The 225,682-nt window shown below is 59.3% G+C and carries 231 protein-coding genes, 4 tRNA genes and 2 pseudogenes (1 of these 237 cut by a window edge); 106 read left to right on the forward strand and 131 right to left on the reverse strand.

The genetic code is table 11. The features are described from left to right. Window positions 1–107: 107 nt before the first annotated feature. Complete coding sequence (locus BLO50_RS00005) at window positions 108–443, reverse strand: YegP family protein (RefSeq protein WP_003118434.1); 336 nt, start codon at window positions 441–443, stop codon at window positions 108–110. A gap of 418 nt (window positions 444–861) precedes the next feature. On the opposite strand from BLO50_RS00005, the gene dusA reads away from it, so the two are divergent. Beyond that, window positions 862–1,845 carry a tRNA dihydrouridine(20/20a) synthase DusA gene (dusA, locus tag BLO50_RS00010; RefSeq protein ID WP_090247731.1) on the forward strand — a complete coding sequence of 328 codons (984 nt, stop codon included), beginning with the start codon at window positions 862–864 and terminating at the stop codon, window positions 1,843–1,845. A 41-nt stretch (window positions 1,846–1,886) separates the two neighbouring features. Continuing rightward, a complete protein-coding gene (gene tal, locus BLO50_RS00015; RefSeq protein WP_090247732.1) occupies window positions 1,887–2,813 on the forward strand; it encodes a transaldolase in 927 nt (308 codons plus the stop codon). Window positions 2,814–2,870: 57 nt separating this feature from the next. Here the strand turns inward: tal and rssC are convergent, their stop codons facing one another. Beyond that, complete coding sequence (gene rssC, locus BLO50_RS00020; protein WP_090251069.1) at window positions 2,871–3,353, reverse strand: anti-sigma factor antagonist RssC; 483 nt, start codon at window positions 3,351–3,353, stop codon at window positions 2,871–2,873. Window positions 3,354–3,361: 8 nt separating this feature from the next. Beyond that, entirely contained in the window at window positions 3,362–4,546 is a 1,185-nt protein-coding gene (gene rssB, locus BLO50_RS00025) for a two-component system response regulator RssB (protein WP_090247733.1), read from the reverse strand. A 218-nt stretch (window positions 4,547–4,764) separates the two neighbouring features. On the opposite strand from rssB, the gene BLO50_RS00030 reads away from it, so the two are divergent. Continuing rightward, window positions 4,765–5,064, forward strand: coding sequence for a PilZ domain-containing protein (locus BLO50_RS00030; protein WP_090247735.1), 300 nt, complete (start codon window positions 4,765–4,767; stop codon window positions 5,062–5,064). Window positions 5,065–5,193: 129 nt separating this feature from the next. Here BLO50_RS00030 and BLO50_RS00035 read toward each other — a convergent pair whose 3' ends face one another. Further along, window positions 5,194–5,895, reverse strand: a complete 702-nt coding sequence (locus BLO50_RS00035; RefSeq protein WP_090247737.1) for an MlaA family lipoprotein — start codon at window positions 5,893–5,895, stop codon at window positions 5,194–5,196. Between the two features lie 233 nt (window positions 5,896–6,128). Between BLO50_RS00035 and pcrP the strand changes: the two genes are divergently transcribed. Then, a complete protein-coding gene (pcrP, locus tag BLO50_RS00040; protein ID WP_090247738.1) occupies window positions 6,129–6,839 on the forward strand; it encodes an HAD superfamily inactivated hydrolase PcrP in 711 nt (236 codons plus the stop codon). Between the two features lie 141 nt (window positions 6,840–6,980). After that, window positions 6,981–7,247 (forward strand): DUF4404 family protein, encoded by a 267-nt coding sequence (locus BLO50_RS00045; protein ID WP_090247740.1) that lies wholly within the window; start codon window positions 6,981–6,983, stop codon window positions 7,245–7,247. A gap of 48 nt (window positions 7,248–7,295) precedes the next feature. Here BLO50_RS00045 and queF read toward each other — a convergent pair whose 3' ends face one another. The 3 genes from queF to BLO50_RS00060 all read right to left on the reverse strand — a co-directional run bounded on the left by queF (window position 7,296) and on the right by BLO50_RS00060 (window position 9,432). After that, on the reverse strand, window positions 7,296–8,126 hold the full coding sequence (gene queF, locus BLO50_RS00050; RefSeq protein ID WP_090247742.1) for an NADPH-dependent 7-cyano-7-deazaguanine reductase QueF: 831 nt from the start codon (window positions 8,124–8,126) through the stop codon (window positions 7,296–7,298). A 95-nt stretch (window positions 8,127–8,221) separates the two neighbouring features. Next, the gene (gene pyrF / locus BLO50_RS00055) at window positions 8,222–8,920 is read right to left on the reverse strand and encodes an orotidine-5'-phosphate decarboxylase (RefSeq protein WP_167354416.1); all 699 of its coding nucleotides are present in this window, start codon (window positions 8,918–8,920) and stop codon (window positions 8,222–8,224) included. 278 nt (window positions 8,921–9,198) lie between these two features. Then, complete coding sequence (locus BLO50_RS00060) at window positions 9,199–9,432, reverse strand: DUF1127 domain-containing protein (protein ID WP_090247745.1); 234 nt, start codon at window positions 9,430–9,432, stop codon at window positions 9,199–9,201. Between the two features lie 97 nt (window positions 9,433–9,529). Here BLO50_RS00060 and BLO50_RS00065 point away from each other — a divergent pair, with 97 nt between their 5' ends. Continuing rightward, a complete protein-coding gene (locus BLO50_RS00065) occupies window positions 9,530–10,384 on the forward strand; it encodes a LysR family transcriptional regulator (RefSeq protein ID WP_090247747.1) in 855 nt (284 codons plus the stop codon). Here the strand turns inward: BLO50_RS00065 and BLO50_RS00070 are convergent. Next, window positions 10,374–11,129 (reverse strand): sulfite exporter TauE/SafE family protein, encoded by a 756-nt coding sequence (locus BLO50_RS00070; RefSeq protein WP_090247748.1) that lies wholly within the window; start codon window positions 11,127–11,129, stop codon window positions 10,374–10,376. The genes BLO50_RS00065 and BLO50_RS00070 overlap by 11 nt on opposite strands. A 106-nt stretch (window positions 11,130–11,235) precedes the next feature. Between BLO50_RS00070 and BLO50_RS00075 the strand changes: the two genes are divergently transcribed. Beyond that, on the forward strand, window positions 11,236–12,192 hold the full coding sequence (locus tag BLO50_RS00075; protein WP_090247750.1) for a LysR family transcriptional regulator: 957 nt from the start codon (window positions 11,236–11,238) through the stop codon (window positions 12,190–12,192). Between the two features lie 145 nt (window positions 12,193–12,337). Here BLO50_RS00075 and efp read toward each other — a convergent pair whose 3' ends face one another. Continuing rightward, window positions 12,338–12,910 carry an elongation factor P gene (gene efp, locus BLO50_RS00080; RefSeq protein ID WP_090247751.1) on the reverse strand — a complete coding sequence of 191 codons (573 nt, stop codon included), beginning with the start codon at window positions 12,908–12,910 and terminating at the stop codon, window positions 12,338–12,340. 46 nt (window positions 12,911–12,956) lie between these two features. After that, window positions 12,957–14,090 (reverse strand): elongation factor P maturation arginine rhamnosyltransferase EarP, encoded by a 1,134-nt coding sequence (earP, locus tag BLO50_RS00085; RefSeq protein ID WP_090247753.1) that lies wholly within the window; start codon window positions 14,088–14,090, stop codon window positions 12,957–12,959. A 327-nt stretch (window positions 14,091–14,417) separates the two neighbouring features. On the opposite strand from earP, the gene BLO50_RS00090 reads away from it, so the two are divergent. From BLO50_RS00090 to BLO50_RS21620, 5 genes are all read left to right on the forward strand, one after another. Next, on the forward strand, window positions 14,418–14,666 hold the full coding sequence (locus tag BLO50_RS00090) for a hypothetical protein (RefSeq protein ID WP_090247754.1): 249 nt from the start codon (window positions 14,418–14,420) through the stop codon (window positions 14,664–14,666). Window positions 14,667–14,735: 69 nt separating this feature from the next. Next, window positions 14,736–15,308, forward strand: coding sequence for a hypothetical protein (locus BLO50_RS00095; RefSeq protein ID WP_090247756.1), 573 nt, complete (start codon window positions 14,736–14,738; stop codon window positions 15,306–15,308). Between the two features lie 370 nt (window positions 15,309–15,678). Next, complete coding sequence (locus BLO50_RS00100) at window positions 15,679–15,921, forward strand: hypothetical protein (protein ID WP_090247757.1); 243 nt, start codon at window positions 15,679–15,681, stop codon at window positions 15,919–15,921. A 94-nt stretch (window positions 15,922–16,015) separates the two neighbouring features. Beyond that, window positions 16,016–16,597, forward strand: coding sequence for a RipA family octameric membrane protein (locus BLO50_RS00105; RefSeq protein WP_090247759.1), 582 nt, complete (start codon window positions 16,016–16,018; stop codon window positions 16,595–16,597). Window positions 16,598–16,699: 102 nt separating this feature from the next. Next, on the forward strand, window positions 16,700–17,473 hold the full coding sequence (locus tag BLO50_RS21620) for a 3-dehydroquinate synthase (RefSeq protein ID WP_143003791.1): 774 nt from the start codon (window positions 16,700–16,702) through the stop codon (window positions 17,471–17,473). Between the two features lie 36 nt (window positions 17,474–17,509). Here BLO50_RS21620 and BLO50_RS00110 read toward each other — a convergent pair whose 3' ends face one another. Further along, window positions 17,510–18,019 carry a hypothetical protein gene (locus tag BLO50_RS00110; protein WP_090247760.1) on the reverse strand — a complete coding sequence of 170 codons (510 nt, stop codon included), beginning with the start codon at window positions 18,017–18,019 and terminating at the stop codon, window positions 17,510–17,512. A gap of 484 nt (window positions 18,020–18,503) precedes the next feature. Between BLO50_RS00110 and BLO50_RS00120 the strand changes: the two genes are divergently transcribed. The 13 genes from BLO50_RS00120 to BLO50_RS00195 all read left to right on the forward strand — a co-directional run bounded on the left by BLO50_RS00120 (window position 18,504) and on the right by BLO50_RS00195 (window position 26,662). Then, window positions 18,504–18,728, forward strand: a complete 225-nt coding sequence (locus BLO50_RS00120; protein WP_090247762.1) for a hypothetical protein — start codon at window positions 18,504–18,506, stop codon at window positions 18,726–18,728. Window positions 18,729–18,854: 126 nt separating this feature from the next. Beyond that, window positions 18,855–19,184 (forward strand): lysogeny maintenance protein PflM, encoded by a 330-nt coding sequence (gene pflM / locus BLO50_RS00130; protein WP_090251073.1) that lies wholly within the window; start codon window positions 18,855–18,857, stop codon window positions 19,182–19,184. A gap of 182 nt (window positions 19,185–19,366) precedes the next feature. Further along, entirely contained in the window at window positions 19,367–19,678 is a 312-nt protein-coding gene (locus tag BLO50_RS00140) for a hypothetical protein (RefSeq protein WP_090247765.1), read from the forward strand. Between the two features lie 179 nt (window positions 19,679–19,857). After that, window positions 19,858–20,226 carry a hypothetical protein gene (locus BLO50_RS00145; RefSeq protein ID WP_090247766.1) on the forward strand — a complete coding sequence of 123 codons (369 nt, stop codon included), beginning with the start codon at window positions 19,858–19,860 and terminating at the stop codon, window positions 20,224–20,226. 106 nt (window positions 20,227–20,332) lie between these two features. After that, window positions 20,333–20,545, forward strand: coding sequence for a hypothetical protein (locus BLO50_RS00150; protein ID WP_090247767.1), 213 nt, complete (start codon window positions 20,333–20,335; stop codon window positions 20,543–20,545). Between the two features lie 13 nt (window positions 20,546–20,558). Next, the gene (locus BLO50_RS00155; RefSeq protein WP_090247769.1) at window positions 20,559–20,768 is read left to right on the forward strand and encodes a major capsid protein; all 210 of its coding nucleotides are present in this window, start codon (window positions 20,559–20,561) and stop codon (window positions 20,766–20,768) included. A 132-nt stretch (window positions 20,769–20,900) separates the two neighbouring features. Then, window positions 20,901–22,160 carry a virulence factor TspB C-terminal domain-related protein gene (locus BLO50_RS21905; protein ID WP_244152815.1) on the forward strand — a complete coding sequence of 420 codons (1,260 nt, stop codon included), beginning with the start codon at window positions 20,901–20,903 and terminating at the stop codon, window positions 22,158–22,160. 1 nt (window position 22,161) lies between these two features. Next, entirely contained in the window at window positions 22,162–22,491 is a 330-nt protein-coding gene (locus BLO50_RS00170; RefSeq protein WP_090247770.1) for a DUF2523 domain-containing protein, read from the forward strand. A 12-nt stretch (window positions 22,492–22,503) separates the two neighbouring features. Continuing rightward, on the forward strand, window positions 22,504–23,691 hold the full coding sequence (locus BLO50_RS00175; protein WP_090247772.1) for a zonular occludens toxin domain-containing protein: 1,188 nt from the start codon (window positions 22,504–22,506) through the stop codon (window positions 23,689–23,691). Window positions 23,692–23,832: 141 nt separating this feature from the next. Continuing rightward, a complete protein-coding gene (locus BLO50_RS00180) occupies window positions 23,833–25,113 on the forward strand; it encodes a hypothetical protein (protein WP_090247774.1) in 1,281 nt (426 codons plus the stop codon). Further along, window positions 25,113–26,099 (forward strand): phage integrase, encoded by a 987-nt coding sequence (locus BLO50_RS00185; protein ID WP_090247776.1) that lies wholly within the window; start codon window positions 25,113–25,115, stop codon window positions 26,097–26,099. The genes BLO50_RS00180 and BLO50_RS00185 overlap by 1 nt, the downstream gene beginning before the upstream one ends. Before the next feature lie 60 nt (window positions 26,100–26,159). Continuing rightward, entirely contained in the window at window positions 26,160–26,402 is a 243-nt protein-coding gene (locus BLO50_RS00190; protein WP_090247778.1) for a type II toxin-antitoxin system Phd/YefM family antitoxin, read from the forward strand. After that, window positions 26,399–26,662 (forward strand): Txe/YoeB family addiction module toxin, encoded by a 264-nt coding sequence (locus tag BLO50_RS00195; RefSeq protein WP_090247780.1) that lies wholly within the window; start codon window positions 26,399–26,401, stop codon window positions 26,660–26,662. Before BLO50_RS00190 ends, BLO50_RS00195 begins: the two co-directional genes overlap by 4 nt. A gap of 95 nt (window positions 26,663–26,757) precedes the next feature. Here BLO50_RS00195 and BLO50_RS00200 read toward each other — a convergent pair. After that, window positions 26,758–26,847, reverse strand: a tRNA-Ser gene (locus BLO50_RS00200). A gap of 506 nt (window positions 26,848–27,353) precedes the next feature. Here BLO50_RS00200 and BLO50_RS00210 point away from each other — a divergent pair. From BLO50_RS00210 to BLO50_RS00230, 6 genes and pseudogenes are all read left to right on the forward strand, one after another. After that, complete coding sequence (locus tag BLO50_RS00210) at window positions 27,354–28,043, forward strand: crotonase/enoyl-CoA hydratase family protein (protein ID WP_090247784.1); 690 nt, start codon at window positions 27,354–27,356, stop codon at window positions 28,041–28,043. Window positions 28,044–28,214: 171 nt separating this feature from the next. After that, a pseudogene (locus BLO50_RS22200) lies at window positions 28,215–29,240 on the forward strand (cache domain-containing protein); the annotation flags it as partial. Window positions 29,241–29,270: 30 nt separating this feature from the next. Then, window positions 29,271–30,098: a methyl-accepting chemotaxis protein gene (locus BLO50_RS22205; RefSeq protein ID WP_420875454.1), complete on the forward strand. Its 828-nt coding sequence runs from the start codon at window positions 29,271–29,273 to the stop codon at window positions 30,096–30,098. Between the two features lie 56 nt (window positions 30,099–30,154). Next, window positions 30,155–30,373, forward strand: a complete 219-nt coding sequence (locus BLO50_RS00220; protein ID WP_090247788.1) for a hypothetical protein — start codon at window positions 30,155–30,157, stop codon at window positions 30,371–30,373. Between the two features lie 230 nt (window positions 30,374–30,603). After that, window positions 30,604–31,329: a 1-acylglycerol-3-phosphate O-acyltransferase gene (locus tag BLO50_RS00225; protein ID WP_090247790.1), complete on the forward strand. Its 726-nt coding sequence runs from the start codon at window positions 30,604–30,606 to the stop codon at window positions 31,327–31,329. A gap of 132 nt (window positions 31,330–31,461) precedes the next feature. Further along, entirely contained in the window at window positions 31,462–32,433 is a 972-nt protein-coding gene (locus tag BLO50_RS00230; protein WP_090247792.1) for a magnesium and cobalt transport protein CorA, read from the forward strand. A gap of 114 nt (window positions 32,434–32,547) precedes the next feature. On the opposite strand, the gene BLO50_RS00235 is transcribed toward BLO50_RS00230, so the two are convergent. Further along, window positions 32,548–33,276: an amidotransferase gene (locus tag BLO50_RS00235; RefSeq protein WP_090247794.1), complete on the reverse strand. Its 729-nt coding sequence runs from the start codon at window positions 33,274–33,276 to the stop codon at window positions 32,548–32,550. Between the two features lie 221 nt (window positions 33,277–33,497). Between BLO50_RS00235 and BLO50_RS22125 the strand changes: the two genes are divergently transcribed. Both BLO50_RS22125 and ptrC read left to right on the forward strand, forming a co-directional pair. Continuing rightward, the gene (locus BLO50_RS22125) at window positions 33,498–33,632 is read left to right on the forward strand and encodes a hypothetical protein (protein ID WP_262371887.1); all 135 of its coding nucleotides are present in this window, start codon (window positions 33,498–33,500) and stop codon (window positions 33,630–33,632) included. A 26-nt stretch (window positions 33,633–33,658) separates the two neighbouring features. Beyond that, window positions 33,659–33,856: a type III secretion system co-regulatory protein PtrC gene (gene ptrC / locus BLO50_RS00240; RefSeq protein WP_090247796.1), complete on the forward strand. Its 198-nt coding sequence runs from the start codon at window positions 33,659–33,661 to the stop codon at window positions 33,854–33,856. A 3-nt stretch (window positions 33,857–33,859) separates the two neighbouring features. Here the strand turns inward: ptrC and BLO50_RS00245 are convergent, their stop codons facing one another. From BLO50_RS00245 to BLO50_RS00255, 3 genes are all read right to left on the reverse strand, one after another. Further along, the gene (locus tag BLO50_RS00245; protein WP_090247797.1) at window positions 33,860–34,261 is read right to left on the reverse strand and encodes a lysozyme inhibitor LprI family protein; all 402 of its coding nucleotides are present in this window, start codon (window positions 34,259–34,261) and stop codon (window positions 33,860–33,862) included. Window positions 34,262–34,375: 114 nt separating this feature from the next. Then, window positions 34,376–36,520 carry a 3-hydroxyacyl-CoA dehydrogenase NAD-binding domain-containing protein gene (locus BLO50_RS00250; RefSeq protein ID WP_090247799.1) on the reverse strand — a complete coding sequence of 715 codons (2,145 nt, stop codon included), beginning with the start codon at window positions 36,518–36,520 and terminating at the stop codon, window positions 34,376–34,378. Between the two features lie 16 nt (window positions 36,521–36,536). Beyond that, window positions 36,537–37,742, reverse strand: a complete 1,206-nt coding sequence (locus tag BLO50_RS00255) for an acetyl-CoA C-acetyltransferase (protein WP_090247801.1) — start codon at window positions 37,740–37,742, stop codon at window positions 36,537–36,539. A 718-nt stretch (window positions 37,743–38,460) separates the two neighbouring features. On the opposite strand from BLO50_RS00255, the gene BLO50_RS00260 reads away from it, so the two are divergent. The 3 genes from BLO50_RS00260 to BLO50_RS00270 are packed head-to-tail and all read left to right on the forward strand — an operon-like array spanning window position 38,461 to window position 41,353. Then, window positions 38,461–38,820, forward strand: a complete 360-nt coding sequence (locus BLO50_RS00260; protein ID WP_090247803.1) for a rhodanese-like domain-containing protein — start codon at window positions 38,461–38,463, stop codon at window positions 38,818–38,820. Beyond that, a complete protein-coding gene (locus tag BLO50_RS00265) occupies window positions 38,817–39,632 on the forward strand; it encodes a c-type cytochrome (RefSeq protein ID WP_186343808.1) in 816 nt (271 codons plus the stop codon). Before BLO50_RS00260 ends, BLO50_RS00265 begins: the two co-directional genes overlap by 4 nt. 44 nt (window positions 39,633–39,676) lie before the next feature. Further along, the gene (locus BLO50_RS00270) at window positions 39,677–41,353 is read left to right on the forward strand and encodes an ATP-dependent nuclease (RefSeq protein ID WP_090247804.1); all 1,677 of its coding nucleotides are present in this window, start codon (window positions 39,677–39,679) and stop codon (window positions 41,351–41,353) included. Window positions 41,354–41,732: 379 nt separating this feature from the next. Here the strand turns inward: BLO50_RS00270 and BLO50_RS00280 are convergent, their stop codons facing one another. The 8 genes from BLO50_RS00280 to BLO50_RS00315 form a co-directional block, all read right to left on the reverse strand. Then, window positions 41,733–42,530, reverse strand: coding sequence for a transglutaminase family protein (locus BLO50_RS00280; RefSeq protein WP_090247806.1), 798 nt, complete (start codon window positions 42,528–42,530; stop codon window positions 41,733–41,735). Further along, entirely contained in the window at window positions 42,527–43,477 is a 951-nt protein-coding gene (locus tag BLO50_RS00285) for an alpha-E domain-containing protein (protein ID WP_090247807.1), read from the reverse strand. The genes BLO50_RS00280 and BLO50_RS00285 overlap by 4 nt, the downstream gene beginning before the upstream one ends. A gap of 2 nt (window positions 43,478–43,479) precedes the next feature. Beyond that, window positions 43,480–44,889, reverse strand: a complete 1,410-nt coding sequence (locus BLO50_RS00290; RefSeq protein WP_090247809.1) for a circularly permuted type 2 ATP-grasp protein — start codon at window positions 44,887–44,889, stop codon at window positions 43,480–43,482. A 250-nt stretch (window positions 44,890–45,139) separates the two neighbouring features. Next, on the reverse strand, window positions 45,140–45,847 hold the full coding sequence (locus tag BLO50_RS00295) for a type 1 glutamine amidotransferase (protein ID WP_090247811.1): 708 nt from the start codon (window positions 45,845–45,847) through the stop codon (window positions 45,140–45,142). Window positions 45,848–45,958: 111 nt separating this feature from the next. Beyond that, the gene (locus tag BLO50_RS00300) at window positions 45,959–46,294 is read right to left on the reverse strand and encodes a ribonuclease E inhibitor RraB (RefSeq protein WP_090247812.1); all 336 of its coding nucleotides are present in this window, start codon (window positions 46,292–46,294) and stop codon (window positions 45,959–45,961) included. Window positions 46,295–46,609: 315 nt separating this feature from the next. After that, the gene (locus BLO50_RS00305; protein WP_090247814.1) at window positions 46,610–47,371 is read right to left on the reverse strand and encodes an SDR family oxidoreductase; all 762 of its coding nucleotides are present in this window, start codon (window positions 47,369–47,371) and stop codon (window positions 46,610–46,612) included. Further along, window positions 47,372–48,301 carry an alpha/beta hydrolase gene (locus BLO50_RS00310; RefSeq protein ID WP_090247816.1) on the reverse strand — a complete coding sequence of 310 codons (930 nt, stop codon included), beginning with the start codon at window positions 48,299–48,301 and terminating at the stop codon, window positions 47,372–47,374. Next, the gene (locus tag BLO50_RS00315; RefSeq protein ID WP_090247817.1) at window positions 48,285–49,760 is read right to left on the reverse strand and encodes a flavin-containing monooxygenase; all 1,476 of its coding nucleotides are present in this window, start codon (window positions 49,758–49,760) and stop codon (window positions 48,285–48,287) included. Before BLO50_RS00315 ends, BLO50_RS00310 begins: the two co-directional genes overlap by 17 nt. 119 nt (window positions 49,761–49,879) lie before the next feature. Between BLO50_RS00315 and BLO50_RS00320 the strand changes: the two genes are divergently transcribed. The 4 genes from BLO50_RS00320 (at window position 49,880) to BLO50_RS00335 (ending at window position 53,960) form a co-directional block, all read left to right on the forward strand. Next, window positions 49,880–50,902 carry an AraC family transcriptional regulator gene (locus BLO50_RS00320; RefSeq protein ID WP_090247819.1) on the forward strand — a complete coding sequence of 341 codons (1,023 nt, stop codon included), beginning with the start codon at window positions 49,880–49,882 and terminating at the stop codon, window positions 50,900–50,902. A gap of 1,032 nt (window positions 50,903–51,934) precedes the next feature. Continuing rightward, entirely contained in the window at window positions 51,935–52,474 is a 540-nt protein-coding gene (locus tag BLO50_RS22210) for a methyl-accepting chemotaxis protein (protein WP_409079740.1), read from the forward strand. Window positions 52,475–52,573: 99 nt separating this feature from the next. Then, window positions 52,574–53,458: a DNA-3-methyladenine glycosylase family protein gene (locus tag BLO50_RS00330; protein WP_090247822.1), complete on the forward strand. Its 885-nt coding sequence runs from the start codon at window positions 52,574–52,576 to the stop codon at window positions 53,456–53,458. Between the two features lie 4 nt (window positions 53,459–53,462). Further along, window positions 53,463–53,960 (forward strand): methylated-DNA--[protein]-cysteine S-methyltransferase, encoded by a 498-nt coding sequence (locus tag BLO50_RS00335; RefSeq protein ID WP_090247824.1) that lies wholly within the window; start codon window positions 53,463–53,465, stop codon window positions 53,958–53,960. A gap of 1 nt (window position 53,961) precedes the next feature. On the opposite strand, the gene BLO50_RS00340 is transcribed toward BLO50_RS00335, so the two are convergent. The 5 genes from BLO50_RS00340 to aroC all read right to left on the reverse strand — a co-directional run bounded on the left by BLO50_RS00340 (window position 53,962) and on the right by aroC (window position 57,694). Further along, a complete protein-coding gene (locus BLO50_RS00340) occupies window positions 53,962–54,516 on the reverse strand; it encodes a histidine phosphatase family protein (RefSeq protein ID WP_090247825.1) in 555 nt (184 codons plus the stop codon). Between the two features lie 2 nt (window positions 54,517–54,518). Then, entirely contained in the window at window positions 54,519–54,710 is a 192-nt protein-coding gene (locus BLO50_RS00345; protein WP_090247827.1) for a PLDc N-terminal domain-containing protein, read from the reverse strand. A gap of 75 nt (window positions 54,711–54,785) precedes the next feature. Beyond that, complete coding sequence (locus BLO50_RS00350; protein WP_090247828.1) at window positions 54,786–55,334, reverse strand: hypothetical protein; 549 nt, start codon at window positions 55,332–55,334, stop codon at window positions 54,786–54,788. 58 nt (window positions 55,335–55,392) lie between these two features. Continuing rightward, window positions 55,393–56,544 (reverse strand): MFS transporter, encoded by a 1,152-nt coding sequence (locus BLO50_RS00355; protein ID WP_090247831.1) that lies wholly within the window; start codon window positions 56,542–56,544, stop codon window positions 55,393–55,395. 58 nt (window positions 56,545–56,602) lie between these two features. Then, on the reverse strand, window positions 56,603–57,694 hold the full coding sequence (gene aroC, locus BLO50_RS00360) for a chorismate synthase (RefSeq protein ID WP_090247832.1): 1,092 nt from the start codon (window positions 57,692–57,694) through the stop codon (window positions 56,603–56,605). A gap of 162 nt (window positions 57,695–57,856) precedes the next feature. On the opposite strand from aroC, the gene BLO50_RS00365 reads away from it, so the two are divergent. Both BLO50_RS00365 and BLO50_RS00370 read left to right on the forward strand, forming a co-directional pair. Further along, entirely contained in the window at window positions 57,857–58,852 is a 996-nt protein-coding gene (locus BLO50_RS00365; RefSeq protein WP_090247834.1) for an alpha/beta hydrolase, read from the forward strand. Window positions 58,853–58,916: 64 nt separating this feature from the next. Continuing rightward, entirely contained in the window at window positions 58,917–59,708 is a 792-nt protein-coding gene (locus BLO50_RS00370) for a hypothetical protein (RefSeq protein WP_090247835.1), read from the forward strand. Here the strand turns inward: BLO50_RS00370 and BLO50_RS00375 are convergent. Together BLO50_RS00375 and BLO50_RS00380 are read right to left on the reverse strand one after the other, a co-directional pair. After that, a complete protein-coding gene (locus BLO50_RS00375) occupies window positions 59,705–60,538 on the reverse strand; it encodes a helix-turn-helix transcriptional regulator (RefSeq protein ID WP_090247837.1) in 834 nt (277 codons plus the stop codon). The genes BLO50_RS00370 and BLO50_RS00375 overlap by 4 nt on opposite strands. 3 nt (window positions 60,539–60,541) lie before the next feature. Beyond that, window positions 60,542–61,111: a GNAT family N-acetyltransferase gene (locus BLO50_RS00380; RefSeq protein WP_090247839.1), complete on the reverse strand. Its 570-nt coding sequence runs from the start codon at window positions 61,109–61,111 to the stop codon at window positions 60,542–60,544. Between the two features lie 242 nt (window positions 61,112–61,353). On the opposite strand from BLO50_RS00380, the gene BLO50_RS00385 reads away from it, so the two are divergent. Further along, window positions 61,354–64,830: a hybrid sensor histidine kinase/response regulator gene (locus tag BLO50_RS00385; RefSeq protein ID WP_090247841.1), complete on the forward strand. Its 3,477-nt coding sequence runs from the start codon at window positions 61,354–61,356 to the stop codon at window positions 64,828–64,830. Between the two features lie 10 nt (window positions 64,831–64,840). On the opposite strand, the gene prmB is transcribed toward BLO50_RS00385, so the two are convergent. Then, window positions 64,841–65,773: a 50S ribosomal protein L3 N(5)-glutamine methyltransferase gene (gene prmB / locus BLO50_RS00390; RefSeq protein ID WP_090247842.1), complete on the reverse strand. Its 933-nt coding sequence runs from the start codon at window positions 65,771–65,773 to the stop codon at window positions 64,841–64,843. Between the two features lie 266 nt (window positions 65,774–66,039). On the opposite strand from prmB, the gene nhaD reads away from it, so the two are divergent. The 6 genes from nhaD (at window position 66,040) to BLO50_RS00420 (ending at window position 72,115) form a co-directional block, all read left to right on the forward strand. Beyond that, on the forward strand, window positions 66,040–67,269 hold the full coding sequence (gene nhaD / locus BLO50_RS00395) for a sodium:proton antiporter NhaD (protein ID WP_169852825.1): 1,230 nt from the start codon (window positions 66,040–66,042) through the stop codon (window positions 67,267–67,269). 319 nt (window positions 67,270–67,588) lie between these two features. Then, a complete protein-coding gene (locus BLO50_RS00400) occupies window positions 67,589–68,185 on the forward strand; it encodes a cysteine hydrolase family protein (RefSeq protein ID WP_090247845.1) in 597 nt (198 codons plus the stop codon). A 123-nt stretch (window positions 68,186–68,308) separates the two neighbouring features. Continuing rightward, window positions 68,309–68,629: an LPXTG cell wall anchor domain-containing protein gene (locus BLO50_RS00405; RefSeq protein WP_090247847.1), complete on the forward strand. Its 321-nt coding sequence runs from the start codon at window positions 68,309–68,311 to the stop codon at window positions 68,627–68,629. 310 nt (window positions 68,630–68,939) lie between these two features. Continuing rightward, complete coding sequence (locus BLO50_RS00410) at window positions 68,940–69,497, forward strand: Smr/MutS family protein (protein WP_090247848.1); 558 nt, start codon at window positions 68,940–68,942, stop codon at window positions 69,495–69,497. Between the two features lie 86 nt (window positions 69,498–69,583). Beyond that, complete coding sequence (gene folE, locus BLO50_RS00415) at window positions 69,584–70,132, forward strand: GTP cyclohydrolase I FolE (RefSeq protein WP_090247849.1); 549 nt, start codon at window positions 69,584–69,586, stop codon at window positions 70,130–70,132. A gap of 387 nt (window positions 70,133–70,519) precedes the next feature. Further along, window positions 70,520–72,115: a malate:quinone oxidoreductase gene (locus BLO50_RS00420; protein ID WP_090247850.1), complete on the forward strand. Its 1,596-nt coding sequence runs from the start codon at window positions 70,520–70,522 to the stop codon at window positions 72,113–72,115. 129 nt (window positions 72,116–72,244) lie between these two features. On the opposite strand, the gene BLO50_RS00425 is transcribed toward BLO50_RS00420, so the two are convergent. Next, window positions 72,245–72,481, reverse strand: a complete 237-nt coding sequence (locus tag BLO50_RS00425) for a DUF3820 family protein (RefSeq protein ID WP_090247851.1) — start codon at window positions 72,479–72,481, stop codon at window positions 72,245–72,247. 134 nt (window positions 72,482–72,615) lie between these two features. On the opposite strand from BLO50_RS00425, the gene BLO50_RS00430 reads away from it, so the two are divergent. After that, window positions 72,616–72,987 (forward strand): glutaredoxin family protein, encoded by a 372-nt coding sequence (locus BLO50_RS00430; RefSeq protein ID WP_090247853.1) that lies wholly within the window; start codon window positions 72,616–72,618, stop codon window positions 72,985–72,987. A 69-nt stretch (window positions 72,988–73,056) separates the two neighbouring features. On the opposite strand, the gene BLO50_RS00435 is transcribed toward BLO50_RS00430, so the two are convergent. Together BLO50_RS00435 and BLO50_RS00440 are read right to left on the reverse strand one after the other, a co-directional pair. Continuing rightward, the gene (locus tag BLO50_RS00435) at window positions 73,057–73,560 is read right to left on the reverse strand and encodes a cupredoxin domain-containing protein (protein WP_090247855.1); all 504 of its coding nucleotides are present in this window, start codon (window positions 73,558–73,560) and stop codon (window positions 73,057–73,059) included. Between the two features lie 82 nt (window positions 73,561–73,642). Next, window positions 73,643–74,056, reverse strand: coding sequence for a hypothetical protein (locus tag BLO50_RS00440; protein ID WP_090247856.1), 414 nt, complete (start codon window positions 74,054–74,056; stop codon window positions 73,643–73,645). Between the two features lie 113 nt (window positions 74,057–74,169). Between BLO50_RS00440 and BLO50_RS00445 the strand changes: the two genes are divergently transcribed. The 3 genes and pseudogenes from BLO50_RS00445 (at window position 74,170) to BLO50_RS00455 (ending at window position 75,722) form a co-directional block, all read left to right on the forward strand. Continuing rightward, window positions 74,170–74,571, forward strand: a complete 402-nt coding sequence (locus BLO50_RS00445; RefSeq protein WP_090247857.1) for a hypothetical protein — start codon at window positions 74,170–74,172, stop codon at window positions 74,569–74,571. A 136-nt stretch (window positions 74,572–74,707) separates the two neighbouring features. Beyond that, window positions 74,708–75,252, forward strand: a pseudogene (locus BLO50_RS00450) (P-loop NTPase family protein). A gap of 26 nt (window positions 75,253–75,278) precedes the next feature. After that, on the forward strand, window positions 75,279–75,722 hold the full coding sequence (locus tag BLO50_RS00455) for an NUDIX hydrolase (RefSeq protein WP_090247859.1): 444 nt from the start codon (window positions 75,279–75,281) through the stop codon (window positions 75,720–75,722). Between the two features lie 144 nt (window positions 75,723–75,866). Here BLO50_RS00455 and BLO50_RS00460 read toward each other — a convergent pair whose 3' ends face one another. The 3 genes from BLO50_RS00460 to BLO50_RS00470 form a co-directional block, all read right to left on the reverse strand. Next, a complete protein-coding gene (locus BLO50_RS00460; RefSeq protein ID WP_090247861.1) occupies window positions 75,867–77,801 on the reverse strand; it encodes a DEAD/DEAH box helicase in 1,935 nt (644 codons plus the stop codon). A gap of 114 nt (window positions 77,802–77,915) precedes the next feature. Continuing rightward, on the reverse strand, window positions 77,916–78,518 hold the full coding sequence (locus BLO50_RS00465; protein WP_090247862.1) for a glutathione S-transferase family protein: 603 nt from the start codon (window positions 78,516–78,518) through the stop codon (window positions 77,916–77,918). Window positions 78,519–78,551: 33 nt separating this feature from the next. Continuing rightward, window positions 78,552–79,709 carry an aminotransferase-like domain-containing protein gene (locus BLO50_RS00470; RefSeq protein WP_090251081.1) on the reverse strand — a complete coding sequence of 386 codons (1,158 nt, stop codon included), beginning with the start codon at window positions 79,707–79,709 and terminating at the stop codon, window positions 78,552–78,554. Window positions 79,710–79,806: 97 nt separating this feature from the next. Between BLO50_RS00470 and BLO50_RS00475 the strand changes: the two genes are divergently transcribed. From BLO50_RS00475 to BLO50_RS00485, 3 genes are all read left to right on the forward strand, one after another. After that, entirely contained in the window at window positions 79,807–80,250 is a 444-nt protein-coding gene (locus tag BLO50_RS00475; RefSeq protein WP_090247864.1) for a MarR family winged helix-turn-helix transcriptional regulator, read from the forward strand. A 139-nt stretch (window positions 80,251–80,389) separates the two neighbouring features. Further along, window positions 80,390–81,001: a LysE family translocator gene (locus BLO50_RS00480; RefSeq protein ID WP_090247865.1), complete on the forward strand. Its 612-nt coding sequence runs from the start codon at window positions 80,390–80,392 to the stop codon at window positions 80,999–81,001. Beyond that, window positions 81,001–82,197, forward strand: a complete 1,197-nt coding sequence (locus BLO50_RS00485; RefSeq protein WP_090247867.1) for a benzoate/H(+) symporter BenE family transporter — start codon at window positions 81,001–81,003, stop codon at window positions 82,195–82,197. The genes BLO50_RS00480 and BLO50_RS00485 overlap by 1 nt, the downstream gene beginning before the upstream one ends. Window positions 82,198–82,260: 63 nt before the next feature. Here the strand turns inward: BLO50_RS00485 and BLO50_RS00490 are convergent, their stop codons facing one another. Both BLO50_RS00490 and BLO50_RS00495 read right to left on the reverse strand, forming a co-directional pair. Continuing rightward, a complete protein-coding gene (locus tag BLO50_RS00490) occupies window positions 82,261–83,337 on the reverse strand; it encodes a 3-deoxy-7-phosphoheptulonate synthase (RefSeq protein WP_167141038.1) in 1,077 nt (358 codons plus the stop codon). Between the two features lie 169 nt (window positions 83,338–83,506). Beyond that, window positions 83,507–83,926: a PilZ domain-containing protein gene (locus tag BLO50_RS00495; RefSeq protein WP_090247870.1), complete on the reverse strand. Its 420-nt coding sequence runs from the start codon at window positions 83,924–83,926 to the stop codon at window positions 83,507–83,509. Between the two features lie 58 nt (window positions 83,927–83,984). Here BLO50_RS00495 and BLO50_RS00500 point away from each other — a divergent pair, with 58 nt between their 5' ends. The 5 genes from BLO50_RS00500 (at window position 83,985) to cysB (ending at window position 87,919) form a co-directional block, all read left to right on the forward strand. Next, complete coding sequence (locus BLO50_RS00500) at window positions 83,985–84,311, forward strand: YbbN family protein (RefSeq protein WP_244152854.1); 327 nt, start codon at window positions 83,985–83,987, stop codon at window positions 84,309–84,311. Further along, window positions 84,311–85,258, forward strand: a complete 948-nt coding sequence (locus tag BLO50_RS00505) for a putative 2-dehydropantoate 2-reductase (protein WP_090247873.1) — start codon at window positions 84,311–84,313, stop codon at window positions 85,256–85,258. Before BLO50_RS00500 ends, BLO50_RS00505 begins: the two co-directional genes overlap by 1 nt. Before the next feature lie 9 nt (window positions 85,259–85,267). After that, window positions 85,268–86,173 carry a 5'-nucleotidase gene (locus tag BLO50_RS00510; RefSeq protein WP_090247874.1) on the forward strand — a complete coding sequence of 302 codons (906 nt, stop codon included), beginning with the start codon at window positions 85,268–85,270 and terminating at the stop codon, window positions 86,171–86,173. Window positions 86,174–86,330: 157 nt separating this feature from the next. Then, entirely contained in the window at window positions 86,331–86,831 is a 501-nt protein-coding gene (locus BLO50_RS00515; protein ID WP_090247876.1) for a universal stress protein, read from the forward strand. Between the two features lie 113 nt (window positions 86,832–86,944). After that, on the forward strand, window positions 86,945–87,919 hold the full coding sequence (gene cysB, locus BLO50_RS00520; protein ID WP_090247877.1) for an HTH-type transcriptional regulator CysB: 975 nt from the start codon (window positions 86,945–86,947) through the stop codon (window positions 87,917–87,919). Between the two features lie 61 nt (window positions 87,920–87,980). Here cysB and BLO50_RS00525 read toward each other — a convergent pair whose 3' ends face one another. Next, the gene (locus BLO50_RS00525; RefSeq protein ID WP_090247879.1) at window positions 87,981–88,865 is read right to left on the reverse strand and encodes a bile acid:sodium symporter family protein; all 885 of its coding nucleotides are present in this window, start codon (window positions 88,863–88,865) and stop codon (window positions 87,981–87,983) included. Window positions 88,866–89,012: 147 nt separating this feature from the next. After that, on the reverse strand, window positions 89,013–89,774 hold the full coding sequence (locus BLO50_RS00530; RefSeq protein WP_090247880.1) for an SDR family oxidoreductase: 762 nt from the start codon (window positions 89,772–89,774) through the stop codon (window positions 89,013–89,015). Window positions 89,775–89,998: 224 nt separating this feature from the next. Here BLO50_RS00530 and BLO50_RS00535 point away from each other — a divergent pair, with 224 nt between their 5' ends. Further along, on the forward strand, window positions 89,999–91,006 hold the full coding sequence (locus BLO50_RS00535; RefSeq protein ID WP_090247882.1) for an NADP-dependent oxidoreductase: 1,008 nt from the start codon (window positions 89,999–90,001) through the stop codon (window positions 91,004–91,006). A gap of 230 nt (window positions 91,007–91,236) precedes the next feature. On the opposite strand, the gene BLO50_RS00540 is transcribed toward BLO50_RS00535, so the two are convergent. The 5 genes from BLO50_RS00540 to BLO50_RS00560 form a co-directional block, all read right to left on the reverse strand. Next, entirely contained in the window at window positions 91,237–94,305 is a 3,069-nt protein-coding gene (locus BLO50_RS00540; RefSeq protein WP_090247883.1) for an efflux RND transporter permease subunit, read from the reverse strand. Continuing rightward, entirely contained in the window at window positions 94,302–95,333 is a 1,032-nt protein-coding gene (locus BLO50_RS00545) for an efflux RND transporter periplasmic adaptor subunit (RefSeq protein ID WP_090247885.1), read from the reverse strand. Before BLO50_RS00545 ends, BLO50_RS00540 begins: the two co-directional genes overlap by 4 nt. Window positions 95,334–95,424: 91 nt before the next feature. Then, on the reverse strand, window positions 95,425–96,204 hold the full coding sequence (locus BLO50_RS00550) for an ABC transporter permease (RefSeq protein WP_090251084.1): 780 nt from the start codon (window positions 96,202–96,204) through the stop codon (window positions 95,425–95,427). 11 nt (window positions 96,205–96,215) lie between these two features. Beyond that, entirely contained in the window at window positions 96,216–97,148 is a 933-nt protein-coding gene (locus BLO50_RS00555; RefSeq protein ID WP_090247887.1) for an ABC transporter ATP-binding protein, read from the reverse strand. 208 nt (window positions 97,149–97,356) lie between these two features. Continuing rightward, window positions 97,357–98,016, reverse strand: a complete 660-nt coding sequence (locus BLO50_RS00560; RefSeq protein ID WP_090247888.1) for a transglutaminase-like domain-containing protein — start codon at window positions 98,014–98,016, stop codon at window positions 97,357–97,359. Window positions 98,017–98,167: 151 nt separating this feature from the next. On the opposite strand from BLO50_RS00560, the gene BLO50_RS00565 reads away from it, so the two are divergent. Then, a complete protein-coding gene (locus tag BLO50_RS00565; protein ID WP_090247890.1) occupies window positions 98,168–100,615 on the forward strand; it encodes an acyl-CoA dehydrogenase in 2,448 nt (815 codons plus the stop codon). 66 nt (window positions 100,616–100,681) lie between these two features. Then, window positions 100,682–101,092, forward strand: coding sequence for a PA2817 family protein (locus BLO50_RS00570; RefSeq protein ID WP_090247892.1), 411 nt, complete (start codon window positions 100,682–100,684; stop codon window positions 101,090–101,092). A gap of 119 nt (window positions 101,093–101,211) precedes the next feature. Here the strand turns inward: BLO50_RS00570 and BLO50_RS00575 are convergent. The 3 genes from BLO50_RS00575 to BLO50_RS00585 form a co-directional block, all read right to left on the reverse strand. Beyond that, window positions 101,212–101,285 (reverse strand) — tRNA-Glu (locus BLO50_RS00575). A gap of 42 nt (window positions 101,286–101,327) precedes the next feature. Further along, window positions 101,328–101,403: transfer RNA gene (locus tag BLO50_RS00580), tRNA-Gly, on the reverse strand. A gap of 38 nt (window positions 101,404–101,441) precedes the next feature. Next, a tRNA-Glu gene (locus BLO50_RS00585) sits at window positions 101,442–101,517 on the reverse strand. 224 nt (window positions 101,518–101,741) lie between these two features. On the opposite strand from BLO50_RS00585, the gene BLO50_RS00590 reads away from it, so the two are divergent. Beyond that, on the forward strand, window positions 101,742–102,509 hold the full coding sequence (locus tag BLO50_RS00590; RefSeq protein WP_090247893.1) for a hypothetical protein: 768 nt from the start codon (window positions 101,742–101,744) through the stop codon (window positions 102,507–102,509). Between the two features lie 50 nt (window positions 102,510–102,559). Then, entirely contained in the window at window positions 102,560–103,222 is a 663-nt protein-coding gene (locus tag BLO50_RS00595) for a glutathione S-transferase family protein (protein ID WP_090247895.1), read from the forward strand. Window positions 103,223–103,293: 71 nt separating this feature from the next. Here the strand turns inward: BLO50_RS00595 and BLO50_RS00600 are convergent, their stop codons facing one another. Further along, window positions 103,294–103,776: a GAF domain-containing protein gene (locus BLO50_RS00600; RefSeq protein ID WP_090247897.1), complete on the reverse strand. Its 483-nt coding sequence runs from the start codon at window positions 103,774–103,776 to the stop codon at window positions 103,294–103,296. Then, the gene (locus tag BLO50_RS00605) at window positions 103,769–104,662 is read right to left on the reverse strand and encodes an ATP-binding protein (RefSeq protein ID WP_090247898.1); all 894 of its coding nucleotides are present in this window, start codon (window positions 104,660–104,662) and stop codon (window positions 103,769–103,771) included. The genes BLO50_RS00600 and BLO50_RS00605 overlap by 8 nt, the downstream gene beginning before the upstream one ends. Window positions 104,663–104,761: 99 nt before the next feature. Here BLO50_RS00605 and BLO50_RS00610 point away from each other — a divergent pair, with 99 nt between their 5' ends. Continuing rightward, window positions 104,762–107,074, forward strand: coding sequence for a response regulator (locus BLO50_RS00610; RefSeq protein WP_090247900.1), 2,313 nt, complete (start codon window positions 104,762–104,764; stop codon window positions 107,072–107,074). Here BLO50_RS00610 and BLO50_RS00615 read toward each other — a convergent pair. The 3 genes from BLO50_RS00615 to msrB all read right to left on the reverse strand — a co-directional run bounded on the left by BLO50_RS00615 (window position 107,050) and on the right by msrB (window position 108,510). Next, a complete protein-coding gene (locus tag BLO50_RS00615) occupies window positions 107,050–107,523 on the reverse strand; it encodes a MarR family winged helix-turn-helix transcriptional regulator (protein ID WP_090247902.1) in 474 nt (157 codons plus the stop codon). The two genes, BLO50_RS00610 and BLO50_RS00615, sit on opposite strands and share 25 nt — an antisense overlap. After that, window positions 107,520–108,005 (reverse strand): glutathione peroxidase, encoded by a 486-nt coding sequence (locus BLO50_RS00620; protein ID WP_090247904.1) that lies wholly within the window; start codon window positions 108,003–108,005, stop codon window positions 107,520–107,522. The genes BLO50_RS00615 and BLO50_RS00620 overlap by 4 nt, the downstream gene beginning before the upstream one ends. Window positions 108,006–108,114: 109 nt before the next feature. Further along, complete coding sequence (gene msrB, locus BLO50_RS00625; RefSeq protein ID WP_090247906.1) at window positions 108,115–108,510, reverse strand: peptide-methionine (R)-S-oxide reductase MsrB; 396 nt, start codon at window positions 108,508–108,510, stop codon at window positions 108,115–108,117. A gap of 245 nt (window positions 108,511–108,755) precedes the next feature. Here msrB and BLO50_RS00630 point away from each other — a divergent pair, with 245 nt between their 5' ends. From BLO50_RS00630 to htpX, 4 genes are all read left to right on the forward strand, one after another. Continuing rightward, window positions 108,756–109,967 carry a pyridoxal phosphate-dependent aminotransferase gene (locus BLO50_RS00630; protein WP_090247908.1) on the forward strand — a complete coding sequence of 404 codons (1,212 nt, stop codon included), beginning with the start codon at window positions 108,756–108,758 and terminating at the stop codon, window positions 109,965–109,967. A gap of 11 nt (window positions 109,968–109,978) precedes the next feature. After that, window positions 109,979–110,722, forward strand: coding sequence for an SDR family NAD(P)-dependent oxidoreductase (locus tag BLO50_RS00635; RefSeq protein WP_090247909.1), 744 nt, complete (start codon window positions 109,979–109,981; stop codon window positions 110,720–110,722). After that, complete coding sequence (locus BLO50_RS00640; RefSeq protein WP_090247911.1) at window positions 110,722–111,174, forward strand: hypothetical protein; 453 nt, start codon at window positions 110,722–110,724, stop codon at window positions 111,172–111,174. The genes BLO50_RS00635 and BLO50_RS00640 overlap by 1 nt, the downstream gene beginning before the upstream one ends. Before the next feature lie 144 nt (window positions 111,175–111,318). After that, on the forward strand, window positions 111,319–112,191 hold the full coding sequence (htpX, locus tag BLO50_RS00645) for a protease HtpX (RefSeq protein WP_090247912.1): 873 nt from the start codon (window positions 111,319–111,321) through the stop codon (window positions 112,189–112,191). A 53-nt stretch (window positions 112,192–112,244) separates the two neighbouring features. Here the strand turns inward: htpX and BLO50_RS00650 are convergent, their stop codons facing one another. After that, complete coding sequence (locus tag BLO50_RS00650) at window positions 112,245–112,901, reverse strand: thiopurine S-methyltransferase (protein ID WP_090247914.1); 657 nt, start codon at window positions 112,899–112,901, stop codon at window positions 112,245–112,247. Between the two features lie 169 nt (window positions 112,902–113,070). On the opposite strand from BLO50_RS00650, the gene BLO50_RS00655 reads away from it, so the two are divergent. Beyond that, the gene (locus tag BLO50_RS00655) at window positions 113,071–113,841 is read left to right on the forward strand and encodes a DODA-type extradiol aromatic ring-opening family dioxygenase (RefSeq protein ID WP_090251086.1); all 771 of its coding nucleotides are present in this window, start codon (window positions 113,071–113,073) and stop codon (window positions 113,839–113,841) included. 71 nt (window positions 113,842–113,912) lie between these two features. On the opposite strand, the gene BLO50_RS00660 is transcribed toward BLO50_RS00655, so the two are convergent. Further along, on the reverse strand, window positions 113,913–115,592 hold the full coding sequence (locus BLO50_RS00660; RefSeq protein WP_090247916.1) for a DEAD/DEAH box helicase: 1,680 nt from the start codon (window positions 115,590–115,592) through the stop codon (window positions 113,913–113,915). Window positions 115,593–115,977: 385 nt separating this feature from the next. Here BLO50_RS00660 and BLO50_RS00665 point away from each other — a divergent pair, with 385 nt between their 5' ends. Then, window positions 115,978–116,769, forward strand: a complete 792-nt coding sequence (locus BLO50_RS00665) for a crotonase/enoyl-CoA hydratase family protein (RefSeq protein ID WP_090247917.1) — start codon at window positions 115,978–115,980, stop codon at window positions 116,767–116,769. A 6-nt stretch (window positions 116,770–116,775) separates the two neighbouring features. Here the strand turns inward: BLO50_RS00665 and BLO50_RS00670 are convergent, their stop codons facing one another. Next, the gene (locus BLO50_RS00670; RefSeq protein WP_090247918.1) at window positions 116,776–117,549 is read right to left on the reverse strand and encodes a spermidine synthase; all 774 of its coding nucleotides are present in this window, start codon (window positions 117,547–117,549) and stop codon (window positions 116,776–116,778) included. A gap of 162 nt (window positions 117,550–117,711) precedes the next feature. On the opposite strand from BLO50_RS00670, the gene BLO50_RS00675 reads away from it, so the two are divergent. The 6 genes from BLO50_RS00675 (at window position 117,712) to BLO50_RS00700 (ending at window position 124,730) form a co-directional block, all read left to right on the forward strand. Further along, window positions 117,712–119,061, forward strand: coding sequence for a flavin-containing monooxygenase (locus tag BLO50_RS00675; protein ID WP_090247919.1), 1,350 nt, complete (start codon window positions 117,712–117,714; stop codon window positions 119,059–119,061). Next, on the forward strand, window positions 119,042–119,968 hold the full coding sequence (locus BLO50_RS00680) for a bile acid:sodium symporter family protein (RefSeq protein ID WP_090247920.1): 927 nt from the start codon (window positions 119,042–119,044) through the stop codon (window positions 119,966–119,968). Before BLO50_RS00675 ends, BLO50_RS00680 begins: the two co-directional genes overlap by 20 nt. Next, window positions 119,968–120,750, forward strand: a complete 783-nt coding sequence (locus BLO50_RS00685) for an SDR family NAD(P)-dependent oxidoreductase (protein ID WP_090247922.1) — start codon at window positions 119,968–119,970, stop codon at window positions 120,748–120,750. Before BLO50_RS00680 ends, BLO50_RS00685 begins: the two co-directional genes overlap by 1 nt. Continuing rightward, the gene (locus BLO50_RS00690; RefSeq protein WP_090247923.1) at window positions 120,750–121,490 is read left to right on the forward strand and encodes a sulfite exporter TauE/SafE family protein; all 741 of its coding nucleotides are present in this window, start codon (window positions 120,750–120,752) and stop codon (window positions 121,488–121,490) included. The genes BLO50_RS00685 and BLO50_RS00690 overlap by 1 nt, the downstream gene beginning before the upstream one ends. Further along, window positions 121,487–123,277 carry an N-acyl-D-amino-acid deacylase family protein gene (locus tag BLO50_RS00695; protein WP_090247925.1) on the forward strand — a complete coding sequence of 597 codons (1,791 nt, stop codon included), beginning with the start codon at window positions 121,487–121,489 and terminating at the stop codon, window positions 123,275–123,277. Before BLO50_RS00690 ends, BLO50_RS00695 begins: the two co-directional genes overlap by 4 nt. Window positions 123,278–123,383: 106 nt before the next feature. Continuing rightward, the gene (locus BLO50_RS00700; protein ID WP_090247927.1) at window positions 123,384–124,730 is read left to right on the forward strand and encodes a class II 3-deoxy-7-phosphoheptulonate synthase; all 1,347 of its coding nucleotides are present in this window, start codon (window positions 123,384–123,386) and stop codon (window positions 124,728–124,730) included. A 54-nt stretch (window positions 124,731–124,784) separates the two neighbouring features. Here the strand turns inward: BLO50_RS00700 and BLO50_RS00705 are convergent, their stop codons facing one another. Continuing rightward, window positions 124,785–125,696 (reverse strand): response regulator, encoded by a 912-nt coding sequence (locus BLO50_RS00705; RefSeq protein ID WP_090247929.1) that lies wholly within the window; start codon window positions 125,694–125,696, stop codon window positions 124,785–124,787. Window position 125,697: 1 nt separating this feature from the next. Continuing rightward, window positions 125,698–127,002 carry an ATP-binding protein gene (locus tag BLO50_RS00710; protein WP_090247931.1) on the reverse strand — a complete coding sequence of 435 codons (1,305 nt, stop codon included), beginning with the start codon at window positions 127,000–127,002 and terminating at the stop codon, window positions 125,698–125,700. Window positions 127,003–127,185: 183 nt separating this feature from the next. Between BLO50_RS00710 and BLO50_RS00715 the strand changes: the two genes are divergently transcribed. Both BLO50_RS00715 and BLO50_RS00720 read left to right on the forward strand, forming a co-directional pair. Then, window positions 127,186–127,353, forward strand: a complete 168-nt coding sequence (locus BLO50_RS00715; protein ID WP_090247932.1) for a DUF2897 family protein — start codon at window positions 127,186–127,188, stop codon at window positions 127,351–127,353. Between the two features lie 20 nt (window positions 127,354–127,373). Then, complete coding sequence (locus BLO50_RS00720) at window positions 127,374–128,132, forward strand: CPBP family intramembrane glutamic endopeptidase (RefSeq protein ID WP_090247935.1); 759 nt, start codon at window positions 127,374–127,376, stop codon at window positions 128,130–128,132. Here the strand turns inward: BLO50_RS00720 and BLO50_RS00725 are convergent. The 3 genes from BLO50_RS00725 to BLO50_RS00735 form a co-directional block, all read right to left on the reverse strand. Beyond that, entirely contained in the window at window positions 128,083–128,904 is an 822-nt protein-coding gene (locus BLO50_RS00725) for a type 2 periplasmic-binding domain-containing protein (RefSeq protein WP_169852823.1), read from the reverse strand. The genes BLO50_RS00720 and BLO50_RS00725 overlap by 50 nt on opposite strands. A 71-nt stretch (window positions 128,905–128,975) precedes the next feature. Further along, a complete protein-coding gene (locus tag BLO50_RS00730) occupies window positions 128,976–129,617 on the reverse strand; it encodes a transporter substrate-binding domain-containing protein (RefSeq protein ID WP_244152816.1) in 642 nt (213 codons plus the stop codon). 252 nt (window positions 129,618–129,869) lie between these two features. Beyond that, window positions 129,870–130,493, reverse strand: coding sequence for a TetR/AcrR family transcriptional regulator (locus BLO50_RS00735; protein ID WP_090247938.1), 624 nt, complete (start codon window positions 130,491–130,493; stop codon window positions 129,870–129,872). Window positions 130,494–130,735: 242 nt separating this feature from the next. On the opposite strand from BLO50_RS00735, the gene BLO50_RS00740 reads away from it, so the two are divergent. From BLO50_RS00740 to BLO50_RS00770, 7 genes are read left to right on the forward strand one after another with little or no spacing between them, the layout of a single operon-like run. Then, on the forward strand, window positions 130,736–132,535 hold the full coding sequence (locus BLO50_RS00740; protein WP_090247939.1) for an acyclic terpene utilization AtuA family protein: 1,800 nt from the start codon (window positions 130,736–130,738) through the stop codon (window positions 132,533–132,535). A gap of 2 nt (window positions 132,536–132,537) precedes the next feature. Continuing rightward, entirely contained in the window at window positions 132,538–133,407 is an 870-nt protein-coding gene (locus BLO50_RS00745; protein WP_090247941.1) for an SDR family oxidoreductase, read from the forward strand. A gap of 4 nt (window positions 133,408–133,411) precedes the next feature. Continuing rightward, complete coding sequence (gene atuC / locus BLO50_RS00750) at window positions 133,412–135,028, forward strand: geranyl-CoA carboxylase subunit beta (protein ID WP_090247942.1); 1,617 nt, start codon at window positions 133,412–133,414, stop codon at window positions 135,026–135,028. Window positions 135,029–135,046: 18 nt separating this feature from the next. Continuing rightward, window positions 135,047–136,207 (forward strand): citronellyl-CoA dehydrogenase, encoded by a 1,161-nt coding sequence (gene atuD, locus BLO50_RS00755; RefSeq protein ID WP_090247944.1) that lies wholly within the window; start codon window positions 135,047–135,049, stop codon window positions 136,205–136,207. A gap of 10 nt (window positions 136,208–136,217) precedes the next feature. Further along, the gene (locus BLO50_RS00760) at window positions 136,218–137,018 is read left to right on the forward strand and encodes an enoyl-CoA hydratase/isomerase family protein (RefSeq protein WP_090247945.1); all 801 of its coding nucleotides are present in this window, start codon (window positions 136,218–136,220) and stop codon (window positions 137,016–137,018) included. 55 nt (window positions 137,019–137,073) lie between these two features. Beyond that, entirely contained in the window at window positions 137,074–139,062 is a 1,989-nt protein-coding gene (locus BLO50_RS00765) for an acetyl/propionyl/methylcrotonyl-CoA carboxylase subunit alpha (protein ID WP_090247947.1), read from the forward strand. A 35-nt stretch (window positions 139,063–139,097) separates the two neighbouring features. Continuing rightward, a complete protein-coding gene (locus BLO50_RS00770; protein WP_090247949.1) occupies window positions 139,098–139,916 on the forward strand; it encodes an SDR family oxidoreductase in 819 nt (272 codons plus the stop codon). 5 nt (window positions 139,917–139,921) lie between these two features. Here the strand turns inward: BLO50_RS00770 and BLO50_RS00775 are convergent, their stop codons facing one another. Continuing rightward, window positions 139,922–140,704, reverse strand: a complete 783-nt coding sequence (locus tag BLO50_RS00775; RefSeq protein WP_090247951.1) for a substrate-binding periplasmic protein — start codon at window positions 140,702–140,704, stop codon at window positions 139,922–139,924. A 104-nt stretch (window positions 140,705–140,808) separates the two neighbouring features. Then, complete coding sequence (locus tag BLO50_RS00780; RefSeq protein ID WP_090247952.1) at window positions 140,809–141,183, reverse strand: VOC family protein; 375 nt, start codon at window positions 141,181–141,183, stop codon at window positions 140,809–140,811. A 179-nt stretch (window positions 141,184–141,362) separates the two neighbouring features. On the opposite strand from BLO50_RS00780, the gene BLO50_RS00785 reads away from it, so the two are divergent. Further along, window positions 141,363–143,189: a long-chain-acyl-CoA synthetase gene (locus BLO50_RS00785; protein ID WP_090247954.1), complete on the forward strand. Its 1,827-nt coding sequence runs from the start codon at window positions 141,363–141,365 to the stop codon at window positions 143,187–143,189. A 34-nt stretch (window positions 143,190–143,223) separates the two neighbouring features. Here BLO50_RS00785 and BLO50_RS00790 read toward each other — a convergent pair whose 3' ends face one another. The 8 genes from BLO50_RS00790 to BLO50_RS00825 all read right to left on the reverse strand — a co-directional run bounded on the left by BLO50_RS00790 (window position 143,224) and on the right by BLO50_RS00825 (window position 150,717). Continuing rightward, window positions 143,224–143,712, reverse strand: a complete 489-nt coding sequence (locus BLO50_RS00790) for a hypothetical protein (protein WP_244152817.1) — start codon at window positions 143,710–143,712, stop codon at window positions 143,224–143,226. A 151-nt stretch (window positions 143,713–143,863) separates the two neighbouring features. After that, a complete protein-coding gene (locus BLO50_RS00795) occupies window positions 143,864–144,640 on the reverse strand; it encodes a hypothetical protein (RefSeq protein WP_090247955.1) in 777 nt (258 codons plus the stop codon). Next, the gene (locus tag BLO50_RS00800; protein WP_090247957.1) at window positions 144,637–145,218 is read right to left on the reverse strand and encodes an RNA polymerase sigma factor; all 582 of its coding nucleotides are present in this window, start codon (window positions 145,216–145,218) and stop codon (window positions 144,637–144,639) included. The genes BLO50_RS00795 and BLO50_RS00800 overlap by 4 nt, the downstream gene beginning before the upstream one ends. Beyond that, a complete protein-coding gene (locus BLO50_RS00805; RefSeq protein WP_090247959.1) occupies window positions 145,215–146,963 on the reverse strand; it encodes a vWA domain-containing protein in 1,749 nt (582 codons plus the stop codon). The genes BLO50_RS00800 and BLO50_RS00805 overlap by 4 nt, the downstream gene beginning before the upstream one ends. 78 nt (window positions 146,964–147,041) lie before the next feature. Next, window positions 147,042–148,481 carry an aminotransferase-like domain-containing protein gene (locus BLO50_RS00810; RefSeq protein WP_090247960.1) on the reverse strand — a complete coding sequence of 480 codons (1,440 nt, stop codon included), beginning with the start codon at window positions 148,479–148,481 and terminating at the stop codon, window positions 147,042–147,044. A 233-nt stretch (window positions 148,482–148,714) separates the two neighbouring features. Beyond that, window positions 148,715–149,527, reverse strand: coding sequence for an OmpA family protein (locus BLO50_RS00815; protein ID WP_090247962.1), 813 nt, complete (start codon window positions 149,525–149,527; stop codon window positions 148,715–148,717). Next, window positions 149,524–149,880, reverse strand: a complete 357-nt coding sequence (locus tag BLO50_RS00820) for a DUF4398 domain-containing protein (RefSeq protein WP_244152818.1) — start codon at window positions 149,878–149,880, stop codon at window positions 149,524–149,526. The genes BLO50_RS00815 and BLO50_RS00820 overlap by 4 nt, the downstream gene beginning before the upstream one ends. 9 nt (window positions 149,881–149,889) lie before the next feature. Next, the gene (locus BLO50_RS00825) at window positions 149,890–150,717 is read right to left on the reverse strand and encodes a substrate-binding periplasmic protein (RefSeq protein WP_090247963.1); all 828 of its coding nucleotides are present in this window, start codon (window positions 150,715–150,717) and stop codon (window positions 149,890–149,892) included. 112 nt (window positions 150,718–150,829) lie between these two features. On the opposite strand from BLO50_RS00825, the gene BLO50_RS00830 reads away from it, so the two are divergent. Then, the gene (locus BLO50_RS00830) at window positions 150,830–151,759 is read left to right on the forward strand and encodes an alpha/beta fold hydrolase (protein ID WP_090247965.1); all 930 of its coding nucleotides are present in this window, start codon (window positions 150,830–150,832) and stop codon (window positions 151,757–151,759) included. 66 nt (window positions 151,760–151,825) lie between these two features. Here BLO50_RS00830 and BLO50_RS00835 read toward each other — a convergent pair whose 3' ends face one another. Together BLO50_RS00835 and BLO50_RS00840 are read right to left on the reverse strand one after the other, a co-directional pair. After that, a complete protein-coding gene (locus BLO50_RS00835) occupies window positions 151,826–152,755 on the reverse strand; it encodes an electron transfer flavoprotein subunit alpha/FixB family protein (RefSeq protein ID WP_090247967.1) in 930 nt (309 codons plus the stop codon). Beyond that, window positions 152,756–153,505 (reverse strand): electron transfer flavoprotein subunit beta/FixA family protein, encoded by a 750-nt coding sequence (locus tag BLO50_RS00840; RefSeq protein WP_090247968.1) that lies wholly within the window; start codon window positions 153,503–153,505, stop codon window positions 152,756–152,758. Between the two features lie 320 nt (window positions 153,506–153,825). On the opposite strand from BLO50_RS00840, the gene BLO50_RS00845 reads away from it, so the two are divergent. Then, window positions 153,826–155,490, forward strand: a complete 1,665-nt coding sequence (locus BLO50_RS00845) for an electron transfer flavoprotein-ubiquinone oxidoreductase (protein ID WP_090247970.1) — start codon at window positions 153,826–153,828, stop codon at window positions 155,488–155,490. A 68-nt stretch (window positions 155,491–155,558) separates the two neighbouring features. Here the strand turns inward: BLO50_RS00845 and BLO50_RS00850 are convergent, their stop codons facing one another. The 5 genes from BLO50_RS00850 to BLO50_RS00870 form a co-directional block, all read right to left on the reverse strand. Then, complete coding sequence (locus tag BLO50_RS00850; protein WP_090247972.1) at window positions 155,559–156,128, reverse strand: DUF1285 domain-containing protein; 570 nt, start codon at window positions 156,126–156,128, stop codon at window positions 155,559–155,561. Between the two features lie 3 nt (window positions 156,129–156,131). After that, complete coding sequence (locus BLO50_RS00855; protein WP_090247973.1) at window positions 156,132–156,734, reverse strand: DUF4823 domain-containing protein; 603 nt, start codon at window positions 156,732–156,734, stop codon at window positions 156,132–156,134. A 76-nt stretch (window positions 156,735–156,810) separates the two neighbouring features. Beyond that, on the reverse strand, window positions 156,811–157,701 hold the full coding sequence (locus BLO50_RS00860; protein ID WP_090247975.1) for a radical SAM protein: 891 nt from the start codon (window positions 157,699–157,701) through the stop codon (window positions 156,811–156,813). Between the two features lie 27 nt (window positions 157,702–157,728). Beyond that, a complete protein-coding gene (locus tag BLO50_RS00865) occupies window positions 157,729–158,697 on the reverse strand; it encodes a GTP 3',8-cyclase MoaA (RefSeq protein ID WP_090247977.1) in 969 nt (322 codons plus the stop codon). 79 nt (window positions 158,698–158,776) lie between these two features. Beyond that, window positions 158,777–159,415 (reverse strand): TetR/AcrR family transcriptional regulator, encoded by a 639-nt coding sequence (locus tag BLO50_RS00870; protein ID WP_090247979.1) that lies wholly within the window; start codon window positions 159,413–159,415, stop codon window positions 158,777–158,779. A gap of 76 nt (window positions 159,416–159,491) precedes the next feature. Here BLO50_RS00870 and BLO50_RS00875 point away from each other — a divergent pair, with 76 nt between their 5' ends. Then, a complete protein-coding gene (locus BLO50_RS00875) occupies window positions 159,492–160,625 on the forward strand; it encodes an aminotransferase class V-fold PLP-dependent enzyme (protein ID WP_090247981.1) in 1,134 nt (377 codons plus the stop codon). Window positions 160,626–160,861: 236 nt separating this feature from the next. Here the strand turns inward: BLO50_RS00875 and BLO50_RS00880 are convergent, their stop codons facing one another. The 13 genes from BLO50_RS00880 to BLO50_RS00940 all read right to left on the reverse strand — a co-directional run bounded on the left by BLO50_RS00880 (window position 160,862) and on the right by BLO50_RS00940 (window position 170,914). Then, window positions 160,862–161,644 carry a TatD family hydrolase gene (locus BLO50_RS00880; protein ID WP_090247983.1) on the reverse strand — a complete coding sequence of 261 codons (783 nt, stop codon included), beginning with the start codon at window positions 161,642–161,644 and terminating at the stop codon, window positions 160,862–160,864. Window positions 161,645–161,707: 63 nt separating this feature from the next. Further along, window positions 161,708–162,064, reverse strand: coding sequence for a PilZ domain-containing protein (locus BLO50_RS00885; RefSeq protein ID WP_090238100.1), 357 nt, complete (start codon window positions 162,062–162,064; stop codon window positions 161,708–161,710). A 36-nt stretch (window positions 162,065–162,100) separates the two neighbouring features. Further along, window positions 162,101–163,087 (reverse strand): DNA polymerase III subunit delta', encoded by a 987-nt coding sequence (locus BLO50_RS00890; protein ID WP_090247985.1) that lies wholly within the window; start codon window positions 163,085–163,087, stop codon window positions 162,101–162,103. Continuing rightward, a complete protein-coding gene (tmk, locus tag BLO50_RS00895; protein WP_090247986.1) occupies window positions 163,080–163,712 on the reverse strand; it encodes a dTMP kinase in 633 nt (210 codons plus the stop codon). The genes BLO50_RS00890 and tmk overlap by 8 nt, the downstream gene beginning before the upstream one ends. A 9-nt stretch (window positions 163,713–163,721) precedes the next feature. Continuing rightward, window positions 163,722–164,774: an endolytic transglycosylase MltG gene (gene mltG, locus BLO50_RS00900; protein WP_090247988.1), complete on the reverse strand. Its 1,053-nt coding sequence runs from the start codon at window positions 164,772–164,774 to the stop codon at window positions 163,722–163,724. 3 nt (window positions 164,775–164,777) lie between these two features. Then, the gene (gene pabC, locus BLO50_RS00905; protein ID WP_090247989.1) at window positions 164,778–165,593 is read right to left on the reverse strand and encodes an aminodeoxychorismate lyase; all 816 of its coding nucleotides are present in this window, start codon (window positions 165,591–165,593) and stop codon (window positions 164,778–164,780) included. Beyond that, a complete protein-coding gene (fabF, locus tag BLO50_RS00910; protein ID WP_090247990.1) occupies window positions 165,593–166,837 on the reverse strand; it encodes a beta-ketoacyl-ACP synthase II in 1,245 nt (414 codons plus the stop codon). Before fabF ends, pabC begins: the two co-directional genes overlap by 1 nt. Window positions 166,838–166,944: 107 nt before the next feature. Next, the gene (gene acpP / locus BLO50_RS00915; RefSeq protein WP_058066290.1) at window positions 166,945–167,178 is read right to left on the reverse strand and encodes an acyl carrier protein; all 234 of its coding nucleotides are present in this window, start codon (window positions 167,176–167,178) and stop codon (window positions 166,945–166,947) included. A gap of 196 nt (window positions 167,179–167,374) precedes the next feature. Further along, window positions 167,375–168,118, reverse strand: a complete 744-nt coding sequence (gene fabG, locus BLO50_RS00920; RefSeq protein ID WP_090247991.1) for a 3-oxoacyl-ACP reductase FabG — start codon at window positions 168,116–168,118, stop codon at window positions 167,375–167,377. A 15-nt stretch (window positions 168,119–168,133) separates the two neighbouring features. Next, entirely contained in the window at window positions 168,134–169,072 is a 939-nt protein-coding gene (fabD, locus tag BLO50_RS00925; RefSeq protein WP_090247992.1) for an ACP S-malonyltransferase, read from the reverse strand. 104 nt (window positions 169,073–169,176) lie between these two features. After that, window positions 169,177–170,187, reverse strand: coding sequence for a phosphate acyltransferase PlsX (gene plsX / locus BLO50_RS00930; RefSeq protein ID WP_090247994.1), 1,011 nt, complete (start codon window positions 170,185–170,187; stop codon window positions 169,177–169,179). 3 nt (window positions 170,188–170,190) lie between these two features. Continuing rightward, window positions 170,191–170,373: a 50S ribosomal protein L32 gene (gene rpmF, locus BLO50_RS00935; RefSeq protein ID WP_090247995.1), complete on the reverse strand. Its 183-nt coding sequence runs from the start codon at window positions 170,371–170,373 to the stop codon at window positions 170,191–170,193. 13 nt (window positions 170,374–170,386) lie between these two features. Beyond that, window positions 170,387–170,914 (reverse strand): YceD family protein, encoded by a 528-nt coding sequence (locus tag BLO50_RS00940; RefSeq protein WP_090247997.1) that lies wholly within the window; start codon window positions 170,912–170,914, stop codon window positions 170,387–170,389. A 122-nt stretch (window positions 170,915–171,036) separates the two neighbouring features. On the opposite strand from BLO50_RS00940, the gene BLO50_RS00945 reads away from it, so the two are divergent. Further along, the gene (locus BLO50_RS00945) at window positions 171,037–171,615 is read left to right on the forward strand and encodes a Maf family protein (protein ID WP_090247998.1); all 579 of its coding nucleotides are present in this window, start codon (window positions 171,037–171,039) and stop codon (window positions 171,613–171,615) included. 50 nt (window positions 171,616–171,665) lie between these two features. On the opposite strand, the gene sppA is transcribed toward BLO50_RS00945, so the two are convergent. The 3 genes from sppA to rluC are packed head-to-tail and all read right to left on the reverse strand — an operon-like array spanning window position 171,666 to window position 174,289. Then, complete coding sequence (gene sppA, locus BLO50_RS00950) at window positions 171,666–172,643, reverse strand: signal peptide peptidase SppA (protein ID WP_090248000.1); 978 nt, start codon at window positions 172,641–172,643, stop codon at window positions 171,666–171,668. Continuing rightward, on the reverse strand, window positions 172,633–173,343 hold the full coding sequence (locus BLO50_RS00955) for an HAD-IA family hydrolase (RefSeq protein WP_244152819.1): 711 nt from the start codon (window positions 173,341–173,343) through the stop codon (window positions 172,633–172,635). The genes sppA and BLO50_RS00955 overlap by 11 nt, the downstream gene beginning before the upstream one ends. Beyond that, a complete protein-coding gene (gene rluC, locus BLO50_RS00960; RefSeq protein ID WP_090248003.1) occupies window positions 173,336–174,289 on the reverse strand; it encodes a 23S rRNA pseudouridine(955/2504/2580) synthase RluC in 954 nt (317 codons plus the stop codon). Before rluC ends, BLO50_RS00955 begins: the two co-directional genes overlap by 8 nt. A 581-nt stretch (window positions 174,290–174,870) precedes the next feature. Between rluC and rne the strand changes: the two genes are divergently transcribed. Further along, window positions 174,871–177,969 (forward strand): ribonuclease E, encoded by a 3,099-nt coding sequence (gene rne / locus BLO50_RS00965; RefSeq protein WP_090248005.1) that lies wholly within the window; start codon window positions 174,871–174,873, stop codon window positions 177,967–177,969. Between the two features lie 103 nt (window positions 177,970–178,072). Here the strand turns inward: rne and murB are convergent, their stop codons facing one another. From murB to BLO50_RS01005, 8 genes are all read right to left on the reverse strand, one after another. Then, window positions 178,073–179,092: a UDP-N-acetylmuramate dehydrogenase gene (murB, locus tag BLO50_RS00970; RefSeq protein WP_090248006.1), complete on the reverse strand. Its 1,020-nt coding sequence runs from the start codon at window positions 179,090–179,092 to the stop codon at window positions 178,073–178,075. After that, window positions 179,089–179,553, reverse strand: coding sequence for a low molecular weight protein-tyrosine-phosphatase (locus tag BLO50_RS00975; protein ID WP_090248008.1), 465 nt, complete (start codon window positions 179,551–179,553; stop codon window positions 179,089–179,091). The genes murB and BLO50_RS00975 overlap by 4 nt, the downstream gene beginning before the upstream one ends. Then, window positions 179,553–180,317 (reverse strand): 3-deoxy-manno-octulosonate cytidylyltransferase, encoded by a 765-nt coding sequence (kdsB, locus tag BLO50_RS00980; RefSeq protein ID WP_090248010.1) that lies wholly within the window; start codon window positions 180,315–180,317, stop codon window positions 179,553–179,555. The genes BLO50_RS00975 and kdsB overlap by 1 nt, the downstream gene beginning before the upstream one ends. Beyond that, window positions 180,318–180,503: a Trm112 family protein gene (locus tag BLO50_RS00985; RefSeq protein WP_090248012.1), complete on the reverse strand. Its 186-nt coding sequence runs from the start codon at window positions 180,501–180,503 to the stop codon at window positions 180,318–180,320. Between the two features lie 61 nt (window positions 180,504–180,564). Beyond that, window positions 180,565–181,566, reverse strand: a complete 1,002-nt coding sequence (gene lpxK / locus BLO50_RS00990; RefSeq protein ID WP_090248013.1) for a tetraacyldisaccharide 4'-kinase — start codon at window positions 181,564–181,566, stop codon at window positions 180,565–180,567. Window positions 181,567–181,579: 13 nt separating this feature from the next. Continuing rightward, window positions 181,580–182,008 carry an ExbD/TolR family protein gene (locus tag BLO50_RS00995; RefSeq protein ID WP_090248015.1) on the reverse strand — a complete coding sequence of 143 codons (429 nt, stop codon included), beginning with the start codon at window positions 182,006–182,008 and terminating at the stop codon, window positions 181,580–181,582. Beyond that, complete coding sequence (locus BLO50_RS01000; protein WP_090248017.1) at window positions 182,005–182,637, reverse strand: MotA/TolQ/ExbB proton channel family protein; 633 nt, start codon at window positions 182,635–182,637, stop codon at window positions 182,005–182,007. Before BLO50_RS01000 ends, BLO50_RS00995 begins: the two co-directional genes overlap by 4 nt. Window positions 182,638–182,709: 72 nt before the next feature. Continuing rightward, window positions 182,710–184,935, reverse strand: a complete 2,226-nt coding sequence (locus tag BLO50_RS01005; RefSeq protein WP_090248018.1) for a DNA internalization-related competence protein ComEC/Rec2 — start codon at window positions 184,933–184,935, stop codon at window positions 182,710–182,712. Window positions 184,936–185,069: 134 nt separating this feature from the next. Between BLO50_RS01005 and BLO50_RS01010 the strand changes: the two genes are divergently transcribed. Further along, complete coding sequence (locus tag BLO50_RS01010) at window positions 185,070–185,603, forward strand: DUF2062 domain-containing protein (RefSeq protein WP_090248020.1); 534 nt, start codon at window positions 185,070–185,072, stop codon at window positions 185,601–185,603. 51 nt (window positions 185,604–185,654) lie between these two features. Here BLO50_RS01010 and BLO50_RS01015 read toward each other — a convergent pair whose 3' ends face one another. The 3 genes from BLO50_RS01015 to BLO50_RS01025 are packed head-to-tail and all read right to left on the reverse strand — an operon-like array spanning window position 185,655 to window position 188,855. After that, window positions 185,655–186,899, reverse strand: a complete 1,245-nt coding sequence (locus BLO50_RS01015; protein ID WP_090248021.1) for a lipoprotein-releasing ABC transporter permease subunit — start codon at window positions 186,897–186,899, stop codon at window positions 185,655–185,657. After that, window positions 186,899–187,582, reverse strand: a complete 684-nt coding sequence (gene lolD, locus BLO50_RS01020; protein WP_169852833.1) for a lipoprotein-releasing ABC transporter ATP-binding protein LolD — start codon at window positions 187,580–187,582, stop codon at window positions 186,899–186,901. Before lolD ends, BLO50_RS01015 begins: the two co-directional genes overlap by 1 nt. 22 nt (window positions 187,583–187,604) lie before the next feature. Beyond that, entirely contained in the window at window positions 187,605–188,855 is a 1,251-nt protein-coding gene (locus BLO50_RS01025; RefSeq protein ID WP_090248023.1) for a lipoprotein-releasing ABC transporter permease subunit, read from the reverse strand. A 94-nt stretch (window positions 188,856–188,949) separates the two neighbouring features. Here BLO50_RS01025 and BLO50_RS01030 point away from each other — a divergent pair, with 94 nt between their 5' ends. Genes BLO50_RS01030 through BLO50_RS01040 form a run of 3 tightly spaced genes read left to right on the forward strand, consistent with a single transcriptional unit; the run spans window position 188,950 to window position 190,559 of the window. Beyond that, complete coding sequence (locus BLO50_RS01030) at window positions 188,950–189,531, forward strand: PilZ domain-containing protein (protein ID WP_090248024.1); 582 nt, start codon at window positions 188,950–188,952, stop codon at window positions 189,529–189,531. 12 nt (window positions 189,532–189,543) lie between these two features. After that, a complete protein-coding gene (locus BLO50_RS01035) occupies window positions 189,544–189,846 on the forward strand; it encodes a phosphodiesterase (RefSeq protein ID WP_090248026.1) in 303 nt (100 codons plus the stop codon). Next, complete coding sequence (locus BLO50_RS01040) at window positions 189,843–190,559, forward strand: glycerophosphodiester phosphodiesterase (RefSeq protein WP_090248028.1); 717 nt, start codon at window positions 189,843–189,845, stop codon at window positions 190,557–190,559. The genes BLO50_RS01035 and BLO50_RS01040 overlap by 4 nt, the downstream gene beginning before the upstream one ends. A 157-nt stretch (window positions 190,560–190,716) precedes the next feature. Here the strand turns inward: BLO50_RS01040 and sthA are convergent, their stop codons facing one another. The 9 genes from sthA to BLO50_RS01085 form a co-directional block, all read right to left on the reverse strand. Further along, window positions 190,717–192,111, reverse strand: a complete 1,395-nt coding sequence (gene sthA / locus BLO50_RS01045) for a Si-specific NAD(P)(+) transhydrogenase (RefSeq protein ID WP_090248029.1) — start codon at window positions 192,109–192,111, stop codon at window positions 190,717–190,719. A 123-nt stretch (window positions 192,112–192,234) separates the two neighbouring features. Further along, a complete protein-coding gene (gene nqrM / locus BLO50_RS01050) occupies window positions 192,235–192,462 on the reverse strand; it encodes a (Na+)-NQR maturation NqrM (protein ID WP_090248031.1) in 228 nt (75 codons plus the stop codon). After that, window positions 192,462–193,382, reverse strand: a complete 921-nt coding sequence (locus tag BLO50_RS01055) for an FAD:protein FMN transferase (RefSeq protein ID WP_090251098.1) — start codon at window positions 193,380–193,382, stop codon at window positions 192,462–192,464. The genes nqrM and BLO50_RS01055 overlap by 1 nt, the downstream gene beginning before the upstream one ends. 104 nt (window positions 193,383–193,486) lie before the next feature. Next, window positions 193,487–194,713: an NADH:ubiquinone reductase (Na(+)-transporting) subunit F gene (nqrF, locus tag BLO50_RS01060; protein ID WP_090248033.1), complete on the reverse strand. Its 1,227-nt coding sequence runs from the start codon at window positions 194,711–194,713 to the stop codon at window positions 193,487–193,489. A gap of 15 nt (window positions 194,714–194,728) precedes the next feature. Next, window positions 194,729–195,337, reverse strand: coding sequence for an NADH:ubiquinone reductase (Na(+)-transporting) subunit E (nqrE, locus tag BLO50_RS01065; RefSeq protein ID WP_090248035.1), 609 nt, complete (start codon window positions 195,335–195,337; stop codon window positions 194,729–194,731). Then, window positions 195,337–196,011, reverse strand: a complete 675-nt coding sequence (locus BLO50_RS01070; protein WP_169852822.1) for an NADH:ubiquinone reductase (Na(+)-transporting) subunit D — start codon at window positions 196,009–196,011, stop codon at window positions 195,337–195,339. The genes nqrE and BLO50_RS01070 overlap by 1 nt, the downstream gene beginning before the upstream one ends. Next, a complete protein-coding gene (locus tag BLO50_RS01075) occupies window positions 196,008–196,796 on the reverse strand; it encodes a Na(+)-translocating NADH-quinone reductase subunit C (RefSeq protein WP_090248038.1) in 789 nt (262 codons plus the stop codon). Before BLO50_RS01075 ends, BLO50_RS01070 begins: the two co-directional genes overlap by 4 nt. Beyond that, a complete protein-coding gene (locus tag BLO50_RS01080; protein ID WP_090248040.1) occupies window positions 196,789–198,000 on the reverse strand; it encodes an NADH:ubiquinone reductase (Na(+)-transporting) subunit B in 1,212 nt (403 codons plus the stop codon). The genes BLO50_RS01075 and BLO50_RS01080 overlap by 8 nt, the downstream gene beginning before the upstream one ends. A 3-nt stretch (window positions 198,001–198,003) precedes the next feature. Then, window positions 198,004–199,341 carry a Na(+)-translocating NADH-quinone reductase subunit A gene (locus BLO50_RS01085; RefSeq protein ID WP_090248041.1) on the reverse strand — a complete coding sequence of 446 codons (1,338 nt, stop codon included), beginning with the start codon at window positions 199,339–199,341 and terminating at the stop codon, window positions 198,004–198,006. 268 nt (window positions 199,342–199,609) lie between these two features. On the opposite strand from BLO50_RS01085, the gene BLO50_RS01090 reads away from it, so the two are divergent. Next, window positions 199,610–200,170 carry a chalcone isomerase family protein gene (locus BLO50_RS01090; RefSeq protein ID WP_090248043.1) on the forward strand — a complete coding sequence of 187 codons (561 nt, stop codon included), beginning with the start codon at window positions 199,610–199,612 and terminating at the stop codon, window positions 200,168–200,170. 63 nt (window positions 200,171–200,233) lie between these two features. Here the strand turns inward: BLO50_RS01090 and BLO50_RS01095 are convergent, their stop codons facing one another. After that, entirely contained in the window at window positions 200,234–201,700 is a 1,467-nt protein-coding gene (locus BLO50_RS01095; RefSeq protein WP_090248044.1) for a glyceraldehyde-3-phosphate dehydrogenase, read from the reverse strand. A 131-nt stretch (window positions 201,701–201,831) separates the two neighbouring features. Here BLO50_RS01095 and mfd point away from each other — a divergent pair, with 131 nt between their 5' ends. Next, on the forward strand, window positions 201,832–205,269 hold the full coding sequence (mfd, locus tag BLO50_RS01100) for a transcription-repair coupling factor (protein WP_090248046.1): 3,438 nt from the start codon (window positions 201,832–201,834) through the stop codon (window positions 205,267–205,269). A gap of 11 nt (window positions 205,270–205,280) precedes the next feature. Next, window positions 205,281–205,820, forward strand: coding sequence for a CsiV family protein (locus tag BLO50_RS01105; protein ID WP_090248048.1), 540 nt, complete (start codon window positions 205,281–205,283; stop codon window positions 205,818–205,820). A gap of 62 nt (window positions 205,821–205,882) precedes the next feature. On the opposite strand, the gene BLO50_RS01110 is transcribed toward BLO50_RS01105, so the two are convergent. From BLO50_RS01110 to BLO50_RS01125, 4 genes are read right to left on the reverse strand one after another with little or no spacing between them, the layout of a single operon-like run. Then, on the reverse strand, window positions 205,883–206,620 hold the full coding sequence (locus BLO50_RS01110; RefSeq protein ID WP_090248049.1) for an S-methyl-5'-thioinosine phosphorylase: 738 nt from the start codon (window positions 206,618–206,620) through the stop codon (window positions 205,883–205,885). Window positions 206,621–206,629: 9 nt separating this feature from the next. Then, a complete protein-coding gene (gene nagZ, locus BLO50_RS01115) occupies window positions 206,630–207,628 on the reverse strand; it encodes a beta-N-acetylhexosaminidase (RefSeq protein WP_167354443.1) in 999 nt (332 codons plus the stop codon). A gap of 21 nt (window positions 207,629–207,649) precedes the next feature. Further along, entirely contained in the window at window positions 207,650–208,174 is a 525-nt protein-coding gene (locus BLO50_RS01120) for a L,D-transpeptidase (RefSeq protein ID WP_090248053.1), read from the reverse strand. A gap of 47 nt (window positions 208,175–208,221) precedes the next feature. After that, window positions 208,222–208,929, reverse strand: coding sequence for a TetR/AcrR family transcriptional regulator (locus tag BLO50_RS01125; RefSeq protein WP_090248055.1), 708 nt, complete (start codon window positions 208,927–208,929; stop codon window positions 208,222–208,224). 272 nt (window positions 208,930–209,201) lie between these two features. Between BLO50_RS01125 and lexA the strand changes: the two genes are divergently transcribed. Beyond that, window positions 209,202–209,813, forward strand: a complete 612-nt coding sequence (lexA, locus tag BLO50_RS01130) for a transcriptional repressor LexA (RefSeq protein ID WP_090248056.1) — start codon at window positions 209,202–209,204, stop codon at window positions 209,811–209,813. A 10-nt stretch (window positions 209,814–209,823) separates the two neighbouring features. Next, the gene (gene sulA / locus BLO50_RS01135) at window positions 209,824–210,300 is read left to right on the forward strand and encodes an SOS-induced cell division inhibitor SulA (RefSeq protein WP_090248057.1); all 477 of its coding nucleotides are present in this window, start codon (window positions 209,824–209,826) and stop codon (window positions 210,298–210,300) included. A 103-nt stretch (window positions 210,301–210,403) separates the two neighbouring features. Here sulA and BLO50_RS01140 read toward each other — a convergent pair whose 3' ends face one another. The 6 genes from BLO50_RS01140 to fadB all read right to left on the reverse strand — a co-directional run bounded on the left by BLO50_RS01140 (window position 210,404) and on the right by fadB (window position 217,728). Next, the gene (locus tag BLO50_RS01140; protein WP_090248059.1) at window positions 210,404–210,637 is read right to left on the reverse strand and encodes a hypothetical protein; all 234 of its coding nucleotides are present in this window, start codon (window positions 210,635–210,637) and stop codon (window positions 210,404–210,406) included. 78 nt (window positions 210,638–210,715) lie between these two features. Continuing rightward, a complete protein-coding gene (locus tag BLO50_RS01145) occupies window positions 210,716–211,234 on the reverse strand; it encodes a DUF6586 family protein (protein WP_090248061.1) in 519 nt (172 codons plus the stop codon). Window positions 211,235–211,316: 82 nt separating this feature from the next. Beyond that, window positions 211,317–213,926 (reverse strand): type I DNA topoisomerase, encoded by a 2,610-nt coding sequence (gene topA / locus BLO50_RS01150; RefSeq protein WP_090248062.1) that lies wholly within the window; start codon window positions 213,924–213,926, stop codon window positions 211,317–211,319. 125 nt (window positions 213,927–214,051) lie between these two features. Continuing rightward, window positions 214,052–214,288, reverse strand: a complete 237-nt coding sequence (locus tag BLO50_RS01155; RefSeq protein ID WP_090248064.1) for a DUF1653 domain-containing protein — start codon at window positions 214,286–214,288, stop codon at window positions 214,052–214,054. An 86-nt stretch (window positions 214,289–214,374) separates the two neighbouring features. Continuing rightward, entirely contained in the window at window positions 214,375–215,550 is a 1,176-nt protein-coding gene (gene fadA, locus BLO50_RS01160; RefSeq protein WP_090248066.1) for an acetyl-CoA C-acyltransferase FadA, read from the reverse strand. Between the two features lie 30 nt (window positions 215,551–215,580). Next, window positions 215,581–217,728 carry a fatty acid oxidation complex subunit alpha FadB gene (gene fadB, locus BLO50_RS01165; protein WP_090248067.1) on the reverse strand — a complete coding sequence of 716 codons (2,148 nt, stop codon included), beginning with the start codon at window positions 217,726–217,728 and terminating at the stop codon, window positions 215,581–215,583. A gap of 481 nt (window positions 217,729–218,209) precedes the next feature. On the opposite strand from fadB, the gene BLO50_RS01170 reads away from it, so the two are divergent. Beyond that, a complete protein-coding gene (locus BLO50_RS01170; protein ID WP_090248068.1) occupies window positions 218,210–219,028 on the forward strand; it encodes a hypothetical protein in 819 nt (272 codons plus the stop codon). An 83-nt stretch (window positions 219,029–219,111) separates the two neighbouring features. On the opposite strand, the gene BLO50_RS01175 is transcribed toward BLO50_RS01170, so the two are convergent. Further along, a complete protein-coding gene (locus BLO50_RS01175) occupies window positions 219,112–219,549 on the reverse strand; it encodes a hypothetical protein (protein ID WP_090248070.1) in 438 nt (145 codons plus the stop codon). An 87-nt stretch (window positions 219,550–219,636) separates the two neighbouring features. Between BLO50_RS01175 and BLO50_RS01180 the strand changes: the two genes are divergently transcribed. Continuing rightward, window positions 219,637–220,077: a universal stress protein gene (locus BLO50_RS01180; RefSeq protein ID WP_090248071.1), complete on the forward strand. Its 441-nt coding sequence runs from the start codon at window positions 219,637–219,639 to the stop codon at window positions 220,075–220,077. A 30-nt stretch (window positions 220,078–220,107) separates the two neighbouring features. On the opposite strand, the gene BLO50_RS01185 is transcribed toward BLO50_RS01180, so the two are convergent. Beyond that, the gene (locus BLO50_RS01185) at window positions 220,108–220,794 is read right to left on the reverse strand and encodes a DUF6901 family protein (RefSeq protein ID WP_090248073.1); all 687 of its coding nucleotides are present in this window, start codon (window positions 220,792–220,794) and stop codon (window positions 220,108–220,110) included. A gap of 58 nt (window positions 220,795–220,852) precedes the next feature. After that, the gene (locus BLO50_RS01190) at window positions 220,853–222,766 is read right to left on the reverse strand and encodes an ATP-binding cassette domain-containing protein (protein ID WP_090248074.1); all 1,914 of its coding nucleotides are present in this window, start codon (window positions 222,764–222,766) and stop codon (window positions 220,853–220,855) included. 369 nt (window positions 222,767–223,135) lie between these two features. Between BLO50_RS01190 and BLO50_RS01195 the strand changes: the two genes are divergently transcribed. Beyond that, the gene (locus BLO50_RS01195; RefSeq protein ID WP_090248076.1) at window positions 223,136–225,061 is read left to right on the forward strand and encodes a transglycosylase SLT domain-containing protein; all 1,926 of its coding nucleotides are present in this window, start codon (window positions 223,136–223,138) and stop codon (window positions 225,059–225,061) included. A gap of 48 nt (window positions 225,062–225,109) precedes the next feature. Here BLO50_RS01195 and BLO50_RS01200 read toward each other — a convergent pair whose 3' ends face one another. Beyond that, window positions 225,110–225,682, reverse strand: the 3' portion of a protein-coding gene (locus tag BLO50_RS01200; RefSeq protein WP_090248077.1) for an MOSC domain-containing protein. Its footprint extends 234 nt past the window's final position; only the last 573 of its 807 coding nucleotides appear in the window; its start codon lies beyond the right edge, outside the window; its stop codon occupies window positions 225,110–225,112.

Below are 225,682 nucleotides of genomic sequence, written 5' to 3' on the forward strand. Positions count from 1 at the left end.
CGGCCAGAAGCGGTCGATCACATCCGAGCAGGGAAAAGCGGCTATTAAGAATACTCAGCCGCCCATCTCAACGAAATGCCCAAGTGATTTTGAACAGACTGAAGCGATTAATTGCCCACCTCAACAACCTTAGCGTCGGGTGCGTGGTTTTTCACCGACTCGATACCCTTGTCGCGTGAGGCTTCGGAGGCATATGACTGGCTCGTCCCGACTACTTGGTGATTACCCGCCTTAAGGTTGAACATAAACTTGTCAGCCCCGCTGGCCTTACGCTCGTAGCGTGCATCATCAGGCGCATTTTTTTTGACTGACTCGACTCCATTTAGACATCCAGACTTATCCTTGTAGCCCTCGCTGGCCAGAATTGCTTGGCCATTGTTGGCTTTGAGCCGAAAACGAAATTCACCCGCTTTGTCGTTGTATATTTCAAACGTCCCAGACATATAGCTATTCCTTATTTTTGGCTTTCATGAGATCCATCGATATCGCTGCGGTCCAAAAAATGACTGTTTGCCCATTAGAAATATGGTTTCTGTGTGATGCTAGCCAGGCAAAATCGATGCTCCAGCTTCAGTAGAACTGCATGACAAATGCACCATAACCCAAGAGCTAAACCAGATTTTTGAACAGTCAAAGTATAGACACAGATCTCAACACGGCTCGATTTCTTCGTCGAGTGAAGAGCCCAGCTTTTGCAGAGATATCCGAGCGGCTGCTTTTGGCCGTTTTCAGCCATTCACGACTTGATAAAAACGAGTAAGAACTGCGTGTCGTTAATTACCGAAGAACTAACAGCCACAAGCGGACGTGGCATAGCGTAGGCTGATAAAATCACCTGATACTTCTTTACCGGCATCTTCAATGCAGCAAACTATTCCCCTTTCCCGCCGTTTTTCCTGTGCCCCCATGATGGATTGGACGGACCGTCACTGCCGCTTTTTCCTACGCCAGTTGTCCAAGCACGCCTTGCTGTATACCGAGATGGTCACCACTGGGGCGATCCTGCATGGAGATACCGCACGCTTTCTGCGCCACAGCGTGGCGGAGTACCCGCTGGCTCTACAGTTGGGCGGCAGCGTAGCGGCAGATCTGGCAGCCTGCGCCAAGCTGGGCGAGGCTGTCGGCTACAGCGAAATCAATCTGAACGTCGGCTGCCCCAGTGACCGCGTGCAGAACAACATGATCGGCGCCTGCCTGATGGGCCATCCACAACTGGTCGCCGACTGCGTGAAAGCCATGCAGGATGCGGTGGATATCCCGGTAACGGTGAAGCACCGCATTGGTATCAACGGCCGCGACAGCTATGCCGAGCTGTGCGATTTCGTCGGCACCGTGCGTGATGCTGGCTGTCGCAGTTTTACCGTGCATGCGCGGATCGCCATCCTGGAGGGTCTCTCGCCCAAGGAGAACCGTGAAGTGCCGCCGCTGCGCTACGATGTAGCGGCGCAGCTCAAGCAGGACTTCCCCGAGCTGGAAATCATCCTCAATGGCGGCATCAAGACCCTTGAGGATTGCCAGCAGCACCTGCAAACCTTCGATGGCGTCATGCTGGGCCGCGAGGCGTACCACAACCCTTACCTGCTGGCCCAAGTGGACCAGCAGCTGTTTGGCTCAACGAGTGCAGTGCTGAGCCGTTTCGAGGCCATGCAGAGCATGCGCGACTATATCGCCGCGCACCTGGCCGAGGGTGGCAGCATGCACCACATCACCCGCCACATGCTCGGCCTGGGCCAGGGTTTCAATGGCGCACGGCGCTTTCGCCAGCTGCTCTCGGTGGACATTCACAAGACCAACGAGCCACTGGCGCTGTTCGATCAAGCGGCGCAATTGCTGCAAGGCCGCTGACTCGGGTAAGGTCGGTGCATCTGCAACGACAAGGCTGTGTCATGACCTCCAAGCTGGATCAACTCAAGCAGTTCACCACCGTGGTCGCCGATACCGGCGACCTCGACGCCATCGCCCGCCTGAAGCCGGTTGATGCCACCACCAACCCTTCCCTTCTGCTTAAAGCCGCTGCCATGCCTGGTTACAGCGCACTGCTGAAAAGCGCAGTGACTGCCGGCAAAGGCGATCTAGGCCTGGCCTGCGACCATTTTGGCGTCGCTGTGGGCGGTGAAATCCTCAAGATCATCCCGGGCCGCATCTCTACCGAGGTGGATGCCCGGCTGTCCTTCGACACCCAGGCCACACTGCAGCGTGCCGAGCGCTTGATTGGCCTGTACGAAGAAGCCGGTATTGGACGTGAACGCGTACTGATCAAGATCGCTTCGACCTGGGAAGGCATCCGCGCCGCCGAGCAGCTGGAAAAGGCTGGTATTCAGTGCAACCTGACGCTGCTGTTCTCTTTCGCCCAAGCTCAGGCCTGTGCCGATGCCGGTGTGTACCTGATTTCGCCCTTCGTCGGGCGTATCTACGACTGGTACAAGAAGGCCGAAGGCCGTGATTTTGTCGGCGCAGAAGACCCCGGCGTGCAGTCGGTTACACGCATCTACAACTACTACAAAGCCAACGCCTACCAGACAGTGGTGATGGGCGCGAGCTTCCGCAATATCGGCCAGATCGAACAACTGGCCGGCTGTGATCGCCTGACCATCAGCCCCGAGCTGCTGCAGCAACTGGCCGATGATCTGCAACCACTGGCGCGCCTGCTCAGCCCTGGCAAAGCTGCCGAAGCCAAGCAGAGCCTGAGCGAAAGCCAATTCCGCTGGGCGATGAATGAAGACGCCATGGGCACCGAAAAGCTGGCCGAAGGCATTCGTCTGTTTGCCCGCGATCAGGAAAAGCTGGAAAAACTGCTCACCGCTCAAGCCTAAATGGCCTGAAAGCAAACGGGGCGCTCAATGAGCGCCCCGTTTGTTTAGCCACTCGAATCAATGATGCTCGAGGGCATTGACCAGGTCATGGAAGGCTTCGCGGTTGGACTCATTCAACCCCATGAGAATCCGATGGGCTTCCAACACCTTGGCACGCACCAGCTCTTCTGACTGATCCTGAGACGGCAGGTCGTCCAGACAATCCGGGCACGGCACCGGCGTATCGACAATATTGAAAACCTGATCAAACCCCATCGACTGCAGCAGACGTGTGATATCGGCGTGCGTGGTCACCACTGTCGGCAACAGGCCGATTTTCTGCCGCGAGAGTATCGACAACTTGGCCAACAGCCCGAGGGTCGTGCTGTCGATACTGCGAGTTTCGGTGAGATCAATCACGATGGCTGAGAAATTCAGCGCCGTGAAAATTTTCTCAATGGTTGCATCCAGTGCCGAACACAGCGTCAGGCGCACTTCACCGACAAACTTCAGGATGAAGGTACCGTTTTGTTCGGCAAACTGGATTCGACCGGGGCTTATCCCAGGGTTCATGCAAGGTTCCTGCTTAACACCAGCAAGGCGATATCATCCGGCATATCCCCCAGATTGGCCAGCCCAAAAGCCTTGCGCAAGCCATCCAGAGTGCCGCCCGCAGAACTGATCAGCTGCGGCAACAGCGTTTCCTTGTCTTTCAAGGTATCGCCCGGGAGTAGATCGAGGATGCCGTCAGAGAGCAGCGTCAAGCTGAAGGCCTCCGGCAGTTCGAGTTCCAGATCGTTGTATTCTGCCTCGACAAACAGCCCAACCGGCAGGCCGCGGCCTTCCAGGTAACGCGCCTGGCCGGCGCTGTAGAGTACCGGCAGCGGTAGATGGCCGCCAATGCTATAGGTCAGACGGTTGTTGACCTGGTCGATCACACCGCCAAGCATGGTCACGTGCTTGCCCAGCTTGCAGTTGAGCAGACCACGGTTGATATGACCGAGCACTTCAGAGGGCTTGAAATCCGGCAGGTTGCCGCCGCGCCGCGACTCATAGAGCAAGCGTGTGGTCATAAACTTCAACAGCACGGTGATAAATGCTGAAGAAGCGCCATGCCCGGAAACATCGGCCAGATAAAAAGCGATACGGCTGTCATCGACGCGGAAATAGTCGACAAAGTCGCCCGACAGGTACAGCGACGGAATGATCTGATGCGCGAAGTCCAAGCCATCGGCCCGCCACGGCGTAACCGGCAGCATGTTCATCTGCACCTGGCGACCGGCGTTCTGATCCTCCTGCAGCAGGTGCAGACTGGCTTGCAGTTCGCGGTTGGCGGTTTCCAGCTCGTCGCGGTACCGCTGGTTTTCCAGACGCAGGTTGGCGCGGTCCAGCGCACGACGCACCGAATGCTCAAGCACGGCGAGATCCGCCAGCGGCTTAATCAGGTAATCCGCGGCGCCTAGACGCAGGGCCTCTACGGCATCGCTCATCACGCCTGCACCGGACACCACGATCACCGGGGTTTCAACCTGCAGGGCGTTAATGCGGCGGATCAGTTCAAGACCGTCGACTTGCGGCATGCGCAGATCGCAGATCACCAGATCCGGCGACTCGGCATGAAAGATTTCCAGCCCCTGCAAGCCATTAGCGGCCTGCAGCACATGAAAACCACTGTCTTCCAAGTAGGCTGCGAGGCTCGCACGCACTACGTCGTCGTCATCGATAATCAGCAGCGTGGCACTGGTTTTGTGCATGAGGTATCCAGGCAAACTGCGCCGGGTATGGGTTGGGTTTATTGCGTGAGGGCCGGAGCTTACACGCGGGAACTCGGCTTGCTTTAAGGCGCAGACGGTACTCCCATCCGTTATGCGATTCAAGCGTACGCCGGTCGTCGCAACACGACTTTACACCTCAAATCGGCCAAGGTTATAAGAGCTGCAGGACAACCCCCATAACAAGAGGAAAAAGCCCCATGAGTCAGAATGATCGTGCCTACAGTGAGAAACGCGATTACATCCGCATGCGGCTAGAAGCACCTGTGACCCTGCACCACGATGGCAAGGAGATTCCTGCCCTGTGCCTCGACCTTTCCAGCACCGGCATGCAGCTGGAGGCCGAAAGCGCAGTGAAGACGGGCGACAAAGTGCGTGTACACATCGCGTCGGAGCATAACGAACTGCGCGGCCTTGACGCGCAAGCCGAAGTGATGCGCGTCAGCACCCTGGAAGATGGCCGCCAGGCATTAGGCTTGGCGATTATTTCCATGAACTGACACATTCAAACAACAAAAAGGCGGCCCTCAGTGGCCGCCTTTTTGTTGTTTGCCATTCATGCATGGGCGTTGCAGAGAGCGCTGAGCAATAAGGAACGGCTTCAGGCCGTTTACATGCACATCAGCGACTCAGAAGTCGTCCTCGACCTCGCCATCGCGTACTTTGAATTCGCGATTCTGCAGATAGGCATTACGAATAAAGATGTACTTGTCACCGCTGACCATACGCTCGGCTTTTAGCAAGTTGGCCCGCAGGCTCACGGCTTCAACCCCAGTCACCACATTGCGGGTCGGGACGTGGTCGATGTGCATCGGCGCAGTCAACATCGAATCAGGAACACGGCCAAACGTATCACGCACGGTGCTTGGCCCCAGTAGCGGCAGCACCACGTAAGGGCCACTGCCCAGCCCCCAAGCGCCTAGCGTTTGGCCGAAATCCTCATCACTACGCTGCAGCCCCATCGGGGTCGCAACGTCGAAGAAACCCAACAGGCCGAAGGTGGTATTGAAGATCAAACGACCGCTGTCCACCCCGGCGTTATGCAACTTTCCCTGCAACAGATTGTTAGCCAGATTGCGCAGATCCCCGATATTGCGGAAGACATTACTGACACCGTCTTCAACAAGTTGCGGCGCCACAGCCTGATATCCCTGGGCCAATGGTTTGAGGGTATAGGCATCAACGTTGTCGTTGACCTTGAACATAAAGCGGTTGTAGCCCTGCCAAGGGTCTTCTTCGTTGGCTTGCGCCAGTGCAGGCAGCAAGAGCACGCCGGTACAGGCAATCAACAGGCTCAGTCGTTCAATCCAACTCGCACCGGTTACACGCATCACAGTCGCTCCTTGAAAATGCTTAGACGGCCGCAGGCCGTCAAATCAGGCCGAGCAGTATAAGGCGGCAGCCCACTAAATAGGCAGCATAGCGGACGATCAAATAGCTGAAAATCTTACTGGCTGTTGCCATACAACTCAGCATTCAGCGACAACACGCATAGAAATAAAGCCTTCATCTGTTTGTAACCTGGAACCGTTAACCTGGACTAGACCATTTTCAAGGACGGCCCATGCAAACGCCCACCACCTCGCCCGCCTTCAATGCCATTCTGTTTAGCCTGTCCGGCTGCCTGGTGGACTTTGGCGCTCGCACGGCCCCGCTCACCCTGCAACGCCTGTACCCGACCGCGGTAAAACTGTCGAACCTGCCAAACGCTCTGGGTCGCGAACCGGAGCCAGCAGAGTGGCTGACATACCAGCAAGCACTGTGCGAAACCGCACGCGCACAGGCTGAAGCCACTGCATCTGCCCTGCCCTTGCTTGAACAGCTGCGCCAGCAAGCGGTGCCCTGTGCCTGGTTAGATGAACTGCCGCGCGATGCCAGCATCAGCCTGGCGGATGCACTTCCAGAATGGCTTCCTGGTTTCCCGCCCCACCACCATCGCCCATGGCCAGCTCCAGATGCCATCTGGCTCAGCCTGATGGCCATGCACGTTGAGCAGGTTGAAGGCTGCGTACTGGTCAGTGGTGAACCGCGCCTGCTGCAAGCCGCGCTAAGTGCCGGCATCTGGACCATAGGTTTGGCCATCAGTGGCCCATTGTGTGGCCTGGCACTGGCTGACTGGCAAAGCCTGCCAATGGGCGAGCGCGATCGCCTGCGCAGCCAAGCCACCCTGAGTCTTTACCGCCTTGGCGTACACTCGGTAATTGATCAACTCAGTGACCTACCCACCTGCCTGGCGGACCTCAGCCTACGTCGGCACAAAGGTGAAAAACCTTGAAACAGCGCGCCAGGCCTGTATTGCTCGGCGCTTGATCCAAAGCAAGCAAAGCCTTCCGGCTTGGATTAACCTGAAGACATGCCGAACCTTTCGCCCCCGCGCAAGGTCAGTCAATCAGTTGATCACCAAAGGGAGAACCTCATGCCTGCAAGCCGCCTGCAGCAACAACTGCAAGACCTGCGCGACCAACTGGCCGAGCAACCACCACTGACTGAAGAAGAACGTGCTGAACTGTTTGTACTGACTCAGGAAATTGAACTGCAGTTGGCCCGCCAAGCTGCAGCTGCCCCTGACGCAACCCTTATCGACGGGGTCAACCTCGCAGTGGAGCGTTTCGAAGCCAGCCACCCGACCCTCGCAGGCACCCTGCGTAATATCGTGCAGAGCCTGGCCAATATGGGTATTTAAACGCATGTAGCACTAACGAAAACCCCAGCACTTAGCTGGGGTTTTGCATTATTGGCGCACCAAACGCTGATTATCTGGGCTGATGGGCCCGCTGCTGCGATAGGGATTGATATCCAACCCGCCACGCCGCACATAACGCGCATACACCGTCAGGTGCTCAGGCTTGAGCAGGCGCTGCAGGTCGAGAAAGATTCGCTCCACGCACTGCTCGTGAAAATCCGCATGCTGGCGAAAGCTCACTAAGTAAGCCAACAGGCTGGCGTGATCCAGCGCCAGGCCACGGTACTCCACTACCAGCGTGCCCCAATCCGGCTGGCCGGTGACCGGACAGTTGGATTTGAGCAGATGGCTGTGCAGGCTCTCTTCGACCACTCGCGCGGCATCACAGCGCAGCAGCTCAGGCTGCGGCTGCGCATAGTTGCTGATGGCTACATCCAGTTCGTCAATGCAGATACCTGGCGCGGCCTGAACACCATCAGCCGTTACCTCTGCCAGACTGCGCACACGTACGCCAACCGGTTTGCCGGCAGCTGCCGAGAGGTCCCGTACCAGTACCGTCACCAGTTCGTCAGCGCTACTGAACACTGACTGGTTCAGCGAGTTGAGGTACAGCTTGAAGGATTTCGACTCGATGATATTCGGCGAGTCGGCGGGAATAGCGAACTCGCCCATGGCCACCACCGGTTTGCCCGACGGCAACAACCAGGACAACTCGAAACAGTTCCAGAAATCCACGCCCTGATACGGAAGCGTCTCGGCGCTCAGGCCCAGCTCGGCCCATTTCGCGGCACGCGGAATAGGGAACAACAAAGACGGGGTGTAGGTAGCGATGTATTCGCTGGATTTGCCCAGTGGCGAATCTTCGGCGGCGGGATGCATGGAGAAAACCTGGCTAGTCGAGACGCGGTGATTGTATACAACTTTCAAAGCAGATTCAGTGTGGCAAGACCGAGGCCGGCCTTGCCACAGCAGCATCAGGCCAGCTCAGCCACCACCGCTGCCAGCGCCTGGGCGGGATTGGCAGCCTGGCTAATCGGGCGGCCGATCACCAGATAATCCGAGCCTACATCCAACGCCTGACGCGGAGTCAGAATACGGCGCTGGTCATCCTGGGCGCTGCCGGCCGGACGAATCCCCGGCGTCACCAGTTGCAACGCCGGGTAAGCGAGCTTCAACGCTTGCGCTTCCTGAGCCGAACACACCAGGCCATCCAGACCGGCCTGTGCCGCCAGCCCAGCGAGACGCAGCACCTGCGACTGCGGTTCGAGATCCAGGCCAACGCCCGCAAGGTCTTCGCGCTCCATGCTGGTCAGCACGGTGACGCCGATCAACAACGGCTTGGCCCCAGCGAGCTTGTCCAAGGTTTCACGGCACGCCGCCATCATGCGCAGGCCGCCCGAGCAGTGCACATTGACCATCCACACGCCCATCTCGGCAGCTGCCTTAACGGCCATGGCAGTGGTGTTGGGAATATCGTGGAATTTCAGGTCGAGAAACACCTCGAAGCCCTTGCCGGCCAGCACGTTGACGATCTCCGGTCCGCAACGGGTAAACAGCTCCTTGCCCACTTTTACCCGGCACAACTTGGGATCAAGCTGATCAGCCAATGCCAGCGCGGCATCACGGGTCGGGAAATCCAGGGCAACGATAATTGGGGTCTGGCAAGCGGACATGGGCGGGCTCTCGGGCAAGACAAATTCGGCGCGCATTGTAGCGGATGCGCCGCAGGCTTGCCGCTCCGGTGATCCGCCCGCGTCGATACGCTAAGACAACGCCTAAACCACAAACGGCTAGCAGTGGCTTGGCAGGCGCCACTGCCTCTCATCGTGCGTAATTAGCGCCTGCCAGTTGACCCAAGCGTGTTTGCACTCGAACAGCACGCTGTGGACGATTTTTAGCCACCGGAACTCAAGCCCAGACGTTCACAGCATCGGCATGTAGCGTCCACCAATCAGCGCACCAGCGGGTCATCCCAGAATGAACGCTCGCTTTCCTGAATAACATCCGCACGGCTTAAACCCAGATCCTTCAACGCTGCATCATCAAGCATCGCAAGGCGCCGCCGCTGCTCGGCCAACTGCCACCAGCGGGCAAACTGGCGACCAAGCGCACGCAGTATTTCAGTCGGCCGACGGCTCTTTAAGCGCCCAGCACTGACTATTGCATAACCTTTTTGACCTTTCATCTCGTCGCCCTCCTTGTGGGGTTGGCGACAGTCTCGCGCTCGACTTATGATCAATCCAACGAATGTTACTTATGCAATGCATCTCAGAGATTGATGTATGGCCAGTTACCCGAGCATCGACAGCGAACTGCTGCGTACCTTTGTCGCGATTGCAGATCACGGTGGCTTTACACGCGCAGCGGAAATGGTCAACCGCACCCAATCAGCGGTCAGCATGCAGATGAAGCGCCTGGAAGAAGACGTGATGCAGCGTCCACTGTTCATTCGCGACGGCCGCCAGTTCAGCCTCACAGCCGAGGGCCAGCTGTTGCTGAGCTATGCACGGCGTATTCTCAAGTTGCACGCCGAGGTGATGAACAGCATGCGCGAGCCGCATATGGTCGGTACCGTGCGCATCGGCACCCCGGACGACTATGTGATGCGCTTTATGCAGGGCATTTTGGTGCGGTTCGCCCAGTCCTATCCGCTGGTGCAGGTCGAGCTGCACTGCGAACCGTCCTTCCAACTGCTGCAGCGCCAGGACCTCGACTTGACCATCGTCACCCGCGAGCCAGGTACCGAAATCGGCCAGCTGTTGCGCCAGGAACACCTGGCCTGGGCGCAAGCGCGCAACGCCAACCTGCATGAGCTAGAAACCCTGCCGCTGGCGATGTTCAACTCGCAGTGTTTCTGCCGTTCCTGGGCCTGCAACGGCCTGGAAGCGCTGGGGCGTAACTTCCGCATTGCCTACACCAGCCCCAGTCTGTCGGCGATCATGGCAGCGGTCAGCGCCGGCCTGGCGATTACCGCCCAGCTGCAAAGCCTGATCACCCCAGACTTGCAAATTATTGGCGAGGCTGAAGGCATGCCGGCCCTGCCCTCTGCCAGCATCGTGCTGCTGCGCAACAGCAATACGCAAACCCAGGTCACCGAGACTCTGGCCGAACAAATCGTCGAAGGTTTCAGACTTTAAGCGCGAGCAATACCGCGCAAAGCAGCAGAAAACCGGCAAATAGGCCGCGCAATACCCGCTCCGGCAACGCATGCGCGAACTTCACCCCCCAGCTGATGCTCAACAACCCGCCCAGCGCCAAAGGGGCGCCCAGCAACCAGTCGACGTGATCATGCGCGGCATAAGTGGCCAGGGTGACCGCAGTGCTCGGCGCCGCCAGCGCCAGAGACAGCCCTTGCGCGACCACCTGGCTGGTGCCGAATACGGTGGTCAACACAGGCGTTGCTAAGACAGCTCCGCCCACACCGAACAACCCACCAAGCAAACCGGCGCCGCTGCCCAATAGCGTCAACCAAGGCCAGGGATAACGCATGCCCACAAACAGCATGGCAGGCTTGCTGTACAGCCGAGAGAGGTTGTAGACCGCCAGCAACACCAGGAAGACCACGAACCCATGGCGCATGCGCTCGGCGTCCACAGTGACTGCCCAGCCAGCTCCCAGCACGGCAAATATCAGGCTGGGCACCGCCAGGGCCAACGCATGCCGCCAGTCGATACGGTTGCGCTGGTGATAACGCCACAGCGCCAAAAGCACATTCGGCACCACCATCACCAGCGCCGTACCCTGAGCCAGCTGTTGATCCAGGCCAAACAACACGCCGAGCGCCGGAATGGCGATCAGCCCACCGCCAATCCCAAACAGACCGCCAAGAGTGCCGAGGGCCAGTCCGAGCAGAAGGTTCAAGGCAAAATCGAGCAAGGTCATCGGTAGGCTCCAGAATGAAGCTGTACAGCCTAATTATTCGCCACTAGCCGCGAAACGCACAGCAACGCAAAATAGCTATGCATATAACGCACAGCAGACCTTGACCATGAACCCCGATAGCCTGACCGACCAACTCAGCCTGTTTCTCGATGTGCTGGAAACCGGCAGCTTTTCCGCCGCAGCCCGGCGACACCCGCTAACGCCCTCGGCTGTGGCACGGCGCATCGATGCCTTGGAACGTTCGCTGGGCAGCAACCTGTTCAGCCGCAGCACCCATGCCGTACGCGCCACCTCCGCCGGCCTGGCGTTTGCCGAACGGGCCAGGCGCATTCTCGCCGAGTTACATCTGGCCCGTGCCGAAGCTGTATCACTGAGCAGCGCGCCGGAAGGGCTGATCCGCATCGACGCCCCGGCACCGTTCGGCCGGCGCCATCTGGCCCCCGCGATAGCCGAGTTTCTGGTCGCTTATCCTGGGCTGGATGTGCAGTTGCGCCTGATCGACAGCTTCGTCGACCTGCATGGCACGCACCTGGGTGAGGTCGACCTGGTGCTGCGCATCGGCCCCCTTGCCGACACACGCCTGGTCGCCACGGCGCTGTCGCCGATGGTGCGGGTCGTCTGCGCCAGCCCTGACTACCTGGCACGCCGCGGCGTACCACGCAGCCCCGGCGAACTGATGGAGCATGACGGCCTCGATTGGGACAGCCTGGCCCCGCCTTATGCCTGGCGCTTTGAACAGGATGGCAAGCTCCAACTGTGCCGCCCCAAGCGCCTGCGCATGACTGCCAACAATGCCGAGGCGCTGTTGTTCAGCGCCCTCGCAGGCTTGGGCATTGCCCATCTACCAACCTGGTTGATAAGCGACTATTTATTGCGTGGTGAATTACGGCCGCTGTTCTGTGAAAACGGCCTTCCGGCGCCCGAACCCAGCGGTATCTACGCCCTGCGTCTGGAGCGTGAAACCGACTCGCGCAGCCGCTTGTTGTTGGAGTTTCTCAAGGCCCGCTTCGGTCCAGTAGCGCCATGGGACCTGGCACTGCAAAGTGGCCTTCAACGTGGCTAAAGGCTGATACAGCACGCATAAAAATGATCGGGAATCTAGTTCAGCGTCGCGCAGCGACGACCCAAAGGCTGGCCGTCCTAGATGGCTGGCCATAAAAAAGCCCGACGCTAGGTCGGGCTCTTTCTTCTCGCCGTTAAAGCCGATCTTAGACCGGTGCTTTAGCGCGGGATTTATACTCACCGGTACGGGTATCGATTTCGATCCAGTCGTCGATGTTGCAGAAGTCAGCAACTTTGATCTCGGTGCCGTTGCTCAGCTTAGCTGGCTTCATCACTTTGCCAGAAGTGTCGCCACGGGCGGAACCTTCGGTGTAGGTGATCTGGCGAACGATGGTGGTCGGCAGGTCAACCGAAACCACTTTACCTTCAAAGAATACGGCTTCGCATACGTCAGTCATGCCATCGACGATGTACGGCATTACGCTTTCCAGATCGTCTTTGTTCAGCTCGTACTGGTTGAACTCTTGGTCCATAAAGACGTAGTTCGGCTCGCTGTAGTACGAGTAGGTCACGTCTACGCGATCAAGGATCACCGGCTCCATTTTGTCGTCGGCTTTGTAAACAGTTTCAGTCGAAGAGCCGCTCAGCAGGTTCTTCAGCTTCATTTTAACGATGGCGCTGTTACGACCGGACTTGGTGAATTCGGCCTTCTGGATCAGCCAAGGTTGGCCGTCAATCAGGGCCACACTGTTGGGCTTCATTTCTTGTGCGGTTTTCATACGAATATCCGGGTTTGGATGGAATTACAAAATTCTTGGTCGCGTATCATAGCCAATTTAGGTAAAACTTCACCAGCGCCTCGGCAAGATCAGCCTGAGAAGCCCGTTGCAGACCCCACTGTTCGGCGTGCTCCTGCTGCTCGGGCCAGCGTTGCAGCAGCTGACTCCAGCTTTCTTTGACCGATTGACCGGTATTCCAGGCATGCCACAGCTCGACCAAGGCACGCTGTCCATCCGCTGATAAACCCGCTTTATAGTGCGCAAGAAACGCATCTAGCTTTTCCAGGTGGATGTCATCAGCCTGTTGGTAGATGTGCCAGAGCAGCGGCCGGCCAGCCCATTGCGCACGCACAAAGGAGTCCTCGCCGCGCACCGCATTGAAATCACAACTCCACAGCAACCGGTCGTACTGGTCCTGCTGGATAAACGGCAGCACCTGGATATGCAGCTGACCGCGCTGTTGCATATCGCCAGCGCGCAAGGCTGAGCAACCGAGCCACGTTTGCAGGTCCTGCAAAATGCGCCCTTCCGGCACAAGCAGCTGATTGGCCTGAATATCGGCAGCCAGCACGTCCAGCCAACTGGCCAGCGCGGCGTTCTCATAGGCGAATAGCGAAATCAGCCGCGCGCCAGGCAATGGCGTTACGCCGATACTGCGCAGAAATACCTCGCGAGCACCGCTGTCCGCCTGAAACGCACGACGCTGCTCAAGCAAATCACGTTCGCGCAACAAACCGCCGCTGCCGGCTGTAAATCCAGGAAAGAAGAAGAACTTCGACAAGCCGTTGGACTGCAGAGATGGCAAACCGTGGCAGCCCTCAACCCACTCCTCGGCGCTCAGGTATTCAAGGTTGAGCCAAAGCGGTTTCTGCGCACGCCGTGCCATCGCAGCTATATAAGAAGCGGGCAACTCACACGCAAAAGCCTCGATCACCACATCAGCGGTGTCTACGGCCTGCCAATCATCGCCCCACCAGCAGACTTCGACGCCTTGCTGGTGTTGTCGTAGCGCAGCCACATCGGCCTGAGGGCACAGCCACGCAAACGCACTCAAATCATCCACCCACAGCCGCACAGCCAAGCCATGCTCGGCCACTAACTGTCGAGCCAAGCGCCAGGTAACCCCAATATCGCCGTAGTTATCGACAACGCTGCAGAAAATATCCCACGTGGGGCGCATGGGTGGCTCCGTTATGTAGTGCACTCACCTTAAAGACAGCCAAGCCTTCAGCAAATGCCAGAAACGAAAAAGCCCGACACAAGGTCGGGCTTTTCGTCAATCAATCTGGCGGTGAAGGTGGGATTCGAACCCGTTTCGACACCCCTCCGTTGCTGACCTTTGTTGGATAAAACCAGCAAGTTAGCGCCGCTTCAGCTCGCCATTCTGGCCAATGCTGACCTTCTCTGGCTAGTGATTTCGACACTTTTTCGACACGCTGTCTAGACAGTCATTGAGCCTACCAGTAGCTTCTGATTGTTAGATCTACGTAACCAAACGGAGAACCACATGAACCTCGCAGATGAACTCAAAGCTCAAGAAGAAAAACTTCAGAAGCAGATTTCCGTAAAAAATGGCAGCATCGTTATTAACGTCAGTTACGAGTACAACATCGAACTATCTCGGTGCGACACAGCAGAAAAGCTTCTTCACTGGGTTTGGCACCTCACGGAAAAGTCTTGGATGACAAACGATGTTATGCGGCGCTTCATTGAAATAGCTTGCCGAGAAAACAAAATAGAAATGGTCGATGCATGATCTATCAATGCGTTCACTTCGTTCACTTGGACCGGCTATATCCGGCCTCTTTGCTTAATCGTTAGGCATATGGAAAAGATCTGGAGCATTCTAAGCGCAGCACCATCAGGAGCCTGGGTTGGCCTATTAGGCGTAATCTTTGGGTCATTACTTACAACTCTTGGCGTTTGGCTAACCAACAGTTCTAACAGAAAGCAATTGAAGCTACAGCTTGAGCACGAAAAGCGACTACAAAGCCAGCAGCTAGCAAAAGAGCGCCTCGAAGAACTATATATTCTGGTATGTCACTGGCAACACGGTATGTTTAGCAACTTTATGAATTTAACCCTCGTAATGAAGGGGCATACCGATTACAACCAATACCTCGACACTATTATAAATGAAAAGCCATCTAACCGCGTCGACTTCAGCCGCCTTGAAATGATCCTTGGCGTTTACGGCGAGCAAGTGCAACCCGCATATGACGCCACGCTTAAAATACGAGATTATATTAATTCTATAGAATCAGATCATAAGTCTGCCTATCGCCACGGCAAACCAGGTGAAGCTTTTCTCAAGCCTTTCAGTGATGCTCAAATAGAATTTGGTACAGCCTGCGATGTATTAAAAGACAAAATTGCTCTAGCCGCACGAGAAGCCTAAAAAGTGGTTCAAGCCCTTCGCCTCCTTCACTCGACACCTGCTAAAGTCGACCCTTTAACTAAACGTCATTCCAATTAACTAAAATCATATTGAGACTAAAATGATTCGAACAAATACCGTTTGTCCAAAGTGCGGCTCAAAAAGCACACCAATAAAAGAGAAGATCATGGGCCAGGACACCCATGACCTTATCTGCTGCGACTGCAAACACATTGGATGGTGGAAGGATTTCCAACCAAAAGAGCAACAAGAAAATATTGTCAAGCAAGACTAATATTACAAAACTTTGTCCGGTAAACCGCCCCTTATTTTAACTGTTACCCTAGAGCAGCTCCTTTCTTGCATCTAGCCTTAAGTACAAGGAACGCACATGAAGGTCAAAGAACTAATTTCCGAGCTAAGTAAGCATGACCAAGATCTTGAAGTCATTTGCTTTACCGAAGACGAGAAATTTTTACAAGAAAACCACCTATTCCGACTAATAGAAATCGAAAGTATCAATGTCGTAGCAGGAGAAAAGCGTCGAGGTGACGATGGAATACCAACACTTAAACTTGGCTCTGATGGCTATAGCGAGAAGCATGTAATGATAAATCTACTTACAGACTTCTGAAGCATAACAACTGATTAAAATATTTCGCTTCGCTTACTTGGGCCGGCTAAAGCCGACGCCTTAACCAAACGTCAGAATAAAAAAGAGATTACCCATGTCTGAGAACAACAATGAGCGCTTAGAGTCATTAAAGTCTCTATACGAGATAAGCATATCTACAAGAAATTTTGAAATAAGCCAGCTAATTCAGAGAAACAACTTCTTCATGATTTTTCAAGGTGTTTTGCTGGCAAGCGTAATACAATCCGAAAATAGCAGACCACTTGTTGAGTTTATTGTTTGTGCTACGGGGCTCACTGTTTCTTTCTATCAAATGCAAATGGCAAGCGGTGCGAAATTCTGGCAAGAATGGTGGGAAAGTCGGGTTGAGTACTTTGAAAAACTTCTCTGTGAAAAAATTCAAAGCACCAACAGTACAACCGAAACTCATGAACTCTTCACTGTACCAATAAAATCTGTAAAGGAAGCCGTCGGCGCAAGACTTTCGTCTAGCAATCACAAGATAACAAATTCGCTAATGCTCGCTCGATACTCAGTTGGACGCGCCCCAATGAAGGTAAGCATTGCATTGATCTTCACTTGGCTTGTATTAATGGCTTCAACACTAAACTGGTCAGCCTTGAGTTTTATACCCGAATTAATAACTGGTTTTCCTGTTAAGCAAATAGCTAATTAGCTTGCCTCTAAAAACTTATTCAGCCCGTTCGCTCCGCTCACTGAAACAGGCTAAAGCTTAACTCTTAACCAAATCTTATAAACATTAAACCCAGGATCATTCATGATAACTAACAACCCTGCAGCCAGACTGCTAAATATCTTAGAGAAGGGTAAACAACTACCCCCGGACATGAATTGTCGAAAAGCTTGGTGCTCACTTCTTTCAGTCGACGTAAACGACAAAGCAATTTTGATGGGTCGCCTTGGCAAAGTCATGTCACTTTCCACCGAGATACTAGCTCGACTTGAAAATATAGACGGAATAAGAATTGAGCGCTATATCCACTGGCAAACACCCTTAGACAGTGCATTCTCACAAAATAATCTTCAAGGAAAGTGGCTTGGCTTTAATCAATTCGTCGATGATCACGTCATTAATTATTTATCAATGACATCTGATCTTCTTTCACTGAGGGCACCAGACCCTACCATTTCAACTACATCACTAGAGTCAATTCTTTCTAACTCTAGAAGTCTTATTGAAGAGGTAAAGTCATCTGACATACCCCCAAAAATAAAAGATTTCATGATCAAACAACTCTATAAAGTTTGCATGGCTGTTGAGGAATATGAAATCAATGGTGCAGAATCAATTTCAAGCGCCGTAGAGTCTGCTTTTGGATATGGACTCCTTCATGGCGAAGCTGTGGAATTGACAAAAACAAACTCGACTTCTAAGAAGTTCTGGCAGCAGATGGCCAACATAGCTTTAATCGTTTCAATATCAACTGGCGTTCAACAACTTGCAGCACCAATTGTAAATCTACTTCCTGAAATAAATTTTTCAGCCGAAGATCCTGCTGTTGTAACCGACAACGAACGCCCTAGAAGTTAGAGCGCATAAAACTGGCTCACTCTGGAGCGGGCCAAATCAAGGTAAATCACAAGACTCTTTCTTTTTCTGCGCATTTCGTTCTGATGGGTTATATCTGTATTGATTCCACCAGAATTTACACGCATCAGAAGAATAGCGTTTTTCCTGCTGTACTCGTGCAAGCTCGGCGTTTCTGATTGCTTGTGCCTGGGCTTCTCTTTGTTGCCTCAGCCGCTCTGCTGAAGCCATTCGTTGCTGCATCTCGGCTTGTGCCTGCTTCGACTGCAAAGTGGCTTCTCGAAAGCTCCGCTCCATGTATATCGCGGCTTCGTTTAATGCGGCCTTTAAGCGCTGCTCTTGTATGTAGTCATAAACCAGCTTTCCGCCCCATATGCCACCGACAATGATCATCGCAGCCAGGATGATGGCGTGGCTTGTGTCCATGGGTGGATGTGCGCGCCTGGCGCTAACTGCTCTGTAGCCTCGACGTTCGTTGCGATCGTCAATTTCTTCATCCATGTCGAAGCTGAGGACTTTCAGCTGGTCATCGATGTCACGTTTATTCATTCCTAGATTCCCTTCTAACCAACCTGACTCAATGCGTTCGGGCGTACCAGCGCCTAGTCACTTCCTTTGTGATCGCTATCCCGCGTTTGGACTGCTCAAGTTTCGGTTCGCTTCGTCGTAATCTGGACTTGTCTGCCCGCTTTCAGGAATTACCTGACCGCTCGCTATCCATAGAGCGTAATGCGGAAATGCTCTGACCAGAACGTCTACTTCTTCCGTGCTTACTCGCACAGCGCCCTTACTCACGTTTAGCCATCGGCTGTAATCGGTGCCACTCAGCTGGCTGAGTTTTTTTGGGCCGATTTTCTTGATCAATAGCCTTGCTCTATCTGCCGAGCTTTCCATATAGAAAAATAAAACCAGATCTAAAAGGTAACTATTGACGCGAGGTATCATCGCGTCAATAATTGACTTGAGGTAATTATTGACTTGAGTAGCAGCTCAAGCGTTTTCCAACAAAGACCAACATAGTGCAGGAATGGCCATGAATGGGGAAGGAATCAACCTCACGCTGAAAGACCTTTTGACACCACCTCCGGTGATGCCTTGGCGCGAGTTCGCGAACTGGATTCGCATGAATAATGACCACGACATTGTTTGGGGCTGGATACGCAACGGCTATATCCCCTCTCACAAGGTCGGCAAACACGTCATGGTCAATGTGGCGCTGCTCACCCAGCACCTCATGGAAAAGGAGTTTCCGGGATGAAACTTGAAACCATCCAAGCCTTAGCAGACCGCTGCGGCGTCGCTTACGAAATCGCCCACAACTGGGCTATGCGCGGCGCTATCCCCACCATAAAGCTCGGCAAGCGCCGCATGGTGATCATTGACGATGGACAATTACCTCCGCCGCCCACATGCACCGGACTGCGACTGCTCTGTCTGCTGGTCAAAGGTCGAAATGGCCAAGCCCGATCCTTGCCCGTCCACACCCTGCGACCAATGCCGCCCCGCGTCTGCCCGACCCGTGCGCACGCTCAAAATGCGCCTCGTCGCTGGTGCCTGGACGCCCTTGCTTTCCCAATGGGAAATCACACCGGCCTTTACCTGCGCCAAACACACGCCAAGCGACCGACCGCCCAAGTATTGGAGCGTTGTGGCCAATATCGGCAAGCCCGTGCCTTTCGTGCCGCTTCACGAACCTTTCGAGCTGGTGGGGTGAGCCATGTGTAGTTCTTTCATCGTGATCGGCGAGTGCTTTTACTGCGACGAAACGCTGATTGAAGACCGTAAAGACTTCAACGTGGCTGACCTCCCAGACGTTTTGGTCTGCAGCTCCTGCGAATCCGTTCATGCCCTGCGCCTAGCTTCCGTTGGCTGCTCCGAAGGTTCGCAGGTGACTAAATGAACGTTTCCTTCCGCGCAGGCCGCTATCTGGTTGCACTGCTCTGGAGCTGGTCGCTACCGGCCTTTATCGGTGCTGTCGTCGGCTTCCTGTTCGCTACGTGGCAAGTGCTGGAAGTCCTCAAGGCCAGTGACGAATTGTTATTCGATGCCCTGGACGCCTCCATAACCCGAGTCGCCGAATCATGCGCCATCCCGCCTGATCCGCCCGACTTGCTGTCGCCGCCTGTGTCCGTGACTGGCCAACGCCTAAACCCCGGCCAGCCCACGCACTCACCGCCAGTCGCGGGCGCAGGTGGCGAAACGGGATGACAAGGGCGCGGCCCTTGGTGTCCACCGCATAACAGTTCAACGCATCACCCGGCTTTAAACCCCGGCAAGCCGAAACAACCCAGCAGATTCGAACTTTGAAAGTTCACCTGCTCGGGATCGCTCGGCCTGCAGAAAGGCAAAACCGCGCACTAACGCGCAACTGAAAAGAGGAAATACCGATGGCTCGTTCAACTATGGAAGTTGCATTTCTCGGCACCCAAATGACCCAGGTCGAGGACACCAAATACGCCAAGGTCTTCTACGGCGATGAACCGGACGGCAAGACCGAACACGGCCTGTCCATCATCGGCATGGCTATCTCCGAAGATGCCGCCGACGAAGTGTTTAACGCCGGCTCCCAGTTCGAACCCCTGCAACTGGTGCGCATCACCTTCGACGTTGCCCGTGGTGGCCAGAACAAGGGCAAGAATCTCGCCCTGCACATCGAAGCGGTAGACAAGCCAACCGCCCGCGCTGCGGCCCCCCAAGCCAACGCCCAGCAGCAAGCCAAACCAGCGGCCCAGGCTGCTGACCCGGCCAAGTCCTAAGCAGGCCGGATCCCGTGGTGTGGATGTTCTGCAATCACTGCCGCAAGACCTCGCCGGCTACTAGCTGGCGTGTGATCTGCGCGTGTCCGCACTGCCGGAGTCCCCTGTGAACTTTCTGGCCTGCGAGGGCGAATGGGTGGCCGGCCCAGGTGGTGAACCCATCTGCGCCGGTCAACTGCTCAACCTCACAAGCGAGGAAATGCAGGGCCTGTATGGCACTGCACTCAGTTGGGATCAGGTCAGCGAGCTGCAGGGCGAAACCATCGTGCTGTTTGCCCTGGTGTTCGGCTTCCTGGTTCTGAAAAAAGTCCTGAAATAGCGAGGTAACAACCATGAAAAACAAACTGCAAAACCTGAAACGCTCCCTCGGCGCTGCCGCTGCCCTGGGTGTCCTGGCCACTCAACAAGCCTATGCCGCTGTGCCACCCGAGGCCACCGCCGCACTGGATACCGCTGGCACCGACGTTGGCACCATCGGTTGGGCTGTCTTCGGCGTACTGGTCGCCGCTGCTGCCTTCAAGTACATGCGCCGCGCTCTGTAATCGCTGCGCGCTTCACCCAAGTCCCGCTACGGCGGGACTTACTTTTCAGGGCCACTCAATGAACTACGAACTCTACGTCCTGCTGGTCACCGTGGTGGCGCTGTACCTCGTATTTTTCGGGCGGGTCTGACCATGCGTACACCCCTGCTTTTGTTGCTGGTTCTTCTACCGCTCTATGCCGTAGCCAATGAAAAGCCCTTCAAGATCCGTAACCACGACGGCTTTTTTAAATCCGTGGAAGCCGCCTGTGCGGGCTTTGACTACTCAAAGATTCAACAGCCCATCGTGCTGATCAACCCGACCTATGCGGGTAGTTACACCGCGCTGCAAAACACCAATTCATATCTGTGTCAGTACAACTTTTCCTATCACCCTTACAGCAACCCCGATCAACCCATTCGCCAAGGTGGCCCGTCCTCCGGCGCTGTTGTCGTGGATACCATGCCAGCCTGTGTAGCTGGCACCGAGTCCACATACACCTGGCCCCTCGGCCGTCGTGATTCATCCGCTGAGTTCAACATCGCTCCCGGGACTGCAATCACTCCGCCTGCCTTTGCCTGCATTGATGGCTGTAAAGCTCAGCATCAATCGGTTTCTTCTTGCTTCAACGAAAGCGAAACAGACGGCTCCATCACCTACTGCGACTACAACGCCAAGCTAACCGGTGAAACCTGCACCACATCCGAAAACCAGCCCCCCGAAGTTCCCCAGCCAACCGACCCTGGTGACGGCGGAACTGATCCCGGCGATGGCGGCACCGATCCGGGTGATGGTGGTACTGACCCAGGCGACGGCGGCACCGATCCGGGTAATGGTGGAACCCCAGGGGATGGCGGCACCAACCCCGGCGACGGTGGCACTAATCCAGGGGATGGCGGCACCAACCCTGGCAACGGTGGCACGAACCCAGGTAACGGTGGCACCAATCCGGGCAATGGCGGCACCAACCCAGGTGGCGGCGACAGTGACGGCGGCAGCGCCTCCGGTCTTGCCTGCGATCAGCCCTTGGCCTGCTCCGGCGATGCCATTCAATGCGCCATTCTCGACACGCAAAAGCGCGCCCGTTGCGATGCCCTAGCCGCTGGCAACTACCCGTCACAAGAAGGCGACATCAGCGGCTTTATCAACGGCAAAGGCGATAGCGCCAAGCTCGACGAAGGCGACGGTGAAATTGATCTGTCCAGCCTGTTCAGCGGCCCCACTGATCCGCGCTTTCTGCCTGCAGCGTGCCCACCGGCCAAGACCTTCACCCTGCAAACCCAAGGTGGCCGCACCTTCGAATTTTCCTATGAGCCGCTGTGTCAGTTCGCCACCGATCTTGGCTACCTGATCGTCATAGCCGCTTCGCTTTTCTACGCCATCTACGTTGGCCGCGCCTCGGGAGGTGAGTGATATGCCTGCATTTCTATGGGTTGCCCAGTTCCTTTGGCAGATCGCCAGCCCGCTGGTGATGACCGTTTTTCGCGCCATCGGCTTTGGCTTCGTTACCTACTTCGGCTTCAACGCGCTGATCAACGCCGCCCGCGATTACATGATCACCAATATGGGCAACTCGGGGATCGTCATTCAGCAGATCCTCGGACTGGCCAAGATCGACATAGCGATAAACATCATGCTTTCCGCCGTGTTCACCCGCTTCATCATCGCGGGCATCAACAAGGCCCAGGATCGCAAACGTAATCAGGTCTGGCGCAAGCCGGGCGGCACCTCCATCGAAGCGTAAGGAGGCGCAGCCATGCTCTATATCCGCACCGGCAAACCCGGCCACGGCAAGACCCTCAACACCATCAAGGAAGTGGATCAGAAGGCCCATGCAGAAGGCCGCACCGTCTACTTCCACAACATCAACGGCCTGCAGCCTGAGCTTCTAAAGGCTTCTTGGTACAAGTTCGATGATCCCGAAAAATGGTTCGAACTGCCCAACGACTCAATCATTGTCGTGGACGAGGCCCAAGGCTGGTTTGGTGGTCGTGATCCTCGGGCGCGTCCGCCTGAGCACATCACCCGCTTCGAAACCATGCGCCATAGCGGCCATGAAGTGCACTTGATCACCCAGGACCCGCGCTATCTTGATGTGCACCTACGCCGCCTGTGCAATGGTCATATTCACTACTGGCGCGTCTTCAAATCACAGCAACTGCTGCGCTTTGAATCCGATGCTGTGATTGAAAAAGTAGAAGTGAAATCCAGCTTCAAGGATGCCGAGAAAACCACGGTACGCCTCGATAAGAAGTTTTTCAGCGTCTACACCAGCAGCAACGCACAGCACCATTTTCAGACCAAGCTACCGACCAAATTCATCTTGGCCGTGCTGGTCATCGCGGGTGCCTTCTTCATGGTCTACCGCGCCTACGAACGCTACGAAGCCGGCAAACAAACCGAGCAGGCTGCCGCCCAAGCCCAGGCCGAAACCAGCGCCCCGGCTGGTGTTGTCGATCAAGTGAAAAGCTCGGTCGGCTCGCTAATAAATCCGGTCAACAACAAGCCCGGTACAAAGGCACTCAGCCTGGATGAATACCTAGCCGCCCGTGTCCCTCGCATACCAGACGTACCCAGCTCAGCCCCCATCTACGACGAACTAACCAAGCCGCAAAGCTACCCGCGGCTGTCCTGCGTTATGAGTTCGGACGAGGGCTATATCGACCGCAACGCAAAGCGCTACCGGGTCGTCAGGACGCAAGAAAAAGCCTTTATCTGCGAGTGCTTCACCCAGCAAGGCAGCTGGCACAAAACCACCTTTGCCTACTGCAAGAACACGGTAGAGCGCGGCGTATTCGATCCGGCCCGCCCAGACCCCGGTGCGCGCCCCGATCTGCAGCAGGCCAACAACCCACCCCAGCAGCAGCCGCAACAACCCCAGGAAGCCCCCAAGGGCGTCACCGTGACCCGTATTCCCTACGAGAAAGGCCGATTCCTATGGTGATCACTCAGCGCCTTCGCTTGGCGCATTTGAGCGCATGCGCGAGGTACGAGCGCCGCGCCAAATGCGCGCGCTGACGTCCCTGTAACACGTCATATAAGTCCTAATGAAAGTGGCCATTATTGGTCAATAAAGGAAAAACAGATGAGCGTAAAAGACCAAAGAAGACTTGATCGACTGACCGGCCTGGAATGCAAACGAGGTCGTTTGTTTATCGATGCGGCCAGTGCTGCACTCACTGACCTGTCAGGCGTGCGCCTGCTCCGCTGTGGCGTCGATACCGTGCGCCAACTCTACAAAGGGCTGATCCGCCCCGAGATCATGGCCCTATTCGAAAATCCGGGCACCCTGGTCGACTTTGCGGGCCAGCGTTGGCACTCAGGCCGTGTTGGCCGTGACTCTGGTTACCAATACAAGCTGCAAAACGCTGATCTGGGCATCATCCTGTTGGTTAAGAACTTCAACGCCAAGCTGGACTGCATCGGCCCACACCTGAAAATCGAAGTGTCACCCCATGCAATCGACAGCTTGTCACCTGAACGCCTGCAGGCTCGGTTAGATTTTTACGCCTCCCAGGTACTGACTCACGTTGAAATCAACCAATGCGCCGTACACCTCGCGCTGGATCTGCAGGGCTGGACACCTCCCGCCGATCTGGTGGCCCGCATGCACTGCAAAGCCCGCGTGCAGCGTGACATAACCGGCATCAACGAAATCAACTGGGCGACCAAATCCAGCACCTACGGACGTGGCGAAACCTCGATGTTTGGCTCTGCCAACGGTGTCCAGCTCTGTATCTACAACAAGACCGAGCAAGCCCGCGCAACTGACAAGCTCGACTACTGGGAAAGCGTCTGGCGTCGTCGTGACAGCTTCGACGAAAAAGACCCCGACAACTACAACCCCGACCAAGCCGTATGGCGCGTAGAACTGCGCTATCACCACTCGATCATCCAGCAATTCGCCAGCGGCTCACTCGATGTGAGAACCGGTGAAGCCATCGACACCAGTTCGTTTGCAGCGTTTGCGGGTCATCTGGACGGCCTGTGGCGCTATGGCCTACGCCAATTCAAATTGCTCGACCGCCCTGGTTACTTCTCCCCCATCTGGACACTCATTCGCGAGGATGTACGCGTGGATCTACCTGTTGATTCCCTGCTTGAGGACACCGAATACAAGCGCTACTACAAGACCTCCCGTGGCTTCTCGGGCAAAAACGTCGAACTGTTCCTGGGCAACTTTGTCAGCCTGCTGGCAAGGGAACGGGTGGGCGCAAAAAAGGCGTTTGACCGGCTGCAAACCTGGGAATGCTGGCCGGTAATTCGCGACCACTATGCCGCCAAGGAAATGAGCGAGCACGACATATACAAGCACATCAAAAACCTACTTGAAGAACGCAACGTACGTTGGGGGCGTGCCGTCTAATGGCTATCGATCAACTACCGGACGGTCGTTGGAAGGTCGATGTAGAACCCGTCAAGGGCAAACGCTTCCGTAAGACCTTCAAGACCAAAGGCGAGGCCCAACGGTTTGAGGCGACCTGCAGAACCAAATGCATTGAAACGCCCAGTTGGTCACCCAAGCCCAAGGACAAACGCCGGCTCTCTGAGTTGTGCGACCGTTACCATGACCTGCACGGCCACACCCTGGCGGATGCTGCACGGCTAAAGCAGATCCTCGCCAAGTTGGCCAAGGATCTAGGCGACCCGGTTGCCGTTACCTTCACCGGCAACGCCTACTGCGAAACCCGGCGCATACAGCTTGATAGCGGCGTGAAAGGCAAAACCCTGAATAACCGCCTCGGCTACCTCAAGGCCGTATTCAACGAACTGCATCGCCTGGGTGAAATCGACTACCCCAACCCGCTGATCAACGTCCGGCCCCTTCGCCTGCAGGAAAGGCCCCTCTCCTTCCTGTCCGTGCCGCAAATCAACGAAGTGCTAGCCGCACTTGATGCACGCGACACAACACCCGGAATTGGCCTTGTAGCTCGCGTATGTCTGGCAACGGGTGCGCGCTGGGGTGAGGCTCAAGCCCTGACGCCTGAACGGGTGAAAAATGGCGCTGTGACCTTCGCCAATACCAAGTCACGCCGGACACGGACTATCCCCATCAGCGAAGCCCTGGAAAAGCAGCTACAGACCTACTTCAAGCAAAACGGCCTGTTCAGTAACTGCATGGTGACCTTTAGCCGGGTACTGGAAACGACCTCGATCAAGCTGCCAGAAGGCCAAGCCACCCACGTACTGCGGCACACCTTCGCCAGTCACTTTGTGATGCGTGGCGGCAACATCCTGACCCTGCAGAAGATTCTGGGCCATTCCAGCCTGACAATGACCATGCGTTACGCGCACCTGTCACCCGATCACCTGCAGGATGCTTTATCGCTCAACCCGCTGGCCGACAAATGACGTTAACAAAACGTACGTTTTGGCGTACGCTAGCCATAACGACATAGGAGGCCAAGCCCCATGCAAACCCTAACCGCAAGTGAAGCACGCACAAACCTATACCGGCTCATGGATCAATCCGCCGAATCGCACCAGCCGATCCTGATTTCAGGCAAGCGCACCAACTCTGTACTGGTGTCTGCAGAAGACTGGGAAGCGATTCAAGAGACTCTGTATCTGCTGTCAGTTCCTGGCATGCGCGAGTCCATCAAGGAAGGCATGGCTGAACCGGTCGAGGAATGTGCTAAGGATCTGGATTGGTGAATTGGCAGCTCGTCTACACAAAGCAAGCTCAGAAAGATGCACAAAAACTGGCAGCGGCTGGCCTAAAGGACAAGGCTAAAGCCCTGCTGGCGGTCGTACAGGAAAACCCTTTTCAGAACCCTCCCCCCTATGAAAAGTTGGTCGGGGATCTCGCCGGGGCTTACTCACGCCGCATCAACATTCAGCACCGTCTGGTCTACATGGTGCTGCAGGATGAACAAGTGGTGAAGGTTCTGCGCCTCTGGTCACACTACGAATAAACCAGCCTTTTCGACACTTCATCGACACCACCGAACGCCAGAAAGCAAAAAGCCCCGACAACTCGTGAGTTATCAGGGCTTTAGCTGTATCAATCTGGCGGTGAAGGTGGGATTCGAACCCACGATACGATTTCTCGTATACACACTTTCCAGGCGTGCTCCTTCAACCGCTCGGACACTTCACCGGGTCTCGACACGCATTGCTGTCTGTCGAGGCGCGCAAATGTAGCCGAACAGCCCGCTAAAGGCAAAATCTTTTTTCAAAAGATTCATGTGCTTATGCCAAATGCTGGTCCTCGGGGGAGGACTTAGCGGGATTGGGTTCAAATCGGTGTTGGCCGAACAGAATAAAGCCAAGCGAGATAAATAGGCTGAAAGCAAACAAGCCCAGCACGCCGACAGGGTTTTGGCTGCGCGGCTCACTGGCCAGCCAGAGCAGCCCGAGCATTAGCAGCAAGGCCAATGCAACGCGCCAGCACCTGAAACAGAGGGTTAAACCACGCATAGCGTCATCGCTCATGAATAAAGTGTCGACGGTAGCGGTGCATCCGCACAGCCGACCAATTGCCGATCTTGATCAAGGTCATAGCTGAAGCAGCCGCGCTCACTGACCAGCCAGTCAGCCATCGTGCTTTACCTGGCCAGTGCGGATGAGTAACGTCTGCTGCACTTCAGCACAAGGAACCCGACCATGAGCGACCTGATCAGCTACCAACTCGACGATGGCATTGCCACCCTGACCCTGTGTAACGGCAAGGTGAATGCCATCTCCCCGGATGTGATCACTGCCTTCAACGCAGCCCTGGATCGCGCCGTACAGGACAAGGCCATTGTTATCATCACCGGCCAGCCGGGCATTCTGTCGGGCGGCTATGACCTCAAAGTGATGACCTCCAGCCCGCAGAATGCCATCAACCTAGTGGCTTCCGGCTCCACCCTGGCGCGCCGCATGCTTGCTCACCCCTTCCCGATCATCGTCGCTTGCCCAGGTCATGCGGTCGCCAAGGGTGCCTTTATTTTGCTCTCGTCCGACTACCGTATCGGCGTTGAAGGCGCGTTCAGCATCGGTCTCAACGAAGTGCAGATCGGCATGACCATGCACCACGCTGGCATCGAGCTGGCCCGTGACCGCCTGCGCAAATCAGCCTTCCACCGCTCGGTGATCAATGGCGAGATGTTTGACCCGCAAAGCGCTGTGGATGCTGGTTTCCTCGACAAAGTAGTACCAGCCGAACAGCTGCACGCCACGGCGCTGGCAGTTGCCCAGCAGATGAAGAAAATCAACATGACGGCGCATAAGAACACCAAGCTGAAAGTGCGCAAGGCGCTGCTCGAAGCCCTCGACCAAGCTGTCGAGCTGGACAAACAGCACATGGTGTAAACGCATCGTGCAGCACCAGGAGCCCGGCCTTTGCGCCGGGCTTTTTGCATTTAATGGCTAAACAGTGGCAAACCGGCAAGCAATCTGCCCAGGCTGTATTACTTTTAATAAGTATGGCCAAGGAGCAGAGGCACTCACCAATCGATTCGAAATTGCCGCCGGGAGCGTGTTATGAAGATTGCCCACAAGGTTGGTCTGGCCGCGGCCATCGTGTTGTTCCTCACCACCAGCCTGCTGTCGCTGGCGCAAGTCACCCAGGTTCGCGCCACCCTCCAGAGTCAGGTGGCAGCCAGCATCGCAGAATCAAGTAACGCACTCGCCAGGCAGATCGAGAACTGGCTCAACGCCAAGCTCAAGCTGATGGATCTGATGGCGCAAAGCATCGACAGCAACTACAGCCCCGAAGAAACCCAGCGCATCGTCAACACACCAATGCTGAAGAACGAATTCATCCTGGTCTTTGGTGCCCTGCAAAGCGATGGCAAGCCGATCAAGAACAGCGATGAATGGAAGCCCGCCCCTGAATGGGATGGTCGTCAACGGCCCTGGTACGCGACGGGTAAAGACGGCACACAAGCCGTACTGACCGAACCCTATGTGGATTCCACTACGGGTGAAATCCTAATTTCTGCCGTTACGCGCATCACCAATGCCGGCGAATTTCTAGGGGTAATGGGCGGTGATATCCGCTTGAAAACTGTGGCGGATGCCGTCAACACCCTGGATTTCAACGGTGCCGGCTACGCCTTTCTGCTCACGCGCAACGGCAACATCATTTCCCACCCCAATACCGAGCAGAACGGCAAAAGCTACAGCGAACTATTCGACGGTCAGAGTCCTGCGCTGAACAAGGAACTGCAGGAAACCAGTGGCGGCGATAAGGACCTGCTGGTGTCTTTCACCCCGCTGCCTAACCTCAAGGGTATGGACTGGTACATCGGCGTGGTGCTTGATAAAGGCATCGTTATGGCCGAAGCCAATGCCCTGAGTTGGCGCGCGGTGATCGGCACCATCCTGGGGGTGATCATCAGCCTGATCGTGCTGGGTGTGCTGATGAACAACCTGCTCAAGCCCCTCGACCACCTGCACAACTCTCTGCATGAGGTAAACAGCGGTGAAGGCGACCTCACTCGTCGCCTGCCCGCCACCGGCAACGATGAAATTGCCCTGGTCTCCAAGGAGTTCAACAGCTTCCTGCAAAGCCTGCAGAGCTTGATCAGCGAGGTGATGGGCAGTTCCAGGCAGGTGCGTGAAAGCACCACACTGACCTCCAGCGAAGCCAACCAGGCGGCCAATCGCTTGCAGCAACAGCTGCAGGAGCTTGATCAGCTGGCCACCGCCATGCAGGAAATGGCCTCCACCGCTGAAGAAGTGGCGCGTAATGCACAGGCTGCGGCACAAGCCGCGCTGGCGGCCAACGAGGAGACTGAAAATGGCGTACGCGTGGTGTCGCGCTCTACCGAGGCGATCAAACACCTGGCCGATGAAATGGACGAGACCAGCCACGCGATTAACGAATTGGCCAAGCTTAGCCACAACATCGAATCGATCCTGTCGGTGATTACCAGCATTGCCGACCAGACCAACCTGCTTGCCCTTAACGCCGCTATTGAAGCGGCACGCGCCGGTGAATCCGGCCGTGGCTTTGCCGTGGTGGCTGATGAAGTCCGCTCGCTGGCCTCACGTACCCAGCAGTCGACCCAGGAAATCCGCCAGATGATCGACCAGCTGCAATCCGGGGTGAAACAGGCCGAATCGCGCATGCAGCAGAGCCGCGACACTGCCAGCAAAACCGCCGAAGAAGCTGGTGCGGCCAACGACATGCTTGGGCGCATCAGCGATGCGATCACCCGGATCAACGACATGAATCTGCAAATCGCCACCGCTGCCGAACAGCAGAGCGCCACCACCGAGGAAATCAACCGCAACACCACCAATATCCGCGACATCAGCCATGAAGTGGCCGCCGGCGCTGAAGAACAGGTGCGTCAGTGCGCCGTGATGGTCGACCAGGTCGGCCAGCAAGATCATCTGCTCGGGCGTTTCAAGGTCTGAGTTTCCCGACATCGGGCGGCACCTTCGCGTGCTGCCAGCGCCAATCGAAAAAGCGATTGGGCATACTCGTAGCGTGGATCCTGTGCCTGGCCTTGCTTAGCATCGCCCAGGCGAAACGTATTGATGTGTATATCAATGATCGCCTATCGATTCTCTGGAAGCTGCAGCAGATGCGCAGCGAAGGCATCTTTGTCAGCAGTGGACTGAACTGGTTGGTTGAAAGCCCTACTCTGTCCAGTGAATACGGGTCACATGGGCTATACACGTATCAATGAGCAGGCCTAACCCTATAAACAGGACGTTATGCAGCAGCTGGATCAAGCCCTGCTAGCTCTTGAGCAAGATGGCAGCATCATCCGCATGGCACAGCGTTACGGCTCGGTTGACCCTGGCAGCGGCTCTAAGAATGAAGCAACAAGCGGTAACGACCTCTGATCAGCATCAATTGCCGAAAGCAGTGCACGCCCGTACACTGCGCGCCTTTTTCCTATGACGGGCGTACCAAATGCTTTTTCTTCTGCGCATGCTGGCGATGGGCGTGCACTTTATCCTCGCCGGCATCCTAGGCCTGCTGCTTGGCATCTGCCGCCCGTTCAATCCGGATAACAGCCGCTTGTGCGCTCGCCTCTACAGCATCCCTGCGCAGTGGCTATTGCGCTGGAAGTTGAAGACCGATGTACAGCCACTGCTCGACCATCAGCGTTCCTGCGTGATCGTCGCCAACCACCAGTCCAACTATGACCTGTACGTGCTCGGCCGCGTAGTGCCCAAACGCACCGTAAGCATCGGCAAAAAGAGCCTTAAATGGGTGCCATTCTTCGGTCAACTGTACTGGCTGGCGGGCAATGTCTTGCTCGATCGCGGTAATGCCGTGCGTGCCAAGCAGGCCATGCTCACCACTACTGAGACGCTCAAGCACAAAGACACCTCGATCTGGGTGTTCGCCGAAGGCACCCGCAATCTGGGCAAAGGGCTACTGCCATTCAAGAAAGGCGCGTTTCAGATGGCCATTGCCGCTGGTGTACCGATTATTCCGGTGTGCGTCAGTACCTACGTTAACCACCTGCACCTCAACCGCTGGAACAGCGGCGAAATCATGATCCGCTCACTGCCTGCCATTCCTACGGCAGGCCTGACGCAGGATGATCTGCCACAGCTGATCGACACTTGCCGCACGCAGATGCAACAGTGCATCGACGCCATGGACCAGCAACTCAGCCAACGCGCCTGAGACTGCTCGCAGCACCTAGATAGCCCAGCCATATGCTGGGCTTTTTCTTACTGGCAGTATTTCGTATCGTCCACTGGGAGCGACTAAGCCGCTAAGCTGCGTGCTGAGTTCACCACCAATAAGAGAGATTTTATGGGTCGCGTTGTGGCTGCCGCCGTGTACAGCAAGGGCAAAAAAGTCACCACTATCAGCCTCGACGAAGGTAAACCGTGGTCGAAAAAACCGGGGCACTTCGTCTGGATTGGCCTACATGACCCCTGCTCCGAAGAGCTGACCAGCCTGCAGCAGCAATTCGATCTGCATGAACTGGCGCTGGAAGACGCTCTGCAGCGGCACACCCGGCCCAAACTGGAAACCTTCGGCGATGCGCTGTTTCTGGTGCTCTACTCGCCCATCCGGGTCAACGACGAACTGACCTTTGTCGAAACCCAGCTGTTCGCCGGCAGCGGTTACATCATCAGCGCCCGTTACGGCGAATCCGCACCCTATTCCCAAGTCCGCCAACGCTGCGAGGCGCGCCCGCTGCTGCTCGAGCACGGCGAAGACTTCGTGCTCTACGCCCTGCTCAGCTTCGTGATCGAGAACTACCGCCCGCTGATGGACAGCTACCACAGCGAGCTAGAGGAGGTGGAGCAGCATGTGCTAAAAAACCCGCTGAGCCAGGCCGATGTCGAGCGCATTCAGGGTTTGCGCCGAGATCTGCTCCGCCTGCGTCGCTACATCGGGCCGCTGGCAGAAATCTGCCAGGAGTTGCAGCGCCTAGAGTTTCCGTTTATCGACAAGAACATGCGGCCCTACTTTCGCGACGTGGCGATTCACGTCAACCGCCTGCTGGAAGACCTAACCGCCCTGCGCGAAATGGCTGATCACGCCATCGAAATTGGCTTGCTGCTGGAGTCCTCACGGCAAAGCGTTACCCAGCGCAAGTTCGCCGCCTGGGCCGCGATTCTGGCCTTCCCCACGGCGGTAGCCGGAATCTACGGAATGAACTTCCAAAACATGCCGGAACTGACCTGGCACTACGGCTACTTCGGGGTGCTCGGACTGATCACCACCGGTTGCGCTGGACTCTTCATCAGCTTCAAACGCTCCGGCTGGCTGTAATCATCGTCTGGAAGGATTTTTAACGGTGCGCACGGCGGCCCGCACGGTGGCGCTCATGGATGACACGCCATAAAAAGCCCGGTCACTGACCGGGCTTTTTCACACAAACGCTGCTTATTCGGCCAAACCGGCACGGCCCTGGGCGACAAAGCGCATCATCCACTCGGCCACCGTATGGCCCTGATGATCGCGCTGCAGACTGTCGACGCCCTTGGAGTAGGTCGGCTCACCAATGTGCTGCTGGCGCAGATCGAGCAGCGCGCGCGAATAGTCATGCACGAACTCGGGGTGACCCTGGAAGCACAGCACCTGATCACCGATGCAGTAGGAGGCAATCGGGCAGAACTCGCTGCTGGCCAGCAACGTGGCTTTTTCCGGTAGTTGGGTCACTTGGTCTTGATGGCTGATCAGCAGAGTCAGGTCTTCCAGATCAGGGCTCATCCAGGTTGGTTTGTTCGCCATACGGTACTGATGAATGCCCACACCCCAGCCCTGCACCGCCCGCTCAGCCTTGCCGCCCAGCAACAACGCCAGCAGCTGATGGCCGAAACACACGCCGAGCAGCTTGTCGCCCCGGTTGTAGCGCTCCAGCAGGTAGGTTTTAAGTGTCTGGATCCAGGCATCGCTGCCGAAGGAGTCTGCCTTGCTGCCCGTCACCAGATAGGCATCGTAGCGCTCGCTGTCCGGCGGGTAATGCCCCTCCATCACGTTGTACACCTTGAACTCGGCAGCAATCGGCTGACGGGCGAACAACTGCTCGAACATACGGCCATAACTGTCGTATTGGTCGACCAATTCAGGGCGAAGAACATCGGTTTCCAGGATGCAGATCTGCAGCGGCATATGGGCGGTTACCTAGGGCGCAGGAGGGTTGTTTTTCCAGCGCGCAAGCGTGCCTGCTGACAGGCTGCAAGGCAATAGCCACGGGGCAAACCCGACCAATTACCCGAGTCCCATCAGCGCCCTCGATAGTCACCATAAGCACCATTCACTTCTGTCGATAGCGGCACGCGCAGATGATCTGGCCATCGGGCACTGCGCCCACTCCACCAGAGGACACCAGCATGACCAGTTTTTCCGCCATCGCCAGCCTGCTTGCTGCCTCCGCCTTCACCAGCAGCCACAGTGCGAGCAACCAACGCCAAGCCGAGAAAGTGCAAGCCGCACAACTCAAGGCCGACCAGAACGCCGCTAGATAACTGCGCACCGCAATCAGGAGAACGCCATGAGCATCGCCCAATCGCTGAGTAACCAGAACGTCTATGGCGTGACCTATGCCACTGTTGACGACAGCGGCATCCACTTCGAGTCCGAGCTGGCCATCCAGCTTAGCGACGGCACCTTAACCACCCTGCGCATGCCCACTCACCTGAGCGAGCGTCAGGCCATCCACCAGCTGGTGTGCGGCCGTCAGGCCTGCTGACAGTTATTGCGCTGGCATCGGGCAGCTGAGGTCGCCTTCTTCACAGACGGCCAGCTGCTCCAGTTCCTTGACCCGCGCGGCGGTCTTTTGCGTCAGGCAGCCTTTAAGCACCATCGGATAGGCCGAACCGCCCTCCACCGACGCCGACTCAAACGCGCAGGCCAGGTCGCGGAATTTAATCCAAGCCAGCTGCACGTCTTTGAGTTGCTGCTTCTGCCCATCATCCAGACGCTTGCGATAATCGCCGTAGAGCTGATTCAGGCGTTTGTCCTGTGCGGCGTAGTCCGCCGCCGCGCACTGGTTAAGAGTGAGTTGATCCATGGCATTAGCGCAGTCATCCGCCCACACCGGCGCGGCCAATAACCCTAGGCTGATTGCCAGCGCACTGCTTATCCCGATTTTCATAACACCTCCTTGCGCCACACCCGCGTGGCTGTTGCAGCAGTCTAGTGTCATGCCCATAAAAAAACCGGCTCACAGGGAGCCGGTTTTCAGTACATCTGCTTTAACACGACGGGTTTAGAAGCTCTGGTTCTTCGCCGCCTTCTCCAGCAGCAACGCCGGCGGTAGGAAGCGCTCGCCATACTGCTCAGCCAGGTACTGGGCACGGGCGACGAAGTCCTTCACCCCGTACTGGTTAATGAACTGCAACGCCCCACCGGTCCAGGCCGCAAAACCGATGCCGAAGATCGAACCAATGTTGGCATCGGCTACCGACTTGAGCACACCCTCTTCAACGCAGCGCACGGTTTCGATGGCCTGGATAAACAGGATGCGATCACGCACGTCGATCTGCGAGATCTGCGCATCGCGCTTCTCAAAACGCGCCTTGAGCTCCGGCCATAGGTGCTTCTTGCCGCCCGCCGGGTAATCGTAGAAACCCGCACCCGCTGCCTTGCCCGGCCGCTTGTACTCGTTGAGCATCATGTCGATCACTGCAAACGCCGGGTGCGCGGGGATCTGCTTGCCCTCGGCGGCCAGGTCCTTGATGGTCTGCTGACGGATATGGTTCATCAGGCTCATCGATACTTCGTCGCTGATCGCCAGCGGGCCAACCGGCATGCCGGCCTTGCGCGCTTCGTTCTCGATCATCGCCGCGCTCACGCCCTCGCCCAACATGGCCAAGCCTTCGTTGGTGAAGGTGCCAAACACGCGCGAGGTGAAGAAGCCACGGCTGTCGTTGACCACGATCGGGGTCTTCTTGATCTGCATGACGTAGTCGAAGCCGCGTGCCAGGGTTTCGTCGCTGGTGTGCTCGCCCTTGATGATTTCCACCAGCGGCATCTTGTCCACCGGGCTGAAGAAATGCAGGCCGATAAACTTATCCTGCTTCTGCACCGCCGTGGCCAAGCCGGTAATAGGCAGAGTCGAGGTGTTGGAGGCGATTACCGCGTCAGCCAGCGCCGCGCGCTCAGCAGCTGCGGTGACGTTGGCTTTGAGGTCACGATCCTCAAACACAGCTTCGATGATCAGGTCGCAGCCTTCAAAGTCAGCGTCACTGACGGTAGGTTTGATCCGCGCCAGAATGCCATCGCGCTTCTCAGCGCTCATCTGGCCACGGCCAACTTTCTTCTCCAGCAGCTTGGCCGAGTAGTCCTTGCCCTTCTCAGCGGCCTCGATGGAGATGTCCTTGAGCACTACGTCGATGCCGGCCACCGCGGATACATAGGCAATACCGGCGCCCATCATGCCTGCGCCGAGCACACCGACCTTCTTGGTCACATAGGGCTCAAAGCCTTGCGGACGTGAGCCGCCGGCGTTGATTTCATTGAGCTGGAACCAGAAGGTGCCGATCATGTTCTTCGCCACCTGGCCGGTGGTCAGCTCGGTGAAGTAGCGTGCTTCGATGATCTGCGCGGTATCGAAGTCGACCTGCGCGCCCTCAACGGCGGCGCACATGATCTTCTCCGGCGCAGGGAAGCAGCCCTTGGTCTTGTCACGCAGCACGCTCGGCGCGATTGCCAGCATTTGCGCCACATTCGGGCTGGACGGCGTGCCGCCGGGAATCTTGTAGCCTTTCACGTCCCACGGCTGCACAGCGGTCGGGTTAGCGGCAATAAAGGCGCGTGCCTTGGCTAGCAAGTCATCGCTATCGCTGGCCAGTTCATGGATCAGGCCGGCCTTGAGCGCCGCATCGGGACGCACTTTCTTGCCTTCGGCCAGGTACGGCAGGGCTTTTTCCAGGCCGAGGATGCGCACCATGCGCACCACCCCGCCGCCGCCCGGCAGCAGCCCGAGGGTCACTTCCGGCAAACCGAGCTGGATGCTGGAGTTGTTCAGGGCGATACGGTGATGGCAGGCCAGGGCAATTTCCCAACCGCCGCCCAGGGCTGCACCGTTGATCGCCGCAACCACAGGCTTACCCAGGGTTTCCAGGCGGCGCAGTTGGCCCTTGATATTGAGGATCATCTGGTAGAAAGCCGGTGCGTCGGCCTTGGTCACCTTGATCAGCTCATTGAGGTCGCCGCCAGCGAAGAAGGTCTTCTTCGCGGAGGTGAGGATGACCCCAGCAATGGAATCTTTCTCGGCTTCCAGGCGGTCAACAATCTTGCCCATGGCTTCGCGATACACCGCGTTCATGGTGTTGGCGCTCTGGCCAGGCATGTCCATGGTCAGAACGACGATATTGTCCTGGCCTTTTTCGTAACGGATGGCGTCAGTCATTTTTCTTATCTCCGCCTCAAACTCTTTCAATAATCGTGGCAATACCCATACCGCCGCCCACGCACAGGGTGGCCAGGCCATAGCGCAACTTGCGCTTCTCCAGCTCGTCGATCAGGGTGCCGAGAATGGCGCAACCGGTTGCACCCAGCGGGTGCCCCATGGCGATGGAGCCGCCGTTGACGTTGACCTTGTCCTCGCTGACGCCCATGTCCTTCATAAACTTCATCACCACCGAAGCGAACGCCTCGTTGACCTCGAACAGGTCGATGTCATTGACGTTCAAGCCGGCCTTGGCCAATGCCTTGCGCGTAGCCGGCGCCGGGCCGGTAAGCATGATGGTCGGGTCGGTACTGGTCACGGCGGTGGCAACAATGCGCGCACGCGGCTTCAAGCCCAGTTCCTTACCCTTGGCGGCGCTGCCGATCAGCATCAGGGCCGAACCGTCGACGATGCCGGAGCTGTTGCCCGGGGTGTGTACGTGGTTGATCTGCTCGACATGGCTGTAAACCCGCAGCGCGGTGCTGTCGAAGCCCATCTGGCCCATCATCTCGAAACTCGGCTTGAGCTTGCCCAGGCCTTCGAGGGTGGATTCGCCACGGATAAACTCATCGTGATCGAGCAGCACGATGCCGTTCTGATCAGCCACCGGAATCAGCGATTTGCTGAATGAGCCGTCCTTGCTGGCGCGAGCAGCCTTCTGCTGCGAGCGCAGGGCAAAGCTGTCGACGTCGGTGCGGCTGAAACCTTCCAGGGTGGCGATCAAATCGGCACCAATACCCTGCGGGGTGAAATGGGTGTGCATATTGGTGGCTGGGTCCATTACCCAGGCGCCACCATCGGAACCCATGGGAATGCGCGACATCGACTCGACACCGCCGACCACCACTAGGTCCTCGAAACCGGAACGCACCTTCATCGCGCCGAGGTTTACCGCTTCCAGACCCGAAGCGCAGAAACGATTGAGCTGTACGCCCGACACGCTGACATCCCAATCGGCGACCATGGCGGCCGTCTTGGCAATGTCCGCGCCCTGATCACCCACCGGCGTTACACAGCCGAGCACGATGTCATCGACCTGGCTGGTGTCCAGGTTATTGCGCGCTTGCAGCGCCTTGAGCAAGCCGGCGATCAGGTCGACTGGCTTGACGCTGTACAGCGCCCCGTCCTTCTTGCCCTTGCCGCGTGGCGTGCGCACGGCATCGAAAATATATGCTTCGGTCATGGCGTCCTCAGACCTCCAATGGAGGGTGGCTGATGGCGCAGGTGAGGCCCGCGCCTGTTTTTGTTGAGTGGGCCTACCATACGCCGCGCGGAAGCAGGCTCAATGACCGAAGTGCTCAGGCCTATTGACCGCTCAGCTCAGACAAACGGTCAATCGCTGGGCAAAGAGCAACAATCGCGTCTAGCTCAGGGGCTGCTTGGCACCCACCTGGCACGCCTCATAACTGCTGGCAACTAGCCAGTGCGATTTAGTAATCAAGGCGTCTATAGCCGATGCCAGCCCAGCTCTACAGTTGAATCAGGTTATCGGCAATTGCCCTGTCGATTGACCGCTGTCGGCGTCGTCACCGGGTTTTGCCGGGACGGCTTGAATGATCAACACGAGACGTGGCATCGCCTCCGCGCAGTACGCAGGAGCGCGACGACCGCGCCGCAAAAAACAACAAGGCCACTCGCCATGCTCAATCCCATAAAAATGCGCCAGGCAGGCATGATCGTTTTTGCCACCGCCCTGATCCTGATTCTTCCCAACCTGACCCGACTGGTCAGCTAACCCGAATCCTGCTGCGCCTCCATCCCCACAAATGGTTCGCGTCCAGCCCCTGAAACCCTGCCCTGCCAGCCACCGTAGCGTGCGTCGGCAGTGGCAGCGCGTTTGCCAGCATCGCGCACGCAACGGCCTGTGCTAGGGTGATTTCAATCACCCCAAGGAGCCCGCCATGCGCCCCCTACTTGCCACCCTCGGCCTGCTGGTCAGCCTGCCACTACTGGCCGGCGAAGCCGAACTCAACGCCGCCGTCGTCGCCCTGCAATCGCCCGATAGCGTACTGATTGATGTGCGCACCGCCGAAGAATTCGCCGCGGGCGCATTGCCCGGTGCCGAGCAAATCGACCATGAACAGATCGCCAGCCGCATCAGCGCCATCGCCCCGGACAAAGACACGCCCATCGTGCTGTACTGCCGCAGCGGCCGCCGCTCTGGTATCGCCGAAGAAAGCCTGCGTGCCATGGGTTACAACAACCTGATCAACGCCGGCGGCTACGACGAACTGAAACTGGCCCTGGAGTCGCAGGATTGAACACACGCACCCCCGCTATCGCCCTGCTCGCCCTCTTACCCTTCACTCACCTGCACGCCGCCGAACTGACCCTGGAACTGGGCAACGGCAGCCAGCGCCTGAGCAGCGCCCAACTGCTCGCCCATCCACAGGCGCAAACCATCGAAATCCGCGACGACGTCAGCTACAAACGCAACATGCACTACCGCGCCGTGCCGCTGGCGGCGCTGCTGGAAGGTGTGCAGCCGGGTGATCACCTGCAACTGGTGGCCAGCGACGGCTTTGCCGCCGAACTGTCTGCGGCTCCTGCGCTCAGCCAAACCGCCAGCCAAGCCTGGCTGGCCATCGAAGACCCAGCAGAGCCCTGGCCCGCCCTGGGCAACGGCAAACCCAGCGCCGGGCCGTTTTACCTGGTCTGGCAAAAACCGGCCGCCAGCCAGATCGGTCCCGAACAATGGCCGTTTCAACTGGCCAGCATCCGCAAACTCGCCCCGGTAGCGCAGCGCTTCCCGCAACTACTGCCAGCGGCCGACGCCAGCCCGGCGGTGCAGGCCGGTTTTGCCCAGTACCAGAAGAACTGCATGGCCTGCCACCGCCTGAATGGCGCAGGCGACTCGCAATTCGGCCCCGACCTGAATATTCCGCACAACCCGACCGAGTATTTCAGCGGCGACTTTCTAACCCGCTATATCCGCGACCCACAGAGTTTGCGCCGCTGGCCGCAGGGCAAGATGCCGGGGTTTGCGGTTGAGGTGTTGAGTGACAAGGAGCTGGGGGAGTTGGTTGAGTATTTGGGACATATGGTAGAACATAAAAAGCATATTAAAAAATAGATATAAATCTATAAAATTCGAATTTTGAGCAAAGGAATCGCCCAATGAATTTAGTTGAAATTCGTGTACGAAATTTCAGATCAATTGAAACTGAACAACATCTTCCTATACCAGGAAGTATAACTCTTGTAGGCCCCAACAACTCCGGCAAAACTAATCTATTAAGAGCGGTTCAAGTTTTCTTCACAGGCTACGAAAACTCGTATGGCTACTCACGCGAGTCCGATTTAACATTTGGTGTAGGTAAAGCCAGAACAAGTATTACCGCAACATTTGACGGCAGCATTGAGGCAGATAGAGAGCTTTACGAAAGCATAGATGAGCTCCACAACTTGCAAGGAACCCAGAGAACAGGGTCATTAGTCACTCTCACACTATACTTCACTGACACGAATACTCCTGTGTACAGCTTCTTTCCTAACATAAAACGCCCCAAAGCTGGCGCACAAGCCGCACAGTATTCTCGAACACACATATCTTTGGTCAACCGCCTACTGGGAAGCTTCAGCCTACATTACGTACCATCTGCCAAAGGAATAAATCAAATATATCAAGAACTTTTGAGCCCATTCCTAAAAAGAAAAGTCTCTAAAGTTATCGAACCATATATAAATGACATTCAAGAAAGTCTATCCGAAGCGGAGCAAGCACTTAACCATGAGCTTACCAATGCTGGCCTAAATGACTTTACAGCCAGCTTCTCTATACCCAGACACTCGATAGAAGAACTAGTATCTGGATTTGACTTCCTCATTTCAGACCCACAAAAAACACCTATAAATGAAAAAGGCATGGGTATTCAAACTACAGCTCTGCTGGCTGCTTTTCGGTGGATAACCAAACAAGAAGCAGAAATCAATCGGAAAGCGCTCTGGCTTCTGGAAGAACCAGAATCATATTTACATCCACATCTGGCAACCAACTGCAGCAAAATACTAGATAACCTTGCAAAAGATTCAACAGTAATAAAAACAACACACTCAATGGCTTTCGTACCACAAGACCCAAAATATATTTGCGGCACAAGCCTAAATGATAAAAATCGAACAGAGCTATCCCGATACGATACTTTTAACTCTGCAGTGTCAACAATAAGATCAGCCCTAGGTATAAAATTCGGTGATTTTTTCAATCTTGCTGAATACAATGTATTTTTAGAAGGAAAATCCGATAGAGAAATATTTAGTTGGATTTTAGAGATCATTCCGGCGGAATTATATGATTGGCCGTATCTACGCAAAGCCAGCCTCGAAGATTTTGGCGGCGTAAAACATTTATCTGGATTTTTACGAGCGACTTATCCATTTATACGGAAAGAACAGGCATGTGTTGCAATATTTGACGGCGACGATGCAGGAGATCAAGAACGAAGATCACTTCAGGGATATTTCGGCCAGAAAGACATTCCCTTCCAGCCAAACGAACACTTTGTCTCAGTTAGAAATGGCTTCCCTATTGAAGGGCTATTTCCTGACGAGTGGATTAAGGAAATATACGCAACAAACCAAAACTGGTTCGACAATTTCTCTATAGATGCGCATGGACAACTAGAGCCTTTCAAAATAAAAGATAATAAAAAGGAAAATTTACAAAAATTACTCATTGATAAGGCCGCAAACTCAGCTGATCTTGATTGGACAGAAAAATTCTGCCAAGTCTGCTCAACCATAGACTCCGCACTCGAAAAGGTTTCCCACCGTTTAAGAAACGGTGATCAGTAACAGTTTGCTTTTAGTTAAATCACGCAAGACGCGCAGACGACGCCAAACGCCCCTTCAGGAGGGTGAACAGAATCGTTGTGGAAGGGGTTGAGCGGCATGGATGCCGCGAGAGCCGCGATGGGCCAAGGATGGCCCTTCGCGGCGGGCCCCTGGAGCAATGATTCTGTTCACGTACCCTGCCGCAGGCAGGGCCGGATGTCGGGGCTAGACCTTTTGGTTCCTTTTGGGGCAATTGCCAAAAGGGACTCGCCCGTAAGGGGCGAAACCAAAATGAGAGGCTACAACCGCTTGGTGGGTTACGTGGCGCTCAAGCTCCGGGCTGAACCATCAATCTCAGATCAGCGCCACTAACCCACCCTACGAAGCCAGCGCAGCGCCTCTACTGCTGTTGCACCCGAATCATCGGTGCAACCTCCACCTGCGCATGCATCTGCTCAATGCCGCCACCCCGACGCATACCGCGTACCGGGCAGGCGTCCAAGTAGTCCAAGCCCACGGCCAGCTTCAGATGCCGCTCCGGTTTGGCCAGGCAATTGGTCACATCAAAGCTGTACCAGGCGCCGTCCAGCCAGGCTTCGGCCCAGGCGTGGCTGGCCAGGTGGTCTTCGCTGTCGGTAAACAGATAGCCCGACACATAGCGCGCCGGCACGCCCAGGCTGCGTGCGCAGGCCAGGAAGGCATGCGCGTGGTCCTGACAAACGCCCTTGCCGCCAGCAAAGGCTTCAGCAGCGCTGGTTTCCACCGCCGTAGTGCCGGGCACATAGCGAATATGCGCATTGAGGGCGTGCATCAGGTCGATCAGGCCGCTGCGGTCCGGCCGGCTGCGGCTTTCTAGCTTGGCAAACTCGCGCAGGGCTTCGTCGGCCTCGGTCAGGCGGGTAAAGCGCAAAAACGGCAGCGCCGACTGGCTTTCGTGCTCGGCCTCGCGCGCTTCGTCGATTTCCACCTGACCACGCGCACCGATAACGATGGACTCATGCGGCTCGTCCAGGGTCAGCACATGCAGGATATTGCCGTAAGGATCAACCTGCGCACGCACCGGGCGCGGCAGGCTCAGCTGCCAGCTGAGCACCTGCTGACGCTCGCTGTCATGCGGGGTCATACGCAGGTACTGGATGCTGGTGCGCACCTGGTCTTCATAGTGATAGGTAGTGTCGTGGCTGATTGACAGTCTCATGCGACCTCCAGGTAGGAGCTTTGGATGGCTTGGCCCAACTGGCGAACCAGCAGGATGAAATCGGTGAGCCAGGCGTGCAGGCCCTCGTCGAGTACTTCTTCGATGCTGGTGTAGCGCAGTCGCGCTTCCAGCTCGGCGGCCAGGCGCTGGGCTGGGCGGCCGTTGTCACCGGGCAGGCTGGCGAGCATCAGGCTGAGTTCGTCCATGCAGGCGCGCAGCGAACGCGGCACGTCGGGGCGCAGCAGCAGTAATTCAGACACTTTGCGCGTGCCTGGCGAGCCCCGGTAAATCTCGGCAAAGGCTTCAAATGAGGACAGTGCACGCAGCAGTGCAGTCCACTGGTAGTAGCTGCGCGCCGGGCGGCCATCGATTTCGTCGATGTCTTCGCCGAGCATTTCATAGCGGGCATCAAGCAGGCGCAGGGTGTTGTCGGCGCGCTCGATAAAGGTGCCCAGGCGAATAAAGCGGTATGGATCGCCACGCATGATGGTGCCGAAGGTCGCGCCACGGAACAGGTGCGAGCGCTCCTTGACCCACTCGCAGAAGCGACTGATGCCATAGCGGCCCAGGCCCTGCTCGGCGATGCCGCGAATCTCCAGCCAGGTGGCGTTGATGTTTTCCCACATGTCGGCGGTGATCCGCCCGCGTACGGCGTGGGCATTGCTGCGCGCGGCCTGCAGGCAGCAGTAGATGCTCGCCGGGTTGCTCGCATCGAGGGCGAAGAAGTGCAGCATGCGCTCGGCATGCAGCGGGCCGTGGCGCTCCAGGTAATCATCCAGGGTGCCGGTAATCAGCAGCGGCAGGGCCAGTTCTTCAAGGCCGTCACCACGTCCATCCTGCGGCATCAGCGACAGCGAATAACTGACATCGAGCATGCGCGCGAGGTTTTCCGCACGCTCCAGGTAGCGCGACATCCAGTAGAGATCAGAGGCAGTTCTTGAAAGCATGATTAGTCCTCCACCACCCAGGTGTCTTTGGTACCGCCACCCTGGGACGAGTTGACCACCAGCGAGCCTTCGCGCAGCGCGACGCGGGTCAGGCCACCAGGGACGATGCGGGTTTCCTTGCCGGACAACACGAACGGCCGCAGGTCGATATGCCGAGGCGCAATGCCGCGCTCAACAAAGGTCGGGCAGGTCGATAGGCACAGGGTCGGTTGCGCGATATAGGCCTCGGGGCGGGCAATCAGGCGCGCGCGGAAGTCTTCGATTTCCGCCTTGGTGGCCGCCGGGCCGACCAACATGCCGTAGCCGCCGGAGCCCTGGGTTTCCTTGACCACCAGCTGTTCCAGGTTGGCCAGTACATGGGACAGCTCGGCCGGCTTGCGGCACTGGAAGGTCGGCACGTTCTTCAGGATCGGCTCTTCGCTGAGGTAGAAGCGAATCATGTCGTCGACATAGGGGTATATGGATTTGTCGTCCGCCACCCCGGTGCCAATGGCGTTGGCCAGCACCACATTGCCGCTGCGGTAGCAGGCCAGCAGGCCCGGCACACCGAGCATGGAGTCGGGATTGAAAGCCAGTGGATCGAGGAAGGCGTCGTCGAGGCGGCGGTAGACCACATCCACCTGCTTGGCCCCAGACGTGGTGCGCATAAACAACTTGTCGTCACGTACAAACAGGTCCGCACCCTCGACCAGCTCCACGCCCATTTCGCGAGCCAGGAAGGCGTGCTCGAAATAGGCGCTGTTGAAGCGCCCTGGCGTCAGCACCACCACATTGGGGTTATCCAGCGGGCTGGAGGACTTCAGCGTGTCGAGCAGCAGATTCGGGTAGTGATCGATTGGCGCCACGCGCTGCGCAGCAAACAGCTCGGGGAACAGGCGCATCATCATCTTGCGGTCTTCGAGCATGTAGCTGACGCCGCTGGGGGTGCGCAGGTTGTCTTCCAGCACGTAGTAGCTGCCGTCGCCATCGCGCACCAGATCAACCCCGGCGATATGGGCGTAAAGGTCGCGGTGCAGGTTGAGGCCCTGCATGGCGATCTGGTAGCCCTCGTTGGCCAGCACCTGCTCGGCAGGGATGATCCCGGCCTTGATGATGCGCTGGTCGTGGTAGAGGTCGGCGAGGAACATGTTCAGCGCCTGCACACGCTGGATGCAGCCGCGCTCGACCATGCGCCATTCGCTGGCAGGGATACTGCGCGGGATGATGTCGAACGGGATCAACCGCTCGGTGCCCTGGTCGTCGCCGTACAGGGTGAAGGTGATACCGGCGCGGTGAAAGAGCAGGTCGGCTTCACGGCGGCGCTGGGCCAGCAGTTCATCCGGGGTATCCGCTAACCAGCGGGCAAAAGCTTGGTAGTGCGGGCGGACAGCGCCGCTCGCGTCGTACATCTCGTCATAAAAGGTGCGGGCCATGCCGTACTCCTTGTCACCCGGACATGGAGACAGCTTTGCAAGGCTCGCGCCATACAATAAAAATGTTTTAAATCAGTAACTTGAGTATTTACGACACAAGCAACGCACCAAGCCAGGGCGCAATCGTGACCGCCGAGTTGCAGGGCGCGCCATTTTAAGGCGGCCAGTCCGTAGGGTGGATAACGCTCTTTTTATCCACCGCACGGTAACCACTGGTGGATGGGAAAGCGTCATCCACCCTAGCCGAGCATCAGAACCCGGCCAGTTGCAGCCAGTGGCGATAGAAGCCTTCTGCTACGTGGTTCAGTTCGGCAACTTTGGCGGGCAGTTGGTCGAGCATCTGCGCCCTGCTCTGCTGGCTGGGTTGGCTTTCATCCAGCAGGTGATGCCAGTCGCCGAGCCACTGGCGCACCAGGGCTTCGTCCATTTCCGGGTGGCCTTGCAGGGCCAGGACTTTATCGCCCCAGGCAAACGCCTGGTTGCTGCACCAGGGGCTACTGAGCAAAGGCTGTGCGCCCTCGGGAATAGCAAAGCTATCGCCATGCCACTGGAAGATCGAGAACTGCTCAGGCACATGCTGTAACCAGGGGCTGGGCGCCGCCTGGTCCAGACGGGTCAGCGGCTGCCAGCCACTTTCGGTGTAAGGCATGCGGCTGATGTCCGCGCCTAGCGCCTTGGCCAACAGCTGGCCGCCCAGGCAGTGGCCGATCAGCGGAATATCGCGGCGGATAAAGTGCTGCAACGCGGCGACCTCGGTGGCCAGCCAGGGCAGCTGATCATTGACGCTCATTGGTCCGCCCATGATGGCCACGGCCTTGGGTCGGTCCAGATCAATGCCGTCCAGCTCACCGAGGTCAGCGCGTAACACGGTATAGGGGTGGCCAGCCTGCTGAAGCACCTTGCCCAGGTGGGCCGGCGGGCAGTAATCGATATGGGTAAGAATCAGGATGTCAGTCATGCGCCAAGTCTGAAGCAAAGCATGGGCTGGGGTCGAGGGGCGATTGGCTGGGCGCGCGTAGGCGAGGTAGAAATGACACGGGCCAGCTTATGGCCGGCCCGTGTGCAGACTTCAGGGCTGCCTTACCTCCTGGGTAACACCCCACCCATCCAGTTTGCCGCCAAGCGGCGCCACGACTGACTCCAGGTCATGCTCGAAGTCGTCGATGCCGTGGTATGTCGCGAACATTACTTTACTGACTTGCAGGTGCCAGACACCGTCATCACGCTCGGTCACCAGGGCGTGTAAAGACTCACCTCGAAATTTGCGGGTGGCCATGCGGGCCCGCTCCTCATCAGGGAAAAGGGCGTAGAACTCGATGGGATGGAAGCTGGCAAAGTCGGAGCCACCCTCCTTCATCCGCCGTAAAACCCCGTTACTGACATCATCGTGCAAGGCTGTGCTCATGAAGTGACCTCCTCAGGCGATGGACAAATTTACAGGACGCTAAAGAACCAACTAGGTGTCGATACTGCAGTGCTACGACCTGGTAAACGCTTTCCCATTGCTACCGCCAGAGCCTCAGCGGTGTTGCGGCACCGATTGCAGTGCCGCCCGAGAATCAAGCGATGTGCTGCTTGATATGTCATAAGCCAGACCTGAAACCAGGGCTGGTCAACGCAGGCTTGTTCAGGGCGAACAAGTCAGAAGCGTTAGTTGCAGACTAGTCCCATCAACGCGCATTTGCCCAGCGAAAGTTGTTTCAACCATACAGCCAATCCATCAGTCGCGACTAAGCCAGGCCATGATGCGCCGGGTCAGCCAGGCGGGCGTCAGCTGGCCGGACCAGTACAGCAGCTTGAATTGCCGGCTGATCGGTCGGTGTACCGCACGGCTGCGAGTTTGCGCCAAAGCGGCCTGAGCCACGGCTTCAGCCTCAAGATTGACGCCCAGACGGCGCAAGACAGGGGCTTGAAAGCGCTGATTTTTAAGCATCGGCGTGCTGACAAACGGCGGCATCAGGTCACCGACGCGGATACCGTGCTTGGCCCACTCCAGGTCCAGCGCCTCGGTCAGCCCGCGCACGGCGAACTTGGAGGCCGAATAGCTGGCCAGATGCGGTACGCCATAGAGCCCGGAGGCCGAGCCCATATTGATCACCTGGGCGTCGGGCGTGGCTTTCAGATAAGGAAAGGCCGCGTGGGTCATATTTAGCAGCCCCTGCACGTTGATCTGCAGAATGCGCGCATGCTCGCTCAACTCGATGTCCTCGAAGTGCCCGCACCGCAGAATCCCCGCGCTGTTGAACAGCAGGCGCAACTGACCGCCATGCAGAGCGCAGAAGTCCGCCAGGGCGACCTTGACTGCCGCCGGGTCGGCCACATCCAGCTCGGCATGCCAGACGTTACCCAACTCACCGGCCAACTGAGTCAGCGCCTGGTGGTTGATATCCAGCAGCCCAACCTGCCAGCCGTGTTGATGAAACAACCTGGCGGTGGCGGCGCCGATCCCTGACGCGGCGCCGGTAATCAGAATATTGTTCACTCAGCAGCCCCGCTCACGCAGAAAACTCACCACTTCAGCCAGGGCAAAATCGGCGGCCTTGAGCATGCCCGCGTGGGCCTGAAACACGTGCCACAGGTTCGGATAACGCTGCAGGCGCACATCCACACCCGCCGCCTGGGCCTTGTCGGCAAAACGCAGGCTGTCGTTACGCAAAATTTCGTCTTCACCAACCTGAATCAATACAGGGGCCAGGCCATGCAGATCGGCAAACTGCGGCGACAAGCCAGGGTCGTCGTGGGCCAAACCCGCCGGGCAATACAGCGCCAGGGCCTGTTCCACCCATTTGCGGTGAATCAACGGGTCACCGGCTGGCGGCTCGTGCAGCTGCGTACCGGTAAAGTCAGTGACCGGAGAGAAGCACACCAACGCGGCCGGTTGCGGCAGATCCAGATCACGCAAACGCAAACTGGTAATCAACGCCAAGTTGCCACCGGCCGAGTCGCCGCCAATCACGATCTGCTCGGGCGTGTAACCCAGCGTCAGCAGCTCCTGAAACGCGGCCAACGCATCGTCACGGGCGGCTGGGTATTGATGCTCAGGTGCCAGACGGTAATCCAGCGCGCACACATCCATCTGTCCGCGTTTGGCCAGGGTCGAGCAGATCGTGCGGTGGGTGTTCGGCCCGCCAATCAGATAAGCCCCGCCATGCAGGTACAGCAGCACCGTGCCGCGACCACTCTGTGGTTTATGCCACTCACAGGATCGCCCGCCCAAGGTGCCGGCGCTACGGGTAACGCCACTCGGCGCCGGGCTGGCGGCTGTCAGCAGACGCAGCACCGCGCGCTGCCCGGCAATCGGCATGGGTGGGCGTACCAGACCACGGAACAGCAGGCGCAGGCTGGTACGCAAAACGCTGCGCAGAAGTGCCTGATCGGCCGCCGGCGCGGTGAATTCAACGGGTGCATTCATAGTCATCAAGCTCCGGTGCGCGGGTCTGCTGGCGGTAAGTGAAGGTATAGCCCGGCCAGTTATTGGTGCTTTTGCCGGAGGCGGTTTTGTACCAGCTTGAGCAGCCCTGCTCCCATATCGTTCGATGTGAGCTGGCCTGAATCTGCTGGTTGTAGCGCTGCTGTACTGCGGCTTTTACGTCGACATAACGGGCGCCTTGCTGGCGCAGTAAATCGATGCAGCCGAGCACGTAGCGGAACTGACTTTCGAGCATATAAATGATCGAGTTATGCCCCAGGTTGGTATTCGGCCCGTAAAGAATAAACAGGTTGGGAAAACCGCTGACGCTGATGCCCTTGTACGCCTCGGCTCCGTCGCGCCAGGCCTGGTTCAGCTCCTGCCCGCCGAGGCCGCGAATTTGCATCGGCGCGAGAAAATCCGTGGCAGCAAAGCCGGTGCCGTAGATCAGTACATCGCACGAGTGCTCGCGGCCATCGGCGGTGATGATGGCGCGCTCGCCGACGCGGCTGATCGCCTCGCTGATCACCGCCACATTGGGCTGCGCCAGGGCCGGGAAGTAGTCATTGCTGATCAGGATGCGCTTGCAGCCCATGGGGTAATTCGGCTGCAGCTGGGTGCGCAGCTGCGGATCACTGATGTGCTGATTAAGGTGCCGTTCGAAGCTGAAGCGAAACAGCTTCATCAGCCACGGCATGCTGATAAACGCTAGGCCGCGAACCTCGTGTTGCAGGTACTTGAGGCCACGGTCGATGCGTTGCAGCCAGGGCAGCCGGCGCATTACCGCTAGCTCCCACGGCCGATAGGCGCGGTCCGGCTTGGCTAGCACATAGGCCGGCGAGCGTTGAAACAGCTGCAGTTGCGCGACCTTAGGCTGGATTTGCGGAACAAACTGGATCGCCGAGGCGCCGGTGCCGATCACCGCCACGCGCTTGCCGGTCAGGTCCAGGTCATGCCGCCAGCGCGCCGAGTGAAAGGCCTCCCCGGCGAACTGCTCAATTCCCGGCAACGCTGGATAGGCCGGCTGATTGAGCTGGCCGCAGGCGCTGATCAGTACCTCGGCGCAGAGTTCTTCGCCAGTGCTCAGGGTTACCCGCCACAGCGCTGCGGCCGCATCGAAAGCGGCAGACGCCACTTCGGCATTGCAGCGAATACGCGGCCGCAACTGATACTTGGCCACGCACTGCAGCATGTAGCCATGGATTTCCGCCTGGGGCGCGAATTTGCGGCTCCAGTCGGTTTTCGGCTCGAAGGAAAACGAATACAGGTGCGACGGCACATCGCAGGCCGCCCCCGGGTAGCTGTTGTCACGCCAGGTGCCGCCGACTTCTGCGGCCTTCTCGAGGATCAGAAAATCTTCGATCCCGGCCTTCTGTAACTGGATGGCCATGCCCAGGCCGCCAAAGCCGCTGCCGATAATCAGCACGCGCAACGGGTCCTGGTTCTGGGAAGTGTTGTGCATTGTTATATCCCCAACCGCAAACAGTGCGGATACCAAGATGCTACTTGCACGGCACGTGAGAGGTTATGGCATAGTCGGCCAATCGGTTGTGACTTTCGGACAAATCAGCGGATAACTGCATGTCGGCCATTCCCTACAGCCTGCCACGACGAAGCATCACCAGTGTGCAACTGCTAACCCAGCTAGGCCTCGACCATGGTTTGAGTGTCGAACACTGCCTGCGCGACACCGGACTCAGCCCCCTGCAACTGGCCGAGCTGCACAGTGAAATCGAAGGTGCGCAGGAGCTGCAGCTGATCCGCAACTTGATCGAGGCGCTGCCCGGCCAGGATGACCTTGGCCTGCAAGCCGGCCTGCGTTATCAACTGACCACCTATGGCATCTGGGGTTACGCCCTGCTCAGCAGTCAGAGCTTCCGCCAGGCTGCCGACCTCGGCCTGCGCTACTTGGACCTGACCTTTGCCTTTAATCGCATCAGCTTGCGTGAAGACGCCGACCAGGCGCATCTGGAGCTGGACGGCAGCCATTTGCCGGATCAGGTGCGCGACTTCCTCCTGCTGCGCGACACCGTGGCAGTGATGGTGATTCAGCGCGAACTGACCGGCAACCGCATGCCCCTGGATCGCGTGCAACTGAGCATGCCGGCGCCGGCTGACACTGCACGCTTTATCGAGCAATTCGGCCTGCTGCCGGAGTTTGCCTGCGCAGAGAACCGCATCAGCTTTTCCCGTCACCTGCTTGATCTGCCACTGCCACGCGCCAATCCGCACAGCGCTCAGCTCTGCGAGCAGCAATGCCAGGCCCTGCTGGCCAAACGTCAGGTACGCAGCGGCCTGGCCGGGCAGATTCGTGATCGCCTGTTGAGTACACCGGGACGGCTGGCGGACATGGAAGTCATCGCCAGCGAACTGAACATCAGCAGCCGTACCCTGCGTCGCCGCCTGGAAGAGCAAGGCAGCAGCTTTCGCCAGTTGCAGGAAGAAGTGCGCCAGGCCCTGGCCGAAGAACTGCTGGCCATCGCCAGCCTGAGCCAGGAGGAGATTGCCGAACGCCTGGGCTACAGCGAGGTGTCGAATTTCCTGCATGCCTTCAAACGCTGGAAAGGCCTCACGCCTGGGCAGTATCGTCAAACGCTGGCCTGAAAATACGACTGACAAGTCGTCGGTGCAGATGGCACTTTGCTATTTCATCCGCCAAATTGGCACTTTCCACCCTAAAGCCGGCGGCCATTTGCGCCGATACTGCTGAACAACCTACTGACTGGAGTTTTCATGCGACAGGGTTTCCTTGGGCAGTTCCTGCCACATGATTTGACCGACCAGGCCAGCATCCTGTTGGCCCGTACCCTCGCCTTCAGTGCGCTGTGCAGCGTGGTCATTGGCCTATACAGCTGTATCAAGTGGGGCCGCCTGGGCAACGATGCATTGATGTATGGCTCGTTGCTGCTGGTGCTCGGCATGCCACTGATGTTGCTGGTACTGCGCAGTGCCGTGCTGCCGCTGGCTGTGCCAGCCAATATGGCGCTGGCCAGCATGGCCAGTTACTCGATGCTGCTGATCTATCAACTGGGCGGCCTGCATTCGGCGCATATCTACTGGCCGGCGGTGATTATCGTCTTCGCCTACCTGCTGGCCGGCACCCGCAGCGCCATGGTATGGAGCCTGGTTCAGGTGCTGTTCGTGTTCTGGCTGATCCGCCTGGAACGCAGTGGCGCCAGCCTGCCAGTATTTGAACTGAGCCCGCGCGATGCGGCGGTGAACACCTACTCGGGCTACATCCTGCCCGTACTGACCGTCTGGTTGGCGCAGTGGTACAGCGCACAACTGCGTAATCAGGCCCTGGCCGATGCCGAACAGGCGCTCAATGAATCCCGCGAGTTCGGTCAGCGCGCCGCGCGTAATCAGGATCAACTCGGCGGCATCGTCGATGACGTGCGCAGCACCGCCAGCGATTTGCTTCAGATGGCCGGCAAGCTGCAACAGACCCTCGGTGGTATCCGCCAGCGCTGCCAGAGCATCGACACCGATGTGCAACAGCAGGCCGATGCCATGCACCAGCTGGATCTGGCCCTGCATGAAGTGCTCGACAGCCTCGCCGCTAGCACCGGCCATATGCAGCAGCTCAGCCAGGACACCCAGCACAGCAGCAGCCAGGTGAATGTCTGCGCACAACGTATGGAAGATGCCCAAGCCAGCATGCAGGCGATTCAGCAGAGCAACCAGCGCATCGCCGAATCCATGCAGATGATCAGCGCCATCGCCCAGCAAACCAACCTGCTGGCGCTTAACGCCGCCATCGAAGCGGCGCGGGCTGGCGAGCATGGCCGCGGCTTTGCGGTGGTGGCCGATGAAGTACGTAACCTCTCACAGCGCAGCAATGAAACCGCCGACACCGTACAGAACGTACTGGGCCAGTCGCAGCAGATCATCGACACCGGGGCGATGCAGGTCAGTGAAGTAGGCAGCGCGCTGAGTAGCAACGCCGGGCTGACTGACAACCTCTCCAGCTCGATCCTGCAACACAGCCAGGCGCTTACCCAGGCGCACCAGCAACTGCTTCACGTGCGCGACAACAGCGCCGCGCAACGTGACGCCAGCCAGCGCCAGCGTGCCGCCAGTGCCGAACTGCTGGATGCTCAGGAGTCGCTGGTACACCTGGGCCAACAGCTGGAGCAGCTGTCGCATCAGTTGCATCAGCGCGTGGCCAGCGCTTAGCTAGCACGCAACCCTCTCCCAAGCCTGGGAGAGGGTAAACGTCAGTTTGAAAGTCAGTTCTGCGCTGACAGCCAGCCGAACGGCGGTTATTGTTCGGCTATGAACCCATCAGCCAACACCCTATTACTGAGCTACCTGCCGCCCTGGCAGTGGCAACAATTCCACGCGCACTTTGCCCTACGCGCCCTGGCTGGGGTGGAAAGCTTGCAACCGCATAGTTACGCGCGCAGCGTGCACCTGGATGGCCAACGTGGCTGGTTCCGTGTGCAACCCCTGGCTGATCAGCACGCGCTGCAGCTGCACTACAGCGAATCGCTGCAGACCGGTCTGACGACGCTTATTGCGCGGGTGCGCAAAATGTTTGATCTGGACTGCCAGCCGCAGCAGATCAGCGCGCACTTTGCCAACGATGCGCAGCTCGGCCCGCTGGTGGCGCGTAATCCCGGTTTGCGTTTGCCGACTGCTTTCGAGTCGTTCGAGCAGGCCGTGCGCGCCATTGTGGGTCAGCAGGTTACGGTCAAGGCGGCAGTGACCATTACCGGCCGCCTGGTTACCCGTCTGGGTGAATCACTGCAGTTTGCCGATGCGCCGGAGATTCAACGGCTGTTCCCCAGCCCAGCCGCTATCGCCGAAGCCAATCTGGATGGCATCGGCATGCCCGGCAAGCGCGTGCAGACCTTGCAACACTTCGCTGCGCAGGTAGCCAGCGGGGCTCTGCGTCTGGATTTGCAAGACGGTTACACGGCCTTTGTCGAGCAGCTGTGCGCCCTGCCCGGCATCGGCCCGTGGACGGCGGAATACATTGCCCTGCGCGCCTTTGGCGAGGTCGATGCATTTCCCGCCAGCGACCTGGGCCTGCTCAAGGCGCCGGTGTGGGGGCCAGAAGGCATCGACGCTAAACAGCTCAAGACCCGCGCCGAAGCCTGGCGACCTTGGCGCGCTTATGCCGCCGCACACCTGTGGCACAACTACTCGGAGGGTTGAAGCGATGTTCTACCGCTACCACGACAGCCCAATCGGTCGCCTGCTATTGGCCGCTGACGAAACCGGCCTGCAACAACTGCTGATGGATATCGATGACAAGCCCTGGCATATCGGCGAACACTGGCGCAGCGCCGCCGATGAACTGGATGAAGTGTGCCGACAGCTGGATGAGTATTTCACCGGGCGTAGGCAGCGCTTCGATCTGCCACTCGCGCCGCAGGGCACGGCATTTCAGCAAGCCGTTTGGCAAGCGCTGCAGACCATACCGTTTGGCCAAACCAGCAGCTACAGCGCCCTCGCCGCCGAAATCGCTCGGCCCAAGGCGGTGCGCGCCGTCGGCGCAGCCAATGGCGCCAACCCGATTGCCATCATCATTCCCTGCCATCGTGTAATCGGTCGTGACGGCAGCCTCACCGGTTATGCCGGCGGTCTGCCGCGCAAGGCGCTTTTGCTTAAGCTCGAAGGCACGCAGCTGCCGGAACAGCGCTTGCTGAGTATTTAGCCTAGGGTTGAACCCGCGCCAGCACGTGCGCCGGAGCCTCTAGCGGCAACGCCAGAATCAGACCCTCGCCAGATGCCGGGTAGATGCCGGTCAGCGCAGTGATATTGACCTGATGGGAGACCAGCACCAACGACGCACCACGCGGTTGTGCATTGATCTGCTCAATCAGCGCGGCGGTTTGCTCACGGGCGGTGTTGGGTGTTTGAAAGAATGAATCCAGGGCGGGCAGCGCTTCGACTGCGCCCAAACCCATTTCGCGGGCCGTGTCCTGAGCGCGGCACCAGCGGCTGCTGAGCAGACGCGGCTCGATCCACTGACTACGCAACAACTGTCCCCAGCGCTGCGCCTGCTCACGGCCGACCTGATTAAGATTGCGCTGAGTGCGGCAATCATTCAGCTGAAAATTCGCCGGATCACCCGTGCCGGGCGCTGTGGCATGGCGCAACAGCAGCACGGCGCGGCCTTCACGCAGCGCGGTCCAGGCTTGCTTATCACTGGCCTGAACCGCGCCACTCAACAGGCAAAGCGCCAACCACCAAACGCCGGCCCGCCGCATGACTAGAACTTGACCGTACCGCGAGGCCCCAACAGCGCCCAGATGATCAGACCGATCACCGGCAACAGTACGATTAACAAGATCCACAACACCTTGATGCCCGTTTCGGCGTTGCTTTTGATGACGCTGAGAATCGCCCAGATATCCAGCGCCAGAATGACCAGACCCAGTAAACCGTTGAACATTGAACCCATATGGTGTCGCTCCTATGCGAAGGGATCGCTTAAGTAGGATAGACGCTGGCCAGAAGAGTTCAGCCGCTTGACCTATCAGCAGTCATCCAGCCCCGCAAAGGCAGCGGCAAACTCACCCGCGACAGGCACAAAATCAGGCACCTTGGCGCTGTCAAACAGACGCAGCACGGCAAACCGTGGATGCTCGCCGCCATCGAACCAATGCGCCGTAGTGGAGGGCAACAGCAGCAGATCACCCTTCTCGCACAACAGGCTGTAGACGTACTCGCCGATATGCAGCGCCAGCAGGCCACGCCCGGCCAGGTAGTAATGCAGGTGGGCCGGCTGACAAGATTGCTCTGCGCGCAGGCGGCGAGCCAGCTCACAGCCCTCACCGCGCTCATCACACAGGCTCAACACCTCGGCAGTGGCGTAGCCATGCGCGGTCATCAGCTGGTCGACCTGTACGCGGCTGGCCGCCAGCAGCTCGTCACTGGCGGTACCAGCCGTGACCGCCTGCTGAACCGGCACCTGACTGAATTGCACGCCAACAGCAGCCAGAGTGCTGGCGATGTCCTCGGCGTGAGTCAGCAGCTTGTTCGGGTACTCGGGCGAAGACTGGTGGTAGACGGTCAGGCTGCTCATGCTCAAGGCTCTCGTACAGTCGGTTTCAAGTCAGCGGTTCAATTCAACAGCTAAAGGTTCAGGGCCGCTCATCGCGCATATAGCGCGCGGTAATCACCGCAGCCGCCAGGGCAATCAGGCTGGCGATTGCAAAGGTCCAGGCCGCACCGAGGCTGTGCCAGCTATAGCCCGAATACAACGCGCCCAATGCGCCGCCCACGCCCGCCAGCGCGGCATACAGGGCTTGGCCTTGCCCCTGCTGGCGATCGGCAAAGCTACGCTGAACATAATGCATGGCCGCCGCATGGAAACTGCCAAAAGTCGCCGCATGCATCAGCTGAGCGAACAGCAGCACCGGCAAGTGCCCAGCCAGATTACCCAGCAACAGCCAGCGCACGGCAGTAATCAGAAAGCTCGCCAGCAGCACGGTACGCAGGGAATAGCGCACCAGCAACCGGGCCATGACCATAAACAGCACGATTTCGGCCAATACGCCCAGCGCCCACAACTGGCCGATCACCCCGCGCGAATAGCCGAGTGCTTCCAGGTGCAAACTGAGAAAGGTGTAGTACGGGCCATTGCTCAACTGCATCAGCCCGGCGCTGAGGTAGAAGGCGAGAATCCCCGGCCGCCGTAGTTGCTGGAGAAAGCCGCCCTGCTCCAGGGTGTTAGGGCGCAACTGCGGCTGTGCATTAGGCACCCACCAACTGCTCAAGACGATACCGCTCATGATCAGAATCAGCGCCCAGGGATAGGCATCCAGGCTGAGCAACTCGAACAGCTTGCCGAGGCCTACCACTGCGACGATAAAGCCGATGCTGCCCCACAGACGGATCTGGCTGTAGCGCGCCGCCTGCTCTTTGAGATGGGCAAAGGTGATGACTTCAAACTGCGGCAGCACCGCGTGCCAGAAGAACGCATGCAACGCCATGATCAGCGCCAGCCAGGCGTAGCTCTGGCTGATAAAGATGCCAGCAAAGCACAGCAGCGTGCAGAACGCGCCAAAGCGCACAATGGCCAAGCGCTGGCCCGTGTGATCGCCCAGCCAACCCCAGATATTCGGCGCAATGCAGCGCATCAGCATGGGAATGGCGATCAGCTCACCGATCCGCGCAGCGGAAAACCCCAGGTGATCGAAATACAGCGCGAGAAAGGGCGCGGTGGCGCCGAGCAGCGAGAAATAGAAGAAATAGAAACCGGACAGACGCCAGTACGGCAAAACCGGGCTCATGCTGAGCACAAACCCGGCAGCGTGCTGCGGAGCGCACGTGGCCGCGCAGCAGCGCTGATCACAGCTGTGGCAGCACCGGCGTGCTGACCTGCACATCGGCATTCTGCGCGCGGTGGCGCAGCAGGTGGTCCATCAGCACGATGGCCATCATCGCTTCAGCGATTGGTGTAGCGCGGATGCCCACGCACGGGTCGTGACGACCCTTGGTGATGATATCCACCGGGTTGCCATGAACATCGATCGAGCGCCCCGGCGTGGTGATGCTCGAGGTCGGTTTGAGCGCCAGGTGCGCAACAATCGGCTGGCCGCTGGAGAGCCCACCGAGAATGCCGCCGGCATTGTTGGAGAGGAACCCTTCAGGCGTCATCTCGTCACGGTGCTCGGTGCCGCGCTGCGCCACGCTGGCGAAACCCGCACCGATTTCCACACCCTTGACCGCGTTGATGCTCATCAGGGCATGGGCCAGTTCGGCGTCCAGGCGGTCGAAAATCGGCTCACCCAGGCCGGGCATCACGCCCTCGGCAACCACGGTGATCTTAGCCCCAACCGAATCCTGATCACGGCGCAGCTGGTCCATATAAGCTTCCAGCTCCGGCACTTTGTCCGGATCGGGGCTGAAGAAGGCGTTCTGTTCGACGCTGTCCCAGGTCTTGAACGGAATTTCAATCGGGCCGAGCTGGCTCATGTAGCCGCGAATCACGATGCCCTGAGTCGCCAGGTATTTCTTGGCAATGGCCCCGGCGGCCACACGCATGGCGGTCTCGCGCGCCGAACTGCGGCCACCACCGCGGTAGTCACGCACGCCGTACTTGTGGTGATAGGTGTAATCGGCGTGGGCCGGGCGGAAGGAGTCCTTGATCGCCGAATAGTCTTTGGACTTCTGGTCGGTATTGCGGATCAGCAGGCCAATCGAGCAACCGGTGGTCTTGCCCTCGAACACCCCGGCAAGGATTTCCACCTCATCGGCTTCCTGGCGCTGGGTGGTATGACGGCTGGTGCCCGGTTTGCGCCGATCAAGATCGCGCTGCAGGTCTTCCAGGCTAATCTCCAGCCCCGGCGGACAGCCATCGACAATGGCGACCAACGCTGGGCCATGGCTTTCGCCGGCGGTGGTGACAGTGAACAGCTTGCCGTAGGTATTGCCGGACATGTGCAAAACGCTCCGCGAAAATCAGCTCCGAGGCTACGCCAGCCGGCGCAAAGCCTCATTTGGATAAAGGCGGCGAGTATACCCGTGGCGTCCGCACAGATCATCCTCGAACCTTCAGGGCAGATAAACGTCCAAGAAGCTCACCCCCGGCAGTTCCTTTCCATGACCCGAGCTCTTCTGTTGCCCCTTCTTCTCTGCAGCGCCCTGCTAAATGCCGCGCCCAACGCCGTCCACACCACCACCGCACACAGCAGCGTGCAGCAACCCATGCGCCTACAGACCGGCCAGGGCACGCTGCACGGCACGCTGCTCAAGCCCAGCAGCACCAAGCCGGTGGCCGTGGCGTTGCTGATTGCCGGCTCAGGCCCCACCGACCGTGACGGCAATAACCCCGAAGGCGGCCAGAGCGACAGCCTCAAGCGCCTGGCGCAAAGTCTGGCCAAACAGGGCATCGCCAGCCTGCGCTACGACAAACGCGGTGTAGCCGCCAGCCGCGCCGCCACCCCGAATGAACGCGACCTCAGTGTCGAGGGGTATGTCAGCGATGCCGTGGGCTGGGCACAGCTGCTCAGGGCTGATCCGGCGTTTGACCGACTGATTCTGATCGGCCACAGCGAAGGTGCGCTGATTGCCAGCTTGGCGGCCGAACAGGCCCAGGCCGATGCCCTGGTGGCGATTGCCGGCAGCTCGCGGCCGATTGATCAGTTATTGCGTGAGCAACTCGCCGCTCGCTTGCCCCCACATCTCATGGCGCAGAGCAATCACCTGCTTGACCGCCTAATGGCCAGGCAACTCACCCCGCATGTGCCCAAAGACTTGCTGGTGCTGTTTCGCCCCAGTGTGCAGCCCTATTTGATTTCGCTGCTGCGGCAGAACCCCGGTCAGGCCTTTGCTCGCCTGCAGATTCCGGCGCTGATCGTACAGGGCAGCCACGACATTCAGGTCAGTGTCGCCGATGCCCATGCCTTGCAGGCGGCCAAGCCTGATGCCGAGTTGCTGATCATCCCCGGGATGAACCATCTGCTGCGCATCAGCGCGCTGGATTTACCGGCGCAACTGGCCAGCTACGACAATCCTCGGCTACCGTTGGCACAGGGGCTGGGCGAGCAGATCGCCCAGTTCATCCAGCGCAGCGGCAAAAAGCCAGCCTCCAGTTAGCCGAGCGGCGGCCGATAAGCGCATCAGACGACACCTGAAGATGTCGCGCACAGGATCGCCGTGTATGACTGACAACCCAGAACCACAGAAAGATACCGACGCTGCTTCGCAGGAGGTCGTCGAGCAAGCCCACCCGTGGGCCGATCTTGCGCCCGAGCACTTTCGCCTCTTGCGCCTGACCGCCTTGCCCACCGACCGCCACACTGGCGCACGCCCCTTGCGCTTTATCCAGTTCGGCAGCGTCGAGCGGCTGGGCAAGCAACACAGTTTGCTGCGTTTAACCTTGCAGCTCCCCGGTCAGCGGGTGCGCAAGGAGCAGAATATTCTCGAAGTCTGGGCCGATCACGAACAACGCCTGCTCAGTTTCGGCCCCGACAGCGCACTGCAGGTGCAGCCTGAAAACCGAGGTTTAGGGCGCTTTATGCTGGCCCGGGGGATTAGCTGGGCACGTCAGCACTTCGCCCACTATCAAGTGGCCAACACCACGCTGCCCAGCAAGGACGCCTTCAGTGAAGAAGCCCGTGCGCGGCGCGACCACTGTCTGCAGGCCCAGGGCTTTGTCGTCGAGTACCTCGACCCACTGAAGATCAAGGCGCATTGCGTCGCACCACGGGTCAGCTCACTGCATGGCGACTGGCATACGGAAAAAGTGCAGATCGTCGAATTGCTGGACGCCGCAAGCATGCTGCAGCAGGCTGACCAGAGCCTGCGCGAGCAAGAGGTGAAAGTACGCAAACTGGAAGAGCGCATTGAGGTTTTCAAACGCGAAGACAACGGTCTGCGCTTCACCATTACCTGCCTGGTGGCCTTCTGCGTGTTTCAGGCGGGGTTGCTGATTTGGATTGCCACGCGCTAACGGATGGCGCGGGCCTGGCGATACTGCCCTGGCGCCACGCCATAGGCCTGTTTGAACTGCCGGCTTAGATGGCTCTGGTCGGCAAACCCCAGCTGCATCGCCACGCTCAGCGGCGCACAGCCATTCCTTAATAACGCCCGAGCCTGTTCCAGGCGGCGCTGCATCAGCCAGCTATGCGGCGGCAGGCCGGTGGCGCGGCGGAATACGCGCGCGAAATGAAATGGCGACAAGCCCACCGCCTGCGCCAGTTCCTCCAATGACGGGGGCGACGCCAGCTGGCTGCTGAGTAATTCCTTGGCGCGGCTGACCGCATGCGGCTCATGGCCCGGTGCCAGGACCTCAGGCAGACGCGCATGGCGCTGAAACAGCAGCAGAATCGCCTCACGCCAGGCAGTTTGCAGCTGCAGCGCCGACGCCTGGCTGTCCAGTAATTGATGCAAGGTGACGAACTGATGATGCAGCTGTGGATCATGCAGCACGCTGAGCGCGAATGACGGCATGCCCTGTTGACCCCACTCCAGCTCCGCGAGCACGCCGCATACCTGCGCATTGTCCGGGTAAAAACCGCGGTAATGCCAACCCAGATCATGGGCTTTGGAGCCGGTGTGCAGCTCGTCCGGGTTGATCAGTACCATGCTGCCGGCCGGCGCCAGATGATCGCTGCCGCGATGACGAAAGCGCTGCGCACCATGTTCAATCACGGTAAAGACAAACCCTTCATGCACATGCGGGGAAAAGCGCTGCTCAACATAATGCGCCTGCAACAGCTCTACCCCGCCCAACTCGCGTGATTGCCAGAACCGTGTCTGCTCGCTGTGTGCCTGCGCCATGAGTCAACCGCTGAAACGCGCCTCCAGCTGCTGCTTGATCGCCGGCCAGTCGTGATCCGTGATGCTGTACAACACGCTGTCGTCCAAACGCCCGTCGGCCAGGCGGCGATGGTTTCGCAGCAGGCCTTCGCGCTGCGCGCCGAGCTTTTCGATGGCACGTTGCGCGCGTAGGTTGCTCGCAGCGGTTTTTAGCTGAACGCGGACCAGCCCCCAGTGCTCAAAAGCGTGCTTGAGCATCAGGTACTTGATGGTGGTATTGAGGCCCGTGCCGTGCTGGCTGCGATCCAGCCAGGTCCAGCCGATTTCCGCTGCAGGCAAGCTGTTCATGAAGTCGCCGAAACGGGTGGTGCCCACCAGCTGGTCGCCCAGGCGAATCACAAAGGGCAAGGCCCGCCCTTCGCGCTGATCAAGCAGCCCTAGGCGGTACCAGTCCAATCGCAGGCTGCCACTCATGTAGATCAATTCTTGGCGATTGGCTTCGGCCAGGCTGATCAAAGCCGGGATATCGGCATCGACCATTGGCTCGATGCGCAAACCACCACGTTGCAGGGTAATCAGTTGCGGCTTGAACATAGGGTCCCTCCTCGGACAGAGTCGCAGGCGCGACACGCTAACAGGGCCAACACGTGTGCACAATCCACAACAGCAACAGGTTCTACGCCAGTGCGACCTTGGTCGTGCCTGACGCATCGCGACTTTGCTGCGAGACTGACACCCATCATCTGCCGTGGACGCTGATGCGGTAGGCTCTGGGCAGCCGCTGCGCTGCCAGGTAAGACCCCGGCAGCCCCCTATAGTTTGTTTTCGGAGTTTGCATGACCCTGTCTAGCGGGCTGATCGCCGCGGTTGCGCTGATTTACATGGCCCTTCTGTTCGCCATCGCCTTCTACGGCGACCGCCGCGCCACGCCCATGCATCCGAAGGTTCGCGCCTGGGTGTACAGCCTGTCGCTGGCGGTGTACTGCACCAGCTGGACGTTTTTCGGCGCGGTAGGCCAGGCCGCTGAGCAGCTGTGGTCATTCCTGCCGATTTATCTAGGACCAATCATCGTTCTGGTCTTCACCCCCTGGGTGCTGCAGAAGATGGTGATGATCAGCAAACAGGAAAACATCACCTCGATTGCTGACTTTATCGCCGCGCGTTACGGCAAATCCCAGACGCTGGCTGTAGTAGTGGCGCTGGTTTGCCTGGTGGGCGTATTGCCCTATATCGCCTTGCAGCTCAAAGGCATCGTGCTCGGGGTCAACCTGCTCAGTGGCGCTGGCGCCGGCGCCAATGGCACCGGCGCTCAGGACACCGCGTTGATCGTCTCACTGGTGCTGGCACTGTTCACAATATTGTTCGGCACTCGCAACCTGGATGTCACCGAACACCACCGCGGCATGGTCCTGGCAATTGCCTTCGAGTCACTGGTCAAGCTGCTTGCCTTCCTCGCCGTCGGCACGTTTGTGACTTACGGCTTGTACAACGGTTTTGGCGACTTGTTCAGCCAGGCTAAAGCCAGCACTGAACTGGCGGGCTTCTGGGCAGAAACCGTGAACTGGCCGGCGATGATGACCCAGACGGGGCTGGCGATGATCGCCATCATCGCCCTGCCGCGTCAGTTTCATGTGGCCGTGGTGGAAAACATCGAGCCCAAGGATCTGCGCCTGGCGCGCTGGGTGTTCCCCGCCTACCTGATCCTCGCCGCGTTGTTTGTGGTGCCTATTGCCTTGGCCGGGCAGATGCTGCTGCCGGCCGGTATCACCCCCGACTCCTTCGTGATCAGCCTGCCGCTGGCCGAAGCCCATCCGGCGCTGGCCATGCTGGCCTTTATCGGCGGCGCATCGGCGGCCACCGGCATGGTAATTGTCGCGTCAGTGGCGCTGTCGACGATGATTTCCAACGACATGCTGCTGCCTTGGCTGCTGCGCCGGCAGAACACTGAGCGGCCCTTTGAAGCCTTCCGTTACTGGATGCTCACCGCGCGACGGGTAAGCATCGTGGTGATTCTGCTGTTGGCCTATGTGTGCTACCGCCTGCTCGGTTCCAACGCCAGCCTGGCAACCATCGGCCAGGTCTCCTTCGCCGCCATCGGCCAGCTGGCCCCAGCGATGTTCGGCGCACTGGTGTGGAAGCAGGCCAACCGCCAGGGCGTATTCGCCGGGCTGTTCGTGGGCGCGCTGATCTGGTTCTACACCCTGGTCATGCCACTGGTATCCCGCAGCCTGGGCTGGCCGGTGGATGCCTTACCGGGCATACACACCCTGCTGTACGGGCCGATTGGTTTTCAGGTCGACCCGCTGACCCGTGGTGTGGTGCTGTCCCTGGCCGGCAATTTCCTGCTGTTTGCCTGGGTCTCCTACTTCTCGCGCACCCGGGTGGCCGAGCACTGGCAGGCAGGGCGCTTTATCGGCCATGACCTGGGTAACAAACCGAGTAACCGCAGCATGCTCGCGGTGCAGGTCGGCGACCTGTTGCTGCTGGCCAACCGTTTTGTCGGTGAAGACCGCGCGCGGCAAAGCTTTATGCGGTTTGCCTACCGCCAGGGCAAGGGCTTCGACCCCAACCAGACCGCCAACAGTGAATGGATCGCCCACACCGAACGCCTGCTGGCCGGTGTGCTAGGCGCTTCATCGACCCGCGCGGTGGTCAAGGCGGCCATCGAAGGCCGCGAGATGCAGGTCGAGGATGTGGTGCGCATCGTCGACGAAGCCTCGGAAGTGCTGCAGTTCAACCGTGCGTTGCTGCAAGGCGCGATCGAGAACATCACCCAGGGCATCAGCGTGGTCGACCAATCGCTGCGCCTGGTGGCCTGGAACCACCGTTATATCGAGCTGTTCAACTACCCCGAGGGCCAGGTGTATGTCGGGCGCCCGGTAGCTGAACTGATCCGCTTCAACGCCGAGCGCGGCCTGCTCGGCGGCGGTGATATCGAGGAGCACGTCAGCAAACGCCTGTACTGGATGCGCCAGGGCACGGCGCACACCTCAGAGCGACTGTTCCCCAACGGCCGAGTGATCGAGCTGATCGGCAACCCGATGCCAGGCGGCGGTTTCGTCATGAGTTTCACTGATATCACCGAGTTCCGTGAAGCCGAGCGCGCACTGAAAGACGCCAACGAAGGCCTGGAACAACGCGTCAGCGAACGCACCCAGGAGCTGTCACAACTGAACCAAGCGCTGACTGAAGCCAAGGGCGTAGCCGAAGCCGCCAACCAGTCGAAAACCCGCTTTCTGGCCGCCGTCAGCCATGACCTGATGCAGCCGTTGAATGCTGCGCGGTTGTTCTCCGCCGCCCTGTCCCATCAGGACGACGCCCTGCCCGCCGATGCCCGTGAACTGGTGCGCCACCTAGACAGCTCGCTGCGCTCGGCCGAAGACCTGATCAGCGACCTGCTGGACATCTCGCGCTTGGAAAACGGCCGCATCACTCCGGACCGTCATGCCTTTGTGCTGAACAATTTGTTCGACACCTTGGGTGCGGAGTTCAGGGTGCTGGCTGCCGAACACGGCGTTGACTTCCGCCTGCGCGGCAGCCGCCTGCGGGTCGACAGCGATATCAAACTGCTGCGGCGCATCCTGCAGAACTTCCTGACCAACGCCTTCCGCTACGCCAAGGGCCGTGTGCTGCTCGGCGTACGCCGTCAGGGGCAGCAACTGCGTCTGGAAGTCTGGGATCGCGGGCCGGGCATTCCCGAGGATAAGCGCAAGGTGATTTTCGAGGAATTCAAACGCCTGGACAGCCACCAGACCCGCGCCGAAAAAGGCCTGGGCCTGGGCCTGGCGATTGCTGACGGCCTGTGCCGAGTGCTCGGTCATCAGCTAGAAGTACGCTCTTGGCCAGGCAAAGGCAGCGTATTCAGCGTCACCATCCCCCTGGCCTTGCACGCCGAACCGCCGGCGCTGCTCAGCCAACCCGAGCAGAATGGACAAGCACTGGCCGGCATCCAGGTGCTGTGTATCGACAACGAGGACAGCATCCTCGCCGGCATGCACAGCCTGCTGTCACGTTGGGGGTGTCAGGTGTGGACGGCACGCAATCGCTTGGAGTGCGAGCACCTGCTGAATGAAAACGTGCGGCCGCAGCTGGCACTGGTGGACTACCACCTGGATGACGGCGAAACCGGCACCGAGCTGATGGCCTGGCTGCGCACGCGCTTGGGCGAGCCGCTACCGGGTGTGGTGATCAGCGCCGACGGCCGCCCCGAGCTGATCGCTCAGGTGCATGCCGCCGGCTTGGATTACCTGCCCAAGCCAGTCAAACCGGCCGCTTTGCGCGCCTTGCTCAGCCGCCATCTAGCGCTGCGCTGAGAACCGGTTCTTAACCTTGCAGGCGCTGACAGAACAGCGCCTGATGCTCACGGCATTGCGCAGCTGCGAGCAGGAATACGCCGTGACCGCCGCGTTCGAATTCCAGCCAGGTGAAATCGACTTCCGGGTACAGCGCTTCGACATGCACCTGGCTATTGCCGACTTCGATAATCAGCACGCCTTTTTCGGTCAGATGATCCGCCGCCTCGGCGAGCATGCGCCGCACCAGGTCCAGGCCATCGTCGCCGCAGGCCAGGCCCAGCTCAGGCTCGTGCTGGTATTCGGCCGGCATATCGGCGAAATCCTCGGCATCCACATAAGGTGGGTTGGATACGATCAGGTCAAAACGCTGGCCTGGCAGTCCAGCAAAACCGTCGCCCTGCACGGTGTACACGCGGTCCTCAAGGCCGTGGCGCTCGATGTTCTGATTGGCCACTTCCAGCGCCTCAAACGACAGATCACCCAGCACCACTTCAGCCTCGGGAAACTCGTAAGCACAGGCAATGCCAATGCAGCCCGAGCCGGTGCACAAATCGAGAATCCGCGCCGGTTCCATCGCCAGCCAGGGCTCGAAGTGCTGCTCGATCAACTCGCCAATCGGTGAGCGTGGAATCAGCACACGCTCATCAACAATGAACGGCATGCCGCAGAACCAAGCCTCACCCAGCAGGTATGCGGTCGGTACGCGCTCATCGATGCGCCGTGCGAGCAAAGCATGCAGGTGCGCATGTTCGGCGTCTTCCAGGCGGCAATCGAGGTAACTGTCGGCAATTTCGTAAGGCAGGTGCAGGGCACCGAGCACCAGCTGGCGGGCTTCATCCCAGGCATTGTCGGTGCCGTGGCCGAAGAACAGCTCCTCGCCATGAAAACGACTGACTGCCCAGCGAATGTAGTCACGCACGGTACGCAGGCGGGTTGGGTAGGCATGTGTAGCGTCAGTCACGGCAGCTCTCCACAAAAAAGTGCGCCATTCTAGCAGCCTGGCGCGCCCACTCGCGCCGGGTGTGCGTTCGTTAAGCCGCGCGACGCATTGCTGACTATATAGGCCGCTACAGTCACAAAGTAGGCCTGCCCAAGCCCCATGCGCATCAGTATAATTTTGTTACCAATTCCAAACCCTTCCCCTCCCTTCTCAAGACATTCCTAAAAATGGTCATAGATCCGTTCTCGATCACGGGCTTGCTCGTGCTGGCGATATTTTTGATTGGCATGACGCTAATCGTTTTTGAAGCACAACTGGAGATGGATAAGTTCAAGCCGGCGATGTTCATGATGTCCGGCTTGGTCGTTATCGGTGCCCACTACGCGCTTTACGACCCCAATGGTTTTCAGTTCTTTCTGCATGCGCAGAGCGAGATCAAGGAAGAACTGTTCGGCCTGATCGCCTTTATGGCGTTTATGTGGATGGTGGTCGAGCTGCTCAACGAGAGGAACGTCTTCACTGCACTCAATGGCTACCTGATGCGCAAAGGCCTCGGTGCGCGCGGTATGTTCTGGGCCACAGGCGCGCTGTCGGCGCTGCTCTCACCATTTCTCAACAACATCACCACCGCAATGATCTTCGGCAAGACGGTAAAAAACATCTCAACCAATCAGCGCTATACCCATATCTCGCTGTGCAACATCGTGGTCGCCTCCAATTCCGGGGTGTGGTTCCTTGGCACATCGACCAGCCTGATGGTGGTGCTGGCCGGCAAGATCAGCATCGCCGGCCTGCTGTTGCTGATCCCCTCCGCCTTGATCGGCTGGTTGCTGTTTGCCGCGACCCTGCATTTCTTTTACCTGCGCAAACTCACTGGCCAGGACTTGATTCAAGTGGCTGACCAGGCCGAATCCGCACTCAAACCCGGCGGCGCAGGCCTGGCGATAGTCGGTTTCTTCGCCGTATTTGGCGCGGTGCTGTGCAATATCGTGCTGAAAGTCAGCATCGAGTTTGCCATAGGCATCGGCCTGGGGATCGTCGCCCTGTATGCCTGGCTGCTGATGCGCCGCGGCATTGAATTGCCGTGGCAGGATCAACTGCAAAAGGTCGAGTGGAACGCGCTGCTGTTCTTTATCGGCATCATCACTTCAGTGGCCTGCCTTAACCACGTCGGCTGGTTGTCATATATCTCGCAGCTGTTTGAAGTGATGCACCCCACCGCCGTTAACGTGGTGCTCGGGGTCGCGTCCGGTGTTATGGACAACGTGCCTGTGGAAGCGGCTGCGCTGATGTCCAACCCGCAAATGGGCCTCAATCAATGGGCGCTGAATGCGCTGATGGTAGGGATTGGCGGCTCGCTGACGGTGGTCGGCTCCGCTGCGGGAGTCATGGCGATGTCGCTGGACAAGACCTACAGCTTCGCAGTGCACCTGAAGTTTCTGCCGGCCATTCTGGTCAATTTCTTCGGCTCGCTGGGTATCTGGTACCTGCAGTTCGAACTGTTTGGCCTGTACTAAAACGAAAGCGCCAGGGCATGCCCTGGCGTTTGTCGATGAATGCGGCGTTGGCGCACACCACCATTAGTCTCGTTTAAGGTGCAATTCGCGCAGCACAGCGATGGAAATCGCCACGGCAAACAACAGCCAGAAATGTTCGGAAAACAGTGCAATCAGGCTCATATTGCAGCTCCTTTGCTTGAAATAGCCGTTCCTCGGCAGCACCTCGATTCTGCTCGCCGGATAGGCAGCACGCAAGATCATCGACCACAAAGGTTCACAGCAGCGCAGCACAGGCGGACAATAGACCCACTGTCCATGCCAGCCTGGAGTTCCTGCCATGTCCGCCCCTAAAACCATGTTCGCCCTCACTGGCCGCGGCCATGCCCCCGCCAGCCTGAGCAATGCGACCTTGCTGATCATCGATGCGCAAGAGGAATACCGCAGCGGCGTTTTGCAACTCCCAGGGCTGGATGCAGCGTTGGAAGAAATCGCCAAACTGCTCGCAGCCGCTCGCGCACAAGGCAGTGCCATTGTTCACGTCAAACACTTGGGTATTCCTGACGGCCTGCTCGACCCACGCGGCCCACGTGGCCATCACCTGCCGGAAGCTGCTCCGCTGCCGGGGGAGCTGGTCATTGAGAAACGCATGCCCAACGCATTCAACGGCACCGACTTGCACGAGCGCCTACAGGCCTTAGGACATCTGGACCTGATCGTCTGCGGCTTTATGACTCATTCGAGCATCAGCACCACCGTGCGCGCCACCAAGGACTATGGTTACCGCTGCACCGTAGTCGATGCCGCCTGCGCCACCCGTGACCTGCCAACCCCAGACGGCCACGTCATCAGCGCGGCCGACATGCACCGTGCCGAGATGATCGCCCTGGGCGACAATTTCGCAGCAGTGGTGCCGCGCGCCAGTGCGCTGATCTGATTCACCGCCAGCGAGCAGCAGTTCGCAACGTGCACAGCGCCTGAACGGCGAAGTTGAACCCCGCCAGCCCCGGCCGGTCATACCGCCGATAGCCACCGAGGAACTTGGCATGAGGAAATCGGAATGAAACACGCCGATGGTTTTGATGCACGCCGCCTGCGCCCACGCAATGCCAGCAACTGGCGCCTGCGCCTGGGCGCTGGCCTAGCAGCGTTGTTTGCCACATTCGGCATACTGCTGAGCATGGCAGGAATCGCCACCCTGCTCGGCCAACCTGCTGCGCTCGGCCCACTGAACGAATCGCCAGCCGCCGCCAGCGTTTTTGTAGTGATTGGGCTGCTGTTGCTGACCTTCGGCGTGCTGCTCTGGCGCCGCTGCCGACGCCGCCTGCGCCGTCCCAGCGACCTAAGCATGGCCCCACATCTGATGAAAAAGCGCGACTGAGTGCCGGACAGCTTGGTTACACTAACGGCCTTCGCGGATATCTAGGGTCTGTTACCGTTTTGTCGCGAGCCGCGTTGCCGCGTAAAATCTCGCCAGGCTAGGCGGAGGACGCAGGTAATGGTCGCTCCCTTGCCAAGACCTCCAACACCGCATGGCGAGATTTTTCGCGCAACCCGAAGGGCCGGGCCTGTTTTAGCGCGATACTGCGTTTCTCGACACTCATTTGGAACACCAAACTTCGCGTCTCGTGCCTTGCCTCGCGCTAAAACAGGCTCCGGCGCAGCCACGACAAAACGGTAACAGACCCTAAATGCAAGACGACGATTTTTCCCTATTCAAAGCCGAGTTGCGCGGCGTCAAACCGATCAAGCATGACCGCGCCGACACCGGCAAACCAAAATCCAACCGCGCCCAGCTGGCCACCCTGCGCCAGGCTGCTACGGCGCGCGTGGATTCAATCAAGGTCGACGGCCTGTCCGACCAGTTCGTGATCGACGTCGGCGCCGAAGACCCGCTGTACTGGGCCGGCAACGGCGTGCAGGACGGCCAGATGCGCAAGCTCAAACTGGGCCAAATCAGTTTCGAAGGCAGCCTTGACCTGCACGGCATGAGCGTGGAAAAAGCCCGCGACACCCTGTGGGAATTTATCGCCGAGGCCAACAAACTGGAGGTGCGCTGCGTGCGCATTACCCACGGCAAGGCGGTGCGCATGGACGGCCGCAAACCGATGATCAAAAGCCACGTCAACACCTGGCTGCGCCAACACCCACAAGTGCTCGGTTTCACCTCCTGCCTGGCCAAACACGGCGGCACCGGCGCGGTGTATGTGATGCTCAAGCGCACCATGATGGATGGCCGCGACGAATAAGCCCCTGCGGCTGGCGGCCTGCGCACTTGCCAGCCCGACCCTCGCGGCCTAACCTGCGCCCTTCAGAAAGACCTACGAGATTGTCCATGTCCCTGGAACAGCAATACACCGAGATCCTTGGCCAACTTGGCGAAGACGTATCCCGCGAAGGCCTGCTCGACACGCCCAAGCGCGCCGCCAAAGCCATGCAGTACCTGTGCAAGGGCTATCAGCAGACCCTCGAAGAAGTCACCAACGGCGCGCTGTTCAGCTCCGACAACAGCGAAATGGTGCTGGTGAAGAACATCGAGCTGTACTCGCTGTGTGAACACCACCTGCTGCCTTTTATCGGCAAGGCCCATGTCGCCTATATCCCCAACGGCAAGGTGCTCGGTCTGTCGAAAGTCGCCCGCATCGTCGACATGTACGCACGCCGCCTGCAGATCCAGGAAAACCTCAGCCGGCAGATCGCCGAAGCCATCCAGCAGGTCACAGGCGCCCTCGGCGTAGCAGTGGTGATCGAAGCGCAGCACATGTGCATGATGATGCGCGGCGTGGAGAAGCAGAATTCCTCCATGGTCACCTCGGTGATGCTCGGCGAGTTCCGTGAAAACGCCGCCACACGCAGTGAGTTCCTCAGCCTGATCAATAACTGATCAAGCTCTGAGTCAGAAGAAACCGGCCCTGCGCCGGTTTTTTTCTGCCTGCACATCCTCAAGGCAAGCGGCGAGATTCCGCCAAAAGCCGCAATAAATCCGCCCGAGCATGGCGAGATCACGCCACCTAGAGCCGTCGAGCAAACCCGTGCAACTGCGGCAGCGCGCCGCAGTCCAACGCTTTGCAGTGGCGGGCATGCTTCTTGCGATTAGCCCAGGCAACGCCAGTCGCCGCGCCTTGGGCCGCTGCCGTTATGCACACGACGCCCTGCACACCCTGCCCCGCGCCTGTCGCTCGCCGACGGGCCAGCACGCTTTTGCCACACGCCTGATCCCGTGTCGGCGCAGGCCGTCACTTTGACTTCACCGATTGAAATGGTTGGTTTAATGAAAAAGCTCCTATTGACCCTGCTGTGCCTGAGCGTGATCGGCTGCGCCAAGCACCCCGAGCCGGAAAAATCCGTGGATGTTCTGCTGATTGGCGGCGGCATCATGAGTGCCAGCCTGGGCACCTACCTCAATGAACTGGAGCCCGGCTGGAGCATCGACATTTACGAACGCCTCGACCGCGTCGCCGATGAAAGCTCCAATGCTTGGAACAACGCCGGCACCGGCCACTCGGCCTTCTGCGAGCTGAACTACACCCCCGAGCTGGCCGATGGCAGCATCGATATCAGCAAGGCGGTGGCAATCAACGAGTCCTTCGAGATCTCCAAACAGTTCTGGGCCTATCAGGTTGAACGCAAGGTGCTGAACAATCCGCCTTCGTTTATCAACAACGTGCCGCACATGAGCTTTGTCTGGGGTGATGACAACGTCGAGTTCCTCAAGAAGCGCCATGCCGCACTGCAAGCCAGTTCGCTGTTCCGTGGCATGGAATATTCCGAAGACCCTCAGCAGATCAAGCAGTGGGTACCGCTGGTGATGGAAGGCCGCGAGCCTGGGCAGAAGCTTGCCGCCACCCGCGTATCGATCGGCACCGACGTCAACTTTGGTGAAATCACCCGCCAGCTGTTCGATTCGCTGAGCCAGCAGGACAACGTCAGCCTTAACCTGCAGCATGAAGTGCGCGGTATTGAGCGCAATGCCGACAACACCTGGAACGTGCAGGTGGCCGACCTGGCCAACGGCGGCGCCGAGAAAACCATCAACGCCAAGTTTGTGTTTATCGGCGCCGGCGGCGCCGCGCTGAAGCTGCTGCAGATGTCCGGCATCAGCGAGGCCGAAGGCTATGCTGGCTTCCCGGTCGGCGGCTCGTTCCTAGCCACCAGCAACCCGGAAATCGTCGCGCAGCATCAGGCCAAGGTCTACGGCAAAGCTTCGGTCGGTTCGCCGCCGATGTCCGTGCCGCACCTCGACACTCGTGTAATCGAGGGCCAGAAGGTGCTGCTGTTCGGACCGTTCGCCACCTTCTCCACAAAGTTCCTGAAAAATGGCTCGCTACTCGATACCTTCAGCGCCCTGACCACTGACAACATCCTGCCAATGACCCACGCCGGCATCGATAATTTCTCGCTCAGCACCTACCTGATGGGCCAGCTGATGCTTAGCCAGGAAGACCGCATGGATTCGCTGCGCGAGTACTTCCCCAATGCCAAATCGGAGGATTGGGAACTGATCCAGGCGGGTCAGCGCGTGCAGATCATCAAGAAAGACGCCGAACACGGCGGCATTCTGCAGTTCGGCACCGAAGTGGTCAGCGCCGCTGATGGCAGCATCGCCGCGCTGCTCGGTGCCTCGCCAGGCGCCTCGACCGCCGCACCGATCATGCTCTCGGTGCTGGAGAAGACCTTCAAGGACGAGATGCAGAGCCCAGAATGGCAAACCAAGCTGAAAGAAATCATCCCGTCCTACGGCCAAAAGCTGAATGACGACCTGGCGCTGACTAATCAGACCCGCGCCTGGAGCAGCGAACGCCTGCAACTGGAGTTCGTTGAAGTGCCACCGCTGGCCCTCACCCCAGAGGTCAGCCAGGCGCAGTAAAGCGCCTGCTGGGCAATGCAGATTGCCCGAAGCACTGTTTACCGTCGCTACGGCGACACACCCTGTAGCCATGGATGGCGTGCAATAAAAAACCGGCCACAAGCCGGTTTTTTATTGCACTGTGAAAACCTACTGGCCCTTGAACGGCACCCGAGGCTTGGTGCGTAAAGGGTCGAGCAGGCCCGACAGGCCGTTGTGGTCGATCTCCTGCATCAGCGCCAGCAGCCGGCCGATTTCACCCTGGGGGAAACCTTCACGGGCAAACCAGTTGAGGTAGTTACCCGGCAGATCGGCGAGCAAACGGCCTTTGTATTTGCCAAACGGCATTTCGCGGGTCACCAGCAGCAACAGGTCTTCGGGTTTCATCGCAGGCTCAGCAGGGTCAGGCAATCGAGCGCAAATTATGCCGTTCGACCGGGAGCACGGCCAGCGCCGGGCCAATCGCAGCAAACTCGGGTAAGCTGCGCGCCCGTATTTAGCTACCCAAGGTTTGCCCCCGCATGATTATCAAGGCACTGCGCATTGGCCTCGGCCAGTTGATCATCTTCCTCGACTGGATCAGCCGTCCGGCCAAGCTTAAACGCACCCCAGAAGCTCAGGCTGCGGTCGAGCAAAGCGCCAGCAACCTCGCGCTGTACCAGTTCCACGCCTGCCCGTTCTGCGTAAAAACCCGCCGCACCCTGCACAAGCTGAATGTGCCAGTGGCCCTGCGCGACGCCAAGAACGACGCCCAGGCGCGCAGCGAACTGGAGCAGCAAGGCGGCAAGATCAAGGTGCCGTGCCTGCGCATCGAAGAAAACGGCCAGAGCACCTGGCTGTACGAGTCCAAAGCGATCATCGCTTATCTCGATGAGCGCTTCGCTGCAGTTTGAAAAAACAACCGGGGCCGCTTAGCGGCCCCGGTTGTTTCAGCGCTATAGCTGATCACTCAGCCCAGCCATTCAGTTCGCCAACACGCGTACCTTGCCGACCATTCCGGCCTGGTAGTGGCCGGGAATCAGGCAAGCAAAATCGAATTCACCGACGCGATTGAAGGTCCAGACAACCTCCTCCTGCTGTCCCGGCGCAACATGCGTCATATCCGCTGAGTCATGCTGCATGCCCGCAGATGTCGCCATCATCGCAGCATGCGCCTGTAACTCAGCCTGGGTGCCGAGCACGAACTCGTGCATAACCTGCCCCTCGTTGCGATGAACAAAGCGGATGGTTTCGCCCTGCTTGACGTCAAGCTGATCGGGGCTGAAACGCATCTGATCACTCATGCTGATCTCGATGGTACGACTGACCTGCTCCGGCTCGCCGGCAATCCCCCAGGCCTTCTGCTGCTTGGCCGGCACTGCCGCGTGATGCCCGCCGTGATGCTCGCCAGCGGCCAACGCAGCGCCGCTGCCCAACAGCAGCACCAGACTCAACAGCAAGGCAACGGAATTTGAAGATGCACTCATGGTTAATTTCTCGGAGTAAAAACTGAATAAACGCTGTGAGCAGACCGCTCCACAGAGCTGCCCAAACACAGCAACACGATGTTCAGACGAAAAATAACCGAGGCGGACGTTCGAGGGGTTCGCTGATAAAGCCGACAAACTGATCCAGTCGCGCCAGGGACGGCTCGACTGCTTGCAGTGGAGAATTACTGACAACCACCGCGCTCAGGGCCACCGCACCGACACAGAACGCGCAAAGGCTGCACAGGCTGTTATCGGCGGCAGGTAGGGACTTGCTGGAGTTATCGCCGGCGTGATGTTCGCCATGGGCAGACGCCTCAGCCGGCTGAGCCATGACCATCGCGCCCGGATGGTGCGCCGCCATTTGCGCATCAGCCTTGGCCATCGCCCCGCTCTGCTGGGTTACCGCGCATAACTGCATGTTGAGAGCGGCCATGCTCTGCGCTGGCAAGGCGAGCATCAGCATGCAAATCAGGGCAGTTCGCAGTGAGCGCATGGCGTTGGATGTTGTCGTGGCAAAGATATGGAGACGGATTATCCGCCCAACAGCAGCTTTGTCCATGCCTGAGCATGGGCAAAAGCCCCCGCAGCTGGCTATGATCGGAGCCCATGACCAACACCCCACCCTTGCGCCAACCCTGCCCACCCGGTGCCTGCGATTGCGGGCGCGAGCAGCTGTTGCAGCAAGCCAATAGCGATGTCCGTATCCTTTTGCTCACCCGCACCGAGGAAAAGCGCCTGCTAGAGCGCCTGGAGAACCTTGAGAGCCTGGCGGACCTGGAGAAGCTGCAGCGGCGCATCTACGAACAACTCGGCGTGCGTGTTGCGGTTGCCCCAGGCTTCAATGAAGTACGCAGCATGCGCGGCATTGCGATTCAGATCGATGAGTTGCCCGGGCTGTGCCGCAAAACCCGCCAGGCCATTCCCACCGCCATTCGCCGCGGGTTTGAAAAGCGCCCGCAGATCGCCTACGACCTGCTGAACGCCCATGATCTGTTTCGCGATATTTAAGGAGCTGGCTAAGAGGGTCGTAAGCTGACCAAAAAGGCCAGACGCCGGTCGACTGCATAAGCCGAAAACCCCGCGGTTGACAGGCCGGTAAAAATCAGCAGAATCGCCGCCCCTTTTCCACGGATGGAAGTTCCTCGTGCAACGGATTGTGATTTTGGGCAATGCCGGCAGCGGCAAGTCCACACTGGCGCGGGCCTTGGGCAAGCGCATCGGCGCACCCGTCGTGCATCTCGACACCCTGTTCTGGGAGCCCGGCTGGATCGAACCCGACGCGGCGCAGTTCCGTGAAAGGGTCCGCGATGCGCTCAGAACGGAGGCCTGGATCTGCGAAGGCAACTACGCCCGCCGCACCTTCGACCTGCGCCTGCCAGCGCCGACCTGATCATCTGGCTGGATACGCCGCGCCTGTCCTGCCTTAGGCGCGTCATCGTGCGTAGCGTCTTGAACCGACCGCGCCCCGACCTTCCGGCTGGCTGTAGAGAGCAACTCGACCGGGCATTTCTGGATTTTCTTAAATTCGTCTGGCAGTTCGACCATGGCTACCGCCAAGGTATCGAGGCAGTGCGCATGGCCATCGGCCCGACCTTGCCAACAGTGCATCTACGAGGCGGTCGAGAGATTGCCGCCTTCCTGGCTCAGTTGCACGCAACACCTGCAACCCGGCCCAGTTCGATCAACTGACGACCCGAATAAAGGGATTATTACTCGTGGCAAAACACTTCATTCGCCCGCTCGCGCTGTGCATTTTTCATCATCAGGGGAAAATACTGGTCAACCAATTCCACGACGCCGATGAGAACCGGACGCTCTTTCGCCCCATTGGTGGCGGCATTGAATTCGGCGAAAGGAGTCACGACGCCATCGTCCGCGAAGTGCAGGAAGAACTGGGTCGCTCGATCAGCGACATTCGCCTGATTGGCACGCTGGAAAGCATCTTCACCTACGCAGGCAAGCCGGGGCACGAGATTGTTCAGGTCTACGATGCCAGGTTTGACGACGCAGAGGTCTATGAACAACCCTGGCTAGACGGCCACGAAAGCGATGGCGCGCCGTTCAGAGCCGCGTGGCACTCCAGCGCCAGCTTCACCCCGGCATCACCGCTGGTACCGGAAGGGCTCTACGACCTGCTCAAGCGCGCAATGCTGCTGTGACGGCGCAAAAGTAGGCTGGGGCTGGCCGTATGCCAATCAAGGTGATGCGGGCATACGGCGCAACTCTCGAACGCTCTCAAGGTACTTCCCTGCACTCTCGCTTCGAATGGCAACACCGCCTGGCGCTGACATTCCCCGAATCGACTACCGCCCTCGCCCCGCCAGAATGCGCGTTGCGCCCTGGGTTTTCTGGCAGTACCAAAAGACGCGGCTGACGCCACGGGTGATCGCCACATAGGCCAGGCGCAGGCTTTCATCCTGCATCGCCTGGTCGTAGCTGTTGCTGAAGAAGCCCGAACAGCCATACAGCGCATTGCGCAGCGGGTGTGACTCGGGCGGTTGGCACTCATCAAGGATGATCGCCACTTCGGCCTGCAAGCCCTTGGCGCGGTGGACGGTGTAGGCCTTGACCGGCAGTTTCTTGTCCAGCTGCGCGGTGATGGCCTGCAGCGGTTCGTTGCGCCGACTGAGCAGCAGCACGGCATTACGTTCGCGGCTGTTACGCGCGGCGGCGTAGGCGCATTGTTCGCGGATCTGCTTGAGTAACTCCGGCAAACGCGCCTTGCTGTCAAAACGCTGAATCAGACGCACGCCGTGATCACCTGGCTGGGTAGCTTTGATCGCCTGACTGGCCTTCGCCTGTTTGTGCTGCACGTCGCCGAGCAGCGCTTCAGCATCACGGATAATCGGCTCAATCGAACGGTAGTTGTTGGCCAGGGTCAGCACGGCGCTGCGTTTGGCTTTGCCTTTACCGGGAAAGTGCCGGTCGAAGTCGATAAACAGCTGCGGCGAACTACCGCGCCAGCCGTAGATCGACTGCCAGTCATCGCCGATGGCCATCAGGCTAACGGTTGCCCCCTGCCCGACCAGGGTGCGCTGCACGGCCTGCAACCACTGCACGATCTGCGGCGAGATGTCCTGAAATTCGTCGATCAGCAGATGGCTAAATGGCGCCAGCAGCTGTGGCGAAACACTTTTCCCGTCGGCATTAAGTCGCGCCGTCAGCTCAGCAAAGGCGCCGTTAAACGTCATCAAACCCTGCGCCTGCAAAGCGCGCTCGAAGTACGGCCAGAACAGCCGCAATGCCTCAAGAAACTCACGCACTGGTATTGCAGTGTCGAGGCGTTGCGGCTGCATAGTCGACAGCTCAACGCCGATGCTTTCGGCAAACCCGGCCTGAGCGTAGAACGCTTCATAGAGCGGCGCAGCACTGAATTCGCCTGCCAGCTTATAGGTATCCAACGGCGCCTTGGGCAGGCGCTTGCCTGTATCGGATGGCGGCGGCAACTGCAGCAGGCTGTGCACCTTTTGCCGAAACGCCGGCTGCTCGGCATAGCACTGCTGGTAAGCCTGCTTAAGCAGACGCTGTTGGGCCGGCCGCAGGCGTCCGGCGCTCAGCGGGTTATCCAGTTCGCGGCTCGCCGCCTGTGGGTCATCCAGCTGTTCGAACCAGCGCGGGTTGTCCAGCAGACTCTTGGCCACGCTGCCCATGGCCGCGTGGAAGGTGCGCACGCACTGGCGCCCCTGCACAGCATCAAAGGGATAGTTGAAGAAGCACAACACCTTGAGCAGCTGTTCGCGCAGCTCGGCGCAGGAGGCATTGGTAAAGGAAATCACCGTCAGCTGCTCGGGCTTGATGCCCAGGTGACAGAACATAAATGCCACCCGCAGCACCAACGTGGTGGATTTGCCCGAGCCGGCTCCGGCGAAGATGCGCGTCAGCGGATGATTGCTGAGGATCATCGCCCACTGTTCATCCGATGGCGCACTGAGCAGCCCCGCCGTCACCGCCCGCGCCACCTGCTCGCGCATAGCCTGAGCTTGCTCGGCCTCGACTGTCAGCATGGCCGGCCCGTAAATGCCTTGAGTGCGTGGTTTACTGGCAGCGCGGCGCGGATTAGCCGACGGCTTCGCGCCAGCAGATTGACCCTTGCTAGCCGCTTTTTTGGCCCGTGGTGCAGGCTTTTTTAACTGCACCGCCGCTTCACGCTCGGCACGCAGATAAGCTGTGGTGTGTGGAAAGTAGCGCGCCAGTGCAGCGGACAACAGCCGCTTGTAGCGCTGAACAGCAGATGGCATTCGCGACCCAGCCAGAAGATAGATCGTTGAATGATAAGTGCTTTTTACGGCGAACTGGCGACTGAGCGGTGAGAAAGCGCAGCGCCTCTCACCGCTCAACTGATCCGACAGCTATCAGTCGAGCATACCGACATAACGCGGATGGCTGGCAACCCGCTCCAGCCAAGCGCGAATGGCCGGATAGGGCGTCAGATCAAAGCCGCCTTCATCCGCCACATGGGTGTAGGCGTACAGGGCGATATCGGCAATCGAGAAGTACTCGCCAACCAGATACGGCGTGCGCTGCAGCTGCTTCTCCATCACTTTGAGTGCCTTGTGACCGCGCACATGGCACTCTTCGTACTCACTGCGGCGCGCTTCAGGCAGGCCCTGATACAGCTGGATGAAGCGTGCCACCGCGACATAAGGCTCGTGGCTGTATTGCTCGAAAAACTGCCACTGCAGCACCTGGGTACGCAGACGCGGCTCGCTGGGCAGAAACGCGCTGCCATCGGCGAGGAAGTTGAGGATGGCATTGGACTCCCACAGGCAGGTGCCGTCGTCCAGCTCCAGCACGGGAATCTTGCCGTTGGGGTTCTTGGTCAGGAAGGCGTCGCTCTGGGTTTCGCCCTTGAGGATATCAATCGGGATCCACTCATAGGGCTGATCCAGCAGGTGCAGCATCAGCTTGACCTTGTAGCAGTTGCCCGAGCGGTAATCGCCATAGACCTTATACATATCGCCCTCCTCCTAACCTGCTTAACGCGTGGACTAGCTTGCTTGTGCCTGGCGAATCACCTCGGCCAGGCGCTTGAGGCCTTCACTCAGGCGCTCCGGCGCAACGTGGCTGAAGTTAAGCCGCAAATGCCCGGGGTTAGCGTCCGGATCAATAAAGAACGGTTCGCCCGGCATAAACGCCACGTTCTGCGCCAGCGCCGGCGCCAGCAGCGTACGCGTATCCAGCGGCTGCTTGAGGGTCAGCCAGAAGAACAGCCCACCTTGAGGAATCTGCCAGTCGGCCAGGTCGCTGAAATGCTCAACCAGCACGTCCTGCATGGCATCACGGCGCACCCGATAGAAATCACGCAATTCGGCCAAGTGTTCGCGGTAATGCCGCGTGCCCAGCCATTGCAGCGCCTGCCACTGACCAATACGGTTGGTATGCAGGTCAGCGGACTGTTTCAACCGCAGCAAGTAGGGGTACAGGTCTGGGGTGGCAATCAGGTAACCGACGCGCAGGCCAGGCAGCAGGGTTTTCGACACGGTGCCGGTGTAGATCCAGCTGGCCTGCTTAAGGCGGCTGACAATCGGCGTGGCGCTGCCATCATCAAACACCAGTTCACGGTAAGGCTCATCTTCGATCAGGGTCACGCCAAACTCATCGAGCAAGGCTGCCACCGCATCGCGCTTGGCTTCGCTGTAGCGCACCGCCGAAGGGTTCTGGAACGTTGGGATTAGATAGGCGAAAGCCGGCTTGTGGTTCTGCAGCCGCTCGCGCAACGCGTCGATCTGCGGGCCATCAGCCTCCTGCGGCACGGCGATGCAATCGGCACCAAACAGCTGAAACGCCTGCAATGCCGCGAGGTAAGTCGGCGCCTCCAGCAACACCTCGGTACCCGGATCGATAAACAGCTTGCTGGCCAGATCCAGGGTTTGCTGCGAACCGCTGACGATCAGCACCTGGCTGGCGTCACAGGGTACGCCCAAGGCGCGCGCCTCTTCAGCAATCGCTTCACGCAGCTCAGGCTCGCCTTCGCTGGTGCCATATTGCCCCATGCTGGTGGGCATATCCGCCCACTCCACCCGCGGCAACATCGGCTCGGCCGGTAGACCGCCGGCAAACGACATCACTTCTGGACACTGCGCGGCAGCCAGGATTTCACGGATCAAGGAGCTTTTCAGGCGGGCAACACGTTCGGAGAAGGCCATGGATACACCGGTAGCGAAGGCAAATAAAAATAGGTCAAACTGTTTGACCAAAGCTCTGTTTGACAGAAGCTACGACGATCAGCCTGGATACGTCAACATGCTTGACCTTAAAAATCCAAACACTCAACAGACCGCCATGGAAGCGTTCTTCTTCGGTTACCAGGCGTTTACCGCCAAGGCCGATGAGATGCTGGCGCGCCGCGGCCTGTCGCGCGTGCATCACCGCATTCTGTTCTTTATCGCCAAGTACCCCGGCTTGAGCATGAAAGAGCTGCTCGGCTACCTGGGAGTAAGCAAACAGGCACTGAATACCCCGCTGCGTCAGCTGCTGGAAATGAACCTGGTGCAGAGCCTTGCCGCTGAAGACGACAAGCGCAAACGCCTACTCGGCTTTACTGCTGAAGGCGCCAAGCTGGAACAGGCTCTGCGCCGTGAACAGGCCAAGCTGCTGCAGCGGGCGTTCAGTGAAGCCGGAGAAACAGCCGTGAGCGGCTGGTTACAGGTCAACCAAACCCTGCACAACAGCGCAAATGAAGGCTGAGAGGGCACCCTCGGCAAAACTGTACTGACGCCGCGACCGAGCCAACTAAAACTGTACCGCCCATTGCCTGCATCGCTGTACCGCGACGCTCTGAGCATCTCCCCCTAGGCTGATCAGCACTGCCCCTGAGTGCTGCGCCATGACCACCGAACTGCTGCTCGCCTTTATCGCCTTTGCCTTTGTCACCTCGGTGACACCGGGCCCTAACAATATGATGCTGCTCGCCAGCGGGGTGAATTTCGGCCTGCGCCGCAGCCTGCCGCACATGTTCGGCATCAGCCTGGGGTTTATGCTGCTGGTGGCTTCGGTCGGCCTCGGCTTGGGCCAGCTGTTCGAACAAGTGCCGCTGCTATATGACGTATTGCGCTATCTGGGCGCGGCCTACCTGCTGTACCTGGCCTGGAAAATTGCTAACTCCGGCGCACCAGACAGCCAAGCCACAACGCGCAGCAAACCTTTCAGCTTTCTCCAGGCAGCGGCCTTTCAGTGGGTTAACCCGAAAGCTTGGATCATGGCCATCGGCGCCATCACCACCTACACCCCGCAGGAAAATTTCGTGGTCAATGTGCTGCTGATCGCGGCGCTGTTCGCCCTGGTCAACTGCCCTAGCGTCGGCCTGTGGACGGTGGCCGGTAGCCTGCTGCGCAACTGGCTGAGCAACGCCCGAGCGCTGCGCGTGTTCAATATAGGCATGGCCTTGCTGCTGGTAGCCTCGCTGTACCCCATCTTCGCCGACACCGGACTGCTCTGATGCACGACCTGCCGCAAACCCGCCTACGGCCGCTGGCCGACACCTCGACCTCGGCGGTAGTCGCCGGGTTTATCGCCATGCTCACCGGCTACACCAGCTCGCTGGTGCTGATGTTCCAGGCTGGCCAGGCCGCAGGGCTGACCAACGGGCAGATTTCATCGTGGATCTGGGCGCTGTCGATTGGCATGGCGATCTGCTGCATCGGCCTGTCGCTGCGTTATCGCGCGCCGATCATGATCGCCTGGTCCACTCCTGGCGCGGCCCTGCTGATCACCAGTTTGCCCGGTGTGCCCTATAGCGAGGCAATTGGCGCCTATATCTTCGCTTCAGGGCTGATTGTACTGATCGGCCTGACGGGCACGTTTGACCGCCTGATGCGGCGCATTCCCGCCTCTATTGCTGCAGCGCTGCTGGCGGGCGTGCTGTTCAAAATCGGTCTGGAAATCTGCGTGGCCGCCGAACAGCAGCCGCTGCTAGTGGTGGCCATGCTGCTGGCGTACTTGGTTGGGAAACGGCTGCTACCGCGGTATGCCGTGCTGGCGGCACTGATTGTCGGCAGCGTGCTGGCTGCGGTCTTCGGCCTGCTCAATTTCGAGCAATTCGAGCTGCAAATGGCGGTGCCGGAATGGACCACACCGAGCTTCTCTCTGGCCGCCGCCATTAGCATCGGTATACCGCTATTTATCGTCGCCATGGCCTCGCAGAATCTGCCAGGCATGGCCGTGCTGCGTGCCAACGGATATGACGTTCCGGCCAGCCCGCTGCTCACCACCACCGGGCTGACATCCATGCTACTGGCGCCGTTCGGTAGCCACGGCATTCATATGGCGGCCATCAGCGCAGCGATCTGCGCCGGCCCGGAAGCCCACGAAGACCCGAAAAAACGCTACACCGCCGCCATCTGGTGCGGGGTGTTCTACGGCATCGCCGGCATCTTCGGCGCCACCCTGGCGGCGTTGTTTGCCGCGCTACCGAAAGCCCTGATCCTGTCCATCGCGGCACTGGCGCTGTTCGCTTCGATCATAGGCGGCCTGACCCAGGCCATGAGCGAGCCGAAAGAGCGTGAAGCGGCGCTGATCACCTTTCTGGTAACCGCCTCGGGCATGACCCTGTTCTCGGTGGGCTCGGCGTTCTGGGGGATTGTTGCGGGCTTGCTGACCTTGGCGATTCTTAACTGGGGCAAGCGAGACGCGTAATTAGCAGGTATAAAAACAGGCTTATGCATACACATAAGCCCGTTTTTGTTACAGCCGGTGCAATCAGCCGCGCTGACGCTTCGGCAGCACATCCTTAAGCTTGGCGTGCATGCCGCGCAGGGTTTTCTCGGTGCTTTCCCAATCGATGCACGCATCGGTAATGGACACGCCGTACTTGAGCTGGCTGAGGTCCTTGGGAATCGACTGGTTGCCCCAGCCCAGGTGGCTTTCCACCATCAGGCCGACGATCGACTGGTTGCCTTCGAGAATCTGGTTGGCGACGTTGTCCATCACCAGCGGTTGCAGAGCCGGATCCTTGTTGGAGTTGGCGTGGCTGCAATCGACCATGATGTTTGGGCGTATGCCGGCTTTGGTCAGTTCCTGCTCACAAACGGCAACACTCACCGAATCGTAGTTCGGCTTGCCGTTGCCACCACGCAGCACTACGTGGCCGTAGGCATTGCCTTTGGTGGTGACGATGGACACGCCACCTTCCTGGTTGATGCCGAGGAAACGGTGCGGGCTGGAAACCGACTGCAGGGCGTTGATCGCTACGGTCAGGCCGCCATCGGTGCCGTTCTTGAAGCCCACGGACGAAGACAGGCCCGAGGCCATCTCGCGGTGGGTTTGCGATTCGGTGGTGCGCGCGCCGATGGCCGACCAGCTGATCAGGTCCTGCAGGTACTGCGGGGAAATCGGGTCGAGGGCTTCGGTCGCGGTCGGCAGGCCCATTTCAGCCAGGTCACGCAGCAACTGGCGACCGATATGCAGGCCATCCTGAATCTTGAACGAGTCATCCATAAATGGATCGTTGATCAGGCCTTTCCAGCCGACAGTGGTACGCGGCTTCTCGAAATACACCCGCATAACCAGATACAGACTGTCCGAAACCTCGGCAGCCAGCGCCTTGAGGCGCTCGGCATACTCGTGGGCGGCCTTGATATCGTGGATCGAGCACGGCCCGACCACCACGAACAGGCGATGATCCTTGCCATCGAGAATATTGCGGATCACCTCACGACCGCTGGCAACCGTGCGCAGAGCAGCATCGGTCAGCGGAATTTCACGCTTGAGCTGTGCGGGGGTTATCAGGGTTTCGTTGGAGGCAACGTTCAGGTCATCAATCGGTAAATCAGCCATCGTGCTATTCATCAGTCAGAGTCATCAGGTCACGGGTGCCGGCCGCCAGCGATCCCCGTGTGGCGGAGCACAGCAATATGAGCACAGCGGGGAAGCCGAACCTTAGCGCGTATAGGCCTGGCTCGACAATGGGCTTTGCGGCTTAAGCCGCGCCGAGTGGACGATTCAACTAATTCAGGCTGGCGCGGGAAAATTCGGCGGCATGCTGGCTGATCCACTCCTGCGCCACCACCTCGACCGGCAGGCTGCAACCCAGTTCCTGCTCGCGTTGATGGCGATAATGCTCAATCTGGCAGACCTGTTCGACCATACGCGCGCGAAACAGCGTGTCCTCATCGACAAAGGCGATACCCACCAGGTAGTTGTCTTCCTGTTTGCGGCACCACGCCACCAGGCCTGGGTAACGCGCATGCTCGCCGAACAGCGGAATACGCAACTCGATGGCCGTACCGCGGCGAAAAGCGCGGTTGGAGTTGCAAGCCACACCGCCGAGGCTGATATTGTTGAGCCGCTCTTTGGGTACAAATGCCTGTTTGCGCAGCACTAATTCAACCGGCATATCACTGGGATGACGCAGAAAGTGACGCATCTATGACTACCTCGGATGCCATCAATTTGATACCACATTGGCCAGTATAGTGACTGAACTGGAACTGACCGATTTAGATGCAGATCGCTATCTACTCGACTTGCCTGGCACTTCACTGCTGATATTTACCAGCATAGGTTGTGCCAGTTGCCGTTGGGCGCGACGTGAGCTGCCTAATTTGCCCCTGCCGATACAGCGCCTGACCTGGGTCGACGCGGCCAACAGCGGCGGTTTAGTGACGCGTTATGAGGTATTTCAGCTCCCCGCGCTATTCGTAGTGCGCGATGGCCAATTTTATGGCGCACTGCAGAGCAGCCTGCAGCCCGCCGCACTTATTCAGGCGCTGGACACTGCCCTGTCGCGCCCCGCAGAGGACTTACCCTGATGACCCCAACTCCCCGTATCGGCATTATCGGCTCCGGCGCCATTGGTGGCTTCTATGGCCTGATGCTGGCCCGCGCCGGCTTTGATGTGCATTTTCTGCTGCGCAGCGAGTTCGCCGCAGTCGCCAGCCAAGGCTTGCACGTCAACAGTGCCCTACACGGCAACCTGCACCTGGATAACGTGCAGGCGTATCAGTCAGCGGCTGATATGCCGCCGTGCGACTGGCTGCTGATCGGCGCTAAAACCACCAGCAACGCCGAACTGGCTCCACTGATCAGCCAGGCCGCTGCGCCCGGCGCCAAGGTGGTGCTGATGCAGAACGGCCTGGCCGTAGAAGACGAGTTGCGCCCGCTGCTACCGGACTCGCTGCACCTGCTGGGCGGCCTCTGCTACATCTGCGCCCATCGCAGTGCGCCGGGAGTGGTCGAGCACCAGGCGCTGGGTAACGTCAATCTGGGCTATCACTCAGGCCCGGCTTGTGATGCCGAGAGCCGTCAGCAGATCCTCGAACAAGGCAGCGCGCTGTTCCAGGCTGCTGGCCTTGACTCCACCGCCATGGCCGAACTGAACCAGGCACGCTGGCAGAAACTGGTGTGGAACGTGCCCTACAACGGTCTGGCCGTGCTGCTGAACAGCGCCACCACGGCACTAATGGGCAACACCGACAGCCGCGCGCTGATCGAGGCGATCATGCAGGAAGTGGTGGATGCGGCCGGCGCCTGCGGCTATCAGCTACCTGCCGGGTTTGCCGGCAAGCTGCTGAGCGCCACCGACCGCATGCTGGATTACCTGCCGAGCATGTACCACGACTTTGCCCTGCAGCGCCCACTGGAGCTGCATGCCATCTACGCCGCGCCGTTGGCTGCTGCGGCGCAGGCCGGCTGCGCCATGCCGCGCACCGAGATGCTCTATCAGACCCTACGTTTCCTCGAACAACGCGCGCAATAGGACACAGCCATGAGCAAGGGATTAGGCGACAAACTGGTGCTGGCGATCTCCTCGCGGGCGCTGTTCGACCTGCGCGACAGCCACCAGATTTATGAAAGCCAGGGCGTCGAGGCCTATCGCCAATACCAGATTGAGCATGAGGACGAGATCCTCCCGCCAGGGGATGCCTTTCCGCTGGTCGAGAAGCTGCTGGCGCTGAACACGGCCCTCAATCAGCAGCGCGTTGAGGTGATCCTGGTTTCGCGCAACAGCGCCGACACCGGCTTACGTGCGTTCAACTCAATCCAGCACTACGGCCTGGGCATATCCCGCGCAGCCTTTGTTGGCGGGCGCAGCCCCGACCCTTATCTGGCCGCATTCGGCTGTCACCTGTTTCTCTCCACCCACGCCGAAGATGTGCGCAGCGCGTTACGTGCAGGCTTCGGGGCGGCGACCATTCTTTCTGGCGGCGCTCGTCGGGCAGCCAGCAATGAACTGCGCATCGCCTTCGACGGTGACGCCGTGCTGTTTTCCGATGAATCCGAGCGGGTCTATCAGCAGGCTGGCCTGGAAGCCTTTCAGAGTCACGAGCGCCAGTCGGCACGTGAGCTGCTCGGCGGCGGCCCATTCAAACCCTTCCTCGCCGCCCTGCACCGTCTGCAACAGGAATTTCCCGAAGAACAGTGCCCGATTCGCACCGCATTGGTTACAGCGCGTTCGGCGCCGGCCCATGAGCGTGTGATTCGCACGCTGCGCGAGTGGAATATCCGCCTGGATGAGTCGTTCTTCCTCGGTGGTCTGGAAAAAGCCGCAATTCTAGAAACCTTCGGCGCCGACGTGTTTTTCGACGACCAAACCGGCCACTGCGAAAAAGCCAACAAGGTCGTACCTACCGGCCATGTGCCACACGGCATCAGCAACGAACCGCAGCTCTAGTCTCCGCGCGAGGGCGGTCAATCGCCCTCGCCACTAAGCGCGCTCTATCTCCCTGCCTATATAACCATTCGTCCTCAAAACCTCGGCTTTCTTTGACTTATCGATGGCGCTGCTAAGCTCAGATCAGGCCTGCCAGTCTGGCAGTCAAGGAGGCCGAATGATTCGCTCGATTCTCTATGCAACCGACCTAGGCCTTTACGCCCCCTACATCCTGCAGCATGCGCTGGCACTCACGCGCTCCTTCAACGCCAGCCTGTATGTGGTGCACGCCGTGGAGCCCATGGGCCTGTTTGCGGAATCAGTGCTGCAAACCTACCTGGATGAAGAGCGCCTCAAGGACCTGCGCACCAACGGCCTGAGCACAGTTATGGCGAGTATCGAGCAGCGGGTGTTGGAGGGCTTTCGCGATGAGATTGGCGAAGCGATGCATGACTTGGATCTGATCAAGGCGGTACGCGTGGTACAGGGCGATCCCCCCTTGGTGATACTCGATGAAGCACAGCAACTCGGTGTGGATTTGTTGGTCCTAGGTAGCCACAGCCACGGCACGGATATGGACATTCCGCTGGGCCGTACCGCGTCGCGCTTGGTGCAGTTGTCAGAAGTACCGGTGTACTTGGTGCCGATGCTGCAGCATCGCAGCCGAGGTGATCTTTAGAAGAAGCGCAGCACATTTCTATTTTTGGTCTAGATTTAATGCTTCAATCATCATTATGGTTATATAGAACGCCGGTAACCTGAACGGCCGTCTTTTTGCTTTGAGGGATTTTTATGAAGCTTCAGCAACTGCGCTACATCTGGGAAGTCGCGCATCACGACCTCAACGTTTCTGCCACGGCACAAAGCCTCTACACCTCACAACCCGGCATCAGCAAACAGATCCGCCTACTCGAAGACGAGCTAGGGGTTGAAGTCTTCGCCCGCAGCGGCAAGCACCTGACCCGCATCACCCCGGCCGGTGAGCGCATCATCAACACCGCCGGGGAAATCCTGCGCAAGGTCGAAAGCATCAAGCAGATCGCCCAGGAATTCTCCAACGAGAAGAAAGGCACCCTGTCCATCGCCACCACCCACACCCAGGCGCGCTATGCCCTGCCGCCGGTTATAAGCGCCTTTATCAAGCAATACCCGGATGTGTCCCTGCACATGCACCAGGGTACGCCGATGCAGATCGCTGAAATGGCGGCCGACGGCACCGTCGACTTCGCCATCGCCACCGAAGGTCTGGAGCTGTTCAACGACCTGATCATGATGCCCTGCTACCGCTGGAACCGCTGCGTCGTGGTACCTCAGGGTCATCCGCTGACCAAGCTGCCGAAGCTGACCCTGGAAGCCCTGGCCGAATACTCCATCGTCACCTATGTGTTCGGTTTTACCGGCCGCTCCAAACTCGACGAAGCCTTCAGCCATCGCGGCCTGACGCCGAAAGTGGTGTTTACCGCCGCCGACGCTGACGTGATCAAAACCTACGTACGCCTGGGCCTGGGCGTGGGCATCGTGGCCAAGATGGCCGTCGATCCCAAACTCGATCCGGACCTGGTGGTGCTGGATGCCGGCGAACTGTTCGAAGCCAGCGTGACCAAGATCGGCTTCCGTCGCGGCACCTTCCTGCGCGGCTTTATGTGCGACTTTATCGAGAAATTTGCCCCGCACCTAACCCGCGACATGATGGCCAAAGCCGTGCAGTGCCACAGCAAGGTCGAGCTGGAAGAGCTGTTCGAAGGCGTTGAACTGCCGCTGCACTGAGCCAACCTGCAGATATGAAAAAGCCCGTCCAAGTGACGGGCTTTTTCATACTCGGCGATACCTATTCAGTGGCTTTCAATTCTTTGCCATGAGCAAAGTTCACCCACCAGCCGAAGGCTGCCGCGGTGAAGAACATGATGATGCTGTAGATCGCCGCCGGGATCGACATGGTGGCGTTATTCAACAGCATCGGGCTCAGTGCTAGGGCTATCGCCAAAGTGCCGTTGTGGATGCCGATCTCCATGCCGATGGCAACCGACTGACGCAGGCTTAGCTTAAACAAACGCGGCACCCAGTAACCTACCGCAAGGCTGATCAGGTTGAGCGCCAGCGCCGCACCACCCACCTGCGGCGCGTAATCGACGAAGGTCTGCCAATCCTTGACCACCGCCAGGATGATGATGATCAGCAGAAACAGCGCGGAGATGATCTTCACCGGCTTCTCCATACGTGCGGCAAATCCAGGGAAGCGGCTGCGTATCCAGATACCAATAGCCACCGGGCCGAGGACGATAACAAACACCTGCACCACCTTGGTGAACTGCAACGGCAAGGCCTGATCACCTTCCATAAAGTAGGCCAGCGACAGGTTGACGATCAGCGGCATGGTCAGCACCGCAATCACCGAATTGACCGCCGTCAGGGTGATATTCAGTGCCACATCACCATGCGCCAGGTGGCTGTACAGGTTGGCAGTGGTGCCGCCAGGCGAGGCTGCCAAGAGCATCAGACCAACTGCCAGCGCCGGGGCCAGACCAAAGGCCTTGGCCAGGAAGAAACACACCACGGGCAGTAGCAACAGCTGGCAGCTCAAGCCGATCAGCACCGGTTTGGGAAACTTCACCACCCGGGCAAAATCGGCCAGGGTCAGCGACAGGCCCAGGCCAAGCATGATGATGCCCAAGGCGATGGGCAGGAACAGGGTCAATAGCGGGTCAGCAGTCACGGCTTTCTTACTCCTTGATCAAAGCGCTGGGCGATCTTGAACAACGACGTAGAACACTGCAGTGACTTTAGTGGCCAACGTGGTGAAAGAAATGGCGAGGTATAAAAAAAGCGCCCAGATGGGCGCTTTTTTTATTACTGAAGGAAATCAGATGGCGGTGGCCCCACCATCCACCGCCAGCGCGTGGCCGGTAGTGAACGCCGCGTTATCGCAGCACAGGTACAGCACGGCAGTAGCGATTTCCTCGACCTTGCCAATGCGCCCGACCGGGTGCATGGCGGCGGCGAACTCGCCCTTCTTCGGATCGGCTTCATAGGCGCGGCGGAACATGTCAGTGTCGATCACCGCCGGGCATACGGCGTTGACCCGCACTTTCTTCTTTGCGTATTCAACAGCAGCGGACTTGGTCAGGCCGATCACCGCATGTTTGGATGCGCTGTAGATGCTCATCTTCGGCGCAGCGCCCAGGCCGGCGACCGACGCGGTGTTGACGATGGCGCCACCGCCCTGAGCCAGCAGCAGCGGGATCTGGTGCTTCATGCACAGCCACACGCCTTTAACGTTGACGCCCATGATGGCGTCGAACTCGCTTTCGCTGCCCTCGGCCAGCTTGCCCTTCTCGATCTCGATGCCCGCATTGTTGAAGGCATAGTCCAGGCGGCCGTAGGCGCCCAGCGTGCGCTCCATCAACACCTTGACCTCAGCATCACGGGTCACGTCGCAACGTACAAACAGCGCATCGCCGCCCGCTTCACGGATCAGCGCGGCAGTCGCTTCGCCACCGTCGACATCAACGTCGGACACCACCACCTGCAGGCCTTCGTTGGCGAATGCCAGTGCCGTGGCACGACCAATACCCGCTGCACCACCGGTGACCAGGGCAACCCGGCCGGAAAAGCTCAAGCTCATCTGCGTGTCCTCGCAAGGATTAAAAACTGCATTGAGTCTAATCAGCTGCTGCGTACCAAGGCAGCACTATCAAATTGCTGGTGATAGCCCCATCGAAATGAGTGATTAACACCCCAGCATGGCTATCACTCGAATGGATTTACAAGCATTCGGCCCACGGGCAAACCTTGCCCCGCTGACCAGCACGGGCTATCAACAGGCTTTCCGTTCAGTGAGTACCTGTCATGACTGCCCCACTCAACCGCCAATTCCTGCTTGCCCAACGCCCGGTCGGTCTGCCCAGCCGCGAAACCTTCAGCTATGTCGAAACCAGCGTGAGTGAACCCGGCCCCGGCCAAATTCTGGTGAAGAACGCCTACCTGTCGCTGGACCCGGCCATGCGCGGCTGGATGAACGATGCCAAGTCCTATATCCCGCCAGTCGGCATTGGTGAAGTGATGCGCGCCCTCGGCGTGGGTGAAGTGGTGGCCTCGCAGCACCCTGACTTTGCCGTGGGTGATCATGTAAATGGCGCCCTTGGTGTGCAGGATTATTTCCTCGGTGAGCCCAAAGGCTTCTACAAGGTCGACCCCAAGCGCGCGCCGCTGCCGCTGTACCTGTCGGCACTGGGCATGACCGGCATGACCGCCTACTTCGCTTTACTGGATGTCGGCGCGCCGAAAGCGGGTGAAACGGTGGTGATTTCCGGTGCGGCCGGCGCGGTCGGCAGCGTCGCCGGGCAGATAGCCAAGCTCAAAGGCTGCCGTGTGGTCGGCATTGCCGGTGGCGCGGACAAGTGCAAGTTTCTGATCGATGAACTGGGCTTCGATGGCGCCATCGACTACAAGAGCGAGGACGTGATTGCCGGCCTCAAGCGCGAATGTCCGAAAGGCGTGGATGTGTACTTCGACAACGTCGGCGGCGACATTCTCGATGCAGTGCTCACCCGCCTGGCCTTCAAGGCACGTGTAGTGATCTGTGGCGCAATCAGCCAGTACAACAACAAGCAGGCGGTCAAAGGCCCGGCCAACTACCTCAACCTGCTGGTCAACAGCGCACGCATGGAAGGCATGGTGGTGATGACCTACGCCCCGCGTTTTGCCGAAGCGGCGGCGGAGATGGGCGGCTGGATGGCCAGCGGCAAGCTGAAGTCCAAGGAAGATATCGTCAGCGGCCTGACCACCTTCCCGGAAACCTTGCTCAAGCTGTTTAGCGGCGAGAACTTCGGCAAGCTGGTACTGAAGGTCGACTGACTGTTGTGGGAGGGGCTTTAGCCGCGACACACTCTATCGCGGCTAAAGCGGAACGCCGCCCGGCCCATCCCGCAGGCTCAGTTTGTAGCCCGGATGCAATCCGGGGAGATTTATTGCCTGCCACACCGCTCCCGGATTACATCCGGGCTACGCCGCTGCCATTGCCATGATGGGTTACAGCGCGACAAGAATCTCGACGGTTCAAGATCAGACCAAACGCCTAACCCATCCTACGCAACCGCCACTTCCTCACTTTCCTGTTTAATCGGCCGCCAGCGGCGCAGCAGCATATACAGTGTCGGGATCACAAACAGGGTGAAGAAGGTGCCGACCAACAGGCCGCCGACAATCACCATACCGATCTGCTGACGGCTTTCCGCTCCCGCGCCGGTGGCAATCGCCAATGGCAGTGAGCCCAGCACCATAGCCCCGGTCGTCATCAGAATCGGCCGCAGACGCTGCACCGACGCCTCAATCACCGCCCCACGCAACTCATGCCCTTGTCGCAGCAGCACGTTGGCGAACTCGACGATCAGGATGCCGTGCTTGGTAATCAAGCCAATCAACGTCACCAAGCCGATCTGTGAGTAGATGTTCAAAGTGCCGCCGAACATCGTCAGGGCCAGCAAGGCGCCAGCCATCGACAGCGGCACGCTGAACAGGATGATCAGCGGGTCAGTAAAGCTTTCAAACTGCGCCGCCAACACCAGGAAGATAAACGCCAAAGCCAGCGCGAAGATCAGTGCAATGCCCGCACTGGACTCCTTGAAGTCTCGCGACGTGCCGGTGTAGTCGTACTGCGTCTCCGCCGGGAATACCGTGCGCGCTGTGCTTTCCAAATGTGCCAGGGCTTCACCCAGGGTGTAGCCGGAGCCCACGTTGGCACTCACCGTCACTGCCCGCAGCTGGTTGAAATGGTTGAGCTCGCGCGGCGCCACGGTCTCACGCACCTCGATCAGGTTGGACAGCTGCACCATGCTGTCATCGCGGCCGCGCACATAGACGCGGTCGAGGTCTTGCGGGTTGCTGCGGTCCACGTCCTGCAACTGCACCAGCACGTCGTACTGCTCACCGTTCTGCTTGAAGCGCGTCACCTGGCGGCTGCCGAACAGGCTTTCCAGGCTACGGCCGATGGTTGCCACATCAGTGCCTACGGCTACGGCCTGTTCGCGGTTAACCGCGACCTTGAGCTGCGGTGCGTTGAGCTTCAGATCGCTGTCCAGGCTTTCCAGCCCAGGATAATCGCGCAGTTGATTGAGCAACTGATCGACATAACCCTGCAGCTCGCTGTACTCCATGGACGAGCGAATCACGAAGTTCACCGGCTGGTTTCGCGCGCTCTGCCCGAGCGGTGGACGGTTGACCGGGAAGGCGCGCACCCCGGCAATATCCTGCAGTTTGGGCAGCAGCTCATTACGAATCTCGAACTGGCTGCGCGAGCGGTCCGCCCAGTCCTCCAGCTTCATAAAGGAAATGCCCTGAGCCACCGTCGGGAAACCAGCGATGACCATGTAGCGATTGGTTTCCGGGATGCTGTCGTAGGCCGCTTCGATCTCGCGGGCATAACGCCCGGTGTAGTTAATAGTGGCGCCGTCAGGGCCGTTGAACACACCGACAATGGTGCCAGTGTCTTCGGTCGGCGCCAGCTCGGATTTAAGCCCTGAGAACAGCAGCACGCAGGCCACAATAGTCAGTAACAACACGCCCACCACCAACATCCAGGCACTCAGTGCTTTGGCCAATAGATGCTTGTAGCTGTAAGTCAGGCCATTGAGGAAATTCTCGATCAGGTTGTACACCCGGTTGTGCCGCTCACCGGCCTGATGCGGCTTAAGCAACAGCGCACACATCATCGGCGTCAGGGTCAGGGCGACAAATCCCGACACCAGCACCGCGCCGGCCAGGGTCCAGGCGAATTCTGTAAATAGTTTACCGGTGGTGCCCTGCATAAAGCCGATGGGGGCAAATACGGCGGCCAGGGTCAGGGTCATGGCGATGACCGCAAAGGCAATCTCGCGACTGCCCTTGAGCGCCGCCTGCAGCGGCTGCATGCCCTCCTCGATATGCCGGTGGATGTTCTCCAGCATCACGATGGCATCGTCCACCACCAGGCCGATGGCCAGCACCATCGCCAGCAGCGTTAGGGTGTTGATGGTGAATCCCATCAACGACATCAAGGCAAATGCACCGATCAGAGACACCGGGATGGTCACCAGCGGAATGATGGTGGCACGCAGCGAACGCAGGAAGATAAAGATGATCAGGATGACCAGCCCCACCGCTTCCCAGATGGTGATAAATACGTTGTCGATCGACTCGCGAATAAACTGCGAGTTGTCGTTGGCCACCGCCATTTCCATGCCTTCCGGCAGCAGCGCGCGTACATCAGGCATGGCCTCAGCCAGGCCGTCGGAGATATCCAACGGGTTGGCGGTAGCCTGCTTGATCATGCCCATCGACACCGCCGGCTTGCCCTTGTAGCGAACAATACTGCGTTCGTCCGCCGCGCCGATTTCGGCATAACCAACGTCAGCCAGGCGCAGCAGGTAACCGCGCGAGTCATCGAGAATCAGCTGATTAAACTGCTCCGGGGTATTCATGTCAGTTTCAGAGAGCACGGTGAATTCGCGCTGCTGCGACTCAATGCGTCCCGCCGGAATCTCGACATTCTGCCGGCGCAGGGCGTCTTCCACGTCTTGCACGGTGAGGTTGTGCGCGGCGAGCTTCTCCGGGTCGAGCCAGATGCGCATGGCGAAGGTGCGCGCGCCGCGAATCTGCACTTCGGAGACGCCGGGGATGGTCTGCAGGCGATCCTTGATCACCCGCTCCAACACGTCGGTGATCTCCATGGCGCTGTAGAGTTCGCTGTAGAAGGCGATCCAGATCACCGGCTGGGCGTCGGCCTCAACCTTCTGCACGATGGGCTCGGCAATTTCATCCGGCAGCAGGCCGCGCACCCGGCCCAGACGGTCGCGTACATCATTGGCGGCCTCATCGGAGTTGCTGCCCAGGCGGAACTGCGCGGTGATCTGGGTGTTTTCCGAACGGCTGATGGAGCTGACGAAGTCCAGCCCGTCGATGCCCGACAGCACGTCCTCGATCGGCTGGGCGACCTGAGACTCCATGATCTCCGGGCTGGCCCCTGGGTAGGTGACGTTAACCGTGACAATCGGTACGTCGATATTCGGGTACTCGCGCACGGCCAGGCGGTCATAGGCCATTAAGCCAAGCAGCACCACAATCAGCGACAGTACGGTGGCGAATACCGGCCGCCGGATGCAGATATCCGACAGGGTCATGACGCTTGCTCCGCCACCTTGGTGCGTACCGGCGCGCCGGCCCGAACCTTCTGCCAACCGGCGCTGATCAGGGTTTCATCACCCTGCAGGCCTTCCAGCACCTCGACCTTGCCAGCCAGGCGCTTGCCCAGTTTGACCTCACGCAGCTTGACCTTGCCCTCCACAACCAGATTGACCAGCAGCTTATCGCCCACCGGCATGATGGCTTCTTCTGGAATCACCAGGGCATTCGGCCGCTCGGCGAGGATCACCGAAACCCGCACGAACTGCCCTGGGCTCAAGCGACCATCGCTGTTGCTGATATGCGCGCGAATCGCCTGACTGCGTCCAGCTTCGTCGAGGCGTGGGTTGATGGCGAAAATCTCACCGTTAAACCGCTCACCCGGGTAAGCATCCAGGCTGACTTCAATGAGCTGCTTGAGGCGAATCTGGCTGACGGCTTTTTGCGGAATGCGGAAATCCACCTTGAGCGGATCGAGCACTTCCAGGTTGACGATGTCCTGGCCTTCGCTGAGGTAATCGCCGGGGCTGACGGCGCGTAAACCCAAGACACCGTCGTAGGGGGCGAGGATGCGGGTCTTATCCAGGCGCGCCTGGGACAGCGCCAGGCTGGCGCGCGACGCCTGCTGTTGCGCGCTGGCTTCATCCAGCGCCTGGGCGTTACTGGCACCGCGCTTGAATAGCATCTGCGCGCGCTGAAAGTTCTTTTCCGCCAGGTTCAGGTTGGCTTGCGCCTGGGCCAGCTCGGCGCGGGTAATCGAATCATCCAGGCTGATCAGCAACGCACCGGCCTCGACGCGTTGGCCTTCACGAAAATGCAGCTGCGCCACTCGCCCGGCGATTTCCGGTCGGATCATCACCGACTCATCAGGGCTCAGCGAGCCAAAGGTCACCAGCTCATCGCGCACCAGGCTTCGCTCGGCCTTGACCACCTCGACCAGTGGCCCTTCGTTGGCGTGCGCGGGCACGCTGACAAGCGAACACACGAGAAAGACGGTACCGAACAGAGCAGGTGCGCGGACAAACATATACAACCCCTAATTCTTTGTAGAGGCTGAGTCTAACGGCCGAGCCGCACAGATCAGCCGTTAAAAATGTTTCCCGATGTTGGCTGCCCGGTTACTGGCGCATGCCCCGACCGCTAACCAGCAAGCGGATGCACACGCCATACAGCACAGCAGTAGCGACCAGCATAAAACCGATGGCCACGCCGATGCGGATATCGGACACCCCGAGAATGCCGTAGCGGAAGGCGTTGACCATATGCAGCACCGGGTTGGCCAGGGACACGGTTTGCCAGAACTGCGGCAGCAAGGTGATCGAATAGAACACCCCGCCCAGGTAGGTCAAAGGCGTCAGCACAAAGGTTGGAATGATCGAAATATCATCGAAGTTGCGCGCGAACACGGCGTTGATAAAGCCGCCCAGGGAGAAGATGGTCGCGGTCAGCAGCACCACCAGCACCGTCACGCCGAGGTGATGCACCTGCAGCTTGGTGAAGAACAGCGACAGCAGAGTGACGATAAAACCCACCGCCAGGCCGCGCAGCACGCCGCCGACCACATAGCCGGTGAGGATGATATGCGGCGACACCGGCGAGACCATCAGTTCCTCGATGGAGCGCTGGAACTTGCTGCCGAAGAAGCTCGACACCACGTTGCCGTAGGAGTTGGTGATCACCGACATCATGATCAGCCCCGGCACGATGTACTCCATATAAGTGAAGCCACCCATGTCGCCGATCTGACTGCCGATCAGGTTGCCGAAGATCACGAAGTACAGAACCATGGTGATTGCCGGCGGCAGCAGGGTCTGCGGCCAGATGCGGGTAAAGCGGCGGATCTCGCGGTAGACGATGGTGCGCAGCGCCACCATGTTGGCGGTGAATTCGGAGTTCAGATAAGCCGTGCTCATACCGCCACCTTCGCCAGATTCTTCTCGACCAGGGAAACAAACAACTCCTCCAGGCGGTTGGTTTTATTGCGCAAGCTGAGCACCTTGATGTTCTGCAAGGCCAACTGACGGAACAATTCGGTAATGCCCTGAGCCTTATCCACCTGCACTTCCAGGGTATGCCCGTCGAGCAACTGCGCCGGGTAGCCGATCAGTTGCGGCGCCACCAGCAGCGCCTCTTTGAGGTCGAGCAGGAAGGTTTCTACATGCAGCTTTTTCAGCAGGTCCTTCATACTGGTGTTCTCGACGATCCGCCCGTGGTCGATGATGCCGATGTTGCGGCACAGCTGTTCGGCCTCTTCCAGGTAATGGGTGGTGAGGATGATGGTGATGCCCTGCTCGTTCAGCTCGGTGAGAAAGCTCCACATCGAACGGCGCAGTTCGATATCAACCCCGGCAGTCGGCTCATCGAGAATCAACAAACGCGGCTGATGCACCAGCGCACGGGCGATCATCAGGCGTCGCTTCATGCCGCCGGACAACTCACGCGACGGCACGTTGTGCTTGCCCCACAGGCCAAGCTGATTGAGGTACTGCTCGGCGCGCTCCTTGGCGATTTTCGCCGGGATACCGTAATAGCCGGCCTGGGTTACGACGATATCGAAGGCCTTCTCGAACTGGTTGAAATTGAACTCCTGCGGTACCACACCCAGGCAGCGCTTGAGCGCAGAGGGCTGTTTGTCCAGGTCATGACCGAAGACGTTCACCGTGCCGCTGCTTTTGGTCACCAGGGTGGAAAGGATGCCGATGGTGGTGGATTTGCCGGCACCGTTGGGGCCGAGCAAGGCGAAGAAATCGCCTTCAGCCACGTCTAGGTCGATGCCGTGCAGCGCCTGGAAGCCGTTGCCATAGGTCTTGGTCAACTGGCGAATGGACAGAGCAGTACTCATAAAAATGCGCACACCTGATCAGATAAAAAGAAATTCGAGAGGGGCTGCGCCTGCAGCGCGAAGTGGGCCAAGTCTAGCGCCTGGAACCTCTCCACCACAGCATCTTTGCGCAAAACTGCCGCCCCCACGGCTGGGCAGCAGCCTACCAGCGCCAGGCGCAGATTAAACCCGGCCGTTTCCGATGGTGCTTATCAACCCTGTCGATAAATCATCCAGGCACGGCCTCAGCGGCGAAGTCGCCACTGATCGATAGCGCATCCTCGGTAAACAGATGTGGGTAGCAAGCGGCCAGATGACCGAAGAACAGCGGCTCCGGCACATCGGCAAACTGGCCGTGGTCATGCAGGTATTCCATATAACGCTCGCCCTGCTGGTTGAACGGGTGAAATACGCTGTCGCTAAGGCCATCGAATTCCAGCGGCGCGACTTTAAATACCCGACACAGTGCCAGGTTGAACGCCGGCGTGGCCTTGACCCAGCGGCCCTCAAGGTACAACTCGGTATAGCCGTGCATGGCGAACACTTCACTGCGCAGCATTTCCAGCAGACGTGGAGTGGCCAGGTGGTTGCGTACATCGGCCAGGCCGATGCGCGCCGGGATGCCGCAATGACGGGCGCAGGCAGCCAGCAAAGTGGCTTTGGGCACGCAGTAACTTTCGCCCGCCTGCAATGCGTAACTGGCCTTCAGGGTGTCGGGGTCGCGGCTGAACACATAGGGGTTGTAGCGAACCTCATCACGTACTGCGTAGTACAAATTAACGGCTTGTTCACGTGGATCACGACTGGCCCCGCGAAACTTTTCTGCGAACTCCACCAGCGCAGGGTGGTCACTATCGATGAAGCGGCCGGGCTCGAGGTATTCACGCATCAGGGTTTCTCCATGACAGAGACCCAGTCTAACGACGCGGCTCCGGCCAATGTCACGACGATTCGGCCAAGCTCACCGCTCTTGTCGCCATCAATGACGACTACGCTCGTGATGGTGCGTAACAACGCATTGTCATCATGGAGGATTCTGCATGCTCGCTCTCTGGTTACTCGCCCTGCTGCTTAGCACGGCCTTTCTCGCTCACCGCCGCACCGCGCCTCTGCCCGCACTGGGCATGGTGGCCGGCTTGCTGATTCTGATGGGCGTGTTCAGCCATGCACCGGTCTGGCTGATGGGCCTACTCTGGTTGCTCCTACTGGCCGTGGCCTTGCCACTGCTGTTGCCACAACAACGCCGCAGCCTGTTCACAGCACCGCTGTTTGCCTGGTTCAAGCGCGTACTGCCGCCGATGTCGGCCACCGAACGCGACGCCATTGAGGCCGGCACAGTGTGGTGGGATGGCGAGCTGTTCAGCGGGCGCCCGGACTGGGACACCCTGCTCGCCTACCCCAAGGCCCAGCTTACCGAAGAAGAGCAGGCGTTTATCGATGGGCCCACCGAAGCGCTGTGCGCCATGGTCAGTGACTGGCAGATCGGCCAGCAGATGGACTTGCCCGCTGAGGCCTGGGCGCATATCAAGCAACACGGTTTCTTCGCCCTGATCATCCCCAAGCAATACGGCGGCAAGGGCTTTTCCGCCTATGCCCACTCCCAGGTGGCGATGAAGCTGGCGACCCGCTCCGGCGATCTGGCCTCTACAGTGATGGTACCCAACTCCTTGGGCCCGGCCGAACTGCTGCTGCACTACGGCACCGAGGCGCAGCGTGACCATTACCTGCCGCGCCTGGCCCGCGGTGAAGATATCCCCTGCTTCGCCCTCACTGGCCCCCTGGCCGGTTCCGACGCCGGCGCCATGCCGGATACCGGAATCATCTGCAAAGGCCAGTGGCAAGGCGAGGAAGTGATCGGCCTGCGTCTGAACTGGGAAAAGCGCTATATCACCCTCGGCCCGGTCGCCACCCTGCTCGGCCTGGCCTTCAAAGCCTACGACCCCGAGCATCTGCTGGGTGAAGAGGAAGATCTGGGCATCAGTCTCGCTCTGGTACCCACCGAAACGCCTGGTGTCGAAATCGGCCGCCGCCATCTGCCGCTTGGAGCGGCTTTTATGAACGGCCCGAATTCAGGCAAGGATGTGTTTATCCCACTGGATTACTTGATCGGCGGCCAGGAGATGCTCGGTAAGGGTTGGATGATGCTGATGAACTGCCTGTCCGTGGGCCGCTCCATTTCCCTGCCGGCCGTCGGCACCGGCGCTGCCAAGTTCACCAGCCTGACCACTGGCCAGTACAGCCAGGTGCGTGAGCAGTTCAACGTGCCGCTTTCAGCCTTTGAAGGCATTCAGGAAGCCCTCGCGCGTATCGGCGGTAACGCCTGGCTGATGGACAGCGCGCGCATCCTTACTGCCAATGCGGTGGATCTGGGCGAAAAGCCCTCGGTGCTCTCGGCCATCCTCAAGTACCACCTGACCGAACGCGGCCGCGAATGCATCAGCCACGCCATGGACGTGCACGGCGGCAAGGGCATCGTCATGGGGCCGAACAACTACCTGGCGCGCTCGTGGCAAGGTGCGCCGATCTTTATCACCGTGGAGGGGGCCAATATCCTCTCGCGCAACCTGATGATCTTTGGTCAGGGCGCGATTCGCTGCCACCCCTACGTACTCAAGGAAATGGCCCTGGCCAGTCGCGAAGACCAGGATCAGGCGCTGCAGGAATTCGATGAACTGCTGCTGCAACATATCGGTTTTGCCGTGAGCAACGCCGCCAGCAGCCTGCTGCTCAGCCTCGGCTTTGGCGTTTTCAGCCAGGTGCCGGGCGATCGCATCAGCCGCCCTTATTTCCGCGCGCTCAACCGCTTGGCAGCGTCCTTCGCCCTGCTCGCCGACACCAGCATGATGTTGCTCGGCGGCGAACTGAAACGCCGCGAACGCCTGTCGGCGCGGCTCGGTGATGTACTTAGCCACCTTTACCTGGCCTCGGCGGCGCTCAAGCGCTACCACGACCTCGGTTATCCCGAGCATTCACAGCCCATGCTGCGCTGGGCCGTGGAAGAAAGCTTGGGCAAGGCCGAACAAGCACTGGAAGAGCTGCTCAGCAACTTCCCCAGCAAACTGCTCGGCTGCGCTCTGCGCGTGCTGGTATTGCCGCTGGGCCGCCGTCACAAAGGCCCAAGCGATGAACTGGACGCCGAAGTGGCTGGCATCATCGGCCGTAACAGCGGCGATCCGGCGCTGGAGGAACTGCTCGAAGGCTGCTATCGCCCACAAGCCGAACAGGACCCCGTGGGTGCCCTGCAATATGCAATGAACCTGCTACATGATGTACAGGGCCTGCAGAAGAAACTGCACAAGGCCGTCAAAGCCGGCCAGGTACAGCAGCTACCAGGGCAAAGCCTGATCGATGCCGCGTTGGCTGCTGGGGTTCTCAACCCGGAAGAGACGCACAGCCTGCATCAGGCCGAAGCGGCGCGGCGGGTGGTGATCGATGTCGACGACTTCGCCAAGGAGGAGTTGACCTTAGGCTCTGGCAAGGTCCGTTAAGCAGACAGGACAGCGGGCGGCATGAGCCTTATACTTGCGCGCCCGTTTTACCTACAGGATTGCCCCATGGCCAACACTCACATCGATCATCACCTCGCCCTGCTGCAGCACCTGCGCACCATCCTGGTCGCCTTGGGCGAAGCAGAGCAGATTCTCGATGACAGCCACGCCATGTATCTGGAGCGCTACGACGAACTGCTTAGCGACCTGCCGAGCGATCCGGAGGCCAGCCTTTATCTGGGTCAGGATCTGATCAGTCAGATCTTCCAGCGCTACCCGCAAATCGCTCACCTCGTGCCGCGAGACCTGCTGTGGTTCTTCGGCGGAGACTGCCTGCACTTCATGCCGGACGAAGAAATCGAGATGTACCAGACCCTCGAAGAACGCCGCTTCTACGCCGAAGAAAACGACGAACCCTTCGACTGGAATCAGGAAAAGCAGCTGCTGAGCATGCCCGCTCAGGGCGGCAAGCACTGAGCCTAAGCCAGAAACAAAAAAGCCCGCACGGCATAACCAACCGGCGGGCTTTTTTGTGGGCACTAAAAACAGCAGAAACAAAAACGCCGCTCAGTGAGCGGCGTTTTTGACTACACAAGGAACCCCTAGGGGACTCGAACCCCTGTTACCGCCGTGAAAGGGCGGTGTCCTAGGCCACTAGACGAAGGGGACCTTGGAACTTTTCGGCTACCTGCCTGAGCAGATCACCTTAATTTGGAGCGGGAAACGAGACTCGAACTCGCGACCCCGACCTTGGCAAGGTCGTGCTCTACCAACTGAGCTATTCCCGCATACAACTTGGTTTTTAGCAGCACACTTCATAAAGAAGTGGCGTCCCCTAGGGGACTCGAACCCCTGTTACCGCCGTGAAAGGGCGGTGTCCTAGGCCACTAGACGAAGGGGACGCAGCCCGGAAACTACAACTTCTATCCGGCTTCTACACGTTTTGCCGTGAGGCATTGCGCTACGAAGTGGCGCGCATTCTATGGAGCCTTGTAAGGCCCGTCAACCTCTGTGTAAAATTTTTTATAAATCAACGACTTCAGCCTCGAATGTGAGGCAGCTCTATCAGCCTCCCGGCTAACGCACTACACTCGGACGAAAAACCGGTGATCGAGAGGCTGCACCCATGTCCCCACTCGTGATTACCATATTGATTGTGTCTGGCATCGTTATTTTGATCGCCATTGCCTACATCAATCATATGGTCGAGAACAACAAACTGGAGAAGGCGCGCATCAAGGCTGACCTCAATGATCGCCTGCGCCGTTGCACGGACCTCGCAGAAGCGCTCCCCGGTCAACTGATGACGCCAGCATTGAAGTTATTGCTGAGCCGCCTGCAACTGCATTTCAGTGAACGCGTACTGCCGTATGACAAGGGCAACAATGCCCTAAAAGCGCATATTGAAGAACTGCGCAAGATGATCGCCCAAGGCGAGTCAATTACCGTAAATAATCCGCCACAACCCATCATTAATGAACCTAAAGCGAAGGAAGTACGCTTTCAGCTGGAAAGCCTTCACGGTCAACTGACCCGCTGTGCAAAAGACGGAATTATCCCGACCAATGAGGCCAAGCATTGGTTAAAGGAAGTGCGCCACATGCTGACTCAGGTGCATATCGAATTTTTCGGCAACCTTGGCCAACAGGCCTTGCAGCAGAACCAGCCTGGCCAAGCACGCCTGGCGTTCGAGCGCGGCGCACAATATTTGCGCAAGCAACCTGACCCCACTCCTTATCAAAACGCCCTGAAGAAATTCGAAGAGCAATTGGCACGCGCCAACGCCATGGTCCTAGAAAGCAGTAAACCCGTCACCGAGCAGCCCAGCGAACTGGATGCCGGCCTGGAGTCTCTCGGCGGCGACGAGTGGAAAAAGAAAAACATCTACGACTAACCCCTCCAGCGCGCAACGTGCGCGCTATCCATCTGCCACGAGTGCCGCGCATGAGCCTGACTGTTTACGGTGCACCGCTGTCACCCTTCGTTCGTAAAGTGCGTCTGTTTTTGGCTGAAAAGAGCCTGGACTACCAGCTGGAAATCATCCTGCCGTTCGGCCAACCAGCCTGGTACCGCGACATGAGCCCACTGGGACGTATCCCCGCTCTCAAAGATGGCGATTTCACCCTCGCCGACTCCAGCGTGATCTGCCAATACCTGGACGATAAGTATCCGACCCAGAGCAGCCTTCTAGGCCAGAGCGCTGAACAGCGCGCACAGGTACGCTGGCTGGAGAAATATGCTGATTATGAGCTGGCGCCACTCTGTACCTTCACGGTATTCCGTAACCGGGCACTGAAGCCCAGCATGGGGCAAGAATGCGACGAGGCGGCCGTGCAGAAAGCCCTGCTTGAGAAGCTACCGCCACACTTTGACTACCTGGAAAAATGCCTGGGCTCGGCCCATTACCTGGTGGGTGACAGTCTGACCCTGGCCGACCTGGCCCTGACTTGCCAGCTGATCAACATGCAGCATGGCGATGAGCAGGTGGACGCCCAGCGCTGGCCTAATCTGAACGCGCACGCTTCACGCATCATGGCACGTGATTCAGTGCAGGGCGTATTGCCCGGCGAGTTGAAAATGCTCGCCAAGATGGCCCAAAAGGCCTGAAAAACCAGTCGCCATCCACTAAAAAGCCCGGTCACACCGGGCTTTTTAGTGTTTTGTGTTTGCTCATCCCTTCAGCATTCGGTCAGCTCAACGAACACCTCGACCAAGCGTTCAATACCGGCCTGATCTGCGGCGCTAAAACGCGCCAGCGACGGGCTGTCTAAATCCAGCACGCCCAGCAGACGGCCATGCTTGAAAAGCGGCACCACCAGCTCACTGTTGGACGCACTGTCGCAAGCTATATGCCCGGCAAAAGCATGCACATCGTCAACCCGTTGGGTCTGCCCAGTCGCCGCGGCGGCGCCGCACACACCGCGGCCGAAGGGAATCCGTACGCAGGCGACTTTGCCCTGAAAAGGCCCGAGCACCAGTTCTTCACCAAGGGCCAGGTAGAAACCCGCCCAGTTCAGGTCGCTCAGCTCCTGAAACAGAAACGCCGAAAACTGCGCCGCATTGGCAATAAAGTCGCGCTCACCCGCCAGCAGCGCCTGCAGCTGCGCCACCAGCAGTGGATAGCCATCGAGCCCTGGCCCGCTGTGTTGTAAATCAATCATCGTGCTTACTCAGTAATTGCAGGCCCACCCAGTCACGGGCGAATTGATAGGCGCAGCGGCCGTTGCGGTTACCGCGACCCAAGGCCCAGCGTATGGCCGCTTTTTCCAGCTCGTCGTCCCATTGCCAAGCCAAACCGGCCTGCGCGGCATGCACCTCGACCCAGTGCCGGACCACGTCGAGGAAGTGTTCCTGGGTGAATGGATAGAACGACAGCCACAGACCGAAACGATCGGACAGCGCGATCTTATCTTCTACCGCCTCATTGGGGTGCAGCTCGCCATCCACCCGCTGCCAGCTTTCGTTGTCGCTTTGTTTTTCCGGCAGCAAATGACGGCGGTTGGAGGTGGCATACAGCAACACATTGTCCGGCGCACGCTCCAGTGAGCCATCGAGCACGGTTTTCAGCATGCGGTAATCGCCCTCGCCGGCCTCGAAAGACAAGTCATCGCAGAACAGCACAAAACGCTGCGGCAGCTCGCTCAACTGCTCGACGATGCGCGGCAGATCGGCCAGATGGTCACGCTCGATTTCAATCAGGCGCAGCCCCGCCGCCGCATGCTCGGCCAGCAGTGCCCGCACCAGCGATGATTTACCCGTACCACGCGCGCCCCAGAGCAACGCATGGTTGGCCGGCAGGCCCTGGATAAACTGCTGGGTATTGCGCGCCAACTGAGCACGCTGGCGATCCACACCGATCAAATCAGCCAGCTCCACATCCAGACTGACCTGCAGCGGTGCCAAATAGCCGCTGCGCCCCTCACGCTGCCAGCGGGCAGCCAAGCTTTGCTGCCAGTCAATAACCGGGCGCTGCACCGGCAGCAAAGGCTCCAGACGCGCCAACACAGCCTCAGCACGCAACAAAAAATCACTCAAACGCGAATCCACAACACACTCCAGGGTTTTCGAGTTGTTCTGCCACTGCCGTCCGGCAAAACAGATGGGCTATGCTTGGCAAGCGATTCAACATGAGATCAACCGGCCAATATGGATATAGCGCTTACCCAACGCCTGTCATTCAAACAGGCCGGTTTGACCGTATTGGTAGCCTTCATCCTCGGCACTGCGCTCAGCTTGATACAAGTGGGCATCGATTATGCCAGCGAAGATGCCTCCATCAACCGCGAGATCAACGCACTGATGGAGATCAGCCACAACCCGGCTGCGCGCATCGCCTACAACATTGACGCTGAACTGGCGCAGGAACTGGTACTGGGCCTGCTGCGCTCACCGGCGGTGATCAGCGCGCAAATAATCGACAACAATCAGCTCACCCTGGCCAGCGTTAGCCGCCCGGCCATGGAAAGTCGCTACCGGGTGCTCAGCGATTTCATGTTCGGCGAGCGCCGGCACTTTGAAACGGCCCTGTTCGTTAGCCATTCACCCGAGGAGCCGCTGGGCAAACTGAGCCTGGAAGTCGACACCTACGCCTTTGGCAGCCACTTCCTCAACCGCTCACTACTTACCCTGCTGACCGGCTTCGCCCGTAGCCTGCTGTTGTCGCTGATCCTGCTGGTACTGTTCTATTTCATGCTGACCAAACCGCTGACCGGCTTTATCCGCGCCCTCAGCGAGCGTGATCTGCGCAGCCCCAACAACGCCAAGCTGCCCTACCCGCCCAACCATGAACGCGATGAAATCGGCGTATTGGTCGATGTCACCAACCGTCAGCTGAGCAGCATCGCCAGCGAGATCGAGCAGCGTCAGCAGGCCGAAGCCCGCCTGACTCGCTACCTGGCCGAGCTGGAAGACATGGTCTCGGCACGCACCGAACAACTGGAAGCCGCCAACAGCCGCCTACTCGACTCCAACCGCGAACTGGAGCAGGCCAAACGCACGGCATTGGACATGGCTCAGGCGCGTTCAGCCTTCCTGGCCAATATGAGTCACGAGATCCGCACCCCACTCAATGGCCTACTCGGCATGCTCGCACTGTCATTGGACGGGCCGCTGAATAACGAGCAGCGCCAACAGCTGTCGATCGCCCATGACTCCGGTAAGGTGCTGGTCGAGCTGCTCAACGACATTCTCGACCTGTCGAAATTCGAGGCTGGGCAGCTGGAGCTGGAACACATTCCCTTTGACCTCGGCAGCATGGTCGAAGACACCGCCAACCTGCTTTCGCAGAACGCCGCACCCGGCGTTGAACTGACCTGCCTGATTGATCCCCAGCTGCCCAACCAGCTGCTCGGCGACCCAACGCGGGTTAGGCAGATTGTCAGCAACCTGCTGTCCAACGCGCTGAAATTCACCCGCTTTGGCCGCGTAGACATCAGTGTCAGCACGCATAACGATGGCGTCAGGATCATTGTGCGCGACACTGGCATCGGTATTGCCGAAGAGGCTCAAGCACGGATCTTCCAGCCGTTTGCTCAGGCCGGCGTTGGTATCACCCGGCAATTTGGCGGTACCGGCCTGGGCCTGGCCCTTACCCGCCGACTTTGCGAAGCCATGCGCGGCCAACTGAGCCTGGAGACACAGGAAGGCTTCGGCAGCACCTTCTGCGTTGACCTGCCGCTGCCCAGCCAGAACTACACCCAGCCACTTCCCGTGTTGCACGGACGCGTTATTGGCCTCAGCCCAGCGAGCTCAGGCCTGAGTGAACAGCTGAGCCGATTGCTGCCCGCTTGGAGCCTGCACTATCAGCATCAGGATACCGACAGCGTGCTGGGCCCGCTTGATGCGGACGTGCTGATCAGCGACAGCCCGCAGCGCTTGAATGAGCTGCGCGCGCACTCCAGCCTGCCCATTCTGGTGGTCAGCGCCTACGGTAATTTTCTCAGCAGCGAACAGGTGGAGAACCTTGCGCCTATCGAGCAACTGGCCCGACCGCTTTCACGCCAAGTGCTGCTGCAGGCCTTACGCCGCATTCTCGGCCAGGGCGCTGCACATGCCGCCGAGCAGCACAGCGAACCGCAACGCAGCCGCCAGGCGCGCGTGTTGCTGGTGGAAGACAACCCAGTCAATCAGCTGGTAGCCAAGGGCATGCTCGGCAAGCTCGGCTGCGAGGTGTTATTGGCCAATCATGGTGGCGAAGCGCTGACCTTGCTGGAAACCCAGACGGTCGATCTGGTCCTGATGGACTGCAACATGCCGGTCATGGACGGCTATGAAACCACCCGACAAATTCGCCAGAAAAGCGAATTCGCCGAGTTGCCAATCATTGCCCTCACCGCCAATGCGCTGTCCGACGAACGTGAGCGCTGCCGCGCTGCGGGGATGGACGACTACCTGGCCAAGCCCTTCCGTAAAGACGAGCTAGCGGTGCTGCTCGATCAGTGGTTAAGCGCCATAAACTGATCCAGCAACACGCCCACCTGACCGCGCAACGCCGCGACCTGATCCAGGTCAACACCGCGCTCGCACAACAACTGGCTTTTCAGCGGCAGCACCTGCGTACGCAAAGCGCCGCCGGCCGGGGTCAGCGCAAGGTGTACCTCACGCTCATCACTGGCCGAACGCTTACGCTGCAACAAGCCTTGCTGCTCCAGGCGCTTGAGCAGCGGCGTCAACGTGCCGGAGTCGAGCAACAAACGCTCACCCAACGCCTTGACCGTGGGCAACGCCGGCGGTTGCTGCTGCCACTCCCACAGCACCAGCATCGCCAGGTACTGCGGGTAGGTCAGACCGAGCTGATCGAGCATCGGCTTGTAGGCGCGGATCACCGCACGTGAAGCGGCGTAGAGTTTGAAACACAGCTGGTTGTCCAGCTGCAGCCCCTCGTCCACGTGCAAGCTGGCCTGGCTCATTTCAGCAGTGCTTCGATCTCAGCAGTCAGGTCTTCAGGCTTGGTGGTCGGGGCGAAACGCTTGATCACCGTACCGTCGGCGCTGAGCAGAAACTTGGTGAAGTTCCACTTGATGCCCTGGCTACCGAGCAGGCCCGGCGCGCTCTTCTTCAGGTTGACGAACAGCGGATGAGCATCACTGCCATTGACATCGACCTTCTTGAACAGCGGGAAGCTCACGCCGAAGTTCAGCTCGCAGAACTCACTGATCACGCCCTCATCGCCCGGTTCCTGCTTGCCAAACTGGTTGCAAGGGAAGCCCAGCACCACCAGACCTTGGTCCTTGTACTGCTGCCAGACGTTTTCCAGGCCCTTGTACTGCGAGGTGAAACCGCACTTGCTGGCGGTGTTGACCACCAGCACGGCCTTGCCGCCGAAATCGGCCAGGGTCTTCTGCTCGCCTTTGATGGTGGTAACCGGAATATCGAAGAGTGCGTTGCTCATGCTGGTCATCCTGAGGAGTGGGAATGGACGCAAGATAGCGAGCAATTAAATTGCATGCAATTTAATTAAACCAAGATAAGGCCCGCTAATGCAGGCCTATGCGGTGGCCTTAAGCCTTCGGCACCAGCTTGAGCGAAGCCGAGTTGATGCAATAACGCAGCCCCGTTGGCGCCGGACCATCGGGAAACACATGCCCCAGGTGAGCATCGCACTTGGCGCATTTGACTTCGATGCGGTGCATGCCGTGATTGAAGTCATCCAGGCTGGTGATGGCCTCGCTGTTGACGGGCTGGAAGTAACTCGGCCAACCGCTGCCAGAGTCGTACTTGGCGTCCGAATCAAACAACTCAGCCTGGCAGCAGGCGCAGTGGTAAATACCTGGCACCTTACTGTCGTGGTATTGGCCAGTAAACGCGCGCTCGGTGCCGCCCAGGCGACAGACATGAAACTGCTCCTCGGAAAGCTCTTCGCGCCAGGCTTCCAGGGGTTTTTCCAGCTTGTCCACAGGCAAGTCTCCTCTACATGAAAAAATCGCCGGGAGCGATTTTTAACGTCGCGCAGCGACGGCCCAAAGGGTGGCGGCCATGGATGGCACGCCATAAAAAAGCCCGACCAGTACCTTTGCCAAGGTCGGGCTGCCACGTATCATTCGACCCCAGTCTGTCACCGGCGTTACAACCTGCCAAGGCTCGTCAGATCGCGACTTTTTGCAGGGTAATTCAGCGGCGTCCACTATTCGGGATCACATACATGCAGTTCAGCAAATCGAACAAGCTTGCCAACGTCTGCTACGACATCCGCGGGCCGGTGCTCAAGCACGCCAAACGCCTGGAAGAGGAAGGCCATCGCATCCTCAAGCTGAACATCGGCAACCCGGCACCGTTCGGTTTTGAAGCGCCTGAAGAAATTCTGCAGGATGTAATCCGTAATCTGCCCACAGCCCAGGGCTACAGCGACTCCAAGGGTTTGTTCAGTGCGCGCAAGGCGGTCATGCAGTACTACCAGCAGAAGCAGGTAGAAGGCGTTGGTATCGAAGACATCTACCTGGGCAACGGCGTATCCGAGCTGATCGTGATGGCCATGCAGGCGCTGCTGAATAACGGTGATGAAGTACTGATCCCGGCACCGGACTACCCGCTGTGGACGGCGGCAGTGGCTCTTGCCGGTGGCAAGCCTGTGCACTACCTGTGCGACGAGCAGGCAGGCTGGTTCCCCGATATCGCCGACATGCGCGCGAAAATCACACCAAACACTAAAGCCCTGGTGCTGATCAACCCGAACAACCCGACTGGCGCGGTGTATTCCAAAGAAGTGTTGATGGACATCGTCGAACTGGCCCGTCAGCACAACCTGGTGCTGTTCTCCGACGAGATCTACGACAAGATTCTCTACGACGAAGCCCAGCATATCTCTACCGCATCGCTGGCCCCAGACGTGCTCTGCCTGACGTTCAATGGCCTGTCCAAGTCCTATCGGGTGGCGGGTTTCCGCTCCGGCTGGGTGGCGATTTCCGGGCCGAAGCACCGCGCGCAAAGCTATATCGAAGGCATCGATATCCTCGCCAATATGCGTTTGTGCGCCAACGTGCCGAGCCAGCATGCGATCCAGACCGCGCTGGGCGGCTACCAGAGCATCAATGACCTGGTGCTGCCGCAAGGTCGCCTTCTGGAGCAGCGCAACCGTACCTGGGAACTGCTCAACGACATTCCCGGGGTCAGCTGCGTCAAACCGATGGGCGCGCTGTATGCCTTCCCGAAGATCGACCCGAAGGTCTGCCCGATCCACAACGACGAAAAGTTTGTGCTCGACCTGCTGCTCTCGGAAAAACTGCTGATCGTTCAAGGCACCGCGTTCAACTGGCCGTGGCCGGATCACTTCCGCGTGGTCACCTTGCCGCGCGTGGATGAGCTGGAAATGGCCATCGGTCGCATCGGCAGCTTCCTCAAGACTTACCAACAGTAATCGGAGCGCACATGAACCAGAGCAAACGCTACCTGCTAACCGGTGCCAGCTCTGGTATCGGTGCCGCTCTGGCCCGCGAATTGGCGGCTAAGGGTTATGACCTGGCCCTGGCCGCACGCCGCGAAGACAGCCTGCACCTCTTGGCCGCCGAACTGCAGGCGCGCTTCAAGCGCAAAGTGGTGGTCTTGCCGTTGGATGTGACCGACTACGACGCATGCCAGGACGCCGTAGGCCTGGCCGCCAACCTGCTCGGTGGTCTGGACGGAATTATTGCCAATGCCGGTATCGCACTGACCGGTAAAGCCGGCGGTGGCCACTTTAAGCGCGCACGCTTGACTGTGGAAACCAACCTGATCGGCGCGATTGCCTGCCTGGATGCCGCCTGCGCACTGTTTCGTCAGCAAGGCCACGGCCACCTGGTTGCCGTCGCCTCAGTCGCCGGCAAACGCGGTTTGCCGCATACGGCGGCCTATTCGGCGAGCAAAGCTGGCCTGATCAGCTACATGGAAGCCACCCGCGCCGAGCTGCTGGGTAAGAACATCGACACCACGCTCCTGCTACCGGGCTTTATCGACACGCCCTTGAACAGCGATATGGCCAGCCGGCCATTTCTGATTGATGTAGAACGCGGCGCAGCACTGATCGCCAAGCACATCGACAAACGCCATGTTAGCGCCTACGTGCCTGGCTGGCCCTGGGCGCTCCTGGGCCGCGTGCTGCCTTATCTTCCAACCTCAATGATTGGCAAATTCTGATGGACCTGCAGATCGACGACTTCTACAAGGATGCCGCCGCCGGCATGCTGACTCTGTACCAGGCGTTTCCGAGTAAATCCGCACTGTATGTGGAAGACCTGATCGGCCGCGAAGAGCCCGATGAGTTCGGCCTGCCCACACCACGCCACCAAAGTTGTCTGGGCGCCCTGCTGTGGCTGGCCGAGGAAGGCTATATCCGCTTCGACTCCACCATCGGTTACGACGCACTGGATCAGGCCGTGCTCAGCGAAAAGGGCTTTCTGCGCCTGACCCGCGGCGTGCCTCACGCCCTGCCGGAGGGTGAAGCCCTGCCGCCCAGCGTGCGCCGCGTGCACGCCACCCTGGCCTTTCAGCTGCGCGAAGCGCTGGGCCAAAGGCATGGCGAGCGCATAGCCCGCCTGACTCGCCTGCTGTTCGAATCCAGCCTAAACGGCGCAAGCGACATAGTTTGAAATAGTCGCCAGGTTGAAGTGCCTGGGGGTGCGCCCTTATATAGCCGTCATATCCAAGAGTGGCGGTTGAAAACCCGGCGAAGCAGCCAAAACAGGGTTTTCAATGGCCTTATAGAACATTCTCGTGAGGAGTCTCAATACACCATGATGCGCATTATGCTGTTCCTGGCCACCAACATTGCGGTGTTGATCATCGCCAGCATCACCCTGAAATTGCTCGGGGTTGACCGCTTTACCGGCCAGAACTATGGCAGCCTGCTGGTTTTCTGCGCCGTGTTCGGTTTTGCCGGCTCGCTGGTCTCGCTGTTCCTGTCCAAGTGGATGGCGAAGATGAGCACCAAGACCGAAATCATCACCCAGCCACGCACCCGCCACGAACAGTGGCTGATGCAGACCGTGGAAGAACTGTCCCGCGAAGCCGGGATCAAGATGCCAGAAGTGGGTATCTTCCCGGCCTACGAGTCCAACGCCTTCGCCACCGGCTGGAACAAGAACGATGCCCTGGTAGCCGTCAGCCAGGGACTGCTGGAGCGGTTCTCGCCTGACGAAGTACGCGCGGTGCTGGCCCACGAAATTGGCCACGTGGCCAACGGCGACATGGTTACCCTGGCGCTGATTCAGGGCGTGGTGAACACCTTCGTGATGTTCTTCGCACGGATCTTCGGCAACTTTGTCGACAAGGTCATTCTGAAGAACGAAGACGGCCCAGGCATCGGTTACTTCGTGGCGACCATCTTCGCCGAGCTTGTTCTGGGCATCCTGGCCAGCATCATCGTTATGTGGTTCTCGCGTAAGCGCGAGTTCAAGGCCGACGAAGCTGGTGCACGCCTGGCCGGCACAGGTGCCATGATTGCCGCTCTGCAGCGCCTGCGCGCCGAACAGGAAGTGCCGGTCACCATGCCTAACAGCCTGACCGCGTTCGGCATCAACGGTGGCCTGAAAGGCGGCCTGGCTGGCCTGCTGATGACCCACCCGCCACTGGAAGTTCGCATCGAAGCCCTGCGTCAGCGCGGCTAAGTAGCAAAAGCAAAAAGGGCGACTCTTGAGTCGCCCTTTTTTGTGGCTGTGATTCAGTCTTTACGCAGCTGATAGACCCGCTCATCCAGGCGCTCAAGGCCGCGCTTTAAAAACTTCCAGTTATCGCCCAGCACATCGCCGCACATCAGCTCCTGCAACTGCCATTCAGGCGTATACAAGCGCTGCACCTCCTCATCTGCCACAGCGAAGGGCGGGCCGTCCATGCGCGCCTGGTCATAGTCCAAGCTCACCAGTAACCCTTGGCAGCCGCTGGATAAGACTTGCGTCAAATGCGCCACATAACGCGCGCGCATTTCTGGCGGCAATGCAATCAGTGCGGCGCGGTCATACAGTGCGGAACAGCCATCAAGCTGCTGAGCCGTCAGGGCGAAGAAATCACCGCAGTAGATTTCCACAGCGCCAGCCCGATACAGCCTGAGCGCGCCGACCTCACTGACCTCCGGCAGCAGCTTATGCTCGTCGAAGAAATCTTCCACTGCACGCTGCGCCAGCTCAACACCGACGACGTGATAACCCTGCCCCGCCAACCAGGCCAGATCCAGGCTCTTGCCACACAGCGGCACCAGCACACGTGCGCCCTCCGGCAAACCCAGCGCCGGCCAATACTGCTGCAGATAGGGATTGACCTCAGGTAGATGAAAACCGATTTCACTGCGCGCCCAACGTGCCTGCCAAAATTCTGCGTGCATACCCACTCCTGAAAAGACTCAACGAAAGATCGTGACGCACCCAGCCCATAAGGCCAAGAGGCTCAACCCGCGCAAACCATCTATTTAAGCGATTTAAATACCCAGTCTTTTACGCTTTTATGTACAGATTGACTGATGGAAGATGCAGGAAACCGATCAGGAGCCTGTCATGTCACTGCCCAGTATATTTATCTCCCACGGCTCACCCATGCTGGCCCTGCAACCCGGCGCCAGCGGTCCAGCCCTCGCCAGCCTGGCCAGCCAACTGCAAAAGCCGCGCGCGATTGCGCTGGTTTCGGCGCACTGGGAAAGTCGTGAGTTGCGGGTTGGCAGCACCGTACACCCACAAACTTGGCATGACTTTCACGGGTTTCCCGCTGAACTGTATCAGGTGCAATACCCAGCACCAGGCGAGCCCGAGCTGGCCGCCGAGATCGCCAATCTGCTGGAGCAAGCCGGACTTCCGGCCCAGCTGGATCCTGAACGGCCGCTGGATCACGGTGCCTGGGTGCCCCTGGCGCTGATGTACCCACAGGCAGATATACCCGTGGTGCAAATCTCCCTGCCCAGCCACCAGGGTCCTGCCCTGCAGCGCCGCGTCGGCCAGGCACTGACCAGCTTACGCGCGCAAGGCGTGCTGCTGATCGGCTCGGGCAGCATCACCCACAACCTCGGCGAACTGGACTGGCATGCGGGTCCAGATGTCATCAAGCCCTGGGCGCAGGCTTTCCGTGACTGGATCGTGGATAAACTTACGAGACAGGACAACGCCACGCTCGATGATTATCGCCGGCAAGCCCCCTATGCTGCGCGCAACCACCCCAGCGATGAACACCTGCTGCCGCTGTTTTTTGCCGCAAGCGCCGGCGGGCAGTTCAAGGTCGAGCACAGCGGCTTCACCCTGGGCGCACTGGGGATGGATATCTACAGCTTCACCTAAGCCCTATGCCCACAGAGTTACAGCCATAAAAAAGCCCCGCAATGAGCGGGGCTTTTTTATTAAGCGAAGTATCAATCTTCGCGATAACGACGCAGTTTCAGCGGCTTGCCACCGACGCGGGTGTCTTTCAACTTACCCAGCAGACGATCAAGACCTTCTTCCGGCAGCTCGACCAGGCTGAAGCTCTCACGCACCTGAATGCGGCCGATGTCTTCACGGGTCAAACCACCTTCGTTGAGGATCGCACCCAGCAGGTTCTTCGCGGCAATCCCGTCACGCGCACCCAGGGCGGTGCGGCAACGCGCGCGGCCTTCGGCCAACGGCACCGGTGCACGGCGCTCGCGGCTGCCTTCACGATCAGGACGCTCACTGCGCTCGCTGCGTTCACGCGGAGCGCTGCTACCGCTACCCGGAACCAACGGCTGATCACGTTGAACTTCAGCCAGGGTCAGGGCTTGGCCATTGGTGGCCTTGCGCAGCAGGGCGGCGGCCAGAGCACGCGGGCTGCAACCGATATCAGCCGTCAGGCGATCTAGGAGATCACCGTGACTGGCTTCGGCATCGGCCACCAGTGGCGCCAAGCTGTTGGTCAACTTCTTGATGCGTGCGTCCAGTACTTGCTGAGCGTCCGGCAGCTTCACCTCACCCACTTTCTGCCCGGTTACACGCTCAATCACTTGCAGCATGCGGCGCTCACGTGGCGTCACCAGCAACAGGGCGCGACCGGTACGACCCGCACGGCCAGTACGGCCGATACGGTGCACGTACGATTCTGGGTCATATGGCATGTCCACGTTCATAACGTGGGTGATACGCGGCACATCGAGACCGCGAGCAGCAACGTCGGTGGCGATGACGATGTCCAGACGGCCATCCTTCAACGACTCGATCACGCGCTCACGTTGATTCTGGGCGATGTCACCGTTCAGTGCAGCAGCCTTGTAACCCTTGGCTTCCAGCGCAGCGGCCAGGTCTAGGGTGGCTTGTTTGGTACGCACGAAACCGATCAGCGCGTCGAACTCTTCGACTTCCAGCAGACGCAGTACTGCCGCGTGCTTCTGGTCGGCGTGGACCATCAGGTGCGCCTGCTCAATCGCAGTCACGGTCTGGGTCTTCGAAGCGATTTTGATGTGTTGCGGATCGCGCAGGTGTTTTTCTGCGATGGCGCGGATCGAATGCGGCAGGGTAGCAGAGAACAGCACGCTCTGGCGGCTGGCTGGCATGGCTTCGAAGATTACTTCGAGGTCATCCATAAAGCCCAGCTTGAGCATTTCGTCAGCTTCGTCGAGGACCAAGTACTGAATGGTCGACAAGACTTTCTCATCACGACGCAGGTGGTCAACCAGACGACCCGGCGTAGCCACGATGACCTGTGCACCCTGACGGATAGCCTTCAGCTGCGGGCCCATTGGCGCGCCGCCATAAACGGCAACCACATTCAGACCTGGCATCTGCTTGGAATAGGTTTCAAACGCGGTGGCCACTTGCAGGGCCAGCTCGCGGGTTGGCGCGAGGATCAGCGCCTGCGGCTCTTTCTTGGCCGGGTCGATTTTCGACAGGATCGGCAGCGCAAAAGCAGCGGTTTTACCGGTACCGGTCTGGGCCTGACCGATCATGTCCTGACCGGACAGAATTACGGGAATGGCCTGCGCCTGAATCGGCGACGGCTCTTCATAACCAACAGCGGTCAGTGCAGCGAGAATATTGGAGTTGAGTCCGAGTGCGGCGAAGCCGCCGGTTTCCTGGGTCATGGGTCTGCCTCTAGTGCATCCGCAAAGACCCATGTTCCAAAGCTGCGCATGCCGTGTAAGACCCGAGAGTCACCCTGGCAGCCATGTCGGCGGGGATTTGCGAAAACGTGTGATAAATGAATCGTCAAGGATAGTCCGCAAAACGGACTAACTGCCAAAGTAAACCTTCGGGCGAGTTGTACTACCTGAACGTGGCCAAGAATTGACCGGCGCGCACTATACCGGAAAACCTGGCCGATGTGCCTGTTTTTCCATCAACCACGCATAAAAAATGCATAAGCAGCACCTATAACGTGCCATACAGCCATCCTCTGATAGCCTGCAACTGCCATGCTGTAACGGCCTCAACCCCAGCTCACCTACCTGCGCACAAGGACTCCCAGCCATGACCCAAAGCACCAGCGGCCGCGTCAGCCGTGAAAAACGTGGCCAGATCATGTTGATCGGCCTGGACCGAGCGAGCAAACGCAATGCTTTCGATATGCCCATGCTGGATGATCTGTGCCGGGCTTACGGCGAGTTCGAGCGCGACAGCGACGCGCGCGTGGCGCTGGTATTTGCCCATGGTGAGCACTTCACCGCTGGTTTGGACCTGGCAAACGTAGCGGCGCAATTTGCCGCCGGCTGGAAGATCCCTGACGACGGCTGTGACCCTTGGGGCGTTTTCGGCGGGCCGCGAGTGAGCAAACCGGTGATCGTCGCTGCTCAGGGCTACTGCTACACGATCGGTATCGAACTGATGCTGGCCTCGGATATCAATCTGTGCGCGAGCAATACCCGCTTCGCGCAGATGGAAGTGCAGCGCGGAATATTTCCGTTCGGCGGCGCCACCTTGCGCATGCACCAGAGCGCTGGCTGGGGTAATGCCATGCGCTGGCTGCTGACCGGCGATGAGTTCGATGCTCACGAAGCCTATCGCCTGGGGTTGATCCAGCAGGTAGTGGCCAGCGAGGAACTGCTGCCCAAGGCACTGTGGCTGGCTGAACGCATTGCTGCGCAAGCCCCGCTGGGTGTGCAGGCTACCCTGGCTTCGGCGCGCCAGGCGGTAGTCGAAGGCCCGGCTGCCGCAGCCGCCAGCCTGCACCCGACCGTGACTCGCCTGATGGCCAGTGAAGATGCGCAGGAAGGCGTGCGAGCGATGCTGGAACGCCGTCCGGGCGACTTTAAAGGGCGTTGAGCGTGATCAGGTCGCAGGACGTACCGCTTTGATCAACGACTCCAGCGAATAACCGAACTGCGGCGCCAGCAGCTCATTGCGGCGCCGCAGTTCGGTAAAGTCGATGTTCTGCTCAAGATCCGCCGGCACCAGCAACACGACATTGCCCTCCTTCACCGGGCACTCCCAGTAATGCCGGTGGTAGAGGCCGCGCAGCAGCGGCGCCCCCAGTGGCTTGCCGTCGTTGCCGGCCCACTGGTTGATAATCAGCCAGCCGCCAGGGTTAAGCTGCTTTTGGCAGTTTTCCAGAAAACGCCATGCCAGATGCCCAGTCGCCGGGCCGTGATCGGTATAGAGGTCGACAAACAGCAGGTCGGTCTTTTCCGCGCTTTCCAGCAATTCCAGCGCATCGCCGATACGAATGGTCAGGCGCGGATCATCGACCAGGCCCATATGCTCCATGGCCAAGCGCGGCACATCGGCGCGCAGCTCGATCACCTCAACATCGTCCAACGGCAGAAACCGCAAGCAGGCCTGGGTCAGGTTGCCGGCACCGAGGCCCAGAAACAGCGCACTTTCCGGGTGCTCATGGCACAGCGCGCCGAGCAGCATGGCGCGGGTGTAGTCGTACTCCAGCCAGCTGGGATCCGGCATATAAACGCAGCTCTGCTCAATCGCCTCACCAAATTCGAGAAAGCGATACGCGCCCATTTCGACCACCTGAATCACCCCGAAGGCATCGTGCACTTCAGCGATCAACAGCGGGTCCGGCATCTGCCCAACCGGAGGTAAACCTGGCATCCCGCACACTCCACCGTGACATCCCCGACCATTTCGGCCAGAGGAAAGGCGCTAATTGTCATTGAGGCACCCTCCCCCGGTCACGCGATAATTTGCCGCAGTCGGGTGCGCCGGTTCGGTGCTGTGCGACTACAACAATAAAAACAATGATCGAGGTTTGCCATGTACGCCATTATCGGTGCCGGCCCCATGGGGCTGTGTACAGCACGTCAACTGCACAAGTACGGTATCGACTTTGTCGGTTTCGAGCTGCACGCGGATGTCGGCGGCCTGTGGGACATCGATAATCCGCACAGCACCATGTATGACTCGGCGCACCTGATTTCCTCCAAGGGCACCACTCAATTCACTGAATTTCCGATGCGCGACGAGGTGGCTCCCTACCCGCATCACGGTGAAATGCGCCGCTATTTCCGCGACTACGCCGAGCACTTCGGCCTGTACGCGCATTACCAATTCAATACCCGTGTAGTGGCAATCCAGCGCCTGGACAAAGGCTGGAAGCTGATCAGCGAGTACGATGGCGTTCAGCGTGAGTGGCTGTTCGACGGCGTACTGATGGCCAACGGCACCCTGCATACGCCCAATCAGCCGGCGCTACCCGGCACGTTTACCGGCGAGCTGATGCACTCCAGCGACTACCGCTCGGCAGCGGTGTTCGACAGCAAGCGCGTGCTGGTAATCGGCTGCGGCAACTCGGCCTGCGACATCGCCGTGGACGCTGTGCACCGCGCCGCTTCGGTGGACCTCTCGGTGCGTCGCGGTTATTACTTCCTGCCCAAATTCACCCTGGGTCGGCCGACCGACACGCTCGGCGGCGCAATCAAGCTGCCGCGCCCGTTCAAGCAATTCCTTGATGGCCTGCTGGTACGCGCGCTGGTCGGCAAACCTTCGCAATACGGCCTGCCCGACCCGGACTACAAGCTCTACGAGTCACACCCGGTGATGAACTCCCTGGTGCTGCATTACCTTGGCCATGGCGATATCAAGGCGCGCCGCGACATCGTCAAGGTTGAAGGCCTGCAGGTGACCTTCAGTAACGGCGAACAGGCCGAGTACGACCTGATTCTGCAAGGCACCGGCTACAAACTCGACTACCCCTTTATAGACCGCGCGCACCTTAACTGGCCGAGCAACGCCGGCGCGCCGCAGCTGTACCTCAACGTGTTCCACCCTGAGTACGACAACCTGTTTATGTTGGGCATGGTCGAAGCTTCGGGCCTTGGTTGGCAGGGCCGCGCCGAGCAGGCCGAACTGGTGGCCCTGGTGATTCGCCAACAGCAGCAAGGTAGCGCGGCCGCCAAACGTTTCCGCGCCCTGGTGCAGGCGCGCAGTGCGCAGCGCCTGGATGGTGGCTATAGCTACCTGCAACTGGAGCGCATGGCCTATTACGTGCACAAAGACAGCTACCGTAAGAGCGTGAAGCAGCACATCACTGAACTGCAGCAGAACTTGCAGCCCATCACTCCGAGCCCCTCCAAGGAAAGCCACGATGCCTGCCGTCAATCTTGAGTTTTCCCCCAGCGCGATGATCGCGCTGAACGCCATCATCGCGCTGATGATGTTCGGCGTGTCGCTGGAACTGCGTGCCGATGACTTCAAGCGCATCCTGCGTACACCCAAGGCGCCGCTGATTGGTATGTTCGTGCAGTTCTTCCTGCTTCCCGCCAGCACCTGCCTGCTGACCATTCTGCTGCCGATCGACCCGAGCCTGGCGCTGGGCCTGATACTGGTCGCGACCTGCCCGAGCGGCACCTTCTCCAACATCATGACCTGGCTGGGCCGCGGCAACGTCGCGGTATCGGCCAGTGTCACCGCGGTGTCGAGCATCACCGCAGGTATCTTCACCCCGCTCAACTTTGCCTTGTACGCCGGCATCAACCCTGGCACCCGCGCACTGCTGACCGAAATCAGCGTCGATCCAATCGAACTGCTCGCCATGGTCCTGCTGGTATTGGTGCTGCCGATGGTACTCGGCATGTGGCTGGGCAAGCGTCGCCCGCAGCTGGCGCAAAAACTGGAAAAACCCCTGCGCACTTTCTCCCTGCTGGTGATGCTGGCCTTCGTCGGCGGTGCCTTTAGCAAAAACTTCGAGCAATTCACCGAGCACTTCCATCTGTTCTTCTGGCTGGTGGTCACCCTCAACACCATCGCCCTGCTGCTCGGCTACCTGTGCGCACGCCTGTGGCGCTTGCCCGATGCCGACGTGCGCGCAGTAACCCTGGAAACTGGCATCCACAACTCGGCTCTGGGCATGGCGCTGATCTTCACCTTCTTCCCGCAGGCCGGCGGCATGCTGTTGATTGCCGCGTTCTGGGGCTGCTGGCAGCTGCTTTCCGGGCTGATTCTGGCGCTGTTCTGGTCACGCCGCCCACCACTGATACAACCTGGCGCAGTCATCAGCGAAGGCAGCCACTGATGCCGACGGTACTGATCACCGGGGCCGCCAGCGGCCTCGGCTGGGAGCTTGCGCGCGGCTATCACGCCGCGGGTTACCACTTGCTGCTCACCGATATCAACGCCAATGGCCTGACTGCGCGGATTGATGAGCTAGGTGCAGAACGGGTAATCGGTCTGGCCGGCGATATCACCGACCCGTACCTGCATCAGCAATTGCTGCAAACCTGTCGCGAGCGCTTCGGCCGCCTGGATGTGCTGATCAACAACGCCGGCATCACCCACCGCTCGCCGGCCATGCAGACAGACCCAGCCGTGCTGCGCAAAGTCATGGCCGTCGACTATCAGGCCCCCGTGGAGCTGACCCTGAGCGCCCTGCCGCTGCTGCGCCAGAGCCGTGGGCAGATCATTGCCATCGGTTCCATGGCGGGCTGGATGCCGGTGCTGGGTCGCGCCGGTTATTGCGCCGCGAAAAGCGCCCTCGGCCAGTTCTTCGAAGTGCTGCGCGCCGAAGCTGCACGCGATGGCATCCGCATGCTGCTGGTGTACCCGAGCTTTCTTGATACACCGATCGAGCAGAACGCCCTTGGCGGCGACGGCAAGCAGGCGCAGCACGGCCGTTCAACCATCGGCCAGGTATGCAGTGCCGACTGGATGGCCGCGCAGATTCTCCAGGCGCAGAGGCAAGGCCGCGAGCGCCTGTTCCCCGACCGTTGCAGCTGGCTCGCCAGCCTGCTCTGGCGCATTGCCCCCGGGTTTTACTACCGCAAGATGAGTGCACGCTTCGCTGGGGAGATGGGCTGATGGACGTTATCTGGCTGACGTTGGCGGGCTTTATCCTGCTGGCGTACACCCTGGAGGCGATCACCGGTTTCGGCAGCATCGTGATTGCCCTGTCACTCGGCGCGTTGCTGCTGCCCATCGACCAGCTACTGCCGGTGCTGGTGCCGCTGAATATCTGCATGACCGGCTATCTAGTCGCACGGCACTGGCATTCGATCGACTGGCGACTGCTGCTGGGCATGATCCTGCCCGGCATGGTCGTCGGCACCCTGCTCGGTTACGCCTTGCTGCCCTTCCTCGATGCGGCCTTGGCCAAGCGCCTGTTCGGCGCACTGGTGCTGTGGTTCGCCGCCCGCGAGCTATGGCGCCTGCGTCACACGGTCGCGCAACCCATCCGGCCCATGTGGCTAAGCCGCCTGCTTAGCCTATGCGCTGGCGTCAGTCACGGCCTGTTTGCCTCCGGCGGCCCGCTGCTGGTGTTCGCCCTGGCCGGCACGCAACTGGACAAGGCACGCCTGCGCGCCACCCTGGTCAGCGTCTGGTTCACCCTCAACAGCCTACTGACGGTGGCCTTTCTAATTGACGGCCGCCTGCTGCCCGCACTGCCGCAGGTGCTCAGCTATGCGCCCTTGCTGCTGATCGGTGTGTGGCTGGGTGAACGCCTGCACCAACGCTTCAACGAACAACACTTCCGCCTTGCCATCTACCTGTTGCTACTGGTCACCGGCTGCTTGCTGTTAGCGCCCTGGAGTCTGCTATGAGCTACGACATCATCATCAAGAACGGCCTGTACTTCGACGGCAGCAATCAACCCGGGCAACTGCGGCATATCGGCATCAAGGGTGGGCGTATCGATGCCGTCAGCCTCAGCCTGCTGGATGAAAGCGGCTGCCCCGAAGTGCTGGATGCTGCCGGCAAGTGGGTAACGCCGGGCTTTCTGGAAATTCACTCGCACTACGACGCCGAAGTGATCGCTGCGCCGGCACTGAAGGAGTCGGTGCGCCACGGCGTGACCAGCGTGACCATCGGCTCCTGCTCGATCAGCATGGTGCTGGCCGATGCCGAGGACTGCTCGGACCTGTTCACCCGCGTCGAGGCCGTGCCGCGCGAGTACGTACTGCCGATCCTGCAACAGAAGAAAACCTGGCGCGACGCCGCCGGCTACCGCGCCTTCTATGACCAACAGCCGCTGGGGCCGAATGTCAGTTCCTTCCTCGGCCACTCCGAGCTGCGCGTAGCGGTGCTTGGTCTGGAGCGCGCCACCAGTAAGATCAAACCAACCGAAGCCGAACTGCAGCGCATGGAACAGTTGCTGGAAGAGGCGCTGGATGCCGGCTGCATCGGACTGTCGGTGATGACCACCAAGCTCGACAAGATGGACGGTGACCGCGCCTGGTCCAGCCCTCTGCCGTCGACCTTCGCTAGCTGGACCGAGTTCTCCCGCCTGTTCGCCGTGCTGCGCCGGCGTGGCGCGGTCATGCAGGGCGCGCCGGACGCGGTGACCAAGGTCAACGTGTTCGCCTTCCTCTACCAGGCCCACGGCTGGTTCAGAAAACCGCTGAAGTGCTCAATGCTGACCGCCCTGGACTTGAAGTCGCAGCCGCTGCTGCACCGCTTTACCCGCTTCTCCGGCTGGCTGGCCAACCGTGTGCTGCGCGGCCACTTCCGCTGGCAGACTCTGCCGGCGCCCTTCACCCTGCGCCTGGAAGGACTCAACGTGAACGCCTTCGAGGAATTCGGTGCCGGCGAGATCCTGCGCAATATCAAAAACCCCGACGAGCTGTACGCCAAGGTGCTGGAGCCGGAGTTTCGCGCGCTGTTCAAGAAGCAGGTCAAGGCGGTCCTCACCAAGGGCCTGTGGCACCGCGACTTCGCCGATTGCTGGGTAACCGAATGCCCGGACGCCAGCATGGTCCGCAAGAACTTCAAGCAACTCGGCGCCGCCCATGGCCTGGACCCGGTGGACGCCTACTTCGAGCTGGCCTGCCAGTACCGCGAGGCACTGAAGTGGACCACCTGCTATGGCAACCAGCGCGAGGCAGTGATGCATAAGCTGCTCTCCAGCCCCTGGACCCAGCCGGGCTTCGCTGACTCGGGCGCACACCTGCGTTCCATCGCTCAGTACAACTTTCCGCTGCGCTTCCTTAAATACGTGCGCGATGCCGAACTTACCGGCACCCCGTTCATGGACATGGGCCGCGCCATCCACCGCCTGACTGGAGAGCTGGCGGACTTTATCGGGGTCGACGCCGGCACTATCCGCGTTGGCGACCGTGCTGATGTGGTGATCGTTAACCCAGCCGGGCTGACCGATGAGCTGGACGACATCCATGAAGCGCTGATGGAGGTGCTCGGCCTGGAGCGCGTGGTCAAACGCAATGACGCAGCGGTGGACGCCACCCTGATCAACGGTCGCATCGCCTACCGCCGCGGCGCCGAGTTCCCCGACGCGCTGGGCAAGCAGCCCGGCTTTGGCAGCTTTCTGCCGGGGCGTGACGTTGCGCCGCGCACAGCGCCAGCAGCAGGTTTCAAACCCGCCACGGCCTGAGCCGTACGTCACCATGCAGCGGCTCTATCGCGCCTATCGGCTTGCCGGTCATGGCTTATCGGTTACCATGCCCGTCCGCCTAAATTGACTTAAGCCGAGAGCCGCAATGTCGCAACCCTGGAGCCCTGAAAGCTGGAGAGCCAAGCCGATCCAGCAACAACCGCAGTACCCGAACGCCGCGCAACTGGCCCAGGTCGAGCAGACCCTGGCCGGTTATCCGCCGCTGGTGTTTGCCGGTGAAGCCCGTGAACTGCGTCGCCAGTTTGCCGAGGTCACCCAGGGTCGCGCGTTTCTCCTGCAGGGTGGCGATTGCGCCGAGAGCTTTGCCGAGTTCAGCGCGGCAAAAATCCGCGACACCTTCAAGGTGCTGCTGCAGATGGCCATCGTCATGACCTTTGCCGCCGGCTGCCCGGTGGTCAAGGTCGGGCGCATGGCCGGCCAGTTCGCCAAACCGCGCTCGGCCAATGACGAAACCATCGACGGCGTGACCCTGCCCGCCTACCGTGGCGATATCGTCAACGGCATCGGCTTCGACTCTGCCAGCCGCGTGCCAGACCCGGAGCGCCTGCTGCAGGCCTATCACCAGTCCACCGCTTCGTTGAACCTGCTGCGTGCCTTTGCCCAGGGCGGTTTTGCCGACCTGCATCAGGTGCATCAGTGGAACCTCGACTTTATTGCCAACTCGGCGCTCGGTGAGAAGTACAGCCAGCTGGCTGACCGCATCGACGAAACCCTGGCCTTTATGCGCGCCTGCGGCATGGACGGCGCGGCGCAAGTGCGTGAAACCAGCTTCTTCACCGCCCACGAAGCGCTGCTGCTGAACTACGAGCAAGCCTTTGTGCGCAAGGACAGCCTTACCGGCGGCTGGTACGACTGCTCGGCGCACATGCTGTGGATCGGCGACCGCACCCGTCAGCTGGACGGCGCGCATGTCGAGTTTCTGCGCGGCGTGGGCAACCCGATTGGGGTGAAAGTCGGCCCGAGCATGAACAGCGAAGACCTGATCCGCCTGATCGACATCCTCAACCCGGACAACGATCCGGGCCGCCTCAACCTGATCGTGCGCATGGGTGCGGACAAGGTCGAAGCCGGTCTGCCGCGCCTGATCCAGACCGTGCAGCGTGAAGGTCGCCAGGTGCTGTGGAGCTCAGACCCGATGCACGGCAACACCATCAAGGCCTCAAGCGGTTACAAGACCCGCGACTTTGCGCAGATTCTTGCCGAAGTGAAGCAGTTCTTTGCCGTGCACCAGGCCGAAGGCAGCTATGCCGGTGGTATCCATATCGAGATGACCGGGCAGAACGTCACCGAATGCATCGGCGGCGCGCGGCCGATCACCGAAGACGGCCTGTCGGATCGCTACCACACCCACTGCGACCCACGGATGAACGCCGACCAGTCGCTGGAGCTGGCCTTCCTGATCGCCGAAACCCTTAAGCAAGTACGCCGCTAAAGGCGGCTGCCAACCCCGCTGCTACGTCGCAAATGGCGCAGCAGCGGGATTCATTCAGGCAATCAGGCGTTCACGCAAACGCCCGAGCATGCCGAGCAAACTGCCAACCTTCTCCCGATCCCGCTCTTCACGCGGCTGCTGTGCCAGGCGGGTGACAACCTGCGCCGGCTGTGCGCGCCAGAGTTGCGCCTGTTCGGCAGCTGCCAACAAGCCCTTGTCGAACAGCCCGCGCCGAATTGGTTTGGGCAGGTAACGGAAAATCTGCGCTTCGTTGATCAATTTGAGCAGCGCCTGGGTATCGCAGAACGGCGTAACCACAAGGCTGAGCAAACGCGGATGGGCCTGGGCTAGGCTTTTCAACAGTGGTGCAGTGTCTTCCCCAGCCACTTGCAGGTCACTGACCAGCAGATCAATCGGCTGGCTGTTAAGCAGAATCACGGCGTCGCTCAGCGAAGCCGCGCGCAGCAGGCGATGACCGCCGGCCACGCAGAACTCGGCCACCACATCCAGAGTCGACGCATCCTCGTCCAAGAGCAGCACATTGAGCGCCGCCTGCGGTATGACTGCCGAGACTTTCGGTGCCTGCAACTGGCGTGCAGCAATCTGCGCGGCCTGACGCAGGGTGAAGGCCATTTCCTGCTGATCCCAGGGCTTGGTCAGGTAACGGAAGATACCGCCACTATTGAGCGCCTCTACGGCGGCATCCAGGTCTGAGTAGCCGGTCAGCAGAATGCGCAGGGTATAGGGGGCAATCTCACGCGCCTGGGCCAGCAGCTCGGCACCGCTCATCTGTGGCATGCGCTGGTCGCTGACGATGATCTGCACATTCTCGCTTTTCAGCCGCTCCAGGGCGCGACGCGGGTTGCTCTCGGTCAGCACTTCATATTCACGGCGAAACTGCAGGGCCAGGCTGCGCAGAATGCGCTCTTCATCATCAACAAACAGAATACGAATCTGCTCACTCATATCAGGCACTCCGTTGTAGTGGCAGCGCCTGCGGGCGCGGCAGGCGGATCAGAAAGCGCGTACCGCGCCCAGGCTCGGACGCTGCGCGGATCTGCCCGCCGTGGTCCTGGATGATCTTGTAGCTGATTGATAGCCCCAGGCCGGTGCCCTGGCCCACCGGTTTGGTGGTAAAGAACGGATCGAAGATGCGCGCCAGCACTTCAGGTGGCATACCACGCCCGGAATCCTGCACGGAAAGGCACACGGCACTGTCGTCGGCCCAGGTTTTCACCAGGATCTGCCCGAAGACGTCGATGGCCTGGGCGGCGTTGTTGAGCAGGTTGAGCAGCACCTGGTTGATCTGCGACGGCGCACAGGGAATGCGTGGCAGTTCACCCAATTGCAAGATGGTTTCGGCCTTGTCCTTGATGCCGTTACGGGCAATCACCAGTGCGCTGCGGATGCACTCATTGAGGTCGACCTCCTCGCTCATCGCGCGATCCAGACGGGCGAAATCCTTCAGCCCGACCACCAGCTCGGCAATCTGCGCCAGGCCATAGAGGGTGTCGCTGAACAGCTGAGTAAAGTCCTCCACCAACAGTTCCGGAGCAGCCTTGGTGCGGGCTTCGGCAGCAACCTCCAGGGCCATGGTCAGGCGAGCCTCATCACAGGTCGGATCGTTCAGGCAATCGCCCAGAGCAGCCTGCGCCTCGGCCAGTTCAAACAGCGGCGCACTCAGTTCGCGTAGTAGCTGCACATTGTTTTTCACATAACCCAGCGGGGTGTTCAGCTCGTGGGCGACGCCGGCGACCATCTGCCCCAGGGACGCCATCTTCTCTGACTGTACCAGTTGAGTCTGCGATTCCTTGAGCTCAACAAGCGCCTTACGCAGCACCAAATTGCGCTGGGCGATGCGCGCCTCCATGGCCTTGAGCAGATCGAGCACAGTGCCCAGGCCGCGATACAGGCCCTGGGCATCGACCAGGATAAAGTCCTCGGTAATCGGGTATTGCAGCTGCCCGGTGATCTGCTTGGCGGCGTCCTCCAGGCTGGTGTCGAGGCTGACTACCAGCGGTGCCGCATTCATCACCTCCTGCACCGCGTGACGGCCGCGCAAATCGCGACCGAAGCGCTGCATAAAGATGTCCTGCAAGGTGGTGCGACTGACCAGGCCCAGTGGCCGGCCGGCGCTATCTACAATGGGCAGCGAGAGAAAAGCTTTGAGCTCCGGCGTCAGAAGACGATCCGCCACATCGGCGATGCTCATGTCCGCAGCCAACGGCGAAACCGGCTTGAGCAAGCGCGTGAGCGCGCTGGCAGTGGTCATGGGCAGACTCCCTGTGCGTTGGAAAGCCGCCATTCAACCAGCGCCAAGTTGCCGCCATGTGACAGTCATCACATTTAACCCCGCACGCCAGAGCCTTGCGCGCCTCCCTTCGAAACGCTGTTGCCGTTTAATTACCGACTGCCGCGCGCTATGGTGGCTGCTCAACTCTGCAAGGATGGTGTTATGACCTGGTATATCTGGCTGTTCATACTTCTGGTATTGGGCTCCATCGTGGGCGGCTTGATGGTGCTGCTGCGCACCGCCAAACCACTGCCCTTGAGCGAGGAACAGCTGACAAAGATTCACCAGCGTGAACGCGAACAGGCAGCCAAGGACGCTGACCAGCGCTAACCCCCTCACAAGGATGTTTCATGCCACTGCATCTGCGCCTGCTGCTCCCCGCCCTGTGCCTGGCAAGTGGGTTTGCCCTGGGTTATATCCACCTGGCGGGGTTGGCCGCTGGAGCCGCACTCGGTGCATGGCTGTTGTATGCCGAAAAGCACCTACACCCAGCACTGTGGACAGGACTGAGCCTGCTGGCCTGCATTGCCTTTGCCGCACACCTCGTCCCAGGCTTTAGCGCCACACCGTTATGGTCGCCACGCCAACTCAGCGTCGATGCCGCGCCTTACGCGCTGCGCCTATCCTGGGACAAGTTGCTGGTCGGTGTCACGCTGCTGGCCTGGTGGCTGGGGCAGAAAACGCCGAGCAAGCCACTGTCCAAAAACGTCTGGCTCACCGCCGCACTGACGTTGCTCGGTGTACCGCTGATGGCGTTGGCGCTGGGCTTGGTGGGCTGGCAGCCGAAATGGCCAGACGGGTTTTGGCTGTGGTTGGCGGTCAACCTGGGAGTGGCCGTGCTGGCCGAAGAATTACTGTTTCGCGGCTTGTTGCAGCGCCAGCTGGTCAGTTGGCTCGGTGCCTGGGCGGGGATTGGCCTGACGACGCTGCTGTTTGCCGCGGTGCACCTGCCCTTCAGTCCTTTATTCGCTGTGGTCGCCGGGTTCGCCGGACTGGGCTATGGGTTGATTTTTCATTTCAGCGGACGCATAAGCCTGGCTATCGCTCTGCATGGTGCAGTTAATGTGCTGCACCTGCTGCTACTGAGCTATCCGTTGCGCGCGGCATGACCGCAACCTGATAGCGGCTAAAAATCGCTTCCAACTGGCCGCTATCGCGCAGCGGCTCATACAGCGCCACAAACTGCTCAGGCGTGATCGGCGACTGCGGGCGTAACAGCACGTGATGGCGATAGCGCTGGTCGGCACGCTCGGAAATTAACAACTGCCCTGCATATTGCCGATTACGCTCCAGAAAATCCCCAATGTAGGAGCGCGTAACCAGGGCGATCTCCGCCCGTTCGTGCAATACCATCAGCAGATTGCTTTCGTGGGAATGGGTCAAGGTGGCGTTAAAGGTCTTGGTCAGGTGTTCAGGCGAGGAATCAAAGCCGGCAAAGGCGTAGTGATAGCCATGATAGAGGGCCAAGCGCTTGTCTTTGAGCGAGTCGAAATAGTCTTGACCACGGTTCGCCTTTGCGCGCGCGACAAACACTTCAGAGTCTTCCAACCCCATGTCCAGGGCCACATGTGGGACGTTCTGCCAGCCCCAACCGGGGTTCTCGAAAATCGCCAGGTCGATACGCTGCTGCTTGAAATCACGAAAGCGCCGCTTAACCGCTGTTGGCACCATGACAAAGTGGAAATCCGTTTGGGCCTGATTCAGTGCCACGACCAACTCTTCGAGCAAGCCGGTGGAGCGCGTCTGCTCGGCTTTGAACACATAAGGTGGGAAGTACACAGAGGCCACGCGCACTTCCTGCGCGGCCATAAGTGGCCCGGCGAGCAACAACACCAAACCCGTGCCCAGCACTCTGATTACCCTGCGTCCTAAGAACCCCATATGAAGTCAACTTCCTTATTTTTTGAGTACCAGCAGCCTACCCCAGGAAAATCTGACCGAATAGAGCGTTTTCAGTCATTTATAAGTGCTGATGCGTCACGCAGATGGTAGCGATTCAGCAACTTATCCAGCTGTTTATCACGGTTGAGTTGCTCAAGCAGCCGGGCAAAAGTGTGTGGCTGTATCGTCGACTCCGGACGGAAGAGTGCTTGGTGCTGGTATATCTGATCGACTCGCTGGGAAACCAGCAACGCGCTGCTTTGCTCAGGGTAGTGCTGCTGATACGAGCGTAGGTATGAACGTGTCACGACGGCCACATCGGCGCGACCGCGCAGGAGCATGATCAGATTGCTGTCGTGGGAATAGGTCAACACCGCGTTGAATGCATGGGTCAAAAACTGTTTGTCCGAGTTAAACCCGGCAAAACCATAGTGATAGCCGCTGTACAGGGCCATCCGTTTACCCGCGAACTCGTCGAAATAATGCTCATCACGACCTGGCTGCCGACGTGCCACATAGACTTCGGCATCTTCGACACGCAGGTCCAGCGCAGTGTGCGGGGTATCCTGCCAGCCCCAAGCTGGGGACTCGAACAGCATCAGGTCGAAACGACCACTTTGCAGATCGCGATAACGCCGCATGGCTGAGGTCGCGACCAGGCTGAAGCGGTAGTCGCTTTGCATCTGATTGAGTGCCTGCAGCAATTCGGGCAACAGCCCGCCAGGGCGCTCGCTTTCGGGTTTAATCACATAAGGAGGGAAATGGTAGGCCCCCACTCGTACACCTTCTGCGGCCTGCACAGCGCACACCGCAGAAAACATCAATCCGAGCAGTACCCACCGTAACAACGCGGCCACACAGCGAACCTCAGAAAAAACGCAGCGACTTCTTCCGTGACCTAAGACACCAGTAATCCATTGGCGCCAAAATACTATCAATAGGCCATCTAGCGTAGCTGAATTTCCTCAAGCGTCCTTTAGTACCAGCGACAGGGCCTCTTCGGCCAGTTGATCAAGAGTCATGGGGCCTTCTGGACGGAACCAGGTTGTGGTCCAACTCAGCGCACCCGTCAGCAGGCGACGCAGAATAAACGGGTCAGCTTTGAAGTAACCAGCCGCCTTTGCCTCGCCCAACACCTGCAGCCAGAGCTGTTCGTAGTTGTCGCGCAACTCAAGGATAAACACCTGCCCCGGCTCCGACAGCGAGCGCCATTCATACACCAGCACCGCCATGGCCTCGCCGGTACCGCCCATGATCGATTGTAGTTCGCAGCGGATCAACGCCAGCACGCGGCCGCGCAGGTCCGTCGCTTCGGCCAGAGAAGCCTGCATCAGCGCGGTGTTGTAGCGAATGGTCTCCTCCATTACCGAACGCAGGATCTCATCCTTGCTCTTGAAGTGATGAAAGATGCTGCCGGACTGAATGCCTACGGCGCTGGCCAGGTCGCGCACCGTGGTGCGCTCGTAGCCCTTGCTGCGAAACAGGTGCGCGGCGGTTTGCAGCAGCTTGCCGCGTGCGCTGTCCGGGTCGGTGATCTGCCCACTGGCCACCAGTTGCTGCATCACCGCCTGAGCTTGTTGATCATCCACGCTAAGTACTCTCCAACTCTCTGTATGCCTCGGGCCAAGCGGCCCAGCCTGCAATTGCACGCTGGTTCTCAGCTGGTTTACCCAAGTGCTTGTCGTTATTAGTGAAATTTATGCTGCGCCAGCCACCCAAGCAAGCGCTTGGCCACACTTTAGGTTAGAAAGATTCGCCTCAGGGCTTTTCAACCAAGCGCTTGCTTGGTAGCCTTCAGCTCACCTTATTCATGTGTTGCGGACCTATTCCAATGACTAAAACCGTACGCATCGGCTGCGCTTCCGCCTTCTGGGGCGATACCAGCACCGCCGCCGCCCAGTTGGTACAGGGCACCGAACTGGATTACCTGGTATTCGACTACCTGGCCGAAGTGACCATGTCGATCATGGCCGGCGCACGGATGAAAAAACCGGACGCCGGTTACGCCACCGACTTTGTGGAAACCCTCGCGCCGCTGCTGGGCACTATCGCCGCCAAGAATATCCGCGTAATCAGCAACGCCGGCGGGGTCAACCCCAGCGCCTGCGCCGCTGCTTTGGCAGCCGCCTGCGAGCAGGCCGGGGTCAACTTGAAGATTGCCGTGCTGCACGGCGACAACCTGCAGCCCAAGCTAGGTGAGCTGGCCAAGGCCGGTACCGTGGAGATGTTCAGCAGCGCTCCGTTGCCGCCCTTCTGCGTGTCGGTCAACGCCTACCTCGGTGCACCGGGCATCGTCAAAGCCTTGCAGCTCGGCGCGGATATCGTCATCACCGGCCGCGTGGTCGACAGCGCCGTGGTCAGCGCCGCGCTGGTGCATGAATTCGGTTGGAACTGGAGCGACTACGACCATCTCGCTCAGGCCGCACTGGCCGGGCATATCATCGAATGCGGCGCGCAGTGCACAGGCGGCAATTTCACCGATTGGGAAAGCGTGCCGGACTACGAACATATTGGCTTCCCGGTGGTGGAAGTGGCGGCCGACGGCAGCTTTGTCGTGACCAAGCCGGAAGGTTCCGGCGGCTTGGTCACGCCTTTTACCGTGGGCGAGCAGATGCTCTATGAAATCGGCGACCCACGGGCCTACTACCTGCCCGATGCGCTCTGCGATTTCACCCAGGTGCAACTGAGTCAGGTCGGCGACAACCGTGTGGAGCTGAAAGGCGCGCGCGGCCTGCCGCCAACTGATCAATACAAGGTCAGCGCCACCCACCCAGACGGTTTCCGCTGTACCGCCAGCTGCTTGATGGCTGGTATCGATGCGGTAAAGAAAGCCCAGCGCGTCAGCCAGGCGATCATCAGCAAGACCGAAGAAATGTTCGTCGAGCGCGGCTGGGGGCCTTACAAGGAAGTCAGCATCGAGCTGCTGGGTTCCGAAGCCACCTACGGTCCGCGTGGCCAGCGCACCGACACCCGCGAGATCGTGATCAAGATCGCCGTGCGCCATGCCAAGAAAGAAGCCCTGGTGTTGTTCTCCCGTGAGATCGCCCAGGCGGCGACCGGCATGGCACCGGGGCTGACCGGCATCGTCGGTGGTCGCCCTACGGTTTACCCGGTAATCCGCCTGTTCAGCTTTCTCGCTGACAAAGGCGCCTGCGCAATGGAAGTGGAACTGAACGGCGAACGCACACCGGTCGCACTGCCGCAGATCACGGCGCTGGACAGCGCGCAGATTGCTGCCGATATAGCCGCCCCGCAGCCAAGCGGCCAGGCCGACGCCTGCGTACCGCTGATCAAGCTGGCCGTGGCGCGCTCCGGCGACAAGGGCAACCACAGCAATATTGGCGTAATGGCCAGAAAACCCGAGTACTTGGCCTGGATCGCCGCTGCGCTGAGTGAGGGTGCCGTGGCCGAATGGATGCAGCACGCGCTCGACCCGCAAACCGGCAAGGTCAGCCGCTGGTATCTGCCCGGCAGCCATAGCCTGAACTTCCTGCTGGAGAACGCCCTCGGTGGTGGTGGCGTCGCCTCCCTGCGCATCGACCCGCAAGGCAAGGCCTTTGCCCAACAGCTGCTGGAATTCCCGGTGCCAGTGCCCCAGGCACTGGCCGCTAGCCTCGCACAAGGACAATAACAATGAGCTACGACTCGGTCTTTAAACCCGGCCTCTTTAGCGGCCAAACCATTCTGGTCACCGGTGGCGGCAGCGGCATCGGCCGTTGCACTGCCCATGAACTGGCGAACCTCGGCGCTCATGTGGTGCTGGTCGGACGCAAGCTGGAAAAGCTCGAAGCCACCTGCGGCGAAATTATTGAAGACGGCGGCCAAGCCAGTTTCCAGGTATGCGATATCCGTGATGAAGAAGCGGTCAAGGCCATGGTCAAAACCGTGGTCGCCGAGCGCGGGCAGATCCATCACCTGGTCAACAACGCCGGTGGCCAGTTCCCCGCGCCACTGATCGGCATCAACCAGAAAGGCTTCGAAACCGTGGTGCGCACCAACCTGGTCGGCGGTTTTCTGATCGCCAAGGAAGTGTTCCTGCAGAGCATGAGCAAGCATGGCGGCAGCATCGTCAACATGCTCGCCGATATGTGGGGCGGAATGCCCGGGATGGGCCACTCGGGTGCCGCACGTGCCGGCATGGAGAACTTCACCAAGACTGCTGCCTACGAATGGGGTCATGCCGGGGTGCGGGTCAACGCCGTAGCACCGGGCTGGATCGCCTCCAGCGGCATGGACACCTACCCCGAATCGATGAAGAACATGATCCGCTCGCTCAAGGACCATGTGCCGCTGCAACGCATTGGCAGCGAATCGGAAGTGGCCGCCGCCATCGTCTTCCTGCTCACGCCAGGCGCCAATTTCATCAGCGGCAATACCATCCGCATCGACGGCGCAGCGAGCCAGGGCACCCGCGCCTGGACCCTGGGCAAGGCGAAGAACAGCGAAACCTATAACGGCTTCCATCGGGCCTACGTGCCTGACGTACTCAAGGGCGAGGAATAATGCCATGCCGGTAATCCATTCCGAGATTGACGTGCATGGTGAGGACTTCGCCAAGAACCGCGAAGCCATGCTCGCCGCCGTCGACAGCTTTCGCCAGATCGAACAGAACTGCCTGAACAAGGCTGCCGAGGCCAAAGCCAAATTCGAAAAGCGCGGCCAGTTGCTGCCGCGTGAGCGCCTTAACCTGCTGCTCGACCCCGGCGCGCCCTTTCTCGAACTGTCATCGCTGGCTGGCTACAAGCTGCACGACGACAAGGACGGCACCCAGGCCGGCGGCGGGATTATTTCCGGCATCGGTTATATCGCCGGGGTGCGCTGCCTGGTCACCGCCAGCAACAGTGCGATCAAGGGCGGCACCATCTCCCCGACCGGTCTGAAGAAGACCCTGCGCCTGCAGCAGATCGCCTTCGAGAACAAACTACCGGTAGTCGCCCTGACCGAAAGCGGCGGCGCCAACCTCAACTACGCCGCCGATATCTTTGTCGAAGGCGCGCGCGGCTTTGCCAACCAGGCGCGCATGTCAGCCATGGGTTTGCCGCAAATCACCGTGGTGCACGGTTCCAGCACCGCCGGCGGCGCTTATCAACCGGGGCTGTCCGATTACGTGGTGGTAGTGCGCGGCAAGGCCAAGATGTTCCTCGCCGGCCCGCCGCTGCTAAAAGCTGCCACCGGCGAAATCGCCACCGATGAGCAACTGGGCGGTGCCGAGATGCACGCCCAGGTCGCCGGCACCGCCGAATATCTGGCTGAGAATGACGCCGATGGTGTGCGTATCGCCCGCGAAATTCTCGCCATGTTGCCGTGGAATGCGCAACTACCGGCACGCCCAGCCAAGGCCTACAGCGAGCCGCTGTATCCGGTCGAAGAACTGCTCGGCTTGGTCCCGGCAGACGCCAAGAAGCCCTACGACGTGCGCGAAATCATCGCGCGTATCGCCGACGGCTCGGCCTTCCTCGACTTCAAGAACGAGTTCGACAACCAGACGGTCTGCGGCCACTTGCAGATCGAAGGCCAGCCCTGCGGCTTTATTGGCAACAACGGCCCGATCACCCCGCAAGGCGCGGCCAAGGCGGCGCAATTTATCCAGCTGTGCGAGCAGAGTAATACGCCGATCTTGTTCTTCCATAACACCACCGGCTTTATGGTCGGCACCGAGTCGGAACAGCTCGGGGTGATCAAGCACGGCTCGAAGATGATCCAGGCAGTGGCCAATGCCACGGTGCCGAAACTGACCATCGTGGTCGGCGGCTCCTATGGCGCCGGCAACTACGCCATGTGCGGCCGTGGCCTCGACCCGCGCTTTATCTTCGCCTGGCCCAACAGCAAGACCGCCGTGATGGGCGGTGCCCAGGCCGGCAAGGTGCTGCGCATCGTCACCGAGGAAAAACACCTAAAGGAAGGCAAAGAAGCCGACCCTAAAATGCTCGACATGCTGGAAACCGTCACCGCGCAGAAACTCGACAGCCAATCCACCGCGCTCTACGGCACTGCCAGCCTGTGGGACGACGGCCTGATCGACCCGCGCGATACGCGAAAATTGCTCGGCTACCTGCTGGATATCTGTGCCGAAGCCGCTGTTCGCCCGCTTAAAACCACCACTTTCGGCGTAGCCCGCCTGTAACCCTTCGGAGAATAAAAAATGATCTTTGCCCAAGAACACGAAGAGCTGCGCCGCACGGTCCGTAATTTTGTCGACAAGGAAATCAACCCGCACGTCGAGCAGTGGGAAAAGGACGGCCGCTTCCCGATCCATGAGATTTTCAAGAAAGCCGGCGACCTCGGCTTGCTGGGCATCTCCAAGCCGGAAAAATTCGGCGGCATGGGCCTGGACTACAGCTACTCGATCGTCGCCGCCGAAGAGTTCGGCACCATCATCTGTGGCGGCATCCCGATGTCCATCGGCGTGCAGACCGACATGTGCACCCCAGCTTTGGCGCGCTTCGGCTCCGATGAGCTGCGCGAGGAATTCCTCAAACCGGCGATTGCCGGTGAGATGGTCGGCTGCATCGGCGTATCCGAAGTCGGTGCCGGCTCGGATGTGGCCGGGCTAAAAACCACCGCCAAGAAAGACGGCAGCGACTATGTGATCAACGGCAGCAAGATGTGGATCACCAACTCGCCATCCGCCGACTTTATCTGCCTGCTGGCCAATACCAGCGATGACAAGCCGCACGTCAACAAGTCGCTGATCATGGTACCGATGAATACCCCGGGCATTTCGGTCAGCCCGCACCTGGACAAACTCGGCATGCGCAGCTCGGAGACCGCCCAGGTGTTCTTCGACAACGTGCGCGTGCCGCAGCGCTACCGCATCGGCCACGAAGGCGCCGGTTTTATGATGCAGATGCTGCAGTTCCAGGAAGAGCGTCTGTTCGGTGCGGCCAACATGATCAAGGGCCTGGAGCACTGCATCAACGCCACCATCGACTACTGCAAGGAGCGCAAGACCTTCGGCAATGCGCTGATCGACAACCAGGTGATCCACTTCCGCATGGCCGAGCTGCAGACCGAAGTCGAGTGCCTGCGCGCCCTGGTCTACCAGGCCACCGAGCAGTACGTACGCGGCCGCGACGTGACCAACCTGGCCTCGATGGCCAAGCTCAAGGCCGGCCGTCTTGGCCGTGAGGTTACCGACAGCTGCCTGCAGTACTGGGGCGGCATGGGCTACATGTGGGAAAACCCGGTGGCCCGCGCCTACCGCGACGTGCGCCTGGTGAGCATCGGCGGCGGTGCCGACGAAATCATGCTGGGCATTATCTGCAAGCTGATGGGCATTCTGCCTGGCAAGAAAAAAGGCTGAGGACGCGACCATGGCCGCTCTACCGAACTGCGAAACCCTGCTGCTAAGCCTCGACGCCGGTGTGCTGCACATCACCCTTAACCGCCCGGAAAGCCGCAACGCCATGAGCCTGGCCATGGTCACGGAGCTACGCGCAGTGCTGGAAAGCCTGCGCAATGATCTGAACGTGCGCGCCATCGTGCTACGCGGTGCCGGCGGACACTTCTGCGCAGGTGGCGATATCAAGGATATGGCCGGTGCCAGAGCGGCGGGTGGTGATGCCTACCGCAGCCTTAACCGCGCCTTCGGCAGCCTGCTGGAAGAAGCGCAAAGTACGCCACAGGTTCTGATTGCAGTGCTCGAAGGCGCGGTACTGGGCGGCGGCTTCGGCCTAGCCTGCGTGTCGGATATCGCCATCTGCCAGCAGGGCGCCAAGTTCGGCCTGCCAGAAACCACCCTGGGCATTCTGCCAGCGCAAATCGCCCCCTTCGTGGTCAAGCGTATCGGCCTAACCCAAACCCGGCGCCTGGCCCTTACCGCCGCCCGCTTCAATGGCAGCGAGGCCGAACGCCTGGGCCTGGTGCACTTCAGCGAAGCCGATAGCGAAGCCGTCGACGCCCGTTTGCACCAGGTACTCAGCCAGGTGCGCCAATGCGCGCCGCAGGCCAATGCCCAGACCAAAGCCCTGTTGCTGGCCGCAGAAAACGAAGCACTCGGACCTTTGCTGGACCGCGCCGCCGAGCAGTTTGCCGCGGCGGTAACCGGTACCGAAGGCGTCGAGGGCACCATGGCCTTTATGCAAAAACGTGCGCCGAAGTGGGCTGCTGAATAAGCCCCCTACAACATGACCTGATCGCCAGGTTTACGACCCCAGCAGGAGCACACAGATGCCCGCCTTTAACAAGATTCTGATCGCCAACCGCGGGGAAATCGCCTGTCGGGTGATGCGCACCGCCCAAGACCTCGGCTACCGCACCGTGGCCGTGTACTCGGAAGCCGACGCCGACGCACGCCATGTGCAGCAAGCCGATGAAGCCGTGTGCATCGGCCCGGCCCAGGTCAACCAGTCGTACCTAGTGATCGCCAACATCATCGCCGCGGCGCAGAAAACCGGAGCCGATGCGATCCACCCCGGCTACGGCTTTCTCTCGGAAAATGCCGACTTCGCCCGCGCCTGTGAGGCTGCCGGCATCGTGTTTATGGGCCCGACTGTGGAAGCCATCCACCTGATGGGCAGCAAGCGCCTGTCGAAGATCGCCATGCTTGAAGCCGGCGTGCCGTGCATTCCCGGTTTTGAGGGCGCAGCCCAGGACGATGAAACCCTGAGCCGCGAAGCCGGCCGCATCGGCTACCCATTGATGATCAAGGCCAGTGCCGGTGGCGGTGGCCGTGGCATGCGTCTGGTACACGAATCCAGCGAGCTGCTGGCGCAGATTCGTACCGCCCGCTCCGAGGCGCAGAATGCCTTCGGCTCCGGCGAGCTGATTCTCGAACGTGCAGTGATCCAACCACGCCATGTGGAAATCCAGGTGTTCGGCGATCAGCACGGCAGCATCGTTTATCTCGGCGAGCGTGACTGCTCGGTGCAACGCCGCCACCAGAAGGTGGTCGAGGAAGCGCCCTGCCCGGTGATGACGCCAGAGCTGCGCCAAGCCATGGGCGAAGCGGCTGTCAAGGCCGCTGCCTCGGTCAACTATGTCGGCGCCGGCACCGTCGAGTTTCTGCTGGATCAGAGCGGCGAATTCTTCTTTCTGGAGATGAACACCCGCCTGCAAGTGGAACACCCGGTCACCGAACTGATCACCGGGCAAGACCTGGTCGCCTGGCAAATTCGCGTCGCTGAAGGCCAGCCACTGCCGCTTAAGCAAGACGAGATTCGCCTCACCGGCCACGCCATGGAAGTACGCCTGTACGCCGAAGACGCCACGCAGAACTTCCTGCCGCAAACCGGCACCGCACTGCGCTGGGAGCCGGCGCTGCGCGACGGCATTCGCATCGACCATGGCCTGGTCGAAGGCCAAGCGATCACGCCGTTCTACGACCCGATGCTGGCCAAGGTCATTGCCTACGGCACCACCCGCGAAGAAGCGCGGCGCAAGCTGGTGCGTGCGGTTGAGGATTGCGTGCTGCTGGGCGTCAACGGCAACCAGCGCTTTCTCGCCAACCTGCTCAGCCACCCCGAGTTTGCCGCCGGCAATGCCACCACCGCGTTTATCGCCGAGCATTTCGCCAACGACCCGAGCCTAAGCCCGCAGCCGCCAAAAGCCAGGGAACTGGCCACCGCCGCTGCCTTGCTGTTCCAGCAATCGGCCAATGCCCGTGCGCACCAACCGGGCCTCTCCGGCTGGCGTAACGCCGGCAGCGCGCCCTGGCGCTTTCTGCTCAAGCAGGGCGAACAGACATTTACCGTGGAGCTGGAAGTGCTGGGCGACGGCCCACAGCCCAGCCTGCTGGCCAAGATTGGCGAACAGCAGGTCAGCCTCACACTGCTGGCTAGCGACGGCCGCTGGGCCAACCTGGAGCTGGACGGCATTCGCCAACGCCTGGCCTATCACCTGGTTGGCGAAAACCTCTGGCTGTATGGCCATAACGGCAATCTGCAGCTAACTGATATCACCCACCAGCCGGTCAGCAGCGCTGCCGGCGCCGGCTCGGGCAGCGTCAAGGCGCCGATGGACGGCGCGATTGTCGAGGTGCTGGTGAAAGAAGGCGCCAGCGTCAGCAAAGGCCAACTGCTGGTGGTGTTGGAAGCGATGAAGATGGAACACCCGCTCAAAGCCAACATCGATGGCGTGGTTCGCCGGATTGGCGTCAGCCGTGGCGATCAGGTTAAGAATCGCCAGCTGCTGGTGGAAATCGAAGCCGCAGAGACCTGATCCACCCTACATAAAAATAAAATTGGAGACGCCATATGTCACTGCAAGGCAAAACCCTATTTATCACCGGCGCCAGCCGTGGCATCGGCCGTGAAATCGCCCTGCGCGCCGCGCGTGAGGGGGCCAATATCGTGATTGCTGCGAAAAGCGCCGAGCCTCATGCCAAGCTGCCCGGCACCATCCACTCGGTGGCAGCCGAGGTCGAGGAAGTCGGTGGTAAGGCACTGGCCCTGCAAGTCGATGTGCGTGACGAAAACGCGGTAAAAGCCGCCATGGCCCAGGCAGCCGAGCACTTTGGCGGCATCGACGCGCTGATCAACAACGCCGGCGCGATCAAGCTGGTAGGGGTGGAGAAACTCGAACCCAAGCGCTTCGACCTGATGTTCCAGATCAACACCCGCGCGGTGATGGTCTGCAGCCAGGCGGCGTTGCCCTACCTTAAGCAGAGCAAGGGCCATATTCTCAGCCTGTCGCCGCCGCTTAACCTCGACCCCAAGTGGTTCGCCAACTACGGCCCCTACACCACCACCAAGTACGGCATGAGCATGCTGACCTTAGGTATGCATGAGGAATTCAAAAAGTACGGCATCAGCGTCAACTCGCTGTGGCCAAAGACGGTGATCGCCACCGCCGCCATCGAGTTCGAGGCCGGCGGTCCGGCGGTAATGAAGGCCGCACGCCTGCCGGCGATCATGGCCGATGCCGCACACGCCATCCTGTCCAGCAGCGAACGCAGCATCAGCGGACGCTTACTGATCGACGAGGAAATCCTGCGTGAGCAGGGCCAGAGCGACTTCGAGCAATACCGCTATGACCCGGCCGGCAAACTGATGACCGACCTGTTTATCGACTAGCCGCCCTAGTGCGCAGTAGCCGGTAATAGGTGTTCGGTAAAAAACGCCGAGTACCCCTGCTGCGCTGCCACCTCGGCCTGCGCTCGCTCATAACGCTGCAGATACCGCTCGGCTGCGGCGCGGGAGAATGCTGAGTAGAGCTGCATGCGCTCCTTGGGCAACGGCAGCAGGCGAATGCTGTCTTGCATGCTCAGGTGTTGCACCTGATAGCGCACGGCCAAGTCGTCGGGGTAGTAGAACGCCTCCAGGCGCCCGGCCTGGAGCATTTTTAGGCTCTGGTTCAATACGTTGCTGCTGCTCAGGGTTTGCAGTTGCAAGCGTGGGTCACGCAGCATGGGCGAGCGGTATCCGTCCTGCCAAGCGCCTAGACGCAAGGGCAGCAGTTGTTCGACTGAATCAACCCGCTGCAGAGGGTGCTCACGGGCCACCAGTAGCAACGGTTGCACCACCACAAAGGGCTGTGCCGGGTAGACCAGCGTCGCTTCACGTTCCGGAGTCTTGGCCAGGATCAGTGCCATATCCAGCTGATCACGCTGCAGCATCTGCAACAGCCGTGACAATGGATAGCGTTGATAACTCACCGCTTTAAGCTGCATACGCTCGGCAATTTTCTCGAAGTAGGCAATCGCCGTCCCTTCAGTATCGGCCTGCCCTGGCAACGGCGTATGAGGCGGCAGGTCGAAGTAGCCAACGCGCAGGCTGTCGGCACTCGCCAACGGGGCCAACAGGATCAGCGTAAAGAGGATAAACACAGGCGATGTAGCTGAAACACGGCGAGTTGTTCTCATGCACAAACCTTAGGGTAAAAACTGTTGAACCGATCACTGTAGAGAGTCTAGCCGCAGGCCAGCTTCAGTGGCTTGCCGGCCTGCAAAAACATCGACTTGGCGTTTCAGCTCAGCCGCCAAGGCGGATTCAGGCGGTTTTCACCGGCGTGGTAGAGGCACAGCGGATTGCCATCCGGGTCTTGCAGATAGGCTTCGCGCCACAGCCAAGGCTGGTCGGTCGGCAGCATGCTGAACTCGACGCCCTGAGCCTGCAGGCGGGCAACGGTCTGATCCAGCTCCACGCATTCGAAGTAAATCAGGGTCTGGCTGGCCGGCACCTTTTCGACCCGACTCAGGGAAAAGCTGGCCTGGCCATCCGGGCAACAGAACCGCGCATAGTCCGGCAGGCTCTCGACAATCAGTTGCAACCCCAGTTGCTGGTAAAAGCGGATCGCGCGCGGCACATCGCTGACCCCAACAGTCACTTGATTCAGGTTCATCGCCGGCTCCTCAGCATTAAGCATTCCCTGTAATGCCACACCCCGAATGGCTCGGCAACGACCTGGACAGTTATTTGCCGAGCTGCCTTGTCCGGCATGCGCCACAGCCATGGCAGCGCTATCGGACGACGGCTAGAGTGGCACTTCGCCGCCGCATAACAACCATAAGCGCGAGAGCCATGAGCCAGACCGATCTGATTTCCCCGCTGCGTTTTCTCACCCGCTTGCCGCAGCATCTGCCGCGTGTACCGCGCATGCTGCGCGGCCTGTACTACGCCGGTATCCGCAATCGCGAAAAGAACCTCTCCCTGGCCTGGGCACTGGAACGGGCAGCGCAACAACACCCGCAGCGTCCGGCGCTGATGGATGAGTCGCGCAGTCTCAGTTATGCCCAGTTCAACGCCTGGGCCAACCGCCTGGCCTGGGCCTTCAAGGCCGAAGGCGTGCGCCATGGCAGCGTGGTGGCGGTAATGCTGGAAAACCGCCTGGAGCTGCTGGCGATTCTCGCGGCGTTGAGCAAGCTCGGTGCGGTCGGTGCCCTGGTCAACACCACCCAGCGCGGCAAGGTGCTGGCGCATAGCCTAAATCTGGTGAAACCGGGCTTTATGCTGATCGGCGAAGAACTGCTCACTGCCTTCAATGAGATCGCCGAGCAACTCGATAACCCGCAGACGCCACGCTACTGGGTAGCCGATCAAGATTGCCTCAGCGATGCCGGCCAGGCACCGGCTGGCTGGACCAACCTGATGCAGCTGGCACGCAGCCAGGCCAGTGATAATCCGCCTGATAGCGCCAAGGTGCAGATGAAGGACCCTTGTTTTCTGATCTACACCTCCGGCACCACCGGGCTGCCCAAAGCCTCGATCATGAGCCACGGCAAGTGGATCAAGGCCTATGGCGGCTTCGGCCACTCAGGGCTGACCCTGAACAATCAGGACGTGCTCTACCTGACCCTGCCCTGCTACCACAACAACGCCGTCACCGTATGCTGGAGCGCCGCCCTGGCTGGCGGGGCGGCCATCGCCCTACGCCGCAAGTTTTCCGCCAGCGCCTTCTGGGCGGATGTGCAGCGTTATCAGGCCACCTGCTTCGGCTATATCGGCGAGCTGTGCCGCTACCTGCTTAACCAGCCCGAGACGGCCGCCGAGAAGAACAACAGCCTGCGCTGCATGATTGGCAACGGCCTGCGCCCCTCAATCTGGGCCGAGTTCAAGGCCCGCTTTGGGGTCGAGCAGATCACCGAGTTCTATGCCTCCAGCGAAGGCAATATCGGTTTTACCAACGTGTTCAACTTCGACAATACCGTGGGCTTCTCCCCCGCCACCTATGCCATCGTGCGTTACGACCTGGAGAACGACCAGGCGGTACGTGGCAAAAAAGGCTTTCTGGAAAAAGCCAAGAAAGGCGAAGCGGGCCTGCTGATCAGCGAGATCAGCGCCAAGTGGCCGTTCGACGGTTACACCGACCCGGCCAAGAGCGAGGCGGCGATCCTGCGCAACGTGTTCAAGAAGGGCGATGCCTGGTTCAACACCGGCGACCTGATGCGCGACATCGGCTGCAAGCATGCGCAATTTGTCGACCGCCTCGGCGATACCTTCCGCTGGAAAGGCGAAAACGTCTCCACCACTGAAGTGGAGAACGTCCTCGGTGCCTTCCCAGGCGTGGAAGATGCGGTGGTCTATGGCGTGGAAATCCCCGGCACCAATGGCCGTTGTGGCATGGCGGCGCTGCGCCTGAGTGAAGGCCAGCAACTGGATAACGCCGCCCTCGCCGCACACCTGGATGCCGAACTGCCGGTGTACGCCGCGCCGCTGTTTATCCGCCTGCTCGGCGAGGTGGAAACCACCGGCACCTTCAAATACAAGAAGGCTGACCTCAAGCAGGCCGCCTACGATCCGACGCGGGTGCAGGAACCGCTTTGGGTGCGTCTACCGGGCGAATCATGCTTTACGCGGCTGGATCACCACCTGTTCAACGCCATCAGTCAACAGGCCTACCGCTTCTGATCAGCCGTATCCGGCGATGGTTGGCCGTCGCCGGCTACTGCTTGAACTCGAACTGCAACTGCGCGCCCTCAACCGATTGCCAATAGTCGTCACCACGCTCGTTGGTGATCAGCTTGCCATTGAGCTGAAAGGGGCTTTCCGGCTCAGTTTTTTCGACAAACAGCGGTGGTAACAGCGGCGTCGACAGGTCGTTGAGCGGCTCCAGCGGTTGCAGTGGATCGAACACATCAGGGTGCAGGCTCAAATCCAGCGGCGCTTTCGGCTCAGTGGGCTCGGGCTTGCTCGCAACCGCAACAGGTTTTGGTTTGACTGGAACCGGTTTGGCTTCGGCAGCCTTGGGCTGCGCAGGCTTGCTCACAACGGGCGCAGGCTCAGCCTTGGCCGCCTTGCTGGTATCCACGGTTTGCGCTGATTGCGCCTTGGAGGTTTCAACCTTGGGCTTTGCAGGGGGGGTAGCACTTTGCTCGCAAGCCACCAGTGACAACAGTGTCAGCAGCAAGGCGAGGCTTCGAATAGGCAACATGGGCAGGTACAAAGGCAGTGACACAAGCCGCTATGCTGGCCCCTGCCCTGGGCGCTTGCAAGCGCGCAATCAGTACGGCAGGTAACAGCGCGTTAAGAATCAGCTGACGGCCACCGGTATCGATGGCCGTCAGCGACTGACCTACCCAGGCTTATTCAGCCGATTGCAGTTGCTGCAATTGCGCGTCGATATCCAGTTCTGGATGCTTACGCATCAGCTGTAACAGCAAGGCATCGGCCTCATCCGTCCAACCATCACGGCGCAATTTGAGTAAGCGTTGCAACTCGCTGCGCAACTGCTGTTCGGCCTGAGTGCCAACTGCGTCTGCCGCTTTTTCGGGGGCTGATACAGCAGGCGCACGGGCTGCTTGTGGCAGTTGTTCATGCAACGCATCGGCCGCAGACTCTTCACGCAACAGCTGATTGGACGCACCGGCCGAAAGCTTCTTCTCGGCCTTGGCGGCATCGGCGCTGTAACCCTGGATCACCGGAGCAGGCTGCGCCGCACGTGAGCGCTCTGCCTCATCAGCCATCACTGCGGACTCTGCCAGCGGCGCGGGCATCGGTGCAGATTGTGGGGCCATCCGCGCTGCAGCCGGCGCCATGGGTGCGCCGTTCGGCACGGCATCAAAGGCATCGGGCGCCTGCTCGACGGTGCGCCAGGTCAAGCTCACGCCAATCCCCAGGCACGCGACCCCGGCCAACGCCACCGACCAGCGTTGCCGACCACCTACGCCGAACAGCCAGTTGTGCAGTCGCGCGCTCAGACCAGGCTTGGCTTCAGTTGTGGCCGCGCTACGCGCTGCTGCGCTGGCCGCCGCGAGAATCTGCGCATCCAGTTGCGCACTGGGTTCGCCGCCACTGTGCTGGCGGAAATGCTCCAGAATCTGTCGTTCCTGCTCATCGAGCCTATGTTGATCGTGGTTCATACGGACAACTCCTCGGCGGCCGGGTCAGCCAGCAGCCGACGTAACTTCTGCAGGGCATAGCGCAAACGGCTTTTCACCGTTTCTGTAGGTATCTGGGTCAGCTCGGCAATCTCGGTCAGTTCCAGATCACCGTGGGCGCGCAGCAGAAACACTTCGCGCTGCTCTGCCGGTAAATCCGCCAGCGCGGCCTCTAAACGCTGCTGATCGCGGCTCAGGCTGAGCTGTTGCTCAGGCCCCGGCTGCGGGTCGTGCGGGGCATGCTGCTGTTCATCGTACTCAGCATGCCCCGCCTGGTGCCGACCATGCTTGCGCCAGGTGTCGATCAACCGGTTGCGGCCGATCTGGTACAGCCAGGTCTTGAACAGCACGCTATCGCGCTGTTCGCTCTGGCTGCGGATCAGGCTCATCCAGGTGTCCTGAAACACCTCTTCGGCCAGGGCGTGGTCGCCGCACAGGCCCAATAGAAAGCGAAACAGGCCGAGCCGATGACGCTCATACAACTCGGCAAAAGCCGCCGTATCACCGCGGCGGTAACGCCGCAACAAGGCGGCGTCGTCATCCGTGAGGGGTCGATTCACTGCTGTACTCGTGCGGTCGTTGAAGGATTCGACGCAGTTTGCAGACTCTGCGCCAGTTCCACCAGTTGTACGAACTCGCCACGCAGCCCGAAGCGGTCATCGCCCTTGGCATTGCGCGCCAGCTCGGCGCTGTCGGCCAGGCTGAAACGCCCGGTGTAGGTATCGCCCTTGAGCTGCTGAGCGAAGGCGGCCACGGCAGCGGCAAAGCGCAGGTCTTCGCTGGCCTGGCCGATAGCAGGTACATCGGCGGCCTGAATCGGCTGCTCCAGCAATTTGCTGACGTCCTGCCCCGGCGCCTTATAGCGAATGCGCAGCCAGGCCAGTTCGCCTGCCGGGCTGTCCGCCTTGGCCGCTTGCTGATAGCGCAGCGGCTCCAGCCAGCCCTTGCCGCCCACCGGCACCACTTCATACAGCGCGGTTACCGTGTGGCCCGCGCCGATTTCACCGGCATCGACCTTGTCGTTACTGAAGTCCTCACGTTTCAGCGCACGGTTCTCATAGCCCAGCAGGCGGTACTCGCTGACCTCGGCCGGGTTGAACTCAACCTGGATCTTCACGTCGCTGGCCACCGTTGCCAGGGTCGAGCTGAGCTGATCAACCAGCACCTTACGCGCCTCGCGCAGGTTGTCGATACAGGCGTAGTTGCCGTCGCCGGCGTCGGCCAACTGTTCCATCAACTGCTCGTTGTAATTGTCGGTGCCAAAGCCCAGGGTGGTCAGCGATACGCCGGTCTTGCGCTTGTCGGCGGCCAGTTGCTTGAGCGTTTCGAAATCGCTGATACCGACGTTGAAGTCGCCATCGGTAGCCAGCAGGATGCGGTTGATGCCGCCGTCGATAAAGCCCTGCTGCGCCTGCTGATAAGCCAGCTGAATGCCCGACTCGCCGGCGGTTGAGCCGCCCGCCGTAAGCTGGTCGATAGCCGCGCGGATCTTGCCTTTATCACTGCCGGATGTTGGCTGCAGCACCACGCTGGAGGAGCCGGCATAGACCACCAGCGATACCTTGTCCTGAGCACGTAACTGCTCGACCAGCAGCTTCAAGGTGCTTTGCACCATGGGCAGGCCATCGCGGCGATCCATCGAGCCGGAGACATCCACCAGAAACACCAGATTGGCCGGCGGCAGCTCGTCTACCCGCAGATCCGAAGCCTTGATGGCGATACGCAGCAGGCGGCTCTCGGGGTTCCACGGCGTGGCTGCCAGCTCAGTGTGCACGCCAAACGGTACATCGCCCTTGGGCAACGGATAGGCGTAGGGAAAGTAATTGACCAGCTCCTCCAGGCGTACCGCATCCTGCGGCGGCAACTGCCCACCATTGAGGAAACGCCGCACATTGGCGTAGCTGCCGGTATCCACATCGATGCTAAAGGTCGACACCGGCGTCTCGGCCACGGCATGCACCGGATTATTCGCCAGCTTCTGATACTGCTCGCGATTCTCGTCGCGGAAGCCCTGCGGCAAGGCATCGGCCTGCACAGACAGCGGCATCGGCGCATAGGCCACGCTGGGCATCACGGCGCCGCCCGCCACCTGGCTTTTGCGTTGCAGTTCAGCGGGGGCAGCGGCCAGCTGTTCATGCAATTCGGCACGTTCACGCTTATGGGCCTGATCGCTCAACTGCGGGCTGCCAGCCTCGGTAGCCGGAGCCTCGGGATTGGCGGCGCTGCACGCGCCAAGGCTGATCAATACGCCTGCGGCAAAACCGGCAAGCAGAGGACGGGTAAGCAATACGGGATAAGCAGACATAGGGGCATCTCCTGAGCGATCGAATAAACCATTCGCTCAGGTAGACGCAGTCCTTATCCGACTCGGGTTAAGCCACTGTTAAAAACTCGCAGCGCCTTCCTGACACAGCTGTCCGGCCAGCATGCCCAGGGTCATCAGCGCGCGCTCGGCTTCGCGGTTCCACGGGATGCCGCAGTTCAGGCGGATGCAGTGGTTGAACTGCTCGGTATTACTGAAGATCAGCCCTGGCGCGATGCTGATGCCCTGCTGCAGGGCGCGCACGTGCAGGTCCTTGGTGTTGACCCGCGCCGGCAAGCTGACCCAGAGAATAAAGCCGCCCTTGGGCCGGCTCATCTGCGTGCCTTCGGGAAAATACTGCTGCACCGCCAGCTGAAAGGCGCTGAGGTTTTTGCGGTACTCCTGGCGGATAAAGCGCAGGTGGCGGTCGTAGCCGCCATTCTCCAGATAGGCCGCTACCGCCATCTGCGTCACGCTGCACGCCGAGTGAGTGCTGAAGGTCTGCAGACGCTGGATTTCATCCTGATACTTGCCGGCGACAATCCAACCGATGCGTACACCCGGCGAGAGGGTCTTGGAGAAGCTCGAGCAATACACCACCCGCCCTTCGCGATCATGGGATTTAAGCGCCTTGGTCGGGCCCTGTTCGAACATCAGTTCGCCGTAGATATCGTCTTCGATGATCTGAATATCGTAATCACCGGCCAGACGCAGTAACTGGCGCTGGCGCTCTTCGGGAATGGTGCCGCCCAGCGGGTTGCTTAACCGCGCGGTCAGCACCAACGCCTTGATCGGCCACTGGTTGGCCGCCAGTTGCAGAGCTTCCAGGCTGACGCCGGTGGTCGGGTCGCTGGGAATTTCGATAACTTTCAGGCCGAGCAGATCAGCCAGCTGCAGCAGGCCGTAATAGGTCGGAGACTCAGCGGCGATCAGATCACCCGGTTTGGTCAGCACCCGCAGGCTCATTTGCAGGGCATCCACGCAGCCGTGGGTGATCACCACCTCAGTCGGGTCGACCACCACGCCGGCATCACGCATGCGGATCGCCACCTGGCGCCGCAGCGGCTCAAAACCCGGGCTGAACATATAGCTGAAGGCCCGTGCACTGTGAAAACGGGTAACCTTAGCGAGTTGCTGGTGCAACGCGCGCACCGGCAGGTAATCCACATGCGGCACCGCTGCGCCGAGGGGAAACACACCCTCGCGGCGAGATTCGGTAAGCACCTGGTTGATGATGCTGCTGCGCGTGACCAAGCCAGGCCGCTCTACGCGGGCAATATCGGGAGTGGGCGCGGTCAGGGCTGGGGTCTGGTGGACATAGAAGCCTGACTGCGGGCGGGCGCGAATCAGGCCCTGATCTTCCAGATTGGCGTAGGCCTGCAACACCGTGGCGTGGCTGACACTGAGCTGCGCACTCATCTTGCGCACCGAAGGCACCCGCTCACCGGGCTGGTAAACGCCACGGCGGATGTCTTCCGCCAGCTGCTGGGCTATGCGCTGATAAAGCAACAGATTGGTCATGACCGCGTTCCTGCTTGACTGAACCGTAACAGTAAACCGGGCATATACAATTGCACCGGTACAGCTCACTGAATTGTGGGCGATACAGTGCCAATCTGCCAGGACTGTAACGGTTCAATCATTCATTGTGCGGATTGTGCAACTTCACCTGAAAACACCCCGTAGTCGTTATCTCACCCAAATAGCAGGCAATAAAAAGCCCCGGCTAACCGAGGCTTTTAATGGCAGAAAGCTTAGCGTGACGAGCCTAAGTTACCTTGCTCGTCAGAGAACACGATCTCCACCCGGCGGTTCTGCGCCCGTCCTTTGGCCGAGGCGTTTTCGGTGACCGGGAAGCTCTCGCCATGGCCCTGTACTTCGATACGCTTGGCATCAATGCCCAGATCGACCAACACATCGGCCACAGCCTGAGCGCGTGCGCGAGACAGTTCAAGATTTTCCTGTGCATCGCCGCGGCTGTCGGTATAGCCCTCAATGCGCACGACACGTCGAGGGTTAAGCTGAAGGAACTGCACCAGCTTCAACACGGTGCGATTGGCCGACGCCTTGAGGTCACTATGGCCAGCATCGAACAGCACATCGCCCAGGGTCATCACCAGGCCACGTTCGCTCTGAATCGTCGCCAGGCTCACCATCTGTTCCTCAAGCCAGTTGCTCTGATCCTGCACGCTGAGCAGCTTGGCTTCACGCAAGGCCAACTGTAGGCGCTGGCGTTCCAGCTCCAATTTGACTGCACGCTCCTGGTTCAGGTTAAGCGCGCTTTTCTGCTTGGCAATCGCACTGTACTGCTGACTGAGATAAGCATAATGGCTGACATCATCTGCACTGCCCCAGTAGCTCGACAGGCGATCGGCTTTGGCCAACGACTCGCCCGCGCGAATCAGGTCCTTGGGTGCACTGCGCAACACATCGGCATCTTCTTTGACCTGCTGAAAAGCCGTATGCGCGGCCTGCAGAGCCTGATCACTGGAGTTATGCGATGACGCACAACCTGCCAACAACACGGCCGCGGCAAGTCCTAATAGGCTGAGCGGAATAGGCTTCATTGCAAGCCTCCCAGCTGCTTGCGCAAACGATTGATGGCGTTGCTCAATTCGGCCAATTGCTGCTGACTTTTTCCGGTCAGATGTTCCGCTTCGGCCAGACGCGCATCCAACTCAGCCTGCTCGGCATGCACCCGCGCTTGCTTGTAATCCTCGTCGGCCATGGCGGCTTGCGCCAACACAAGCTTTTCCTCGGCCAGACGCAATGAGGCCGATTGTTCGGCGGCCATACCCAATGCCTTGGCCTGACTGAGGGCTTGCTCGGTCAAGCGAAGCTGCTCGTTAGGCACAGGGTCGGATGCACAAGCGCTGAGCATGAGCGGCAGCAAGGCCGCGCAGATACGTCGATAAATCACAGGTATTCCCTACTGTTCAGTGTCAGCACTGGGTGTGAGCTGTTGATCTTTCCAGCGCTGTAGATTGCGCTGCAGCAAATCGTCCGGCAAACCACTGGCAACTGCCTCGTTCATTTTCTTCGCCAGCATGCCGCGCAGCCACGCGTCATTGCAGGCCGAGTTATGCGACAGCGTCAGGTATAAGCCTTCACTGGAGATCGGCGGGTCAAGCACCAGCAAATCGTCTTGCATGCCGAGAGTATCAGCCAGCGCCTGCCCCGGATAACGCTCATACAGCACGTAGTCGGTGCGCCCCAGCAAAAGCTTCTGGAACGCCTGGGTCAAGCTGGCAACGCCTTCCAACGTCAGGTTGCTCTTGGCGTAGGCATCAAAGGTCTGACCAAAGCTGTTATTGACCAAGGTATCGCCAGTTCGATTGCGCAGGTCATCCCAGCCGGCATAAGGGAACTCAGCACCGCGATGTACCCACACCACGCTGGGGGTGAAGTAGAACGCGGGGTGTACATAGTCCATGCTTTCCAGGCGCGGCAGCGTCAGAAATGCACCGGCAATCAGGTCAACACGCCCGGTGCGCACCTCATCCTGAGCCCGCGACCAGGGCCCGGTGTAGATGATATCCACGACAACGCCCAGCTCTTTGGCCAGGTGCTGCAACAGATCGGCATTGGCGCCAATCAGTTGCTGGGGGTTCTGCGGATCACGCCACAGGTATGGCGGATACTCCGGATTACCGGTCGCCACCAGGCGCTCGCACTTGCCTGCGGCCACAGCAAACGCTGGCATCAGCAATAAAGCGAACACTTGAAGAACCGACCTATAAAAACCACGCTCAAGCATTGGCGACTTCTCGACTTAACCTTGGATGGGCGTCTGCGGCCACACATCGGGGGGATTTCTGAATCATGCTAGCTTAATACGCATTCATACAAATTCGCGATAAAGACTAGCCATGAAAAAACTGATCGCCGCATTGGTGCTGCTGTTCGCAGGCAGTGCCGCCCTGCTCTACCTGTCGCCTGCTGCCTTGTTAACGACCCTACAACTGGTGGAACGGCAGCGTGCCGGGCTGAGCCTTAAACAAATCAGCGTGAGCGATCTTAACATTCATTACTACGAGGGCGGCCCAAGCAGCGCACAAACCATCCTGATGGTGCACGGCTTTGCTGCCAACAAGGACAACTGGCTGCGCTTCGCCCGCTACCTCAGCCAGGATTACCGCGTTATAGCCCTCGACTTACCAGGTTTCGGCGCCAGCGATAAACCTGCTGGCAGCTACGACGTGGGCACCCAGACCGAGCGATTGGCCAGCGTGATTGATGCACTGGGAATAGAACAGCTGCACCTGATCGGCAACTCCATGGGTGGACATATCAGCGCTCTCTATGCCGCACGCTACCCGCATAGAACGTTATCTCTGGCGTTACTCGACAACGCCGGCATCACATCGCCACACCCCAGCGAACTGATGCAACGGTTGCAGCGCGGCGAGCCTAATCCGCTGGTGGTGAAAAGCCCTGAGGACTTTCAGCGCCTATTGGACTTCATCTTCGTGCAGCCGCCCTACCTGACCGAATCGCTCAAGCGCTATTTCGCCGAGCAGGCCATCGCCAACAGCGCCCACTACGACCAGGTATTTGTCCATTTGATCGAGCGCTATATCCCGCTGGAGCCTGAACTACCGAAGATCCAAGCGCCCACGCTGATCATCTGGGGCGCCGAAGATCGGGCCTTGCACGTCTCCAGCATCGAGGTCATGCAACCGCTGTTGCACAACCCCAGCGTGATCATCATGGCGGATACGGGCCATGCCCCGATGATCGAACGCCCCCAGCAAACCGCCGAACACTACCGAGCCTTTCTCCAAGCCCTGCAAAACTAACGCGATAGAGCGGGCATAAAAAAACCCGCTCAATGAGCGGGTTTTTTCTGCACTAGGGAAACCGGCTTAAACCAGCTTCTCCAGCTCAGGTACAGCTTCGAACAGGTCAGCGACCAGACCGTAATCAGCCACCTGGAAGATCGGCGCTTCTTCGTCCTTGTTGATCGCAACGATCACTTTGGAGTCTTTCATACCGGCCAGGTGCTGGATCGCGCCGGAGATACCGACGGCGATGTAAAGCTGCGGGGCAACAATCTTACCGGTCTGACCGACCTGCATGTCGTTCGGCACGAAACCAGCGTCGACTGCGGCGCGCGAGGCACCAACAGCGGCGCCCAGCTTGTCAGCCAGAGCGTACAGGTGCTTGAAGTTGTCACCGTTCTGCATACCGCGGCCGCCGGAAACGACGATCTTGGCAGCGGTCAGTTCAGGACGATCAGACTTAGCCAGTTCTTCACCGACGAAAGCCGATTTGCCAGCGTCAGCTGCGCCGCCAACGGCTTCAACTGCAGCGGAACCGCCTTCAGCAGCAACCGGGTCGAAACCAGTGGCACGCACGGTGATCACTTTAACGGCAGCGGAAGACTGCACGGTGGCGATGGCGTTACCGGCGTAGATCGGACGCTTGAAAGTGTCAGCGCTTTCAACAGCGATGATTTCCGAGATCTGATCAACGTCCAGCGCAGCGGCAACGCGCGGCAGGATGTTCTTACCATTGCTGGTAGCAGCAGCCAGGATGTGGCTGTAGCCCTTGCCCAGTTCGGCAACCAGCGGCGCAACGTTTTCCGGCAGCTGATGCGCGAAAGCAGCGTTGTCAGCAACCAGTACTTTGGCCACGCCAGCAATCTTGCCAGCAGCATCGGCAGCAGCGCCGCACGCGGAGCCGGCTACCAGAACGTGGATGTCACCACCGATCTTCGCGGCAGCTGCAACAGTGTTCAGCGTGGCGGGAGCCAGGGCGGCATTGGTGTGTTCAGCGATAACCAGGATAGTCATTTAGATTACCTTCGCCTCGTTCTTCAGTTTCTCGACCAGTTCAGCCACGGACTTGACCTTGATGCCGGCGCTACGAGTAGCAGGCGCTTCGACTTTCAAGGTTTTCACGGTAGAAGCGGTGGAAACACCCAGGTCGCCCGGGGTAACGGTTTCCAGCGGCTTCTTCTTGGCTTTCATGATGTTCGGCAGCGACGCATAACGCGGCTCGTTCAGACGCAGGTCAGTGGTCACGATGGCCGGCAGGCTCAACGCAACGGTCTGCAGACCGCCGTCGATTTCGCGGGTTACGTTGACCTTGTCACCGGCAACTTCCACTTTGGAAGCGAAGGTGCCCTGGCCGAAACCAGTCAGCGCGCCCAGCATCTGGCCAGTTTGGTTGTTGTCGCTGTCGATGGCCTGCTTGCCCATGATGACCAGCTGAGGCTGCTCTTTATCAACAACAGCTTTGAGCAGTTTGGCCACAGCCAAAGAGTTCAGCTCGTCGGCAGACTCAACCAGGATGGCACGGTCAGCACCCAGCGCCAGTGCGGTACGCAGCTGCTCTTGTGCAGTGGCCGGGCCGATGGTGACGACAACGATCTCGCTCGCCACACCTTTTTCTTTCAGGCGTACAGCTTCTTCCACGGCGATTTCGCAGAAAGGGTTCATCGACATCTTGACGTTGGCAAGATCAACGCCGCTGTTGTCCGCTTTGACGCGAACTTTGACGTTGTAGTCGACCACTCGTTTGACAGCTACAAGAACCTTCATGGATTCCTCGTTACTCTCCGGTGAATAAGAATGTCGCCAGAAGCGAACATGGCGGGAACTGCAGACCGGCCGGAACCGGGAGTCAACCAATAACGGCAGACACAAAACCGCCCGTATCTTGACCGCACGACCTAGACTGGTCAATACAACGAAGCGGCCAATCGTCAGCGATGTAGTAAGATTCTAACAGCCCTACAGAAAATTCAAACAAACGTTTGTATTGGCCCATTCGAAGGGTCTGGATATAATGCGCCAGCATCGCTCACGGAACGAGCTCGATCGCCAAATAAAATTAGAGAGCCCTGAGTAGGAGATAGCCTGTGGAACGCGAATTTATGGAATTCGACGTCGTCATCGTCGGCGCCGGCCCAGCTGGTTTGTCCGCCGCCTGCCGACTGAAGCAGAAAGCCGCCGAAGCCGGCAAAGAAATCAGCGTCTGCGTGGTCGAAAAAGGCTCCGAAGTCGGCGCGCACATTCTTTCAGGCGCGGTGTTCGAGCCGCGCGCACTGAATGAACTGTTCCCAGACTGGAAAGAGCTCGGCGCCCCGCTGAACACTCCAGTCAAGCGTGACGACATTTACGTTCTCAAGAATGCCGAGAAAGCCTCCAAGGTTCCGGACTTCTTCGTACCCAAGACCATGCACAACCATGGCAACTACATCATTTCCCTGGGCAACCTGTGCCGCTGGCTGGCGCAGCAGGCGGAAAACCTCGGCGTAGAAATCTACCCGGGCTTCGCCGCTCAGGAAGCACTGATCAACGAAGAAGGCGCGGTCTACGGCATTCTCACTGGTGATCTGGGTGTGGACCGCGAAGGTCACCCGAAAGAGGGTTACTACACCCCAGGCATGGAACTGCGCGCCAAGTACACGCTGTTCGCCGAAGGTTGCCGCGGCCATATCGGCAAGCAGCTGATTAAAAAATTCAACCTCGACTCCGAAGCCGATGCTCAGCATTACGGCATCGGCATCAAGGAAATCTGGGACATCGACCCTGCCAAGCACGAGCAAGGCCTGGTGGTACACACCGCCGGCTGGCCATTAGATATCGTTGCTAGCGAAAACACCGGCGGCTCCTTCCTCTATCACCTGGAAAACAACCAAGTGGTAGTCGGCCTGATCGTCGACCTGTCGTACAGCAACCCGCACCTGTCGCCGTTCGATGAGTTCCAGCGCTACAAGCATCACCCGGTGATTGCTCAGTACCTAGAAGGCGGCAAGCGCGTCGCTTACGGTGCTCGCGCCATCTGCAAAGGCGGCCTCAACTCGCTGCCGAAGATGGTTTTCAACGGCGGCGCGCTGATCGGCTGCGACCTCGGCACCCTGAACTTCGCCAAGATCAAGGGCAGCCACACTGCCATGAAATCCGGCATGCTCGCTGCTGACGCTGTGGCTGACGCGCTGTTTGCAGGCAAGGAAGGCGGCGACCAGCTGACCGGCTATGTCGACGCATTCAAAGCCAGCTGGCTGTACGACGAGCTGTTCCGCAGCCGTAACTTCGGCCCAGCGCTGCACAAGTTCGGCCCGCTGGTTGGCGGCGGCTTCAACTGGCTCGACCAGAACATCTTCGGTGGCAAGATCCCGTTCACCCTGCACGACACCAAGCCGGATTACGCCTGCTTGAAGCCGGCTGCAGAGACGCAGAAGATCAGCTACCCGAAACCCGATGGCAAGCTCAGCTTCGACAAGCTCAGCTCGGTATTCCTCTCCAACACCAACCATGAAGAGGAACAACCCTGCCACCTGAAGCTCACCGACCCGAGCATTCCGCTGGGCAAGAACCTGCCAATGTACGACGAACCGGCGCAGCGCTACTGCCCGGCCGGCGTTTACGAAATCGTCACCAAGGAAGATGGCGAGCAGAAGTTCCAGATCAACGCGCAGAACTGCGTGCACTGCAAAACCTGTGACATCAAGGACCCTGCCCAGAACATCAACTGGGTGGCCCCTGAAGGGACAGGCGGGCCTAACTACCCCAACATGTAAGACACAAAAAAGGCTCCCTCGGGAGCCTTTTTTATTGCGCTGAATACAACCGCCAGCGGGAGAGCCGATCAGTCCGGCTGCGGCCCAATGGGGAAGAATTCACCAGCGCTCCACACACCCAGCCAGGTCTTGCCATTGATCTCGCGTGGTACCGCCAGCTCGACCAGCTGATAAAACACATTACGGTGGATCAGCGCTTCAAGATTGCTGCGTACCAATACATAGGGCGCCGGTTCTTCGGTCACAGCATCCAGATCGACCCGCAGCGGGTGTTCGGCACCTGCCACCACCTCATCCTCGACATTGGTGACAAAGCGCAGCAGCTGCGCCTCGCCCTCATCTTCTACCTGCAGACTGACCGCGACAAAGGGCGCGTCATCCACCTGAATGCCGACCATTTCCACCGGTGTCACCAGCACGTACTTATCGCCATCGCGGCGAATGATGGTGGAAAACAGCTTGACCATCGGCTTGCGGCCAATCGGCGTCCCCATGTAATACCAGGTGCCATCGCGTGCGATGCGCATGTCGATATCGCCACAGAACTCCGGGTGCCACAGGTGCACCGGTGGCAAGCCCTTGCCCTCGCCTTTGGGTATTTGCGCCAGCAGGTCGCCGGCCTTGCCTGTATCAGTCATCACTCAACGCCCCAAACCCAATAAACGCCGCGCATAATCTTGCAACGCCGGACCGATCAAGTCCTCAGGCTTGGCATCATAAAGCGTGAGGAAGCCTCCGCGGCTACGAATACGTGTGGTATCGACCAAATAGCGAGTATTGGTCTCGATCAGCATCAACTGAATCACCCCGCGATCAGTACCCAGACGGTCCAGCGCCTCCTGATCTTCCCACTCCTCCACCGTGCCGATACGGTCATCGGCATAGGCGAAACGGCTGTACAGCAGGTAATGTGCACCCGCCTCGCGCGCCTCGGCCAGCGACTCGTCCAGACCTAATGGCGCCTTGGCGCGCTGCACCATGGGGAAGTACTCAACAAAGCCCTTGTAGGCTTCCTCGGCCACCACATTAGGCCGTGGATAGGCACCACCGGGCGGCACAAAATGTCCTTGGGCGACGTAGATGACGGAATCAGCCTGCAAACGCCACGGACTGGCCCGACGCGTCTGGCTGTGATCCAGCACGCCCACATCACGCAACTGATAGATCGCCTCATCCGCCAGATCACTGGCCTTCATGCAACCGCTCAGCAGCACCACACCGATTATCAGCAACACACTACGCATCACGCATCTCCCGCAGCCGGTGACAGAAAACCGGCGGATAGAGCCCAGATGCAGATTTCACGCCACCTGCTGCGCATCAAAGCCCGCGCTGCCACTCCTGACGTAACCGCGCCTGTTGCGGCTGCTCGATGGCCTGTCGTACCTGTGCCAGCAGACGCTGTTTGTCAGCGCCAAGAGTGCCCTTGAGCACCAAATAGTTGGAGGCATGGTCACTGCGGAATACCGTATCGCGCAGCTCCAACCTCTGTAGCAGTCGCTCCACTTCAACAAACAGCTGCTGCTGACCGAGCGGCCGGAAGTCGGCAAACCCTTCGCGAAACCGCGCCTCACCAGTCGGAAAACTCACCACCAGGGTCGAGAGAAATTCCGGCTGCGATTCATTCATCAAACGCGCCGAATTATCCGCATGCTGCTCACTCAAGCTTGTGCCGCCGAGGCCATTTAGTATCATCACCGAACGGGTGATGCCAGCCTGGCCAAGCTTGTCCAGTGCACTGAGGCTCGACTCGTAGGTTTCGCCTTTGTTAACCCGTGCCAGCACCTCTTCATCACCCGACTCGCAGCCCACATAGGCCATGCGCAGGCCGGCATCGGCCAGCTCCTTGAGCTCATCCACGGACTTCTTGCGCAGGTTGCGCGGCAGGCAGTAACTCGACACTCGTTCGACTTCTGGCATGTGCTCGCGAATCGCTTGCAGAATGCTCAACAAGCGTCGTGTCGGCAGCACCAGGGCGTCACCATCGGCTAGAAAAACCCGCTGCACGATCATCTTCTCGCCGGTCAGGCGAATCTCGTCGAGCACCTGCGCCTCATCGCGGGCGCGGAATTTCTTCTGTTCCTGAGTGTACATTTCACAGAACGTGCACTTATTCCAAGAGCAACCATTGGTCACAGGCAGGATCAGCGAATGGGCTTCGCTGGGCGGGCGGAACACCGGTTCGATATAGCTGATGGGGAAATCTTGCATGGTCTTCACTCAAGGCAGGTGGCGATCTTAGCCGCCAATAATCTTCATCACAGTCGCACCGCCAGAGAATGCCAGATCTTGTTTGTCACCCAGCGCCTTGACCAACAGGCCTTGCAACGCAGGCAACGCCTGGTGGCGCGGTTTTTCGAGCAAATCGCCCACATAGTGGCGATTACTCGATGACAGGCAGCCATGCAGCCAGCCGGTCGAGGACAGGCGCAGCCGCGAGCAGGTACGGCAGAACGGCACACTTTCATTGGCGATCACACCGAAGTGGCCCACTTCAGGAATGGCGAAACGCAGCGCGGTGGCATCCAGCGGCGCGTGCGCCTGAATATAGTCGTAGCGGCTGCCGATCAGCGCCAACAGCTCCGGCATGCCGACAAACTGGCGCTGGAAGCTATTTCCGTCACGGGCCAGATGGCCCATGCGCATCAGCTCGATAAAGCGCAGCTCGAAGCCATTGGCCAGGCAGTAGTCGAGCAGTGGCAGCACCTGATCAAGGTTCTGCCCACGCAACGGCACCATATTGACCTTGATTTGCATCCCTGCCGCGCGCGCTTGCTGCAGGCCATCGAGCACTGTCGCCAGATCGCCGCCACGGGCAATGGTGCGAAATGCCGCAGCGTCGAGGGTGTCCAGAGAAATATTCAAGCGGCGGATGCCGCATTCGAGCAGCAGCGGCAGCTTGCGCGCCAGCAGCTGGCCATTGCTGGTTAAGCTGATATCGGCCAAACCGAGCTGACTGACGCCGCGCAAAAAAGCGTCGAGTTTGGGGCTAACCAGCGGCTCACCGCCGGTGATGCGCAAGCGCTCAATACCGGCGGCTTCGATCAGATAGGCCACGCCACACAGCATGGCCTCGGCCGAGAGCTCGTCCTGAGCGGCTACGAGCCGCTTACCATCGGGCACGCAGTAGGTGCAGGCATAGTTGCAGGCGGCGGTCAGGCTGATCCGCAGATTGCGAAAGCGCCTGCCCTGGCGGTCAACGATCATGCATGACTCCAGCAAAGGTAGGCGCCGAGTATAGGGGCGCCGCCAACGCAGCAGATTCGTTATCCACCCGCTGAATACCTCAGCTAGCCGGGGTGTCGCCCTCACGCTTGCGCTTGTTGCCCATGCGCACGCCGATATCCATGAGGAACTGGAAGAAACCTTCCTGATCTTCCAGCACGTTGCTCCAGAACGGCGAGTGATACAGCGCCACAGCGCCGTGCACCAACGCCCAGGCCGCGCAGTAATGGAAGTACGGTGGCACGTCTTCCAGCTTGCCTTCGGCGATGCGGCCCTTGATCAGCTGGGTCAAACGCTCAAAGTTGGAGGCGCGGATCTTGTGCAGTTGCTCGACCATCTCCGGCACTTGGTTGCCTTTAACTACCTTTTCTTCCAGACGGTCAAACAGGCGGTAGCGCTGCGGATCGCGCATGCGGAACTCGAAGTAGGCGCGTGACAGGGCTTCTTTGTCACGGTCGACATCGGCCGAGTGCAGCAGCTCGTTGAGATCGCGCTCATAGTCGAGCATCAGGCGCAGGTAGATCTCCGCCTTGGACTTGAAGTGTTTGTAGATGGTGCCTTTGCCAATACCAACCGTGTCGGCAATCATCTCCACAGTCACGCTGTCTTCACCCTGATCGAGGAAGAGCTTCAGTGCTGTGTCGAGAATTTCCTGTTCGCGGCGGCGAAACTCACGGACCTTGCGGGGTTCTTTATGCATAAAAGGACTACGGGGTCAAAAAAACGAAGGCGCGTATTATGCCTAACTAACGGCAAATTGCACGGATCATCCGACCATGTACGCAGTTCATGACGAGTTTCCGCAACTTCCCGGCCTGCGCTATCTGAACCACGCAGCCGTTTCTCCTTGGCCACAACGGGCCGTCGATGCGGTTAGCCGCTTCGCCAGCGAGAATGCCCGCACCGGCGCCCGCGACTACCCGGCCTGGCTGCAAGTCGAGCGGCGCCTGCGTGAGCGCCTACAGCGTTTGCTCAACGCACCCTCGCATAGCGATATCGCGCTGGTGAAAAACACCTCAGAAGCCTTGTCCTTTGTCGCCTTCGGCCTGGATTGGCGGCCTGGCGATCAAGTGGTGATCAGCGACGAAGAATTCCCCTCCAACCGGATTGTCTGGGAAGCGCTCGCACCTCAGGGCGTCGAAGTCGTGCAGGTCAATCTGCATCAGGGTGATGCCGAAGCAGCACTACTCGCCGCCTGTGGTCCGCGCACCCGGCTGATGGCGATCAGCGCCGTGCAGTACGCCAGCGGTTTGCGTTTGGATCTGCCGCGCCTAGGCCAGGGCTGCGAGGCACGCAGCGTGCTGCTGTGCATCGATGCGATCCAGCAGCTCGGCGCCCTGCCCTTCGATGTGCAGGCCAGCCAATGCGCCTTTGCCATGGCCGACGGCCATAAATGGTTGCTCGGCCCGGAAGGCCTTGGGGTGTTCTATTGCCGCAGCGACCTGCGTGCGCAGCTCAAGCTGCATGAATACGGCTGGCATATGCTCGAACATGCCGGCGACTACCAGCGCACCAGCTGGGAACCCGCCCAGAGCGCTCGGCGTTTTGAATGCGGCAGCCCGAACATGCTCGGTGCGATGGCGCTGGAAGCCAGCCTTTCGCTGCTGGAAGAAGTGGGTATGACGGCGGTCGAAAACGCACTGCAGGAGCGCATGCAATGGCTACTGGATGGGCTGAGCAAAATCTCTGGCGCGCACTTGCACAGCGCCGTGGAACGCCAGCAGCGCGCCGGCATCCTGACTTTCAGCCTGGATGGCTGGGACAATTCGGCGTTGTTCAGTCAACTGAAACAGCAGCAGGTGATCTGTGCGCAACGCGGCGCGGGTATCCGCCTGTCGCCTCATTTCTACACAGAACCTCGGGTCATTGAGGAGGCATTGGCGCTGCTGCAGCAGTTGGCGACTGCTTGAGGACTCAGCAGCGCGATCTGTATTCCAAATCCGTTTAAGAATGACGGCAAACGGCCTGGACGTTCGGCAATCTTCACCAATACTGAGGATTACTGGTGTGCGGCGTATCCCCCAAGCGCCCCGCCAGGCAAGGTACCGTGGACCGCGTACCTTGATTTACTCCTAATGGTCTTAACCCGGTCTCATCCCCCAGAGGCCGGGTTTTTTTTGCCCGCAGCTTTATATGGCTACTGCTATCAAACCACACGGGCCAGCGGAAATAGGCGCTTGAAATTGACCGTGGTCTGTTCCGCCAATTGCTCGAAGCTCACACCACGCAGCACCGCCAGGTACTCGGCCACATCACGTACATACTCGGGCAGGTTCGGCTTACCGCGATGCGGGATCGGCGCCAGGTACGGCGAATCGGTTTCCACCAGCAGCCGATCGACCGGCACCTGACGCGCCACTTCACGCAGCGCCTCGGCATTGCGGAAGGTAACGATGCCGGACAACGAAATATAAAAGCCGATATCCAGAGCGGCCTTGGCCATTTCCCAGTCTTCGGTAAAGCAGTGCAGCACGCCGGCTTGCGGCAACGCCGCTTCGCGCAGCAGCGCCAGGGTGTCGGCGCGCGCTTCGCGGGTATGCACGATCACCGGTTTACCGGTGATCCGCGCAGCATCCAGGTGCAAACGAAATGACGTTTTTTGCAACGCTGCGGACTCTGGCTCGTAGTGATAGTCCAGGCCGGTTTCGCCGATGGCCACCACCTGCGGGTGGTTCAATTCGCCGAGCAGCCAATCCAACGCTGGCGCCGCACCGGGTTCAAGGTCCAGCGGGTGAACGCCGACCGAGCAATCGACATCGGCATAGCGCTCAGCCAGGCCTTTGACCGCAGCGGCATTATCGGCACTGACGCCGATACACAGAAAATGACCAACGCCGCGCGCCCGCGCAGCATCCAGCGCCGCATCGAGTGAACCGCCATGGGCGGCCAGATCAAGGCGGTCAAGGTGACAGTGGGAATCAACCAGCATGGGGAACAATCACTTGAGAATCGGTGCCGCAAAGCGGGCACCGTGATACGGAGGAAAAACCAGTTACATGGTGTGAGTCGGACGATCCGACGTCAGCGCACCGGCCAGGTAGGTTTCGATCTTGTTGCGCGCGGTGTTGTCGCCATCATTGAACTGCACACCCACACCGGCAGCGCGGTTGCCTTGAGCGCCTTTGGGGGTGATCCAGACCACCTTGCCGGCGACCGGAATCTTTTCCGGCTCGTCCATCAGGTTGAGCAACATGAACACTTCATCACCGAGCTTGTAGCTCTTGTTGGTTGGAATAAACAGGCCGCCATTCTTGATAAAGGGCATGTAAGCGGCATAGAGCACGGATTTGTCCTTGATTGTCAGCGACAAAATTCCGTTACGCGGGCCCAAGTTAGGAGGCAGACTCATGCGGCATTCCTGATTTTATTCACTTAATGGCCGATTCTAGCCCGGTCCGGGCAGGCTTGCCCACTGCACCAGCAAGGCTTCGAGAAGCAAGACACGGTTCAGGTTAGCCTTGCCGAGGACTTTCTGACGCTGCGCCAATAACCAATCCTGAATGTTCAGCACTTTCGCTTGCGGCGTTTTCTCCGCCAAGTACTGCACCACCTTGCGCATATCAGTTTGCCCGAGGCCGTCTTCATCACGGGTCAGTTGGTAGCGCAGCATCAGCTGCGACCACTGGCAGAACCAGTCGAACAGCAACTGCAGAGATACCGCATTCCAGCTTTCGGCCAACTGGCTGGGGGCAATCTGCTGTTTGAGCAGCTTCTTCACCCCCTCAACCACCTGCGCACGCTGCGCGATAACGCCCTGCTCATGCATCTTCACCGCGGCTAACGGCGAGCCGGCGGCAAGGAAGAGCAACTCGCGATGCTCTTCAGCGCTACAACCGGGCAACGCCTGCTGCAGCCACGCCAGGCTCATCGCCTCGCTTGGCAACGGACAGGCCTGTTGCACGCAGCGGCTTTTCACCGTCGGCAACAGGCGGCTGGGTTGATGGCTGATCAACAGCAATACAGTATTGCCGGATGGCTCTTCCAGGCTTTTCAGCAGGGCGTTGGCGGCGTTGACGTTCATCGATTCGGTCGGCTCGACCAGCACCACTTTGCGCCCGGCCAGCTGCGCCGTCTGTACCACGAAACTGACCAGCTCACGCACCTGATCAACCTTGATCGCCTTGTCGGCCTCTTCCGGTTCCAGAATGTAGTTATCCGGGTGGGTGCCAGCCGCCAGCAAATGGCAGGACTTACACTGACCGCAGGCATCCAGGCCAGCGGGCACCTGACACAACAGCCGCGCCATCAGGCGTTCGGCCAGGGCGCGTTTACCGATGCCTGCCGGCCCGTGCAGCAGATAGGCATGAGCATGTTGCGCGCGCCCAGCTAGTTGCTGCCAAAGAGAATCCTGCCAGGGGTAAGCGTCAGCCACGCTGCAGCTCCAGCAGTTGCGGCAGCAACTCGTCCAGCGCGCGCTGAACCTGACTCAGAGATTGCGAGGCATCAAGGATGCGGTAGCGCTGCGGCTGCTCGGCGGCGCGGCGCAAGTAGGTCTGGCGTACGGCATCGAAGAACTGCCGGCCTTCCTGCTCGAAGCGATCCAGTCGACCGCGCGCAGCAGCACGAGCCAGGCCCACCTCAATCGGCAGATCGAATACCAGTGTCAGATCCGGGCGTAGCGAACCCTGAACGAACTCCTCCAGCAAGGCGATACGCACTTCGGAAAGACCACGACCACCACCCTGATAGGCGTAGGTTGCATCGGTAAACCGGTCACAGAGCACCACAGCGCCACGCGCCAAGGCCGGACGAATCACCTGCGCCAGGTGCTGCGCACGCGCTGCAAACACCAACAGCAGCTCGGTGTCGGCCGCCATCGGCTCATCACTGGGCGCCAGAAGCAGCTCGCGCACACGTTCAGCCAACGGCGTACCGCCCGGCTCGCGAGTCAACAGCACATCAAGACCGTGCTCACGCAAGCGCTCAGCCAGGTAGTCACGGTTGGTACTTTTGCCGGCGCCTTCTGGGCCTTCCAAGGTGATAAACAAACCGCTCACAGGCTGTCCTTACTGATTATTGGGCACGGCCGGGGCCGGACTGGAACGGTAATCCGCGCGGCGCTTGAGCTGATACTCACGCACAGCCCGGTTGTGCTGTTCCAGGGTGTCAGAAAACACATGGCTGCCATCACCACGAGCGACGAAGTACAGGCTGCTGCCGGCAACCGGATTCAGAGCAGCATGGATGGCTTCACGGCCAACCAGAGCGATTGGCGTCGGCGGCATGCCGTCGATGGTGTAGGTGTTGTAAGCCGTCGGCTGACGCAGGTCATCACGGGTGATGCGACCGTTGTAGCGTTCGCCCATGCCGTAAATCACGGTCGGATCCGTTTGCAGGCGCATACCAATACGCAAACGCCGCACAAACACCCCGGCAATTTCACCGCGCTCTTGCGGCACGCCGGTTTCCTTCTCGATCATCGAGGCCATGATCAACGCGTCATAAGGTTCTTTGTACGGCAGATCCTTGGCCCGCTGCGCCCATTCTTCGGCCAGCACCTGTTCCAGCCGAGCATGAGCCTGCTTGAGCAAATCAAGATCGCTCATGCCGCGGACAAAACTGTAGGTATCGGGGAAGAAGCGACCTTCCGGGTTGAGGCCCGGCAGTCCGAGGCGCTTCATCAATTCGGCATCGCTCAACTCAGTCAGGGTCAGATCGAGACGCGTCTCGCGGGCCAAGGCCGCACGCACCTGACGGAAATTCCAGCCCTCGACCAGCGTCAGGCTGTACTGCAAGACCTCGCCACGCCGCCACAAGCCGAGCATATCGACGGCCTTAAGGCCGGGCGTAAGGCGGTACTCGCCACTGTGCAGCGGTTGATTGCGCAAGTTGAAACGCCAATAAAGACGCAGCCAGAAGGCCTTGTCGATCACCCCATCGGCTTCCAGGCGATTGAGTACACCGCCGGGTGTGGCACCTGTGGGCACCTCAACCAGATAATCCTCGGTGAGCTTCAGCGGCTGCTGCAGCGCCGTATGCTGTTGCCAGGCGGCAAACGCAACCAGTAAGCCAGCCAGCAACACACCGCCTTCCAGCAGCAGCAAAATTTTGCGTATCACGAATCAGCAGTCCAGTAGATCGCGGGCAATGGCCTGCAGTTTACGGGTGAGCGGGCCGACCGGCCAGTCGTGCGTTTGCAGCGCGCATACCGGCCAGACGCCATAGACGCTGTTGCAGAGAAAGACTTCATCGGCCGCTAGCAACTCGGCCAAATCAAAATCGCGCACCTGACAGCCGATTCCACAAGCAGCGGCCTGCGCCAGCAACTCGGCACGCATCACTCCAGCCACACCACAACGACTCAAATCCGCGGTAATCAACTGACCCGCACGGACGATAAACAGGTTGCTGTAGACGCCCTCGATAACCCGCCCGGACGCATCCAGCATCAAGCCTTCGGCATGCTCGGCGTCCTGCCACTCGGCGCGCGCCAGCACCTGCTCCAAACGGTTGAGGTGTTTCAAACCGGCCAGCAGCGGCTGCTCGGCCAAGCGGGTTGCACAAGCAAACAGGCGCACGCCCTGTTCAGCATTGCGTGCAGGATACTGCGGCTTCGCTGCGCTTTGCAGAATACGCCGCGGCTGCGCCGGCTCAGGCGGCGCATAGCCACGCTGGCCATCGCCGCGAGTCACCATCAGTTTGGCCACTCCATCACCGAGTTGCTGACAGAACGCCAGCAACTCGGCCTTGAGCAGGTTCATATCAATAGGGATGCGCAGGCGCGCGCAGCCTTCAGCCAAGCGCGCCAGATGGCGCTCCAGCAACACGGCTTGGCCAGCCGTTACGGCGATGGTCTCAAACAGCCCATCGCCGTAGGCCAAGCCGCGATCCTTGGCGGACAGCAACTCGGCCGGTTGGCCGTCAATCCAGCTCAGCATTAACCGGCGAACCGGCGGAATACCAGCGAGCCGTTGGTGCCACCAAAACCAAAGGAGTTGGACAGCACGACATCCAGCGCCATGGCCTTGGCCTGGTGCGCGACGAGGTCCAGATCACAACCTTCATCCGGGTTATCCAGGTTGATGGTTGGCGGAGCCACCTGATCACGCAGCGCGAGGATGCTGAAGATCGCCTCCACCGCACCGGCTGCGCCGAGTAGATGCCCAGTCATGGATTTGGTCGAGCTGACCGCCAGCTTGTAAGCATGCTCGCCGAACACCGACTTGATCGCCGCTATTTCGGCTTTGTCACCGGCAGAAGTCGAGGTGCCATGGGCGTTGATGTACTGCACCTGCTCAGGATTCAGCCCGGCATCGCGCAAGGCGTTGGTCATGCAGCGCGCTGCGCCTGCGCCATCTTCCGGTGGTGAGGTCATGTGGTAAGCGTCGCCGCTCATGCCAAAGCCAATCAACTCGGCATGGATGGTCGCGCCACGCGCCTTGGCGTGCTCCAACTCTTCCAGCACCAGTGCACCGGCTCCATCGGACAGCACGAAGCCATCACGGTCTTTGTCCCATGGACGGCTGGCCCTGGCCGGCTCGTCATTGCGTGTCGACAGCGCACGAGCAGCACCGAAGCCGCCCATACCCAGACCGCAGGCCGCCATTTCGGCGCCGCCTGCAACCATTACATCGGCCTCGCCAAACATGATGTTGCGTGCCGCCATGCCGATGCAGTGCGTGCCTGTGGTGCAGGCCGTGGCGATGGCGTAGTTAGGCCCCTGCAACCCCAGATGGATCGACAGGAAGCCGGAAATCATATTGATGATCGAGCCTGGCACGAAGAACGGCGAAATGCGCCGCGGCCCTTGCTCGTGTAACGATCTGCAGTTGTTCTCGATATTGGTCAGGCCACCAATACCGGAGCCCATGGCCACGCCGATGCGCTCACGGTTGGCATCGGTGACCTCCAGGCCGGAGTTGCGCACTGCCTGAAAACTGGCAGCGAGGCCGTACTGGATAAACAGATCGAGCTTGCGCGCCTCTTTGGCGGACAAGTACTCCTCAACGTTGAACCCCTTTACCGCACCACCAAAACGTGTGGAAAAAGCGGAAAGATCCATATGCTCAAGCAGGCCAATGCCACTGCGGCCAGCCAAAATGCCCTGCCAGCTACTCGGCACATCGTTACCCAATGGCGACAGCATGCCCATACCGGTAACCACGACGCGTCTACGCGACACAGCAATCTCCTTTTCTAGTTATCAACGCCTGGAAAGCGCTTAAAGAAAAGCCGCACACCTGATGTAAGGAGTGCGGCTTTTCCGAGTCGGGATCCGACGATTACGTTTTACGCGTGAGCGGTAACGTAGTCGATCGCTTCCTGAACGGTGGTGATCTTCTCGGCTTGTTCGTCCGGGATCTCGGTCTCGAACTCTTCCTCGAGAGCCATCACCAGCTCAACGGTGTCAAGCGAGTCGGCACCCAGGTCTTCAACGAAGGAAGCGCTGTTGGTTACTTCCTCTTCTTTGACGCCCAGTTGCTCGGCAACGATTTTCTTGACGCGTTCTTCGATGGTGCTCATACGTTGTTCTCACTCCTAATGGGACAAATCTTGGCCGCTATTCTGCGACCAAGTGTATAGAAAGGGTTTTTAGCATTTCAAGCTGAATGCCGGGGTGCCCCACAAACACTTCAACGACCTGCCTACAAACCTGTTGCAGCTTTATAACGGATTTTAGACAGCATCTATGACAGTTTTCTGAAGCCATCCGTCACATTCAGCTCATGTACATCCCGCCGTTCACAGGGATAGTAGCGCCTGTGACGTAAGCCGCGCCATCAGAAGCGAGGAAAGCGACCACTTTTGCGATCTCTTCGGCCTGCCCTAAACGGCCCAACGGAATTTGTGTCAGCAGCGCGTCGCGCTGCGCTTCTGGCAATTCACGGGTCATATCAGTGTCGATAAAACCCGGTGCCACGGCGTTCACAGTAATCGCCCGCGAACCTACTTCACGCGCCAACGCACGGCCAAAACCTTCAAGACCGGCCTTGGCTGCTGCATAGTTGACCTGGCCACCGTTGCCCATGGCGCCCACTACCGAACCGATGTTGATGATGCGCCCGTAGCGTGCCTTGGTCATACCGCGCAGCACAGCCTTGGTCAGCCGGTACAGGCTGCTCAGGTTGGTGTTGATGACATCAAACCACTCGTCATCTTTCATGCGCAGCATCAGGTTATCGCGGGTGATGCCGGCGTTATTGACCAGAATCAACGGCTGACCAAGATGTTGCTGGATATGTTCGAGGGTGCTGGCGACCGATTCGCTGTCGCTAACATCGAGGACCAAACCGGCGCCTTCAATGCCATTGGCTTTCAGGGTTTCAGCAATACGCTCAGCACCCGAAGCGGTGGTAGCGGTACCAACAACCACGGCACCCTGACGCCCCAACTCCAGGGCAATCGCCTGGCCAATACCGCGGCTTGCGCCGGTGACCAATGCAACCTTACCTTGCAGGCTCATAACGTTTCTCCTTAATCAGACTAGGGCCGCGTTCGCAGCAGCGAAGGCGTCCGGGGTGTCCAGGTTATGGGTATTGATGCCTTTGACGCAGCGTTTGTTCAAACCAGACAACACCTTGCCCGGACCGCACTCAACCAGATCCGTCACACCTTGCGCAGACAGGCAGACGATCGACTCGACCCAACGTACTGGACTGTAAAGCTGAGCCAGCAGGTCGCGCTTGAGCCCTTCCAGATCAGTCACTGCCGCAGCGCTGACGTTCTGTACCAAAGCGATTTGCGGAGCCTGCCAGTCAATTGCCGCTACTGCTTCGGCAAAGCGCTCAGCCGCAGGGCGCATCAACGCGCAGTGCGACGGCACGCTAACCGGCAACGGCATCGCGCGCTTGGCGCCACGCGCTTTGCACGCCTCAATAGCGCGCTCGACGGCAGCAGCGCCGCCGGCGATCACCACCTGACCCGGGGCATTGAAATTCACCGCGCTGACCACTTCACCCTGCGCAGCCTCGGCACAAGCCGCCACTACATCAGCATCTTCCAGACCGAGAATCGCTGCCATGCCGCCCTGCCCGGCTGGAACAGCCTGCTGCATCAGCTGGCCGCGATGTTCAACCAGCTTGACCGCAGCGGCCAGCGACAGACTACCGGCGGCAACCAGCGCCGAGTACTCACCCAGGCTGTGCCCGGCGACAAACGCCGGACGCGCGGCGCTCTCAGCAAACCAGGCACGCCACAGCGCAACAGAAGCGGTGAGGATCGCCGGCTGAGTCTTGTCGGTTTGATTGAGTTGTTCTTCAGGACCTTGCTGAGTCAACGCCCAGAGGTCATAACCAAGGGCTTCGGAAGCCTCGGCGAAGGTTTCGAGGATCAGCGGTCGTTGCGCACCATGCTCGGCGAGCATGCTCAGCGACTGGGAACCCTGACCTGGAAAGACGAATGCGAGAGATGCAGACATGGAAACCTGTTCCTAATGATCGTGATCGTCGGTAATACGCGCCCAGCCTAGCCAAGCGCAAGAAACTGACAGTTGGATGACAGGCTGCCCGCTGCGGTCACATTCTAAAGCAGGTGCTCGCCCAGGCGACCGTGCAAACGCTGCGGCAAATCCTCTTCAATCTCCCGCAAAGCTCGGCGAATAGCGCTTTTAAAGTCTTCAGGCCCGGCCGCACCATGGCTTTTCACCACAATACCCTGCAGCCCGACAAAGCTCGCACCATTGTGCTGCGCCGGGGCCAGCTCACCCTGCAAGCGCCGCAACAGCGGCAACGCTAAAGCCCCCACCATGCGCGCAGCCAGGCTGGACTTAAACAGCGCCTCAATCCGCCCGGCAATCATTGCAGCCAGGCCTTCGCTGGACTTGAGCAGGATATTGCCGACAAAACCGTCGCACACCACAACATCGGCCTCACCGCGATACAACCCATCGCCCTCGACAAAGCCGATGTAGTTCAGGCCTTCAGCTTGCTGCAGCAGACTCGCCGCCAGCTTGACCTGCTGGTTGCCCTTGATGTCTTCAGTGCCGACGTTCAGCAACGCCACACGCGGACGCACTGTACCCAGCGCCTCGGCAGTAACCGAACCCATCACGGCAAACTGGTAGAGGTGCTCGGCGCTGCAATCGACATTGGCGCCCAGATCGAGTAGATGGCAAAACCCCGCCTGCGTCGGAATGGCGGTGACCATGGCCGGACGATCAATGCCGGGCAGGGTTTTCAGCACGTAGCGCGACAACGCCATCAGTGCCCCGGTATTACCGGCACTGACGCAGGCCTGCGCCGCACCATTGCGCAGTAACTCAAGGCTGATACGCATCGACGAATCAGGCTTGCCACGAAGCGCCTGGGCCGGACGCTCGTCCATGGCGATAATCTCACCAGCATGCTCAATGCGCAGACGTGCACGATCGACGCCGGGATAGCGGGCAATCAGAGATTCAAGCAGAGAAGATTGGCCGACGAGGACCAGGTGCAACGAAGTGTATTCAGCCAGGCAAGAGATGCAGGCTGGAACAATGCAGTGGGGACCGAAGTCCCCACCCATTGCATCAATCGCGATGATCGGAGCGGACAAGATTTACTCGTCAGCGCCCTTGTCGATCACTTTACGACCACGGTAAACGCCTTCTGGCGATACGTGGTGACGCAGGTGGATTTCACCGGTGCTTTTCTCGACCGACAGGGTGCTGGCCTCGAGGGCATCGTGCGAACGACGCATGTCACGGGCGGAACGGGATTTTTTGTTCTGCTGAACAGCCATAACTAATTAACTCCTAAACGTTTGGGTCACGCTTTAACTGCGCCAATACACTGAACGGGTTGGACCGCGTTACCTCGTCCTCGCTCGACTCGGGCTCTTCGAGGCCGGCCGGCTGCTGGCAATCTTTAGGGTCATGAGCCGGGACAATGGGCAAGGCAAGCAGAAGCTCCTCCTCAACCAGCGCCAGCAGATCCAATGGGTCTTCACCCAACTCAATCACGTCATAGCCTTGCGGCACTGACTGGGTATTCGCACCCTCTTTCACCACAGCGTAATCACACGCGCTATGGATCAGCAAAGTGACCAGCTCCAGACAACGCTGGCAAACCATCTTGACTTCAACCTCAAGCTCGCTGTGAAAAACTACAGCATTGCGCTCGTCGCGCTCGAAGAAGAACTTCGTACGCACCATGCCTTGATTATCGGCAAGCGGGCCGCAGAGTCGCTGCAAATCTGACAGTTGCAGCTCACCTTCGAGGGTGGCGCTGCGATCGGCTAATTTGCGCGGATCAACGTGAGGTGGAATCGGGCCATTTGACATAGGCGGCGCATTTTAGGGATGCAACCAGCCGCTGTCAAAGGAAATTCGGCCTGTCCAGCATATGGGCCGACAGCTAGAATCGCCCACCATCTGTAAACAACTATATATAGAAGGAAATCGCCGTGCTGCCTCTGGTGCTCGCCTCCAGCTCACCCTACCGACGTGAACTGCTCACCCGCCTGCGCTTACCCTTCACCTGGAGCGCTCCGCAAATCGACGAATCACGACGACCTAATGAAGGCGCTGAAGCCCTGGTACGCCGATTATCGCTGGAAAAGGCCCAAGCACTGAGCGCTAGCCACCCGCAGCACCTGATCATCGGTTCAGATCAGGTCGCGGTACTCGGCTCACAAATCATCGGCAAACCGCACACCCTGGAGCGCGCTCGCGAACAGCTAATGGCCGCCAGCGGCAACAGCGTGACCTTTCTGACTGGCCTCACCCTGCTTAACAGCGCCACCGGCCAGCAGCAAACCGACTGCGTACCCTTCACGGTGCATTTCCGCGCCCTCAGCGAAGCGCAAATCATGCGCTACCTGAACGCCGAACAACCCTTCGACTGCGCGGGCAGCTTCAAGGCCGAAGGCCTGGGCATCAGCCTGTTTCGCAGCACCGAAGGCAGCGACAGCAACAGCCTGATCGGCCTCCCCCTGATCCGCCTGGTGGACATGCTGCAAGCCAGCGGTATCGATATCCCCTAAAAACAACAAGCCCGATCAATGACCGGGCTTGCTTGCAACAGCTCCAGACCTTAGCGCAACGCCGGCCCCTGGAACCCCATCCAAAGGGCAATGCGCTCAGCCATGCTGGCACCTAAAGTTTTGGCAAACTTATCGAAAGGTGATTCTTGCACCGTGAAGTCGACGATTTCCTTCTCGCCAATCACCTCCCGCGCCACGTAGCTGGTATTGCCCAAGGCATCGACCAACCCAAGTTTTAAAGCCTGCTCGCCAGACCAGACCAAGCCCGAGAACAGCTCAGGGTGCTCGGCATCTTTCAAGCGCTCGCCACGCCCCTGCTTAACGCTGGCAATAAACTGACGATGGGTGGTTTCCAGAACGCCCTGCCAGAACTTGGTCTCTTCGGCCTTTTGCGGCTGGAACGGATCGAGAAACGCCTTGTGCTCGCCGGAGGTATACACGCGGCGATCCACACCCAGCTTCTCCATCACCCCCACAAAACCAAAGGTTGCCGCAGTCACACCAATGGAGCCAACCAGACTAGCTTTGTCGGCATAGATCTCATCAGCCGCACTAGCGATGTAATAGGCACCCGACGCACCCAAATCGGTGATCACTGCATACAGCTTGATCGCCGGGTATTCGGCGCGCAGGCGGCGAATCTCGTCATAGATGTAGCCCGACTGCACCGGACTGCCACCCGGGCTATTGATGCGCAGGATCACGCCCTTGGTGTTGGCATCCTCAAACGCCGCACGCAGGCTGCTGACAACATTGTCGGCACTGGCCGATTCCTGATCGGCAATCATCCCGCGAACCTCGATCACCGCAGTATGACTGCCGGTAGTCGCGCCTTTTTTCATCGCCAGCATGGGAGAGAACAACGCCAGCGCACCGAAGATATAAATGAAGGTCAGCAGCTTGAAGAAAATCCCCCAACGCCGCGCGCGACGCTGTTCCTGCACACCAGCCAGCAGAGTCTTCTCCAGTAGCTGCCAGCTTTTACCGTCGCCATCAGCAGGAGCCGACGCCTTCCATTCATCTGCCATGCAAAACCACCTCAACTGACTGATTAGACGCGCGCTGACCTAGCCAAACGCGCAACTCGGTGAAACATTCTATTGCCAGCGTTGGCTGACACTCACGCAACGCCTGCAACGGCTGCGCGCCATAACCCACCGCCACACAATCCATGCCAGCGCGCTGCGCCATCAACAGATCGAAGGATGAGTCACCCACCATCAGCGCCTGACTAGCAGCAACACCACTTTGCGCAAGAATCTCGTGCAACATCAGCGGATCCGGCTTGCTCGCCGTTTCGTCGGCGCAGCGGCTGTAGTCGAAATAATCCAGCCAGCCACGATCCGCAAGCACGCGCTGCAATCCATGCCGCCCTTTGCCAGTCGCTACCGCCAGGCGATAACCCTCGGCACGAAACGCCTCCAAACCCTCAGCCACGCCATGGAACAGCGCCGAAGGCTCGGACTCAAGAGCCAGGTAGTTTTCGCTGTAGCTTTGCCGCAAGTGCTGCGCACGAAGTGCGCCATGCATATCCGGATAAAGACAACGAATCGCCTCAGGCAAACCCAAGCCGATAATGCCGCGCACCTGATCATCCGTGCAACGCGGCAACTCACAGGCATCGGCAGCCATATGCATCGCAGTGACAATCCGACCAATGGAATCAACCAACGTGCCATCCCAATCGAAAATCAGAAGCTGGTAGCCACGATCCTGACAATCACTCACTGAGACGCACCATAGTTCGCGCCCACATTTCATCGACCGGCGCTTCAAGCTTGAGTTGACCACCTTCAGGCAGCGGAACCACCAACTCATAGGCATGCAGAAACAGGCGCTTGCCGCCTAGATCGCGAATTTCCTTGGTGAAATCGTCATCGCCGTATTTGCTGTCACCGGCAATGCAGTGCCCTGCATACTGTGTATGCACACGAATCTGATGGGTACGCCCGGTGACCGGCTTTGCCTCGACCAAGGTGGCAAACTCGCCGAAGCGGCGCAACACACGGAAGACGGTCAATGCCTCCTTACCCTCAGGATTGACCTCGACCATGCGCTCGCCGGAACGCAGATTGCTCTTCAGCAGCGGCGCATTAACCTGTTTCTTGGCCGTTGCCCAATGACCGCGCACCAGCGCCATATAGCGCTTATCCACACCATCGCCCCGCAGGGCTTCGTGCAGGTGACGCAACATGCTGCGCTTCTTGGCAATCATCAACAGACCGGACGTATCACGATCCAGACGATGCACCAGTTCCAGATCCTTGGCATCCGGACGTAACTGACGAAAGGCTTCGATAACTCCGTAATTCAGGCCACTGCCGCCATGCACGGCGATGCCAGCCGGCTTATTCAGCACGATAAGCGCCTTGTCTTCATAGACAATTGCAGCCTCAAGACGCTGCAAAAGACCCTGCGCCAACGGCTCGGGCTCATCGCGCTCAGCCAAACGCAGCGGCGGCACGCGAATAATGTCGCCGGCCTGCAACTTGTACTCAGGCTTGATCCGCCCCTTGTTCACACGCACTTCGCCTTTACGCAAAATCCGGTAAATCAAAGTCTTGGGCACGCCCTTAAGCTGGGTGCGAAGAAAGTTATCAATGCGCTGGCCGGCAAGTTCCGGCGCAACCTCGAGCAGCTGGACGCCGGAGGTTGGAGGGGAAGGATTTGTCATCGCGCAATCATAACAATTTTTTATGGAATTGAAGCACTTAATCATTGCTGCTATAGTCGGGAACGCCGCCAAAAGCGGCTTGGTTTGCGGATGATCGCCAAAACTGCCATCCCCCAACCAACGCAACCCATTTGGGACGTGAGGCCGTCCGACGGGTTATTCAACGAAAGAAAAGCCTCCAAGGCTGTGAATAACTCGGAAATAAAGCCTATAAGCCATGATGCGCAACCAGTCCCTTTGGACGGTTGCGGTAATAGTTAACCCGCTGCGGATGTTCGCGAGCGGCACCCGAGTTTCAGCGATACGTGTAGGGTGGAGATGTACAACTGTTGGTCCGCGTAGCAGCTCGCTTTACCAAGACGCTTCATCTCGTCCGCTACCAACAGCTGATTCCTCCTCCTGACTTAGTGCTTTCTGTTATCACAGCGAGCAGGAGACGTCCGTCGCGGCCCAGCACAATTGGCTGACCGCCGCTAGACACTGGAACGCTTTACGACCGTTCCTGACGCACCTGACACCGACCCCTGAAGTCGTGTGTGCCGAACGCCGCTTCCGCCAGCACCGGAAACCGACGGTACTACATGAAAAGAATGCTGATTAACGCAACTCAGCCCGAAGAGTTGCGTGTTGCCCTGGTAGATGGGCAGAAACTCTACGACCTGGACATCGAGTCCGGCGCCCGTGAGCAGAAAAAATCCAACATCTATAAGGGTAAAATTACCCGTGTAGAGCCCAGCCTCGAAGCTGCCTTCGTCGACTTCGGCTCTGAGCGCCACGGTTTTCTTCCGCTCAAAGAAATCTCCCGCGAATATTTCAGCAAGGCCCCAGAAGGTCGCGTCAACATTAAAGACGTGCTCCGGGAAGGCCAGGAAGTCATTGTTCAGGTCGAGAAAGAAGAGCGTGGCAACAAGGGCGCAGCCCTGACCACCTTTATCAGCCTCGCCGGTCGTTACCTGGTGCTGATGCCGAACAACCCACGTGCTGGTGGTATCTCGCGCCGCATCGAAGGCGAAGAGCGCAATGAGCTGCGCGAAGCACTGAACGGCCTGGTCGCTCCAAGCGACATGGGCCTGATCGTGCGCACCGCAGGCCTCGGCCGCTCCAGCGAAGAAATGCAGTGGGACCTCGATTACCTGCTGCAGCTCTGGACCGCGATTAAAGAAGCCTCGCTGGACCGCGCCGCACCTTTCCTGATTTACCAGGAAAGCAATGTGATCATCCGCGCCATCCGCGACTACCTGCGCCAGGACATCGGCGAAGTACTGGTCGACAGCATCGAAGCGCAGCAGGAAGCCCTGAGTTTCATCAACCAGGTGATGCCGCAATACGCCAGTAAGATCAAGCTGTATGAAGACAGCGTGCCGCTGTTCAACCGCTTCCAGATCGAAAGCCAGATCGAAACAGCTTTCCAGCGTGAAGTGAAATTGCCGTCCGGCGGTTCGATTGTTATCGACCCAACCGAAGCCCTGGTGTCCATCGACATCAACTCGGCACGCGCCACCAAAGGCAGCGACATCGAAGAAACGGCCCTGCAGACCAACCTGGAAGCGGCTGAAGAAATCGCCCGCCAACTGCGTCTGCGTGACATCGGCGGCCTGATCGTCATCGACTTTATCGACATGACCCCGGCGAAGAACCAACGCGCCGTGGAAGAAAAAGTCCGTGAAAGCCTGGAAGCTGATCGTGCCCGCGTACAAGTGGGCCGTATCTCGCGTTTTGGCCTGCTGGAAATGTCGCGCCAGCGCCTGCGTCCATCCCTGGGTGAAAGCAGCGGTATCGTCTGCCCACGCTGCAACGGTCAAGGCATCATCCGCGACGTTGAATCGCTGTCGCTGGCCATTCTGCGCCTGATCGAAGAAGAAGCCCTGAAAGACCGCACTGCTGAAGTCCGCGCACAAGTGCCAATTCCAGTTGCCGCCTTCCTGCTCAACGAAAAACGCAACTCGATCACCAAGACCGAGCTGCGCACGCGTGCACGGATCGTGATCATTCCGAATGACCACTTGGAAACACCGCACTTCGAAGTTACGCGCATCCGTGACGACAGCCCTGAAGCGCAATCCACTCAATCGAGCTATGAAATGGCGACTATTGAAGTGGAAGAAGAGAAGCAGGCTGCGGCAACCCGCACCCTGGTTCGCCAGGAAGCAGCGATCAAGACCGCGCCGCAGCGCACAGCACCAACGCCAGTTGAAGCAGTAGTCACACAGCCTGTTGCTGCCGCTGAGCCAAGCCTGTTCAAAGGTCTGGTCAAGTCGCTGGTCAGCCTGTTCGCTGGTAAGGAAGAAGAAAAGCCTGCCGTCGTCGAGAAGAAAACCAGCGAACGCCCACAGCGCAGCGATGAGCGTCGTAACGGTCGCCAACAGAATCGCAACCGCGGTGGTCGCAACAGCGAAGAGCGTAAACCACGTGAAGACCGCGGTCCTCGTGAAGAGCGCGCACCGCGCGAAGAACGTCAGCCACGCGTTGCTCGTGAAGAACGCGCACCGCGCGAGGAACGTGCGCCACGTGAAGAACGCAGCCCACGCGACGTTGTAGAAGTTCGTCAGCCGCAGGAAGTGCGCCAATCGCGCCCACCGCGCGAAGAGCGTCAGCCGCGCGACCGCAAGCCACGTGAAGAGCGCCAACCGCGCGAACTGCGTGAGCCACTGGATGCCGCACCGGGTGATAGCGCAACGGTCAGCGAAGAAGTCCGTGCCGAACGCCCACAACGCGAACCGCGCCAGCCGCGCGCACCGCGTGAAGAGCGCCAGCCGCGAGCTGAACAGGCCGCAGTAGCCGCCGATGAAGAAGTACTGAACGCTGAAGAAGCGCTGCAGGACGATGAGCAGGAAGGCAGCGAAGGTGGTGATCGCCCACGTCGCCGCTCCCGTGGCCAGCGTCGTCGCAGCAATCGTCGCGAACGCCAGAACGATGCCAACGGCAACCCGATCGAAGGCAGCGAGGAAGGCGCAGAAGTATCAACTGATGCCGACTACGCAGTAGTTGCAGCAGCAGTAACCGCCGCCGTTATCACTGGTACGGACGAAGCAGCCCAAGCAACCGAAGCAGCACCGGTAATTGTCGAGCAGGAGCAGCCACGCGAAATCGCTGCCGCTGAAGCGCCACAAGCCACTGTTGAGGCAGTAGGTGTAGAAGCAGTAAGCAGCCCGGTTGTCGAGGTCAGCGAAGCACCTGTATATGCCACCGAAGTCAGCGAAGCTGCACCAGCAGCTGCTGTTGTAGAGGCGCCCGCCCCGGTTGTAGAGGTTGTTGAAGCACCTGCCGTGGTTACCGCATCCGAGCCGGTTGCCGAAGCTGTAGTAGCTGAAGTTGCAGCCGCAGAAGCTGCCCCTGTGGTCGCCGTCAGCAGCACCGGTCGCGCACCTAACGATCCGCGCGAAGTGCGTCGTCGTCAGCGTGAAGCCGAGCGTCTGGCCCGCGAAGCCGCCGAAGCCCCAGCTGCTGCCGTACAGGTTGAAGCTGCTGCACTGGTAGCTGAAGAGCCGGCTGCAGAAGTGGTTGCCGAAGCCGCAGTTGAAACTGCAGCCGAAGCACCTGAGAGCATCGAAGCCGTCGAGCCCAAGGCCGAAACCGCCGCGCAAGTAGAAGCAGAAGTAAGCCAGGAGCCGCAAAGCTCACTGTTTACTGAAGTAGAAGCCGACGCGCAGGATAAAGAAGCGGTCAAACCGCAGGTCTGATCCGCTAGGCAATAAAAAAGGGGATGCTTCGGCATCCCCTTTTGCGTTCTAGCTTTTATTACAGTGCGGTCAATACTCTGGTCGCAGCCTGCCGCCAAACGCCTTACAGCACGTTTGGCTCGATCTCCAACTCCACCGCAAAACGCTGGGCGATATCCGCCTGGATACGCTGTGCCAGCCCCAACAACTGCGCCCCCGTGGCGGCGCCGTAATTCACCAGCACCAATGCCTGCAGACGATGCACACCTGCATCACCCTCACGAAAGCCCTTCCAGCCCGCCCGCTCGATCAACCAGCCCGCGGCCAGCTTGACCTGTCCATCAGCCTGAGCATAAGCCACCAGATCGGCATGCTCAGCGCGCAAGCGTTGCGCCAGCTCACTCGATACCAAGGGGTTCTTGAAGAAGCTGCCTGCATTGCCTAGCTCAGCCGGGTCAGGCAGTTTTTCGCTGCGAATGGCGCAGATGGCCTGGCTGACATCCAGCGCCGTCGGGGCATTGATGCCCTGCTCCGCCAGACGCTGACGCACCGGACCGTAATCCAGATGCAGCGCAGCCGCGCGGCTCAAGGCAAAGCGCACTCGCAGGATGACCCAGCGCCCGCTTTCTCGTTTGAAAAGGCTATCGCGGTAGGCAAAGGCGCAGTCCTGCAGAGAAAACTCGCGCAACTCGCCGCTATAACGATCCAGGGCAGTTAACCCGGCAAACAGATCCTTAAGCTCAATACCGTACGCACCGATATTCTGTACCGGCGCCGCCCCCACGGTGCCTGGGATCAGGCTGAGGTTTTCCAGGCCGGCAAAGCCCTGCGCCAGCGTCCATTGCACAAACGGATGCCAGGACTCACCCGCTTCAGCCTCAATCACCACACGCTCGCCGTCATCGCTGAGTACGCGAATACCGCGACTGGCCATACGCAACACCAACGCATCAACGTCAGCGGTGAGCAGCAGATTGCTGCCACCCCCGAGCAACAACAGCGGCAACTGCTGCGTTTGCGCATAGCTCAGCGCTTCGCGCACCTGCTGATCATTCTCAGCCTCGGCAAAATGGCTGGCCTGGGCCTCGACGGCAAAACTGTTATAGAGCTTCAGCGAGACCTGGGTGCGCACCTGCAAGCTCATAAGCGCCCCTTGAGTTCGATAACCAGGGCATCACAGGCCTGCTCGATCAAATCCAGCACCTGGGCAAAACCGGCTTCACCACCGTAATAGGGGTCCGGCACTTCATCCAGCTCCAACTGATAACGACGCAGAAACAGGTCCAACTCGGCCGCATCATTGCCTGGGCGCAGCTGCTGCAGGTCGTGCAGGTTGCTGTTATCCATGGCCAGAATCAGGTCAAAGCCGTGAAAATCCGCCGCCTTGACCTGCCGACCGCGCAGCGCAGACAGGTCATAGCCACGCTGCTGCGCAGCCTGACGCGTGCGCAGATCCGCCGCCTTGCCCACGTGCCAGTCACCAGTGCCGGCCGAATCGACTTCGACGCGCCCTTCCAGCCCGGCTTCACGCAGCTTGTGGCGCAACACACCTTCAGCAGTGGGTGAGCGGCAGATATTGCCCAGACAGACAAACAGAACGCGCATCAGGCCCCCAGCAGGCGACGAACCCGCTCCAGGTCTTCCGGTGTGTCGACACCCGCAGGCGGCGCTTCAAGGGCATCGGCGACATGGATACGCACGCCATGCCAGAGCGCGCGCAGCTGCTCCAGGCACTCGGTGTCTTCCAGCCAGCACGGGCCCCAGGCGACGAAGTCATGCAGAAACTGCGCACGGTAGGCGTAGATGCCAATGTGACGGCGATATGGCACGCCTGCTGGAAGCTCGTCACGGCTCTTGGCAAAGGCATCCCGCGCCCAGGCCAGCGGCGCGCGGCTGAAGGTCAAAGCCAGGCCGGTCTTGTCGCTGACCACCTTGACCACGTTGGGGTTGAATAGCGCCTGCACATCCTCGATCGGCTCAGCCAGGGTGGCGATGGCCGCCTGCGGATTCGCTGCCAAATTGGCCGCCACCTGATCAATGATCGATGGCGGAATCAGCGGCTCATCACCCTGTACGTTGACCACGATGGCGTCAGCAGCCAGACCTAGAGCCGTCGCCACCTCGGCCAGACGGTCGGTGCCTGAATTGTGATCGACGCGGGTCAACACCACCTGCGCACCAAAGCCCTGACACGCCTCAACGATGCGCGCATCGTCAGTGGCAACCACCACCTGCTGCGCGCTGCTTTTGCACGCCTGTTCCCAGACATGCTGAATCATCGGTTTGCCGGCAATATCCTGCAGCGGCTTGCCCGGCAGGCGGCTGGAAGCGAAACGCGCCGGAATCACAACGGTAAAGGCAGTGCTCATTTACTTGTCCAGGCGCTCGTCGACGTTGAGGGTGCGGGCTTCGGTTTCCAGCATCACCGGGATGCCATCGCGCACTGGGAAAGCCAGTGCGTCGGCCTTGCAGATCAACTCGCTCTTGTCAGCGGCGGGCTTCAGCGGGCCCTTGCACAGTGGGCAGGCGAGAATGTCGAGTAGTTTCGGGTCCATGGGAGATCCTTGAGAGGAAGCAGCTGCTAGGGCGGATGAGGCCGCCGAATGATCAGAACAGTCAGGCGCGCGGCACAAGACGCTGCAATTGCTGATCAAACCAAGCGACAAACGCGGCCGAAGGCTCGGCATCCACCGCCAGGTACCACCAATCGTCAGCCGCAAAGGCACGGCACTTGACCGCATCCTTTTCCGTCATCAGCACCGGCAGCGCCGGACTGAAACTCAGCAGCTCGGCACTGTACGGCGCATGGTCGGCAAAGGCATGCGCGACAGGCCGCCAGTGTAGCCCTTCGAGTGTATTGAAGAAACGCTGCGGGTTGCCAATACCGGCGACCGCATGCAGGGCCTGACCGGCCGGGAAGTGACTGAGCGGATGCTGCTCGCCACTGCGCAGGTTGACCAAGGTGCGTGGCTGCAGGGTAAAGCCGTAGCCATCCTGCGGATCGCTGGACGCGCCGTTATACAGCAGCGCATCCACGCTCTGCAGACGCTCGACCGGCTCACGTAGCGGGCCGGCAGGCAGGCAATGGCGATTGCCCAAGCCGCGCGCGGCATCGATCAGCACCAGTTCGAGATCTCGGGCCAGGCGGTAGTGCTGCAGGCCGTCGTCACTGAGGATCAGGTCCAGCGGTTCGGACGCTAGCAAGGCCGCCACAGCGCTTCCACGATCAGGATCAATCATCAGCGGCACGCCGCTGCGTTGCACAATCAGCAGCGGCTCATCGCCTGCCACGCTGGCCGCCTGATCGGCCTGTACGCGCCAGGGCAGCTGCGGCGGCTGCGCACCATAACCACGACTGACCACACCGACGCGCAAACCTTGGCAGCGGCAATGCTCAATCAGCCAGAGAATCATCGGGGTTTTGCCGGTGCCGCCTACAGTGATATTGCCGACCACCACCACCGGCACGGGAGCACGGTAGATCTCGCCCTCACCGGCCATAAAACGCGCACGCTTACGCTGTACCACCGCGCGATACAGCCACTCCAACGGACGCAGCAGGCCCAGCGCCGGATGACCGGCGTACCAGGCAGCAGTGAGGCGTGCGGACAGGCTCATCAGTGGGCAACCCTCAAGGCGCGGCTTGCGCCTCGATGGTGGTCATGCGCAGATGGGCAAAACCCAGTTTGCCGGCCGCATCCATGGCGGTAATCACCGCCTGATGCTGGGCCTTGGCATCGGCACTGATGATCAGCGGCAGGCTGTTATCACCTTCCGATTCTTTCTGCAGCGCTGCCATCAGGCTTTCCAGATCGCTTTTCAGCAACTGTTTGGCATTCAGCGAGTAGCTGCCGTCAGCGGCAATCAGGATTTCCAGCTGCTTGAGTTCAGTTTGCTCGGGCGGCGTGCCAGTGGCCGCCTCCGGCAGATCGACCTTGAGCTGGGTCTCACGGGTAAAGGTGGTGGTGACCACGAAGAACAGCAACAGGATAAACACCACGTCGATCAACGAGGCCAGGTTGATCTCGACGTTCTCCCGCGGTTTGCGCCGGAATTTCACGCCTTGTCCTCGCCCATGTCGACGTCACGATCGCCCTGCACCACTTCCACCAGGCGAATCGCCTCCTGCTCCATGCCGACCACCAGCTCATCGACGCGGCGCTGCAGGTAACGGTGGAAGAACAGTGCCGGAATGGCCACCATCAGACCCGCCGCCGTCGTGATCAGCGCCTTGGAAATACCGCCGGCGAGCAAGGACGCATTGGCCATGCCCGAGCCCATAAAGGAGCTGAAGATTTCGATCATGCCCAGCACCGTACCAAGCAAACCCAGCAGCGGCGCGATACCAGCAATGGTGCCCAGGGCATTCAGGTAGCGCTCCAGATCATGAATGACCCGTCCGGCAGCTTCTTGGATGCACTCCTTCATGATCTCGCGACCATGTTTGGAGTTGGCTAGGCCGGCAGCAAGAATCTGCCCCAACGGCGAGTTGGCGCGCAGCTCCTTGAGCTTCTGGTTATTGAGTTTCTTATCCTTGATCCACTTCCACACCTGACCGAGCAGGTTGGGTGGGGTGATGCGGCTCGGCCGCAACGTCCACAGGCGCTCGGCAATGATGCCGGCCGCAGCGATAGAACACAGAATGATCGGCAGCATCATCCAGCCGCCAGCTTTAACCAGTTCCCACACGGTGGCAGATCCCCTTCACAAAAGTGGCGCCACTCTAGCATAGGGTCGCGGCCTCGCCGACCGCCGCCGTTCTCATTTTTCCCGCCAAAAACGTGCTCGATAGCGCAAACCCTGCGCAGGCTCGAATGCACCTAAACGAATCCTTACCGCGCCTTGCTCGACGGTGTCGTACAGCCGCGCCTCCAACGTCCGGTAACGCTCAATAACTTCGGCATGCGGATGGCCAAAGGCATTGTGCGCACCACGGGAAATCAGCGCAGCTGTGGGTCTGACCTTTTCCAGAAAAGCCACCGAAGATGAACTGCGACTGCCATGGTGCGGCGCCAGCAACCACTCTGCCGGCATAACCAGACCGCTATTGAGCAATGCCCGCTCGGCCTGGCTATCGATGTCACCGGTCAGCCACAGCCGCTCGCCATTGGCCTCAATGCGCAGCACGCAGGACGCTTGATTGCCATCGCTCGCACCATCCCAGCGCCAGGTACTGAACTGCACGCCATCCCACTGCCAGTGCTGATCACTGGCGCAAGCTTGGGCCTGTAGTGAAGGCGCGAGCTTATCTGCTTCTCCACTGAGCACCTGCCTGACCGGCAGACCGCGCTGGATCGCTGCGGCGCCACCGGCGTGATCGTTATCGGCATGGCTGATCAGCAGCAGATCCAGGGCTCGGACATCCAGCGCCCGCAGAGAAGGCAGTACGACGCGCTCACCAGTATCGAACTCGCCAAAGCGCGGTCCGGCGTCATACAGCAGGTCATGCGACTGGGTGCGCACCAGCACCGCCAGACCCTGACCGACATCCAGCATCCACACCTCGGCCCGCCCGTATTCCGGACGCTGCTGCGGGCTGAACAACAAGGGCAGCAGCAGTAAGGCACCCAAGCTGCGCATTGGAAAAGCGGCTGGCAGCAGCAAAACCAACGCGCCCAGCGCCACCATCAGCCAGGCCCAGAATGGCAAGGCACTAGGCAACCAGGCCGGCAGCCAAAGGGCCAATTGCGTCAATAACTCGAACAACAGATCCAGCACACCGCCTGCTATCCAGAGCAACGTAGCGCCGACGCCAGGTAAAGGCAGCAACAGCGTACCGAGCAATGCCAATGGCACCACCAGAAACCCAACGATAGGGACAGCCACCAGATTGGCCAAGGGGCCACTGGCACTCACCGGCAAACCAAGGGCAAGCAGCAGCGGCAACAAGCCGATAGCCATGGCCCATTGCGCGCGCAGGAGGGTGCTCCACCAAGGCCAGGCACCGAGCCGACCGCTGAAGATCAGGATCAGCAGCATGACTGCGCCAAAGGACAACCAGAACCCTGGTTGCAAACTGGCCAACGGCTCACCCAGCAACACTGCAAGTAATGTCACCAACACGGGCAACCACACACCCAGATGGCGAAAGCGCCAGCGCCAGAGCAGCACCAGGCAGATCATCACGCAAGCGCGCTGTACTGGCACTTCAAACCCTGCCAATAGGCCGTACGCCAACGCACCAAGAAAAGCCAACAGACAAGCACTCGGCAGCCAGGGCCAACTGAGCGGCCAAAGTCCTAGGCGCGCCAAACTGGCAACCAAGCCATATAAAAGCGCCGCCAACAGACCAATATGCTGACCGGAGATCACCATCAGGTGCACCGTGCCGGTGTTCTGCAATACCTGCCAATCTGCTGTTGAAAGCCCCGAATCATCGCCCAACACCAGGGCTGCCAACGTGCCTTCGCGACCATGTGCGGGCGTTGCCAAGAGCTGCTGACGCAAGCGGTCGCGCCAGGCCCCTGTTCCACTGGCAGGAGCAATCAGCTCGCCACTTTTAACCGTACCCGTGGCGCCGATACGTTGTGCCAGCAGCCAGGCTTCGTAATCGAATGCCTGAGGGTTGACCAGACCATGAGGGCGCTTGAGGCGTACGGCTAAACGCCAGGTTTCACCGGCGCGCACTGCCGGCCCGCCATACCAGGCCAGACGCAAACGTGCGGGCAATCTGTCACGCCGTGAAACCACCTGTTCCAGCTGAAAGCGCACCACGCCTTCGCCCACCTCGGGCAGGCCAACCACCTGCCCTTGCAACCACAAGGTACGCGAATCCAACTGCTGCGCCAGGCGATCATCCAACGCCCACTGCGCCGATACGCACGCCCAAGTGAAGCCAAATAGAAACAAGGCAATGGGATAGCTGCGAAATGGCAACAGCATCAAGCCCGCGACCGGCAGAACAGCCAGCAGCCATAAGGGCGGCAAAGCTGGAAGGAAGCGCAGCACCAGCAGCCCGGCCACCAGCGCGAAAATCCCTGTGCGCATAGACTCGCTCCGTGAGTCGAATACAGCATTTAACCTATCGATCAGCTTTTGCTTATTTGCTGTCACAAAGTGTGAAAACAGACTGCCATCAAAGGGTGCATAATGTCGGCGCTTTTACCCGCCAGAGAGCCTTCATGCCGCGTCGTTTATTCAAGCGCTACATGCCCCACCCAGACCGTATCAAGGGCAATAAATCCCTGCGCTTTCTGGGCAGCCTGATCCACGACCCCAACCTCTGGCACCTCAACCGCCATTCTGTTTCACGCGCCATGGCCATCGGCCTGTTCTGGGCGATGATCCCCATGCCCATGCAAATGGCCGCTGCCGCCGCCGTGGCGATTCCAGCCCGGGGTAACCTGCCGATTTCGATTGGCCTGGTCTGGCTGACCAACCCGATCACCATGCCGCCGGTGTTCTACTGCAGCTACAAGTTTGGCGCCTGGCTGATGAACACGCCTACCCTGCAAATGCCTGATCACATCACACTCAGTTGGGTCGGTCATGTTCTGCAAACCCACTGGCAGCCGCTCTATCTGGGCTCGTTAGTACTCGGCCTGCTGTTCGCCCTGATCGGCTACTTCGCCACCAACGCTTACTGGCGCTGGTGGGTGCGACATAACTGGCGCAAACGCCAGGAAAAACGTCGGCAGCAAGACGTGCAGCACTGATGTAAAAAAGCCGTTACTGAGTAACGGCTTTTTTGTTTCTGCCAGCGTAGCTTATTCGTAACGCAACGCCTCAGCAGGTTGAATGCGCGATGCTCGCCAAGAGGGGTAAACGGTAGCCAGAAAGCTCAGGCTGAACGCTGCACCGCAGATCAACAGCACATCAGACAGCAGCAACTCAGACGGCAGGTTGCTGATGAAATACACATCCGAGCTCATCACCTGCTGGCCGCTCAAGCGCTCGATCCAGCCCACCAACTGGCTGACATTCAGCGCCGCGAGAATCCCCAGCACCGCGCCAATCACAGTACCGATCACGCCGATCACCGTACCTTGCACCATAAAGATGCCCATGATCTGAGCCGGTGTCGCGCCCAAGGTGCGCAGAATGGCGATATCCGCGCCCTTGTCTGCCACCACCATGATCAACGTCGCAATGATATTGAAGGCCGCCACTGCAACGATCAGCAGCAGCAACAGGCCGATCATGGTCTTCTCCATCTTCATTGCACTGAACAGGCTGCCCTGGGTCAGGGTCCAGTCTGCGGAGCTGTAACCCGCGCCCAGCTTTCCGACAATCTGCGCGGCGACTTGTGGCGCCTGGTACAGGTCTTTCAGCTTCAGGCGCACGCTCTGCACCTGACCCGGCTGCATGCGCTGGATATGCGCTGCATCGGCGACATGGATCAACGCCAGCGAGCTGTCCAGCTCGGCGCCCACCTTGAAGATGCCGACCACGTTAAGGCGCTGCATACGCGGGCTGATACCGCCCGGCACAGTGCTTAGCTCCGGCACGATCAGCGCCAGCTTGTCGCCCACCCGCAGCTGAAAGCGCCGTGCGGTAATCTCACCCAGCACCACGCCAAACTCACCCTCACGCAGGTCGCTCAGGCGGCCTTGCTGCATATGCTTGTCGATGATCGACACTTGCGGTTCCAGCGCCGGATCGATGCCGTGCAACTGCACCGGCTGCATCGCCCCGCGCACCGAAAGCATGCCTTCCAGCTCGGCAAACGGCACTGCCGCGACTACTTGCGGATTGTTCTTCGCGGCTGCAGCGACCTGCTGCCAGTTATCCAGCGGCTGCGTTCCGGCGATGCTGGCGTGCGGCACCATACCGAGGATGCGCGTGCTCATTTCCTTCTGAAAACCGTTCATCACCGACAGCACCACGATCATGGCCAACACACCCAAGGCCAGGCCGATCATCGAAGTCATCGAGATAAAGGAAATAAAGTGATTGCGCCGCTTGGCCCCGGTATAGCGGATACCGATAAAGATACTCAGCGGACGAAACATCAGGCGGCCACCAGCTTGCCGTCTTCCAGACGCAGAATGCGGTCCATCTGCTGGGCCAGCGCCATGTCGTGTGTCACCACCAAAAAGGCGGTCTGCGACGAGCTGCTCAGCTCCTTCATCAGGTCCTGAATGCCTTGCGCAGTGTGATGATCGAGGTTGCCGGTGGGCTCATCGAGCAGTACCAGACCCGGCTGATTGACCAGCGCGCGGGCGATGGCCACACGCTGACGCTCGCCACCGGAAAGCTCAGACGGCTTGTGCGCCAGGCGATGACCAAGGCCAACCCGTTCCAACAGCGCGGTGGCACGCTGGCGCGCTTCGCTGATCGACGTGCGGCCAATCAGCAGAGGCATGCACACGTTTTCCAGCGCGGTAAATTCCGGCAGCAGGTGGTGGAACTGGTAAACGAAACCCAGGGCGCGGTTACGCAGCAGGCCGCGCTGCTTTTCATTCAGCGCCGACAACTCCTCGCCCGCCAGCCAGACGCTGCCAGTGCTCGGCGTATCCAGGCCACCTAGCATATTCAGCAAGGTGCTCTTGCCCGAGCCGGAGCTGCCGACAATCGCCACGCGCTCGCCGGGGTGCAGTTCCAGCTGCAAATCATGCAGCACCACCACTGATTGCGGGCCCTCGTCGTAGCTTTTACCGAGGTTGCGACAACTCAACACTGCACGATCTTGCATAACCGAATCACTCATAACCTGATCATTCATAACGTAGCGCCTCCGCAGGCTGGGTACGCGCTGCGCGCCAGGCCGGATACAGGGTGGCGAAGAAACTTAGAATCAACGCCGCGCCACAGACCAGCAGCACATCCGCCAGCATCAGCTGCGAGGGCAGGTAGTCAATGAAATACACATCGGCATTGAGAAACTTGATCCCCAACAACCCTTCCAACGCAGCAATCGCACTGCTGATATTCAAAGCCGCTAGGCAGCCCAGCACCGCGCCAATCGCCGTGCCGAATACGCCGATCACCGTGCCCTGGACCATAAAGATCGCCATGATCTGCCGTGGCGTCGCGCCCAGGGTACGCAGAATAGCGATATCGCCCTTCTTGTCGGTAACCACCATGACCAGGGTGGAAATGATGTTGAACGCAGCGACCGCAACGATCAGCAACAGCAGCAGGCCAATCATCGCCTTCTCCATGCGGATCGCCTGGTACAGGTTGCCGTGGGTACGGGTCCAGTCGCGGGCATAGTAGTCCCCCTCACCCAAGGTTTGCGCCAATGCCCAAGCGGTGCGCGGAGCTTCAAATAGATCAGCGAACTTCAGACGAATGCCCTGTACCTGATCGGCCTGCCAGCGCTGCAAGCGCGCCAGATCCTGCACATGGGTCAGGGCCAGGTGACCGTCGATCTCGCCAGCGCCAACATGGAAAATACCTACCACGGTAAACCGCTTAAGTCGTGGAAACATACCGGCCGGGGTTACCGTCACTTCCGGCGCAACAAAGGTAACCTTGTCGCCCAGACCAACACCGAGCTTGGCCGCCGCCTTGTCGCCCAGCACCATGCCGAATTCACCGGGCTGCAACGCCTCCAGGCGACCCTGCTGAAAAAAGTTGCCGATGATCGAGACCTTGGCTTCTTCCTGCGGATCGACCGCATTGATCAGCACTTTCTGCACCTTGCCGTCGTTGGTCAGCAGGCCCTGCATCTGGCTAAAAGGTGCAACCGCCAGCACTTGCGGGTTGCGCTGCGCCTGATCGGCCAGGCTGCGCCAGTCCTTGATCGGTGTGGCACTTTCCACCGTGGCGTGAGGCACCATACCGAGCACACGGGTGCGCATTTCATGGTCGAAGCCATTCATTACCGACAGCACCAGAATCATCACCAGCACACCAAGTGCCAGCCCGATCATCGAGGTCAGGGAAATAAAGGATACGAAGTGGTTGCGACGCTTGGCCCGCGTGTAGCGCGTGCCGATAAATACGAACAGAGGTCTGAACATGTCGGGGCTGATTCGAGGGAAAAAGAAACGTCCTTGTGGCGGGGCTTGGCGAGCAGCCTTACACTCTGACCACTACTGCTGCCATGGGTTCGCCATGCCGACTCAAGATGAAGATGATCGCCGCGAATACTATCGTATCGACGATACGATCGCACTGGAATTCACCCTACTCTCAGGCGCCGAAGCCCTGGCCAGTGACGAGCTTCACGACAACTCGCCATTGTTCAACCTGCTCAGCGACCTGCACCTGATGGACTTCGAGTCGCAGCACCTGCTGCGGCACATCACCGAACGCGATCGCACCCTGGCCAACTACCTCAAGGTGATGAACAAGCGCATCGACTTGCTCGGTCAGGCCGTGGCGCAGAGCCTGCTGCGCGACATTGGTACGCCGCGCAGGGTCAGTCTGTCCGAGGGCGGTGTCAGCTTCAATAACCCTCAACAGGTCGCTGCCGGCGCGCACCTGGCGCTGAAAATGGTGCTGATGCCGCAAGCCCTTGGGCTACTGTTGCGGGCCAAGGTGGTGCATTGCCAAGCATTGCCCTCACAGCAATTTGAGATTGGTGCAGAATTCGAGGCCCTGACCGATGCCCAGCGCCAGCTGCTGGCCCGGCATATTCTGCAGCGCCAGGCCCTGGAGCGTCGCCAGGCCCGCGAGCAACCTCTGCAACCCTGATAGCGAGCCACCATGCCCCGTCTGTTTCTGCTTCTTGCCCTGTTTATGCCTCTCGGCGCTTACGCCGATACCCTGCAAATTCCTATTGGCCAGCAAGGTGGCGGCACACTGCAGCTGCCGCAGTTCGGCGAATCACAACGCGCGGTGCTCGAGCGTTTCGGCCTGGCCGATGAAGAACATCCTAGCGTTGGTAACCCACCGATCACCCGCTGGGATTACCGCGAATTCAGCGTCTACTTCGAGCACAAACACGTGATCAACAGCGTGCGTCATCATCAGCCCGGCGCAACCCTGCCCGACAAGGAGCAACAGTGACAGTTATCTATGGACATCGCGGCGCCAAAGGCGAGGTGCCGGAAAATACCCTGGCCAGCTTCCAGCAATGCCTCAAACACGGCGTGCGCCGCTGCGAACTGGACCTGCACCTGTCGCGCGATGGCGAGCTGATGGTGATTCACGACCCAACCCTCAAGCGCACCACCGGCCACCGCGGCAAGGTCGTTGAGCATGATGCGGCCGAGCTGGTGACTTACGACGCACGCAGAGGCGGCCCTGGCGCCGTTACGCCATGTCCGATCCCGCGACTGGAAGAGCTGTTCCAGCACTGTGATTTCGAGCACTGGCAACTGGAAGTCAAAAGCGCCTCGAAGGTTCGCTCCGCGCGTATGGTCAAGGCAATTGCCGAATTGGCCGAGCGCTACCAGCTGACGGACAAAGTCACCGTCACCTCCAGCTCCCGCGAAGTGCTCGGCGCCCTGCAACGCCTGACGCCGCACCTGCAACGCGGGCTGGTCGCCGAATACGCCTGGCTCGACCCATTGAAAGTGGCCAAGCACTACGGCTGTCACCTGCTCGCGCTGAACTGGACGCTGTGCACCCCGGAACGCCTGCTCAAAGCGCAGAAAGCCGGCTTGCACGTCTCGGTGTGGACGGTCAACGAACCGGCCCTGATGCGCCGCCTGGCAGACTTCGGCGTGGACAGCATCATCACCGACTTTCCCGGCCTGGCCGTGGCGACCCTGGAATAACCTCCCGGATAGCCCCGCTACAGAAACGAAAAAACCGGCCGCAAGGGCCGGTTTTTCGTTAAGCCTGATCAGAAACTTTCGCGATTAGGCCAACGCCAGTCGCTGGAGTCGCTGAACGGGTTCTCCCCGGCCGGCTCAGGCCACCGGCCGGAGCCGCTCAAAAAAGCCGGTTGAGGCCGTCGAACGCCGCCACCCGGTAGGCTTCCGCCATGGTCGGGTAGTTGAAGGTGGTGTTGACGAAATACTTGATGGTATTGGCTTCACCCTTCTGGTTCATGATCGCCTGGCCGATATGCACAATCTCAGAGGCCTGGTAGCCGAAGCAATGCACGCCGAGCACTTCCAGGGTTTCACGGTGGAACAGCAGCTTGAGCATGCCCACCGGCTCATGGGAAATCTGCGCACGGGCCATGCCTTTGAAGAACGCCTTACCGACTTCATAAGGGATCTTGGCCTGAGTCAGCTCGCGCTCGTTCTTACCAATCGAACTGATTTCCGGAATGGTGTAGATGCCGGTTGGCACGTCATCAACGAAGCGCCAGCTGCCATTGTCGACGATGCTGCCCGCAGCCGAACGGCCCTGGTCGGCGGCCGCACTGGCCAAACTCGGCCAGCCAATCACGTCGCCCGCCGCGTAGACGTTCGACACCTGGGTACGGTAATTCTGATCAACCTCGATCTGGCCACGGCTATTGACCTTGATGCCAATATTTTCCAGACCTAGCTGATCGGTATTGCCGGTACGGCCGTTGCACCAGAGGAAGGCGTCGGCTTTGATCTTCTTACCGGACTTGAGGTGCAGGATGACTCCGTTATCCAGCCCTTCGACACTTTCGTACTCTTCGTTGTGGCGAATAAGCACATTGTTAGTACGCAAGTGATAACTCAGCGCATCGGAGATTTCCGCATCAAGGAAACTCAGCAGTTGATCGCGGTTGTCGATCAAGTCGACCAATACGCCCAAGCCACTGAAGATAGAAGCGTACTCAGAGCCGATTACACCCGCTCCGTAAATGATGATGCGCCGCGGGGTATGACCCAGGCTGAGAATGGTGTCGCTGTCGTAGATGCGCGAATGATTAAAGTCCACGTCCAGTGGGCGGTATGGACGAGAGCCGGTGGCAATGACGATCTGCTTGGCCACCAGTTTTTCCACCACGCCATTGGCGCACACCACTTCAATGGTGTGCTCATCAGCAAAGCTGCCGGTGCCGAAGAACACATCAATACGGTTACGGGCGTAGTAACCAGTGCGCGAACTGACCTGTTTGGCGATGACCCGCTCGGCACTTTTCAGCACATCCGGAAAGGAGAACCAGCGCGGCTCACCGATCTGACGGAACATCGGATTGGTGTTGAACTGCATGATCTGCCGCACCGAATGACGCAGTGCCTTGGACGGGATAGTGCCCAAGTGGGTGCAGTTACCGCCAACCTCGCGGCGGCTGTCGACCACGGCTACCTTACGCCCAGCCTTGGCGGCGTTCATTGCCGCGCCTTCACCCGCAGGGCCGGAACCCAGCACCACTACATCGTAGTTGTAGACCGCCATGTTTACTCCTTCAGATCACACCGGAGCACTTATACCGTGCTCTCGGCAGGGCCAGCACTGCACGCGCAGCCTGACAATCAATACGTTCACTGCAGCCTAGCTTGTTCGCGGGGCACAGGGCGCTTAGCGTTTGGTCGCGTCGTAAGCCAGGGCCTCGGTTTTGCCTTGTGGCTCGCTGTTGACCTCTTCGCACTTCTCACGGCTGCCACCACAGATCGAGCACTCTTTCTCAATACCCAAGTTGGCAATACCGCCGCATGAACCGGCGATGGGCTTACGCCCCATGATCACACCCACGGCCATCATGCCCACTACCAGCACCATGACCAGAAACACCACTAAAAACGTCATTACTCGTCTCCTGCAGCGAATAGCTGCTCGAAAGCCTGAGTTGTCTGTGTGACGAAAGCGTCACCATCACGGGTCACGAAAAACGCTGCAATCCCCATGCGCTCAGCAAATGCCAAGCCACGCTCAGTGCCCATCACCATTAGCACTGTAGACAAGCCATCGGCGCGCAAGGTCGATTTGTCCACCACAGTTACCGCTGCAAGCTTGTGGGTGATAGGCGCACCGGTCAACGGATCGAGCGTGTGCGAGTAGCGCTGCCCCTCTTCCTCGAAGTAATTGCGGTAATCACCTGAGGTAGAAATACCGTAGCCATCCACCGCCAGTACCCGCTGGGCTACACGCTGGCCGTCCTGCGGGGCCTCCAGGCCAATGCGCCAAGGCTGACCGTCGGGCTTTTTACCCGCAGCCTTAAGCTCACCGGTTACCTCAACCATATAACTGGTCACGCCCAGCTCAGTGAAGCGCTGCACAAGCTTGTCCACAGCATAACCGGCAGCAATGCTGTTGAAGTCGACCTGTACATCAACCTCTTTGCACAGCTGCTGCCCGTCACGACGCAGATGCTGCATGCCCACCCGCGCACGCGCGGCGACCAATTGCTCAGCGGTCGGCACCTTTTCGGCGCGCGCCTTGGGACCGAAACCCCACAGGTTAAGCAACGGCTCCAGGGTCAGGTCGAGTGCACCCTGACTTTGCTCATGCAGCAGGCGCCCGGCATCGACCAGCTCCAGCACCCCGTCCGGCATGGTCTGACAAGTACCCGCTGGGGCCTGGTTGAATTGCTCGATTGCGGAATCATCGCGATAGGTCGACATCTGCACGTCAACCTCAGCCAGGATGGCATCGGTCTCGCGCTTGAGTGACTCAACGCTCGGCGTGTCCTTGCTGCGCACGTATTTGACCGTGTAGGTGCTGCCCATGGTCGGGCCGCCAAACTCTTCTACACGCTCTGAAAACCAACAGCCCGTTAGGGCTGTCAGCAAGCTGACAGCGATAACGGGCCGCAGTAGCACATGGCTCATCATTAACCGCCGAAGTCGTCGAGCAGGATGTTCTCCTCCTCCACACCCAGATCGATCAGCATTTTGATCACGGCGGCGTTCATCATGGGCGGGCCGCACATATAGAACTCACACTCTTCCGGAGCCGGGTGGTCTTTGAGGTAGTTCTCGTACAGCACGTTGTGGATAAAGCCCTTGAGACCCGTCCAGTTGTCTTCCGGCAGCGGATCAGACAGCGCCAGATGCCACTTGAAGTTGGGGTTCTCGGCCTGCAGCTGATCGTATTCTTCAACGTAGAAGGCTTCACGCATGGAGCGCGCGCCGTACCAGAAGCTGATCTTGCGGGTCGATTTCAAGCGCTTGAGCTGGTCGAAGATGTGCGAACGCATCGGCGCCATACCGGCACCACCACCGATAAAGACCATCTCGGCGTCGGTGTCTTTGGCGAAGAACTCACCAAACGGACCGTACACATCAATCTTGTCGCCCGGTTTAAGGCTGAATACGTAGGAACTCATCTTGCCCGGTGGCAGATCGTCTTTACCCGGTGGCGGCGAGGCAATACGGATATTGAACTTCACCAGACCCACTTCTTCCGGGTAGTTGGCCATGGAGTAGGCACGGATAACGGTCTCTTCGACCTTGGACACGTACTTCCACTGGTTAAACTTGTCCCAGTCGCCGCGGTACTCTTCCTGAATATCGAAGTCCTTGTAGTGCACTTCGTGCGGCGGACATTCCAGCTGCACATAGCCGCCAGCGCGGAAATCGACACTTTCACCTTCTGGCAATTTCAGCGTCAGTTCCTTGATGAAGGTGGCCACGTTGGGGTTGGACTCAACGGTGCATTGCCACTTCTTCACGCCGAACACTTCTTCCGGCACTTCGATCTTCATGTCCTGCTTGACCGGCGTCTGACAGGACAGGCGCCAGCCGGCCTTGGCTTCGCGACGAGTGAAAGCAGCCTCTTCAGTCGGCAACATTTCACCGCCGCCATGCTCGACCACACACTTGCACTGGGCGCAGGTACCGCCGCCACCGCATGCTGAAGACAGGAAGATATTGTTGGCCGCCAGGGTCTGCAGCAACTTGCCACCCGCTGGAACCACAATGGTTTTTTCGCCGTTGATCTCGATGCTCACGTCACCGCTGGAAACCAGCTTGGCGCGCGCCGCGAGAATAACCAGCACCAGCGCCAGCACGATGCCGGTGAACATGCCGATGGCGATAAGGATCTCTAAATTGATCATCTATGCATCCCTTCCTTACAACTGCACGCCGGAGAAGGACATAAAGCCCAGAGACATCAGACCGATGGTAATAAAGGTGATACCCAGGCCCTGCAGGCCGTCTGGCACATCGCTGTATTTGAGCTTTTCGCGAATACCTGCCAGCGCAGCAATCGCAAGCGCCCACGACAGGCCGGAACCAAAGCCATACACGGTACTTTCAGCAAGGTTGTAGTCACGCTCAACCATGAACAGGGTGCCGCCCATGATGGCGCAGTTCACCGTGATCAGCGGCAGGAACACCCCCAGGGCGTTGTAGAGGCTGGGTACATACTTATCAAGCAGCATCTCGAGGATCTGCACGATGGCCGCGATCACCCCGATATAGCTGAGCAGACCGAGGAAACTCAGGTCCACTTCCGGCAAACCGGCCCAGGCCAGCGCGCCATCTTTCAGCAGGTAGGTGTAGATCAGGTTGTTCGCCGGCACGGTGATGACCTGCACCACGATGACCGCGATGCCCAGGCCAATCGCGGTCTCGACTTTCTTCGAGATCGCGATAAAGGTGCACATGCCGAGGAAGAAGGCCAATGCCATGTTCTCAACGAACACCGCCTTGGCCAGCAAGCTGAGGTAATGCTCCATTAGTAAGCCTCCTTATTTGAGACCTGCGGAGCCATCTTGAAGCTTGGCTTCTCCAGCTGATCTTTTTTCCAGCTACGCAGTGCCCAGATGAACAAGCCGATCAGGAAGAACGCCGAAGGCGGCAGCAGCAGCAAACCGTTAGGCTGGTACCAGCCACCGTCGTTGATGACCGGAATGATCTCGTAACCCATCAGTTTGCCCGCACCGAACAGCTCGCGAACGATGCCCAGCACGATCAGCATGGCGCTGTAACCGAGGCCGTTACCGATGCCGTCGAAGAACGACAGCACTGGCGGGTTCTGCATGGCAAAGGCTTCAGCACGGCCCATCACGATGCAGTTGGTGATGATCAGACCGACGAATACCGACAGCTGCTTGGACAGGCTGAAGGCAAAGGCCTTGAGCACCTGATCGACCACAATTACCAGGGAAGCAATGATCACCATCTGCACGATCATGCGGATGGAGCTGGGGATCTGGCTACGAATCATCGAGATAAACAGGTTGGAAAACCCGGTTACCAGGGTCAAAGCAATCGACATCACCAGCGCGGTTTTCAGGTTCGAGGTCACCGCCAGGGCGGAACAGATACCCAGAATCTGCAAACCAATCGGGTTGTTGTTGAAAATCGGGTTGAGCAGAACTTCTTTAATAGTCGGCTGCGACATGATCAAGCCTCCCCTTTTTGCAGATTGGCGAGGAACTGGGCAAAGCCGTTCTCTCCCAGCCAGAAGTGCAGCAAGTTATTGACGCCGTTCTGGGTCAGGGTTGCACCTGCCAGGCCGTCAACCTGATGGGTCGCCTGCGCGCTCTGCGCATCGACGTTGCCCTTGATGATCTGAATCGCCAGCTCGCCCTTGTCATCAAACAAGGTCTTGCCCAGCCACAGACTTTTCCACTTCGGGTTATCCACTTCGCCGCCTAGACCCGGGGTTTCGGCATGCTGATAGAAGCCGAAACCGGCAACGGTATTGAGGTCACCCTGGAGGGCCATAAAGCCGTGCAGGGTCGACCACAGGCCATAGCCACGCACCGGCAGAATCACGGTTTCCAGCTTGCCATCCTGCTCCACCAGGTAAACCGTGGTGAAACGCTCGCGGCGCTTGATCGAGGCGATATCGTCAGAGCCTTCAAGCACGGCTGATAACTTCGGATCCTTGGACGCTTTCAGCGGATCGAAAGTAGCCGGATTCTGCGCATCGCTGAAGGTGCCAGTGTCGAGATCGACAATGCGCGCACTGATGCGTTCGGCGAACAACGCCTTGACCTGCGCACTGCTCATGCTGGCATCGCCTAGCCCTGCAATCGCCAGAATGCTGCGCTGCTTATCGAGCTGACGGTTTTCCACTTGAGTAGGTTTCAGCGCAATAGCGGCACCGGCAACAAACACCGAACACACCAGGCAGACCAACAGGGCCACCACCAACGTGCGGACGGTGGATTCTTTTTGACTAGACATTGCGTGCCAGCCTCCGCTTGATATTGGCTTGAACGACAAAGTGGTCGATCAGCGGTGCAAACAGGTTGGCGAACAGGATCGCCAGCATCATGCCTTCAGGGAACGCTGGGTTGACCACACGGATCATCACCACCATCACCCCGATCAGGGCACCGAAGATCCACTTACCGGTATTGGTCATGGAAGCCGACACCGGGTCGGTGGCCATAAAGAACATACCGAAAGCAAAACCACCGACTACCAGGTGCCAGTACCACGGCATGGCAAACATCGGGTTGGTGTTCGAACCGAGCACATTGAGCAACAGGCTAAAGCCGATCATGCCCAGCATTACGCCGGTCACAATGCGCCAGGAGGCAATCTTGGTAATCAGCAGAATGCCGCCACCAATCAGAATCGCCAGGGTGCTGGTCTCACCCATGGAACCGTGAATGGTGCCTAAGAACGCATCCATCCAGGAGATGCCGTTGCTCACCACATTCTCGATGCCGCCAGCAGCCGCCAGGCTCAGCGAGGTTGCGCCAGCGAAACCATCAACCGCGGTCCAGACTGCATCACCGGACATCTGTGCCGGATAGGCGAAGAACAGGAAGGCACGGCCAGTCAGCGCCGGGTTCAGGAAGTTCTTGCCGGTACCGCCAAACACTTCCTTGCCGATCACCACACCGAAGCTGATACCCAGCGCGACCTGCCACAGCGGAATGCTTGGCGGCAGAGTCAGGGCGAACAGCACGGAGGTGACGAAGAAACCTTCGTTGACTTCATGCTTACGGATCGACGCGAATAGCACTTCCCAGAAGCCGCCGACGATAAATGCCGTGGCATACACAGGCAGGAAATACGCCGCGCCCTGGATAAAGTTATCCCACAGGCTGTTGGGATCAAACCCAGCCAGTGAACCGATCAGTGCAAAGCGCCAGCCTTCCTGAGCTGCCAGCAGTTCAGGGCTGTTGGCGAAAATCAGGTTGGCTTGATAACCGGTGTTCCACATCCCGAAAAACATCATCGGGAAGGTACACAACCACACAGTGATCATCATGCGTTTGAGGTCAATGCCGTCACGCACGTGGGCAGTGGTTTTGGTCACGCTACCGGGGCGATAAAAGAACGTGTCAATGGCCTCGTACAGCGCATAAAAGCTCTCGTACTTGCCACCTTTTTCGAAGTTGTGCTCGATTTTATCGAGGAATGCACGGATACCCATGACTTAACCCTCCTTTTCAATACGGGCGAGGTTATCGCGCAGGATCGGGCCGTACTCGTACTTGCCGGCACACACGTAGGTGCATAGCGCCAAGTCTTCTTCGTCGAGTTCCAAGCAACCCAGTTTCTGGGCCATCTCGGTGTCACCGACAATCAGGTAGCGCAGCAGTTGAGTTGGCAGGATATCCAGCGGCATTACGGCTTCGTAATTGCCCACCGGCACCATGGCGCGTGGGCTGCCATTGGTGGTGGTGGAGAACGCGAACTTCTTCGCAGCACTCAGCTTGGAGACAAAGATGTTCAACACCGAATGCTTGTTCACCCCGGCACGCAGGTAATGCATCAGCTCACGCTCATGCCCTTCGGCCAGACAAGACACTTGCAGGTGATAACGACCAAGGAAGGCAAAAGCACCCTGCGCAGTACGGCCACCCAGCACCGAACCGGAAATAATCCGATTGAACCCAGGCTGCAGCTGACCGGCAGTCAGCTCGCTGAGGCTCGCGCCCAGACGGGTACGCAGCAAGCGTGGCTGCTCGACCACGGGACCGGCCAGCGCAATAACGCGCTCGGTCCACAGCTGTCCTGTGGTGAACAGTTTGCCAATGGCAATCACGTCCTGGTAATTGATCGACCAGACACTCTTGGTGGCGTTGACCGGATCGAGGAAGTGAATGTGCGTACCCGGCAAGCCTGCAGGGTGTGGTCCGGCAAAGGCTTCAGTGTGCACATTGCCCAACTGCTCGCCAGGCAGGCTCGCACCCTCGGCCTTGCACAGAAACACCTTGGCCAGGTTACTCAGCACCTGCAAACCATGGGTAAAGTCAGCGGCGTACTCGGCAATCACTACAGCCGGGTCAGCGGCCAGCGGATGAGTATCAATGGCCGTGACGAAAATCGAACTGGGTTTCGCATCAGCAGCCGGAACCTTGCTGAAGGGACGCGCACGCAGCGCAGTCCACAAACCCGACTGCAGCAGCACTTCGCGCACTTTGGCGTCGCCAACAGTCGCCAGCTGATCCACCGCTACCTGATCAAAGTTGATGTGCTCATCGCCCTCGACATCAATCACCACAGACTGCAGCACGCGCTTCTCACCGCGATGAATAGCGCTGATCACGCCTGCAGCTGGAGCGGTGTATTGCACGCCTGGCGACTTCTTGTCCGAGAACAGCACCTGGCCAAGCTTGACCCGGTCACCGACCTGAACCTCCATCGAAGGCTTCATACCGTGATAATCGAAGCCTATGACGGCGACGCTGCGCACCGGCCTTGCAGCCTCAATACGCTGCGCCGGCACGCCTGTTATGGGCAAATCGAGCCCATGTTTAATTTTGATCATAGGTTTGCCTAACCACTGATTTATAAGCTTTTTTAGAATACGGACGACATCAGCGCAAAAATGCTGCGCAACACCAAAAACAGGTTGGTGCTGGACTGGATGTCGGTCGCGAGGAAAAATCTGCCCGATTATAGAGCGCACTTTCGGCGACTGGCCACCCAAGCGCTTGCTTTTACTCGGTATAACGTAACAGAAGGCAACAGATGGCGGCTTGACTGCGGCGGTCAGGCGCGCGACATAAGACCAATAGACTAACTGGAGTCACACCATGCGCCTGCTATTGCTATTCACTGCACTACTGCTGCTCAGCGGCGATTTATTCGCCAACAACCGCGAACGCCTAAAAGAGGCCAACTTCGCCACCACTCACGAACTCGCGCAAAACAATCTGGAACGCAAGAACCAAAGTGTACTGACTTACCTGTGGGCGGATGTCTACGCCGCGGCCTTCTATGCCCCGACCAAAGCCAGCGCCCGCCAGGCGGTCAGCACACCTCTCACGCAACGCCTTGAGCTCTATTACTTCCGCAACATCGATAGCCAAGACGTCGTCAAAGCGGCGTGGGTCACCCTTGAGCGCCAACATGACGCCGCCACCTTGCAACGCCTGCGCCCCGAACTGGATGCCTTGCACGCTACATTCAAGGATATTCAGCCCGGCGATCGCTACGCCCTGAACTTCACTGCCGGCAGCGGCCTCACCTTGGAAATCAATGGCAAAGTCGCCTTCACCAGCCAGAACCCGGCACTGGCCAGGGCCTACCTGGGCATATGGCTCTCGCCCGATGGCCTGTCGGATGAGTTGCGTACCAGCTTGCTGGCTGATTAAAGCGCCACACGGCGCGCAATAAAAAACGGGAGCCGAAGCTCCCGTTTTTTATTCACCCTGCGCTTAGCGCGGGAAGGCTGGCGGGTTAACCCCGGCCATGTCTTCCATCACGCGAACCACCTGGCAGCTGTAACCGAACTCGTTGTCGTACCACACGTACAGCACAACGCGGTTGTCATTGCAGATGGTGGCTTCGGCATCGACTACACCAGCGTGACGCGAACCAACGAAGTCAGTGGAGACCACTTCCTGCGACTGGACGAAGTCAATCTGCTTTTGCAGGTCGGAGTGCATGGCCATCTGGCGCAGGTACTCGTTGACTTCTTCACGGGTGGTAGCCTTCTCAAGGTTGAGGTTGAGAATGGCCATCGACACGTTCGGCGTCGGAACGCGAATGGCGTTGCCGGTCAGCTTGCCTTTCAGCACGGGCAGTGCCTTGGCAGCAGCAGTGGCAGCACCGGTTTCGGTGATCACCATGTTCAGCGGCGCGCTGCGGCCACGGCGATCGCCCTTGTGGAAGTTATCGATCAGGTTCTGGTCGTTGGTGTACGAGTGAACGGTTTCGACGTGACCATTAACGATGCCGTACTGATCATTAATCGCTTTGAGCACCGGCACGATGGCGTTGGTGGTGCAGGAAGCGGCCGAGATGATCTTATCTTCAGGGGTGATTTCGCCGTGGTTGATGCCGTGCACGATGTTCTTCAGCGCGCCTTTGCCAGGCGCGGTCAGAACAACGCGATCAACACCTGGGCAGGCCAGGTGCTGACCCAGACCGTCGGCATCACGCCATACACCGGTGTTGTCCACCAGCAGCGCGTTCTTGATGCCGTATTGGGTGTAATCCACCTCGGCTGGCGATTTGGCGTAGATCACCTGAATCAGATTACCGTTTGCCGTCAGGGTGTTGTTCTCTTCGTCGATGGTGATGGTGCCATCGAACTTGCCGTGTACCGAGTCGCGGCGCAACAGACTGGCGCGCTTGACCAGGTCATTGGTCGCGCCTTTACGCACAACAATGGCGCGCAGACGTAGGCCGTCGCCGCCACCGGTTTTCTCGATCAGGATGCGCGCCAGCAGACGGCCGATACGACCGAAGCCATACAGCACAACGTCAGTGCCTTCACGGGCTTCGCTGTTCTGCTTGCCGGCTACTTCCACCAGTTCATCTTTGGCGAACTGCTCGATGCTACGGCCTTGGCCTTCAACCTTGAACTTGCTGACCATCTTGCCCAGGTCAACAGAGGCAGCACCCAGCTTGAGCTCGCTCATGGCCTTGAGCGCCTGGAAGGTGTCGTGCACCGACAGCTCGCTGTCACCGGTCAGGCGGTGACGGGCGAAGCGATGGGCCTTGAGAATGTCGATCACCGAACGGTTGATCAGACCACGGCCGTAGATCGAGGTGACCACGTTGTTGTTACGGTAGAGTTGGCCAATCATCGGAATCATCGCTTCCGCAAGGGCTTCTCGATCGATCCACTCACCGAGACACTGGTCGGGCTTCTGAGTCACGGGCAGTACCTTCCACATGTAGGGGCTGAAAAAAGGGGCTACATTATGACGGCGCACGCGTGCTTGAGCAATGCACGGCTGTCGTAACTGACACCACACATAAACGCCCGCTACAATCGGCGACCTTGTGTCCTGACCGTGAGCCGCCCGTGCCTGTACTGCGTCTACCGTCCCTGCCGGCCACTGCCGGCAAACAACACTGGGGCAACCTGCCCGGTGCCGCGCTGAGCCTGGCAATTGCCGAAGCCGCCAGCAATGCTAAACGCTTCACCCTGCTGCTGACTGCCGACAGCCAGAGTGCCGAGCGCCTGCAAGAGGAGCTGAGTTTTTTCGCTCCGGAATTGCCGGTGTTGCACTTTCCCGATTGGGAAACCCTGCCCTACGACCTGTTCTCACCGCACCAGGACATCATTTCCCAGCGGATTGCAGCGCTCTATCGCCTGCCGGAGCTCAAGCACGGCGTATTGGTAGTGCCGATCACCACCGCCCTACACCGCCTAGCGCCTAAACGCTTTCTGCTTGGCAGCAGCCTGGTCATGCAAGTCGGCCAGCAGCTCGACGTCAACCAGATGCGTGGCAACCTCGAAGCCGCCGGCTACCGCTGCGTCGATACGGTGTATGAACACGGCGAGTTTGCCGTGCGCGGCGCACTGATTGACCTGTTCCCAATGGGCAGCAGCCAGCCGTACCGCATTGACCTGTTCGATGATGAAATTGAAACCCTGCGCACCTTCGACCCGGAAACCCAGCGCTCGATCGACAAGGTTGATTCAATCAAGCTGTTGCCAGCACGCGAATTCCCGCTGGAAAAGAAAGCCGTCACCGATTTCCGCGGGCGCTTTCGCGAGCGCTTCGATGTAGATTTCCGCCGCTGCCCCATCTACCAAGACCTCAGCACAGGCATCACACCTGCAGGTATTGAGTACTACCTGCCGCTGTTCTTTGAAGAGACCGCCACCCTTTTCGACTACCTGCCGGCCGACACCCAGGTGTTTTCCCTACCCGGCATCGAAAAAGCTGCTGAACAGTTTTGGGTGGATGCACGCAGCCGCTACGAGGATCGCCGCGTCGATCCGGAACGCCCACTGCTGCCGCCGGCGGATATCTTCCTCCCGGTGGAAGACTGCTTCGCCCGCCTGAAAAACTGGCCGCGCGTGGTGGTCAGCCAGGATGACATCGAAGAAGGCGTCGGCCGCACCCGTTTCGACGCCAACCCACTTCCCGACCTGGCAATCCAGGCCAAGGCCGGTGAGCCGCTGGCAGCATTGCGGCGCTTTATCGAGGAATACCCTGGCCGCGTGCTGTTCTGTGCCGAGTCTGCCGGACGACGCGAAGTGCTTCTGGAACTCCTTGCACGCCTCAAGCTCAAGCCGAACGAATTCGAGAGCTGGCCGGCATTCACGGGCAGCAAGCAGCGCCTGGGTATCTGTATTGCCCCTCTGGATGACGGTCTGCTGCTTGAGAACCTCGCCCTGGTAGCCGAAAGCCCTCTGTTCGGTCAGCGAGTGATGCAACGCCGGCGCCGCGAAAAATCGCGTGATGGCGGCGACAACGTCATTAAAAACCTCACCGAACTACGCGAAGGCGCACCCGTGGTACACATCGACCATGGCGTCGGCCGTTACCTGGGCCTGGTGACCATGGAATTCGACGGCCAGGCCGCCGAATTCCTCGCCCTGATGTACGCCGAGGAAGCCAAACTCTACGTCCCGGTCGCCAGCCTGCACCTGATTGCCCGCTACACCGGCAGCGATGACGCCCTTGCCCCACTGCATCGCCTCGGCTCGGAAACCTGGCAGAAAGCCAAACGCAAGGCCGCCGAACAGGTGCGCGATGTCGCCGCTGAACTGCTCGACATCTATGCCCGCCGCGCCGCCCGCGAAGGCTATGCCTTTGCCGACCCGAAGGCCGATTACGCCACCTTCAGCGCCGGCTTCCCCTTCGAGGAAACACCCGACCAGCAAGCCGCCATTGAAGCCGTCTACAGCGACATGCTCACTGCGAAACCGATGGACCGCCTGGTGTGCGGCGATGTCGGCTTCGGTAAGACTGAAGTGGCCATGCGCGCCGCGTTCATTGCTGTACATGGCGGCAAGCAGGTGGCGGTACTGGTGCCGACCACCCTGCTCGCCCAGCAGCACTACAACAGCTTCCGCGACCGCTTCGCCGATTGGCCGGTCAAAGTCGAAGTGATGAGCCGCTTCAAGAGCGCCAAAGATGTCAGTGACGCCATGCAGCAACTGGCAGAAGGCAAAGTGGATATCGTCATCGGCACCCACAAGCTGCTGCAGGACGACGTCAAGTTCAGCAACCTGGGGCTAGTGATCATCGACGAAGAGCACCGCTTCGGTGTCCGCCAAAAAGAACAGCTGAAAACCCTGCGCAGCGAGGTGGATATCCTGACCCTCACAGCCACGCCGATTCCGCGCACCCTGAACATGGCCGTGGCGGGCATGCGTGACCTGTCGATCATCGCCACGCCGCCGGCGCGGCGCTTATCAGTGCGCACCTTCGTCATGGAGCAGAACAACCCGACGATTAAAGAAGCCCTGCTGCGCGAACTGTTGCGCGGCGGCCAGGTGTACTACCTGCACAACGACGTGAAAACCATCGAGAAGTGCGCCGCCGACCTGGCTGAACTGGTGCCCGAAGCGCGTATAGGCATCGGCCACGGGCAAATGCGCGAGCGCGAGCTGGAACAGGTGATGGGTGACTTCTATCACAAGCGCTTCAACGTGCTGATCGCCTCGACCATCATCGAAACCGGCATCGACGTGCCGAGCGCCAACACCATCATCATTGAGCGCGCTGACAAGTTCGGCCTGGCCCAGCTGCACCAGTTGCGCGGTCGCGTTGGCCGCAGCCACCACCAGGCCTATGCCTACCTGCTGACTCCACCACGCAAACAGATGACCGACGACGCGCAGAAGCGCCTGGAGGCCATCAGTAACGCCCAAGACCTTGGCGCCGGCTTCGTCCTGGCCACCCATGACCTGGAAATCCGTGGCGCCGGTGAGCTGCTCGGCGACGGCCAGAGCGGTCAGATCCAAGCGGTCGGTTTCACCCTGTATATGGAAATGCTCGAACGCGCAGTGAAGTCCATCCGCAAAGGTGAGCAACCCAACCTCGATCAACCGCTTGGCGGCGGCCCTGAGATCAACCTGCGCGTGCCGGCATTGATCCCCGACGACTACCTGCCTGACGTACACGCACGACTGATCATGTACAAACGCATTGCCAACGCCGCTGACGAGGATGGCCTGAAAGAGCTGCAGGTGGAGATGATCGACCGCTTCGGCCTGCTGCCGGAGCCGACCAAGAACTTGGTACGCATCACCTTGCTGAAATTACAGGCAGAAAAGCTTGGCATCAAAAAAGTCGACGCGGGCCCGCAAGGTGGCCGCATCGAATTCACTGCCGACACCTGCGTCGACCCACTGACGCTGATCAAGCTGATTCAGGGTGCACCGAACCGCTACAAGTTCGAAGGTGCGACGCTGTTTAAATTCCAGGTGCCGATGGAGCGCTCGGAAGAACGATTCAACACACTCGAAGCGCTGTTCGAGCGCCTGACTCCCTCTACATAAAGGATTACCCCATGCGCGCACTCCGCAACCTGGCCCTGCTGCCGCTCATTCTACTGAGCCTGCTCAATAGCACTGCCGCCCTGGCTGATAGCCTCTACCAGGTTGAAGTCATCGTATTCCGCCAGGCCGCCACGCCGATTTCCGCCGGCCAATTGCCACCCGATAACTGGGCACAGAATGCGCTGCCAGTAGACGGTAGCAACAGTCGCACACCGGCATTGAATGCCGAAGCTGGCAAACTCAACCCGTCGAACGGCTATGAGGTTCTGCTGCACAAAGCTTGGGCCCAAAGCCTGGGTGAATCGATCAGCCGCGTCGCTATCAGCGCCGGCGACGAGCAGTTCGGTCACTTCCCGATCGAAGGCACCATCGGCCTAAAAGGTGGCCGCGTGATCGAACTAGAGAGCGACATCTGGGTTAATCAGATCGACACCAGTGGCACCATCGCGGACAGCGAACGCATCAAACAAAGCAGTCGCCTGACCAGCGGCGAATTAACCTTTGTTGATAATGGCAGCCTGGGCATGCTGATTCGCGTCAGCCTGCTCTGAACAGTCAGGCATAAAAAAGGGCCGCATTGTGCGGCCCTTTTTTGTGAATACAGGGTGACCAGCTAACTGGTCAGCACCCGTTCTAGCACGGCTTTGACCGTCCCCATCCCCTCTTCCAGGGCGCGCTCGATTTCCGCCATGGTGATCAGCGCACGGGACTTGCCAGCGGCAGGATTTACCACCAGCGCCAGGCAGGCGTAGGGCAAAGCCAGCTCACGGGCCAGTACCGCTTCCGGCATTCCCGTCATGCCGACAATGTCGCAACCATCGCGCTCCATTCGTGCGATTTCCGCAGCGGTTTCCAGGCGCGGGCCCTGGGTGCAGCCGTACAGCCCATGATTGCTGAACGCACAGTGTTCGGCAGTCAGTGCATTCGCCAGCTTGGTGCGCAGCCCAGCGTCATAGGGATGGCTGAAATCCACATGGGTGACATGCTCCAGCTCCCCCTCAAAATAGGTGTGCTCACGCCCGTAGGTGTAATCGATGATCTGGTGCGGCAGACAGAAGTGCCCGGTGCCCATGGCCGAGTGAATACCGCCCACCGCGTTCACGGCGATGATGGCCTTGGCCCCCGCCTCACGCAGCGCCCAGAGGTTGGCGCGGTAGTTAACCTGATGCGGCGGGATGCGGTGCGGATGCCCGTGACGTGCGAGGAACAACACCTCGCGGCCGGCATAGTCGCCCTTGAGCACCGCCGCAGAGGGCGCGCCATAGGGCGTGTCGATATGCAGCGCGGCCTTGATAGTCAGACCATCCAGCTTGGTCAGCCCCGTACCGCCGATAATCGCGTAAACCGTCATCCCTTACTCCTAGTCGATTAATTGCGCATCACGCAGACTGCCCAGCGCAGCCAACCAACGCGGGCTCTGCCGGTACTCAACTCCAGGAAACGCTTGCCGGCGCATGCGCGCCAAGCCTTTCGGCGGTTCCACCTTGAGACGCTGTAGGGCACTCAAGGCCAGCTCTGCCGCTGCCCGGTCGTTACATACCAGGCCCATGTCACAACCAGCAGTCAGCGCCGCCTCAATACGGCAAGCCGCATCACCCACCACATGGGCACCGGCCATCGACAGGTCGTCGCTGAAAATCACCCCATCAAAGGCCAGCTCCCCACGCAAAATTTCTTGCAGCCAACGCCGCGAAAAACCGGCAGGCTGGCTGTCCACTTGAGGGTAGATCACGTGGGCGGGCATCACTGCAGCCAACTTCTGACTCAACTGGGCAAAAGGCTTTAAATCGACTGCACGAATCTGCTCTAAGCTGCGCTCATCCACAGGGATGGCCACATGGGAATCTGCCTCAGCCCAGCCGTGCCCGGGGAAATGCTTGCCGGTGGCGGCCATACCCGCGGCGTTCATCCCGCGAATAAAAGCGCCGGCCAGCAAGGTCGCGCGCTGCGCATCGCCCTCAAAGGAACGGCTACCGACCACCGCACTGCGCTGATGATCGAGATCCAGCACCGGGGCAAAGCTCAGGTCCAAACCAGCGGCCAGCACTTCGGTCGCCATAACCCAACCGCATTGCTCAGCCAGGTGCTCGGCATTGGGGTTATCAGCCAGCGCACGCATCGCCGGTAAGCGCACAAAACCCTGACGCAGTCGCTGCACACGACCACCTTCCTGATCCACCGCCAGCAACAGGTCCGGACGAACCGCGCGAATCGCAGCGGACAGCTCACGCACCTGGCGCGGGTCTTCAATATTGCGGGCAAACAGAATCAACCCGGCCACCTGCGGCTGGCGCAGAATCTGTCGATCCTCGGCGGTCAGCCAGGTGCCGGCGATATCCAGCATCAATGAACCTTGCATGGGTGTACTCACAACTCTTCCTTAATTATGAGGCGCAGCGGCCCACTCGGGGCAGGCTGCCTCGTCAATCTGTACCGCACATTGAACCGGGACACGCGCAAAGAGTTCCAGCAGATCGCTGTTGCGCAGGCGCACACAGCCATGCGACAGCGCAACGCCCATGGGCTCGCTGTCCGGCGTACCGTGTATGTAGATATAACGGCGAAAGGTGTCGACAGCACCCAGACGATTGCGTCCAGGCTCACAGCCGCTCAGCCAGAGAATACGTGTGAGGATCCAGTCGCGACCAGGAAATTGCGCATGCAACTCCGGCGACCAAACCTCACCGGTCCAACGCCGCCCGCGCAATACAGCTGCTACTGGCAAACCCTCACCAATCTTCGCCCTGACCGTGTGCAAACCACGCGGCGTACAGCCAGACCCGTTACGTTCGCCAGCGCCATTCAGCGCAGTGGATACGCTCAAACGCAGCTGCAGCTGCCCGTTGGCAAAGCCATACAGGCACTGATCAGCGAGGGAGATATGTAGAAGATCGAGATTCGCCATGGGCGGCTAGCTTAGCGGATCGCCTCCACCAAGCCCACCCATAGCGGTCACGCTTTGCTGGGAACAGCAGGCGCTTTAGTACGTGGTTTGAGTTGAGCGCTGGCCAAAGCCTCATCAGCGAGGCCCGTTTCCGAACGCATGCCAGCGGCCAAAAATGGCACCATCAGGCGCATGACCTGCTCAATCGAAGTATTAACCCCAAAATCAGTTTCCGACATGGCTCGCAGGGCTTTGATCCCGGACATGCTGAACGCTGCGGCGCCGAGCATAAAGTGCACGCGCCAGAACAGTTCCAGAGGAGGAATGCGCGGAGCAGCTTCATGCACCAGCTGCATGTAACGGCGGAACACCTTGCCGTACACCTCTTCAAGGTACTTGCGCAGGTGTCCTTGGCTCTGGCTAAAGGCCAATCCCAACAGACGCATAAAAATTGAAAGGTCATTACCACTGCGCGGTTTTACAGCCAGCGCCTGCTCAACGAGTAGCTCAAGCAGCTCTTCGAGACTGACCTTGCTATCCGGCTTCGCCTGACGGCGGTCCAGCTCGCGCTCAAGGCTTACACAGAACGGCCCGAGAAACCGCGAGAACACCGCCTGAATCAGGGCTTTCTTTGAGCCAAAGTGGTAGTTCACCGCCGCCAGGTTGACCCCTGCCTTGCTGGTGATCAGGCGCAGCGACGTTTCGGCGAAGCCTTTCTCTGCAAAAAGCTGCTCTGCCGCATCAAGAATGCGTTCAACGGTTTCCGACTGGGCCATGACTCTTTTCATCTGAACAAACACTTGTTTGAAACATACGTTTCAGTTGCCCGGCTTGTCAAGCCGGGCAAACCATCTTGTGGCCGGGTGGTCACAGATATCCACCAAGGGCACGTGCTAACCCTAGCTAGACGCCCCATAAGAAGCCTGAGTAACAGGGCACTGCAAGACAAGGCATGAAGGTCAATTGAGTAGAGATCAGAACACAAGGATTGCCAATTGCCGATCACTGTATATAATCACAGTCACTGTACAAAAAAACAGAGCCGACCATGCTAAAACTGACGCCGCGCCAAGCTGAAATTCTCGCTTTCATCAAGCAGTGCCTTGAAGACAACGGCTACCCGCCTACCCGTGCGGAAATCGCCTTGAAACTGGGTTTCAAATCCCCCAACGCAGCGGAAGAGCACCTCAAGGCCCTGGCTCGCAAGGGTGCCATCGAAATGACCCCTGGCGCTTCACGCGGTATCCGCATTCCCGGCTTCGAGCCTAATGCTGAAGAGGACGAAGGCTTACCGGTGATTGGTCGCGTCGCTGCAGGTGCGCCGATCCTGGCGCAACAGCATGTTGAAGAGTCCTGCAAGATCAACCCAGATTTCTTCCATCCCAAGGCTGATTACCTGCTGCGTGTACGCGGCATGAGCATGAAAGACATCGGCATATTCGATGGCGATCTGCTGGCCGTACACACCACCCGTGAAGCCCGTAACGGGCAAGTAGTGGTGGCGCGTCTCGACGACGAAGTAACGGTCAAACGTTTCAAGCGTGAAGGCAACAAGGTCTGGCTGATTGCGGAAAACCCTGAGTTCGCGCCGATCGAAGTAGACCTGGAAGAACAGGACCTGATTATTGAAGGCTTGAGCGTCGGCGTTATCCGCCGCTAGTGGAGGATTTATGCAGTTCCCGCAATCACTGAACCGTACACAACTGCCTTTGTTCGATGCATTCCTGGCATCGACGGTGACACCATTATTTGCCGATAGCGCTGAGCTAACCTGGCCGGATGATGAAACAGAGGCTTTCAGTGAGCTATCGCTGCGTGGTGCAGCTGGGCACTGCCTGAACCTTCTAGCGCCGATTTTGCGTGAACTTAGTGACAACCACGATGAACGCTGGCTGACCCTTATCGCACCGCCATCAAGCCTGACCCAAGCTTGGCTACGCGACGCGGGCCTGAACCGTGAACGCATCCTGCTGCTGCATCCCCGGGGTACACAAAGTCCGCTCGAACTGGCCCAGCAGGCCCTCATGCTAGGACGCAGCCACACCGTTGTCAGCTGGCTGCATCCACTTGAGCGTCAGGCGCGGCAACAACTTGAGCAGGCCGCCCGACAGGGAAAGGCGCAAAGCCTAAATATCAGTTTGGGATAATTGGCCTCAGGTCGCACAAGGAGCGTGCGGCTTAGCCGAAAAGAGGTCTAGGCAACAAAACGCTGGCAGATCGTTGTAATTTCAGCCCCCAAGAGAACTGCAATCAATGCAGGACTCGAGGACCTTCTTCCTGCTGAAAATTATTTTCAGCCAATCGCCCCGCCATCTGTACACCCACATTGAGCATGGCTTTGGCCACCTCAACATGCTGCCCCTGCAGAAAGGCCTTGGCATCAGCAGAGAAATCCAGCACCACCAGTGATTCTTCATCCTCTGCACGACGCAGGGCGATACGCCCGTCGGGCAATTCTACAATTTCCAGGAATGATGTAGGCATTGGCTTAGCTCTCCACAATAGGTCGATAGTGTAACAGCCGACTCGGGCTCGCCCTAGTCCGCCGGTCCAATCAGCGCCTCACCACTCGCTCAAGGTTTCTCGAAACCGCTGCGCCAGAGCCTTCAGCTGCTGACGCCACGTCTCTAGCGTTTCCTGCGTCAACGGCATAACTTCGTCATCTAGGCTGACCGCGGTGATCAACGGTGTAGCGGGATCGACCTTAGCCTTCTTGCCAGCCTGCGGCGGCTGAAACAGCTCGGCATAAGCCTTGAGCAGCTGAGCAACCCAGCTGTCGGCGGACTGTGCCAGCTCGACCAGCTCACCCAGCTCCTGGCTAGGCGCCGCCTGCAATACGTCCTCAGTGAGAAAACGTTCGGCCCGTGGCGCGGCGCTGTCCGGCAAGCGGTAGTAACCGGCAATCTCATGGCACAGGCCGAGCAAGGCACCGTACAGATGAAATAACGCAGCCTCGCGCTCAGCCTGGATCAAGGCCAAGGCATTCATGCTCTGGCCTTGCTCAGCCTGGCGCCAGGATTCCAACGCCAGGCCGGTATAGAAAATTTTCTGGTTGGTGCGGGTATAGAGTTCATTGGCCATTGCGGCGCCCTCCATAACGGATTAGATAAGCATACGCGCGCAGGCCAGCGGCAAGCGCGCGTCGTGCTAAATCAGCTGTTGATCAGCTCTTGTCTTCGACTTTCCACTTGCCGCCATCATAGAACGCACGCCAGCCCGTCGGTTTGCCGTCGACTTCGGTCTGCACGTACTGCTCTTTGGTCTTGCGGCTGTAACGGATCACCGCTGCGCGACCTTGCGGGTCTTTCTTCGGTGCATCGCAAAGGAAGTGGTACTTGGGGTCGATCTCATCGCGGTGCGGAATCAGCTCGATCACTAACGGTGCACGGGTTTCGCGGTTTTTCGGGAACTGGCTGGCAGCCAGGAACAGACCCGAAGCGCCATCGCGCAGGATGTAGGTGTCGTTGACCTTCTCGCACTTGAGCTCCGGCATCTTCACCGGGTCCATTTTAGGTGGCGCCGCTTCACCGCTTTTCAGCAGTTTGCGGGTGTTCTTACACTCGCTGTTGGTGCAACCGAAGAACTTGCCGAAACGGCCGGTTTTCAGCTGCATCTGACTGCCACACTTGTCGCAGTCCAGGCTCGGACCTTCATAGCCCTTGATGCGGTACTGGCCCTGCTCCACTTCATAACCGCTGCAATCGGGGTTATTACCGCAGATATGCAACTTGCGGGTTTCATCAAGCAGGTAAGCGTCCATCGCCGTCGAGCAGATCGGGCAGCGATGCTTGCCGAGCAGCACGCGCGACTCCGACTCACCCTCGTCATCCGCGGCAATTTCGTCGCCCGGCACCAGGTTGACGGTGGCCTTGCAGCGTTCTTTCGGCGGCAGTGCATAGCCGGAACAACCGAGGAAAACCCCGGTTGATGCGGTACGAATGGTCATCGGTCGGCCGCAATCACGGCAGGCGATATCGGTCAGCGTCGGCTGGTTGGCACGCATGCCGCCCTCGCCCGCTTCAGCTACTTCAAGCTTCTTCTTGAAGTCACCATAGAACTCGTCAAGCACGTGCTTCCACTCGCGCTCGCCCTGGGCCACATCGTCCAGGTGCTCTTCCATGCCAGCGGTGAAGCCGTAGTCCATAAGGTTGGAGAAGCTTTCGGCCAGACGCTCGGTGACGATATCGCCCATCTTTTCGGAGTAAAAACGACGGTTGTGCAGTGCTACATAGCCACGGTCCTGGATGGTGCCGATAATCGCTGCATAGGTCGACGGACGACCGATACCGCGTTTCTCCATTTCCTTGACCAGGCTAGCTTCCGAATAACGCGCTGGCGGCTTGGTGAAATGCTGGCTGGGGTCGAGCTTGACCAGCTTGAGCACTTCGCCCTGATTCATTTCCGGCAATACATCGTCATCGCCCGGCTTGCTCAGCTGCGGCAATACGCGGGTGTAACCGTCGAACTTGAGAATACGGCCCTTGGCACGCAGCTCGAACTGCGCTGCCGTCACGGTAACTGTGGTCGACAGGTATTCAGCAGGCGGCATTTGGCAGGCAACGAATTGGCGCCAAATCAGCTCATACAGGCGCTCGGCGTCACGTTCCATGCCCGACAATTGAGTCGGCTTGAGGTTGACGTCGGAAGGACGGATCGCTTCGTGCGCTTCCTGCGCGCCTTCCTTGCTACTGTAGGCAATTGGGTTGGCCGGCAGGTACTTCTTGCCGAACTCGCCTTCGATAAAGCCGCGCACCATGCTCACGGCGTCAGCCGAGAGGTTGGTCGAGTCGGTACGCATGTAGGTGATGTAACCGGCCTCGTACAGACGCTGGGCCATCATCATGGTCTTCTTCACCCCAAAGCCCAGGCGGTTACTCGCGGCCTGCTGCAGGGTGGAAGTGATAAACGGCGCCGAAGGCTTGCTGCTGGTCGGCTTATCTTCACGCTTGCTGATGCTGTAACTGGAGGCTTTCAGCGTGGCCAGGGCCGCCATTGCCTGGGCCTCGTTCAGCGGCTTGAACGCAGCGCCATTCTCACGGGCCACTTCAAAGCGCACATTGGCGCCTTTGGCGGTGCCCAGGTCGGCGTGCACTTCCCAGTATTCTTCCGGAACAAACGCGCGGATCTCTTTTTCACGCTCGACCACCAACTTCACGGCTACCGACTGCACACGACCAGCAGACAAGCCACGGGCGATCTTGGCCCACAGCAGCGGCGAAACCATGTAACCCACTACACGGTCGAGGAAGCGCCGCGCTTGCTGGGCATTGACCCGGTTGATATCCAGCTCGCCAGGCTTGGAAAACGCTTCCTGGATGGCCTTCTTGGTGATTTCGTTGAACACCACGCGTTTATAGCGGCTGTCGTCACCACCAATGGATTCGCGCAGGTGCCAGGCAATGGCTTCCCCCTCGCGGTCCAAGTCGGTTGCGAGGTAGATGGTGTCAGCATCCTTGGCCAAACGGCGCAGCTCTTCGACCACCTTCTCTTTGCCGGGAAGGATCTCGTACTTGGCTTTCCAGCCATGTTCGGGATCAACCCCCATGCGCGCGAACAATTGGCGCTTGGCTTTCTCCTTGGGCGACAGCGCCGGCACTTCACCTGCAGCGGCCTTGCCACGCTTGACCGGCTCTTTGGCGGTACTCGCCGAACCACTGGTGGGTAGGTCACGGATGTGGCCGATGCTCGACTTCACCACGTACTCGTTGCCCAAGTACTTGTTGATGGTCTTGGCCTTGGCCGGGGATTCCACGATGACCAGCGATTTGCCCATGGATTGGAAAATTCCTGAAATTCGGTAAATAAATGCGGGAGGCGCTGTACTGCCTGCTAGCGCGGCACCGCTATATATAGTGGTGGTCTGGCCGAGGTCAAGCGCAGCAATGGCCCGATGTCAGCTCAAGGCCGAGTAAACAGTGCGGTTTCAGCCTCAATCAAAGCAAAGCGTGGAACCGTCTCGCCGTCCACCTCAACGCTTTCACAGAACATCTCCAGCGGCCTCACCCACAGGCCGAACTCGCCGTACAGCGCCTGATAGACCACCATCGCCTGCTCTGTTTCGGAATGTTGGGCTACGCCAAACACACGGTACTCAGGGCCTTTGTAGTGACGGTAGAGGCCGGGTTGTAGTTGCATGGGTGAATTCCTTGAAGATTTTCTGCTGATAAACAAAAACCGGGGCACTGGGCCCCGGTTTTTTCCATCTCTTACACCGGTGAAGCTTACAGGCGTTCGAAGACGGTGGTGATGCCTTGGCCGAGACCTACGCACATGGTCGACACACCGAAGGTGCCGCCATTCTGCTTCATCACGTTCAGCAGGGTACCGGAGATACGCGCGCCGGAACAACCGAACGGGTGACCCAGGGCGATGGCGCCGCCATGCAGGTTGACCTTCTCTTCCATCTTGTCGAGCACTTTCAGGTCCTTCAGCACAGGCAGGGCCTGGGCAGCGAAGGCTTCGTTGAGCTCGAAGAAGTCGATGTCATTGATGGTCAGGCCAGCACGCTTGAGGGCTTTCTGAGTCGACGGTACTGGACCGTAACCCATGATCGCTGGATCAACACCGGCCACTGCCATGGCACGAACCACTGCCATTGGCTGAATGCCGAGGTCTTGGGCGCGCTGGGCGCTCATGACGATCATGCAGGAAGCGCCGTCAGTGATCTGCGAGGACGTACCTGCAGTCACGGTGCCGCCTTTCGGGTTGAACGCAGGCTTCAGTGCAGCCAGGCTTGCCAGGGTGGTTTCCGGACGAATGGTTTCGTCGTAGTCGAACACCTTCAGGAAGCCGTTCTCGTCGTAGCCTTGCATCGGGATGATTTCATCCTTGAACTTGCCTTCGACGGTAGCTTTGTGGGCCAGACGGTGCGAACGCTCACCGAATGCGTCCTGCTGCTCACGGCTGATGCCATGCATCTTGCCGAGCATTTCAGCAGTCAGACCCATCATGCCCGAGGCCTTGGCGGCGTACAGCGACAGGTGCGGGTTTGGATCGACGCCGTGCATCATGCCAACGTGGCCCATGTGCTCCACACCGCCGATGACGAACACGTCACCGTTACCGGTCTGGATCGCCTGCACAGCAGTGTGCAGAGCGCTCATGGACGAACCGCACAGGCGGCTCACGGTCTGGCCAGCAGCTGTGTGCGGGATCTGGGTCATCAGCGACGCCATGCGCGCGATGTTCCAGCCCTGCTCCAGGGTCTGGTTAACGCAGCCCCAGATCACGTCTTCCACTTCAGCTGGATCCAGCTTGGTGTTACGTGCCAGCACGCCGCTGATCAGGTTGGCCGACATGGTTTCGGCACGGGTGTTGCGATGCATGCCGCCCTTGGAACGACCCATCGGGGTACGACCGAAGTCGACGATGACTGCATCTCTAGGATTCAGGCTCATAAATTCACTCTCGCTCTAGTCTGTCCGCGATTAACCGAAAAACTTCTGGCCGTTAGCGGCCATTTCGCGAAGCTTGGCAGTCGGGGTGTACAGCGCGCCCAGCTCGGCGTATTTGTCGGCCAGGGCAACGAACTCGGCTACACCGACGGTATCGATGTAACGCAGTGCACCACCGCGGAACGGAGGGAAGCCGATGCCGTAGATCAGACCCATATCGGCCTCAGCTGCGGTATCAACGATGCCGTCTTCCAGGCAACGCACGGTTTCCATGCACAGAGGAATCATCATGAAGTTGATGATGTCTTCATCAGTCACTTCACGCTGCTCGGTCACGATGGACTTCAGCAGGTCGTAGGCAACCGGATCAGAAACCTTCTTCGGCTTGCCGCGCTTATCCATTTCGTAGGCGTAGAAACCTTTGCCGTTCTTCTGGCCCAGGCGATCTGCTTCATACATCACGTCAACCGCAGTACGACCTTCAACAGCCATGCGATCCGGGAAGCCTTCAGCCATTACGTCACGGCCGTGGTGACCAGTGTCGATACCGACTACGTCGGACAGGTACGCCGGGCCCATTGGCCAGCCGAACTTCTCCATGACCTTGTCGATACGCACGAAGTCCACGCCGAAACCGAGCAGCTTGGAGAAGCCACCGAAGTACGGGAACAGCACGCGGTTAACCAGGAAGCCTGGGCAGTCGTTGACCACAACCGGGGTCTTGCCCATTTTCTTGGCGTAAGCAACGGTAGTAGCCACTGCTACGTCGCTGGACTTCTCGCCACGAATGACTTCAACCAGCGGCATCATGTGCACAGGGTTGAAGAAGTGCATGCCAACGAAGTTTTCCGGACGCTTGAGGGCCTTGGCCAGCAAGTTAATGGAAATAGTCGAGGTGTTCGACGCGAGGATGGCGTCTTCTTTAACCACGCCTTCCACTTCGGCCAGCACGATCTGCTTGACCTTCGGGTTCTCGACCACGGCTTCGACAACGATATCGACAGCGCCAAAGTCGCCGTAGGACATGGTCGGGCGAATAGCGGTGAGGGCTTCAGCCATCTTCGCCGGGGTCATACGACCTTTGGCAACGCGGCCGCCGAGCAGCTTGGAAGCCTCGGCCAGACCCATCTGGATACCCTCTTCACGGATATCCTTCATCAGGATCGGGGTGCCCTTGGAAGCGGACTGGTAGGCGATACCGCCACCCATGATGCCGGCGCCGAGTACGGCAGCCAGTTTTACGTCTTTGGCGATTTCGTCGTACTGCTTGGCTTTCTTCTTCAGATCCTGATCGTTCAGGAACAGGCCGATCAGGCTGGCAGCTACCGGGGTTTTAGCCAGTTTGACGAAGCCAGCAGCTTCCACTTCCAGCGCTTTGTCGCGACCGAAGTTGGCGGCTTTCTGAATGGTTTTGATCGCTTCAACCGGCGCTGGGTAGTTCGGGCCAGCCTGACCTGCAACGAAACCTTTGGCGGTTTCAAAGCACATCATCTGCTCAATCGCGTTGAGCTTGAGCTTTTCCAGCTTCGGCTGACGCTTGGCCTTGTAGTCCAGCTCGCCAGAGATGGCGCGCTTGATCAGGTCCAGGGCAGCGGCTTGCAGCTTGTCAGCGGCAACCACAGCATCCACCGCACCCATTTTCAGGGCGTCAGCAGCTTTGTTTTCTTTACCACCGGCAATCCACTCAACGGCGTTATCGGTACCGATAACGCGTGGCAGACGCACGGTGCCGCCGAAGCCTGGGTAAATACCCAGTTTGACTTCCGGCAGGCCAACTTTGGCGCTTTCGGCCATGACGCGGTAATCCGCCGCCAGGCACATCTCAAAACCACCGCCCAGGGCTATACCATTGATCGCAACCACGGTTGGAACATTGAGGTCTTCAAAATCACTGAAGATCTTGTTGGCTTCGAGGTTGCCAGCCACCAGCTCTTCATCCGGCAACTTGAAGTTGTCGACGAACTCGGTGATGTCGGCGCCGACGATAAATACGTCTTTGCCACTGGTGACAATCACGCCCTTGATCGAACCATCGGCCTTGATCGCATCAACAGATTGACGCAGTTCATTGAGGGTAAGACGGTTGAATTTGTTGACGGATTCACCCTTGAGGTCGAAATTCAATTCGACGATGCCACTCTCAAGAGCCTTAACCGTGATGGCTTTACCTTCGTAAATCATCAACTGATCTCCACGGTATGGAAGCTGAACAGTACACATCGGAGCCAACCAGCAAGCTACTCCACGGCATAGCCGTCTCAGAGTAGCCCCAATCAGCCTGGCACACCCACCGACGCGATAATCGGGCTGTAAAGGCGGTGCCTTTGAAGGCAAACGCTCAATTCATACGCCCGTTTGATTTGGGTGTGCACACCTTCAAGGAAAAGCCCCTACTTGTCAATTGGCCTGTAGTGACTGCTTGGGCGTACAAAAAATTACGTTCCAGCATCTGCCGACGCACAGATTACTCTGCAGCGAAAACGCCGCTATCCGCAGCGATATGCCGGCAGTTCCCCAACTATACGAACAGAAGTGTGATCCAGCGCATACCTAGCAAAATGATTTAGCTGCAGGTACAGTCGTCTCAATACGGCCGTTTTAGACCGCCCGTAGCCAAAACAAAAACAATTAGAGCCCAATCAAGGGCGCACGGAGTTTCCCCATGTCGAGCCGCATGCTTGCCATTGCTTTGAGCACCCTGCTCGCAATCACCCTCCCCCTTTTCAGCGCCGCAACCCAGGCTGCAGATGCCGCCACCAGCCTGCTGAAATTGCACCAGATACGCCTGGCTGCGCAAAAATCGCTTGGTGACTTTTACATGTTTAACGGCATGGAAGGCGATCAACGTTACGCACGCATGATCAACGACTCGCTGAGCGAAGTGAACAACCATATGACGGCGCTGGCCGACATGCCCGGTGAAGGCTCAAAAGCACTGCGCTCGCAGCTCGACCAGCAGTGGAAGGGTTACCAAATTGATCTCAATAACCTGATCAACGCACTGAAAAGCCAAGGCTATACCGACCTTCAGCCGGTGGCTGACCTGGCGGGTCGCAACCAACAACTGATGGCTCTCAGCCAAGAGCTGTACACCAAGATCCAGCAGGAAGGCAGCTACAGCGTGCCGACACTGACCCAACGCAGCCGCGAGCAAAGCATTCTGATGCAGGGCATTGCAGTGGATTACGCCTCACGCAGCGCCTCTGTAGGCGCTACGTTTATGGGTGGCGGCGATGCACGACCGATTGAGGAGCTGGTCAGTGAGTTCGCCAGCAAGATGGCGGCACTGGAGAAGGACCCGAAGAACACACCGCAGCTCAAGCAATCTTGGGAAAGTGTGGCCACCAAATGGCGCTATATTGAAAAGTCGCTGATCAACTACAACGAGAACAGCGTGCCGTTTCTGGTTAACAAGTACTCCAACACCATCATTCAAGGCATTGAGCAGATTTCCGGCCAGTACGCGGCCGCCAACCTCTGATCGCGACCACCGCCATACGCATTCATTTTACCGGCCTGCCTGGCCGTACTCCGGCCCAGTGTTCGCACTGGGCCTTCTTTTATTCAGGCTTTGGCCTGGAGAAACGCGACAATTGCCTCCAGCGCCTCGCCAGCACCCCGCTCTCCCCAGCAGACCGACAGCATCTGATCGGTTGCCTCAACCTTGAACGCGTCCGCCGGTAAGGTCTGCAATTGCGCCAGCAGGACTTGATCGGCACATGGTTCGCGCCATTTATTCACCCACTGCCCCGGTTCCATCTGCCAGTAGCACCAACTATCGACTTGGTCGCGCTTGCGCGCCCGGTGGTATTGCGGACAGGCGTGCGGTGGCTGACGCAACAGCCAATGCGGCCATTCCTGGCGCGACAACTGCATTGCCACGCCCATACGCCGCGCCTGCAGACGCACATCCATCTGCCCACGCTGATGGCGCGAGGGCACCAGCCAGGCCAGCGGGCTGAGCAAAAAAGCCAGGAGCAAAAGCAGAAACCAGGGACTCATATCGTTATCTCACCGGCAAAAGCCTGTCATCAGCGCTCAGGACGGCCATACTAAAAGCATTGATCCACTTGCAAGGAGAGTTACCCCATGCCCTACCAGCACATTCTGGTCGCCGTCGACCTTACCGAGGAATGCGACCCGGTGATGCACCGCGCGCTGAAACTGGCCGCCAGCAGCGGGGCCGCATTGTCTGTGGTGCATATCGTCGAGCCCATGGCCATGGCATTTGGTGGCGATGTACCAATGGACCTATCGATGCTGCAACAGCAACAGTTCGACCAGGCCCGCGAGCGCCTGGACAAATTTTCCGGCAAGTACCCAGACCTTAGCGCCGAGCATCGCCATCTGGCCTACGGCCAACCGCGCCAGGAAATTCATCGCCTGGCGGAAGAACAGCAATGCGACCTGATCGTTGTCGGCAGCCACGGCCGTCATGGTCTGGCGTTGCTACTGGGCTCGACGGCCAATGACGTACTGCACGGCGCGCCTTGCGATGTGCTGGCCGTACGCCTGAAAAAAGCCGAATAAAGCGAGCGATGGGTGAATAACGCGGCTGCGTTATTCACCGCTATCGGGTGAGCTCATGACCAATGGGCGAATCTTCTGCAGCTGGGTTTCCAGCGAATAGGTCATGCTCGAGGCCATGGAGAAGAAGGTGAGAAACGCCTTGAGGTTGGAATCACCCTCGCAGGTGGCATGAATACGCTGCCAGAACGCCTGATTCACCAGCTGCAACTGCTGGAACATCCGCACCAGCCCCTTCAACTCCCAATCCGCAGCACGCCCTTCACGCAGGTTGAAATACTGCTGCGTCAGGTACAACGACACCGTGCGCAAAATGAACTCTTGGCTATTGGCAAACGGCAGATGGTGTTGCGCCATGGGTTTGAGCTTACCCAGCACTGGGCAGGCACTGGTGGCCATGATCACCCCGAGCAGTGCACGCAAGCCCTCTTCCAACCCCACCAGCTTGTTGTACTCGCGTTCTGGCGTGCGCACCCACACTGCTACTTTCTTGAACGCCGGCAGCCCTTGGAAATCCTCGATGACCCGATGCAGGTCAACAGCAGCAGGACAGTGACTGAAGTTATCCTTACTCAAGGGGCAGTTACTGCACTGCTGATACTCCAGGCGTGTCCAGGCTGGTGCGCTTTGCGCAACCTCTACTTCATAGACTCGGTTCAGCTCGATCCTGTAGCTGAACTGATGATTGTCGTCGAGAGTGATGCGGTACTCGATGGCCATGACTGTCTCCGCCAGAAGTCTCAAAATCCTGTTTGAGCACGTTTCCTAATACCGTGGGTTAGCTTTCCAGCTCAGCCCAACGCTCGACCAATTGCTCCAGTTCCAGCTGCACGGCCTGCAGCTTCGCCAACACTTCGGCGGTTTTTTCTGCCGGCTGCTGATAGAAGCTCGGCGAGCCGATCTGCTCCTGCAAGCTGGCAACCTGGCCTTCCAGCAGATCAATCTGCCCTGGGATGGCTTCGAGCTCTCGTTGCAGCTTGTAGCTGAGTTTTTTCTTGCTCACCTCGGCCACAACAGGCTCCGCTGCAACGGGTGCCGGGACCACTGCTGAGGCTAGTTCAGGCTTACCGGCTTTGCTCTCTCCGACGCCAAGCAAACGCGGCGAACCGCCCTGCCGCAGCCAGTCCTGATAGCCACCCACGTATTCGCGCACCAGACCTTCACCCTCAAACACTAGGGTGCTGGTTACCACGTTGTCGAGAAATGCCCGATCGTGACTGACCATCAGCACGGTGCCTGGGAAGGTCAGCAGCACTTCCTCAAGCAACTCCAGGGTTTCCACATCGAGGTCGTTGGTCGGTTCGTCCAGCACCAGCAAGTTGGCCGGTTTGCTGAACAGCTTGGCGAGCAAGAGGCGTGCCCGCTCACCACCGGACAACGCTTTGACCGGCGTGCGCGCACGCTGCGGACTGAACAAGAAGTCACCCAGGTAACTCAGCACGTGGCGGTTTTGCCCATCAATCTCGATAAAGTCGCGGCCTTCGGCGACGTTGTCGATCACGGTCTTTTCTAGGTCAAGCTGGTGACGCAATTGGTCAAAATAAGCCACATCAATGCGAGTGCCTTCGGCCACTTCACCGCTGGTGGGCTGCAAGCCGCCGAGCATCAGCTTGAGCAAGGTGGTTTTGCCGGTGCCGTTGGCGCCAAGCAGACCAATGCGGTCGCCGCGCTGCAGCACCATGGAGAAGTCCTTGATCAGGAACGGGCCGCCTGGATGCGCAAAACTGACGTTTTCCAGCACCATCACCTGCTTGCCGGACTTCTCGGCGGTTTCCAGCTGGATATTGGCCTTGCCGGTGCGCTCACGGCGCTCGCTGCGCTCTACGCGCAGTGCTTTGAGGGCGCGTACACGTCCTTCGTTACGGGTGCGGCGGGCCTTGATGCCTTGGCGAATCCACACCTCTTCCTGAGCCAGGCGCTTGTCGAACAGCGCGTTGGCCGTCTCTTCAGCGGCCAATGCGGCTTCCTTGTGCACCAGAAAGCTCGCGTAGTCGCCGTTCCAATCGATCAGGCCGCCACGGTCCAATTCAAGGATGCGTGTGGCCAGATTCTGCAGGAAAGAACGGTCGTGGGTGATAAACAGAACTGCACCCTGGAAATCCGCCAAGGCTTCTTCCAGCCAGGCAATCGCACCGATGTCCAAGTGGTTGGTGGGCTCATCGAGCAGCAGCAAATCGGGCTCGGAAACCAACGCCTGAGCCAGCAGGACGCGGCGACGCCAGCCGCCAGAGAGCTCGGCCAGTGTCTTGTCAGCCGGCAGCTGCAAGCGGCTCAATGTGCTGTCGACCAGTTGCTGCAAGCGCCAGCCGTCACGGGCTTCGAGGTCTTGCTGCACATGCATCAACTTGTCCAGATCAGCTTCGGTGACACAGTTCTGCGCCAGGTGATGGTACTGCGCAAGTAACTCGCCCACGCCGTCCAGACCCTGAGCGACCACATCAAATACGGTGCGATCGTCAGCCACCGGCAATTCCTGCGGTAACTCACCAATTTTCAGCCCGGGTGCACGCCAAACAGCGCCGTCATCCGCCTTCTGGTCGCCCTTGACCAGCTTCATCATGCTCGACTTACCGGTGCCGTTGCGGCCGATGATGCACACCCGCTCGCCACGGGCGATCTGCCAAGACACCTTGTCCAAGAGCGGCATTGCGCCGTAAGCCAGGGAAATATCGGTGAACTTGAGCAGGGTCATGGCACGCCTCAACAAAAAACGACAGGTGAAAGCCGGTTTAACCGCAACCGAGCAACGGGCTTCGTTGCATCCAGGGCACAGCGGCAACCTGAAACACCCAAAAAATCATCTATGGCTGCCGGAAGCACCCACAAAACAGGGCGCGCATTCTAACCGAGAAGCGCATCGACCAAGCAGGCAATTTCAACGGTGCACGCAGTAAATTCCGCTGCGATTCCTGGCGCACCTGGCGCCAAGCCCTCTAGCACGCTTACCCAGGCTAAAACAGCGGTGAGCGCGATCAATTACGCGTTGAAACGCATTGCACCTTCACCGCCCATAGGCAAACGACTAAGCTAGGGCCATATGCACTATTTGCCTGGAAGTGTCATGCGCGGTCCCCTGTTCAGCTTGCTGTCCTGCCTGTTGGTTTCCACCTTGAGCGTCTCTGCAGCGCAGGCCGCTACCCTGACGCAACAACGTCAATATTACGATCAAGCCAAAGCTGCACTGGCCAAAGGCGACAAAGGCCCTTACCAGCGCTATGCCAGTGCTCTACGTGATTACCCGCTGGAGCCTTACCTGGCGTATGACGAGCTGACCGCCCGGCTGAAGTGGGCCAGCAATGACGAAATCGAGAAATTCCTCGCCGAGCATGGCGACCTGCCGCAAATCAGCTGGATGAAGCTGCGCTGGCTGCGCTGGCTGGCTGAGCGTGGCGAGTGGCAAACCTTCATTAATTACTACGACCCGAAGCTGAATTTCACTGAGCTTGACTGTTTGTATGGCCAGTACCAGCTGAGCCACGGCATGCGCGCCGAAGGCAACGCCACCGCCGAGAAACTCTGGCTGGTGGGCAAATCACAGCCCAATGCCTGTGACCCGCTGTTCGCAATGTGGGCCGCAGAAGGCCAACTCACCGAACAGAAGCGTTGGCAGCGCGCCAAGCTAGCAGCCGAAGCGCGTAACTACGGCCTGGTCACCCACCTGATCAAGACGATGCCAACCTTGGGCAACCAGGGCCAGCGCCTGCTAGAAGTAGCGCAGAAGCCTGAGTTGCTGAAGCAGACCTCGCGTTTTACCCAAACCGACCCGGCCATGGCCGATGTAGTTGGCCTGGGCCTGCGCCGCCTGGCCCGCCAGGACCCGGAAAGCGCACTCAAGCTGCTCGATGGCTACGCCCAACGGATGAAGTTCTCCAGCGACGAGCAGGTGGCTATTGCCCGCGAAATCGGCCTGACCCTGGCCAAGCGCTTCGATTCCCGCGCTCTACATGTCATGGCCAAGTACGACCCCGAGTTGCGGGACAACACCGTCAGCGAATGGCGCGCCCGCCTGCTGCTGCGCCTGGGCCGTTGGGATGAGGCTAACCAGCTGACGCGCCGGATGCCTGCGGAATTGGGCAACACCAACCGTTGGCGCTACTGGCAGGCGCGCAGCCTGCAACTGGCGCAGCCCAACAGCCAAGAACCGAAAGCGCTGTACCAGGCACTGGCCAAGGAACGTGACTTCTACGGCTTTATGGCCGCCGATCAGGTGCAGGCGCCCTATCAACTGAACAATAAGCCACTGGCCCTGAGCCCACAGACCATCCAGAAGGTGCGTAATTCGGCAGCGATTCGCCGTGCCCTGGAGTTCCACGCCCGGGGTCAGGTCGCCGATGGCCGGCGCGAGTGGTACAACGTCAGCCGCTTGTTCAGCCGCGATGAGATGGTTGCCCAGGCGCGCCTGGCCTATGAGATGGGCTGGTACTTCCCGGCCATCCGCACCATCAGCCAGGCACAGTATTGGGACGATTTGGACGTACGCTTCCCCATGGCGCACCGCGAACACTTGGTGCGTGAAGCGAAAAACCGCGACATCCATTCCAGCTGGGTATTTGCAGTCACCCGCCAGGAAAGCGCCTTTATGGCCGATGCCAAATCCCACGTCGGCGCCATGGGTTTGATGCAGCTGATGCCAGCCACTGCCAAGGAAACCGCCAAACGTTTCGGCATTCCGCTGTCATCGCCACAGCTGGCCTACCGTCCGGAAGTCAATATCCAACTGGGTGCGGCCTATCTGAGCCAGATCTACGGCCAGTTCAACGGCAACCGCGTGCTCGCCTCTGCGGCCTACAACGCCGGTCCAGGGCGCGTACGGCAGTGGCTGCGCGGCGCGGACCATCTGTCGTATGACGTGTGGATCGAGAACATCCCGTTTGATGAAACCCGCCAGTACGTGCAGAACGTGCTGTCCTACTCGGTGATCTACGGCGAGAAGCTCAACGCGCCACAGCCACTGGTGGCCTGGCACGAGCGTTACTTCGACCAGTAACAGCTTAATAGGCACGCTCCACTGCAACGGTTGAGCGTGCAGCGCTGTTTACTCCAACACCTGCACCGGCATATCTAGACGCAGCTGCCCTTTGCCACAGGCGATCAGGTTCTGCCCGAAATACACCTCGCCTTCATGCTCACGGTAGGTTTTCAGGGTAGCCAGCGGTTCGCGATCAGCGCTGCGCTCGCCCGTCTGCGGGTCGAGGGTGGTCATGATGCAGCGCGAGCAGCCCTTGACCACACGAAACTCCAGATCACCAATACGGATGCGCTTCCAGCCGTCTTCGGCATAGGGCTCACTGCCACTGACCACCAGGTTCGGGCGAAAACGCAGCATCGGCAACGGTCGACCGATGCGCGCCGAGAGGTCATCCAACGACGCCTGACCGATCAGCAGTAAAGGAAAGCCATCGGCAAACGCCACCTTGTCGCCAACCTCGGCATACGCCGTATCGACCTGCCGCGCCCGCGGTTCTGAGACCTGAACCAGACGGCATGCACGGCCAAGCAATTGGCTAAGCCAATGCGCCGCCTGATCACCGGCGTCCGGCACCTGCAAACTGTCGCGCCAGATGGTCACACCGCGCAGCGGCGCACTGTCACCAGGCACTGCTACCTG

Origin of the sequence: Pseudomonas peli (genome assembly GCF_900099645.1) — a bacterium.
Taxonomy (GTDB): Bacteria; Pseudomonadota; Gammaproteobacteria; order Pseudomonadales; family Pseudomonadaceae; genus Aquipseudomonas; species Aquipseudomonas peli.

Coding starts and splice junctions, on each gene's coding strand:
- BLO50_RS00765 (WP_090247947.1), top strand. CDS start 137,074: ATGCCCGCCTTTAACAAGATTCTGATCGCCAACCGCGGGGAAATCGCC.
- BLO50_RS01120 (WP_090248053.1), bottom strand. CDS start 208,174: ATGGCGAATCTCGATCTTCTACATATCTCCCTCGCTGATCAGTGCCTG.
- BLO50_RS01090 (WP_090248043.1), top strand. CDS start 199,610: ATGCGCCTGCTATTGCTATTCACTGCACTACTGCTGCTCAGCGGCGAT.
- BLO50_RS00865 (WP_090247977.1), bottom strand. CDS start 158,697: ATGATCGTTGACCGCCAGGGCAGGCGCTTTCGCAATCTGCGGATCAGC.
- BLO50_RS00590 (WP_090247893.1), top strand. CDS start 101,742: ATGTCCCCACTCGTGATTACCATATTGATTGTGTCTGGCATCGTTATT.
- BLO50_RS00100 (WP_090247757.1), top strand. CDS start 15,679: ATGAAGGTCAAAGAACTAATTTCCGAGCTAAGTAAGCATGACCAAGAT.
- BLO50_RS00565 (WP_090247890.1), top strand. CDS start 98,168: ATGCTCGCTCTCTGGTTACTCGCCCTGCTGCTTAGCACGGCCTTTCTC.
- sppA (WP_090248000.1), bottom strand. CDS start 172,643: ATGGCAGATGAATGGAAGGCGTCGGCTCCTGCTGATGGCGACGGTAAA.
- BLO50_RS00880 (WP_090247983.1), bottom strand. CDS start 161,644: ATGCTGGTTGATTCCCACTGTCACCTTGACCGCCTTGATCTGGCCGCC.
- pabC (WP_090247989.1), bottom strand. CDS start 165,593: ATGCTGAGCTGGATTGACGGCCAACCGGCCGAGTTGCTGTCCGCCAAG.
- topA (WP_090248062.1), bottom strand. CDS start 213,926: ATGGGCAAATCGCTGGTCATCGTGGAATCCCCGGCCAAGGCCAAGACC.
- BLO50_RS00355 (WP_090247831.1), bottom strand. CDS start 56,544: ATGAGCCCGGTTTTGCCGTACTGGCGTCTGTCCGGTTTCTATTTCTTC.
- BLO50_RS00835 (WP_090247967.1), bottom strand. CDS start 152,755: ATGACTATCCTGGTTATCGCTGAACACACCAATGCCGCCCTGGCTCCC.
- BLO50_RS00675 (WP_090247919.1), top strand. CDS start 117,712: ATGTACGCCATTATCGGTGCCGGCCCCATGGGGCTGTGTACAGCACGT.
- BLO50_RS00175 (WP_090247772.1), top strand. CDS start 22,504: ATGCTCTATATCCGCACCGGCAAACCCGGCCACGGCAAGACCCTCAAC.
- BLO50_RS01010 (WP_090248020.1), top strand. CDS start 185,070: ATGCCGCGTCGTTTATTCAAGCGCTACATGCCCCACCCAGACCGTATC.
- BLO50_RS00985 (WP_090248012.1), bottom strand. CDS start 180,503: ATGGACCCGAAACTACTCGACATTCTCGCCTGCCCACTGTGCAAGGGC.
- BLO50_RS00855 (WP_090247973.1), bottom strand. CDS start 156,734: ATGCGTAGTGTGTTGCTGATAATCGGTGTGGTGCTGCTGAGCGGTTGC.
- BLO50_RS01140 (WP_090248059.1), bottom strand. CDS start 210,637: ATGCCTACATCATTCCTGGAAATTGTAGAATTGCCCGACGGGCGTATC.
- BLO50_RS00715 (WP_090247932.1), top strand. CDS start 127,186: ATGACCTGGTATATCTGGCTGTTCATACTTCTGGTATTGGGCTCCATC.
- fadB (WP_090248067.1), bottom strand. CDS start 217,728: ATGATTTACGAAGGTAAAGCCATCACGGTTAAGGCTCTTGAGAGTGGC.
- BLO50_RS01030 (WP_090248024.1), top strand. CDS start 188,950: ATGCCGACTCAAGATGAAGATGATCGCCGCGAATACTATCGTATCGAC.
- BLO50_RS00790 (WP_244152817.1), bottom strand. CDS start 143,712: ATGTTGCCTATTCGAAGCCTCGCCTTGCTGCTGACACTGTTGTCACTG.
- BLO50_RS00405 (WP_090247847.1), top strand. CDS start 68,309: ATGAAACACGCCGATGGTTTTGATGCACGCCGCCTGCGCCCACGCAAT.
- BLO50_RS00210 (WP_090247784.1), top strand. CDS start 27,354: ATGAGCGACCTGATCAGCTACCAACTCGACGATGGCATTGCCACCCTG.
- nhaD (WP_169852825.1), top strand. CDS start 66,040: ATGACGCTAATCGTTTTTGAAGCACAACTGGAGATGGATAAGTTCAAG.
- BLO50_RS00505 (WP_090247873.1), top strand. CDS start 84,311: ATGACCCCAACTCCCCGTATCGGCATTATCGGCTCCGGCGCCATTGGT.
- nqrE (WP_090248035.1), bottom strand. CDS start 195,337: ATGGAGCATTACCTCAGCTTGCTGGCCAAGGCGGTGTTCGTTGAGAAC.
- ptrC (WP_090247796.1), top strand. CDS start 33,659: ATGAGCATCGCCCAATCGCTGAGTAACCAGAACGTCTATGGCGTGACC.
- BLO50_RS01145 (WP_090248061.1), bottom strand. CDS start 211,234: ATGGCCAATGAACTCTATACCCGCACCAACCAGAAAATTTTCTATACC.
- rpmF (WP_090247995.1), bottom strand. CDS start 170,373: ATGGCTGTTCAGCAGAACAAAAAATCCCGTTCCGCCCGTGACATGCGT.
- BLO50_RS22125 (WP_262371887.1), top strand. CDS start 33,498: ATGACCAGTTTTTCCGCCATCGCCAGCCTGCTTGCTGCCTCCGCCTTC.
- BLO50_RS00660 (WP_090247916.1), bottom strand. CDS start 115,592: ATGACCCAGGAAACCGGCGGCTTCGCCGCACTCGGACTCAACTCCAAT.
- BLO50_RS01105 (WP_090248048.1), top strand. CDS start 205,281: ATGCGCGCACTCCGCAACCTGGCCCTGCTGCCGCTCATTCTACTGAGC.
- BLO50_RS00725 (WP_169852823.1), bottom strand. CDS start 128,904: ATGGGGTTCTTAGGACGCAGGGTAATCAGAGTGCTGGGCACGGGTTTG.
- BLO50_RS00885 (WP_090238100.1), bottom strand. CDS start 162,064: ATGAGTCTGCCTCCTAACTTGGGCCCGCGTAACGGAATTTTGTCGCTG.
- rssB (WP_090247733.1), bottom strand. CDS start 4,546: ATGCACAAAACCAGTGCCACGCTGCTGATTATCGATGACGACGACGTA.
- BLO50_RS01195 (WP_090248076.1), top strand. CDS start 223,136: ATGCGCGGTCCCCTGTTCAGCTTGCTGTCCTGCCTGTTGGTTTCCACC.
- BLO50_RS01190 (WP_090248074.1), bottom strand. CDS start 222,766: ATGACCCTGCTCAAGTTCACCGATATTTCCCTGGCTTACGGCGCAATG.
- rne (WP_090248005.1), top strand. CDS start 174,871: ATGAAAAGAATGCTGATTAACGCAACTCAGCCCGAAGAGTTGCGTGTT.
- BLO50_RS00005 (WP_003118434.1), bottom strand. CDS start 443: ATGTCTGGGACGTTTGAAATATACAACGACAAAGCGGGTGAATTTCGT.
- BLO50_RS00435 (WP_090247855.1), bottom strand. CDS start 73,560: ATGAGTGCATCTTCAAATTCCGTTGCCTTGCTGTTGAGTCTGGTGCTG.
- BLO50_RS00065 (WP_090247747.1), top strand. CDS start 9,530: ATGGCCAGTTACCCGAGCATCGACAGCGAACTGCTGCGTACCTTTGTC.
- fadA (WP_090248066.1), bottom strand. CDS start 215,550: ATGAGCCTGAATCCTAGAGATGCAGTCATCGTCGACTTCGGTCGTACC.
- BLO50_RS01055 (WP_090251098.1), bottom strand. CDS start 193,382: ATGGGCAGCACCTACACGGTCAAATACGTGCGCAGCAAGGACACGCCG.
- BLO50_RS00595 (WP_090247895.1), top strand. CDS start 102,560: ATGAGCCTGACTGTTTACGGTGCACCGCTGTCACCCTTCGTTCGTAAA.
- BLO50_RS00810 (WP_090247960.1), bottom strand. CDS start 148,481: ATGACCAATCTGTTGCTTTATCAGCGCATAGCCCAGCAGCTGGCGGAA.
- BLO50_RS00430 (WP_090247853.1), top strand. CDS start 72,616: ATGATTATCAAGGCACTGCGCATTGGCCTCGGCCAGTTGATCATCTTC.
- BLO50_RS00060 (WP_090247745.1), bottom strand. CDS start 9,432: ATGAAAGGTCAAAAAGGTTATGCAATAGTCAGTGCTGGGCGCTTAAAG.
- BLO50_RS00335 (WP_090247824.1), top strand. CDS start 53,463: ATGTTCTACCGCTACCACGACAGCCCAATCGGTCGCCTGCTATTGGCC.
- BLO50_RS22205 (WP_420875454.1), top strand. CDS start 29,271: ATGGGCAGTTCCAGGCAGGTGCGTGAAAGCACCACACTGACCTCCAGC.
- BLO50_RS00490 (WP_167141038.1), bottom strand. CDS start 83,337: ATGGCTGATTTACCGATTGATGACCTGAACGTTGCCTCCAACGAAACC.
- queF (WP_090247742.1), bottom strand. CDS start 8,126: ATGCATCCCGCCGCCGAAGATTCGCCACTGGGCAAATCCAGCGAATAC.
- BLO50_RS00670 (WP_090247918.1), bottom strand. CDS start 117,549: ATGCCAGGTTTACCTCCGGTTGGGCAGATGCCGGACCCGCTGTTGATC.
- BLO50_RS00030 (WP_090247735.1), top strand. CDS start 4,765: ATGAGTCAGAATGATCGTGCCTACAGTGAGAAACGCGATTACATCCGC.
- BLO50_RS00070 (WP_090247748.1), bottom strand. CDS start 11,129: ATGACCTTGCTCGATTTTGCCTTGAACCTTCTGCTCGGACTGGCCCTC.
- BLO50_RS00180 (WP_090247774.1), top strand. CDS start 23,833: ATGAGCGTAAAAGACCAAAGAAGACTTGATCGACTGACCGGCCTGGAA.
- BLO50_RS00560 (WP_090247888.1), bottom strand. CDS start 98,016: ATGCGTGAATACCTCGAGCCCGGCCGCTTCATCGATAGTGACCACCCT.
- BLO50_RS00570 (WP_090247892.1), top strand. CDS start 100,682: ATGGCCAACACTCACATCGATCATCACCTCGCCCTGCTGCAGCACCTG.
- BLO50_RS00685 (WP_090247922.1), top strand. CDS start 119,968: ATGCCGACGGTACTGATCACCGGGGCCGCCAGCGGCCTCGGCTGGGAG.
- BLO50_RS00530 (WP_090247880.1), bottom strand. CDS start 89,774: ATGAGCTTGAGCTTTTCCGGCCGGGTTGCCCTGGTCACCGGTGGTGCA.
- BLO50_RS00680 (WP_090247920.1), top strand. CDS start 119,042: ATGCCTGCCGTCAATCTTGAGTTTTCCCCCAGCGCGATGATCGCGCTG.
- BLO50_RS00600 (WP_090247897.1), bottom strand. CDS start 103,776: ATGATTGATTTACAACACAGCGGGCCAGGGCTCGATGGCTATCCACTG.
- BLO50_RS00465 (WP_090247862.1), bottom strand. CDS start 78,518: ATGTATAAGGTCTATGGCGATTACCGCTCGGGCAACTGCTACAAGGTC.
- earP (WP_090247753.1), bottom strand. CDS start 14,090: ATGCGCCCCACGTGGGATATTTTCTGCAGCGTTGTCGATAACTACGGC.
- BLO50_RS00555 (WP_090247887.1), bottom strand. CDS start 97,148: ATGAGTACTGCTCTGTCCATTCGCCAGTTGACCAAGACCTATGGCAAC.
- BLO50_RS00760 (WP_090247945.1), top strand. CDS start 136,218: ATGGCCGCTCTACCGAACTGCGAAACCCTGCTGCTAAGCCTCGACGCC.
- BLO50_RS01005 (WP_090248018.1), bottom strand. CDS start 184,935: ATGCGCACAGGGATTTTCGCGCTGGTGGCCGGGCTGCTGGTGCTGCGC.
- BLO50_RS00740 (WP_090247939.1), top strand. CDS start 130,736: ATGACTAAAACCGTACGCATCGGCTGCGCTTCCGCCTTCTGGGGCGAT.
- BLO50_RS00635 (WP_090247909.1), top strand. CDS start 109,979: ATGAACCAGAGCAAACGCTACCTGCTAACCGGTGCCAGCTCTGGTATC.
- BLO50_RS00185 (WP_090247776.1), top strand. CDS start 25,113: ATGGCTATCGATCAACTACCGGACGGTCGTTGGAAGGTCGATGTAGAA.
- atuD (WP_090247944.1), top strand. CDS start 135,047: ATGATCTTTGCCCAAGAACACGAAGAGCTGCGCCGCACGGTCCGTAAT.
- BLO50_RS00300 (WP_090247812.1), bottom strand. CDS start 46,294: ATGAGCACAGCCTTGCACGATGATGTCAGTAACGGGGTTTTACGGCGG.
- BLO50_RS00445 (WP_090247857.1), top strand. CDS start 74,170: ATGACCAACACCCCACCCTTGCGCCAACCCTGCCCACCCGGTGCCTGC.
- murB (WP_090248006.1), bottom strand. CDS start 179,092: ATGAGCTTGCAGGTGCGCACCCAGGTCTCGCTGAAGCTCTATAACAGT.
- BLO50_RS01180 (WP_090248071.1), top strand. CDS start 219,637: ATGCCCTACCAGCACATTCTGGTCGCCGTCGACCTTACCGAGGAATGC.
- BLO50_RS00805 (WP_090247959.1), bottom strand. CDS start 146,963: ATGTCTGCTTATCCCGTATTGCTTACCCGTCCTCTGCTTGCCGGTTTT.
- BLO50_RS00190 (WP_090247778.1), top strand. CDS start 26,160: ATGCAAACCCTAACCGCAAGTGAAGCACGCACAAACCTATACCGGCTC.
- BLO50_RS00385 (WP_090247841.1), top strand. CDS start 61,354: ATGACCCTGTCTAGCGGGCTGATCGCCGCGGTTGCGCTGATTTACATG.
- lexA (WP_090248056.1), top strand. CDS start 209,202: ATGCTAAAACTGACGCCGCGCCAAGCTGAAATTCTCGCTTTCATCAAG.
- BLO50_RS00035 (WP_090247737.1), bottom strand. CDS start 5,895: ATGCGTGTAACCGGTGCGAGTTGGATTGAACGACTGAGCCTGTTGATT.
- rluC (WP_090248003.1), bottom strand. CDS start 174,289: ATGACAAATCCTTCCCCTCCAACCTCCGGCGTCCAGCTGCTCGAGGTT.
- BLO50_RS01095 (WP_090248044.1), bottom strand. CDS start 201,700: ATGTGGAAGGTACTGCCCGTGACTCAGAAGCCCGACCAGTGTCTCGGT.
- BLO50_RS00120 (WP_090247762.1), top strand. CDS start 18,504: ATGAATGGGGAAGGAATCAACCTCACGCTGAAAGACCTTTTGACACCA.
- aroC (WP_090247832.1), bottom strand. CDS start 57,694: ATGTCCGGCAATACCTACGGCAAGCTGTTCACTGTCACCACCGCCGGC.
- BLO50_RS00110 (WP_090247760.1), bottom strand. CDS start 18,019: ATGAATAAACGTGACATCGATGACCAGCTGAAAGTCCTCAGCTTCGAC.
- BLO50_RS00140 (WP_090247765.1), top strand. CDS start 19,367: ATGAACGTTTCCTTCCGCGCAGGCCGCTATCTGGTTGCACTGCTCTGG.
- BLO50_RS00795 (WP_090247955.1), bottom strand. CDS start 144,640: ATGAACCACGATCAACATAGGCTCGATGAGCAGGAACGACAGATTCTG.
- BLO50_RS00540 (WP_090247883.1), bottom strand. CDS start 94,305: ATGACCCTGTCGGATATCTGCATCCGGCGGCCGGTATTCGCCACCGTA.
- BLO50_RS00535 (WP_090247882.1), top strand. CDS start 89,999: ATGACTGCCCCACTCAACCGCCAATTCCTGCTTGCCCAACGCCCGGTC.
- BLO50_RS00545 (WP_090247885.1), bottom strand. CDS start 95,333: ATGTTTGTCCGCGCACCTGCTCTGTTCGGTACCGTCTTTCTCGTGTGT.
- BLO50_RS00225 (WP_090247790.1), top strand. CDS start 30,604: ATGCTTTTTCTTCTGCGCATGCTGGCGATGGGCGTGCACTTTATCCTC.
- dusA (WP_090247731.1), top strand. CDS start 862: ATGCAGCAAACTATTCCCCTTTCCCGCCGTTTTTCCTGTGCCCCCATG.
- BLO50_RS00365 (WP_090247834.1), top strand. CDS start 57,857: ATGACCCGAGCTCTTCTGTTGCCCCTTCTTCTCTGCAGCGCCCTGCTA.
- BLO50_RS00655 (WP_090251086.1), top strand. CDS start 113,071: ATGTCACTGCCCAGTATATTTATCTCCCACGGCTCACCCATGCTGGCC.
- BLO50_RS00620 (WP_090247904.1), bottom strand. CDS start 108,005: ATGAGCAACGCACTCTTCGATATTCCGGTTACCACCATCAAAGGCGAG.
- BLO50_RS00255 (WP_090247801.1), bottom strand. CDS start 37,742: ATGACCGAAGCATATATTTTCGATGCCGTGCGCACGCCACGCGGCAAG.
- lolD (WP_169852833.1), bottom strand. CDS start 187,582: ATGCAAGATCGTGCAGTGTTGAGTTGTCGCAACCTCGGTAAAAGCTAC.
- BLO50_RS22210 (WP_409079740.1), top strand. CDS start 51,935: ATGGAAGATGCCCAAGCCAGCATGCAGGCGATTCAGCAGAGCAACCAG.
- BLO50_RS00825 (WP_090247963.1), bottom strand. CDS start 150,717: ATGCTTGAGCGTGGTTTTTATAGGTCGGTTCTTCAAGTGTTCGCTTTA.
- BLO50_RS00720 (WP_090247935.1), top strand. CDS start 127,374: ATGCCACTGCATCTGCGCCTGCTGCTCCCCGCCCTGTGCCTGGCAAGT.
- BLO50_RS00410 (WP_090247848.1), top strand. CDS start 68,940: ATGCAAGACGACGATTTTTCCCTATTCAAAGCCGAGTTGCGCGGCGTC.
- BLO50_RS00260 (WP_090247803.1), top strand. CDS start 38,461: ATGCGCCCCCTACTTGCCACCCTCGGCCTGCTGGTCAGCCTGCCACTA.
- BLO50_RS00380 (WP_090247839.1), bottom strand. CDS start 61,111: ATGTTCAAGCCGCAACTGATTACCCTGCAACGTGGTGGTTTGCGCATC.
- BLO50_RS00245 (WP_090247797.1), bottom strand. CDS start 34,261: ATGAAAATCGGGATAAGCAGTGCGCTGGCAATCAGCCTAGGGTTATTG.
- BLO50_RS00250 (WP_090247799.1), bottom strand. CDS start 36,520: ATGACTGACGCCATCCGTTACGAAAAAGGCCAGGACAATATCGTCGTT.
- BLO50_RS00400 (WP_090247845.1), top strand. CDS start 67,589: ATGTCCGCCCCTAAAACCATGTTCGCCCTCACTGGCCGCGGCCATGCC.
- nqrM (WP_090248031.1), bottom strand. CDS start 192,462: ATGACGTTTTTAGTGGTGTTTCTGGTCATGGTGCTGGTAGTGGGCATG.
- BLO50_RS00630 (WP_090247908.1), top strand. CDS start 108,756: ATGCAGTTCAGCAAATCGAACAAGCTTGCCAACGTCTGCTACGACATC.
- BLO50_RS00375 (WP_090247837.1), bottom strand. CDS start 60,538: ATGGCGCAGGCACACAGCGAGCAGACACGGTTCTGGCAATCACGCGAG.
- efp (WP_090247751.1), bottom strand. CDS start 12,910: ATGAAAACCGCACAAGAAATGAAGCCCAACAGTGTGGCCCTGATTGAC.
- BLO50_RS01110 (WP_090248049.1), bottom strand. CDS start 206,620: ATGACGGTTTACGCGATTATCGGCGGTACGGGGCTGACCAAGCTGGAT.
- BLO50_RS00745 (WP_090247941.1), top strand. CDS start 132,538: ATGAGCTACGACTCGGTCTTTAAACCCGGCCTCTTTAGCGGCCAAACC.
- BLO50_RS00045 (WP_090247740.1), top strand. CDS start 6,981: ATGCCTGCAAGCCGCCTGCAGCAACAACTGCAAGACCTGCGCGACCAA.
- BLO50_RS01185 (WP_090248073.1), bottom strand. CDS start 220,794: ATGGCCATCGAGTACCGCATCACTCTCGACGACAATCATCAGTTCAGC.
- BLO50_RS00975 (WP_090248008.1), bottom strand. CDS start 179,553: ATGCGCGTTCTGTTTGTCTGTCTGGGCAATATCTGCCGCTCACCCACT.
- sthA (WP_090248029.1), bottom strand. CDS start 192,111: ATGGCGGTCTACAACTACGATGTAGTGGTGCTGGGTTCCGGCCCTGCG.
- htpX (WP_090247912.1), top strand. CDS start 111,319: ATGATGCGCATTATGCTGTTCCTGGCCACCAACATTGCGGTGTTGATC.
- BLO50_RS00425 (WP_090247851.1), bottom strand. CDS start 72,481: ATGAAACCCGAAGACCTGTTGCTGCTGGTGACCCGCGAAATGCCGTTT.
- BLO50_RS00510 (WP_090247874.1), top strand. CDS start 85,268: ATGAGCAAGGGATTAGGCGACAAACTGGTGCTGGCGATCTCCTCGCGG.
- BLO50_RS01085 (WP_090248041.1), bottom strand. CDS start 199,341: ATGATCAAAATTAAACATGGGCTCGATTTGCCCATAACAGGCGTGCCG.
- BLO50_RS00770 (WP_090247949.1), top strand. CDS start 139,098: ATGTCACTGCAAGGCAAAACCCTATTTATCACCGGCGCCAGCCGTGGC.
- BLO50_RS00370 (WP_090247835.1), top strand. CDS start 58,917: ATGACTGACAACCCAGAACCACAGAAAGATACCGACGCTGCTTCGCAG.
- pyrF (WP_167354416.1), bottom strand. CDS start 8,920: ATGTCCGCTTGCCAGACCCCAATTATCGTTGCCCTGGATTTCCCGACC.
- BLO50_RS00700 (WP_090247927.1), top strand. CDS start 123,384: ATGTCGCAACCCTGGAGCCCTGAAAGCTGGAGAGCCAAGCCGATCCAG.
- BLO50_RS00440 (WP_090247856.1), bottom strand. CDS start 74,056: ATGCGCTCACTGCGAACTGCCCTGATTTGCATGCTGATGCTCGCCTTG.
- BLO50_RS00295 (WP_090247811.1), bottom strand. CDS start 45,847: ATGACTGACATCCTGATTCTTACCCATATCGATTACTGCCCGCCGGCC.
- BLO50_RS00280 (WP_090247806.1), bottom strand. CDS start 42,530: ATGAGACTGTCAATCAGCCACGACACTACCTATCACTATGAAGACCAG.
- BLO50_RS00485 (WP_090247867.1), top strand. CDS start 81,001: ATGCACGACCTGCCGCAAACCCGCCTACGGCCGCTGGCCGACACCTCG.
- kdsB (WP_090248010.1), bottom strand. CDS start 180,317: ATGAGCACTGCCTTTACCGTTGTGATTCCGGCGCGTTTCGCTTCCAGC.
- BLO50_RS00710 (WP_090247931.1), bottom strand. CDS start 127,002: ATGACCACTGCCAGCGCGCTCACGCGCTTGCTCAAGCCGGTTTCGCCG.
- BLO50_RS01155 (WP_090248064.1), bottom strand. CDS start 214,288: ATGCAACTACAACCCGGCCTCTACCGTCACTACAAAGGCCCTGAGTAC.
- BLO50_RS00230 (WP_090247792.1), top strand. CDS start 31,462: ATGGGTCGCGTTGTGGCTGCCGCCGTGTACAGCAAGGGCAAAAAAGTC.
- BLO50_RS00840 (WP_090247968.1), bottom strand. CDS start 153,505: ATGAAGGTTCTTGTAGCTGTCAAACGAGTGGTCGACTACAACGTCAAA.
- BLO50_RS00695 (WP_090247925.1), top strand. CDS start 121,487: ATGAGCTACGACATCATCATCAAGAACGGCCTGTACTTCGACGGCAGC.
- BLO50_RS00830 (WP_090247965.1), top strand. CDS start 150,830: ATGAAAAAACTGATCGCCGCATTGGTGCTGCTGTTCGCAGGCAGTGCC.
- BLO50_RS00815 (WP_090247962.1), bottom strand. CDS start 149,527: ATGAAGCCTATTCCGCTCAGCCTATTAGGACTTGCCGCGGCCGTGTTG.
- BLO50_RS00640 (WP_090247911.1), top strand. CDS start 110,722: ATGGACCTGCAGATCGACGACTTCTACAAGGATGCCGCCGCCGGCATG.
- BLO50_RS01125 (WP_090248055.1), bottom strand. CDS start 208,929: ATGGCCCAGTCGGAAACCGTTGAACGCATTCTTGATGCGGCAGAGCAG.
- BLO50_RS00270 (WP_090247804.1), top strand. CDS start 39,677: ATGAATTTAGTTGAAATTCGTGTACGAAATTTCAGATCAATTGAAACT.
- BLO50_RS00145 (WP_090247766.1), top strand. CDS start 19,858: ATGGCTCGTTCAACTATGGAAGTTGCATTTCTCGGCACCCAAATGACC.
- fabD (WP_090247992.1), bottom strand. CDS start 169,072: ATGTCTGCATCTCTCGCATTCGTCTTTCCAGGTCAGGGTTCCCAGTCG.
- BLO50_RS00470 (WP_090251081.1), bottom strand. CDS start 79,709: ATGGCCTTCTCCGAACGTGTTGCCCGCCTGAAAAGCTCCTTGATCCGT.
- BLO50_RS00785 (WP_090247954.1), top strand. CDS start 141,363: ATGAGCCAGACCGATCTGATTTCCCCGCTGCGTTTTCTCACCCGCTTG.
- BLO50_RS00650 (WP_090247914.1), bottom strand. CDS start 112,901: ATGCACGCAGAATTTTGGCAGGCACGTTGGGCGCGCAGTGAAATCGGT.
- BLO50_RS00610 (WP_090247900.1), top strand. CDS start 104,762: ATGGATATAGCGCTTACCCAACGCCTGTCATTCAAACAGGCCGGTTTG.
- pcrP (WP_090247738.1), top strand. CDS start 6,129: ATGCAAACGCCCACCACCTCGCCCGCCTTCAATGCCATTCTGTTTAGC.
- BLO50_RS01025 (WP_090248023.1), bottom strand. CDS start 188,855: ATGTTCAGACCTCTGTTCGTATTTATCGGCACGCGCTACACGCGGGCC.
- BLO50_RS00345 (WP_090247827.1), bottom strand. CDS start 54,710: ATGGGTTCAATGTTCAACGGTTTACTGGGTCTGGTCATTCTGGCGCTG.
- BLO50_RS00940 (WP_090247997.1), bottom strand. CDS start 170,914: ATGTCAAATGGCCCGATTCCACCTCACGTTGATCCGCGCAAATTAGCC.
- BLO50_RS00870 (WP_090247979.1), bottom strand. CDS start 159,415: ATGCATAAAGAACCCCGCAAGGTCCGTGAGTTTCGCCGCCGCGAACAG.
- BLO50_RS00780 (WP_090247952.1), bottom strand. CDS start 141,183: ATGAACCTGAATCAAGTGACTGTTGGGGTCAGCGATGTGCCGCGCGCG.
- sulA (WP_090248057.1), top strand. CDS start 209,824: ATGCAGTTCCCGCAATCACTGAACCGTACACAACTGCCTTTGTTCGAT.
- BLO50_RS00330 (WP_090247822.1), top strand. CDS start 52,574: ATGAACCCATCAGCCAACACCCTATTACTGAGCTACCTGCCGCCCTGG.
- BLO50_RS00665 (WP_090247917.1), top strand. CDS start 115,978: ATGACCCAAAGCACCAGCGGCCGCGTCAGCCGTGAAAAACGTGGCCAG.
- tal (WP_090247732.1), top strand. CDS start 1,887: ATGACCTCCAAGCTGGATCAACTCAAGCAGTTCACCACCGTGGTCGCC.
- BLO50_RS00690 (WP_090247923.1), top strand. CDS start 120,750: ATGGACGTTATCTGGCTGACGTTGGCGGGCTTTATCCTGCTGGCGTAC.
- BLO50_RS00515 (WP_090247876.1), top strand. CDS start 86,331: ATGATTCGCTCGATTCTCTATGCAACCGACCTAGGCCTTTACGCCCCC.
- lpxK (WP_090248013.1), bottom strand. CDS start 181,566: ATGAGCCTGTCCGCACGCCTCACTGCTGCCTGGTACGCCGGTCATCCG.
- BLO50_RS00350 (WP_090247828.1), bottom strand. CDS start 55,334: ATGAGCAGCCTGACCGTCTACCACCAGTCTTCGCCCGAGTACCCGAAC.
- BLO50_RS00105 (WP_090247759.1), top strand. CDS start 16,016: ATGTCTGAGAACAACAATGAGCGCTTAGAGTCATTAAAGTCTCTATAC.
- BLO50_RS01175 (WP_090248070.1), bottom strand. CDS start 219,549: ATGAGTCCCTGGTTTCTGCTTTTGCTCCTGGCTTTTTTGCTCAGCCCG.
- BLO50_RS00285 (WP_090247807.1), bottom strand. CDS start 43,477: ATGCTTTCAAGAACTGCCTCTGATCTCTACTGGATGTCGCGCTACCTG.
- BLO50_RS00090 (WP_090247754.1), top strand. CDS start 14,418: ATGAACCTCGCAGATGAACTCAAAGCTCAAGAAGAAAAACTTCAGAAG.
- BLO50_RS01015 (WP_090248021.1), bottom strand. CDS start 186,899: ATGTTTCGTCCGCTGAGTATCTTTATCGGTATCCGCTATACCGGGGCC.
- BLO50_RS00310 (WP_090247816.1), bottom strand. CDS start 48,301: ATGAATGCACCCGTTGAATTCACCGCGCCGGCGGCCGATCAGGCACTT.
- BLO50_RS00235 (WP_090247794.1), bottom strand. CDS start 33,276: ATGCCGCTGCAGATCTGCATCCTGGAAACCGATGTTCTTCGCCCTGAA.
- BLO50_RS01080 (WP_090248040.1), bottom strand. CDS start 198,000: ATGGGTATCCGTGCATTCCTCGATAAAATCGAGCACAACTTCGAAAAA.
- BLO50_RS21620 (WP_143003791.1), top strand. CDS start 16,700: ATGATAACTAACAACCCTGCAGCCAGACTGCTAAATATCTTAGAGAAG.
- fabG (WP_090247991.1), bottom strand. CDS start 168,118: ATGAGCCTGCAAGGTAAGGTTGCATTGGTCACCGGCGCAAGCCGCGGT.
- BLO50_RS01075 (WP_090248038.1), bottom strand. CDS start 196,796: ATGTCTAGTCAAAAAGAATCCACCGTCCGCACGTTGGTGGTGGCCCTG.
- folE (WP_090247849.1), top strand. CDS start 69,584: ATGTCCCTGGAACAGCAATACACCGAGATCCTTGGCCAACTTGGCGAA.
- BLO50_RS00095 (WP_090247756.1), top strand. CDS start 14,736: ATGGAAAAGATCTGGAGCATTCTAAGCGCAGCACCATCAGGAGCCTGG.
- pflM (WP_090251073.1), top strand. CDS start 18,855: ATGGACAATTACCTCCGCCGCCCACATGCACCGGACTGCGACTGCTCT.
- BLO50_RS00320 (WP_090247819.1), top strand. CDS start 49,880: ATGTCGGCCATTCCCTACAGCCTGCCACGACGAAGCATCACCAGTGTG.
- BLO50_RS00775 (WP_090247951.1), bottom strand. CDS start 140,704: ATGAGAACAACTCGCCGTGTTTCAGCTACATCGCCTGTGTTTATCCTC.
- BLO50_RS00495 (WP_090247870.1), bottom strand. CDS start 83,926: ATGCGTCACTTTCTGCGTCATCCCAGTGATATGCCGGTTGAATTAGTG.
- BLO50_RS21905 (WP_244152815.1), top strand. CDS start 20,901: ATGCGTACACCCCTGCTTTTGTTGCTGGTTCTTCTACCGCTCTATGCC.
- BLO50_RS00480 (WP_090247865.1), top strand. CDS start 80,390: ATGACCACCGAACTGCTGCTCGCCTTTATCGCCTTTGCCTTTGTCACC.
- acpP (WP_058066290.1), bottom strand. CDS start 167,178: ATGAGCACCATCGAAGAACGCGTCAAGAAAATCGTTGCCGAGCAACTG.
- BLO50_RS00340 (WP_090247825.1), bottom strand. CDS start 54,516: ATGCGGCGGGCCGGCGTTTGGTGGTTGGCGCTTTGCCTGTTGAGTGGC.
- BLO50_RS01035 (WP_090248026.1), top strand. CDS start 189,544: ATGCCCCGTCTGTTTCTGCTTCTTGCCCTGTTTATGCCTCTCGGCGCT.
- nqrF (WP_090248033.1), bottom strand. CDS start 194,713: ATGATCAATTTAGAGATCCTTATCGCCATCGGCATGTTCACCGGCATC.
- BLO50_RS00170 (WP_090247770.1), top strand. CDS start 22,162: ATGCCTGCATTTCTATGGGTTGCCCAGTTCCTTTGGCAGATCGCCAGC.
- BLO50_RS00290 (WP_090247809.1), bottom strand. CDS start 44,889: ATGGCCCGCACCTTTTATGACGAGATGTACGACGCGAGCGGCGCTGTC.
- BLO50_RS00860 (WP_090247975.1), bottom strand. CDS start 157,701: ATGCAAGATTTCCCCATCAGCTATATCGAACCGGTGTTCCGCCCGCCC.
- BLO50_RS01170 (WP_090248068.1), top strand. CDS start 218,210: ATGTCGAGCCGCATGCTTGCCATTGCTTTGAGCACCCTGCTCGCAATC.
- BLO50_RS00460 (WP_090247861.1), bottom strand. CDS start 77,801: ATGCCATCTGCTGTTCAGCGCTACAAGCGGCTGTTGTCCGCTGCACTG.
- BLO50_RS00850 (WP_090247972.1), bottom strand. CDS start 156,128: ATGACTGATACAGGCAAGGCCGGCGACCTGCTGGCGCAAATACCCAAA.
- nagZ (WP_167354443.1), bottom strand. CDS start 207,628: ATGCAAGGTTCATTGATGCTGGATATCGCCGGCACCTGGCTGACCGCC.
- BLO50_RS00155 (WP_090247769.1), top strand. CDS start 20,559: ATGAAAAACAAACTGCAAAACCTGAAACGCTCCCTCGGCGCTGCCGCT.
- BLO50_RS00315 (WP_090247817.1), bottom strand. CDS start 49,760: ATGCACAACACTTCCCAGAACCAGGACCCGTTGCGCGTGCTGATTATC.
- BLO50_RS00875 (WP_090247981.1), top strand. CDS start 159,492: ATGTACGCAGTTCATGACGAGTTTCCGCAACTTCCCGGCCTGCGCTAT.
- cysB (WP_090247877.1), top strand. CDS start 86,945: ATGAAGCTTCAGCAACTGCGCTACATCTGGGAAGTCGCGCATCACGAC.
- BLO50_RS00075 (WP_090247750.1), top strand. CDS start 11,236: ATGAACCCCGATAGCCTGACCGACCAACTCAGCCTGTTTCTCGATGTG.
- BLO50_RS00615 (WP_090247902.1), bottom strand. CDS start 107,523: ATGAGCCAGGCCAGCTTGCACGTGGACGAGGGGCTGCAGCTGGACAAC.
- atuC (WP_090247942.1), top strand. CDS start 133,412: ATGCCGGTAATCCATTCCGAGATTGACGTGCATGGTGAGGACTTCGCC.
- BLO50_RS00420 (WP_090247850.1), top strand. CDS start 70,520: ATGAAAAAGCTCCTATTGACCCTGCTGTGCCTGAGCGTGATCGGCTGC.
- BLO50_RS00475 (WP_090247864.1), top strand. CDS start 79,807: ATGCTTGACCTTAAAAATCCAAACACTCAACAGACCGCCATGGAAGCG.
- BLO50_RS00705 (WP_090247929.1), bottom strand. CDS start 125,696: ATGAGTGAGCAGATTCGTATTCTGTTTGTTGATGATGAAGAGCGCATT.